212 protein-coding genes, 2 tRNA genes and 3 pseudogenes (2 of these 217 only partly in view) are annotated in these 228,499 nt (G+C 62.8%); 114 read left to right on the top strand and 103 right to left on the bottom strand.

The features are described from left to right. On the bottom strand, positions 1–661 hold the 5' portion of the coding sequence (locus RSE12_02900; protein WRH63298.1) for a calcium-binding protein. 335 nt of this gene lie to the left of the window's left edge; 661 of the gene's 996 nt are visible here — the first part of the coding sequence; the start codon lies at positions 659–661; the stop codon falls past the left edge of the window. On the opposite strand from RSE12_02900, the gene RSE12_02895 reads away from it, so the two are divergent. The 13 genes from RSE12_02895 (at position 660) to RSE12_02835 (ending at position 13,871) form a co-directional block, all read left to right on the top strand. Beyond that, complete coding sequence (locus RSE12_02895) at positions 660–926, top strand: hypothetical protein (GenBank protein ID WRH63297.1); 267 nt, start codon at positions 660–662, stop codon at positions 924–926. The two genes, RSE12_02900 and RSE12_02895, sit on opposite strands and share 2 nt — an antisense overlap. Positions 927–940: 14 nt before the next feature. After that, on the top strand, positions 941–1,210 hold the full coding sequence (gene rpsO / locus RSE12_02890; GenBank protein WRH63296.1) for a 30S ribosomal protein S15: 270 nt from the start codon (positions 941–943) through the stop codon (positions 1,208–1,210). Positions 1,211–1,518: 308 nt separating this feature from the next. Next, the gene (gene pnp / locus RSE12_02885; GenBank protein ID WRH63295.1) at positions 1,519–3,657 is read left to right on the top strand and encodes a polyribonucleotide nucleotidyltransferase; all 2,139 of its coding nucleotides are present in this window, start codon (positions 1,519–1,521) and stop codon (positions 3,655–3,657) included. Positions 3,658–3,877: 220 nt separating this feature from the next. Then, complete coding sequence (locus tag RSE12_02880; protein ID WRH63294.1) at positions 3,878–4,612, top strand: FkbM family methyltransferase; 735 nt, start codon at positions 3,878–3,880, stop codon at positions 4,610–4,612. Between the two features lie 55 nt (positions 4,613–4,667). Continuing rightward, positions 4,668–5,666, top strand: a complete 999-nt coding sequence (gene pseB, locus RSE12_02875; protein ID WRH63293.1) for a UDP-N-acetylglucosamine 4,6-dehydratase (inverting) — start codon at positions 4,668–4,670, stop codon at positions 5,664–5,666. Then, the gene (gene pseC, locus RSE12_02870; protein WRH63292.1) at positions 5,667–6,821 is read left to right on the top strand and encodes a UDP-4-amino-4,6-dideoxy-N-acetyl-beta-L-altrosamine transaminase; all 1,155 of its coding nucleotides are present in this window, start codon (positions 5,667–5,669) and stop codon (positions 6,819–6,821) included. Positions 6,822–6,945: 124 nt separating this feature from the next. Then, positions 6,946–7,647, top strand: coding sequence for a pseudaminic acid cytidylyltransferase (gene pseF, locus RSE12_02865; GenBank protein ID WRH63291.1), 702 nt, complete (start codon positions 6,946–6,948; stop codon positions 7,645–7,647). Next, positions 7,644–8,276 carry a hypothetical protein gene (locus tag RSE12_02860; protein WRH63290.1) on the top strand — a complete coding sequence of 211 codons (633 nt, stop codon included), beginning with the start codon at positions 7,644–7,646 and terminating at the stop codon, positions 8,274–8,276. Before pseF ends, RSE12_02860 begins: the two co-directional genes overlap by 4 nt. A 1-nt stretch (position 8,277) precedes the next feature. Next, on the top strand, positions 8,278–9,429 hold the full coding sequence (locus RSE12_02855) for an N-acetyl sugar amidotransferase (GenBank protein ID WRH63289.1): 1,152 nt from the start codon (positions 8,278–8,280) through the stop codon (positions 9,427–9,429). A 2-nt stretch (positions 9,430–9,431) separates the two neighbouring features. Continuing rightward, positions 9,432–10,070, top strand: a complete 639-nt coding sequence (gene hisH, locus RSE12_02850) for an imidazole glycerol phosphate synthase subunit HisH (GenBank protein ID WRH63288.1) — start codon at positions 9,432–9,434, stop codon at positions 10,068–10,070. After that, complete coding sequence (locus RSE12_02845; protein WRH63287.1) at positions 10,058–10,828, top strand: imidazole glycerol phosphate synthase cyclase subunit; 771 nt, start codon at positions 10,058–10,060, stop codon at positions 10,826–10,828. Before hisH ends, RSE12_02845 begins: the two co-directional genes overlap by 13 nt. Then, complete coding sequence (pseG, locus tag RSE12_02840) at positions 10,815–12,320, top strand: UDP-2,4-diacetamido-2,4,6-trideoxy-beta-L-altropyranose hydrolase (protein ID WRH63286.1); 1,506 nt, start codon at positions 10,815–10,817, stop codon at positions 12,318–12,320. The genes RSE12_02845 and pseG overlap by 14 nt, the downstream gene beginning before the upstream one ends. Before the next feature lie 183 nt (positions 12,321–12,503). Beyond that, on the top strand, positions 12,504–13,871 hold the full coding sequence (locus tag RSE12_02835) for a hypothetical protein (protein ID WRH63285.1): 1,368 nt from the start codon (positions 12,504–12,506) through the stop codon (positions 13,869–13,871). Here the strand turns inward: RSE12_02835 and pseI are convergent. The 4 genes from pseI to RSE12_02815 form a co-directional block, all read right to left on the bottom strand. Further along, on the bottom strand, positions 13,860–14,903 hold the full coding sequence (pseI, locus tag RSE12_02830) for a pseudaminic acid synthase (GenBank protein ID WRH63284.1): 1,044 nt from the start codon (positions 14,901–14,903) through the stop codon (positions 13,860–13,862). The genes RSE12_02835 and pseI overlap by 12 nt on opposite strands. Positions 14,904–14,957: 54 nt before the next feature. Then, the gene (locus RSE12_02825; GenBank protein ID WRH64723.1) at positions 14,958–15,947 is read right to left on the bottom strand and encodes a glycosyltransferase family 2 protein; all 990 of its coding nucleotides are present in this window, start codon (positions 15,945–15,947) and stop codon (positions 14,958–14,960) included. Further along, positions 15,880–16,602, bottom strand: coding sequence for an FkbM family methyltransferase (locus RSE12_02820; GenBank protein WRH63283.1), 723 nt, complete (start codon positions 16,600–16,602; stop codon positions 15,880–15,882). Before RSE12_02820 ends, RSE12_02825 begins: the two co-directional genes overlap by 68 nt. A 255-nt stretch (positions 16,603–16,857) precedes the next feature. After that, positions 16,858–17,517: a peroxiredoxin gene (locus tag RSE12_02815; protein ID WRH63282.1), complete on the bottom strand. Its 660-nt coding sequence runs from the start codon at positions 17,515–17,517 to the stop codon at positions 16,858–16,860. Between the two features lie 298 nt (positions 17,518–17,815). On the opposite strand from RSE12_02815, the gene RSE12_02810 reads away from it, so the two are divergent. From RSE12_02810 to RSE12_02770, 9 genes are all read left to right on the top strand, one after another. After that, positions 17,816–19,261 (top strand): aldehyde dehydrogenase family protein, encoded by a 1,446-nt coding sequence (locus RSE12_02810; protein WRH63281.1) that lies wholly within the window; start codon positions 17,816–17,818, stop codon positions 19,259–19,261. Between the two features lie 108 nt (positions 19,262–19,369). Continuing rightward, entirely contained in the window at positions 19,370–19,996 is a 627-nt protein-coding gene (locus RSE12_02805) for a class I SAM-dependent methyltransferase (GenBank protein WRH63280.1), read from the top strand. Further along, complete coding sequence (locus RSE12_02800) at positions 19,993–20,673, top strand: WbqC family protein (protein WRH63279.1); 681 nt, start codon at positions 19,993–19,995, stop codon at positions 20,671–20,673. The genes RSE12_02805 and RSE12_02800 overlap by 4 nt, the downstream gene beginning before the upstream one ends. Position 20,674: 1 nt before the next feature. Then, a complete protein-coding gene (locus RSE12_02795) occupies positions 20,675–21,640 on the top strand; it encodes a glycosyltransferase family 2 protein (GenBank protein ID WRH63278.1) in 966 nt (321 codons plus the stop codon). Beyond that, positions 21,630–22,352: a class I SAM-dependent methyltransferase gene (locus RSE12_02790; GenBank protein WRH63277.1), complete on the top strand. Its 723-nt coding sequence runs from the start codon at positions 21,630–21,632 to the stop codon at positions 22,350–22,352. Before RSE12_02795 ends, RSE12_02790 begins: the two co-directional genes overlap by 11 nt. After that, the gene (locus RSE12_02785) at positions 22,349–23,302 is read left to right on the top strand and encodes an ATP-grasp domain-containing protein (protein WRH63276.1); all 954 of its coding nucleotides are present in this window, start codon (positions 22,349–22,351) and stop codon (positions 23,300–23,302) included. Before RSE12_02790 ends, RSE12_02785 begins: the two co-directional genes overlap by 4 nt. A gap of 1 nt (position 23,303) precedes the next feature. Next, entirely contained in the window at positions 23,304–23,987 is a 684-nt protein-coding gene (locus tag RSE12_02780; GenBank protein WRH63275.1) for a metallophosphoesterase family protein, read from the top strand. After that, on the top strand, positions 23,987–24,373 hold the full coding sequence (locus tag RSE12_02775) for a GtrA family protein (protein ID WRH63274.1): 387 nt from the start codon (positions 23,987–23,989) through the stop codon (positions 24,371–24,373). Before RSE12_02780 ends, RSE12_02775 begins: the two co-directional genes overlap by 1 nt. Beyond that, positions 24,370–25,194 carry a class I SAM-dependent methyltransferase gene (locus RSE12_02770; protein WRH63273.1) on the top strand — a complete coding sequence of 275 codons (825 nt, stop codon included), beginning with the start codon at positions 24,370–24,372 and terminating at the stop codon, positions 25,192–25,194. Before RSE12_02775 ends, RSE12_02770 begins: the two co-directional genes overlap by 4 nt. Here the strand turns inward: RSE12_02770 and rffA are convergent. Next, entirely contained in the window at positions 25,191–26,321 is a 1,131-nt protein-coding gene (gene rffA / locus RSE12_02765; GenBank protein ID WRH63272.1) for a dTDP-4-amino-4,6-dideoxygalactose transaminase, read from the bottom strand. The two genes, RSE12_02770 and rffA, sit on opposite strands and share 4 nt — an antisense overlap. 585 nt (positions 26,322–26,906) lie before the next feature. Here rffA and RSE12_02760 point away from each other — a divergent pair. After that, entirely contained in the window at positions 26,907–28,856 is a 1,950-nt protein-coding gene (locus RSE12_02760; GenBank protein WRH63271.1) for a hypothetical protein, read from the top strand. Between the two features lie 20 nt (positions 28,857–28,876). Here RSE12_02760 and RSE12_02755 read toward each other — a convergent pair. After that, positions 28,877–28,990, bottom strand: a pseudogene (locus tag RSE12_02755) (IS5/IS1182 family transposase). A gap of 82 nt (positions 28,991–29,072) precedes the next feature. Between RSE12_02755 and RSE12_02750 the strand changes: the two are divergent. The 3 genes and pseudogenes from RSE12_02750 to RSE12_02740 all read left to right on the top strand — a co-directional run bounded on the left by RSE12_02750 (position 29,073) and on the right by RSE12_02740 (position 33,713). Then, a pseudogene (locus RSE12_02750) lies at positions 29,073–30,281 on the top strand (IS3 family transposase). Between the two features lie 183 nt (positions 30,282–30,464). Then, positions 30,465–31,199, top strand: coding sequence for a Crp/Fnr family transcriptional regulator (locus tag RSE12_02745; GenBank protein ID WRH63270.1), 735 nt, complete (start codon positions 30,465–30,467; stop codon positions 31,197–31,199). Positions 31,200–31,316: 117 nt separating this feature from the next. Beyond that, complete coding sequence (locus RSE12_02740; protein ID WRH63269.1) at positions 31,317–33,713, top strand: FAD-dependent oxidoreductase; 2,397 nt, start codon at positions 31,317–31,319, stop codon at positions 33,711–33,713. Positions 33,714–33,722: 9 nt separating this feature from the next. On the opposite strand, the gene RSE12_02735 is transcribed toward RSE12_02740, so the two are convergent. Further along, positions 33,723–37,694 (bottom strand): AAA family ATPase, encoded by a 3,972-nt coding sequence (locus RSE12_02735; GenBank protein ID WRH63268.1) that lies wholly within the window; start codon positions 37,692–37,694, stop codon positions 33,723–33,725. A 290-nt stretch (positions 37,695–37,984) separates the two neighbouring features. Between RSE12_02735 and RSE12_02730 the strand changes: the two genes are divergently transcribed. Then, positions 37,985–38,149 carry a hypothetical protein gene (locus RSE12_02730; protein ID WRH63267.1) on the top strand — a complete coding sequence of 55 codons (165 nt, stop codon included), beginning with the start codon at positions 37,985–37,987 and terminating at the stop codon, positions 38,147–38,149. A 166-nt stretch (positions 38,150–38,315) separates the two neighbouring features. Here the strand turns inward: RSE12_02730 and RSE12_02725 are convergent, their stop codons facing one another. Both RSE12_02725 and RSE12_02720 read right to left on the bottom strand, forming a co-directional pair. Continuing rightward, positions 38,316–39,107, bottom strand: coding sequence for a DUF1194 domain-containing protein (locus RSE12_02725; protein WRH63266.1), 792 nt, complete (start codon positions 39,105–39,107; stop codon positions 38,316–38,318). Further along, entirely contained in the window at positions 39,104–39,433 is a 330-nt protein-coding gene (locus RSE12_02720) for a hypothetical protein (protein ID WRH63265.1), read from the bottom strand. The genes RSE12_02725 and RSE12_02720 overlap by 4 nt, the downstream gene beginning before the upstream one ends. Positions 39,434–39,644: 211 nt before the next feature. Here RSE12_02720 and RSE12_02715 point away from each other — a divergent pair, with 211 nt between their 5' ends. Then, positions 39,645–41,627, top strand: a complete 1,983-nt coding sequence (locus RSE12_02715) for an FAD-dependent oxidoreductase (GenBank protein WRH63264.1) — start codon at positions 39,645–39,647, stop codon at positions 41,625–41,627. Between the two features lie 97 nt (positions 41,628–41,724). On the opposite strand, the gene RSE12_02710 is transcribed toward RSE12_02715, so the two are convergent. From RSE12_02710 to RSE12_02700, 3 genes are all read right to left on the bottom strand, one after another. Next, positions 41,725–42,375 carry an RluA family pseudouridine synthase gene (locus RSE12_02710; protein WRH64722.1) on the bottom strand — a complete coding sequence of 217 codons (651 nt, stop codon included), beginning with the start codon at positions 42,373–42,375 and terminating at the stop codon, positions 41,725–41,727. A gap of 5 nt (positions 42,376–42,380) precedes the next feature. Beyond that, the gene (locus RSE12_02705) at positions 42,381–43,277 is read right to left on the bottom strand and encodes a homocysteine S-methyltransferase family protein (GenBank protein WRH63263.1); all 897 of its coding nucleotides are present in this window, start codon (positions 43,275–43,277) and stop codon (positions 42,381–42,383) included. Positions 43,278–43,464: 187 nt separating this feature from the next. After that, entirely contained in the window at positions 43,465–44,433 is a 969-nt protein-coding gene (locus RSE12_02700) for a hypothetical protein (GenBank protein WRH63262.1), read from the bottom strand. A gap of 229 nt (positions 44,434–44,662) precedes the next feature. Here RSE12_02700 and RSE12_02695 point away from each other — a divergent pair, with 229 nt between their 5' ends. Further along, positions 44,663–45,088 (top strand): glyoxalase, encoded by a 426-nt coding sequence (locus RSE12_02695; protein ID WRH63261.1) that lies wholly within the window; start codon positions 44,663–44,665, stop codon positions 45,086–45,088. Here RSE12_02695 and RSE12_02690 read toward each other — a convergent pair. The 6 genes from RSE12_02690 to hspQ form a co-directional block, all read right to left on the bottom strand. After that, positions 45,085–45,882: a GFA family protein gene (locus tag RSE12_02690; protein WRH63260.1), complete on the bottom strand. Its 798-nt coding sequence runs from the start codon at positions 45,880–45,882 to the stop codon at positions 45,085–45,087. The two genes, RSE12_02695 and RSE12_02690, sit on opposite strands and share 4 nt — an antisense overlap. Beyond that, positions 45,882–46,334, bottom strand: a complete 453-nt coding sequence (locus RSE12_02685; protein WRH64721.1) for a GAF domain-containing protein — start codon at positions 46,332–46,334, stop codon at positions 45,882–45,884. The genes RSE12_02690 and RSE12_02685 overlap by 1 nt, the downstream gene beginning before the upstream one ends. A gap of 31 nt (positions 46,335–46,365) precedes the next feature. Beyond that, positions 46,366–47,943 carry a gamma-glutamyltransferase family protein gene (locus tag RSE12_02680; protein ID WRH63259.1) on the bottom strand — a complete coding sequence of 526 codons (1,578 nt, stop codon included), beginning with the start codon at positions 47,941–47,943 and terminating at the stop codon, positions 46,366–46,368. Positions 47,944–48,215: 272 nt separating this feature from the next. Further along, positions 48,216–48,686, bottom strand: a complete 471-nt coding sequence (locus RSE12_02675; protein ID WRH63258.1) for an ATP-binding protein — start codon at positions 48,684–48,686, stop codon at positions 48,216–48,218. Next, positions 48,649–48,984 carry an STAS domain-containing protein gene (locus tag RSE12_02670; GenBank protein WRH63257.1) on the bottom strand — a complete coding sequence of 112 codons (336 nt, stop codon included), beginning with the start codon at positions 48,982–48,984 and terminating at the stop codon, positions 48,649–48,651. The genes RSE12_02675 and RSE12_02670 overlap by 38 nt, the downstream gene beginning before the upstream one ends. A 78-nt stretch (positions 48,985–49,062) precedes the next feature. Then, entirely contained in the window at positions 49,063–49,389 is a 327-nt protein-coding gene (gene hspQ / locus RSE12_02665) for a heat shock protein HspQ (GenBank protein ID WRH63256.1), read from the bottom strand. Positions 49,390–49,473: 84 nt separating this feature from the next. Here hspQ and RSE12_02660 point away from each other — a divergent pair, with 84 nt between their 5' ends. Continuing rightward, positions 49,474–50,355 carry an AEC family transporter gene (locus RSE12_02660; GenBank protein ID WRH63255.1) on the top strand — a complete coding sequence of 294 codons (882 nt, stop codon included), beginning with the start codon at positions 49,474–49,476 and terminating at the stop codon, positions 50,353–50,355. A gap of 76 nt (positions 50,356–50,431) precedes the next feature. Beyond that, complete coding sequence (locus RSE12_02655) at positions 50,432–51,016, top strand: lytic transglycosylase (GenBank protein ID WRH63254.1); 585 nt, start codon at positions 50,432–50,434, stop codon at positions 51,014–51,016. Positions 51,017–51,045: 29 nt separating this feature from the next. On the opposite strand, the gene RSE12_02650 is transcribed toward RSE12_02655, so the two are convergent. Further along, entirely contained in the window at positions 51,046–51,648 is a 603-nt protein-coding gene (locus RSE12_02650) for an outer membrane lipoprotein carrier protein LolA (protein ID WRH63253.1), read from the bottom strand. A gap of 351 nt (positions 51,649–51,999) precedes the next feature. Between RSE12_02650 and RSE12_02645 the strand changes: the two genes are divergently transcribed. Then, a complete protein-coding gene (locus RSE12_02645) occupies positions 52,000–53,301 on the top strand; it encodes a D-amino acid dehydrogenase (protein WRH63252.1) in 1,302 nt (433 codons plus the stop codon). Between the two features lie 16 nt (positions 53,302–53,317). On the opposite strand, the gene RSE12_02640 is transcribed toward RSE12_02645, so the two are convergent. The 6 genes from RSE12_02640 to RSE12_02615 form a co-directional block, all read right to left on the bottom strand. Next, positions 53,318–53,917: a DedA family protein gene (locus RSE12_02640; protein ID WRH63251.1), complete on the bottom strand. Its 600-nt coding sequence runs from the start codon at positions 53,915–53,917 to the stop codon at positions 53,318–53,320. Next, the gene (locus RSE12_02635; GenBank protein WRH63250.1) at positions 53,914–54,282 is read right to left on the bottom strand and encodes a hypothetical protein; all 369 of its coding nucleotides are present in this window, start codon (positions 54,280–54,282) and stop codon (positions 53,914–53,916) included. Before RSE12_02635 ends, RSE12_02640 begins: the two co-directional genes overlap by 4 nt. A 224-nt stretch (positions 54,283–54,506) precedes the next feature. After that, positions 54,507–55,547, bottom strand: coding sequence for a lysine-2,3-aminomutase-like protein (locus tag RSE12_02630; GenBank protein ID WRH63249.1), 1,041 nt, complete (start codon positions 55,545–55,547; stop codon positions 54,507–54,509). Positions 55,548–55,647: 100 nt separating this feature from the next. Then, positions 55,648–58,707 carry a DNA translocase FtsK 4TM domain-containing protein gene (locus RSE12_02625; protein WRH63248.1) on the bottom strand — a complete coding sequence of 1,020 codons (3,060 nt, stop codon included), beginning with the start codon at positions 58,705–58,707 and terminating at the stop codon, positions 55,648–55,650. Between the two features lie 11 nt (positions 58,708–58,718). After that, entirely contained in the window at positions 58,719–59,897 is a 1,179-nt protein-coding gene (locus RSE12_02620) for an aminotransferase class I/II-fold pyridoxal phosphate-dependent enzyme (GenBank protein ID WRH63247.1), read from the bottom strand. A gap of 131 nt (positions 59,898–60,028) precedes the next feature. Beyond that, positions 60,029–61,360: an amidase family protein gene (locus tag RSE12_02615; GenBank protein WRH63246.1), complete on the bottom strand. Its 1,332-nt coding sequence runs from the start codon at positions 61,358–61,360 to the stop codon at positions 60,029–60,031. An 83-nt stretch (positions 61,361–61,443) separates the two neighbouring features. Here RSE12_02615 and RSE12_02610 point away from each other — a divergent pair, with 83 nt between their 5' ends. Continuing rightward, complete coding sequence (locus tag RSE12_02610; GenBank protein ID WRH63245.1) at positions 61,444–62,673, top strand: FAD-dependent monooxygenase; 1,230 nt, start codon at positions 61,444–61,446, stop codon at positions 62,671–62,673. Here the strand turns inward: RSE12_02610 and RSE12_02605 are convergent. Genes RSE12_02605 through trxA form a run of 3 tightly spaced genes read right to left on the bottom strand, consistent with a single transcriptional unit; the run spans position 62,670 to position 64,426 of the window. Beyond that, positions 62,670–62,852: a Trm112 family protein gene (locus RSE12_02605; protein ID WRH63244.1), complete on the bottom strand. Its 183-nt coding sequence runs from the start codon at positions 62,850–62,852 to the stop codon at positions 62,670–62,672. The genes RSE12_02610 and RSE12_02605 overlap by 4 nt on opposite strands. After that, a complete protein-coding gene (locus tag RSE12_02600) occupies positions 62,849–63,493 on the bottom strand; it encodes an LON peptidase substrate-binding domain-containing protein (GenBank protein WRH63243.1) in 645 nt (214 codons plus the stop codon). Before RSE12_02600 ends, RSE12_02605 begins: the two co-directional genes overlap by 4 nt. A 27-nt stretch (positions 63,494–63,520) precedes the next feature. Further along, entirely contained in the window at positions 63,521–64,426 is a 906-nt protein-coding gene (gene trxA, locus RSE12_02595; GenBank protein ID WRH63242.1) for a thioredoxin, read from the bottom strand. A 132-nt stretch (positions 64,427–64,558) separates the two neighbouring features. Here trxA and RSE12_02590 point away from each other — a divergent pair, with 132 nt between their 5' ends. The 5 genes from RSE12_02590 to rfbA are packed head-to-tail and all read left to right on the top strand — an operon-like array spanning position 64,559 to position 68,557. Beyond that, positions 64,559–65,197, top strand: coding sequence for an SGNH/GDSL hydrolase family protein (locus RSE12_02590; protein WRH63241.1), 639 nt, complete (start codon positions 64,559–64,561; stop codon positions 65,195–65,197). Positions 65,198–65,236: 39 nt separating this feature from the next. Then, a complete protein-coding gene (gene rfbC, locus RSE12_02585) occupies positions 65,237–65,797 on the top strand; it encodes a dTDP-4-dehydrorhamnose 3,5-epimerase (protein WRH63240.1) in 561 nt (186 codons plus the stop codon). Beyond that, a complete protein-coding gene (gene rfbB / locus RSE12_02580) occupies positions 65,794–66,834 on the top strand; it encodes a dTDP-glucose 4,6-dehydratase (protein WRH63239.1) in 1,041 nt (346 codons plus the stop codon). The genes rfbC and rfbB overlap by 4 nt, the downstream gene beginning before the upstream one ends. Then, positions 66,831–67,685, top strand: a complete 855-nt coding sequence (gene rfbD / locus RSE12_02575) for a dTDP-4-dehydrorhamnose reductase (protein ID WRH63238.1) — start codon at positions 66,831–66,833, stop codon at positions 67,683–67,685. Before rfbB ends, rfbD begins: the two co-directional genes overlap by 4 nt. Then, positions 67,682–68,557, top strand: coding sequence for a glucose-1-phosphate thymidylyltransferase RfbA (rfbA, locus tag RSE12_02570; GenBank protein WRH63237.1), 876 nt, complete (start codon positions 67,682–67,684; stop codon positions 68,555–68,557). Before rfbD ends, rfbA begins: the two co-directional genes overlap by 4 nt. A gap of 265 nt (positions 68,558–68,822) precedes the next feature. On the opposite strand, the gene RSE12_02565 is transcribed toward rfbA, so the two are convergent. From RSE12_02565 to ribA, 9 genes are all read right to left on the bottom strand, one after another. Beyond that, a complete protein-coding gene (locus RSE12_02565) occupies positions 68,823–69,059 on the bottom strand; it encodes a formate dehydrogenase subunit delta (protein WRH63236.1) in 237 nt (78 codons plus the stop codon). Further along, positions 69,049–69,852, bottom strand: coding sequence for a formate dehydrogenase accessory sulfurtransferase FdhD (gene fdhD, locus RSE12_02560; GenBank protein ID WRH63235.1), 804 nt, complete (start codon positions 69,850–69,852; stop codon positions 69,049–69,051). Before fdhD ends, RSE12_02565 begins: the two co-directional genes overlap by 11 nt. Beyond that, complete coding sequence (gene fdhF / locus RSE12_02555; protein ID WRH63234.1) at positions 69,849–72,728, bottom strand: formate dehydrogenase subunit alpha; 2,880 nt, start codon at positions 72,726–72,728, stop codon at positions 69,849–69,851. The genes fdhD and fdhF overlap by 4 nt, the downstream gene beginning before the upstream one ends. Before the next feature lies 1 nt (position 72,729). Then, the gene (locus RSE12_02550) at positions 72,730–72,942 is read right to left on the bottom strand and encodes a DUF4287 domain-containing protein (GenBank protein ID WRH63233.1); all 213 of its coding nucleotides are present in this window, start codon (positions 72,940–72,942) and stop codon (positions 72,730–72,732) included. Continuing rightward, complete coding sequence (locus RSE12_02545) at positions 72,939–74,468, bottom strand: NADH-quinone oxidoreductase subunit NuoF (protein ID WRH63232.1); 1,530 nt, start codon at positions 74,466–74,468, stop codon at positions 72,939–72,941. The genes RSE12_02550 and RSE12_02545 overlap by 4 nt, the downstream gene beginning before the upstream one ends. Then, positions 74,468–74,938, bottom strand: coding sequence for a formate dehydrogenase subunit gamma (locus RSE12_02540; GenBank protein ID WRH63231.1), 471 nt, complete (start codon positions 74,936–74,938; stop codon positions 74,468–74,470). The genes RSE12_02545 and RSE12_02540 overlap by 1 nt, the downstream gene beginning before the upstream one ends. Before the next feature lie 113 nt (positions 74,939–75,051). Then, a complete protein-coding gene (locus tag RSE12_02535; GenBank protein ID WRH63230.1) occupies positions 75,052–76,938 on the bottom strand; it encodes an amylosucrase in 1,887 nt (628 codons plus the stop codon). Positions 76,939–77,000: 62 nt separating this feature from the next. Continuing rightward, complete coding sequence (locus RSE12_02530) at positions 77,001–77,510, bottom strand: L,D-transpeptidase family protein (protein WRH63229.1); 510 nt, start codon at positions 77,508–77,510, stop codon at positions 77,001–77,003. Continuing rightward, positions 77,507–78,613 (bottom strand): GTP cyclohydrolase II, encoded by a 1,107-nt coding sequence (gene ribA, locus RSE12_02525; protein ID WRH63228.1) that lies wholly within the window; start codon positions 78,611–78,613, stop codon positions 77,507–77,509. Before ribA ends, RSE12_02530 begins: the two co-directional genes overlap by 4 nt. Before the next feature lie 148 nt (positions 78,614–78,761). On the opposite strand from ribA, the gene RSE12_02520 reads away from it, so the two are divergent. The 14 genes from RSE12_02520 to RSE12_02455 all read left to right on the top strand — a co-directional run bounded on the left by RSE12_02520 (position 78,762) and on the right by RSE12_02455 (position 94,360). Continuing rightward, positions 78,762–79,448 carry a response regulator transcription factor gene (locus RSE12_02520; GenBank protein ID WRH63227.1) on the top strand — a complete coding sequence of 229 codons (687 nt, stop codon included), beginning with the start codon at positions 78,762–78,764 and terminating at the stop codon, positions 79,446–79,448. A gap of 297 nt (positions 79,449–79,745) precedes the next feature. Next, positions 79,746–80,060 (top strand): hypothetical protein, encoded by a 315-nt coding sequence (locus RSE12_02515; GenBank protein WRH63226.1) that lies wholly within the window; start codon positions 79,746–79,748, stop codon positions 80,058–80,060. 101 nt (positions 80,061–80,161) lie between these two features. Then, positions 80,162–80,950: an exodeoxyribonuclease III gene (locus RSE12_02510; GenBank protein ID WRH63225.1), complete on the top strand. Its 789-nt coding sequence runs from the start codon at positions 80,162–80,164 to the stop codon at positions 80,948–80,950. A gap of 60 nt (positions 80,951–81,010) precedes the next feature. After that, entirely contained in the window at positions 81,011–82,060 is a 1,050-nt protein-coding gene (locus tag RSE12_02505) for a saccharopine dehydrogenase (protein WRH63224.1), read from the top strand. 87 nt (positions 82,061–82,147) lie between these two features. Further along, positions 82,148–83,293, top strand: coding sequence for a saccharopine dehydrogenase family protein (locus RSE12_02500; GenBank protein WRH63223.1), 1,146 nt, complete (start codon positions 82,148–82,150; stop codon positions 83,291–83,293). A gap of 115 nt (positions 83,294–83,408) precedes the next feature. After that, the gene (locus RSE12_02495; protein ID WRH63222.1) at positions 83,409–85,133 is read left to right on the top strand and encodes a heparinase II/III family protein; all 1,725 of its coding nucleotides are present in this window, start codon (positions 83,409–83,411) and stop codon (positions 85,131–85,133) included. A gap of 30 nt (positions 85,134–85,163) precedes the next feature. After that, the gene (gene purH, locus RSE12_02490) at positions 85,164–86,753 is read left to right on the top strand and encodes a bifunctional phosphoribosylaminoimidazolecarboxamide formyltransferase/IMP cyclohydrolase (GenBank protein ID WRH63221.1); all 1,590 of its coding nucleotides are present in this window, start codon (positions 85,164–85,166) and stop codon (positions 86,751–86,753) included. 25 nt (positions 86,754–86,778) lie between these two features. After that, positions 86,779–87,297: a signal peptidase II gene (lspA, locus tag RSE12_02485; GenBank protein WRH63220.1), complete on the top strand. Its 519-nt coding sequence runs from the start codon at positions 86,779–86,781 to the stop codon at positions 87,295–87,297. A gap of 53 nt (positions 87,298–87,350) precedes the next feature. Next, entirely contained in the window at positions 87,351–87,890 is a 540-nt protein-coding gene (locus RSE12_02480) for a DUF3035 domain-containing protein (GenBank protein WRH63219.1), read from the top strand. Positions 87,891–88,004: 114 nt separating this feature from the next. Then, complete coding sequence (locus RSE12_02475) at positions 88,005–89,345, top strand: pitrilysin family protein (GenBank protein ID WRH63218.1); 1,341 nt, start codon at positions 88,005–88,007, stop codon at positions 89,343–89,345. Then, positions 89,342–90,664 (top strand): pitrilysin family protein, encoded by a 1,323-nt coding sequence (locus tag RSE12_02470; GenBank protein WRH63217.1) that lies wholly within the window; start codon positions 89,342–89,344, stop codon positions 90,662–90,664. Before RSE12_02475 ends, RSE12_02470 begins: the two co-directional genes overlap by 4 nt. Before the next feature lie 182 nt (positions 90,665–90,846). Further along, a complete protein-coding gene (gene mutL / locus RSE12_02465) occupies positions 90,847–92,685 on the top strand; it encodes a DNA mismatch repair endonuclease MutL (protein WRH63216.1) in 1,839 nt (612 codons plus the stop codon). Then, positions 92,682–93,836, top strand: coding sequence for a DNA recombination protein RmuC (locus RSE12_02460; protein WRH63215.1), 1,155 nt, complete (start codon positions 92,682–92,684; stop codon positions 93,834–93,836). Before mutL ends, RSE12_02460 begins: the two co-directional genes overlap by 4 nt. Beyond that, entirely contained in the window at positions 93,833–94,360 is a 528-nt protein-coding gene (locus RSE12_02455) for a HutD family protein (GenBank protein ID WRH63214.1), read from the top strand. The genes RSE12_02460 and RSE12_02455 overlap by 4 nt, the downstream gene beginning before the upstream one ends. Positions 94,361–94,363: 3 nt before the next feature. Here the strand turns inward: RSE12_02455 and RSE12_02450 are convergent, their stop codons facing one another. Next, positions 94,364–95,008 carry a ChrR family anti-sigma-E factor gene (locus RSE12_02450; GenBank protein ID WRH63213.1) on the bottom strand — a complete coding sequence of 215 codons (645 nt, stop codon included), beginning with the start codon at positions 95,006–95,008 and terminating at the stop codon, positions 94,364–94,366. Between the two features lie 13 nt (positions 95,009–95,021). Further along, complete coding sequence (locus RSE12_02445) at positions 95,022–95,567, bottom strand: sigma-70 family RNA polymerase sigma factor (protein ID WRH63212.1); 546 nt, start codon at positions 95,565–95,567, stop codon at positions 95,022–95,024. 265 nt (positions 95,568–95,832) lie between these two features. Here RSE12_02445 and RSE12_02440 point away from each other — a divergent pair, with 265 nt between their 5' ends. The 5 genes from RSE12_02440 to RSE12_02420 are packed head-to-tail and all read left to right on the top strand — an operon-like array spanning position 95,833 to position 100,443. Then, the gene (locus RSE12_02440) at positions 95,833–97,128 is read left to right on the top strand and encodes an FAD-dependent oxidoreductase (protein WRH63211.1); all 1,296 of its coding nucleotides are present in this window, start codon (positions 95,833–95,835) and stop codon (positions 97,126–97,128) included. Next, positions 97,125–97,877, top strand: coding sequence for a DUF1365 domain-containing protein (locus tag RSE12_02435; GenBank protein WRH63210.1), 753 nt, complete (start codon positions 97,125–97,127; stop codon positions 97,875–97,877). Before RSE12_02440 ends, RSE12_02435 begins: the two co-directional genes overlap by 4 nt. Further along, complete coding sequence (locus RSE12_02430; protein WRH63209.1) at positions 97,874–99,133, top strand: MFS transporter; 1,260 nt, start codon at positions 97,874–97,876, stop codon at positions 99,131–99,133. Before RSE12_02435 ends, RSE12_02430 begins: the two co-directional genes overlap by 4 nt. A 1-nt stretch (position 99,134) precedes the next feature. Beyond that, positions 99,135–99,695, top strand: coding sequence for a DUF3833 domain-containing protein (locus tag RSE12_02425; protein ID WRH63208.1), 561 nt, complete (start codon positions 99,135–99,137; stop codon positions 99,693–99,695). A 10-nt stretch (positions 99,696–99,705) separates the two neighbouring features. Continuing rightward, entirely contained in the window at positions 99,706–100,443 is a 738-nt protein-coding gene (locus tag RSE12_02420) for an SDR family NAD(P)-dependent oxidoreductase (protein WRH63207.1), read from the top strand. A gap of 50 nt (positions 100,444–100,493) precedes the next feature. Here the strand turns inward: RSE12_02420 and RSE12_02415 are convergent, their stop codons facing one another. Then, positions 100,494–101,747 carry a transcription antitermination factor NusB gene (locus RSE12_02415; protein WRH63206.1) on the bottom strand — a complete coding sequence of 418 codons (1,254 nt, stop codon included), beginning with the start codon at positions 101,745–101,747 and terminating at the stop codon, positions 100,494–100,496. 65 nt (positions 101,748–101,812) lie between these two features. Here RSE12_02415 and RSE12_02410 point away from each other — a divergent pair, with 65 nt between their 5' ends. Next, positions 101,813–101,995, top strand: a complete 183-nt coding sequence (locus RSE12_02410) for a DUF1674 domain-containing protein (GenBank protein ID WRH63205.1) — start codon at positions 101,813–101,815, stop codon at positions 101,993–101,995. Between the two features lie 13 nt (positions 101,996–102,008). Here RSE12_02410 and RSE12_02405 read toward each other — a convergent pair whose 3' ends face one another. Both RSE12_02405 and dapB read right to left on the bottom strand, forming a co-directional pair. Then, positions 102,009–102,374 (bottom strand): dihydrodipicolinate reductase, encoded by a 366-nt coding sequence (locus RSE12_02405; protein WRH63204.1) that lies wholly within the window; start codon positions 102,372–102,374, stop codon positions 102,009–102,011. Positions 102,375–102,487: 113 nt separating this feature from the next. Continuing rightward, on the bottom strand, positions 102,488–103,297 hold the full coding sequence (gene dapB, locus RSE12_02400) for a 4-hydroxy-tetrahydrodipicolinate reductase (GenBank protein ID WRH63203.1): 810 nt from the start codon (positions 103,295–103,297) through the stop codon (positions 102,488–102,490). Positions 103,298–103,393: 96 nt separating this feature from the next. On the opposite strand from dapB, the gene rbfA reads away from it, so the two are divergent. Continuing rightward, entirely contained in the window at positions 103,394–103,813 is a 420-nt protein-coding gene (gene rbfA, locus RSE12_02395; protein ID WRH63202.1) for a 30S ribosome-binding factor RbfA, read from the top strand. A 31-nt stretch (positions 103,814–103,844) separates the two neighbouring features. Here rbfA and uvrC read toward each other — a convergent pair whose 3' ends face one another. The 4 genes from uvrC to RSE12_02375 all read right to left on the bottom strand — a co-directional run bounded on the left by uvrC (position 103,845) and on the right by RSE12_02375 (position 107,843). Next, positions 103,845–105,755: an excinuclease ABC subunit UvrC gene (gene uvrC / locus RSE12_02390; protein WRH63201.1), complete on the bottom strand. Its 1,911-nt coding sequence runs from the start codon at positions 105,753–105,755 to the stop codon at positions 103,845–103,847. A 323-nt stretch (positions 105,756–106,078) separates the two neighbouring features. After that, positions 106,079–106,855 (bottom strand): SDR family oxidoreductase, encoded by a 777-nt coding sequence (locus tag RSE12_02385; GenBank protein WRH63200.1) that lies wholly within the window; start codon positions 106,853–106,855, stop codon positions 106,079–106,081. A gap of 1 nt (position 106,856) precedes the next feature. Further along, positions 106,857–107,048 carry a hypothetical protein gene (locus RSE12_02380; protein ID WRH63199.1) on the bottom strand — a complete coding sequence of 64 codons (192 nt, stop codon included), beginning with the start codon at positions 107,046–107,048 and terminating at the stop codon, positions 106,857–106,859. Beyond that, the gene (locus RSE12_02375) at positions 107,049–107,843 is read right to left on the bottom strand and encodes a S49 family peptidase (GenBank protein WRH63198.1); all 795 of its coding nucleotides are present in this window, start codon (positions 107,841–107,843) and stop codon (positions 107,049–107,051) included. A gap of 62 nt (positions 107,844–107,905) precedes the next feature. Between RSE12_02375 and RSE12_02370 the strand changes: the two genes are divergently transcribed. After that, the gene (locus RSE12_02370; GenBank protein WRH63197.1) at positions 107,906–108,796 is read left to right on the top strand and encodes a LysR family transcriptional regulator; all 891 of its coding nucleotides are present in this window, start codon (positions 107,906–107,908) and stop codon (positions 108,794–108,796) included. 13 nt (positions 108,797–108,809) lie between these two features. On the opposite strand, the gene RSE12_02365 is transcribed toward RSE12_02370, so the two are convergent. The 4 genes from RSE12_02365 to RSE12_02350 all read right to left on the bottom strand — a co-directional run bounded on the left by RSE12_02365 (position 108,810) and on the right by RSE12_02350 (position 114,012). After that, on the bottom strand, positions 108,810–109,466 hold the full coding sequence (locus RSE12_02365; protein ID WRH63196.1) for a YggS family pyridoxal phosphate-dependent enzyme: 657 nt from the start codon (positions 109,464–109,466) through the stop codon (positions 108,810–108,812). 110 nt (positions 109,467–109,576) lie between these two features. Continuing rightward, complete coding sequence (locus tag RSE12_02360) at positions 109,577–110,569, bottom strand: porin (protein ID WRH63195.1); 993 nt, start codon at positions 110,567–110,569, stop codon at positions 109,577–109,579. 210 nt (positions 110,570–110,779) lie between these two features. After that, positions 110,780–112,948 (bottom strand): sulfotransferase, encoded by a 2,169-nt coding sequence (locus tag RSE12_02355; protein WRH63194.1) that lies wholly within the window; start codon positions 112,946–112,948, stop codon positions 110,780–110,782. A gap of 101 nt (positions 112,949–113,049) precedes the next feature. Next, positions 113,050–114,012 carry a porin gene (locus RSE12_02350; protein WRH63193.1) on the bottom strand — a complete coding sequence of 321 codons (963 nt, stop codon included), beginning with the start codon at positions 114,010–114,012 and terminating at the stop codon, positions 113,050–113,052. A gap of 316 nt (positions 114,013–114,328) precedes the next feature. Between RSE12_02350 and RSE12_02345 the strand changes: the two genes are divergently transcribed. The 12 genes from RSE12_02345 (at position 114,329) to RSE12_02290 (ending at position 127,322) form a co-directional block, all read left to right on the top strand. Next, positions 114,329–114,886, top strand: coding sequence for a DUF3576 domain-containing protein (locus RSE12_02345; GenBank protein ID WRH63192.1), 558 nt, complete (start codon positions 114,329–114,331; stop codon positions 114,884–114,886). 77 nt (positions 114,887–114,963) lie between these two features. Next, positions 114,964–117,519 carry a leucine--tRNA ligase gene (gene leuS / locus RSE12_02340; GenBank protein ID WRH63191.1) on the top strand — a complete coding sequence of 852 codons (2,556 nt, stop codon included), beginning with the start codon at positions 114,964–114,966 and terminating at the stop codon, positions 117,517–117,519. Continuing rightward, positions 117,506–118,018 (top strand): LPS assembly lipoprotein LptE, encoded by a 513-nt coding sequence (gene lptE / locus RSE12_02335; protein ID WRH63190.1) that lies wholly within the window; start codon positions 117,506–117,508, stop codon positions 118,016–118,018. The genes leuS and lptE overlap by 14 nt, the downstream gene beginning before the upstream one ends. Next, positions 118,015–119,031, top strand: coding sequence for a DNA polymerase III subunit delta (locus RSE12_02330; protein ID WRH63189.1), 1,017 nt, complete (start codon positions 118,015–118,017; stop codon positions 119,029–119,031). Before lptE ends, RSE12_02330 begins: the two co-directional genes overlap by 4 nt. Before the next feature lie 70 nt (positions 119,032–119,101). Further along, entirely contained in the window at positions 119,102–120,157 is a 1,056-nt protein-coding gene (locus RSE12_02325; protein WRH63188.1) for an HPP family protein, read from the top strand. Between the two features lie 33 nt (positions 120,158–120,190). Continuing rightward, positions 120,191–120,649, top strand: coding sequence for a GAF domain-containing protein (locus tag RSE12_02320; protein WRH63187.1), 459 nt, complete (start codon positions 120,191–120,193; stop codon positions 120,647–120,649). A gap of 78 nt (positions 120,650–120,727) precedes the next feature. Beyond that, on the top strand, positions 120,728–121,630 hold the full coding sequence (locus RSE12_02315; protein WRH63186.1) for a LysR family transcriptional regulator: 903 nt from the start codon (positions 120,728–120,730) through the stop codon (positions 121,628–121,630). A gap of 252 nt (positions 121,631–121,882) precedes the next feature. Then, on the top strand, positions 121,883–123,046 hold the full coding sequence (locus RSE12_02310) for an ABC transporter substrate-binding protein (GenBank protein ID WRH63185.1): 1,164 nt from the start codon (positions 121,883–121,885) through the stop codon (positions 123,044–123,046). 77 nt (positions 123,047–123,123) lie between these two features. Beyond that, positions 123,124–124,128 (top strand): ABC transporter ATP-binding protein, encoded by a 1,005-nt coding sequence (locus tag RSE12_02305; GenBank protein WRH63184.1) that lies wholly within the window; start codon positions 123,124–123,126, stop codon positions 124,126–124,128. Next, positions 124,125–125,066 carry an ABC transporter permease gene (locus tag RSE12_02300; protein ID WRH63183.1) on the top strand — a complete coding sequence of 314 codons (942 nt, stop codon included), beginning with the start codon at positions 124,125–124,127 and terminating at the stop codon, positions 125,064–125,066. The genes RSE12_02305 and RSE12_02300 overlap by 4 nt, the downstream gene beginning before the upstream one ends. Continuing rightward, entirely contained in the window at positions 125,056–125,862 is an 807-nt protein-coding gene (locus RSE12_02295) for an ABC transporter permease (GenBank protein ID WRH63182.1), read from the top strand. Before RSE12_02300 ends, RSE12_02295 begins: the two co-directional genes overlap by 11 nt. 14 nt (positions 125,863–125,876) lie before the next feature. Continuing rightward, positions 125,877–127,322, top strand: a complete 1,446-nt coding sequence (locus RSE12_02290; protein WRH63181.1) for a gamma-aminobutyraldehyde dehydrogenase — start codon at positions 125,877–125,879, stop codon at positions 127,320–127,322. A gap of 89 nt (positions 127,323–127,411) precedes the next feature. On the opposite strand, the gene RSE12_02285 is transcribed toward RSE12_02290, so the two are convergent. Beyond that, positions 127,412–128,557 carry a TIGR03862 family flavoprotein gene (locus tag RSE12_02285; protein ID WRH63180.1) on the bottom strand — a complete coding sequence of 382 codons (1,146 nt, stop codon included), beginning with the start codon at positions 128,555–128,557 and terminating at the stop codon, positions 127,412–127,414. A 56-nt stretch (positions 128,558–128,613) separates the two neighbouring features. Here RSE12_02285 and RSE12_02280 point away from each other — a divergent pair, with 56 nt between their 5' ends. Next, positions 128,614–128,904, top strand: coding sequence for an HNH endonuclease (locus RSE12_02280; GenBank protein ID WRH63179.1), 291 nt, complete (start codon positions 128,614–128,616; stop codon positions 128,902–128,904). Positions 128,905–128,912: 8 nt separating this feature from the next. Here RSE12_02280 and RSE12_02275 read toward each other — a convergent pair whose 3' ends face one another. Further along, positions 128,913–129,518, bottom strand: coding sequence for an enoyl-CoA hydratase/isomerase family protein (locus tag RSE12_02275; protein ID WRH63178.1), 606 nt, complete (start codon positions 129,516–129,518; stop codon positions 128,913–128,915). Continuing rightward, entirely contained in the window at positions 129,515–130,261 is a 747-nt protein-coding gene (locus RSE12_02270) for an SDR family oxidoreductase (GenBank protein WRH63177.1), read from the bottom strand. Before RSE12_02270 ends, RSE12_02275 begins: the two co-directional genes overlap by 4 nt. A 149-nt stretch (positions 130,262–130,410) precedes the next feature. On the opposite strand from RSE12_02270, the gene RSE12_02265 reads away from it, so the two are divergent. From RSE12_02265 to RSE12_02255, 3 genes are all read left to right on the top strand, one after another. After that, positions 130,411–131,952 carry a DUF2125 domain-containing protein gene (locus RSE12_02265; protein ID WRH63176.1) on the top strand — a complete coding sequence of 514 codons (1,542 nt, stop codon included), beginning with the start codon at positions 130,411–130,413 and terminating at the stop codon, positions 131,950–131,952. A gap of 128 nt (positions 131,953–132,080) precedes the next feature. Continuing rightward, complete coding sequence (locus RSE12_02260; GenBank protein ID WRH63175.1) at positions 132,081–133,424, top strand: TldD/PmbA family protein; 1,344 nt, start codon at positions 132,081–132,083, stop codon at positions 133,422–133,424. Then, complete coding sequence (locus RSE12_02255) at positions 133,411–134,193, top strand: 3'(2'),5'-bisphosphate nucleotidase CysQ (protein ID WRH63174.1); 783 nt, start codon at positions 133,411–133,413, stop codon at positions 134,191–134,193. Before RSE12_02260 ends, RSE12_02255 begins: the two co-directional genes overlap by 14 nt. A 69-nt stretch (positions 134,194–134,262) precedes the next feature. Here RSE12_02255 and RSE12_02250 read toward each other — a convergent pair whose 3' ends face one another. Next, entirely contained in the window at positions 134,263–136,800 is a 2,538-nt protein-coding gene (locus RSE12_02250) for a DEAD/DEAH box helicase (protein WRH63173.1), read from the bottom strand. A 261-nt stretch (positions 136,801–137,061) separates the two neighbouring features. Between RSE12_02250 and RSE12_02245 the strand changes: the two genes are divergently transcribed. From RSE12_02245 to lpxK, 3 genes are read left to right on the top strand one after another with little or no spacing between them, the layout of a single operon-like run. Continuing rightward, positions 137,062–137,307, top strand: a complete 246-nt coding sequence (locus RSE12_02245; protein WRH63172.1) for a DUF4170 domain-containing protein — start codon at positions 137,062–137,064, stop codon at positions 137,305–137,307. A 15-nt stretch (positions 137,308–137,322) separates the two neighbouring features. Further along, positions 137,323–138,519, top strand: a complete 1,197-nt coding sequence (locus RSE12_02240; GenBank protein WRH63171.1) for a glycosyltransferase N-terminal domain-containing protein — start codon at positions 137,323–137,325, stop codon at positions 138,517–138,519. After that, positions 138,519–139,508 (top strand): tetraacyldisaccharide 4'-kinase, encoded by a 990-nt coding sequence (lpxK, locus tag RSE12_02235; GenBank protein WRH63170.1) that lies wholly within the window; start codon positions 138,519–138,521, stop codon positions 139,506–139,508. Before RSE12_02240 ends, lpxK begins: the two co-directional genes overlap by 1 nt. On the opposite strand, the gene RSE12_02230 is transcribed toward lpxK, so the two are convergent. The 3 genes from RSE12_02230 to RSE12_02220 are packed head-to-tail and all read right to left on the bottom strand — an operon-like array spanning position 139,505 to position 141,793. Continuing rightward, positions 139,505–140,632: a CaiB/BaiF CoA-transferase family protein gene (locus RSE12_02230; protein ID WRH63169.1), complete on the bottom strand. Its 1,128-nt coding sequence runs from the start codon at positions 140,630–140,632 to the stop codon at positions 139,505–139,507. The two genes, lpxK and RSE12_02230, sit on opposite strands and share 4 nt — an antisense overlap. 1 nt (position 140,633) lies before the next feature. Continuing rightward, positions 140,634–141,254 carry a DsbA family protein gene (locus RSE12_02225; protein WRH64720.1) on the bottom strand — a complete coding sequence of 207 codons (621 nt, stop codon included), beginning with the start codon at positions 141,252–141,254 and terminating at the stop codon, positions 140,634–140,636. 14 nt (positions 141,255–141,268) lie between these two features. Then, positions 141,269–141,793: a DUF721 domain-containing protein gene (locus RSE12_02220; GenBank protein WRH63168.1), complete on the bottom strand. Its 525-nt coding sequence runs from the start codon at positions 141,791–141,793 to the stop codon at positions 141,269–141,271. A 91-nt stretch (positions 141,794–141,884) separates the two neighbouring features. Between RSE12_02220 and RSE12_02215 the strand changes: the two genes are divergently transcribed. After that, positions 141,885–142,946 carry an A/G-specific adenine glycosylase gene (locus tag RSE12_02215; protein ID WRH63167.1) on the top strand — a complete coding sequence of 354 codons (1,062 nt, stop codon included), beginning with the start codon at positions 141,885–141,887 and terminating at the stop codon, positions 142,944–142,946. Between the two features lie 56 nt (positions 142,947–143,002). After that, entirely contained in the window at positions 143,003–144,142 is a 1,140-nt protein-coding gene (locus RSE12_02210; protein ID WRH63166.1) for an alkane 1-monooxygenase, read from the top strand. A gap of 15 nt (positions 144,143–144,157) precedes the next feature. Here the strand turns inward: RSE12_02210 and RSE12_02205 are convergent, their stop codons facing one another. From RSE12_02205 to RSE12_02185, 5 genes are all read right to left on the bottom strand, one after another. Continuing rightward, positions 144,158–144,781 carry a TetR/AcrR family transcriptional regulator gene (locus RSE12_02205; protein ID WRH63165.1) on the bottom strand — a complete coding sequence of 208 codons (624 nt, stop codon included), beginning with the start codon at positions 144,779–144,781 and terminating at the stop codon, positions 144,158–144,160. Between the two features lie 148 nt (positions 144,782–144,929). Beyond that, positions 144,930–145,442 (bottom strand): hypothetical protein, encoded by a 513-nt coding sequence (locus RSE12_02200; GenBank protein ID WRH63164.1) that lies wholly within the window; start codon positions 145,440–145,442, stop codon positions 144,930–144,932. Positions 145,443–145,948: 506 nt separating this feature from the next. Then, positions 145,949–147,073: a site-specific DNA-methyltransferase gene (locus tag RSE12_02195; GenBank protein ID WRH63163.1), complete on the bottom strand. Its 1,125-nt coding sequence runs from the start codon at positions 147,071–147,073 to the stop codon at positions 145,949–145,951. An 88-nt stretch (positions 147,074–147,161) separates the two neighbouring features. Next, positions 147,162–147,803, bottom strand: coding sequence for a ribonuclease HII (locus tag RSE12_02190; GenBank protein ID WRH63162.1), 642 nt, complete (start codon positions 147,801–147,803; stop codon positions 147,162–147,164). Positions 147,804–147,933: 130 nt separating this feature from the next. Beyond that, on the bottom strand, positions 147,934–148,461 hold the full coding sequence (locus RSE12_02185) for a hypothetical protein (protein WRH63161.1): 528 nt from the start codon (positions 148,459–148,461) through the stop codon (positions 147,934–147,936). Positions 148,462–148,671: 210 nt separating this feature from the next. Between RSE12_02185 and RSE12_02180 the strand changes: the two genes are divergently transcribed. Together RSE12_02180 and RSE12_02175 are read left to right on the top strand one after the other, a co-directional pair. Beyond that, positions 148,672–148,962 (top strand): hypothetical protein, encoded by a 291-nt coding sequence (locus RSE12_02180; GenBank protein ID WRH63160.1) that lies wholly within the window; start codon positions 148,672–148,674, stop codon positions 148,960–148,962. Then, the gene (locus tag RSE12_02175) at positions 148,934–149,638 is read left to right on the top strand and encodes a hypothetical protein (protein ID WRH63159.1); all 705 of its coding nucleotides are present in this window, start codon (positions 148,934–148,936) and stop codon (positions 149,636–149,638) included. Before RSE12_02180 ends, RSE12_02175 begins: the two co-directional genes overlap by 29 nt. 144 nt (positions 149,639–149,782) lie before the next feature. On the opposite strand, the gene RSE12_02170 is transcribed toward RSE12_02175, so the two are convergent. Together RSE12_02170 and RSE12_02165 are read right to left on the bottom strand one after the other, a co-directional pair. After that, positions 149,783–150,247, bottom strand: a complete 465-nt coding sequence (locus RSE12_02170; GenBank protein ID WRH63158.1) for a DUF2214 domain-containing protein — start codon at positions 150,245–150,247, stop codon at positions 149,783–149,785. Next, the gene (locus RSE12_02165; GenBank protein WRH63157.1) at positions 150,247–150,642 is read right to left on the bottom strand and encodes a DUF6152 family protein; all 396 of its coding nucleotides are present in this window, start codon (positions 150,640–150,642) and stop codon (positions 150,247–150,249) included. The genes RSE12_02170 and RSE12_02165 overlap by 1 nt, the downstream gene beginning before the upstream one ends. Positions 150,643–150,868: 226 nt before the next feature. On the opposite strand from RSE12_02165, the gene nspC reads away from it, so the two are divergent. Both nspC and RSE12_02155 read left to right on the top strand, forming a co-directional pair. Next, entirely contained in the window at positions 150,869–151,963 is a 1,095-nt protein-coding gene (gene nspC / locus RSE12_02160) for a carboxynorspermidine decarboxylase (GenBank protein WRH63156.1), read from the top strand. 42 nt (positions 151,964–152,005) lie between these two features. Further along, the gene (locus RSE12_02155) at positions 152,006–153,244 is read left to right on the top strand and encodes a saccharopine dehydrogenase family protein (GenBank protein ID WRH63155.1); all 1,239 of its coding nucleotides are present in this window, start codon (positions 152,006–152,008) and stop codon (positions 153,242–153,244) included. 59 nt (positions 153,245–153,303) lie between these two features. On the opposite strand, the gene RSE12_02150 is transcribed toward RSE12_02155, so the two are convergent. The 6 genes from RSE12_02150 to RSE12_02125 all read right to left on the bottom strand — a co-directional run bounded on the left by RSE12_02150 (position 153,304) and on the right by RSE12_02125 (position 159,774). Beyond that, positions 153,304–154,155 (bottom strand): endonuclease/exonuclease/phosphatase family protein, encoded by an 852-nt coding sequence (locus RSE12_02150; protein ID WRH63154.1) that lies wholly within the window; start codon positions 154,153–154,155, stop codon positions 153,304–153,306. A gap of 9 nt (positions 154,156–154,164) precedes the next feature. Continuing rightward, entirely contained in the window at positions 154,165–155,625 is a 1,461-nt protein-coding gene (gene xylB, locus RSE12_02145; protein WRH63153.1) for a xylulokinase, read from the bottom strand. Further along, positions 155,622–156,587 carry a sugar-binding transcriptional regulator gene (locus tag RSE12_02140; protein WRH63152.1) on the bottom strand — a complete coding sequence of 322 codons (966 nt, stop codon included), beginning with the start codon at positions 156,585–156,587 and terminating at the stop codon, positions 155,622–155,624. The genes xylB and RSE12_02140 overlap by 4 nt, the downstream gene beginning before the upstream one ends. A gap of 10 nt (positions 156,588–156,597) precedes the next feature. Beyond that, a complete protein-coding gene (locus tag RSE12_02135; protein ID WRH63151.1) occupies positions 156,598–157,425 on the bottom strand; it encodes a carbohydrate ABC transporter permease in 828 nt (275 codons plus the stop codon). Next, entirely contained in the window at positions 157,425–158,303 is an 879-nt protein-coding gene (locus RSE12_02130) for a sugar ABC transporter permease (GenBank protein ID WRH63150.1), read from the bottom strand. Before RSE12_02130 ends, RSE12_02135 begins: the two co-directional genes overlap by 1 nt. Positions 158,304–158,391: 88 nt before the next feature. Next, complete coding sequence (locus tag RSE12_02125; GenBank protein WRH63149.1) at positions 158,392–159,774, bottom strand: sugar ABC transporter substrate-binding protein; 1,383 nt, start codon at positions 159,772–159,774, stop codon at positions 158,392–158,394. A gap of 84 nt (positions 159,775–159,858) precedes the next feature. Here RSE12_02125 and ugpC point away from each other — a divergent pair, with 84 nt between their 5' ends. Genes ugpC through RSE12_02100 form a run of 5 tightly spaced genes read left to right on the top strand, consistent with a single transcriptional unit; the run spans position 159,859 to position 164,500 of the window. Continuing rightward, complete coding sequence (gene ugpC / locus RSE12_02120; protein WRH63148.1) at positions 159,859–160,923, top strand: sn-glycerol-3-phosphate ABC transporter ATP-binding protein UgpC; 1,065 nt, start codon at positions 159,859–159,861, stop codon at positions 160,921–160,923. A 2-nt stretch (positions 160,924–160,925) separates the two neighbouring features. Next, positions 160,926–162,269: a sn-glycerol-1-phosphate dehydrogenase gene (locus tag RSE12_02115; protein WRH63147.1), complete on the top strand. Its 1,344-nt coding sequence runs from the start codon at positions 160,926–160,928 to the stop codon at positions 162,267–162,269. Then, a complete protein-coding gene (locus RSE12_02110; protein WRH63146.1) occupies positions 162,266–162,826 on the top strand; it encodes an SIS domain-containing protein in 561 nt (186 codons plus the stop codon). The genes RSE12_02115 and RSE12_02110 overlap by 4 nt, the downstream gene beginning before the upstream one ends. A gap of 5 nt (positions 162,827–162,831) precedes the next feature. Continuing rightward, positions 162,832–163,602, top strand: coding sequence for an SDR family oxidoreductase (locus RSE12_02105; protein WRH63145.1), 771 nt, complete (start codon positions 162,832–162,834; stop codon positions 163,600–163,602). Next, entirely contained in the window at positions 163,595–164,500 is a 906-nt protein-coding gene (locus RSE12_02100) for an HAD hydrolase-like protein (GenBank protein ID WRH63144.1), read from the top strand. The genes RSE12_02105 and RSE12_02100 overlap by 8 nt, the downstream gene beginning before the upstream one ends. Here the strand turns inward: RSE12_02100 and RSE12_02095 are convergent. Further along, on the bottom strand, positions 164,497–164,655 hold the full coding sequence (locus tag RSE12_02095; GenBank protein ID WRH63143.1) for a hypothetical protein: 159 nt from the start codon (positions 164,653–164,655) through the stop codon (positions 164,497–164,499). The genes RSE12_02100 and RSE12_02095 overlap by 4 nt on opposite strands. 99 nt (positions 164,656–164,754) lie before the next feature. After that, a tRNA-Lys gene (locus tag RSE12_02090) sits at positions 164,755–164,830 on the bottom strand. Between the two features lie 96 nt (positions 164,831–164,926). On the opposite strand from RSE12_02090, the gene dapF reads away from it, so the two are divergent. The 3 genes from dapF to RSE12_02075 all read left to right on the top strand — a co-directional run bounded on the left by dapF (position 164,927) and on the right by RSE12_02075 (position 168,150). Beyond that, complete coding sequence (gene dapF, locus RSE12_02085; protein WRH63142.1) at positions 164,927–165,793, top strand: diaminopimelate epimerase; 867 nt, start codon at positions 164,927–164,929, stop codon at positions 165,791–165,793. Next, positions 165,790–167,043, top strand: a complete 1,254-nt coding sequence (mtaB, locus tag RSE12_02080) for a tRNA (N(6)-L-threonylcarbamoyladenosine(37)-C(2))-methylthiotransferase MtaB (protein ID WRH63141.1) — start codon at positions 165,790–165,792, stop codon at positions 167,041–167,043. The genes dapF and mtaB overlap by 4 nt, the downstream gene beginning before the upstream one ends. A 69-nt stretch (positions 167,044–167,112) precedes the next feature. Continuing rightward, positions 167,113–168,150, top strand: coding sequence for a methyl-accepting chemotaxis protein (locus tag RSE12_02075; protein ID WRH63140.1), 1,038 nt, complete (start codon positions 167,113–167,115; stop codon positions 168,148–168,150). Between the two features lie 2 nt (positions 168,151–168,152). Here the strand turns inward: RSE12_02075 and RSE12_02070 are convergent, their stop codons facing one another. After that, on the bottom strand, positions 168,153–169,106 hold the full coding sequence (locus tag RSE12_02070) for a LacI family DNA-binding transcriptional regulator (protein ID WRH64719.1): 954 nt from the start codon (positions 169,104–169,106) through the stop codon (positions 168,153–168,155). A 351-nt stretch (positions 169,107–169,457) separates the two neighbouring features. Here RSE12_02070 and RSE12_02065 point away from each other — a divergent pair. Continuing rightward, positions 169,458–169,533: transfer RNA gene (locus RSE12_02065), tRNA-Arg, on the top strand. A gap of 95 nt (positions 169,534–169,628) precedes the next feature. Next, positions 169,629–170,009: a group II truncated hemoglobin gene (locus tag RSE12_02060; GenBank protein ID WRH63139.1), complete on the top strand. Its 381-nt coding sequence runs from the start codon at positions 169,629–169,631 to the stop codon at positions 170,007–170,009. On the opposite strand, the gene gyrB is transcribed toward RSE12_02060, so the two are convergent. From gyrB to RSE12_01985, 15 genes are all read right to left on the bottom strand, one after another. Further along, positions 170,006–172,456, bottom strand: coding sequence for a DNA topoisomerase (ATP-hydrolyzing) subunit B (gene gyrB / locus RSE12_02055; protein WRH63138.1), 2,451 nt, complete (start codon positions 172,454–172,456; stop codon positions 170,006–170,008). The two genes, RSE12_02060 and gyrB, sit on opposite strands and share 4 nt — an antisense overlap. 80 nt (positions 172,457–172,536) lie before the next feature. Next, complete coding sequence (locus RSE12_02050; protein ID WRH63137.1) at positions 172,537–173,157, bottom strand: LysE family translocator; 621 nt, start codon at positions 173,155–173,157, stop codon at positions 172,537–172,539. After that, entirely contained in the window at positions 173,154–173,588 is a 435-nt protein-coding gene (locus tag RSE12_02045) for a VOC family protein (GenBank protein ID WRH63136.1), read from the bottom strand. The genes RSE12_02050 and RSE12_02045 overlap by 4 nt, the downstream gene beginning before the upstream one ends. Continuing rightward, positions 173,585–174,676: a DNA replication/repair protein RecF gene (gene recF / locus RSE12_02040; protein ID WRH64718.1), complete on the bottom strand. Its 1,092-nt coding sequence runs from the start codon at positions 174,674–174,676 to the stop codon at positions 173,585–173,587. The genes RSE12_02045 and recF overlap by 4 nt, the downstream gene beginning before the upstream one ends. Before the next feature lie 70 nt (positions 174,677–174,746). Beyond that, the gene (dnaN, locus tag RSE12_02035) at positions 174,747–175,865 is read right to left on the bottom strand and encodes a DNA polymerase III subunit beta (GenBank protein WRH63135.1); all 1,119 of its coding nucleotides are present in this window, start codon (positions 175,863–175,865) and stop codon (positions 174,747–174,749) included. A gap of 247 nt (positions 175,866–176,112) precedes the next feature. After that, positions 176,113–177,288, bottom strand: coding sequence for an HlyD family efflux transporter periplasmic adaptor subunit (locus RSE12_02030; GenBank protein WRH63134.1), 1,176 nt, complete (start codon positions 177,286–177,288; stop codon positions 176,113–176,115). Continuing rightward, positions 177,285–179,483: an ATP-binding cassette domain-containing protein gene (locus RSE12_02025; GenBank protein ID WRH63133.1), complete on the bottom strand. Its 2,199-nt coding sequence runs from the start codon at positions 179,481–179,483 to the stop codon at positions 177,285–177,287. The genes RSE12_02030 and RSE12_02025 overlap by 4 nt, the downstream gene beginning before the upstream one ends. Further along, positions 179,480–180,841, bottom strand: a complete 1,362-nt coding sequence (locus tag RSE12_02020; protein ID WRH63132.1) for a TolC family protein — start codon at positions 180,839–180,841, stop codon at positions 179,480–179,482. The genes RSE12_02025 and RSE12_02020 overlap by 4 nt, the downstream gene beginning before the upstream one ends. 10 nt (positions 180,842–180,851) lie before the next feature. Then, positions 180,852–184,106 carry an Ig-like domain-containing protein gene (locus RSE12_02015; GenBank protein ID WRH63131.1) on the bottom strand — a complete coding sequence of 1,085 codons (3,255 nt, stop codon included), beginning with the start codon at positions 184,104–184,106 and terminating at the stop codon, positions 180,852–180,854. A 195-nt stretch (positions 184,107–184,301) separates the two neighbouring features. Beyond that, positions 184,302–185,300: an ABC transporter ATP-binding protein gene (locus RSE12_02010; GenBank protein WRH63130.1), complete on the bottom strand. Its 999-nt coding sequence runs from the start codon at positions 185,298–185,300 to the stop codon at positions 184,302–184,304. Between the two features lie 11 nt (positions 185,301–185,311). Continuing rightward, on the bottom strand, positions 185,312–186,334 hold the full coding sequence (locus tag RSE12_02005) for a Gfo/Idh/MocA family oxidoreductase (protein ID WRH63129.1): 1,023 nt from the start codon (positions 186,332–186,334) through the stop codon (positions 185,312–185,314). Next, positions 186,331–187,170 carry a carbohydrate ABC transporter permease gene (locus RSE12_02000; GenBank protein ID WRH63128.1) on the bottom strand — a complete coding sequence of 280 codons (840 nt, stop codon included), beginning with the start codon at positions 187,168–187,170 and terminating at the stop codon, positions 186,331–186,333. Before RSE12_02000 ends, RSE12_02005 begins: the two co-directional genes overlap by 4 nt. Positions 187,171–187,180: 10 nt before the next feature. Then, the gene (locus RSE12_01995) at positions 187,181–188,098 is read right to left on the bottom strand and encodes a sugar ABC transporter permease (GenBank protein WRH63127.1); all 918 of its coding nucleotides are present in this window, start codon (positions 188,096–188,098) and stop codon (positions 187,181–187,183) included. Between the two features lie 99 nt (positions 188,099–188,197). Beyond that, positions 188,198–189,448, bottom strand: a complete 1,251-nt coding sequence (locus RSE12_01990; GenBank protein ID WRH63126.1) for an ABC transporter substrate-binding protein — start codon at positions 189,446–189,448, stop codon at positions 188,198–188,200. Then, positions 189,445–190,365, bottom strand: coding sequence for an N-acetylmuramic acid 6-phosphate etherase (locus tag RSE12_01985; GenBank protein WRH63125.1), 921 nt, complete (start codon positions 190,363–190,365; stop codon positions 189,445–189,447). Before RSE12_01985 ends, RSE12_01990 begins: the two co-directional genes overlap by 4 nt. Positions 190,366–190,519: 154 nt before the next feature. Here RSE12_01985 and RSE12_01980 point away from each other — a divergent pair, with 154 nt between their 5' ends. From RSE12_01980 to nagA, 4 genes are read left to right on the top strand one after another with little or no spacing between them, the layout of a single operon-like run. Further along, the gene (locus tag RSE12_01980) at positions 190,520–191,347 is read left to right on the top strand and encodes a BadF/BadG/BcrA/BcrD ATPase family protein (protein ID WRH63124.1); all 828 of its coding nucleotides are present in this window, start codon (positions 190,520–190,522) and stop codon (positions 191,345–191,347) included. Further along, entirely contained in the window at positions 191,347–192,117 is a 771-nt protein-coding gene (locus RSE12_01975; GenBank protein ID WRH64717.1) for a GntR family transcriptional regulator, read from the top strand. Before RSE12_01980 ends, RSE12_01975 begins: the two co-directional genes overlap by 1 nt. After that, on the top strand, positions 192,114–193,136 hold the full coding sequence (locus RSE12_01970) for an SIS domain-containing protein (protein WRH63123.1): 1,023 nt from the start codon (positions 192,114–192,116) through the stop codon (positions 193,134–193,136). Before RSE12_01975 ends, RSE12_01970 begins: the two co-directional genes overlap by 4 nt. Continuing rightward, on the top strand, positions 193,136–194,254 hold the full coding sequence (gene nagA / locus RSE12_01965; GenBank protein WRH63122.1) for an N-acetylglucosamine-6-phosphate deacetylase: 1,119 nt from the start codon (positions 193,136–193,138) through the stop codon (positions 194,252–194,254). Before RSE12_01970 ends, nagA begins: the two co-directional genes overlap by 1 nt. Here the strand turns inward: nagA and RSE12_01960 are convergent. Both RSE12_01960 and RSE12_01955 read right to left on the bottom strand, forming a co-directional pair. Continuing rightward, on the bottom strand, positions 194,251–195,213 hold the full coding sequence (locus tag RSE12_01960; protein WRH63121.1) for a magnesium transporter CorA family protein: 963 nt from the start codon (positions 195,211–195,213) through the stop codon (positions 194,251–194,253). The genes nagA and RSE12_01960 overlap by 4 nt on opposite strands. A gap of 67 nt (positions 195,214–195,280) precedes the next feature. Beyond that, positions 195,281–195,910 (bottom strand): TetR/AcrR family transcriptional regulator, encoded by a 630-nt coding sequence (locus RSE12_01955; protein WRH63120.1) that lies wholly within the window; start codon positions 195,908–195,910, stop codon positions 195,281–195,283. Between the two features lie 120 nt (positions 195,911–196,030). On the opposite strand from RSE12_01955, the gene RSE12_01950 reads away from it, so the two are divergent. Then, on the top strand, positions 196,031–198,067 hold the full coding sequence (locus RSE12_01950; protein WRH63119.1) for an NADH:flavin oxidoreductase: 2,037 nt from the start codon (positions 196,031–196,033) through the stop codon (positions 198,065–198,067). Between the two features lie 114 nt (positions 198,068–198,181). Here the strand turns inward: RSE12_01950 and RSE12_01945 are convergent, their stop codons facing one another. After that, a complete protein-coding gene (locus RSE12_01945; GenBank protein ID WRH63118.1) occupies positions 198,182–198,799 on the bottom strand; it encodes a TetR/AcrR family transcriptional regulator in 618 nt (205 codons plus the stop codon). A 117-nt stretch (positions 198,800–198,916) separates the two neighbouring features. Here RSE12_01945 and RSE12_01940 point away from each other — a divergent pair, with 117 nt between their 5' ends. The 7 genes and pseudogenes from RSE12_01940 to speB all read left to right on the top strand — a co-directional run bounded on the left by RSE12_01940 (position 198,917) and on the right by speB (position 204,306). Further along, on the top strand, positions 198,917–199,969 hold the full coding sequence (locus RSE12_01940) for an extracellular solute-binding protein (GenBank protein WRH63117.1): 1,053 nt from the start codon (positions 198,917–198,919) through the stop codon (positions 199,967–199,969). Positions 199,970–200,011: 42 nt separating this feature from the next. Then, a complete protein-coding gene (locus RSE12_01935) occupies positions 200,012–200,839 on the top strand; it encodes an ABC transporter permease (GenBank protein WRH63116.1) in 828 nt (275 codons plus the stop codon). A 2-nt stretch (positions 200,840–200,841) separates the two neighbouring features. Continuing rightward, complete coding sequence (locus RSE12_01930; protein ID WRH63115.1) at positions 200,842–201,612, top strand: ABC transporter permease; 771 nt, start codon at positions 200,842–200,844, stop codon at positions 201,610–201,612. Continuing rightward, a pseudogene (locus RSE12_01925) lies at positions 201,609–202,091 on the top strand (ATP-binding cassette domain-containing protein). The gene RSE12_01930 and the pseudogene RSE12_01925 overlap by 4 nt, the downstream one beginning before the upstream one ends. Positions 202,092–202,124: 33 nt before the next feature. Next, a complete protein-coding gene (locus RSE12_01920) occupies positions 202,125–202,607 on the top strand; it encodes a TOBE domain-containing protein (protein ID WRH64716.1) in 483 nt (160 codons plus the stop codon). After that, positions 202,607–203,335 (top strand): MBL fold metallo-hydrolase, encoded by a 729-nt coding sequence (locus RSE12_01915; protein WRH63114.1) that lies wholly within the window; start codon positions 202,607–202,609, stop codon positions 203,333–203,335. Before RSE12_01920 ends, RSE12_01915 begins: the two co-directional genes overlap by 1 nt. Further along, entirely contained in the window at positions 203,332–204,306 is a 975-nt protein-coding gene (speB, locus tag RSE12_01910) for an agmatinase (protein ID WRH63113.1), read from the top strand. The genes RSE12_01915 and speB overlap by 4 nt, the downstream gene beginning before the upstream one ends. A gap of 55 nt (positions 204,307–204,361) precedes the next feature. Here speB and RSE12_01905 read toward each other — a convergent pair whose 3' ends face one another. The 3 genes from RSE12_01905 to RSE12_01895 are packed head-to-tail and all read right to left on the bottom strand — an operon-like array spanning position 204,362 to position 209,439. Beyond that, on the bottom strand, positions 204,362–207,634 hold the full coding sequence (locus tag RSE12_01905; GenBank protein ID WRH63112.1) for an efflux RND transporter permease subunit: 3,273 nt from the start codon (positions 207,632–207,634) through the stop codon (positions 204,362–204,364). A 14-nt stretch (positions 207,635–207,648) separates the two neighbouring features. Beyond that, entirely contained in the window at positions 207,649–208,815 is a 1,167-nt protein-coding gene (locus tag RSE12_01900) for an efflux RND transporter periplasmic adaptor subunit (GenBank protein WRH63111.1), read from the bottom strand. A 3-nt stretch (positions 208,816–208,818) separates the two neighbouring features. Then, positions 208,819–209,439 (bottom strand): helix-turn-helix domain-containing protein, encoded by a 621-nt coding sequence (locus RSE12_01895; protein WRH63110.1) that lies wholly within the window; start codon positions 209,437–209,439, stop codon positions 208,819–208,821. A gap of 701 nt (positions 209,440–210,140) precedes the next feature. Between RSE12_01895 and RSE12_01890 the strand changes: the two genes are divergently transcribed. Further along, positions 210,141–210,608, top strand: a complete 468-nt coding sequence (locus RSE12_01890; GenBank protein ID WRH63109.1) for a hypothetical protein — start codon at positions 210,141–210,143, stop codon at positions 210,606–210,608. A gap of 102 nt (positions 210,609–210,710) precedes the next feature. Here the strand turns inward: RSE12_01890 and RSE12_01885 are convergent, their stop codons facing one another. From RSE12_01885 to RSE12_01875, 3 genes are all read right to left on the bottom strand, one after another. Next, positions 210,711–212,108, bottom strand: a complete 1,398-nt coding sequence (locus tag RSE12_01885; GenBank protein WRH63108.1) for a sulfotransferase — start codon at positions 212,106–212,108, stop codon at positions 210,711–210,713. Positions 212,109–212,226: 118 nt separating this feature from the next. Continuing rightward, positions 212,227–212,862: a transglutaminase-like cysteine peptidase gene (locus RSE12_01880; GenBank protein WRH63107.1), complete on the bottom strand. Its 636-nt coding sequence runs from the start codon at positions 212,860–212,862 to the stop codon at positions 212,227–212,229. Positions 212,863–213,035: 173 nt separating this feature from the next. Next, positions 213,036–214,874 carry a cation-translocating P-type ATPase gene (locus RSE12_01875; protein ID WRH64715.1) on the bottom strand — a complete coding sequence of 613 codons (1,839 nt, stop codon included), beginning with the start codon at positions 214,872–214,874 and terminating at the stop codon, positions 213,036–213,038. Between the two features lie 256 nt (positions 214,875–215,130). Here RSE12_01875 and RSE12_01870 point away from each other — a divergent pair, with 256 nt between their 5' ends. The 3 genes from RSE12_01870 to RSE12_01860 all read left to right on the top strand — a co-directional run bounded on the left by RSE12_01870 (position 215,131) and on the right by RSE12_01860 (position 221,359). Then, a complete protein-coding gene (locus RSE12_01870; GenBank protein WRH63106.1) occupies positions 215,131–218,748 on the top strand; it encodes a PAS domain S-box protein in 3,618 nt (1,205 codons plus the stop codon). A gap of 146 nt (positions 218,749–218,894) precedes the next feature. Beyond that, a complete protein-coding gene (locus RSE12_01865; GenBank protein WRH63105.1) occupies positions 218,895–219,290 on the top strand; it encodes a response regulator in 396 nt (131 codons plus the stop codon). 32 nt (positions 219,291–219,322) lie between these two features. Beyond that, on the top strand, positions 219,323–221,359 hold the full coding sequence (locus RSE12_01860) for an ATP-binding protein (protein ID WRH63104.1): 2,037 nt from the start codon (positions 219,323–219,325) through the stop codon (positions 221,357–221,359). On the opposite strand, the gene RSE12_01855 is transcribed toward RSE12_01860, so the two are convergent. From RSE12_01855 to RSE12_01835, 5 genes are all read right to left on the bottom strand, one after another. Continuing rightward, the gene (locus RSE12_01855) at positions 221,356–221,688 is read right to left on the bottom strand and encodes an Hpt domain-containing protein (protein WRH63103.1); all 333 of its coding nucleotides are present in this window, start codon (positions 221,686–221,688) and stop codon (positions 221,356–221,358) included. The two genes, RSE12_01860 and RSE12_01855, sit on opposite strands and share 4 nt — an antisense overlap. Continuing rightward, positions 221,685–222,638 carry a response regulator gene (locus RSE12_01850; GenBank protein ID WRH63102.1) on the bottom strand — a complete coding sequence of 318 codons (954 nt, stop codon included), beginning with the start codon at positions 222,636–222,638 and terminating at the stop codon, positions 221,685–221,687. The genes RSE12_01855 and RSE12_01850 overlap by 4 nt, the downstream gene beginning before the upstream one ends. Before the next feature lie 307 nt (positions 222,639–222,945). Beyond that, entirely contained in the window at positions 222,946–224,430 is a 1,485-nt protein-coding gene (locus RSE12_01845; GenBank protein WRH63101.1) for a heme biosynthesis HemY N-terminal domain-containing protein, read from the bottom strand. Positions 224,431–224,442: 12 nt separating this feature from the next. Beyond that, on the bottom strand, positions 224,443–225,597 hold the full coding sequence (locus RSE12_01840) for a hypothetical protein (protein WRH63100.1): 1,155 nt from the start codon (positions 225,595–225,597) through the stop codon (positions 224,443–224,445). Positions 225,598–225,666: 69 nt separating this feature from the next. Continuing rightward, positions 225,667–226,398, bottom strand: coding sequence for a uroporphyrinogen-III synthase (locus tag RSE12_01835; GenBank protein WRH63099.1), 732 nt, complete (start codon positions 226,396–226,398; stop codon positions 225,667–225,669). Between the two features lie 42 nt (positions 226,399–226,440). Between RSE12_01835 and tsaD the strand changes: the two genes are divergently transcribed. The 3 genes in view from tsaD to RSE12_01820 are tightly spaced (at most 3 nt apart) and all read left to right on the top strand, a layout consistent with a single transcriptional unit that may run on beyond the window. Continuing rightward, complete coding sequence (tsaD, locus tag RSE12_01830) at positions 226,441–227,535, top strand: tRNA (adenosine(37)-N6)-threonylcarbamoyltransferase complex transferase subunit TsaD (protein ID WRH63098.1); 1,095 nt, start codon at positions 226,441–226,443, stop codon at positions 227,533–227,535. Then, a complete protein-coding gene (locus RSE12_01825) occupies positions 227,532–228,494 on the top strand; it encodes an NAD(P)H-dependent glycerol-3-phosphate dehydrogenase (GenBank protein ID WRH63097.1) in 963 nt (320 codons plus the stop codon). Before tsaD ends, RSE12_01825 begins: the two co-directional genes overlap by 4 nt. Before the next feature lie 3 nt (positions 228,495–228,497). Next, positions 228,498–228,499, top strand: a 2-nt sliver of a protein-coding gene (locus RSE12_01820; GenBank protein ID WRH63096.1) for a YciI family protein. 271 nt of this gene lie beyond the right edge of the window; only 2 of the gene's 273 nt are visible here; the start codon is cut by the window's right edge — 2 of its three bases fall inside, at positions 228,498–228,499; the stop codon falls past the right edge of the window.

The raw sequence follows: 228,499 nt of genomic DNA, 5'->3' as shown, positions 1-228,499 counted from the left end.
CGCCCTCGCCCCCATCCAGCGTATCCGCCCCCTTGCCACCTGTCAGCGCATCCGCACCCGCGCCACTGGAAAGCCAGTCATCCCCGAGGCCACCCCGCAGCACATCATCACCCGCACCGCCCAGCACGCTGTCGGCCCCGGCCCCTCCGGCAAGAAGATCATCACCCTCACCCCCTGCCAGATAATCCACCCCGCTGCCCCCGCGCAGCAGATCATCCCCCGCCCCGCCAGTCAGCCGATCTGCGCCAAGGCGGCCCAAAAGGCGGTCATCGCCGCTGCCGCCGTCAATATCATCATCGCCCGCCCCGCCCAGCAGCCGGTCATCGCCGCCACCGCCGCTGAGAGCGTCCCGCCCTGCGCCACCCGTCAGCAGGTCATTGCCGCCCGCCCCGTTCAGGATGTCGCTGCCGGATGTACCATGCATCACCCTGTCGTCATCCGGGGTGTCGGGAATGTCGTCACTGATGGGCATCCCGTCAGCGTTGCTGTCGGCATAGGTCAGGGCCAGCAGATCGGCGGTCGCGGCCTCATCCGCCGGTTCGCCACCCTTGGCTTCGGTGGGATCAGCTTCGGGATCGTCGTCCTCGGTCCCGGGATTCACGGTGGCATCGGCCACCATCCCGGCGACGACCAGCCCGACAAGACCCAGCAATCCGAACATGGATGGCACCCCTTACACCGACCGCGCGATACAGGCCCCCCAGCCCGTATCCACCGGTGTTACCATGCCAGAATCACCGCTTTCTTTCCAGCAGCGCAGCGCCAATCCACCCCGGATTCCGCAGGCGTGGTTAACCCACTTCCGTTTGACGCTTTTCTTTTCGGACATTTTCTCCTATACGCCGCCATCCGCGCGGGTCTGCCGACTCGCTGCGGTTCTATCGGCCTTGCTGGACGACATCCCGGCTTGCGCCTTCACCCTCTGAACAGGAGACATCCGATGTCGATCACTGTCGAAGAAAAAGCCCGCGTTATCAAAGACTACGCAACCAAGGAAGGCGACACCGGTTCGCCCGAGGTTCAGGTTGCGATCCTGTCGTCGCGCATCGCGACGCTGACCGAACACTTCAAGACCCACAAGAAGGACAACCACTCTCGCCGTGGCCTTCTGATGCTGGTCGCCCAGCGCCGCAAACTGCTGGACTACCTCAAGACCAAAGACGAAGCGCGTTACACGTCGCTGATCGGCCGTCTGGGTCTGCGCCGCTAATCCTTCCCGCAAGGGTTGCCCGAACGCCCGCGACCCGCAAGGTCGTGGGCGTTTTGCGTTCCTGGCGACGCCGGTCCGACCTTGGCGATGTTTGACGCAGGGATCGCCGCCGGGTTGGCGTCAAACTCCGCTTGCGCCCACGCCCCACTCGGTGCTTTCCAAACCCCCTGTTTTCCTGTATGCGCCCCCCATCTGCGACGTGAGGCCATGCCCCCGGCCACATGCGAAGGATAGGGGGCGGCGGCAATGGGGCCGCCAGGAAAACGGAGGGTCGGCAGGGGCCGATATCCTCCAGATAGGATCCGCTGATGTTCAACGTTATCAAGAAATCCATCCAGTGGGGCGGTGAAACGCTTACCCTGGAAACCGGAAAGGTTGCCCGTCAGGCCGACGGCACCGTGATCGCCACCCTTGGCGAAACCTCGGTCATGGCCAACGTGACCTTTGCCAAGCAGGCAAAGCCGGGGCAGGACTTTTTTCCCCTGACCGTGCACTATCAGGAAAAATACTACGCCGCTGGCAAGATTCCGGGCGGCTTCTTCAAGCGCGAAGCCCGTCCTTCGGAAAAGGAAACGCTGACCTCGCGCCTGATCGACCGTCCCTGCCGTCCGCTGTTCGTCGACGGCTTCAAGAACGAAGTCCTCGTGATGTGCACCGTGCTGTCGCATGACCTGCACAACGAACCCGATGTCGTCGCCATCATCGCCGCCTCGGCTGCGCTGACGATTTCTGGCGTTCCCTTCATGGGCCCGATCGGCGCTGCCCGCGTCGGCTTCTCGAACGGCGAATATGTTCTGAACCCGTCGGTCGACGATCTGCAGAACCTGCGCAACAACCCCGACCAGCGCCTTGATCTGGTCATCGCCGGCACCAAAGACGCCGTGATGATGGTGGAATCCGAGGCCTATGAACTGACCGAGGCCGAAATGCTTGGCGCGGTGAAGTTCGGCCATGCCGGGATGCAGCCGGTCATCGACCTGATCATCGATCTGGCCGAAGATGCCGCGAAAGAGCCCTTCAATTTCGAAGCGCCCGATTACTCGGCCCTCTATGCCCGCGTCAAAGCTGCCGGTGAAACCCAGATGCGCGCTGCCTTTGCGATCAAGGACAAGCAGGACCGCACCAATGCGATCTCTGCCGCCGTGACCGCGATCAAGGGCGCGCTGGGCGAAGAAGACCTGGCCGACATCAACCTCGGCTCGGCGATCAAGAAGCTGGAATCGTCCATCCTGCGCGGCGACATCATCAATGGTGGTGCCCGCATCGACGGCCGCGACAACAAAACCGTCCGTTCCATCGTGTCGGAAACCGGCGTCCTGCCGCGCACCCACGGTTCGGCGCTGTTCACCCGCGGTGAAACGCAGGCGCTGGTCGTGACCACGCTGGGCACCGGCGAAGATGAGCAGATCATCGACGCCCTGCATGGCAATAGCCGTTCGAACTTCCTGCTGCATTACAACTTCCCCCCCTATTCGGTGGGCGAAGTTGGCCGCGTGGGTTCGCCCGGCCGCCGCGAAATCGGCCACGGGAAACTGGCATGGCGCGCGCTGCAGGCTGTCCTGCCCGCACCGACCGATTTCCCGTACACCGTGCGTGTGGTGTCCGAGATCACGGAATCCAACGGTTCCTCCTCGATGGCATCGGTCTGCGGCGGTTCGCTGTCGATGATGGATGCAGGCGTTCCGCTGAAAGCGCCGGTCGCCGGTGTGGCCATGGGCCTGATCCTGGAAGATGATGGCCGCTGGGCCGTGCTGACCGACATCCTCGGCGACGAGGATCACCTCGGCGACATGGACTTCAAGGTTGCTGGTACCGAAAACGGGATCACCTCGCTGCAGATGGACATCAAGGTTGCCGGGATCACCCCGGAAATCATGGAACAGGCACTGGCACAGGCCAAAGACGGCCGTCTGCACATCCTGGGCGAAATGAACAAGGCGCTGTCTGCCCCGCAAGGCTTCAGCGAATACGCGCCCAAGATCGAAACCCTGCAGATCCCCACGGACAAAATCCGTGAGGTCATCGGTTCGGGCGGCAAGGTTATCCGCGAGATCGTGGAACTGTCCGGCGCCAAGGTCGACATCAACGATGACGGCATCATCAAGATCGCCTCGTCCTCGGCCGATGCGATCAAGCGCGCCTATGACATGATCTGGTCGATTGTGGCCGAACCCGAAGAAGGCAAGATCTACACCGGCAAGGTTGTCAAACTGGTGGATTTCGGCGCCTTCGTGAACTTCTTCGGCAAGCGCGATGGTCTGGTCCACGTGTCGCAAATCGCGAACAAGCGCCTGAACCACCCGAACGAGCATCTGAAGGAAGGTCAGGAAGTGAAGGTGAAACTCCTTGGCTTCGACGACCGCGGCAAGGTTCGCCTTGGCATGAAGATGGTCGATCAGGAAACCGGTCTGGAAATCACTGAAACGAAGGAAGAGGCTGAGGCGTAAGCCCGACCCTCTTTTTCGAAATCCCTGGAAAGCCCCGGCAGCACTGCCGGGGCTTTCCCTTTTCCGGCCCAACGGCGCTGCTATGCCACCAAGACAGCAGAACCTGCGCTTTGCTTGCTCCACCCCGTGCGATGGATTATGCACTGCCCTGCGGGACGGTCCAAACGCCACATATCGTGCCGAACGACCAAAGGCCGAACATTCGCGGGATCAGGCAAAGATGACATTCATCCGGGATTTCCTACGACGCCGCCGTATCGCGCGTCATGTTGCCCGGCACGGTTATACCTTTGATTTCCATGGACTGTCGGTTCGCATCCCATCAGACAGCCCCCCCGGTGTGGGCAACGCCCTTCTGCGCAAGAAGTATGAGATGGAAGAAGCCGAGTTTGTGCAGCGCCATCTTGATCCCTCCTTTCCGGTTGTTGAATTGGGGGGATCGATCGGGGTTCTGTCCAGCCTGATACAGTCGCGTTTGGCAGCGGGTGTCCGGCATGTCGTGGTCGAAGCAAACCCCGCGCTCATCGACATCTGTCGTCAGAATGCGACGCAGCGGCCAGACAGCGGCGCCGAGGTGATCAACGCGGCCGTCGGCTATGGGGCATCACACCTTGCCTTTGCCATCGGCGACAACATCCATTCCAACCGGCTGGCAAAGCCAGGCGATACGCGCGAACAGGTCATCAAGGTTCCTGCGATTACGCTTGCCGAACTGGTGAACAGCCTTGGTGATACGGCAGGATACAGCCTTGTCTGCGATATCGAGGGCGGGGAACTTGATCTGATGCGGAACGAGTGGGACCAGGTGAAGAAGGCAACGCTCGTGATCATGGAGCTGCATCCAAGGGTTTATCCGAACGGCTCGGACGACACCCAGATGATCGAAACACGGATGCAGGACGCGGGGTTCAGGCAAGCTGAGCGCCTGAACGACGTGTACCTTTGGCGGCGCTAGCTTCAACGCGATCGACCGATAACCACAGCAAAAGCAACGCGGGACGATTCTGAAGATGATGGATGGAAAGACGATCCTTGTAACCGGCGGCACCGGTTCGTTCGGCCACGCATTCGCCGAAATGACGCTCGCTCGTTTCAATCCGCACAAGCTCATCATCTTTTCCCGCGATGAGATGAAGCAGTGGGAGATGGCAAAGCTCTACAACAACGATCCTCGCGTCCGCTTTTTCATCGGCGACGTGCGTGACAGGGAACGGCTGTTCCGCGCCTTCCAAGGCGTTGACTACGTCATCCATGCCGCGGCGACCAAAATCGTGCCAACTGCGGAATACAACCCGTTCGAGTGCATAAAGACCAATGTGAACGGCGCGATGAACGTGATCGACGCCTGCATCGGCTGCAATGTTAAGCGGGTCGTGGCGCTTTCGACAGACAAGGCCTGTAGCCCCATCAACCTGTATGGCGCATCAAAACTGGCGTCGGACAAACTGTTCGTGGCGGGGAATGCCTATTCAGGCGAACATGGAACACGGTTCTCTGTGGTCAGATATGGCAACGTTATGGGATCGCGTGGATCGGTCATCCCGTTCTTCATGTCCATCAAGGACAGTGGCGTTCTGCCGATCACGGACCCCCGGATGACGCGCTTCATGATCACCCTCGATCAAGGGGTCAAACTTGTCTGGCACGCGCTGGAAGATATGGAAGGGGGCGAGATCTATGTGAAAAAGATCCCGTCCATGAAGGTGACAGAGATTGCATCTGTCGTCGCCCCGGACGCGCGCCAAGACATCGTCGGCATTCGCCCCGGCGAAAAACTCCACGAGATGATGGTCAGCGTGGAAGATGCCCCTTTCACCTATGAATATCAGGATCATTTCAAGATCCTTCCGGCCATCAACAACTGGTCTTCATCGCCAGCCCGCATCAAGGATGGTGTCCGGGTGAGCGAAGATTTCTCCTATTCCAGCGATACGAATCCGGACTGGATGCAGCCGGCCGAACTGCGCACCTGGATCGACGCGCATTCATCCAAGATGGGGGCGATCTAGGTGATCCCGTACGGCCGCCAAGACATCAACCAGAAAGACATCGACGCCGTCGTCGATGTGCTGCAATCGGATTTCCTGACGCAGGGGCCCTGCGTTCCAAAGTTCGAGGCCGCCGTAGCGGGGTATTGCGGCGTTGCCCATGCGATTGCCGTGAACAGCGCGACATCGGCCCTGCATATCGCCTGCCTGGCCCTTGGCCTGCAAAAGGGGGATATCCTCTGGACCAGCCCGATCACCTTTGTGGCGTCGTCGAATGCGGGCCTCTACTGCGGTGCCGAGGTCGATTTTGTTGATATCGACCCGATCACCTGCAACATGTCTGTGTCCGCGCTGAAGCAAAAGCTCGATCAGGCCGCTGCCCAGAACCGCCTGCCAAAGATCGTGGTTCCTGTCCACCTGTCGGGGCTTTCTGCCGATATGGCCGCGATCGCCGCACTGGGCCGTGAATATGGCTTTCGCATCATCGAAGACGCGTCTCATGCCATTGGCGGAAGGTATGGCGATCAACCGGTCGGGTCCTGCCAGTACAGCGACATCACGGTCTTCAGTTTCCACCCTGTGAAGATCATCACGACCGGCGAAGGTGGAATGGCGCTGACCAATGACGCCGGGCTTGCACAGAGCATGCAGTTGCTCCGGTCGCACGGAATAACGCGCGACACGGCGCTGTATGAGGGCCCGAATGAAGGGCCATGGTACTATCAGCAGCTGGAACTTGGCTTCAACTACAGGATGACAGACATCTGCGCCGCCCTTGGCCTTAGCCAGATGAGCAGGCTGGATGCCTTCGTCTCTGCGCGGGCCAAACTTGCCGACCGGTATGACAGCCTGTTGCAGTCGACGGGTCTCATCCTGCAAGGCCGGTCATCCGAGGCGTCATCCGCGCACCATCTGTATGTTGTGCGATTGCCGCAAAACCTTGAATCTTCACATCTGTCCATCTTCAACGCGCTGCGTGGCGCAGGGATTGGCGTGAATTTGCATTACATTCCGGTCTACCGGCATCCCTACTATCGCAAGCTGCGGTCAGATTGGGGCGATTTTCCACAGTCCGAAGCATATTACCGCAGCGCGATCAGCCTGCCGCTTTTTGCAACCCTGACCATGCAAGACCAGAACGCGGTCGTCGCGGCATTGAAAGGCCTGTTAAACTAACCCGCTTATTCTGGGGGCCCGCTGCAAAGCTGGCTCAAAATGTTGCGCCACACTTCTTGCTGAAGTACTGGAAACGCATTAGTAGTTTTTACGGAATGACGGTTTCAGGTGGGGTTTTCTTGAGATGCGGGTCTGCATAATTCCCGCTCGTGGTGGATCGAAACGCGTCCCAAGAAAAAACGTGCGCCCGTTCGGCGGCTTGCCGATGATTGCGCACCCGATCCACGCCGCCGCCTCATCCGGATGCTTTGATCGCATCCTTGTTTCAACAGATGATGCGGAAATCGCGGAAATCGCAAAACAGGCTGGCGCCGAAGTTCCCTTCGTGCGGCCACCAGAACTGTCCGACGACCATGCAACGTCAATCGCCGTCATCGAACATGCCACACGGTGGTTGGCGCAGAACGGGCCGCAACCCAGCCATGTCTGCTGCCTTTACGCAACCGCCCCTTTTGTTACGCCCGAACACCTCAGACAGGCCTATGACCTGCTGAAATCTTCTGGCGCGAATTACTGCTTCCCCGTGACGACTTTCGCCTTCCCGCCCCAGCGCGCCTTGCGGCGGCTGGAAAACGGCGGCGTGACAATGCTTGAACCCGCGCATGAACTTACTCGGTCACAAGATCTGGTTGAAGCCGTGCATGACGCCGGGGCATTCTATTGGGGAACATACGAAGCATGGATGGGCGGCATCTCCATCTACGGCCCGGGCTCAACGACCATCATTTTGCCAAGGCATCTGGTCCAGGACATCGACACCGAAGAAGACTGGAACTTCGCAGAAATCCTTTACCGCTGCCTTCGTCAAACCGAGGAAAAACAATGAGTTACTCAACCGAACAAGAGGCGTTCTGGGCAGGCGAATTTGGGCGTGACTACATCTCCCGAAACAACAGCCCGCAACTTCTTGCGTCGAACCTCAACTTTTTCTCGCGGGCGCTGCGGCAGGCCTATGGGATCAAAAGCTGCATCGAGTTCGGCGCGAATATCGGGATGAACCTGCGCGCTTTGGGCCATCTTTTCCCGGGCATGGCCTTTGAAGCGGCCGAGATCAACGAAGCCGCCGCCGCGCAGCTTGGTGAACTGATCGGGAAAGAGAACGTCTATTGCGGGTCGATCATCGACTTTACGCCCAAGGCAAAGGCCGATCTGGCGCTGATCAAGGGCGTTCTCATTCACCTCAATCCGGATTTGCTGCCCCAGGTCTATGACCGGCTTGTTGACAGCACCAAGCGTTGGCTGCTGGTCGCGGAATACTACAACCCGTCGCCGGTTGCGATTCCTTACCGCAACCAGACCGACAAGCTGTTCAAGCGTGATTTCGCAGGCGAAATCCTCGACCGGCATCCGAACATGTCGCTTGTGGATTACGGCTTTGCCTATCGGCGCGATCCGCAGTTTCCGCAAGATGACGTAACTTGGTTCCTGATGGAAAAGCGCACGGGGTCTGTCTGAAATGTTGAAGTACTGTTCACGATGCATCATGCCGGACACCAAGCCAGACCTGATGCTGGACGATGAAGGTGTCTGCAACGCTTGCCGTGCCTATGAAGGCCGCAAGGACGTGGACTGGGACAAGCGCTATACCGAACTTCTGGAAATTCTCGACCGGTATCGCCAGAAAGACGGCAGCAACTGGGATTGCATCGTCCCCGTCAGCGGCGGCAAGGACAGCACCTATCAGGTCATCCGGATGCTTCAGCTTGGCCTTAATCCACTATGCGTGACGTCAACCACCTGCGACCTTTCCGATATCGGGCGTCAGAATATCGAGAATCTGAAAAGCCTTGGCGTTGATTATGTCGAGGTGTCCCCGAACCCGAAGGTGCGGGCAACGCTGAACCGGATTGGCCTGACTCAGGTCGGTGATATTTCCTGGCCCGAACATGTGGGCATTTTTACCATCCCCGTCCGCGCGGCGGTTCAATTCAATGTTCCGTTGATTGTTTGGGGTGAAAACTCTCAAAACGAGTATGGCGGTCCAGCAGCTTCGCAGACGAACAATATTCTCAATCGCAGATGGCTTGAGGAATTTGGCGGTTTGCTTGGCCTGCGCGTAACCGATTTGATCGGCCAAAACGGCATTCAGACGAAAGACCTGATCAATTACACTTATCCCACCGATGCTGAATTGGCACGTGTTGGTGTAACGGGGCTCTTCCTCGGGCATTATATTCCCTGGGATGGACTGTCCAACGCCCTGATATCCGGCGCGAACGGTTTCACGACTTATCATAAGGCCGTCGAAGGCTCGATCGTGAATTACGAAAACCTGGACAATTACCAGACTGGTATTCACGATTACTTCAAGTTCCTGAAGTTCGGCTTCGGCCGCGCAACCGATCTGGCCTGCCTGCACATCCGCCGTAACCGGCTTAGCCGCCAGGACGGTCTGGATGCCGTGATGCGCCATGATGGCAAGTTCCCTTGGGAATACCTTGGCAAGCCCCTGAAGGATATTCTCGAACCCCTCGACATGACGGTCGATGACTTCATCCGCGTGTGTGACCGCTTCACCAACAAGAAGTTGTTCCTGCGAAATGCTGACGGGTCCCTGCAAAAGGACGCGCGCGGCAACCTGACCAAGATCAACTACGACAATACCTGAAAATGAAGGTTGGCGTCATCGATTACGGCAGCGGCAATCTTGGATCAGTTCTCCGCGCATTCGAAAATCTTGGAACGAATGCCGACCTGATCGAAGATCCGTCCCGGCTTGCCGATTATCGTGCCGCCATCCTGCCGGGTGTCGGCAACTTCACATCCTCCATGAACGACCTGCACCAAAGGGGCTGGGTTGATGCGCTTCGCGATTGGGTCGCTGGCGGAAAGACGGATCTGCTGGGCATCTGCGTCGGGATGCAGCTGTTGGCCGATTTTGGCGACGAAGGGGCTGGCGCCGAAGGCCCCACCAAGGGGCTTGGCCTGATCCGGGGAACGGTTCGGCACCTAGCCAGTTTCGGCTGCACCGAACGTGTTCCCCATGTCGGCTGGAACTCGATCCAGCATTCCGGTGATCCGCTCTTTCGCGGCATCCGGCCGGGAACCGATTTCTACTTCGTCCACAGCTACGCCATGGACGTCGTTCAGGAAGACGATCTGATCGCCGAGGTTCATTATGGCGCCAGATTGCCAACGGCAGTCAGGTCCGGCAGGGTCTATGGCACGCAATTCCACCCCGAGAAAAGTGGCCGCGCGGGCCATGCCTTGCTCCGGAATTTCTTGGAACTGGCGACATGGTCAAGATAAGGGTCATACCCACCCTGCTTTGGAAAGGCGTCGGATTGGTCAAGGGGGCCAAGTTCGACAGTTGGCGTCGTGTCGGGTCCGTCCTGCCCGCCATTCGTGTCTATAATCAGCGCGAAGTCGACGAACTGATCCTTCTGGATATCTCTGCCACGCAGAACGGAACCAAGCCGGACCTTGAAGAGCTGGCCGATGCGGGCAGCGATTGCTTTGTTCCGCTCACCTATGGGGGTGGCATCAGCAATGCGGATGAGGTGCGCTTCCTTCTCCGGTCGGGCGCAGACAAGGTCAGCGTGAATTCTGCCGCATACTCCAACCCGGGACTGATCAGCGAAATCGCGGCACGCCACGGGTCGCAATGCATCGTGGCAAGCATGGATGTCCGAAGCATCGGCCCGGATCGCTGGGAATGTGTCAGCCATTCCGGAACGCGCCCCACCGGGCATGATGCCTTGGCATGGGCAAGAACGATGCAGGACATGGGGGCAGGCGAAATCCTGATCACCTCGATCGACCGCGACGGAACGATGGAAGGCTATGATCTGGACCTCGTCGCCGCCATCTGCGCCGCCGTATCCATTCCCGTGATCGCATCGGGCGGTGCCGGAAGCTACGCGGATATGGTGAATGCCGTCCGGGCCGGAGCTTCGGCCGTCGCGGCGGCAAGCATCTTCCACTTCACGGAACTCACCCCCGCAGGGGCAAAGGCCGCAATCGGAGAAGCCGGTTTCCCGACGCGGGTTTCCTATGTCGAAGGCTGACATCGCCTTTCGGACCGATGCTTCGGTCAGCATTGGGACTGGCCACTTCATGCGTTGCCTGACCCTTGCAAATGCCCTTGCGGCACGTGGCGCAAAATGCTCGTTCTTGTGTCGCAACCTGCCGGAATCCCTTGTGGCAAGACTACGGATCGAAGGCCATGATCTGATCGCCCTGCCACAGGCGGGTGCGGGGCAGGATGATCTTGCTCATTCTGCATGGCTTGGCACCACCATGGCCGAAGATGCGCGGCATGTGTTGCCGATCCTGCAAAAGCTGCACCCGGCATGGCTGGTCGTTGACCATTACGCGTTGGACGCGCGGTGGACGGACCCCGTCCGCGGCACGTCCAGCGTGCTTGTGATTGATGATCTGGCAGATCGCATGCTGACGGCTGACCTGTTGGTCGATTCCACGGCAGGGCGCTATCCCAACGCGTATGATCCGGTCCTGTCCAACGACGCGCCGCGCCTGATCGGACCGACCTTCGCCCTGCTTCGCCCCGAATTTGCTGCCCTTCGTGCCACCTCTCTGGCAAGACAGCGCGATCCGGTGCGCCGCATCCTCATCACAATGGGCGGGGTTGATGCTGGCAACGCAACGGGCATGTTTCTTGAAAAACTCACGGGCCGCGGCTTTGCCCTGACAGCCGTGATCGGTGCTGCCTCACCGCATATCGCGTCTTTGACAGATCAGGTCGCAGCGCTGCCTGACGCGCGCCTGATCGTCAACGCCCCGGATATGGCGACCCTGATGGCAGAGGCCGACCTCTGCATCGGTGCCGCCGGGTCCACCGCTTGGGAAAGATGCGCGCTTGGCCTTCCGGCGCTGACAGTCGTTCTGGCCGAAAACCAAAAGACCGTGGCGCACGGCCTTGAAGCCAGCGGCGCGGCACGGACAATCCAACTGTCGATCAGCGCAGCAGACCTGTCCGCCCTGATCCAGACCCTTGACGTCAAGGCCATGTCAGACGCCGCCAGCGCCCTGTCGGATGGCAAGGGCGTCGACCGCGTGGCCGCGATCATGCAGGTGCTGCCAGATCTGACACTCCGTCCTGCAACCCTGAACGATGCCGAAATGATCTGGCGCTGGCGTTCTTCCGGTGGGGCAGAACGGTTCTACAAATCTGGGCAGGCCGTCAGCTTGCCTGATCATCTGGAATGGTTTGCCCGCGCCCTTGCACAGCCAGAACGTCGGCTGTTTGTCGTTGAAATGAACCAGGCACCTGTTGCCCATGTCCGCATCGATCTTGCGGGCACGGTGGGCCAGATATCCATCGTCGTGGACGAAGCGATGCAAGGCAAACGCATTGCCTTTGCGGCCTTGTCGCTCGCGATGAGCAGATGCCGGGGCGTGGAACGCTTTGATGCTGTCGTCCACAAGGACAACCTGTCGTCGATGCGTCTGTTTGAAGGGCTTGGCTTCCAACCCGCCGGCCTTGATCCGCCCTTTTGCCAGTTCAGCCGGGATTGGGTCAGCCCCAAGCCGCGCTGACACGCCCTGGCGCCAACCAAGTTCCGCCGATCCCGACAGGCGGCCTTGGGTTCAGGCGTCATTCAATTGCCCACCTGCCTGCGCGCTGCTAAAGCAATGGCGGCTGGATGCAGGGCCACACAGCCCGACACCACTTCAACCCGGACTGCCAGAAAGTAACTCATGTCACATAGTCGTCCTGTCATGCTGGTCGGGTTCGGATCAGCCGAGTTCCGCGAATTCGATCGGGCCGGCGTGAATGTGAAAGTCTGGATTGAGGCCATGCAACGAGGCGATCGATTTGTCGCGCAGGGCGTGGAAACCTATCCTCATTTCAGCACGGTCAGATGCGAACATGCGGTGGATATGCGGCCTGACGTGCCGGATAACCTGATGATTGATTTGTACAAAGTGGCGTTCCCTGCCTTTCGTCGCCATTTCCACAGGATCGCCTTTGCCCGCAAGAACCGGCTGAAAAGCTGGGGCCATGTTGATTGCCTGTTCCACATTGCCGCCAACTTCTTTTTCGACATCCTGAAACGCAACAAGATCGAAACCGTGATCTTTTCGAACTTCCCGCACGAAGGATCACTGATCATCCTCTACCATCTGGCCAAGACCCTTGGGATCGAAACGATCCTCAGCATGCAGTCCAACTTCCCGTCCCTGCTTTGGATTGTTCGGGATATCCGTGATTTCGGCCATTTTCAGACGACCGACGGCTATGGTGAACCATTAGAGCTACCAGCCGCACCCGAAACGCCGTTCTACATGAACCGGGGCGGCAAGTTCAAAAAAGCTGCCGTGTCCTACGCCTATATCACGCTGGAGTTCGTGAAACTGGCGTTCAAGATCCTGACGCTGCACTTTATTGTGCGTCCGCACGCCTTAGAGCGGAACTTGAACCGGTTCTTTCACTCCATCGAAAAGGCGAATGGTGGGCATCCCAACCCCTCGGCCGAGGAAAAGGTCAGCCTTGACGAAGATTTCGTCTACTTCCCGCTGCACCTACAACCCGAACTCACAACCGATACGTGGGGCTACGAATACGGCGACCAACTCTTGGCGCTCGAAGCGCTGTCCCGCAAGCTTCCGGCGGGCATGAAGATCTATGTCAAAGAAAACCCTATGCAGACGACCTTCATGCGCGAGGAAAGCTTCTTCCGCCGTTTGAAATCCATTCCGAACACCTTCTATGTCTCATCTGAAATCTCAAGTTTCGAACTCATCAGGCGCTGTTCCTTCCTGGCCACCATTTCCGGCACAGCCGGATGGGAGGCATGCCTGATTGGCAAAGGCGTCGTCATCTTTGGTGTCACTTGGTACACGCGCGTTGACGGCGTTTTCGAATGGACAGACCCCGATTGCATCCAAAAGGCAATCAACCACCAGCGTGATTCCGAACGCCTGAAACAGTCATTCGACGCGGTCAGCAAGGCGCTTTACCCGGGCACGGTGGACCGCGACTATGAATCCATCGTGCCAGATTACAACGTGCAGAAAGAGGCAGAGCGTGCGGTGACCTCGCTCGTGTCCGTGATGAACGACGGTCGCTGGCGATCAGTCGAATAGATCATCGCGAACGGGTGTATTGGCCTGCACATCGGTCAGAACAGTGCGTCCGATCACCCGATCCAGATGCTTGGGTGCAAGCCCATAGCCGGGCCGCACGCTGCGAACATCCTTGGGGCTGATCTTATCCCCCTTCTTCAGGTCAGACACAAAGTAAAGTGACCTGCGGAAAATCACATTGCCCTGCTCGCTGGACTTTCGGCCGTAATCCACCTTGCCCAGCGCTTCCCAGGCTGTTCGCGCCCCTGCACAAAGCTGGGTGAAATCCTTGGGCTCCAGTGAAAAACTGTCATCCGGCCCGCCGCCGGACCGATCAAGGGTAAAGTGCTTTTCGATGATTGCAGCACCCATCGCAATCGCGGCGATGGCGGTTGTATTGTCCAGCGTATGATCAGAAAGGCCTGTTACACAGCCGAACCTTTGCATCATGTCGGACACCGTCCGCAGATTGTAATCCGAGGCAGGGGCAGGATAACCGCTTACGCAATGCAGGATTGCAAGATCCCTGCATCCCCCATCCCTCGCCGCTGCGATGGCTTCGGCAATCTCTTCTGCATCTGCCATCCCTGTGGAGATGATCATTGGCTTGCCGGTCGAAGCGACATAGCGGATCAACGGCAAATCCACCGCCTCGAACGACGCGATCTTGTATGCCGGAGCCCCCAGATCCTCGAGCAGATCTACAGCGGTTGGATCAAAGGGCGACGAAAACATCGTTATCCCGATCGACCGCGCCAGATCGAACAGCGGCTTGTGCCATTCCCACGGGGTATGCGCTTCGGCATAAAGATCGAACAGGCGTTTTCCGTCCCACAGGCCGCCCTTAATCAGGAACTCATCATTATGGCTGTCCAAGGTGATGGTGTCCGGGCGATACGTCTGAATTTTCACGGCATCCGCACCGGTCGCCTTTGCCGCCTTGACCAGTTCAAGCGCCTTATCCAGGCGGCCATTGTGGTTGGCAGACAGTTCGGCAATCACATAGGGCGGCTGGTCAGGGCCGATCAAACGACCATTGATCTTGAAATCCAAGGTTCTCTTCTCCGTTCCTGTCCTGCGCGGCCATTCCATTAGTCTGATCCGTGATCAACTGCGCGGGGGCTGTGCCCGGCCATTGGCAGCCTGTTGCCATGCCAACACCCCACGCCATCGCCCCATCAGACGCGCGATCATCCGGGGAGAGAACAGAACACACCGCAGCGGCAGCGCAAGCGTGGTTTCAATCATCAACCGTCGCCACAAGCGCGACGCTTCCTCGGCACCGTGATGCTTGGCACTGTAGGTCAGCTTTGATTGCGCGTGATGGTATCCCCGCCAGAATTCACCCTTGATCGGCGCGTTGCCCTTGACCGAACGCCGCGCCAGATGAACCGCGGATGCGGCCGGCACGATGATCAGCGGGCGCTTTGCATCAAAGAACTTCAGACACAGGTCATCATCTTCATAATAAAGGAAGAATCTCTCATCAAAGAATCCAAGCGGCGCGCAGACATCCATCTGCAACAGCATGACGGCACCGCTCAGGAACCCGACACAGGCCGGGCCTTCTGCCGCCGGGCCTTCGGATTTCCACCGGTTCGCGGCCCAACGGTAATTCACCTCGGGCCGTCCCTTGCCATCAAGGATCTGCGGCCCCAGGATCGATGCCTCTGGAAAGGTCTGCGCCGCGTCCACCAGCCTGCGCACATCTTCAGGGCGGATCGAACAATCCGGGTTAAGCAGCAGGGCAAACCGTGTCTTCACACGGGCAAGCGCCCGATTGTTCGCCGTGCCAAAACCCAGATTGCGGTCATGTGCCAGAACCTCTGCTTGGGGCAAAAGCTCATGGACACGCTCCACAGTCCCATCGCCGCTGGCATTGTCTGAAACAATCACATGGGCATAGCCTGAAAGACAGTCCGCCAGATCAGAAACGCAATGCGCGCTGTTATAAGTGACTACGACAGGCGTAACACTTTTCCAGAAGTCCGCATCAAGGCCCGTGTTTGTATCCACCGCCGTGACCACCTCAACCCATGCCCACGGTGATCGCGCGCCGGTACAGGGAATTGTTGCGCGTCCGTGCCACCAGAACATAGCCATGCCGTTGGAACGCGGACGTGCAGCCCGGATAATCCACATCTGCCCCGGCCTTTTCGATCACGATCCGGTCTGGCCGCAACTCGGGGGAGCATCCGTCCAGAAACGGAACAAGCGCACGGTCCTCATGGCCTTCGATGTCGATCTTCAATCCGTGAATGCGCCCAAGGCCAAGCTCGTCGACAAGAGATTGCAACGTGCGCAGCGGCATGCTTCCGCCTGTGTTCTCCTGCACGGCCACGATGGCCACATCATCCTTGCGGATCACAAGGTCGGCGGTGCCTTCATGGTCGCTCACCGCCGCATGGACAAAGGACAGGTTCGCCTGCGCGCCGGCAGCGGCATTCCAGGCGATCTGCGCCATCATCCTCGGGTTGGCGTCAATGGAAACGACGCGCCCTTTGGGCCGGGCTGCCGCAAGCGGCAGTGAATAAAGGCCAATGTTGCAGCCAAGGTCGAGGAAGACCGCATCCTCGGGGGCATCCTCAAGCAGGAAGTTGATGTCAACGCGGTTGTATTCAGGAACAAGCAGAAGGCCGTATTCAATCAGGTTGCGCTCTCCGTTCAACCGAAAGGCAGCACCCCTGAAGTGAATGTCCAGCTTGCCCCGCCCAATACCAAGGATCAGGCCCGTGACTTTGCTTCTGAACAAGCCACGCCTCAATACGGATCCCCGGGCAAGCCGGATGATCGCACGTTGGATGAAGTTTGGCGCAAAAGTACCAAAGGGCGGTTGACCAAGGGCAGCAACGCCAGCTTCCGCTTCGGTCAACTTGCGCCAATCCGATTGCATCGTGAACCCCTCAACTTGCTCCCCAACCTTTGAACGCAAATGAGGCGAAAAGCCAAGGGATGCCGAAAGCTCCTCCGCGACCGGTGCCGCCTGGGGGAGCCTTCGGGATGGCGGTTACTTCACCGCCACCTTTGCAAACCGCAGATAAGGAAGCTTGATGTCCAGCTCCCCAAACCGCTCGCGCGCCTGATCGTCGTTCAGCGCCAGCGCCACGATCATATCCTGTCCGGGCACCCAGTTGGCGGGCGCGGCCAATGGCACACCGTCGGTCGCGCGCACCGCATCCAGCGCGCGCAGGATCTCGGCAAAGTTGCGGCCCACGCTCATCGGATAGGTCATAGTCAGCCGCACCTTCTTGTCCGGCCCGATGATATAGACCGTCCGCACTGTCGCCGAATGCGCCGGCGTGCGGCCTTCGGTGGGAAGGTAATAATCGGCGGGCAGCATGTCATAGGCCTTGGCCACGCTCAGCGACGAATCGTCGATGATCGGGAAATCGGCGGGGGCGCCGCCAAATGCCTCGATGTCGCGCTTCCACTTCTGGTGATCGCCAACCGAATCGACCGACACGCCCAGCACCTTGGTGTTGCGCTTGGCCCATTCCGGGGCCAGCTGCGCCACCGCACCGAATTCCGTGGTGCAGACGGGCGTGAAATCGCGCGGATGGGAAAATATGATGCCATAGCTGTCACCCAGCCACTCATGGAACCGAATGGTCCCAGCGGTAGAGTCGGCGGTGAAGTCGGGGGCGATGTCGTTGATGCGAACGGACATGGGAAAACTCCTGTCGATGTCGTTGGGGCAATACATACGCGCTTTGGAACAAGGTTTCACCCCCCAAGGCCATATCGCCCGAAGTTCAGGAAATTCATCGCTCAGCCCATCGGAACACAGACGAAATTTCCTATTCCGGCCAATCGCCGCAACCATCCTTCACCGCTTTTGCAGCCCGGCAAACCGTTCTCCCACCGCACCAGACCCGCCAAGCGCGACAGCGCCTGTCGGTCCTGCGCTTGCCAGCGCCGTCCCGTCCTGACAAGTTATGATCAAATTCCGCCCAACGGAGGCTCCCATGCTCATCAAGCGCGATTTCTATATCAACGGTCGCTGGACCGCCCCGCTTGCGCCGAACGATCACGCCGTGATCGACCCGTCGACCGAAGACACCTGCGCCATCATCTCGCTGGGGTCTGCCGCAGATACCGATGCGGCCGTCGCCGCTGCCAAAGCCGCCTTTCCGGCCTGGGCCGCCACACCCCCTGCCACCCGCAAAGCCTATGTCGAGGCGATCCTCGCCCAGTATGAAGCGCGGGCCGAAGAAATGGCGCAGGCCATCAGTCTGGAAATGGGCGCGCCCATCGACATGTCGCGCAGCGATCAGGCGCCCTGCTTGCCTTGGCATCTGAAGAATTTCCTGACCGCCTTCGACCATATCGAATGGGTCCGCCCGCTTGGCCCTCATGCCCCGAATGACCGGATCGCGCTGGAACCCATCGGTGTGGTTGGTCTGATTACCCCATGGAACTGGCCGATGAATCAGGTCACGCTGAAGGTGATCCCCGCCCTTCTGGCAGGCTGCACCTGCGTTCTGAAACCGTCCGAGGAATCGCCGCTCTCCTCCCTCCTTTTCGCCGAGTTTGTCCATGATGCGGGCGTTCCGGCAGGCGTGTTCAACCTTGTGAACGGTGATGGCATGGGCGTGGGCAGCCGCCTGTCCACCCACCCGGATGTGGAAATGATCTCCTTCACCGGCTCTACCCGCGCCGGAAAGGCCATCAGCAAGGCCGCGGCGGAAACGCTGAAACGCGTCACGCTGGAACTGGGCGGCAAGGGGGCAAATCTGATCTTCGCCGATGCCGATGACCGCGCCGTTGAACGCGGCGTGCGGCATTGCTTCAACAATTCCGGCCAATCCTGCAACGCACCGACGCGGATGCTGGTGGAACGCCCCGTCTATGACCGCGCGGTGGAAATCGCCAAGCAGGTGGCCGATGCCACAAAGGTCGCCTCGGCCCATGAACCCGGCCGCCACATCGGCCCGGTGGTCAACAAACGCCAATGGGATCAGATTCAGGGCTACATCCAGAAAGGGATCGAGGAAGGCGCGCGCCTTGTCTCCGGCGGTCTTGGCCTGCCTGAGGGCATGAACAAAGGCTATTTCGTCCGCCCCACCGTCTTTGCCGATGTCAAACCCGGCATGACGATCGAGAAAGAGGAAATCTTCGGCCCCGTCCTGTCGATCATTCCCTTCGATACCGAAGCCGAGGCCGTGCAGATCGCCAACGACACCCCCTATGGGCTGACCAACTATGTTCAGTCCCAGGATGGCCCCCGCCGCAACCGCCTCGCCCGCCAACTCCGCGCCGGGATGATCGAGATGAACGGCAAATCCCGCGCCGCAGGATCGCCCTTTGGCGGCGTCAAAGCGTCCGGCCGCGCGCGCGAGGGCGGCGTCTGGGGGATTGAGGAGTTTCTGGAGGTGAAGGCGATCTCCGGGTGGGACAGCGGGGCTGATTGAATCCCACCTGTTGATTTCCGCTCTCTACCACCTTTCACAGAACCAAATGCTTTCGTCAGTACGTGCCATGGGCTAAGGCAAGCCTGATGGGGAAAAGTGGTGTGAAGTATGGCTGAACGTACGAAAGGGCTTCATTGGATCGTAACTGTCCCAGCCCTCTATACTCGCATCCAGTCAGGGCTTGCTGGGCCGCAAGCCAAAGAACGTATCGCGCATGAGCTTTTTTCAGGGCTTGAGAACAAGCGAGTGGTTGAAATTGGCTGCGGTCCAGGATTGTGGTCAACCAACCTACAGCATGCAGGCAGCTATGTCGGCGTTGATCGCAACGAACGGCACATCGCGGCGGCAAACAGCCGTTTTGGCACGCCGCACACAACCTTTCTTTGCGGTGATCTCGCAGATGCTGGTGTCATCGCGGCCATCGGGGCCTGTGATGCTGTCGTCGCAATTGGCATCCTTCACCATCTAGACGACGCGGTGGCAAAATCTGTGCTGGCGCAATCTGCTGCGCTGCTGCGTCCCAACGGCGTCTTTATCGGACTGGAACCAGTCTACCATGATCATCAGAACCCGGTGGCACGGTTGCTGAAGTGGCTTGACAGCGGGAAGGACATCCGGCGCGAAGAGGGATATCGCTCACTATTTCCAAAGCATCTGGCGCTAGAGACGCAGGTGAAAACAAACCTGATGCGTGTCCCTTACTCTCACATCCTCATCAGGGGCATCATGCCGTGACAACGGTGGTGGTCCTACAATCCAATTACGTGCCATGGCGGGGCTATTTTGACCTCATTCGCAGGGCAGACGACTTTGTCTTCTACGACACGGTTCAATTCACCAAGAACGATTGGCGTAACCGCAATAGGATCGTCACGCAGACCGGGCCAGTCTGGCTTACGGTTCCGGTGGCGACATCCGGACAGTTTGGGCAAACCATTGAAACGGTTAGCGTCTCTGATCCACGCTGGCCGTCTCGGCATCTGAAGACCCTTCAGTCAGCGCTTGGCAGTGCACCTTGCTTTCGGTCGCAATTGAAACCGCGTCTGGACGACTGGTTCGCCGCTGCTGCCGAAATGCACAGACTCAGCGCAATCAACCAGTATCTGGTGGCGCAACTGATGCAACTACTTGGGATCGCCACGCGCCTTCACGATGCTGCCGACCTGCCGCAAAAGGGCGACAGGACCGGGCGGTTGGTGTCGATTTGCCAATCGCTTGGTGCAACACGCTATCTGTCAGGCCCATCAGCACGATCCTATCTCGACGAGACACAGTTCTTGGCCGCAGGGATAGCGGTAGAATGGATGGCCTATCCCGCCTACCCCGCCTATCGGCAAATGGATGGCGGTTACGAGGCCGGCATATCAATCCTCGATTGCCTGGCTCATCTGCCGCACGATAAGGTGTTCTGAGATGACAATTCAGCCGTCCCACCCTGCACTTTCCATCGTCGCAACGATGTATCGGTCGGAAGCCTTCATCGAAGAGTTCTGCGACCGCATCAGCCGTTCTGCCGCCGCGATCACCCCTGATTTTGAAATCATTCTGGTCAATGACGGTTCACCTGACGCTTCACTGGATCGGGCCAAGGCAGTAGCCAATCAAAACCCCGCTGTCGTCGTCGTCGACCTATCGCGCAATTTCGGGCATCACGCCGCGATTCTTGCAGGTCTAGAGAATGCTGAAGGAAACTGGATTTATCTGACTGACATCGACTTGGAAGAGCAGCCTGAATGGCTGGCTGACTTCTGGAATATAGCTCAGACCGAAGGGCATGATGTGGTCTTTGGGATTCAGAAGCAACGGATCGGCTCTGCCATGGGCAATTTCGCAGGAAGCGCCTTTTGGTGGGTTCTGAACGCCAGTTCAACGGTCACAATCCCAGCGAACCAGATGACGTGCCGGATCTTTTCAAAGCGCTACCGCGACGCTTTGCTATCCGTGGGGGACAAGGTGATTTACCTTGGCGCTCTTTTCCCATGGGTGGGTTTTAGCCAGAAAGCGCTTGAACTGGTTAAAACGCCTCGACGCGCCGGGACCAGTTCAACCTACAATTTAACGCGAAAATTGCGTCAAACCATCGACTCGTTGACCTCATTCACCGCATCTCCGCTGGTCTCCTTCTTCTTTCTTGGTCTGGCAATCTGGATTGGCTCGATGCTTTATGGTGCTTGGCTTGTCTCTGTTAGGTTAATCTGGCCGAACGAGATATTGTCAGGCTTCACCGCAATAATGTTTTCAATTTGGTTTTTGGGAGGTTTACTCTTGCTTGGTATCGGAGTTGTAGGCTTGTACGTGTCTAAACTTTTCCAAGAGGTGAAGGCCCGCCCGAGATTTATCATCCGGTCGGTCGTGCGGGGGAAAAAAAATGAAATCTAACCTTGATCAGTTTCTCGGCGCCTACGGTGAGGATTTCGCCTATGCTTTTGATAATGCGATCGTCCTCAACTGGTACCCTCAGCGCCTTGTCCAAGCGCATCCTGCAAACTCGCGTGTTCTGGAATTAGGCATAGGACATGGCTTCACTTGCGAACGCTTCTCACTGCACTTTGACCACTACGAGGTTGTCGACGGCTCGCCTGCTATGATCTCCCAGTTTCGGAAAAGCTATCCCAGTTCATGCGCCTTGGTTCATGAGGGATATTTCGAAACCTTCGAACCAGAAGGTCTGTTCGACCTGATCGTCATGGGTTTCGTCCTGGAACACGTAGATGATCCGGAATTGATCCTAAAACGCTTTCTGCGGTTCCTCGGGCCTGGCGGAAAAATTGCTGTGGCAGTGCCGAATGCAGAGTCTTTGCATCGCCGCTTAGGCCACGCCGCTGGCCTATTGCCTGACATGATGGCTTTAGGCGACGGCGACCTCGCGCTTGGCCATCTGCGCACTTACACAGTAGCGACGCTTGATCAGCTTCTCACAGATTGCGGGTATTGCGTCACGCGACGCGAAGGCATCTTTCTGAAACCATTCACGACTGGGCAGCTATCGTCTCTGGATCTTGGGCCAGATGTGCTTAACGCAATGTGCGAGGTTGGGCTCGGATATCCCGAATTGTCGGCGGCCCTGTTATTCGAGGCAACAGCGACATGACAACCGTTCTGGTCACGGGCACCGGGGCAGTGATCGGCTATGGCATCTTGCGCTGTCTGCAGGGGATTATGCAGATCCGTACAGTTGCGTCTGACATCTATGTTCATGCGGCCGGCCAACATTTTGCAGACGTTTTTCATCAAGCGCCGCTGACGCGTGATCCCAGCTATCCAGACTGGTTGTCCAATCTTATCAAGAAGGAAGGAATCGACCTCGTCATTCCGGGCATTGAACAGGATGTAGCCTGGCTCGCCTCAGTCGCTGGCACCCCGAAAGAGCCCCCGACGCTTCTTAGCCTGAATCGGCCCGAGTTTGTCCGTCTCTGCATGGACAAGATTGCCTTTGACAAATTCCTGGCAGATTCAGGGGATCCCGTGCGCATTCCCTCGTCTCTCGAAATGTCTTACTCGCGACTCGTGGCTGACCTAGGCACACCGTTCCTGCTGAAGCCGCGGGACGGCTACGCTGGAAAGGGCATCATTCGGGTACATAGCAAAGCGGAATTCCTGCCCCACGCAGATGAAGTTGGCAAAAAGTATCTTGCGCAACGCATTATCGGAGACGAGTCGCAAGAATACACAGTTTCCGCCTTTTGCGTGCAGGGTGAGATCCGCGCTGTCATTGCGCTGCGGCGGTTGCTTTCGCCCGAAGGTGCTACAGCTTGGGCCGAAACCACTTCTGTTGATCCATTTCTTCCGTCAATGAAGCGGATTAGTGAAAAACTCGGCGCTGAGGGGCCAACCAATTTTCAGTATCGGATCTGCGAGGGGATGCCCATGCTTCTAGAGATAAATCCGCGAATTTCTTCCGCTACATCTATTCGCGCTGCCTTTGGTTTCAATGAGGCTGCAATGTGTGTCGATCACTATTTGCACGGCAGAGCAATCCATCAACCTGAGTTGCGGAACGGGACTGCAGTAAGATATCTAACCGAATTCGTTGCACACTAAGATGATTGCGATTATTTCTGACATTCACGGTAATCTTTCGGCACTTCAGGCCGTTATTGAACGGATTGATAGAATCGGCATCCGTCGGATCGTTTGCCTTGGTGATGTCGCTGGATATTATCCTGATCTGGATGCCTGCGCAGATATCTTGCGAAACCGCAACGTTGAAACCTTGATGGGAAATCACGACTATTACATCGCAAACGGCACAATGTGCCCACGGTCAGATAGCGCAAATCGATGCCTTGATCACCAGCGGCGGACGATGCGGTCGGATACTCTGGAATGGCTTCGCTCTTTGCCAAACAGAGTTCAGTCAGACGGGTTGAATATGGTGCATGCCGGCTGGAATGATTGGTCCGATGAGTACATGGTTCCGTCAAATGAATACTTCTTGACGGTCGAGGGCTGTGCCTTCGCGTCTGGCCACACACATGTACAATACTTGTGGACTGGCACGTCGGCGGTCTACTGCAACCCAGGCGCAGTTGGCCAACCCCGTGATGGCGATCCGCGTGCAGCGTTTGCAACTTGGAACGGAACAGACTTCAGTCTTTTTCGGGTGCCCTACGACATTGGCCGCACCGAAAGGTCGATGCAGGCTGCTGGGTTTCCCGAATACTTTTATGAGAACCTTCGGTCTGGCAGCCGGATCGGCGGCAAAATAGACAAGGCTCCCCTTTAATGAAACACATTGCTTCCGCTGGGCGCAAGTTCATCATCACCGGAGTGCTGGTGAATGCTGCTCTATTTGGGCTATTGGAGCTGCTCTTGCGGACTGGACTCGACTACCGCATCGCCGTCACGATGATTTATGTGCTAGGCATGGTTTGGGGCTATGTACAGAACCGCCTCTGGTCATGGGAAAGTTCTGCGCCCGTTTTCCAATCTTTCGCACGCTACATTTTCGTTTATGCCTTGATCTACGTACTTCACATGATGTTCGTGATGTTTCTGGTGGACGGGCTTTCCATACCTCCTCTGCTCGCAGCAATCTTATCGGCAGTTGTGCTGATCCTCCCGGTCTTCTTCATGCTGGACCGTTTCGTATTTGCAACGAGGACGCCATGATGCATCCCGACACCGAAGCTTTGTTCACAGATCCTGTAGAACGGGCGCGTATCCGGAACGAAGCTGAATTCGGACTGAATGAGATGAAGGCGGCGATAATGGCGCTTCCATCCGGCGCACATGTGCTGGAGGTGGGCTGCGGCACGGGCTACTTGCTCGCAACCCTGTCGTCGCTGCGGCCTGATCTTTACTTTAGCGGCTTGGAACCGATCGGGACGGGCTTTGCCGCTTTCAATGCGACGCTGACAAGGATTGAAGCGGCCTATCCCAATCTTTCCATCCATCGCGCAGGCATAGAGGATTTTCAGTTGCCCGAAGGCACCAAGCGATTCGATCTGGTGTTTTCCGTCAACGTCTTTGAACATGTCCAGAATTGGCGCCGCGCGATACTAGCAGGGGCATATTTGCTATCACCTGCCGGTCGGATGACAATCCTATGCCCGAATTATGCAGTGCCATACGAACCGCATTTCCGGATTCCTGTGATCGTATCTCCATCTTTGACGCGGCGTGTCTTTGCCCGCCACATCGAGCGCGTCGAGACCGAGATCGGGGCGCAGGGGTTGTGGACTTCGCTGAACTTCATAACGGTTCCAGCTGTCCGGCAGTATTGCGGCACGCATGGCCTCGCGGTCGAATTCGACACGGGTGTAATCGCGCGGATGCTGCAAAGGTTGGACACAGACCCTGAATTCGCCCGCAGGCAGGCTGCCGTCGCCGGCGTAGCCCGTCTTTTGCGCCGCATCGGGGTGGGGTGGCTTTTGCAACGCTTCCCGGCAGCCTTCAGTCCCTATATGAAAGCGCTTATTCGGCGTGCCTAGTTGTCGAGGTAGGCTTTTGCAAAGGCGATGACTCCTTCCTGCTCCTGCTGGCTGAGTGTGTAAAACAGGGGCAACCGCACAAGCCGCGCAGAAACATCGTCGGTCGCAGGCAGGGCACCCACATTACGCGCATGAATTCGCCCAGCGGGAGCACTATGCAACGGTACGTAATGGAATGGCGTCGTGATCCCCTTGGCTCGCATATGCGCGATAAATGCATCGCGATCTGCGATATCCCGCATCAGAAAATAGAACATGTGCCCGTTTGACGTACGGTCCAATTGCGGGTGAGGCAGGCGTACGCGCCCGGAAGCCTCATAGGACGCAAACGCTTCGTGATAACGATCGCAGATTTCAAGGCGACGCATGTTCAATGTATGGATATGTTCCAGCTGGCCCAAGAGGAATGCCGCGATCAACTCTCCGGGCAGATATGAGGATCCGATATCCACCCAAGTGTACTTATCTACCTGGCCTCGAAGGAACCTTGATCGGTTGGTGCCCTTTTCACGGATGATCTCTGCCCGCTCGACAAGATCGGGACGATTGATGGTCAACGCCCCCCCCTCCCCCGAAACGATGTTTTTCGTCTCGTGGAAAGAAAAAGCCGCGAGGTCACCCAGACTGCCTGCCGCACGATCCCTGTAGCGCGCGCCCAGTGCCTGCGCTGCATCTTCAACCAGGATTAAGCCGTGTTCATCGCGAATGTGCCCGAGTTCATCCATATCGGCGATCATGCCCGCATAATGGACAGCAAAGATAGCCTTAGTCTTGCTGGTAACGGCTTTCATGGCTTGGGCTGGATCAATGTTAAGCGTGTCTGGGTCAATGTCGACAAAAACGGGAACCCCGCCACGCAAAACCACGGCATTGGCCGTTGAAACAAAGGTAAACGATGGCATGATCACCTCGTCTCCCGGGCCTATACCGGCGAGAAGTGCAGCCATTTCCAGTGCTGCCGTACAGGAATGTGTCAATAGCGCCGCATGGGATTCCGTGATGCGAGCGATGGCGGCATTGCAGAGGCGGGTATAGTGCCCATCTCCTGAAAGTTGCCCTCGCGAAATTGCGTCGCGAATGTAGTCCAGTTCATGACCTACGAATGCAGGACGATTGAAAGGTGTCATTTCAGTACCCCAAAAGCCAAGTTTATCTTTTGCCTTAGTTTGGTGTGTTCGGCAATTGATCTGTCTTAGGGAATCGCCCCTAGGCAAGATCGGCGCATCCAAGGCGGCAAGCGACGGCGACCCTTGGCTTCCACCCGTGGCAGTCAGGAAGGAAAATCACGTAACATCCTGAAATAGCGACCGCAGTCTTTCAGCTGAGCGATCTGTTCCGAATGGTGACGCACTGAGGGAAACACCACCAATCTGGCCGTGCAAATTGCGCCAGCAGGACGAACGGAACAGGCTTTGACACAGGTTCGAATGTCCAAGTATGCTCTTCCACTCGAAAAGCACGTGTTCGCGCGCGTTAAACATAAGCATTGCCAAGATGTACGCCCATAACAGGCGCAGAAAAACAAACACAACATCCGCATGCACTACACGCCTCTGTCCGTCCAGCAGGGTTCAGGTTACTATAGCCAGACATAGTTGGCCAAAATGCCACAAGTTGGCCGAAGCACGCAGTTTAGCCATGATTGACCGCTCTATCGCCATGTGCAATTCAAGAGATCATATTGGACTGTTGACGTTGTTTTTCGGGGAGGGGTGTCGGTGCTGAGCACAAATGAGGACGGAAAAAGGGCGCCAGATACGGCGTTTCTGCTTGCGACGCTCTTTGGAACGCTGCTGTCTTTGGGCGGTGGAATCTTCTTGTTCTGGATACGAAACGCATTCGGGAGCGAAGATTTCTCCATCCCAACCACTGCTTATCTGCGTGCATTTTTATTTTCTGGTGCAATAATGCTCCTCCCTGTCGCCTTCGGGGTGCGCCATGGCTTGCGATCAACTGCCGCACTGCTCTTTGTGCTGCTCGCTTGCGCTTTCATGCCTTCGTGGTTTAAATTTTCCTTAGATATTGCCACAGTGTTGATCTGGTTTTTTGGGATCAGATTGCTTTGGGGTCTGAAGCTTCCAACGGCTACCCAAAGCCTGACAGTTTTGGCCATTGCCACACTTTGCTCTGTAATTTACGGCTTTGTGAACCTTGCGCTAAACTATGCAACTCCCATCGTATTGGAAGCAGCGCTGGTAGGACTAGCGCATCATGATACCTTGTTCCATGCCGCGATAGCAGAGAGCCTCACCAGATTCGGAGTCGCAAGCATCGGTGTCGACGGCCATATTCCCCTCGTCTATCATGTGTTTAGCCATCGTGTGATCGGGGGCTTTGCAGAATGGTTGGGCGTTCCCGCATTACAGGGTTACAGCTTGTTTGTGGGGTTCGTTGCTGTCCCCGTCCTCGTCGCATTGCTACTCCAGGCCTCAGCGCAACTTCTCCCTGCAAAAAGTCCAAACGTCGCCCGTCCGGTGGCAACCTTTTCAGTTCTAACTTGGCTCGCTCTCGGTGGTGCATTGATGTGGCACTCCTACTATGTGTCAGAGTCGTACAATATTTCCCTTTGGTTTCTTATACTTGCTGTCCTTGTGTTCCAAAGAATGTCCCTTGCCTCAACCGAAAAGACCGAGCATATCGTTGCTTTGACTCTACTAGCTGGTCTTGTCGGTCTGGCAGCCCTCAGCAAGATTTCCGTTGGTTTTGTCCTTGGTGCGGCGGTCGCTGCGGGCCTTGCGTTTCAAGGGCAAAAGAAACCGTGGTTCCTGCTCGCATCAGTTCTCGCAGGACTATTGCCACCAATCGCGGTTTATCTTTCCTACCCGGTTTCTGGCGGCACCAACGAACCCATGTTTGTGCCATTTGCCTTCTTTGCCTACGAACGACCAGCCGTTTATGCGCTATTGCTGGCTTCTGTCTTGACTGTGCTTGCCTTGCGTCGAATGCCGGCTGATTCATCACGAAAATCGTTGGTCGTGGCGCTACTCAGCGGAATGTGGGCCGGACTTGGGGCAAGCTATGTGCTGAACGCACCTGCCGGGGCGCAATACTACTTCTCAGACCCGGGCAGTTGGCTGGGAATAATGGTCATTCCAGTTCTGGGCATGGTTCCGCGCTGGATTTCGGATAGGACACCAAAAACTGGCTTTTTGATTGTTTCTGGTATGATCATTGCGCTTCTGGCGCTTCATGACGATAATTTGCGCGGTCTTGAACAGATCAGAACTTGGAGGGCGGCTTTCGCCAGCGCAACTGAGCCTAATGCATCTACACTAAGAGAAGCGTCACTCAAAGAGACCCCCGTAGGAAGAGTCGTCACTTCCGTCATTGACCATAACACCGCTGTGGACGCTGTTCTTATCGATGCCAACTTTAGTGAATTTTGGATGTCCCAAAAAACGTGCTGGGCCGCAAGCATTGTTGTACCCGCGCTCACTGGCAAGCCCATGCTAATGGGAATTGTGCCTCAAAAGTATGGTTGTGAAGTTACGCCATACTACGGATTTGCCGACTACTCTTTATCTGATGGACAAGCATTGGCTAACCCAGATCAAGAAGAAATCTGTCAAATCGCCGCCAAAAGGGATTTTGGGCGAGTACTGCTAATTACCGCAGAAAATTCGATGGTCATCTCCTGCGCTTCTGACACAAATTCGCCCTAGAGTCAGTACTCGTTATTGTTTCATAGCCAGAACACGACAGTTGCTGCGAGAGCGCCGGAGGATTTGAAGACCGTCGGGCATCGGTCGTAGCGGCTAGCGACCAGTCGCCCGTCTTGCAAACGCCCGAACATGATTACGCCCGACAAAGTGCGATGACCTGCCACGGGATTTTTCCTCCATCTGTGATTAGAGTCCCGCCCACAGAGGTAGCGGACGATGAAGAAAACACAACTGACGGAAGAGCAGATTGTTGGCATCCTGCAGGAGCATGAGGTTGGCGCGAAGTGCGCCGATCTCTGCCGCAAGTACGGGATGTTTTAGGGCACATTCTATGCATGGAAGACGAAGTATACCGTGATGACGGTGTCCAACGCCAAGCGGCTGAAGGCGCTTGAGGACGAGAACGCGAAGCCCAGAAAGTTTCTGGCCGAGCAGACAATCAACATGACGGCGATGAAGGAGTTGCTGTCAAGAATGGTGACGCAGAGCCACGAGCCGCCACTGGTGCAAAGCCAAGGCGATACCGTGAAGCGCGAGGCTGTCGCGCATCTGCAGGTCCATCTCGGTCGGTCGGAACGGTGGGCTTGCGAGATTGCGGGTGCGGAGACCGCAAGATGGTGCACCACCGGTCGCAGCGCTCGCCAGACACGGTGCTGCGGGGGCGGTTGCAGCATCTGGGAACGAAGCAGGTTCGGTTACCGGCGACTCTTCGTGTTGCTCAGGCGAGAGAGAGGCGTCGGGATCAACCATATCTATTCCGAAAAAGGGTTAAGGGTGCGAAAATACAAAGCACGCCGCAAGGCATTTGGCGAAAGGGCCTCGATCCGGATCGAGACGCGGGCCAATGCCCGTTGGTCGCTCGACTTCGTGCATGACCAGTTCGGCCGCGGGCGGCGCTTCCGGGTGTTAATCGTGGTCGATTAAGTCACGCGCGCGTGCTTTGCGGTGATCACGGACACATCAATCTCGGGCCGCCGCGTGGCGCGGGAAATGACAGCCCTGATCGAACGCCGCAGGAAGCCCGGAATGATCGGCAGCTAAGACGGCACGGAACTGACCTCAAACGCGATCCTGAAGTAGCGCGCCGAGCGCAAGGTCGAATGGCACGACAGCGCGTCTGTAAAGCCGAAGCAGAACGGCTTTGTCGAAAGCTTCAACGGCAGGATGCGGGATGAGTTTCTCAACGAGACGCTGTTTCGCAACCTTGCCGATGCCCGCGGTCTCATCGCGGCCTGGATCACCAAGTACAACACTCCTAGGCCCCACTTGGCCCTCGGCTACCAGACCCCCGCAGGCTTCGCACTGCACCTGACCACAGCAATCGCGCGCCCCGCTGCACGCGACGAAGGTTCCGCGCGCCGGGCGATTGCTCAATCCGGGCGGAAAGGCGTAAGCCATCTACCGGCTCTGATCGCAGCTGGATGAAAGACCAGTGGCAGGTCATTCAGCCCCACAACACCACCCGCTTGCCTGACGAATCCGTTGCCGGATGTGCCGTCGGCGCATAGGGTTTGTTGGTAATCTAAATTAATTTCCGGTGGCGCGCGACGTGGCTTTGGAAGGGCGGGATCTAAGGCAGTCGCGTGGCTTTTTCGGGCGTGCATCCGCGTGACCCAGGGCAAGCAATCAGATCGGGCCGCACAGAACACCGCAGACCTGCTGCGCCAGTCGCCGGTGCTTTCCGGCGCTGATGAGGCCAGCCTGTCCGCCCTTGCCGAAATGGCGCGCAGCCGCATCTGGGCCGAAGGAAAGACCATCTTTCAGCGCGGCGATACGGATACTTTTCTGGTGGCCATCCTGTTCGGTCGGGTGCGTCTGGCGCTGTCCACGGCGCGGGGGCGGGAACTGGTCCTGAAACATCTGGGCCCGGGCGAAGTGATCGGCGAATTTGCCCTGATCGACGGCGAACCCCGCTCGGCCGATGCCATCGCGGTGACCGAGGTGCGGGGAATAGTCCTCGAACGGCAGGCCTTTCTGCGCGTGGCAGAGGCGCATCCAACCCTTGGCCTTGCACTGGCCCGGCACCTATGCGGGCTGTTGCGCAGCACAAATTTCCAGATGGAATCCATCGCGCTTTATGATCTGCAGATGCGCGTCGCGCGCTTCCTGCAACTCAGCCTGCGCGAAACGCCCGGTGCCGAAGGGCAGGCGCTTGTCCCGGTGCGCTGGGGCCTCAATCAGGGGGAACTTGCGCTGATCGTGGGCGCAAGCCGCCCCAAGGTGAATCAGGTCATCCAGTCGTTTCTCAGCGACGGCATCCTCGTGCGTCAGGGCAACCAGATCCTCTGCGCGCGCTTGGCGTTGGAAAACTACATCGACGCCTATGACATGGGTGCGGATTGACCCCGCCCCAGAACGACCTTCCCCAATCCGCCCTCGCCCTGCCACGGCACCAGAGGCGCGGACCAAAACAAGACTGATGCGTCAGACCACCATTTGAACCAAAGGGAGCATTTCGGAATGGAGCATAACCCATATGACGTCATCATCGTAGGGGCTGGCCTGACAGGCCTGGTGGCCGCCGACACGCTCTTGCACGCCGGCAAAAGGGTGCTGGTGCTGGAAGCGCGCGACCGGGTCGGCGGGCGCACCTACAGCGTGACGGAAACCCAAAAGGGTACCACCGGCACCTTTGATTTCGGTGCGCATTTCGTGGGCAATGAACCGTTTCAGAAGCCTGTGATCGACCTGATCAACACGCTCAACCTCGACATGTTCGAACAATACGAAGGCCCCGAACAGTCCATGCCCACGCCCGAGGAATTCTGGGCCGGTCTGGGTGCAAACCTGCTTTGGGTGGACAAGACCATTTCCGCCTATATCGGCACGACCATTCCACCCGAACCCTCTTCGCTGGCCGCGCTATCCTATCTGCTGGGCATCGCAGACAGCGTCAGGCTCGATTCCGTCGATCTGACGCCGAATGCGGAAATCCTCGATCAGATGTCAGTCTGGGATTGGGTGACAACCTACGACCTGCCCGATTGGGGGCCGCTGACCGACTCGTTCAAATCGCAGCTGCGGATGCTCTGTCGCGTCGGGTTTTCCTGCGAACCCGAAGACATCTCGATGCTCTGGTTCCTGTTCTATCTGAAATCGAATGGCGGGCTGGTCCGGTTCCAGTCGATCCGCTGGCCCGTGCAGGGGGCGCAAGGGTATCGGCTGAAGAAAGGCGCGCAATCCATCGCGCTCGCCCTTGCCGACCGGATCAACGGGATGCAACCCGGTGCCATCATCACGGGCGCGCCGGTCACGGACATCGTCCAGTCGCCCGACAGGGACCAGGTCGAGGTCGTCACCGGAAGAGGAATGTATGTCGGCCGCAAGGCGCTCGTCGCCCTCGCCCCGCGCCTGCTGCAATCGGTGAAATTCGTCCCGCCCCTGCCGCCCGCCCGCACCCTTGCAGCGACGACGATGCAGAACTCGACCATGATCATGGCCTATGTCCTGTTCGACACGCCCTTCTGGCGCAACGATACCACCACCTACACCTCCGGCACCGCCAATGGCCTGCCCTTCGACAACATCTCGAAATACGGCCTGTCGGGTGACGTGCTGCTTGCGGATTGGCCGGTCAGTTGGATCATGGACAATACCTCGGCCGAAGGCATTCCCGCACTGATGGCCTTCATCGTGGGAAAAGAGGCCGAAGATTACCGCAAAGGCACCTTTCAGGACCGCGAACAGATCGTCATTGATACCATCAGCCGGTGTTTCGGCCCCGCAGCGGTCAAGGCCAACAATCCCGTCTACCGCGAAATGGACTGGACCGGTGAAACCTATTCCCAAGGCTGCCCCGCGGGCCACTTCCCACCCAAGACATTCCTTCCCGCACTGAGCGGGCTCTTGTTACGCACACCCGGCGCGGGACCCTTCGACCGCGTGCATTTCGCCTCGACGGAAACCGCCTCCATCGCCAATGGCTACATGTCGGGCGCGGTCTGGTCGGGAATGGAAGTCGCTGCCGATATCATGCAGGCGCTCGACAGCCAGATCACCTGGTCGCGGGATACCTTCCTGCGCGAAATTGCCATGCGCGATGCGGTCAAGGTCATCATGCAGGCCATCAGCCTTCAGAACCCGATGATGGAATGGCCCGCCCTTGACGAGCACTGCGATTTCACCGGCCCCGGCGGCAAGGCCTTGCCCGCCGATCATTACATCGGGCGCGAGGGCACCGTCGCCTTCTATGCCCGGCTTGGGTTTTTCATCACCATCTCGCGGCTGAACGTCGATTGCATCTCGGTCGATGCGGCCCACAATATGGCCTATGCCGAGTTTACCGTAGATGGCGTCGCCAACAGCACCCAATTGCCCTTCTACGGGGTCAAGGCCCGCATGGTGTTCGAATTCACCGATCCCGCCCAGCCCGCCGCCCTGATCGCGCGGGACTGGCTGGTGATGGACACGGATGAAATCGACCGGATCATCTTTGGCACCCCATTCGATCCCACGATCCAGTCGGAACTCACGCAAGAGGCGACAACATTTGCCAAAGCCCTTTCCGCCGCCCTGCAAAACGGAACCCCCGTCACCGATCCGTGCTGCGCCCGGACGGTGATAACCGGGCCGGGCGGCAGCGGCTTTCCCAAAGGCCCCTACTTTGGCCTTGCCGGGCTGGGCGAGGTATCCAACCTGATCAGACGCCCGAACTTCATGACCCAGTGGTCATCGCAAAGCTGCATCACCGACATTTCCAACCGATCAACAGTCATGACATGGATCGTGCAGGGTCAGGGGATCGGGTCCGGCAAGACCTTCCAGCAGCCACTGGTGATGGTGTTCCGCTTCTCGAACGAAAACGACCTGACGCTGGATTCCCTCAGCATCGTGACCGACAGCACGATGCTCGCCTGACGGCGGGCGTCACAAGGTCCAGCACAGGGGTTGCACAAGCCCCAGTTCGCCCAACCGTTCCGCGCAGCGGGCCGCATGTTCGGCCCGCTCACCCGGCGTCAGCGCAGAAAGATGCGCCAGCCTGTGTTCCGCCATAGCCGCATCAAAGGGCATCTGAAACACCATCGCCGCCGCGACGGCCCGCCGCCAGTGCTCTGCCGCCCTGTCAGCCCGCCCCTGCATCAGCGCCGCGTCCCCGCGCGCCAGATCACGCCGCGCCTGTGCTGCCGGATAAATGCCCGCCAGCGCGGCCGATTTCTTGGCGAAAAAAGTTGATACCCCGGTCAGGCTCGCATCCCCCGGCCGTCGCCGCAGCAGCGCGCGGATCGCGTCCAGAATAAACCCGATGGGGTCAACCATATAGACCTGTGGATCGCGCAGCCCTGCATACAACTCTGCCGCGCGCAGCAGATCGGTCATCGCCGCTGCATCCCGCTGCCCGCGCAGATGATCCAGACAGGAAAACACCCGTAGCGCAATTTCGTTGCTCGCCGCCGCATTCAGCCGGTTCAGATCATCGCGATACAGCGCGCGCAACCGCTCCAGCAGCCGGTCGCATTCGTCAATCTCGTTGCAGGCCGTCATGTTCTTCAGCCGCCCCGTCAACGCCCAGAGCATCACCTGCGGCACCCCCCGATCACGACCGGACTCGAACACCTCCTGATCTACGGCATCCGCGGTCCGGAAATGCCCCCGTAAGCGCCGGATGTTGCCAACTGTGGAAACCGACACTTCCCAATCCTTGATCTCGCGCGCCGAAACGGCCGCGCGGATCGACACCTGCGCCTCTTCCTCGGCCAGATCCCACCGCCCCAGGGCGAAATCGTAGTTCGACGCCACCATATAGACCCATGACGTGGTCGCCGCATCGCCCAGCGCCTGCGCGGCCTCCACGGCCAGCGTGCGGAACCGGTCCCCGTCGATCAGCGGCTTTGCGTGAATGCCGATCATCGCCGTGCCCGCATAACCGCGCGCCAGTTCCGCGCTGGTCCCCCCCGCCCGCAGCGCAAGGTTCATACCCACTAGCGCGTGATACAGCAGCCCCGGCGTATCCTGCCGATCATAACAGATCTCGCCAAAGGTCAGATGCGCCCGCGATGCTTTCAGCACTGCCTCGCGATTGGCGGGCTCGGCCCTGCGCGGCTGCCCCCGGCTGGCCTGCAACCGCGCATAGGCCGCCAACGCCCCCGCCACGCGCCGCGCCGTCCCCTCGGCCGGCCGCCGGAAACCCGCTGCCATCACCGCCTTCAGATGCGGCTCTGCCTCAAGGAAATTGCCCAGCGACCGCAGCGCCTCACCCGCGATGGCATGCCATCCGACACGGCGCATCGGCGGCATATCGCCCCCTGCCAGCGCCAGCGCGCGATTGCACATCGTGACCGCTTCCCTGTTGGCCTGGTTTTGGATCGCGGCCCGCGCGGCCTGATCCAGATACTGCATCGCCCGCGCCTCATCCCCCGCCCGGTCCCAGTGGCGCGCCAGCAGCGCATCGCGCGCCGTGCCGCCACCCCGCGCCTCGATCTGCTGGGCCACTCCGCGATGCAGCCGACGCCGCTCATCACCCACAAGCAGATCATAGGCGGCGTCCACAATGGTCGCATGGTGAAAGCGGAACCGCCCCCCATCCACCCTGTCCACCAGCCCCGCCGTACAAAGTTCCTCCAGCGAAGTATCCAGTTCACCCCCAAGCTCGGGCAGCAACGCCGCCAGAACCTGCCGGTCAAACACCCGCCCCTCCACGCTCGCCGCCTTGATCGCCACCTGCGCCGCAGGGCCAAGGCGCGAAATCTGGCTGATCACCATCCCCCGCAACCCGCCCTGCACGGCCACCGCATCCCGGCTGCGCGACACGTTCGGCACATGGCAATGCCCCATCGACACGACGATCCGCCCCGTCTGCACGAATTGCGCCGCTGCGATCTTGGCGTAAAGCGGATGCCCCTCGGCCAGATCGCAGATCTCTGTCGCAATCTCCCCCGGCAGGTCGACCACCCCCAGATGTTCGGTGACCACTTCCACGATTTCCTGCGGCGCCAGCGGCTCCAGCCGGATCGTCTGCGCCGTCTCGGCCCGCAACATGGCCACCGCATCGGCGGGCAGGTCATCCTCTGGCACGGCCCGCGTCAGGATCAGCACACCGATCCCCGGCCTTGCGCGCTGACAATCCACGATCAGCCGCCATGATGGCGCATCCAGCCAGTGCGCATCCTCCACCACCACGCAGCAGGCCGCATCGGGCAATCCGCGCAAGATGAATTCAGCCGCCAGTTCCCGCGTCGCCTGACCGCGCGCCACGGGCGACAGCGCCGCCGTTTCCGGCGTTTCCGGCAAATCGGCGGGCAGCACCGCATTCAACAGCGGCAGACGGCCCAAAAGCGCGTCCTCTGGCAGAACACGCCGCACGGCGGCCATAACCGCCCCGGCATCCGGGGCCTCTGGCAGGCCCAGCGATGCCGCCACCAACCGCCGCCACGCATGAAAAGCCGACCCGTTTCGCAAACTGTCGCCTGCAATGAACAGCGGCGTCACCCCGGCCTCTGCCATGCGCCCGGCGGCCACGGTCGCGATATGCGATTTGCCGATTCCGGCATCGGCAATCACCCTGACAACCCCCGCAGGGCCAGCCCCGCCACAGCGCAGCGTCATCGCCAGAATGGCGTCCAACTCCCGCGCCCGCCCCACCATCCGGCGCAGTCGCGGCCCTTCCTGCACACGTTCCGTCACGGGGTGAAAGAAACGGAATGCAGCGCGTTCCCCTTTGGGAACAAAGGCCGCAACTGGGGCAAACTGGAACCGCCGCGCCGCAGCCTCCGTCGTTGCCTCGTCACACAGCACATCGCCCCCGGCCCGCAACAGCGCATTGGCCGCCGCATTGATCGCCCGTGACAGGATGGAATACTGGCGAAACACCGCCGTGCCGATCTGGCCTGCGAACATGTCCCCCGTGGCCACCACGATGGCCACATCCGCCTGCTCTGCGCCCAATTGCACCCGCAGTTGGCGCGCCGCCATGACCGCGCGTTCCGCATCATGTTCTGTCGCCTTGAAGGCCAGCCCCCAGGCCGCCACCAGCATCAGGCCCTTGTCATCGGTCTGCACGCTCAGCACAGACCCGCCAGCCTCGGCCACCACCGTCTGAAACCCTTCAACGATGCGCTGCAAAAGCGCCGGATCACGCGTCACCTCGGCGCTGGCGCGCATGATGATCGCGCTCGCCCGGCGGTATTCGGCCAGCCAGGGCTGAATCCCTCCATCCCCCGCAACCAGCCATTCGGGCAGAAACGCCGTGGGTGTTTCCCGCACGCGCCGCACGGCGCCCGCCCTGAAAGCGGCTCCCGCAACGCCTGCCCCCCACGCCTGCGCCTGCGCGGTCACAAAGGGCGTCCCGGGCTTTGCCTGCTGTGCGATCTGCGCAAGGCGCAGGATCGGCCCACCCCCCAGAACCCCGAACCAGCGCCCGCCGATGCCGCCCGCAAAGGCCACCGTCACCTCCCCGGCATCAAGGCACAGCCGCATCGGCAACACCTCTTCCCGGCCCCTGCCCGCTGCATCGGCCTGCCTCTCCGCAATCGCCTCGGCGCAGGCGCGGGCGGCTTGCGCCATGTCCCGGCGATCCGCCCCCGTCCATGTGGCCAGAATCGCATCGCCCGCGATACAGGCCACCGCTCCGCCATGCGCATCAATCGCTGACAGCACCCCGTCGAACGTCGCGCGGATCAGCCGCTCCACATCTTCGGCGCTGCGGCTGGACTGGCTTGCGAGATCGGCCGTCAGCCGCGAAAACCCCGCCACGTCGACAAACAGACACACCGCCTCAATCTCAACCTGCACAGCTTCCGGCGCGCTCAGGCCACTGGCAGAAAAGGCCTCGGCCACGATCGGGGCCACCCAGCCCGACCGTGCCGCACCCGTTCCGTCCGCGCTGACAAGCGTGTCTTCCATCAGATTTCGGTCATCCGGTGCTTGGGGCCGCAACAGCGGCCGGATCACACTCGCACGGGCACCGATATCGCAGCGCAAACCTTTGATGCGCTCGTTCCTGGCCGAGCAAGCGCCTCAAGACTGTATCGGCAGCCCCGGCCAAATCCACAGGCATCTTGTCGCCCTGCCACCAATTTCGCGCCCCTGTTCCCTGCGGAACAGACGGGAAAGCCCGGCTTGGGCAATTTCGCCTCATCCGCAGATGGCCTGCGGACGGTCAACCGATCCATCGCACAAGGGAATCCCGCGACATGAAGAAAACTCTCCTCGTCACCCTGCTCCTCTCCCTCGGCCCTGTCGCCGCTTCGGCAGGCACCACCACCACCGACAACGGTCTGTCGACCATGCTGGACAAGGCCTGCGCCCTGCAGCCCGGCACCTGCGCAACCGTCGAGCGTAAGGCAATGTTCTACTGAACCACCACAGGCGGGGGCACCGACAGGCCGCCCCCGTCTTCCCCTTTCAGCACCAATCCATTTGGCGACCATGTCGCACCCCTGCTTTCCATCCAGAACGCATAGAACGGCCACAGGGGGCATCGCTTGCGATGCCCCCTTTTTCCTTTCCCATCCATCATCTCCGCTACATCCGACGTGACCCATCCATAGGGTCACCCGTCGCCATCAACTCGCGCTGCAACTTTTCGATGATCGCATCGCCGAAATCCCGCATGGACCTGATCGGAATGACAAAGGCCGTCTGTCCCACCGTCACTCGGCTTTCGAAATACTCCGCCAGACCGTCATCATCGGTTTCAATTGCCAGTGCATTGATCGTCACACCCATCGCCTCGGCCCGCTGGCGCAGTTCGGCCAGCGTTGCCACCGGATGACGCATGCGCATGTGCATTTGTCGCCCATCGCCAGAGACATCCACGATCTTGCGCAACGCACAAACTCCCGGCTCTGACAGAATATCAAGGGCGACCTCAATCCCGCGCGCCAGCCCGGTATTGCCCGTCACCTCGCGCGTCATCCCCTCCATCTCCACGGCCAGCCGCTCTGCACCCGCCGCATCCACAATGCGCTGAAAGGGAAGTATCTGCGCGCTCATGTCGCCATCCCCCCATAAGACAACGGCGATATCCACCACCCCCGCCATCCGCAGCGCCAGATGCACCTCACCGCTGCGAAAGGCCGACGCATAGCCCTGCATCTGCAGGGCGTAATCCGCATCATCAATGCTGCCCGATCCGTCAATCGCCAGAACCAGCGCCGTATCCGCACAGACCACCTGATCCGGCAAAGGTTCCGCCGCAAAGGACGGCCCAGCCGCAACCGCAAACCAGACCACCCCCGCCAGACCAATCCCGCGCAGGTGCCCCATGGCACCCGTCCGCCGGGCCGCACCCGGGTAACCGATGACAAACATCATCCCACCGCAGGGCGGCTGTCGGTGATTGCTGCGCTGTCCGCATTCAGTCCTTCGGTCAGCGTCACCTGCGGCGGCATCACACCCTGCGCCACCGCAATGGCCGTTGCCGCAAAGGCCACATCCGCCGCCCGTCCGCGCGTGGCCGGGGCAAAATGGCCCCGCACAAGCTGCCACCGCCCCCGAACCCAACCCATCGGCGACCATGCGCCCGCCCCTGCCAACCCGGCCTGCGCCAATTCGGCATCATCGGCCTCGCGCGCCGGCCCGACAGCGCCCGAAGCCCCGACCATTCCAACCACAACCTTGGCCATTGCGATGTTCATCATTTTCCGTTCCTCCCGCTGGATCGCGCCTTTGGGCGCTTCTGAACGGACCTTGCCTTGTCATTGACACATGCGCTGTTCCCTGCGGAACAGCCGGGCCGGTTCTTCACCCAGGCAGGCATCCATGCCGCCGCCCGACATTCTTCTGTCGCCCACGCGCCTCACACCCTGCACAAAGCATCCGCTAGGCTTGCCCCAACGCAAGGAGGCCGCAATGCCCGCCAGCCAACACCCCCACCTGACCAGCCCGATCACGCTTCGCGGGACCACGCTGCGAAACCGCATCGTCTTTGGCGCGCATACCAACAACATGTCCGACATGGGCCTCCCCGGCCCCCGCACGCTGGGCTATATCGCCGAACGCGCCAAAGGCGGCGCAGGGATGATCGTGATGGAACCCGTCCCCGTCCATCGCACAGGCGTGCTGACACGCGGCAACTACCTGCATGGCACCGATGACATCATCCCCGCCTTCCGCAAGGTCACAGACGCGGCCAAGGCCGAAGGCGCCGTCATCCTCCAGCAGCTTTACCACATCGGCGCGCATGGCGATTCCGATCTCAGCTTCCAGCCCCACTGGTCCCCCTCTGGCCACGCCAGCTATCACGACAGCGACGGCTCCCACCGTATGACCGAGACAGAAATCGAAGAGCTGATCGACGCCCACATCGCCGCCGCGATCCGCTGCCATAAGGCGGGCTTTCAGGGGGTCGAGGTCTGGGCCGCCTACCACTCCCTGCTGGATCAGTTCTGGACCCCATGGTCGAACACCCGCACCGACCGTTGGGGCGGTTCTCTCGAAAACCGCACCCGCTTCTCGCGCAGCATCATCGAAGGCATCCGCCGCGCCTGCGGTGACGATTTCATCGTGGGCCTCGCCGTCTCCACCTCCGATGCGCATGACGTGACGCTGTCTGTCGAAAGCCTGGCCGAAATCGTCGCCCTGCACGATGCGACAGGCCAGATCGACTACGTCACCTGCGGCCATGGCGGCTATCTCGATTTCGAACGCCTGATGCCCACCTTTCTGTTCGCCGAAAAACTCACCGCCCCAGTCACCGAAATCCTCAAAGGCGTGGTCAGACACGCCAAAGTCACATCCGAGGCGCATGTCAGAACCCCCGACAATGCCGAAACCATCATCGCCTCCGGTCAGGCCGACATGGTGTCGATCGTGCGCGGCCAGATCGCCGACCCCCACCTCGCCGCGAAAACGATGGCAGGCCGCAGCAGCGACATCCGCGCCTGCATTTCGTGCAACCAGATGTGCTGGGGCAGGCGGTCCCGCGACTACTGGATTTCCTGCCTCATCAACCCCAGCGCGGGGCGCGAATGGGAATGGGGCGGTGACCGTTTCACCCCCACCGCCGCACCCCGCCACATCCTGATTGTCGGCGCAGGCCCCGCAGGGCTTGAGGCCGCCCGCGCCGCCGCCGAACGCGGCCATACTGTCGAAATCGCCGAGGCCGCCCCGCGCATCGGTGGCCAGTTCCGCCTTGCGGGCGAACAACCCCGCCGCGCCCAGATCCTCGACCTGATGGATTGGTACGAACGCCAATTCGCCAAACTCGGCGTCACCCTCCATCTCAACACCTTCCTCGATGAATCCGACATTGCCGCCCACCCCGCCGATACCGTGATCATCGCCACCGGCTCCCTCCCAGACCCCGACGCCAAACAGCGCTGGCTCCCCGCCCTGCCGCAACTCCCGGGCTTAGAGAACGGCAATGTCTGGTCCGCTGAAGACGTCATGCGCCGCGAAGCCCGCCTTGGCGATACCGTCATCCTCTATGACGAAAGCGGCAACTGGCGCGGCGTGGGCACCGCATGGCACATGGCCGAACAGGGGAAAAAGGTGATCCTCGTCACCCCCGACCCCTATGTCGGGAAAGAGATCACACGCACCTCCGCCGACGCACCCGCCCGCCAGCGCCTCGCCAAACTCGGCGCGCAGTTCCTGACCGAACACGTCATCACCCGCTGGCATGGCAACGGCGTCACCGTGAAATCGGGCCTGACGGGCGAAGAAACCACCCTCCCCGCCTCGGCCCTCGTCATGGCGACGACCAACATCGCCTTCGACCCCTTCCCCGAAACCTTCCCCGGCAAAGACACCCACCGTATCGGGGATTGCGCCGCACCGCGACAGGCCCCCTATGCCTTTCACGAAGGCCGGAGGATCGCCCTTACCCTCTGAGCTTCATCTGTTCTAAAATATCCTCGGGGGGAGGGCCGCGCTTGCGGCCCGTGGGGGGCAGACAGCCCCCCGCCACCGCCCGCCGCCCGCGCACCGGTCAGAACGGACAGTCCGCCGCAAACTCCACCCACGTCCCGCCATCCGGATGGTGCAGCCCCAACCGCTCTGCATGCAGCATCAGCCGGGGGTAATCCCGCGCCGCGCCTTCGGCATAGATCGGATCGCCCAGAATTGGATGACCAAGTGACAGCATATGCACCCGCAACTGATGGCTGCGCCCAGTTTTCGGATACATCCGGACCCGCGTCTCGCCATCCCCGCGCGCGATGACCTCCCACTCCGTCACCGCAGGGCGGCCCCGCTCATGGTCAACCTTCTGGCGCGGCCGATACTCCCAATCGGCGCATAGCGGCAGGTCCACCTGACCGCGATCTTCGGCCATCACCCCGGCCACCCGTGCGACATAGGCCTTCTTCGCCCGCCGCTTTTCAAACTCCTGCCCAAGGTATCCCTGCGCCTGCTTGTCCCGCGCAAAGATCATCACCCCTGACGTATCGCAATCCAGCCGATGCACCAAAAGCGCGCCGGGGCGAAACACCTCCAGCCGCGTCATCAGGCAGTCATCGCGCCCTTCCAGCTTGCCCGGCACGGACAGTAGGCCCGAAGGCTTGTCCACCACGATGATCCGCGCATCCTCATGCAGGATCACCGGGTCGCCCGCAGGCGGGTCATAGGTGAAATCGGCCAGCAGGCTCAAACGATCCGATGCCCCTTTGCCTTAAGCGCCGTTGCCAGCGCGGCGATATGCGCAGGCCCCACCTCGCAGCACCCCCCCACGATCGTGGCCCCCATCGCCACCCAGGACATCGCAAATTCGACATAGCGCGCAGGCGTCAGGTCATGACGCGCACAGTAATCCGGCGCGCCGCCATCTTCGGGCAGCGGCAGATGCGAAATCTCGGAAAATCCGTTGGCATAGGCCCCAAAGAGCAGACCCAGCCCCTTCAACTCGCCCAGCGCCGCCATCATCGCCTCGGGCATAGAACAATTGGCCAGCACCGCCGCTGCAGGCGCGGCCTTCAACACCTCGGCCAACCCGGAAACAGGCTCGCCCGACCGCAGCTTTGTCCCATCCCGGTCATGCACCGAAACCGACAGCCAGACCGGCTTGCCCGCCGCCTGCGCCCCGATCAGCGCCCCCCGCGCCAGATCGAGCGACGACATCGTCTCAATCAGCACCACATCCACATGCGCCGCCATGATCCGCGCCTTTTCGGCATAAAGCGCCGCCGAAACCTCAACAGGCGGCGTCAGGTCGGGGCGATAGCTTTCGCCAAGCGGCCCCATCGACCCGGCGATGATCCCCCGCCCGGCCCGTGCCCGCGCCTCATGCGCCTCCATCAGCGCACGCAGATGCAGGGCGTGGAACTGGTCATCCATCCCCACCCGTTCCAACCTGTCATGCAGGATGTTGTAGGTGTTCGTTGTGGCGACAGAAGCCCCTGCTGCAAAGTAATCATCATGGATCGCCGCAACCATCCCGGGATGATCAATCATCACCCGCGTGGCCCAAAGTGGCGTCGGCTCATCCCCCGACCGCGCCACCAGTTCCTGCCCCATGCCACCATCCAGCAGCGTGATCTCGGCCATTGCCCGCACTCCCCGTTCCAACGCTATCTCCGCGCGGCATCGGTGAATTGCGCGTCAAAGGCAAGCATGAACCGCGCAGAACAGCGGGGCTGACCCGCGAGAAAAGAAAGCAACACATCGCGCCCTCACAGAGCAAGCGTCAACGCCTCACCCGCCGCAGGGCCAAAGCTCCCTGCAAGGTCACCTGTCAGGCCAACACACCCAGCGCCACCAGCCGATCCCGCAGGGCCTGCTCCAATGCCCCCGCCAAGGGATCAACATCAACCAACGCGGGCCTCCAGTCGATCGTCGCGGCGCTATCCGGCGTGTGAACCGGCAGCAGACCATCCAGAAAGTCAAAGCGCGTATCGTGGTTCCGCCGGCACAACACCACCGGCACCCCCATGGCCAGACAGGGGGTGGCAACATGCAGAAGCGGCGTCAGAACCAACAGCGCCTCTTCGCGATAGCGCGCAAGAAGATGCTCTTCATAACGTACGATCCACCCGCGCGATTCCGGCAAAAGCGGCAACTGGTTCACGGGCAAACGGTGATGGATGAACTCGGCAACATCCAGCAGATCGGGCGGAACGTGGCGCAGCACCTGCGGCGGCAGGGCCCCTTTGCCCTCGCCATAGACCACCAGAAACCGCTTTCCGCGTTTATGGGCAGGGCGTCGCGGCAGGGTCAGGGTCACACAGCCCGTGACAAAGGCCGGAATGCCTTCGGCCGCCAAAAGCGCGGCCGTGGCCTTGTCGCGGCATCCTACGGGACCATGGCGCAAGAACCAGTCGCGATGCGCCTGCACCAACGCCGCACTTTTCGTGCAAAACCCGATGAAGACCGGGGTGATCCGGTCGGAAACAGGAAAGTTGCGATCATAGAACACGCCGTTCATCAGCAACGCGGCAGGCGGGCCGTCATAGTCGGGCAAGGTGTCACGGTCGATACCCGGCACGTCAGCGGCAGTCAGGCCCAAACGCTCCAACACCCCGCGCGCCGCGATGGTTTGCGCGCAATCGCCCAAATTGGCGGTGTAAAAACCATTCTTCGCCAACAGCTTCGGGGATGTGTCCGTACCCGCATAGCTGAATTCCAGCACGGCACAGATCATTGCGGCGTCGTCCACATCACAGCAGGCCTCCGGCCCATCAATCGTTACAACCGGCAAAGCCACGCCACTGCCCAGCCTGTGACAGTCCTTGAAACCCGGGCGAAGTTCAAGCGCGGGGATAGCGGTCCAACCCAGGCTCCACACCTTTGAAATGACCCAAGGCCAGCGTCACCCCCAGGGATCTTTGCGCCACCGGAACCACCGCCTCCGCCGGAAAATGGAAAGGGAACACGCCAAAGCACGATTGACACAAGCATAAAGGTCAGTAATTTTGACCTTATCGGAGGAAGCCATGGATTACGACACCATCCCCGCCCCCGCCTTTGGCCACAGCCTGCGCGCAGTCAGCGTGAACCTTCTGGTGCGCGATGTTCTGGCAGAAGTGGCGTTTCTCACGCAGGTCTTCGCGCTGACCGCCCATCGCAGCAGCGCCGATTTCGCCATCCTTCTTCATGCAGGCCAACCGATCCAGCTTCATGCCGATCACACCTATGGCGCCCATCCCCTGCTTGGGCTCTTGCCCGAAGCGCCGCCCCGTGGCGCGGGGATCGAACTGCGCCTGCACGAGGCCGACCCCGACCTTGCGGCGCAGGCCGCGGCGCAGTTTCCCGATGCGGTGATCCTGCAACCCCCCGCCGACAAGCCCGCCCATGGCCTGCGCGAAGCGGTGATCCTATGCCCCAATGGCTATGCCTGGGTGCCCAGCCGCCGCCTTTAGCCCCAGCCGGGGAATTGCGGCAGGCCATCGGTGATATCGTAATGGCCGCCCTTGTCGACCACGAAGATATGCGCGGCCAGCCGTCCGCCGGTTGGCCCATCCACCGCCCCGGCTTCAACCGAAAAGGCACCGTCCGCCGCGCGGAACCACAGGCTTGATCCGCATGCCTTGCAGAACCCTCGCACCCCGCCCCCGGCCGTGCCGTATTCGGCCAGCCCATCCCGCGCCTGCCATTCCACCGCTGTCTCATCCACATCAAAGGATGCGGAATAGTGCCCCGAAAGGCTGCGGCATTGATGGCAATGACAGGCCGTGATCTCGCCCGCCGGACCGGGCAGGGTGAATCGACATTCGCCGCACAGGCATGACGCCGCCAGTTGCTCGGGCGCGGGCCCCGCCTCGGGCGGCGGTCCTTCGGGGGCGTAGTAATCCCCCGCATCCCCGGCATAGATGTGCTTTGCCACCTTGATCGACAGCGGCCCCTCCAGCGCTCCGGGGGAAAAGCTGATCTCATGCTCCGCAGGCGTGCCCCAGTCGAACACGGCATCCGCCTCAGGCAGCCAGAACAGCGTGGCCCCGCAGTCCCCGCAAAACCCCCGCTGCGCCACGGGTGAGGAACGGTACCACCGCAACCCCCGCCCCTCGGTCACCCGCCAGCGCGCCACCGGCACCGATGACGCGGCCCAGAAATGCCCGCTCACCTTGCGGCATTGCGTGCAATGGCAGGCCAGTGCGTCGCGGATGGGCCCATCCACCTCAAACCGCACGGCCCCGCAATGGCATGACCCGCGCATCAGGCCGCGTCCCGAAAGACCTCGGCCAGCAAGGGCACGATCCACTCCTCATCCGCCGGGGTAAACGCCGCAGCCGTGTCGCTGTCCAAATCCAGCACCCCCAGCAACACCCCCGCCCCGTTCCACACCGGCACCACCAGTTCCGACCGGGTCGACGATGAACACGCGATGTGATCCGCAAACGCCTCGACATCCGGCACGTTCAGTACCTGCCCCGTCCGCGCCGCCGCCCCGCAGACCCCGCGGGAAAACGGAATGACCAGACAGCCATGCCCGCCCTGATACGGCCCGATCTTCAACAGGTCCGGACCCACCACCCGATAGAACCCCGTCCAATCGGCAAAGGGGTGATGGTGGTGAATCTCGCACACCACCGTCGCCATCAACGCGACCGCATCCGTCTCACCCGCGCAAAGCGCGCGGATGCTTTCCGTGATCGCATCGTAATCCACCTGAGCGTCCAGCATCTCAATACCCCGCCGATCAGTATCCAAGGGCGCAGCCATCCTTGCGGGGGTCCGATGCCCCGACAAGCACCCCGTCATCGCCAATCAGAATGGCCTGACAGCCCCCGATCGGATCATGCGGGATCGACACATCATGCCCCATCTCCGCCAACCGCGCCCGCACCGTATCGGCATAGCCGCGTTCCACCAGCATGCCATCCACCCCGCTAAAGCAGCGTGGCGCGTCATTCGCATCCTGCGGTTCCATCCCGTAATCCACCAGATTGGTCACGAACCGCGCATGGCCGCAGGGTTGATAGGCCCCGCCCATCACGCCAAAGGGCATCATCACCCGACCGTCCCGCTTCAGCATCCCCGGAATGATCGTGTGCATCGGCCGCTTGCCGGGTGCCGCCTCATTCGGGTGGCCCTCCTGCAGCGAAAAGCCCGCGCCACGGTTCTGGAAATTGATCCCGAACCGGTCCGACGCCAGCCCCGACCCGAACCCCCAGAAGATCGAATAGATCAGGCTTACCGCCATCCGGTCCTTGTCGACCACGGTGATATAGATCGTGTCCTTATGCACCGCCTCGGTCAGCGGGGCCGCCGCCGGCATCGCGCGGTCCAGATCGATCAGTGCAGCCAGTTTCGCCGCCGTCTCGTCGGACAGCATATGTGCCAGCCGCGTGGTGTGATCGGGATCCGCGATGAACCGATTGCGCGCATCATAGGCCAGCTTCGCTGCCTCCGCCTCGATATGCGCGCGTTCCGCGCCGAACGGATCCATCGACGCAATGTCGAAATGCTTCAGGATGTTCAGCATCAGGATTGCCGTCGCGCCCTGCCCGTTCGGCGGATGCTCGATCAGATCCACGCCCTTATAATTCCCGCTCACCGGATCGTCGTAATCGCAGGCGACAGCGGCGAAATCCTCCATGCTGTGTGACCCGCCCAGCGCGCGGAGCGAGGCGACCATGTCCTCGGCCACCTCACCCTCATAGAACCCTTTCCGCCCTTCCTTCGCGATCCGGCGCAAAACTTCGGCCTGCCCCGGCGCACGGAAAATGGCCCCCGCCTTCGGTGCCGCGCCATTCATCAGATAATGCTGCCGCGCCGCGCCCTGCAAATGCTGGGCATCCCCGGCCCAGTCAAAGGCCACGCGGGGCGCGACCGGGACACCCTCATCGGCGTAACGGATCGCCGGGGCCAGCACCGCATCCAGCCCCAGCTTGCCCCAATCCGCCGACAGGCGGCAGAAGGCATCCACGGCACCGGGCAGGGTCACGGCTTCGATCCCGTGGATCGGCACCGCTGTCAAACCCTTCGCCCGCATCGCCGCCGCCGACAGACCACCCGGCGCGCGCCCCGAACCGTTCAGCGCGATCACATCCTCGCGCCCCGCCGGTTTGATCAACACAAAACAATCGCCGCCGATCCCGGTCATCTGCGGCTCGCAGATCCCCAGCAGAACCGCGCCCGCAATCGCCGCATCCACGGCATTGCCACCACGCTCCAGCACCTCAACCGCCACCTTGGCGGCAAGCGGGTGCGAGGTCGCGCACATCCCGTTTTTGGCGTAAACGGGCGACCGGCCCGGCATCTGAAAATCGCGCATCTGGTTCCTCCTGCTGTGGGGCAAACCTAGGGCCCATGCAGGGTGATGCCAAGCCGATCCGTTACAGTGTTCCACAAAGCCGGGGCCGGGTGCCGACCGTCATGCTGGACGCCACGCCGCAACAACCGCCACCCCGACCAAGGCCGCCGCACAGCTAAGGCGCAGGTCTGGCAGGGCCCCGGCGCCGCGTTCGGGTGGGGGCGTGAAATCGCGGCACCGGGGGCAGCTACAAGCCAGCTACAAACCCAATAACGGCAGCGAAACGGTTTCCTTTACCCCCGCCCCTCCATCCCCGCGGCACATGGCGCTTGCGTCCCTTCTGCCCGAACCTGAAGGGTCAGCACATTGAACCCCACGCAGCGGCGCAATCCCACCTCTTCGGTCAAGGCGCGGATCAGCGGCCAGCCGAACCCGCCTTCGGCAGCATCCTGCGGCATCTCGGCCTGCAAGCATTCCTCGGGCGGCACGCTCTGCGACCGGTCAAGGATGCGCCAATCCCGCCCGCTGTGCCGCGGCCCCGGCATCAGCCCGATCCAGCCGGGACCACCGCCATAGCCATGCTCCACCACATTGTTCAACGCTTCGGCCAGTACAAGAAGCGTGCATTCCCGCTCTTCCCCGGTCAGCCCGGCCAGCGCAGGGCCCTGCTCCAGCGCAATCAACAGATCGCGCACGGCGGCCGGGTCGGCGGCAATCACATGCCGGTCACGCCGTCGCGCGCAATGCATCATCCACCCCTGCATGAATGGTGAACATCCGGTCCATCCGCGTCAGCCGGAACACCCGTTCCACCGCGCCGGTCAGCCCGGCCAGTTCCAGCGCCTGCCCTGCCCGCAGAAACCGCTGCGCCGCGACCACGGCCCCCAACCCGCTGGAATCCAGAAACCCGACACCGGACAGGTCCAACACCACGCGCGCGGCCCCGCCTTCCAGCGCGGCCTTCATCCTGTCCTTGAACATCACGGCGGCCATCGCATCCAGCCGCGCCTCGGCGGGCCGCACCACGGTAACCGCCCCTTCCTGTCTGACCGCAAGTTCCATCCTGCATCCCCTTTCCAAGGTCTGCCGACAGAAAAGCATCAAAGAATGAACAGCCCGTAAGCGCCCGAAAACCCGCGATCAGTTCATCTGGAACTGCAACGGATAGCGGCCGTTTTCAAAATCGCCGAACAGATCGGGCAGGTCGGGATGGCCCACAGGTTCGCCCGTTTCATCCGGCAGCAGGTTCTGCTCCGACACATAGGCGACGTAGTAGCTTTGGTCGTTTTCGGCCAGCAGATGATAGAACGGCTGATCCTTTGAAGGGCGCGCCTCTTCGGGGATCGCGTCGTACCATTCCTCGGTATTGGAAAAGCGCGGATCGACGTCAAAGATCACGCCGCGGAAGGGGTGCTTCCGATGCCGGACCACCTGCCCGATGTGATATTTCGCTGCCGCCGTGAACATGTCATTGCATCCCTTGAATTCATTTAATAATCGCTGGGGCGGCCTGTTGTCCATCGGGCAGGTGGACCAGCAAGGAAACAGTCTGTGAACCTTGTCCTTACAGTGCTGGAGATCGTGGCCCCCGTCGGTCTGCTCGGCTTGGTGGGTTTCGTCTGGGTCCGCGCCGGGTTCGAATACCGGCTGGAATTCATCACACGCCTGTGCATGACGCTGTCGGTCCCCGCCCTCGTCTTCACCGCGCTCATGAAGACAGAGATCGACCCCGCCGCCCTGACATCGGTCGTGTTTGCCGCAGCGCTTGCTTATGGCATCCTCACGCTGGCCTTCTGGGGCATCACCACGGTGCTGGGGATTGACCGGCGCACCTTTCTTGCACCGCTGATCTTTGGCAATACCGGCAATGTGGGCCTGCCTTTGGCTCTGTTCGCCTTTGGCGAAACGGGGCTTGGCTATGCGGTCGTCATCTTCGCGGTGATGATCCTGTGGAGCTTTACCTTCGGCGTCTGGATGGTGGCAGGCGGCGGGTCACCCGCACGCTTGCTGCGCGAACCGATCATGGTCGGCACGCTCTTGGGCGCGCTGTTCCTGTGGCAGGGCTGGCAGACGCCGGTCTGGCTGACCAACTCGCTGGATCTCATCGGCCAGATCGCCATTCCGCTCATGCTCATCACGCTGGGTGTCGCGGTGGCACGGCTGAACGCGGGCCGCCTTGGCCGCGCGCTTTGGTTGTCCCTTCTGCGTGCAGCGGTCTGCCTCGGCGTGGCCCTTGGCGCCGGGCTGTTGTTCGGCCTGCCCCCCGTCGCGCTGGCCGTGCTGATCCTGCAAGTCACCACCCCGGTTGCCGTCACCTCCTACATGCTGGCCGAAAAATACGGCGCGGATGCCGAGTCGGTGGCAGGCCTTGTCATCGCCTCCACACTGCTGTCGGTGATCACACTTCCGCTCACTCTCGCGTTTCTGATCTGACAGCGCGCGATCCGGCATTCCCCCCGGCGGCCTTTTGCCCTATCCTTCCCGCAAAAGAATAAAGTGCGAGGGGCAAATGAGCAGACTTCTCCGCGCGTCGATCCTGTTGATGTTGTTGGCCTCCTGCGGGGGCGGCAACTATTCGGCGCCACGCAACCTGGACAACGCTTGCGCCATCGTGGCCGAGCGTCCGCAGTATTTCCGTGCCATGAAAGATACCGAACGGCGCTGGGGCATCCCGGTCCACGTTCAGATGGCGACCTTCCATCAGGAATCCAAATTTATCGGCAATGCCCGCACCCCGCACCGCTATGCGCTGGGCGTCATCCCGATGGGCCGCCAATCCTCGGCCTATGGCTACAGCCAGGCGCTGGATGGCACGTGGGAGGAATATGAGGAAGACCAGCGCCGCTTTGGCGCGCGGCGTGACCGGATCAACGACGCCGCCGATTTCATGGGCTGGTACATGGACCAGTCCACCGAACGGCTGGGCATCTCGAAATGGGACGCCCAGGCACAATACCTCGCCTATCACGAAGGCCGCACCGGCTATGCCAATCAGTCCTATCTGGGCAAGCCATGGCTGATGGATGTGTCGGCCCGCGTGGCCGAACGGTCCGAGATGTACCGCGCGCAACTGGCAAGCTGCGGGCGGGGCTAACGCTTGTGGCCCAAGGAAGGCGGGCCGGATCAACCGGCCCGCTTCTGCGCCTCGATCGTGATGTTGAACAGGGATGACGGCAGGTCGCCCCCCAGAACCATCCGGTCCAGCACAACCGTCGTCCGGTTGCCCAGATCATCGGTGATGATCCATTGCGCCAGCGTGATCGGGTCATTCAGAAAGACCAACTCAATGGTGCCGTATTCCGGGTTCTTCGGATCTTGCGCCACAACCCGCGTGGTATTCTGCGCCTCATAATGGCCGATCACCATCTTGTTGGCGCCAAGGTCCACATTGCGCGCCAGGATCAAGTTCAGCGGCGTCCGCGACAGCGGGTATTGCTCGGGCGGCTGGTTCGACTTTGCGTCAAAAATCGCAACCTGCCCGCCCCCCGCCATCACAAGGCTCTGATCCGGCGGCGCGTATTCGAACCGCACCCGCCCCGGGCGCTTGATGAACAGCCGCCCCTGCGTGCGCGACCCGTCCGAGTTCACCTGCGTGAACTCAGCCTCGGCCGTGGTCAGCCGGTTCAGATATTCGCTCAGCGCGGACAGCGGCACAGGTTCGGCCTGCACAGGCAGGCCAAGGACAACAAGGGCGAGCGGGGCCAAAAGGGCGGTGCGTCTGTTCATACCCCCCATATACGCCCTCGTCGCGCGCCTTGCATCCCCGGCAGGCGGGATGTTGCGGGCTTGTGCCGATCCTGTGAAACCCCGTGACGCCCCCATTCCGGCAAACCGCCCGCCGACTCGCCACAAAAACAGGCAGTCTGCAAAGGCGAAAATCAATCGATACGGCGGGTATGGCGATGTATCCTGCGCCATTTTTCGACATACTGGCAATATTCTCCTGCTATTCCCTCATTTAATAGCGCTTTCTCCCAAACCACCCCACTCCCAGCCCCATCTTCACAAACACCTCCCACCGATCCTGCCGCATTCTGCGGGAAATCCGGCACATCCCAAGAACAGGCGGGCTCAAAGATGAAGATCGTGGTCCTCGGCGCAGGCGTCATCGGCGTTACCTCGGCCTGGTATCTTGCCAAGGCCGGGCATGAGGTCACGGTCATCGACCGCCAGCCCGGCCCGTCGCTGGAAACCTCTTTCGCCAATGCCGGCGAAATCAGCCCCGGCTACTCGTCGCCCTGGGCCGCGCCCGGCATCCCGATGAAAGCCGTCAAATGGCTGTTCATGAAACACGCCCCCCTGATCATCCAGCCGCGCCCCGATCTGCAAAAACTGGGCTGGATGGCGCGGATGCTCGCCAACTGCACCACCGCCGCCTATCAGGAAAACAAAAGCCGCATGGTCCGCCTTGCGGAATACTCCCGCGATTGCCTGATGGATCTGCGCGCGGAAACCGGCGTCACCTATGACGAACGCACCCAAGGCACGCTGCAACTCTTCCGCAGCGCCAAACAGGTGGACGCCGCCGAAAAGGACATCGCCGTCCTGCGCGCCGATGGCGTCCCGTTCGAGGTGCTTGATCGCGACGCCTGCATCGCTGCCGAACCCGGCCTTGCCGCCGCGCGCGACAAGATCGCCGGTGGCCTGCGCCTGCCGGGCGATGAAACCGGCGACTGCTTCAAGTTTACCAATTCCCTCTCCGACATGGCCGCAGCCCTTGGCGTGACCTTCCGCTACGGTGTCGGCATCGACGGGCTGGAGCAAGAGGCAGGCCGCATCAGCGCCGTCCACACCTCCGAAGGCCGCATCACCGCCGATGCCTTTGTCGTCGCACTGGGCAGCTATTCGCCCTTCCTCGTTTCGCGCTTCGGGATCAAACTCCCGGTCTATCCGGTCAAGGGCTATTCGATCACCGTCCCGATTGTGAATGCTGACCGCGCGCCCGTCTCCACCGTGATGGACGAAACCCACAAGATCGCCATCACCCGTCTGGGCGACCGCATCCGCGTGGGCGGCATGGCCGAAATCGCAGGGTTCGACCTGTCGCTGAACCCCAAACGCCGCGCCACGCTGGAACATTCCGTCGAAGATCTGTTCGGCGGCGCGGGCGACCAGTCGCGTGCAACCTTCTGGACGGGCCTGCGTCCGATGACGCCCGATGGCACCCCCATCGTTGGCCGCTCTACCATCCCGAACCTGTTCCTGAACACCGGCCACGGCACCCTTGGCTGGACCATGGCCGCCGGTTCGGGCCGCGTGCTGGCCGATATCGTCTCAGGTCGCGCGACAGAGATTGAAAGCGCCGACCTCGGCTATGCCCGCTATCTCAAACCCCGCGCAGCACGGGCGCAGGGGTTCGGCGTGGCGCAACCGGCCTAACCTACGCGGCGGGGGGTCACCCCGCCCGCCCTGCCCCATCGCTGCGCAGGACCGTGAACAGCCAGTATCCCAGCCCGATCGCCACCGCAGCCGCACCGACAAATCCAAGGATCGTCCAGGCCAAGTCGGACGCCGCGGCCAGGTTCCCGGTGAACCCATAGCCCAACCCGACATAAAGCCCGGTCCAGACCGATTCACCCAGCACACCCCAAAGCGTGAACCGGGCCCAAGACAACCCCGCCGCCCCTGCGGCAAGGTTCACATAAGGCCCCAGCGCCGACACCAGCCAGCGCGAAAAGAACACTGCGACACTCCCCCGCCGCTCCAGAAGCGCGCGCGCCTTTTCCACCGGCGCGGCCCGCGACCCCAGCCATGCTAACAGCCGCGCGCCCCCGCGCCGCCCCGCCAGATACCCCAACTGATCGCCCATCGACGCGCCCACGACCGCAGCCGCCAGTGTGCCAATCAGCGGCAGGTCCCCCGCCGCGACAAACCCCCCGGCAGCCAGCATCAGGATCGACGCCGGAATGGGGATCGCCAGACAGGACAGAAACGTCGCCGCCGCGAGCAGCCACAGCCCATAGGTCGGCACCAGCGCCAGCAGCCAATCCGTCATTCGACTGGCTTTCCAATCGACCCCTCTGCCGCGGCCGGATCATGCCCCAGCTCAACCAGCGCCGCCTCCACCTGCGCGATCACCTCTTCCACCGGCACATCGCGCATCTCGGCAATCTCGCGCAGCGTCAGCGGCTTGCCCTCCCGCGGCTCTGGCAGCCCCGCCACCGCGTCCAAAGTTCCCGGCGTCAGATCCCAAGACCGGTCGATATAGCGCACGGTCATCCAAGGCCGGATCGGTTCATTCTGGTGGGTTTGCCAATAAACAAAATTCACCACGATCCGCGTCAGCAGAAACAGCGCCAGCACTGTCGCAATGACAAAGGCTGTCGTCAGAACGGGATGGGCGCGCAGTTTTGAAAGCATGCTCCGAATTGGCGCTTCATCCGGGGCCAAGTCAACGCAGGAGTCTCTCCTCGCGCCCCACAGCGATGCCACCCTGTCCTTCAGGCAGAGTTTCGCCCGCCATTCTCTCAGCGAAGACGCCACTGTCCCTTCGCCCCGTTAACCTTAACGCGCGCTTAAGCCACGGTCCGCTGCGTGCATACGCCTGTCTGCACAGCGTGCTGCACCGGCTGCTGCACGGGGTTTTACCGCTCCGGATCTTGGTAAAGATGCACTCCACCGCGCCAATCGGTGATGCGCCATTGCCCGCCGCCCAGCGATTCGGCATGGTCGCGCACCAGCGGTGCCTTGCCAAAACCACCCGGTATATCAAGCACATAGGTCGGCAGAAGCGTCCCGCTTACCCGCCCGCGCAACCCCGCCATCAGGGCCTGCCCCTCGGCAATCGTGGTGCGAAAATGCGACGTCCCCTTCGCCAGATCGCAATGATGCAGGTAATAGGGCTTCACCCGGCATCCGATCAATTTCCGGAACAACCCCTCCAACGCTGCCACGCTGTCATTCACTCCGCGCAGCAGAACCGATTGGGAAAGCAGGGGAATTCCCGCATCCACCAGCCGCGCCAACGCGACCTCGGCCCGCGCGGTGATCTCTTGCGCATGGTTGGTATGCACCACCACCCAGACAGCCACCCGCCCCCGCAGCGCCGCAACCAGTTCATCCGTCACCTTTTCCGGCGCGACAACAGGTATCCGCGTGTGAATCCGCACCACATCGACATGGGCAATGGCCGACAGCCGTTCGATCAACCCCTTGATCCGTCGCGCAGAAAGCACCAGCGGATCGCCCCCGGTCAGGATCACCTCACGGATCGCGGGATTAACGGCGATGTAATCAAGCGCAGCCAGAAAATCCGCTTCCGGCAGCGAGCCTTCATCCCCCACCGCCTCGCGCCGGAAACAGAAACGGCAATACACCTCGCAGGTCTTGGTCACATGGAAAATCACACGGTCCGGGTAACGATGCGTTAATCCTTTCACGGGCGCATGGGCCTCATCCCCAATCGGATCGGCCAATTCCTCGTCTCGAATTATCAATTCGTTAACCAATGGCAGAAACTGCCGCGCCACAGGGTCATCCGGCGCGCTGATCGCCTCCTGCATCGCCCCGGTCACGCGGATGCGAAAGGCGGCTTCGACAGGCTCCAGCGCAGGCGCGGCATCCGGCGCAACAAGCCCCGCCTGCACCAGTTCCCCCACCCCGTTGATCGCCCGCAAGACCTTCATCGCACAGCCCTTTTCCGCAAGCGCCGCACCTAGCAACAGGCCGTAAAAAGCACAAGGCCGCCCCGAAGGACGGCCTTGCCTTAACCGATCTTTAGGGATTTCAGGCCTCAGGCACCAGAATCTCGCGCTTGCCCACATGGTTCGCGCGGGTGACCACGTGCTGTTCTTCCATCTGCTCAACCAGCCGTGCCGCCTTGTTATAGCCGATCCCCAGCTTGCGCTGGATATAGCTGGTCGAGCATTTCCGATCCTTCGCCACGATGGCAACCGCCTGATCGTAAAGGGAATCGTCGCCCTCACTGCTGCCCAGGCCAAGGACCAGATCAATGTCATCCGCCTTGTCATCCTCTGGCCCCTCAACCACGCCCGACATATAGGCCGGGGGTCCAAAGCTCTTGAGGTGGTTGACGATTTCCTCGACTTCTTCATCGCTGACAAACGGCCCGTGGATACGCGTGATCCGCGCGCCGCCGGCCATATACAGCATGTCGCCCATACCCAGCAGCTGCTCTGCCCCTTGTTCACCAAGGATCGTGCGGCTGTCGATCTTGCTGGTGACCTGGAACGAGATTCGGGTCGGGAAGTTCGCCTTGATCGTGCCGGTGATGACGTCGACCGAAGGCCGCTGCGTCGCCATGATCAGGTGAATGCCCGAAGCCCGCGCCATCTGTGCCAGACGCTGGATGCAGGCCTCGATCTCTTTGCCTGCGACCATCATCAGATCGGCCATTTCGTCAACGATCACAACGATATAAGGCAAGGTGACCGGCGCGAATTCCTCCGTCTCGAAGACCGGCTCGCCAGTGTCCTCATCGAACCCGGTCTGGATCGTGCGCTTGAACATCTCGCCTTTGGCCAGCGCCTCGCGCACCCGGCCGTTGAAGCCTTCGATGTTGCGCACGCCCATCTTGGACATCTTGCGATAACGTTCCTCCATCTCGCCCACCACCCATTTCAGGGCGACGACGGCCTTTTTCGGGTCCGTCACAACGGGGCTGAGGAGATGCGGAATCCCGTCATAGACCGACAGTTCCAGCATCTTGGGGTCGATCATGATCAACCGGCATTCTTCCGGCGTCAGCTTGTAAAGGAGCGATAGGATCATCGTGTTGATGGCCACCGATTTGCCCGAACCCGTTGTCCCGGCAATCAGAAGGTGGGGCATCTTGGCAAGGTTCGCCACCACCGGCTCCCCACCGATATCCTTGCCCAGCGCCAGCGGCAGCCGCATGTTGCTGTCGCCAAAGTCGCGCGCCGAAAGGATTTCCCGCAGCACGACCTTTTCACGATGCGCGTTCGGCAATTCGATCCCGATCACCGTTCGCCCCGGCACGGTGGACACGCGGGCGGACAGCGCCGACATCGACCGCGCGATGTCATCGGCCAGCCCGATCACGCGGGATGCCTTCAGCCCCGGCGCAGGTTCCAGTTCGTACATGGTGACAACGGGACCGGGCCGAACCGACACGATCTCACCCTTCACACCGTAATCATCCAGCACGCTTTCCAGCATCCGGGCGTTTTCTTCCAGCGCCTCGTCTGACAGCGTGGTGCGTTCCAGCTTGACCGGCGCGGTCAACAGCGACAGCGGCGGAAGTTCATAGATTTGCTGAGTTTCTTCAAACCGCAGGCGCGGCTGCGCTTCGGCCATCGCCTGTCGCGACGGGGCAGCGGGCTTCTTGATCCCGTGCTGCACCACGGCGCGGCGATCCGCCACGACAGGCGCGCGCGGAACGGGTGCCGGGTCATAGTCGGCATCCACATCATCGATATCGTCAGCCCATTCGTCCCCGTCATCGCTGCGGAACATGTTTTCGGCCTGCGGCCAATCCGGTTCCATCTCTTGCGGCGGCATCGCAGGGGGCACATCGACCCCACGCAGCGCAGCACCAAGCGGCGGGATCGCCGGGGCCACGGCCGGCATGACCTGCGCAAAGACAGGGGGCTCCGGCGGCAGTGCAACGGCGGCGCGCGGCTCTGGCTTGAAGATCATCGGTTGCGGCCCCCGGCGCAGGGCCGGTTCGCGCCGCTGCACTGCGGCCTGCACGGCAGAAACCGGACCACCGGGATTGCGGATGCGCGACTTGATCACGTCCGAGATACGGGCACGGATACGGTCCTCGTCCGGCTGCATGTCATCGGCAAAGTGCAGGTGCTGCGGTTCCACCAATTCCGGTTCCGGATCGGCCAGACGGCGCATCAGGTTGGGCATCCGGGCCAGCAGACCCAGCTTTTCCCGTGGCTGGGCGTAATGCGGCGCCTCGGCCAGCGGCGCGGTATAGCGCGGCTCGGCCCGCAATTGCGCGGGGCGGCCCCAGTCGCCCGACCCTTGCGCTGGCAAGGCAGCGGGCTCCGCCATCGGGCGGCGCACCACGCCACCACGCAGGGGGGCGGGGGCCGCTTCCGGCATCGCAGCGCCATAGCGACGGGCATCACCTGCCTCTTGCCGGTTGGCCAGCGCTGCCCGGCGGCGGTCCTGCATCGCCTGCGCGGCGCGCGCGGTTCCCTGTGCGCCTTTTCCTGCCAGCGCCATCGCCTGCGAATAGGCCAGCACCGACCCCACCATCAGGAACCGGCCGCCCACACGCAGTTCCTGCATGTCAAAGCCCATCACAAACAACAGCATCGCCAGCATGCCAAGGCCGACCAGCAGCGATGCAATCTTCAGGCTAACCCCTGCCCCGCCGGGAACGATCCCGATCAGCGCGCCCAGCACCGTATCGCCGAACAGCCCACCCAGACCAAAGGAATGCGGCCAATCCGCCCCCGGCACCAGTGTTGCCGCATAGACCGAACACAGCGCCACCGCGATCACCGCAAAGACAATCCGTCCCAGCGCCCGTTCAGACCCGCGATGCAACAGGAACCGCAGCCCCCACGCCCCCATGATCAGCGGCACAGCCCAGATGCCACGCCCGCCGATGATGATCAGCGTCGATGAAAACGCCGCGCCAAAACGGCCAAGGATATTCTTGGCCGGTTCGTCTGTCGCCACCATCCAGCCCGGATCTTCGGGCGAATAGGACCACAGCATCAGCACAAAGCAGAACGCCACGCCCAGAAGCACCAGCCCCAAAAGCTCGCGCCCGCGCCGTTCCAGCATCGCTTGCATGTTCTGATCCAGAAGGGGATCACGCTGCCGTGCCTGATAGGATGCCATACTGTCGTCCCTCACCCATATATGCAGTCGCGAAGCCGGATCAGGCCGCGCTGCATCTCGTCTTTTGGGGCCACCAAAGCGACCCGAATATATCCTTTGCCGGGGTTCTGGCCCCCAGCCTCACGCGAAAGATAGGCACCCGGCAGAACGCGCACGCCCGCCTGCACCCACAACTTCAATGCCGCTTCTTCGCCATCCTCGACCGGCAGCCAAAGGAAGAAGCCGCCTTCGGGGTTGGAAAACCCCTGCACGCCGGCAAAGACCTCATCCGCGATGCGGAACTTTTCCTGATACAGCGCCAGATTGGCCACCACATGCGCCTCATCCGCCCAGGCCCGCTCGCTTACCCGTTGCACGGGGAGGGGCAAAGGCGCACCGGCAAAGGCACGCAACTGGCGGATGCGGGCGATGCTGTCAGGGCCGCCCGCCACAAAGCCCGATCGCAGACCCGGCAGGTTTGACCGCTTTGACAGCGAATGGAACACACAAATCCGTTCCGGGTTCGCGCCGATGGCCTGCGCCACTTCCAGCCCGCCGGGGGGCGGGGCATCACGCCAGATCTCGGAATAGCATTCGTCGGAAAAGACGCGGAAATCGTGCCGTTCGGCCAATTGCAGCAGCGTGGCCAAATAGTCGCGCGAGGCTATCGCCCCCTGCGGATTGGCGGGCGAACACAGATAGGCAATCGCCGTGCGATCCAGCACCTCACGCGGCAAGGCGGCATAATCGGGCAGGAACCCGGTCGCGGCTGTCGCTGGCGCGTAAACAGGCTCGGCCCCCATCGCCAAGGCGGCCACGGCATAGACCTGATAGAACGGGTTAGGCATCAAAACCACGGGGCGCTTGCCGCCCTTGGTTTCCGGGCAGAGCGCGACCGCAGCGTTGAACAGACCTTCTCGCGTGCCGTTCAGCACCATCAGCCGGTCTTCGCCCAGCGCCACGCCATAGCGCCGCGCCAGCCAACCCGAAATCGCGGCCAGCAATTCGGGCGTGCCGTCGTTCGGCGGGTAAATCGCAAAGCCGCCGATGTTCTGCGCCATCACCTCGGCCACGAAATCCGGCATCAGATGGCGGGGCTCACCGATCGTCATGGTAATCGGCTCGGCCCCCGCCGTGTGGGGGTCGAGCAATTTCCGCAAACGCGGAAATGCGTAATCTGGCAGGCTCGAGAACCGCTCAGGAAACTGCATTCATGCCTCAATGTCGGGGTCGTATCGCCCCGTTTCACCTTACGATAACCAACCCGCGCGCAGCGGTCCAGAAAAACGCAAGCAACAGCACAACTTGGCGCGCCCTTCTGTGGCTTTTGCGACCCGTCTGCCTATCGCAGGGCGCGCGCTGCTGCCGATCCAAGCCGCAGCAACCGCTCTTCTTCATGCGGAGCGCCAAGGAAGGTGATCCCGCAGGACGGCTGCATCGTGGGCAAAGTCAGCCCGCAAAGGCCCATCAAGTTGCCGATCCGGGTGTTGCGCAGCGCCAGCAGGTTTTCCGTCACATAATAATTGTCATCGGTCATCAACCGATCCGCCTGTGGCGGAAGAATGGGCGAGGTGGGCAGGATGACCGCATCATATCCCGCGGTCCGCGCCGCCCAAGCCTTCCGCAACACCTCCAGCCGCCGCCAGCCTGCGATATAATCCGCGCCCGAAAACACTCCGCCGGACCGGAAGCGTTCCAGAATGCGCGGGAACATCTTCTGCGGTGCGGCCTCGATCACATCGCGCCAGATTCCATAGGCCTCGGCGGTGAACAGTGCCGCGGCCAGACCCATCGCCTCCGCGACTTCGGGCATCTTGGCGCGTTCCAGAACGGCCCCGGCCGATGACAGGCGGGTGCAGGCGTCCTCAAACCCCTGCGCCGGACGGTCGCGCAGATCGTCCAGTGCCACCGTTTCCAGCACCAGCAAACGCGCCCCGCCAAGGCTTGCCCCGCCAAGGTCGGTTGGTCGCCCCCCCTCCATCGCGGCAAGCAGGTGGGCGCAATCCTCAACCGTGCGGGCAATCGGGCCGACCGTATCGAACTTTTCGCATAGCGGCACCGTGCCGCGCAACGACAGCCGCCCCGCCGTTGTCTTCAACCCCACCAGATCGTTCCAGGCCGCAGGTATCCGCACCGATCCGCCAGTATCCGACCCGATCGCCGCCGAGGCCAGACCATAGGCCACCGATGCTGCCGCGCCCGAGGATGACCCGCCCGGCACGGCGCTTTCATCATTGATGCAGGGCGGTGTGGCCGTGACCGGGTTCAGACCAAGCCCGGAAAAGGCCAGTTCCGACATATGGGTCTTGCCCAAACAGACCAGCCCGCTTTGCGTGGCCACTTCCAGCACTTCGGCGTCGCGCGCCGGGATGCGCCCCTTCAGCAGGGCCGATCCAGACTCGGTGGCGACCCCGGCTGTGTCGAACAGGTCTTTCCAACTGATCGGTACCCCATCCAGAAGGCCGCGCCGAAAGCCGCGCCGGGCTCGGTCATGGGCGGCCATTGCCTCGGCCCGCGCGCGGGCGGGGGTCAGGCGGGCATAGATACGATCCGCATGCGGGTGGCTGTTGATGGCATCCAGATGCAGTTCCGCCAGATCGACAGGGTTGATCCGCCCTGCCCCGATTTCGCGCCCCAGTTCCGCCGCCGTCAGGTTCTGCCAGCTTTTGGCCATCCGCCCGTTTCCCCTCTGTTTCGCAGGACCGTAGCGGCAAGGCGGCGCATGGACAATCCCACCGGCGCGGCCATATTGGGCGCATGACATTCGACGCAGATATCCTGATCGCCGGCGGCGGCCTGAACGGCCCTGCCCTTGCCCTTGCCCTTGCTCAGGGGGGGCTGAAGGTCATCGTCATCGACAACCGTCCTGCCATTTCCCGCGCCGAGGCTGGGTTCGACGGGCGGTCCTATGCGCTCGCCATCGCGTCAAAGCGGCTGCTGACGGTGACGGGCGTCTGGTCCCGCGTTGGCGAAAAGGCGCAACCGATCCACAAGATCAAGGCGTCGGACGGGCTTGCCGGACAGGGGCCCGCGCCCTTTTTCCTGACGTTTGACGCGGCAGAGATCGAGGAAGGGCCGATGGGTTTTCTTCTGGAAGACCGCTATCTTTACGCTGCCTTCCTTGCCGCCATGGCCGAAGAGCCGAACATCACCCTCCTGTCCGGTGAGACCGTCACAGCGCAGGAGGTAACGCCAAACGCTGTCACCATCACCCTGGCCAGCGGCAAGATACTAACAGGCCGCCTTCTGGTGGGCTGCGATGGGCGGGGCAGCGGCACCGCCGCGCGGGCGGGCATTCGCCGTGTCGGTTGGGGCTATGGGCAGACCGCACTGGTCACCGCGATCCACCATGAGCGGGATCATGAGGGCGTGGCGCATCAGTTCTTCATGCCCGAAGGCCCGCTTGCCATTCTGCCGCTGAAGGACGGCCATCATTCCAGCATCGTCTGGAGCGAGACAGAAGACAACGCTGCCCGAATTCAGGCCCTGCCGGATGATCAGTATCTTGCCGCCCTGAGGCCGCGCTTCGGGGATTTTCTGGGCGAAATCAGCCTTGCAGGCGACCGGTTTACCTATCCGCTGTCGTTGTCGCTGGCAGAACGTTTCATCGCGCCGCGCGTGGCCTTGGTGGGCGATTCCGCCCATGGCGTGCATCCGATCGCGGGACAGGGATTGAACCTTGGCCTGCGCGATGTGGGGGCTTTGGCGCAGGTGGTAATCGAAGCTGCGCGCCGTGGCGAAGACATCGGCAGCCAGACCACGCTGGAAGGGTATCAGCGCTGGCGCCGCTTTGACGCCACGATGCTGGCGTTGGGGATGGATACGGTCAACAGGCTGTTTTCCAACGACAACCCGATCCTTCGCGCCGGGCGCGATCTGGGGCTGGGTATCGTGAACGCCATGCCGGGTCTGCGCCGCCGTTTCATCCGGCAGGCCGCAGGATTGCAGGGCGATCTGCCGCGCCTTCTGGCCGGAAAGGCAATCTAGTCGAGCTTGCGCGCCTCGCCCACCAGCATGATGGGAATACCGTCGCGGATCGGAAAGGCCAGATGCGCGGCTTTTGAGATCAGTTCCTGCCGCTCGGCGTCATAGGTTAGAACCGCCTGCGTGACGGGGCAGACCAGCGCCTCAAGCATCCGGCGGTCGATCACGGTGGCATCGGTCATTGCATGATCTCCTCGCCCGATCCGCCGCGCAGGGCGAATTCGATCAGCGTCACCAGCGTTTCACGCCGGGTGGTCAGCGACGGCGCCTCCAGCAGCGCCTGTTTGTCTTCGGGGCTGAACGGGCAGAGCATCGACAGCGAATTGATCAGCAATTCGGTTTCCGCCTCTTTCAGGCTCGACCAGTCGGTGGACAGGTTCATCGTCTGGAAATACCGCCCCAGGGCCGCCAGAAATTCCTTGCGCTGAAACCCGGGGTCTTCCTCGACCGGGCCAAGATCACGTTGGAACCCCGCCCAATCGACCGAACAACGCCGGTAGGGCGTGAAACCCTGCACTTCGTCACGCACCCGGAACCGCGACATGCCTGCAAGGGTAATCATATAGCGCCCGTCTTCGGTTTCGGAAAACCCGGTTACCCGCCCGGCACAGCCGATGGCGTTCAGGCGTTTCTCACCGGTTCCCGGCACCTCACGCGGCTGGATCATCCCGATCAAGCGGTGCTTGGTCTTCAGGCAGTCCTCGATCATCGCGAGATAGCGCGGCTCAAAGATGTGCAGCGGCAGGCGGCCACGGGGCAGCAACAGCGCGCCGGGCAGCGGGAAAACGGCGATCGTCTCTGGCAGGTCGGTGATGTTCATCATCTGCTCTGACTTAGGCCGTCACGGCGTTCAGGCAAATATCATCGACGAAAGCCTGCGCCGCCCCTTCAATGCGATGGGATCGGTCGGCTTCAACGCCTCGAATATTGTCATGAGCTGGGTTCTGGCAGCGGCATCATTCCATTCACGGTCCAGCTTGAACAGGTCCAGCAGCACATCCACCGCCTCATCCACCTTGCCGGCGGCGTGCAGCGCCAGCGCCAAATCGAACCGCGCCTGCCGGTCCTGTGGATCGGCCTGAACGGCGGCGCGCAATTCCTGTTCCGGCCCGGCATTTGCGGCTTGCCGCGCCAGTTCCAGTTGCGCCCGCGCAGCCTCAATCTCTTTTGCTTTGGCTACGGCCGGTGGAGCGGCGTCAAGCATGGCCTCGGCCTGATCCAGTTGGTCCAGTGCAAGATGACAACGGATCAGCCCGGCATAGGCACCGGCATTTTCGGGCTCTTCGCCAAGGATGGCGGCAAAGGTCTCTGCGGCATCGGCCACCGCGCCCTCGGCCAGCATCTGTTCGGCGGCTTCCAGCGCCTCGGCCAGACCACCATCTTCGCCGGTCAGCGCGGTCAGCTTGTCGATGAAAGCCTTGATCTCTGATGCCGGGATCGCGCCCTGAAAGCCGTCGACCGGCTGGCCCTGCCAGAAGGCATAGACGGTGGGGATAGATTGGATTCGCAGTTGCGCGGCGATCATCTGGTTCTTGTCGACATCGACCTTTACCATCCGAACCTTGCCCTTGGCCGCCTTGACCGCCGCTTCCAGCGCCGGGCCAAGGGTCCGGCAGGGGCCACACCAGGTGGCCCAGAAATCGACGATGACCGGCGCCTCGCGGCTGGCCTCGATCACATCCTGCATGAAGGTCGCCTCGGTGGTATCCTTGATCAGGTCACCCTGCGGCACCGTCTTGTCATCCATACTGAACATCGCATACCCCGTCGCGTCTCTGTCGCTTCCTCTATATGCGCGCGGGGCGGGCAAAGGCCAAGGGGGCAAAGCCGCTTTACCTACGGCGGCAGGCACCATAGCCTGCGCCGCAATACAGAATGAGGATCCTTCATGCCCGTCCTGCTGACCTTTGGTGACAGCAACACCCATGGCACCCCGCCCATCATCGACCGTGCCGAATATCGCCGCTTTGGCGCAGGCGTGCGTTGGCCAACCGTGACCCATGCTGCCTTGGGCGCGGGATGGGAACTGGTTGAGGAAGGCCTGCCGGGGCGGACCGCGCAATATGACGACCCGGTCATGGGTGATATCATGAATGGCCGCCCGGCCCTGCGGATGGCGCTGCAATCGCACGGGCCGATTGACGTGATGACACTGATGCTTGGCACGAATGACGTGAAGACACGCTTCGCGACACAGCCGGAACAGGTCGTGGCGGGGATCGCGGGCCTGTTGGATGTGGCGATGTCGCTGGAGTATCAGGCGCGGCATGGCGGGTTTCGTATCCTGCTGATCTGCCCGCCACCGGTGGTGGAAACCGGGCCGATCAAGACGGAATTCTGGGGTGGCGCGGCGCGTTCACAGGCGCTTGCCCCGCTTTATGCCAACCTTGCCCGGTCGCGCGGCGTGGGTTTTCTGGATGCAGGCCAAGTCATCGCCGTCAGCCCCATAGACGGCGTGCATTTCGACGAAGCCGCCCATGCCAAGCTGGGCCGCGCCGTGGCAGATGCCATATCCGCGCTGATGTGATGCCCAAATCCTGCCCCGAAGACATGCGACCGCATCCCTATGAACATTGAACCCACTGATCTTCCCGGCGTTCTGATCCTGACCCCCGCCCGTTTCGGCGATGCGCGGGGATGGTTCAGCGAAACATGGAATGCCGCGCGCATGGCCGCTGCGGGGCTAGACCTTGCCTTCGTGCAGGACAACCATTCGTTTTCGGCACAGCCCGGCACCTTGCGCGGGCTCCATTACCAATCGCCGCCGCGCGCACAGGACAAATTGGTGCGCTGCTCGCGCGGTGCCATCCGCGACGTGGCGGTCGATGCGCGGGTAGGATCGCCCACCTATGGCCACTGGGTTGCCGTTAATCTGACAGCCGAGAATGGCAAGCAAATGTTTGTCCCGAAGGGGTTTCTCCATGGCTTTGCGACCCTGATGCCGGATACCGAGGTGCAGTATAAATGTACTGATCTTTATGCCCCAGATTGCGACGGTGGGGTTCGGTGGGACAGCGTCGGTATCAACTGGGGCCTGACGGACGATCCGGTGCTGTCGGCCAAGGACGCCGTCGCGCCGGCCTTTGGCGACTGGACATCCCCTTTTGTCTTTGAAGGTGCCGCATGAAAATTCTGGTGACCGGGGGGGCAGGATTCATCGGCTCTGCTGTGGTGCGCTTGGCCATTGCACGGGGCCATTCCATCGTGAACCTTGACGCGCTGACCTACGCCGCCTGTCTGGACAACGTGGCCTCTGTCGGCAATGCGCCCGGCTATGCCTTTGAAAAGGCAGATATCCGCGACCGTGCCGCGCTGGACCGGATCCTTGCGGCGCATGACCCGAATGCCGTGATGCACTTGGCCGCCGAAAGCCATGTCGACCGGTCCATCGACGGGCCCGCCGATTTCATCGAAACCAACGTGACCGGCACCTTCACCCTTCTGGAAGCCGTCCGCGCCTGGTGGCAAGCCAAGGGCAAGCCCGCCGATTTCCGCTTTCACCACATCTCGACCGATGAGGTGTTCGGATCGCTTGGCCCCACGGGCAAGTTCACCGAAGACACGCCCTATGATCCGCGCAGCCCCTATTCAGCATCAAAGGCCGCGTCTGATCACCTGGTCCGCGCCTGGCATGAAACCTATGGGCTGCCGGTGGTCTTGACGAATTGTTCCAACAATTACGGGCCCTTCCACTTTCCCGAAAAGCTGATCCCTGTGGTCATCCTGAACGCCTTGGCGGGAAAGCCCATTCCCGTCTATGGCAAGGGTGAAAATGTGCGGGACTGGCTTTACGTCGAAGACCATGCCGATGCCCTGCTGACCGTGCTCGAAAAAGGCCCTGTCGGGCGCAGCTACAATATCGGCGGCGAGAATGAGGCGATGAACATCGACATCGTCCGCACCATCTGTGCCCTGCTGGATGAGATGCGCCCCGAAGGCGCGCCGCATGACCGGCTGATCACCTTTGTGACCGATCGCCCCGGCCATGACCTGCGCTATGCCATTGATCCCAAACGCATCCGTGATGAGCTGGGATGGCGCCCATCGGTCACGCTCGAGGAAGGGCTGCGCCGCACGGTGCGCTGGTATCTGGACAACGACTCATGGTGGCGTCCGCTGCAAGAGCGGCAGGGCGTGGGGCAACGGCTGGGGGTCAAGGCGTGAAGCTGCTGGTTTTCGGCCAGACCGGACAGGTGGCGCTTGAACTGGCCCGCCGCATGCCTGCGGCGGTTCAGGCCAACTTTCTGGGCCGTGACCGGGCCGATCTGTCTGATCCCGCCGCCTGTGCTGCCGCCATTGCCGCACATCCCGCCGACGCGGTGATCAACGCCGCCGCGTGGACGGCAGTCGACAAAGCGGAAACCGAAGAGGCGGCGGCGACAGTGGTGAATGGCCACAGCCCTGCCGCCATGGCCCGTGCCTGTTCGGACCATGGCATTCCGCTTCTGCACATTTCCACCGACTATGTCTTTGATGGCAGGGGCACCCTGCCCTTTACCCCGGATCATCCCACAGCGCCGGTCAATGCCTATGGCCGGTCCAAACTGGCGGGTGAAGTGGCCATCCGCGCCAGCGGCGTGCGGCACGTTATCCTGCGGACCAGTTGGGTCGTTTCGGCCCACGGACAGAACTTCGTGAAAACGATGCTGCGCCTTGGAGCAGAACGGGAAAACCTGAACGTGGTTGCCGATCAGATCGGTGGCCCAACCCCCGCTGCCGCCATTGCCGATGCGTTGATTTTGGCGGCAAGCGCGCTTCGCGACGGGGCAGATGGCGGGACGCACCATTTTGCGGGTAGCCCCGATACCAGTTGGGCCGATTTCGCGCGCGCTATCATGGCCGGGGCCGATTTGCCCTGCACGATCCATGACATTCCGTCGGCGGCCTATCCCACGCCTGCGGCGCGGCCGATGAATTCGCGGCTTGACTGTTCCAGCCTGACCCAAAGCTATGGCATCCCCCGCCCTGATTGGCGGCAGGGCCTGTCCGATATCCTCAAGGAGTTGCGCGCATGACGAAACGCAAAGGCATTCTCCTTGCCGGCGGGTCCGGCACGCGGCTGTGGCCCATCACGATGGGTGTGTCAAAGCAACTGCTGCCGATCTATGACAAGCCGATGATCTATTACCCGCTGTCGGTGCTGATGCTGGGCGGGATCCGCGATATCGCGATCATCACCACCCCAGAAGATCAGGCGCAATTTCAACGGCTTATGGGCGATGGCAGCCAGTGGGGGCTAACGTTCACCTACATCGTCCAGCCCTCGCCCGATGGGTTGGCGCAGGCCTACCTTCTGGCGCGGGAGTTTCTGGATGGTGCGCCTTCGGCCATGGTCTTGGGGGACAACATCTTTTTCGGCCACGGCCTGCCGCAGGCTCTGGCCACCGCCGATGCGCAGGCCACTGGCGGCACGGTCTTTGGCTATCGCGTGGCGGACCCCGAACGCTATGGCGTGGTGGATTTCGACAGCGCCGGTCAGGTGCGCGCGATCATCGAAAAGCCAGAACGTCCGCCATCGAACTATGCCGTCACCGGGCTCTACTATCTTGACGGGCGCGCGCCGGAGCTTGCCGAAACGATCCGCCCTTCACCCCGGGGCGAATTGGAAATCGTTGATCTGCTTGAAAAATATCGCGCTGAAGGCAGCTTGCAGGTCGAGTTGATGGGCCGTGGCTATGCCTGGCTGGATACCGGGACCCATGGGTCATTGCTGGATGCGGGCAACTTTGTACGGACCCTGACCGACCGGCAAGGATTGCAGGTTGGCAGCCCGGATGAGATCGCATGGCGGGCGGGTTTCATCACACGGGACGCTCTGCTCAAGCGGGCGGAGACGTTCCGAAAGAACGATTACGGCCGCTATCTGCTGGGCATCGCGTCGGAATAAACCATCGCCGAAACCTGTTTTCCAACCGTGCAGCGCGCGGTGCAGACGGCTGTGCAGCAAAGCGTATGCACGCAGCGGACGACGGGTTAAGCGCGCGGTAAGGTTAACGCCTTGGACGCCGCTTCATCTTGGCCCAGATACCCAGAACGGGGGTGAATGGCCGCGCGGCACGCGCGGACAGAGGGGGCGGCACGCCCCTTTGCACGGAGGAGGCGCGAAGGCGCCGACGACGCAAAGGAATGCGGCGGCACGCCGCTCCGCAAGATCAGGCGTGTTCTGGGGTGGGGCGGCGGATGGTCTGCGTCGCCTCTAGCACCAGCGGGCGCAGGCCCGTGCCGCCAGCATCGACGACCTCAAACAGATGCCGCCGCATCCGGGGTTCCCAGAAATCGTTGATATGGGCGGCGATCCCCGCCACGCCTTCGGCATGGGGTTTGGATTCAAAGAACTTGGAAATCTGGTTCGCCATGTAGATCAGCTTTTCATGCGGGTCAGCGGACATGGGCAATCTCCATCAGTCGGTCGGAATGGGTGAAAACCTCGAACCGGTCGGGCCGGGCAAGGGCGATCAGGGTCAGCCCCGCCTCTTCCGCCAGATCGACAGCATGGGCAGTGGGGGCGGATACGGCGATCAGGACGGGCGCGCCCAGCGCGCAGACCTTTTGCACCATGTCGATGGAAACGCGGCTGGTCAGCACCACCGCCCCTTGGGCGTGGCCGGCGCGGATCAGGTGGCCGGTCAGTTTGTCTAGCGCGTTATGACGGCCCACATCTTCACGCGCGGCAACCAGAGCATCATCGGTCCAGAATGCAGCGCAATGGGCGGCGCGGGTGACATCGTGCAGCGGTTGGCGGCCTGTCAGGGCCGCCACCGCCTGCATCACCTGTGCGGGCGTCATGCGAAAGGCGGATGGCGCAATCTGCACCACAGGGCGCATGGCCTGCTCGATGCTGTCGATCCCGCACAGGCCACAGCCGACCGGCCCTGCCATGGTGCGGCGGCGCGCGGCAAGCCGCGCCTCTGCATCGCCGGTCAGCCAGACCTGCACGTCGATCCCTTGCCCTGCGGGCTGCACCTCGACGCTTTCGATCTGGTCCGGGGTGGCGATGCCTTCGGTCAGGGCAAAGCCATAGGCGAAATCCACCAGATCATCCGGCGTCGCCATCATTACCGCCTGCGTCGATCCGTTGAAGGACAGGGCGACCGCCACCTCTTCGGGCAGGGGTCGCGACCCCTGCTCGATGCCGCCGGAGCCGAAGCTCAGGCGGGGAAGGCGGCGGGCGGTGTCCATCATTCGGCCGCCAGAATGCGGCGGGATTGGGCCGCCTGTTCGGCATAGTCTTCCTGCCATTCGGTCGGCCCGTTGGACGGGCTGACCTGCACGGCCGTCACCTTGTATTCCGGGCAGTTGGTGGCCCAGTCCGAGAAATCGGTGGTGATGACGTTGGCCTGTGTCGTGGGGTGGTGGAAGGTGGTGTAGACCACACCCGGCGACACGCGATCGGTGATCTTGGCCTTGAGCGAGGTTTCCCCCGACCGCGAGGCCAGTTTCACATATTGCCCATCGCGCACGCCGCGCAGTTCCGCGTCATGGGGGTGAATCTCCAGCAGGTCTTCCTCATGCCAAACGACGTTTTCTGTGCGCCGCGTCTGCGCCCCCACGTTGTATTGCGAAAGGATGCGGCCCGTGGTCAGCAGCAGGGGGAAGCGCGGGCCGGTCTTTTCATCGGTGGCCACATATTCCGTGCGGATGAACTTACCCTTGCCGCGCACGAACCCATCAATATGCATCAGGGGCGTGCCTTCCGGCGCCTTTTCGTTGCAGGGCCACTGGATAGACCCCATGGTTTCCAGCTTTTCATAGCTGACCCCGGCAAAGGACGGCGTCAGCATGGCGATTTCATCCATGATCTGCGACGGGTGGGTATAGTGCCAATCGGCCCCCATCGCCTGCGCGAACATCTGCGTCACTTCCCAATCGGCATAGCCCTGTTTCGGGGCCATCACCTTGCGCACGCGGTTGATGCGGCGTTCAGCATTGGTGAAGGTGCCGTCCTTTTCCAGGAAGGACGAACCGGGGAAGAACACATGGGCGTAGTTCGCCGTCTCGTTCAGGAACAGGTCATGGACGATCACGCATTCCATCGCCGCCAGTCCTGCGGCGACGTGTTTGGTGTCGGGGTCGGATTGCAGGATGTCTTCGCCTTGGCAGTAGAGGCCCTTGAAGGTGCCCTCGACCGCCGCATCCAGCATGTTGGGGATGCGCAGGCCGGGTTCGTTGTCGATCTTCACGCCCCAGATGGATTCGAACACCTCACGCACGGAGTCGTTCTTCACATGGCGGTAGCCGGGCAGTTCGTGGGGGAATGACCCCATGTCACAGGAACCCTGCACATTGTTCTGGCCGCGCAGCGGGTTCACGCCCACGCCGGGGCGGCCGATATTGCCGGTCAGCATGGCAAGGTTGGCGATGCCGATAACGGTGGTCGAGCCCTGCGAATGTTCGGTCACCCCCAGGCCGTAGTAAATCGCCCCGTTGCCACCCTTGGCATAAAGCCGGGCGGCGGCGCGCAGTTCATCCGCCTTGACCCCGGTCAGAAGTTGAGTCGCTTCGGGCGAGTGGCGGGGGTCGGATACGAATTCGGCATAGTCCTGGAATTCATCCCAATCACAGCGGGTGCGGATGAAGTCTTCGTCAAACAGGCCCTCGGTCACGATGGTATGGGCGATGGCGGTGACGACGGCCACGTTGGTGCCCGGCGTCAGGGCCAAATGGTGGGCGGCCCGGATGTGGGCGGAGTTGTCCACCAGATCGATCCGGCGCGGGTCGATCACGATCAGCTTGGCCCCGGCGCGCAGGCGTTTCTTCAGGCGGGAGGCAAAGACGGGGTGGCCGTCGGTCGGGTTCGCGCCGATCAGGATGACGACATCGGTGTGTTCGACCGAGTCAAAATCCTGCGTGCCGGCGCTGGTGCCGAAGGTCTGGCCAAGGCCGTATCCGGTGGGCGAATGGCAGACACGGGCGCAGGTATCGGTGTTGTTGTTCATGAACACCGCGCGGGTGAGTTTCTGCACGAGGTAGGCTTCCTCATTCGTGCAGCGGCTGGAGGTGATCACGCCAACCGACTGGCGGCCATGCTTGGCGATGATGCCCTTCATGCGGTTGGCGGTGAATTCCATCGCCTCGGCCCATGACACTTCTTGCCACGGGTCGTTGATGCTGTCGCGGATCATGGGCGACAGGATGCGGTCCTTGTGGCTGGCATAGCCATAGGCGAAGCGGCCCTTGACGCAGGAATGGCCACGGTTGGCCTTGCCGTGCTTGTAGGGGGTCATGCGCACCAGTTCGTCGCCGCGCATTTCGGCCTTGAACGAACAGCCCACGCCGCAATAGGCGCAGGTGGTGATGACAGAGCGTTCGGGGGTGCCGATCTCGATGATCGACTTTTCCTGAAGCGTGGCGGTCGGGCAGGCCTGCACGCAGGCACCGCAAGAGACGCAATCCGATGTCAGGGCAGTGTCGGTCTTTGCGCCAAAGGAGACGCGGCTGTCGAAGCCACGGCCTTCGATGGTCAGGGCGAAGGTGCCTTGCACCTCTTCACAGGCACGCACGCAGCGCGAGCAGACGATGCACTTGGCCGGATCATAGCTGAAATAGGGGTTGGAGTCGTCCTTCGGCATCCATTGCGGGTTGGCTTCGCCGGAGTTGTTCTTGGCCTTGAAGTGGGTTTCCACAGCCTCATACCGCACGTCGCGCAGGCCGACGGCGCCGGCCATATCCTGCAACTCGCAATCGCCATTGGCGGAGCAGGTCAAGCAATCCAGCGGGTGGTCCGAGATATAAAGCTCCATCACGCCGCGACGCAGCTGTTTGAGCTTGGCGTTCTGGGTGTGGACCTTGATGCCGGGGGCCACGGGGGTGGTGCAGGAGGCCGGGGTGCCGTTGCGGCCTTCGATTTCCACAAGGCAGAGGCGGCAAGAGCCGAACGCATCAAGCGAGTCGGTCGCGCAGAGTTTCGGGACGGTGATCCCGATTTCCGCCGCAGCGCGCATGATGGAGGTGCCTTCGGGAACGGTAATATCGAACCCGTCGATGGTCAGGGTGACCATGGTCTTGGATTTGGCGGCAGGGGTGCCGAAATCGCGATCGGGAATGATGAAGTCTTTCATCTCAGGCACCCTTATTCTTGGCGAGTTGGTGGGCGACGATGGCATTGGCGTGGCCGTGGCCCATCGCGTGGGTTTCCTTCAGAAAGGAAACGATCTGCATATGCGGCTGGTCCAGCATGGGCGCGATCTGGTCAAACCAGTGTTGCATCGGCTGGCCGTATTTCTTTTCGATGGAAGGGAAGTAGGACGCCGGGCCCTTAACCTGTTCGGTCATTCGGCGGCCTCTTTCAGCGCGGGCGTGAAATCATCGGGGAAGTGGTTCAGCGCGGACATCACCGGATAGGGGGTGAAGCCGCCCAGCGCGCAGAGCGAGCCGGATTTCATGGTGTTGCAGAGGTCGGTCAGCAGCGGAATGGCGGCGGCATCGCCCTTGGCGATGCGGTCCACGGTTTCCACGCCGCGCACCGCGCCGATGCGGCAGGGGGTGCATTTGCCACAGGATTCAATCGCGCAGAATTCCATCGCGAAGCGGGCCTGTTTCAGCATGTCGGCGCTGTCGTCAAAGATCACCAGACCGGCATGGCCGATGAGGCCTTCTTTTGCGCCGAATTCTTCATAGCCGAAGGGGGTGTCGAACAGGGCGCGGGGGAAATAGGCGCCCAGCGGGCCACCAACCTGCACCGCCTTCACGGGGCGGCCCGTCGCGGTGCCGCCACCGATCACATCCACGATTTCGCCCAGCGTCAGGCCAAAGGCAGCCTCGAACAAGCCGCCATGTTTGACGTTGCCCGCAATCTGCAACGGGATGGTGCCGCGCGATCGGCCAAGACCGAAATCCTTGTAGAAGGCCGCGCCGCGTTCCAGGATCACCGGGATGGTGGCCAGCGAGATAACGTTGTTCACCACGGTGGGTTTGCCAAGGAAGCCTTGCAAAGCGGGCAGCGGCGGCTTGGCGCGGACCACGCCGCGCTTGCCTTCGAGGCTGTTGAGAAGCGAGGTTTCCTCACCGCAGACATAGGCACCGGCACCGGTGCGGATCTCCATATCGAACGCACGCCCGGAGCCAAGGACCGATGCGCCCAAAATTCCTGCCCGGCGGGCGATGATGACGGCATCCGTCATCACTTCGATCGCGTCAGGATATTCTGAGCGCATATAGACATAGCCGCGCGTCGCCCCGGTGGCGATGCCGGCGATGATCATGCCTTCGATCAGGGTGAAGGGGTCGCCTTCCATCAGCATGCGGTCGGCGAAGGTGCCACTATCGCCCTCATCCGCGTTACAGACGATGTATTTCTGATCGGCCTTCGCCTCGGCCACGGTTTTCCATTTGATGCCGGTGGGGAAGCCCGCGCCGCCCCGGCCCCGCAGGCCAGACTCGGTCACTTCGGCCACGATGGCGGCGCTGTCCATGCCCAGCGCGCGGCGCAGGCCGACAAGGCCATGATGGGCTTCGTATTCGGTCAGCGACAGGGGATCGACCACACCGACACGCGCAAAGGTGAGGCGGGTCTGTTTCGCCAGCCAGGGAAGGGCATCAGTCAGGCCCAGCGCCTTGGGGTGCTGTGCGAGGTCGGCAAAGAGTGCAGGCACATCGGCGGGCGTCAGCGGGCCAAAGGCAAGACGGCCTGCATCAGTGGCCACCTCTACCAGCGGTTCCAGCCAGACCATGCCGCGCGATCCGTTGCGGACGAGATCGACGGTGATGCCGCGCTTGGCAGCTTCGGCCAGCACGGCGGCGGCGACGTCATCTGCGCCAAGGCCACGGGCGGCGGCATCGCGGGGGACGTAGATTTTCATCAGCGGACCCCTTCGATGATGGCGTCAAGACGGGCCTCATCCACGCGACCCACCACCTTGCCATCCACAAGCGCGGCGGGCGCGCAGGCGCAAAGGCCAAGGCAGAACACGGGTTCCAGTGTGATCTGGCCATCATTGGTGGTCTGGTGCCATTCGATGCCGAGACGGTTCTGGGCATGTGCTGCAACACGATCCGCCCCCATCGCCTGACAGGCTTCGGCGCGGCAGAGTTTCAGCACATGCTTGCCTGCCGGATCTTCGCGGAAATCATGGTAGAAGGACATGACGCCATGCACTTCGGCGCGCGTTAGGTTCAGCCGTTTCGCGATGATCGGCAGCGCGTCGCGCGGCACATAGCCATAGGCGTGCTGGATTGCGTGGAGAATCGGCAGCAAAGGCCCCTCCATCCCCTCATGCGCGTTCAGGATTTCCCCTACTCGCGCGGCGATTTCGGTGCTGGTCTGCGTCATCGGCGGCCCCTTCGGTAGCTGTATACCGGGATATACCGCTTGATAGGGAAATCAATATTGATTTCCCGTTGTTTGATAGATGGGGTCTATCGTTAGGGCGATGATGCGCGGGCCTAGGCCAGCCAGACCCGTGCATAGGGGGGCAGCGCGATGTTGCCGTGATGCACCTCGACCGGGTGGTCGGACAGGGCATCATGCATCTGCGTTGCGCCCTGCATCCGCAGCCAATCTTCGGGAACATGCGCCCAACTTTCCGAAAAGTTGAACAGGCAAAGCAGCGTGCCAGTTGGCGCATCGCGTCGGAAGGCAAAGACCTGCGGCACAGGGCCGGGAACAACACGGATCGGATGCGCCGCATGCAGCGCGGGGGTGGCACGACGGCGGGCCAGGATGTGCCGCAGGCCCAGCCAGACGCGGGAGGCGTGGGTCAGCCCGTCATGCCGCGACCGTGCGGCCTGCCAATCCATCCGGGGGCGGTGAATCCAGCGGCTGTCATGCGCGTGTTCGGGGACGGCCAGATAATCGTGATCGTTCAGCGCGGCGAGTTCGTCACCCATATAGATCAGGGGGATGCCGCCCCAGGCCGCGATCAGCGCATGGCCCATAAGGATGCGTTGAACCGCCAACTCTGCCGCGGCGGGATCACCCTCTGCCAATGCTTTCTCCAGCCCGGCAAGCGAGGCGAAACTGCCCGAGATGCGCTTGTCGCCCGTGGCGGGGTTTTCCTGAAACAGCGCGCCACGGGCAAAGCTGCCGGGAAAGGTGCCATCGTAGAAGTCTGAAAGAAACGCACGGTGACCGGGGCCGGACAAGCCCAGCGCGGCGGCATCTTCATCCGTCACGGCCCAGCCGATATCGTCATGGCAGCGGATATAGGTGGCATAGGTGGCATTGGTCAGCCGGTCGGGGAAATGCGTGCCCATGACATGCGTCATTAACCGTGTGTCGCGGGTGGCGAGCGACGACCAGAATTGCACCATGAGCGAGTTGTGATAGGCGAGGTTGCCTTCCTTGCCGTCATGCTTTCCGCGTCCAAGGTAGGGCAGCATTTCGGCGGGCGCGACGATCGCCTCTTCGAGGTGCAGCACGGCCGGGCAGGTGATGCGGCAGACCGCGCGCAGGGCCTGCAACAGCATGTGAACCTCAGGCTCTGATTGGCAGCGTGTGCCGAGGCGCTTCCACATGAAAGCCACGGCATCCAGCCGCAGCACATCCACACCGCGATTGGCGAGGAACAGCATGATTTCCGCGATTTCGAGGAAGACCTGCGGGTTGGCCCAGTTCAGATCCCACTGATGTTCGTTGAAGGTGGTCCAGACCCATTTGCCGAAATCGGGGTAATGGGTGAAGTTGCCGGGGGCGTTGTCGGGGAACACCTCGACCAGCGTTTCCTCATACCGCTTTGGAAGATCGGGGGTATCGAACATCAGGTAGTAGTCTTGATGTTTCACATCGCCCTTGGCGGCTTTTTTCGCCCAAGCGTGTTCTTTCGCGGTGTGGTTCAGGACAAGGTCAATGCAGACCGAAATGCCGCGTTTGCGCAGTTCTGCGGTGACGGTCTCAAAATCCGCCATCGTGCCGTAGGCGGGGTTGATGGCGCGGTAATCCATCACTGAATAGCCGCCATCGCTGTCGCCCGGGCGGGGCTTCAGGCAGGGCATGAAGTGAACATAGGTGATGCCAAGCTCTTCCAGATAATCCAGCTTTTCCAGAACGTTGGTCAATGTTCCGGCAAAGCGGTCGATGTAGAAGACATAGCCCGCCATATCGCTGCGCTGGAACCAGTCGGGTTCCAGATCGCGCCGAAGGTCCAGCCGTTTCAGATCAGGGGCGCGGTCAGCCCACGCCTTTTGCATCGCCTTGAGAAGGGCGGCACGAAAGGTGGCATAGTCGGGGTGTTGGCCATAGAGCGCCTCCAGCATCGGCCAGAGATCCGGCGCGCTGCGATCAAGGCGCAGGGCAAAGATTTCGTCATCCGCAACGGACGGCGTGCGTGGCATGGTGGTCCCTCCCCCAAACTGCGCGCAGATTAGGCAGGCCAAAGCGGTTTGGAAAGGGTGATTCAGCCCCGGATGATCAGTCTTGTCCGGTGCCGGATGCGGTTGGCGATCCAGAGCAGATCGTTCTGCGCAAAGGCGACGCAGCCCGCCGTGGGGTGCCGAGGCCGCCGCCATGTGTGAACAAAGATCGCCGATCCCCGGCCCGGATCGGCCTGGGGCCAGTTCCAATCGGTCAGAAGGATCAGGTCATACATCGGATCGGGCCGTGTCAGCCGTTCATGCGACCAGGGATGTGGGGCGCGGACCATAAGGTTGTAGTCCGGATCGCGGCTGTCATCCGACCACAGGTCGGACGGGCCAAAAGGCAGCGCCCAATCGGGCAGTTGCGATGGCGACAGGCGGTCGGGCCGGTAGAGCATCCCGACGAAGCCGTGCTCTCCTGCCGGGGTGGCGCCATCGCCTTCGCGTTTCGCGCGGGCGGGAACGATGCCACCGCGACCGACGGAACAGGGAAACACCCGCCCCATGAAGCGTGCACCCCAGCGGGTGACCACCAGATCGGTGGGCGTCACAGCAGATGCCCCGATTTCGCGGCCTTGGTGGCCAGATAAGCGGCGTTCTGCGCTGTTTGGCCCACCTTCAGCGGCACACGTTCGGCCACGGCCACCCCGCACGATTCCATCATCGCCAGCTTGTTGGGATTGTTGGTCAGCAGGCGGACCGAGGAAAAGCCCATCTTGCGCAGGATCCCCGCGCCGATGCGGAAATCCCGCTCGTCATCCTCGAAACCAAGGCGGTGATTGGCCTCGACCGTATCAAAGCCCTGATCCTGCAGCGAATAGGCGCGCATCTTGTTGGCCAGCCCGATGCCGCGCCCTTCCTGATTGAGGTAGAGGAGGACCCCCGCCCCTTCGTCGCCCATCTGGGCCAGCGCCGCGCGCAGTTGCGGGCCGCAGTCACATTTCAGGCTGCCCAGCACATCGCCGGTAAAGCAGGCCGAATGTAGCCGCGCCAGAACGGGAAGGCTGCGGTCAGGGCGACCGATTTCGATGGCGTAATGTTCCTCACCACCGTCTTCCGGGCGGAAGATATGCACACGCCCGGCCTGCGCGGCCTGCATCGGCAGGCGGGCATTCACCACCGGATGCAGCGGCGACATGCGCGACAGTTCCGGCGCAATCTCGGCCAGCGGCAGCAGCGTCAGGGCGTGTTCTTCGGCCAAGGCCAGACCGTGCGTCACGGGCACCAGCAGGGCGGCGGGCAGAAGATGGGCGGATTTCACCAGATGCAGCGCGGCGCGGTGCAGATCGGATGATCCGTCGCGCAGCGCGCGCAGCGGCCCCTTCAGCGGCACGCGCAGATCATCGGCCGGGTCGGCCAGCGCGCGCAGCCAATCGACGCCCATTCCTTCGGGCACCAGAATACGGGCGATGTCGCCGTCATAGGCCGGGGTCTTGAGCGTTTCGGCACGCCGCGCGGTCAGTGCAAGTTCCGGCTGACCCAAGGCGCGCAGGGCGGCAAGGCGGGCTGGTTCCAATGCCTCAACCGCGACGACCAGCATGGCGCGGCCATCGCCTGTCATCACCACGGGCACACCCATGCGCAGGTCGACCCGCGCGCGCGACAGGCGTTCAACGATGGTGGGTGCAAGCGTGGGCCGGGTGTTCTGCATCATGTCCTCTGACCCCTATCTAGGCCGATGCGCAGGAAATTGAAACATTCCCCCACACAGCCACACGACCGCGTGACTCATGCGTTGCAATTCTTGCCGCAACCGCGAGCGGGGCGCATGTGAGGGGCAGAAGACGCAAACGGAGGTTCCCATGGGCACCCTGAGAAAGATCCTGCTGGTCGATGATGACGACGATCTGCGCGAGGCGCTGAGCGAGCAGCTTGTCATGACCGAAGATTTCGACGTGTTCGAGGCCCGCACCGGGGCCGAGGGGATGGAGAAGGCGAAAGCTGGCCTTTACGATCTGGTGATCCTGGATGTGGGCCTTCCCGACACTGACGGGCGCGAGCTTTGCCGCCGGATGCGCAAGAGCGGCGTGAAATGCCCGGTGCTGATGTTGACCGGTCATGATTCGGATGCAGACACCATTCTGGGGCTGGATGCCGGGGCCAATGACTATGTAACCAAGCCTTTTAAGTTTCCGGTGTTGCTTGCGCGCATCAGGGCGCAATTGCGCCAGCATGAGCAATCCGAAGACGCCATTTTCCAGCTTGGTCCCTATACCTTTAAGCCGGCGCAAAAGATGCTGGTGGATGAAAAGGAAAAAAAGATCCGCCTGACGGAGAAAGAAACCAATATTCTTAAGTATTTGTACCGCGCGCAGCAAAGCGTTGTGGCACGCGATGTGCTGCTGCATGAGGTGTGGGGATACAATGCGGGGGTGACCACGCATACTTTGGAAACCCACATTTATCGCCTTCGTCAGAAGATCGAACCCGATCCGTCAAATGCGCGGCTGCTGGTAACAGAGAGCGGCGGATACAGACTGGTGGCGTGACGATCTTAAAATCGCCTGATTCATTTCTTATATACATTTGGATGCGAGACTGATCGCGCCCAGGATCCCCTTGTCGTGTCGGGGTTATGGCACGGCATCCTCCCTGTTGGACTTGGCCGGGCATCATGCCCGGCCTTTTTTTTGACCTGGCATCTGCATGACGTTGCAGGATGGGTCGGCACGGGGGCCACCTGCGGCACCTATACATCAGTATAAGAAATCCGTTTAGGGGTTTGCTGGCACGTTGGATATAACGGCCATCGCCCAAATGAATCGGGCCAACTTAAGGAGAGTTTCATGCGTATTGGCTTCGCGGCCCTGCTTGCCGGTCTGGTGGCGTCCCCTGTTCTTGCCGAAGACCTGGTCTTCACGCTGGTCAATGACAGTTCCTACACCATCGTGGAGATGAACGTGTCGCCGGTGGGAGAAGAGCTTTGGGGTGAGAATATCCTGACCGTCGACTCGGTTTCACCCGGTGTGTCGGGCGACGTGACCATCGCCGATGGTCTGGACGTCTGTGACTATGACCTGCGCTTCGTCACCGAAGACGGGCTGGAAGCGACGAAAGAACAGAACCTGTGCGAGATCAACACGTTCACGGTCAACGACTGATCCGGCAAGGGCGGATCAGTCCATAACTGATCGCCCGGCCTCTTGAGCCTGCGGACGGTCGGCCCTAGGGTCCGCCGTCCCTTGCTGCCGGAGCCCGCGCCATGACCTTTACCCTTGCCACGTGGAACATCAATTCCGTCCGTCTGCGTGAGGGGTTGGTGGCCCGGCTGTTGGCCGAAGAAGCGCCCGATATCCTGTGTCTTCAGGAATGCAAAAGCCCGGTGGACAAGATCCCCGTCGCGCAGTTTCAAGCGTTGGGCTACACCCACATGGTTGCGCGCGGGCAAAAGGGTTACAACGGCGTGGCCATCCTGTCCAAGCTGCCCCTGTACGATGCAGGGGGTGAGGATTTCGCGGCGCTGGGCCATGCCCGCCACGTGGCGGCGCGGCTGGAAAACGGGGTGGTGATCCACAACTGTTACGTCCCTGCAGGGGGTGACATTCCGGATCGGGCGCTGAACGACAAGTTCGGCCAGAAGCTGGATTTCCTGATGCAGATGCGCGACCGGTTTCATGCCGACAAGCCGCAGCGATCCATCCTTGTGGGTGATCTGAACATCGCCCCGCGCGAGGATGACGTCTGGTCGCACAAGCAATTGCTGAAGATCGTGAGCCATACACCGATCGAGGTGGAGCATCTGGCCCAGACGCAGGATGCAGGGGGCTGGGTCGATATCACCCGGCAGGACATCCCGCAGGGCCTGCTCTATTCATGGTGGTCCTACCGCGCGGCGGATTGGGATGCGGCGGACAAGGGGCGCAGGCTGGATCACATCTGGGCCACGCCCGACATTTCCAACGCGGGTCATGGCAGCCGCATCCTGCGGCCCTGCCGGGGGTGGGAACAGCCGTCGGATCATGTGCCGGTCTTTGCCAGTTTCGATCTGTGATCCCCTTTTCCCTGCGGACTGATCTGATAGGGCTGCAGGGCAGATTTTGGGAGGCATGCGATGACGCATCTCTGGGTCCGGGCGGAACAGCGCCCGAACGAGGAACGGGTGGGGCTGACGCCCGAGGGCGCGGCGGCGCTGGTCCGGGCCGGTATTCGCGTGACGGTCGAACAGTCATCCGTACGCGCGATCCCAATTGATGGCTACGCGGCGGCGGGCTGCGAGATTGCGGATGAAAACCTGTGGCCGCAGGCGCCAAGTGACGCGATCATTTTCGGGCTGAAGGAACTGCCCGAGGACGGCACGCCCCTGACCCATCGGCACATCATGTTCGGCCATGCCTACAAGGGCCAGCCTGCGGGGCGGGAATTGCTGCGGCGGTTCCGGGCCGGGGGCGGGGTTTTGTATGATCTGGAATATCTGGTGGATGAGGGCGGGCGTCGCGTGGCGGCCTTTGGCTATTGGGCGGGCTTTGCCGGGGCGGCGGTGTCGCTGAAATGCTGGGCGGCGCAGCAGCGGGGCGGGATTGCAGGGCCGGTGGCGAAATATCCGGGCCGCGCTGCGTTGATCGCCGATCTGGAGCGGGAACTGGCCGGGATGGACCGCCCGCGCGCCATCGTCATCGGTGCTTTGGGACGGGTTGGCACCGGGGCGGCCGACCTATGCGCCGCGATGGGCGTAGCGGTGACGAAATGGGATATGGCCGAGACCGCCAGCGGCGGGCCATTCCCCGAAGTGTTGCAGCACGAGATTTTCCTGAATTGCATCCTTGCCCGGCCCGGCTGCCCGGTTTTCGTGCCGGCCAGCGCCAAGACGGATGCGCGCAAGTTGACGGTGATCGGTGATATCGCCTGTGATCCGACATCGGATTTTTCGCCCATCAAAGTCTATGACCGCGCCACGGATTGGGATGCGCCGGCGCTGCGGGTGCATGACGCGCCGCCGCTGGACGTGACTGCGATTGACAACCTGCCGTCCCTGCTGCCGGTGGAAAGCAGCGAGGATTATGCCGCGCAACTGTTGCCCAGCCTGCTGACGCTGACCAATCTGCAATCCGGGGTCTGGGGGCGAGCAAAGGCGGAATACGACCGGCACAGCGCGGGGATGTGACGCTGAAGGACAAATTCCTTGGAAGGAATTTGCAAAAATCTTCGAAGATTTTTGTGGGGCGATGCCCTGCTGTAGGGAGACAGAGACATGACGATCCATTGGTGCGGCACCGGCCTTTCGTCGGTTCCCGGTTTGCGGCGGCTGATCGAAGGCGGGCATAAGGTGGTGGTGTGGAACCGCACCGTTGAGAAGGCGCGCGAAGCCGTGGGTGACCTGACGCAAGACATCCGCGCCTACAGCCTGCCCGCGTTGACGGCGGCCTTGCAGCCGGGGGATTTGGCGATTTCCATGCTGCCTGCGGATCAGCACGTCGGGATCGCGACGGTCTGCCTGGAAAAGGGCGCGCATTTCGTTTCCTCCAGCTATATCGCTCCGGAAATGCGGGCGCTGGATGCGGCGTTCCGCGACAAGGGGCTGTGTTCGGTCAATGAGGTGGGGCTGGACCCCGGGATCGACCATCTGATGGCCCATGACCTTGTGGCGCGTTATCGCGCCTCGCCGGCCTATGACGTGGGGAATACGCTTTCCTTCACCTCTTATTGCGGTGGCGTTCCCAAGATCGCCAATGCCTTCCGCTACAAGTTTTCATGGTCGCCGCTGGGCGTGCTGAAGGCGCTGCGGTCACCGTCGCGGTCTTTGCGGAATTTCAGCGAGCTGCGGGTGAATCGGCCCTGGGACGCCATCACCGCCTATGACGCGCCCTTGCCTGCGCCTGAGAGTTTCGAGGTTTATCCCAACCGCGACAGCTATCCCTTCATGGAGGATTACCGGTTCGACAAGGACTGGCAGGTCCGTGATTTTGTGCGCGGCACCATCCGCCTGAACGGCTGGGCCGAGGCCTGGGGTCCGGTGTTCCGCGAGATCGAAACGCTGCAAGGCCCGGCAGGCGATGCGCGGCTGGCAGAAATGGCGGCGCAGTTCTGGGCCGAAAATTCATATGACGACGGCGAGCCGGACCGGGCGGTGCTGTTTGTGTCGCTGAAAGCCGAACGCGATGGCGTGGTGGTCTGGCACGAGGAATGGGCGATGGATGCCTGGGGCGATGCGCGCGGCACGGCCATGGGGCGGCTGGTATCCGTGCCGGTTTCGCTGGCTGTCGAATCGGTGCTGGCGCGGGAAATTCCGGCGGGGGTCCATGCTGCGCCGCATGATCCGCGGCTGATCGACAAATGGATGGGGCAGATCCGCGGTCTGGCGCAATATCTGGAACGGGTGGACCATCTGGCAAAGTGATCAGGTCCGGGGCGGTTGTGGCGTGACAGCCGCCCCCCCACGCGGGTAGACTGAAGCCCAAGATCCGGACAACAGCCGGACATCCCCAGACCGGGCAGCAGGATACGGGCGAGGCATGGCCGTCATCACGAGTGACAGACCGACAGGGTCATTTGGCAACCGCCTTGCCGTGTGGCGGGCCGGGTTCGCGCGGCCCGCGCTGGCCTTTCGGTCGCAGCCAGAGCCGCGATCCATCGGGTTGTTCGCGCGGGGCCGGCAGATCGTGGCGGGCAATTTCCTGTTTGCAGGCAAGCTGGTACAGGCCCCCGGCGTGGCGCTGTGGGATGTCACCGCCCCCGATCCGGCCTTTGCGGCCGAGGCGCATGGATTTGTCTGGCTTGATGATCTTGCTGCCTTTGGCGACAGCGCGGCGCGCAAACGGGCGCGGGACTGGACCTATGACTGGATCGCGCGCTTTGGCAGGGGGCAAGGGCCGGGCTGGACGCCCGATCTGACCGGGCGGCGGCTGATCCGCTGGGTTAATCACGCGATGCTCATCCTGCAAGGCAGCGACAAGTCGCAGACGGATGCCTATTTCCGCGCGCTGACGGTGCAGACTCATTACCTTGCCCGGCGATGGACCCGCGCCGCGCCGGGACTGCCAAGGTTCGAGGCATTGACCGGGCTGATCGTGGCCGCCTTGGCGCTGGAGGGGAAGGCCGGGCTGGTGGGGGCCGCCATCGCCGCGTTGGCGCGCGATTGCCAGCGCGAGGTGGATGCCGGGGGCGGCATCCCCACCCGCAACCCCGAGGATCTGCTGGAAGTGTTCACCCTGCTGAACTGGGCGGCGCAGGCATTGGCCGAATCGGACCGGGCAGTGCCTGCCGAAGTGACGAATGCCATCGGCCGGATCGCGCCCACGCTGCGGGCGCTGCGCCATGCCGACGGGGGGCTGGCGCGGTTTCACGGGGGCGGGCGCGGGATCGAGGGGCGGCTGGATGCGGCGCTGGCCGCATCAGGCGTGCGTGGCGGCAGCGGGGCTGGGCTTCCGTCGATGGGCTATGTGCGGTTGGCATCCGGGCGAACGACGGTGATCGTCGATGCCGCAGCACCACCTGACGGAAAGGCTGGGGGTGAGGCGCACGCTTCGACCTTGGCGTTCGAGATGACATCGGGCCGCCGCCAGCTGATCGTGAGCAGCGGGTCAGGCCTGCCCTTTGGCGAAGATTGGCAATTGGCCGGGCGGGCCACGGCATCGCATTCAACGCTGTCGCTGGACGGATCATCGTCATCGCGGCTGGGCAAGGGCGGGGCAGAGTTCGCCACCCGCGCGCCCGTGACAGCGCTGCAACTGGCGCAGGATGGCAGTGGTCATCACCTGTCGCTGGCGCATGGCGGCTGGCAGGGCAGCCACGGCCTGACCCATGCCCGCATCCTGACGCTGGATACGCAGGGCCGCCGCCTGACCGGGACCGATCTGCTGGAGGCGCGCAGCCCGGGCGACCGCAAGCGTGTGGCGGCGATCCTGGCGCAAAGCCCCGAAGGCGTCGGCTTTGCGATCCGCTTTCATCTGCACCCGGATGTCGACGTGGCGCTGGACATGGGCGGGAACGCCGTTTCCATGGCGCTGAAATCGGGGGAAATCTGGGTATTCCGCCATGACGGGATTGCAAAACTGACGCTTGATCCATCGGTTTATCTGGAAAAAGGGCGTTTGCAGCCACGTGCGACAAAACAGATCGTCCTTTCGGCGCCTGCGGGCAGCTTTGAAACCCGGATCGGCTGGACCTTGGCCAAGGCACAGGATACTCCGCTGGCCATCCGCGATCTGGACCGCGAGGAATTGTCGGTTCCGGACTGACCGTATCCGTTACCCCGGGGGGTTCTGCCCATGACCAACCTTGTTCCCATCGGCCGCGCGCTGATTTCCGTGTCTGACAAATCCGGCCTGCTTGATCTGGCGCGTGCGCTGGCGGCGCGGGGGGTGGAATTGATTTCCACCGGGGGCACGTCGGGGATGCTGCGCACAGCGGGGCTGGTGGTGCGGGATGTGTCGGACGTGACGGGCTTTCCGGAAATGATGGATGGCCGGGTCAAGACGCTGCACCCGAACGTCCACGGCGCGCTGCTGGCGCTGCGGGATGATGACGAACATCTGCTGGCCATGGCCGCGCATGGGATCGAACCGATCGACCTGCTGATCGTGAACCTTTATCCCTTCGAGGAAACGGTCGCAAAGGGGGCTGATCACGCCACCTGCATCGAGAATATCGATATCGGCGGTCCGGCCATGATCCGCGCAGCATCCAAGAACCACCGTTTCGTCACCGTGCTGACAGACCCTGCCGATTACCAGCCGCTGCTGGATCAGCTGGCCGCGCATGATGGGGCCACGACTATGGCCTTCCGGCAGAAGATGGCGCTGACCGCCTATTCGCGCACTGCCGCCTATGATGCTGCTGTATCCAATTGGCTGGCGGGTGAGATTGGAGAGACCGCGCCGCGCTATCGCAGCTTTGCCGGAAAGCTGGCGCAGGGGCTGCGCTACGGGGAGAACCCGCATCAAGGCGCGGCGTTTTACGTGGATGGGTCCAAACGCGAAGGCGTGGCGACGGCAAAGCAGTGGCAGGGCAAGGAACTATCCTACAACAACATCAACGATACCGACGCGGCCTTTGAACTGGTGGCTGAATTCGCGCCCGCCGACGGCGCAGCGGTGGCGATCATCAAGCACGCCAACCCTTGCGGCGTCGCGCAAGGCGCAACCCTGGCCGAGGCTTATGCCCGCGCCTATGATTGCGACCGCACCTCTGCCTTTGGCGGGATCGTCGCGCTGAACCAGCCGCTGGATGCGGCGACGGCGGAAAAGATCACCGAAATCTTCACCGAAGTCGTCATCGCGCCGGGGGCAAGTGACGAGGCCCGCGCAATCTTTGCTGCCAAAAAGAACCTGCGCCTGCTGACCACCGCCGCCCTGCCTGACCCGCGCGCCAAGGCGACCGCGTTCAAGCAGGTTGCGGGTGGATTTCTGGTGCAGGACCGCGATGCCGGGATCATCCGGCCTGCCGATCTGAAGGTTGTCACCAAGCGCGCGCCGACCGATGCCGAACTGGCCGATCTGCTGTTTGCGTGGAAAGTGGCCAAGCATGTGAAATCCAACGCCATCATCTATGTGAAAGATGGTGCCACCGTGGGCGTGGGCGCCGGCCAGATGAGCCGGATCGACAGCACCCGCATCGCCGCCCGCAAATCGCAGGACATGGCCGAGGCGCTGGGTCTTTCCCAGCCGCTGACCCATGGGTCGGTTGTGGCGTCGGACGCGTTCTTTCCTTTTGCCGATGGCCTGCTGGCCGCAGCCGAGGCGGGGGCCACGGCCATTATCCAACCAGGCGGGTCCATGCGGGATGATGACGTGATCGCCGCCGCCGATGCGGCCGGGCTGGCGATGATCTTCACCGGCATGCGCCATTTCCGACACTGAAGTCTGACAGTCACGGGGCACGTCCATGCGCATCGCGATCATCACTGCCGCCATCATCTTTGTGCTGGATCAGGCCACGAAACTGATCGTGGTGCAGGGCATGAACCTGATCGAACGCGGCGTGATCGAGGTGCTGCCCCCCTTCCTGACCTTTCGCATGGCGTGGAATACGGGCATAAACTTCGGCCTGTTCAGCAATCAGGCCGAATTCGCGCGGTGGCTGCTGATCGTGGTGGCGCTGGCGATTTCGGCCTGGGTCTGGATCTGGATCAAGCGCGAAGGCGCGGGCCGCTGGGCGCAGATTTCCGCCGGTCTGCTGATCGGGGGCGCACTGGGCAATGTGATTGACCGGATCGTGTATGGCGCGGTGGCGGATTTCCTGAACATGTCTTGTTGCGGGATCGAGAATCCCTATGCGTTCAATGTGGCAGATATCTCGATCTTTGCCGGGGCTTTCGGGTTGATCCTGTTCACAGGCGGCAAGGACACACCGAAACCGGGCGGCAAAGCGGCTGGTGGCAAGGGCAAGGGAAAGACCTCGTGACGCGCGGCAAGACATGCGCTAAGACGGGGGCAAGACGGATGACGGAGGCAGGCATGCAAGCAAAACGGCGTTTCCCCGCCATCGCAGCAGCGATGGTGCTGACGCTTGCAGCATGCGGCAATGGCGATGGGGTGCCGTCGCTGATGAATGTGCGCTCCACGTCATCAGGGCCGGATGAGTTCGGGATCATCCCGCCAAAGCCGCTTGAATTGCCGCAGGATCTGGCCGCGCTGCCCGAACCCACGCCGGGGGGTGCAAACCGCACCGACCGCGACCCGCAGGCCGAGGCCGTGGCGGCATTGGGCGGCAATATCGGATCGCGCGAAGGTGTGAACAGCGCCCATTCCGGGCTTTATTCCTATGCTGCGCGCTATGGGGTGACATCGGGAATCCGGCAGACGCTGGCCGCCGAAGACCTTGAATTCCGGCGCGATAACAATGGCAGGCTTCTGGAACGCGTGTTCAACGTGAACGTGTACTACAAAGCCTATGCCGACATGACGCTGGATCAGCAGGCCGAATTGTGGCGCTGGCGCCGTGCCGGTGTGGCCACGCCTTCGGCCCCGCCACCACAACCCGGTGAAGACGAGTAACAAGCGCGTAGGGGCGGGTTGAACCCGCCGCCTGCCCGACGCACCTTGCCCCGTGACGGGCCCGAGTAACGGGTCTGAGTGACGGGCTTGCCCAATGCGGGCCATCCGGAGGAAATGATGCCAAGAATGCCGGGCCTTGCCCTGACGGGTTTGCTTTTGACGGCAGCCCCCCTGTGGGCCGCCGAAGATGTGACGGCCTTCACCCTCGACAACGGGCTTCAGGTGGTTGTCATCGAAGACAACCGTGCCCCAGTGGTGGTGCAGATGGTCTGGTACAAGGTCGGTTCCGCAGATGAACCGCGCGGCAAATCGGGCATCGCGCACTTTCTGGAGCATCTGATGTTCAAGGGCACCGATGAGCTGGCACCCGGCGAGTTCTCTGACATCGTCGAAGCACAGGGTGGCAGCGACAACGCCTTTACCAGTTGGGACTACACCGCGTACTTCCAACGCGTGGCGGCAGACCGGCTTGATCTGATGATGAAGCTGGAAGCCGACCGGATGACTGATCTGCAACTGGCCGCCAATGAGGTGGAAACCGAGCTTCAGGTCATTCTGGAAGAGCGCAGCCAGCGCACCGATTCCAGCCCCGGCGCGCTGCTTGGCGAACAGATGCGCGCGGCACAGTTCCTGAACCATCCTTACGGCCTGCCGATCATCGGCTGGCGGCACGAGATGGAGGGCCTGACGCAGCAGGACGCCATCGACCACTACAAGACGCATTATGCGCCCAACAACGCCGTGCTGGTGGTGGCAGGCGACGTGACGCCCGATCAGGTGCGCGCCATGGCCGAAACGCATTACGGCCCCATCCCCGCCTCGCCCGATATCAAGCCGCGCCTGCGCGTGGCAGAACCGCCGCAACTGGCCGAACGCCGCATCGCCATGTCCGATCCGCGCGTGTCGGAACCCTATATCTCGCGCAGTTACCTTGCCCCGGAGCGCGACCCGGGCGACCAATCCACCGCTGCCGCGTTGACGATTCTGGCGGAATTGCTGGGTGGCAATGGCACCACATCGGTGCTGGCCCGCGCGCTGCAATTCGATCAGCAGAAGGCGGTTTATGCCGCCGCGTTCTATGACGGGTCGACTGTTGACGACACGACTTTCAGCCTTGTCGTTGTGCCCACGCCCGACACCCCGCTGGAAGAGGCCGAGGCCGCGATGGATGCGGCGATTGCCGATTTCATCGCCAAGGGCCCCGATGCCGATGCCTTTGCCCGGATCAAGACCCAGATCCGCGCAGCCGACATCTATGCCCGCGACGATGCGAACGGCCTTGCCCGCCGCTATGGCGAAGGGCTGGCCAACGGCCTGTCGGTCGAGGATGTGAAATCCTGGCCCGATGTTCTGGATGCGGTCACGCCCGAAGACGTGGTTGCCGCCGCCAAACTTGTTCTGGACAAACGCAAGGCCGTGACAGGCTACCTGCTGCGCGAAGAGGCCGCCCAATGATCCCACTGATCCGCCTGATCCCCGCCGCGCTGGCGCTGATGCTGTTTGCCGTGCCTGCACGGGCGGCGATTGAGATACAGACCGTCACCTCACCCGGTGGCATCACCGCCTGGCTGGTGGAAGAGGACAACATCCCCTTCACCGCGCTGGAGATTCGCTTTCGCGGTGGATCCAGCCTTGATCCGGCGGGCAAGGAAGGCGCGGTCAACCTGATGACGGCGCTGATCGAGGAAGGGTCCGGCGACATGGACGCGCAGGCCTTTGCCGCCGCGCGGGATGGGCTGGCGGCGTCTTTCGGCTTTTCATCGGATATCGACACGGTGGCAGTGTCGGCGCAGTTCCTGACCGAGAACCGTGATCAGGCGATTGATCTTTTGCGGCAGGCGATCACCACCCCGCGCTTTGATGCGGATGCCGTGGAACGGGTGCGCGGGCAGGTGCTGGCAGGGCTGCGGTCGGATGAGAAAGACCCCGACAGCATCGCAAGCCAACTGTTCCGCGCACAGGCCTTTCCGGGCCATCCCTATGCCGAAGATGGTGACGGGCAGCTCGACACGGTGCCCGGACTGACGCGCGATGATCTGATTGCGGCGCACAAGGCCACACTGACGCGCGACCGGGTATTCGTGGCCGCGGCGGGTGATATCTCGGCGCAGGAGCTTGGCCTGTTGCTGGACGAATTGCTGGGCGATCTGCCCGAATCCGGGGCAGCCCTGCCGGGGCGCGTGACGCCCGCGCTGACCGGGGGCGTCACCGTGCAGGATTTCCCCGGCCCGCAATCGGTTGTGATGTTCGGCCATTCCGGCATCAAGCGTGATGATCCCGATTTCTTTGCCGCGACGATCCTGAACGAAATTCTGGGCGGTGGCCGTTTCTCGGCCCGGCTGATGACCGAGGTTCGGGAAAAGCGCGGGCTGACCTATGGCATCGGCACATCGCTGGTTGGGTATGACAATTCCGAACTGGTGATGGGTCAGACTGCCGTTGCGAACGAAAAGGTCGCCGAGGCGGTGGAGGTAATCCGTGCGGAATGGGCGCGCATCGCCGCCGATGGGATCACCGAGGCAGAGCTTGAAGCCACGAAAACCTATCTGACCGGGGCCTATCCGTTGCGGTTTGATGGCAACGGGCCGCTTGCATCGATCATGGTAAACATGCAGTTGATCGGCCTGCCCGCCGATTACCCCAAGACCCGCAATGACAAGGTCAATGCAGTGACTTTGGCGGATGTGAAGCGCGTAGCGGCATCCCTGTTCCGCGCTGATGATCTGCGCTTTGTCATCGTGGGGCAACCCACGGGTGTTTCGGGAAGCGAGTAGCCCTGCCCGGTGGAAAAGTTTTCAAGGAAAACTTTTCCCGAAGTGGGGAAAAATCTCCATGGAGATTTTTCACGCCGCCCAGGCGGCGTAAGGGCAAATCTTTCCATGAAAGATTTGCGCGGCACCGCCGGTGCGCGCCGAATCTGTGGCCCTGACCCTTTGCGCCTGCTACATATGGGTGCATGAACGCACCCGCCCCCAAGATAACCGGCCCTGCCGGGCGCCCGATGATCCGCCAACTGGACGAGTCGGCGATCAACCGCATCGCCGCAGGCGAGGTGGTGGAACGCCCCGCCTCGGCAGTGAAAGAGCTGGTGGAAAACGCATTGGATGCGGGGGCCAGCCGGATTTCGGTGGACTATGCCGATGGAGGCAAGACACTGATCCGCGTCACCGATGATGGCTGCGGCATGACGGCGGATGATTTGCCGCTGGCGCTGTCGCGCCATGCCACGTCGAAGATCGACGGGTCCGATCTGCTGAACATCCACAGCTTTGGCTTTCGCGGCGAAGCACTGCCATCCTTGGGCGCGGTGGGGCGGTTGACTATCACGTCACGCGTGCAGGGGCATGAGGCGGCGAGCCTGTCAGTGGCGGGCGGGCGCATGGCGGGGGTGAAACCTGCCGCGCTGACGCGGGGCACGGTGGTGGAACTGCGCGATCTGTTCTTTGCCACCCCCGCACGGTTGAAATTCCTGCGGTCAGACCGCGCCGAGGCGCAGGCCATCACCGATGTGATCCGCCGTCTGGCCATGGCAGAGCCGACCGTTGGCTTTACCCTGCGCGATGTATCGGGTGGGGGCGAGGGCCGGGTGATGTTCCGCGCCGATCCGACGGCGGGCGATTTCTTTGACGCGCTGCATGCGCGGCTGGCTTCGGTTCTGGGGACAGAGTTCATCGACAATGCGCTGAAGATCGACGCAGAGCGTGATGGGATGCGGCTGACAGGTTATGCGGCGCTGCCCACCTATTCGCGCGGGTCATCGGTGCAGCAATTCGTGTTCGTCAATGGCCGCCCGGTGCTGGACCGGATGCTGTTCGGCGCGCTGCGGGCGGCCTATTTCGATTTCCTCAGCCGCGACCGCCACCCTGCCGCTGTCCTTACCGTGTCCTGCGATCCGGAAAGGGTGGATGTGAACGTGCACCCCGCCAAGGCCGAGGTCCGGTTCCGTGAACCCGAGGCGGTGCGTGCGTTGATGATCACCGGGCTGCGCACGGCGCTGTCAGGCGCGGGCCACCGTGCCAGCAGCACCGTGGGCGATGCCACGCTGGCCGCCCTTCGACCGGAACAGGCCGCGCCGCGTATCTATCAGATGGACCGCCCATCGCAGGGCAGCCTTGCAAAGAGCTTTGCCTTTCAGGCCCCCCTACCCCAGCCCGGATTTGCCGAGGCACCATCGGCGCGCGCCGAGGCACCTGCCCCAGAACCCGAGACCACCCAGCGCCCGCTGGGCGCGGCCCGCGCGCAAGTGCATGAGAATTACATCATCGCCCAAACCGAAACCGGGATCGTGATCGTTGATCAGCACGCAGCGCATGAGCGGCTGGTTTATGAACGGCTGAAGCGGCAGATGGCGGAAACCGGAATCACGGCGCAGGCGCTGCTGATTCCGGAAATCGTCGATCTGTCGCCGGGCGATGCGGCGCGATTGCTGGAACACGCCGAGGCGCTGTCGCGGATTGGGCTTTCCATCGAATCCTTTGGCGGATCGGCCATCGCCATTCGGGAGACCCCGGCCATTCTGGGTGCTGTGAATGGTGCAGCGCTGATCCGGGATGTGCTGGACGAACTGGCCGATCTGGGCGACAGCCAGCTTGTGCAAGCGCGGATCGAGGCGGTGCTGTCGCGCATGGCCTGCCATGGATCGGTGCGATCAGGCCGGCAGATGCGGGCCGAAGAGATGAATGCGCTTCTGCGCGAGATGGAAGCGACGCCCCATTCCGGCCAGTGCAACCACGGGCGGCCCACCTATGTGGAGCTGAAGCTGGCCGATATCGAACGGCTGTTTGGTCGGCGATGATTACCATTGGCGGCATCCAATATGCGTGGAACGATCCCCCGGTCCTGATCGCAGCGGGGGCGCTGGTGGTGGTGATCGTCCTGTTGCTGACGCTGCGGGCGGCGGCACGGGCGGCGCGGATGGCGGCACCGATGCTGCGACAGATGGAATGGATGTCCAACCGGGTGCAATCGCTGTCAGACGGGCAGGAACGGCTGGCGGGCGGGTTGCATCACGTGTCAGAGGCTGCGGCGGTGGGCCAGTCGTCCATGCTGAAGCTGATGGAACAGCGCCTGGCCGATGTGCAGCGCCAGATGACCGAAGCGCTGCATGGCACATCCACCCGCACGGCGCGCAGCCTTGGCGATTTGCAGCAACGGCTGGAAACCATCGATAAGGCGCAGGCCAATATCGAAAAGCTGTCGGGCAATGTGCTGTCATTGCAGGATATCCTGTCGAACAAGCAAACGCGTGGTGCGTTTGGCGAAATTCAGCTGAATGACATCGTGCAAAAGGCGCTGCCCCCGGACGCCTATTCGATGCAGGCCACGCTTTCCAACGGGCGGCGGGCGGATTGCCTCGTCCACCTGCCAAAACCGCCCGGACCGATCGTCATCGACGCGAAGTTCCCGCTTGAGGCCTATGAGGCCCTGCGCCGGGCCGAGACACCCGCGCAGCAGCTTGAGGCGCAGCGAATGATGCGTGCCTCTGTCCGGGCGCATATCCGCGCCATTGCAGAGAAGTACATTCTTGAGGGCGAAACGGCGGATGGCGCGCTGATGTTCCTACCCTCTGAGGCGGTTTATGCCGAATTGCACGCGAATTTCCCCGATGTGGTGCGCGAAGGCTTTGCCGCGAAGGTCTGGATCGTGTCGCCCACCACCTGCATGGCCACGCTGAACACCATGCGCGCGGTGTTGAAGGATGCCCGGATGCGGGAACAGGCAGGGGCGATCCGCAAGGAATTGGCGCTGCTTTATGGCGATGTGGAACGGCTGGGCGCGCGGGTGGAAAACCTGGACCGGCATTTCGGGCAGGCCGCAAAGGACATCGAGGAAATCAAGGTCAGCAGCGAAAAGGCCACGCGCAGGGCGCGGCGGCTGGACAATTTCGATTTCGAGGAAATCGCCGCTGATCCCACGCCCCTGATCGCGCCGCACGCGACGCCATGAAGTACCTGACACCGGCCGATTACACCCGCCAGCCTTGGAAGAACGGCAAGGGCGTGACTGTCGAGCTTGCCCGGGCTGAGGCAGAGGGGGCGATCCTGTGGCGTCTATCGATGGCGACGGTGGCCGAAGATGGGCCGTTTTCCCTGTTTCCGGGGATCGAACGGAACCTGACCGTCATCTCTGGCCCCGGCTTTCGCTTAGTTGGCGATGGGGTGGCGCTGGATTGCAGGCCGCTTGTTCCGGTGGCCTTTGCGGGCGACATCGCGCTTTCGGCGCAAGGCACAGCACGGGGTCCATCGGACGATTTCAACGTGATGACCGCGCGCCATCTGCCCCGGCCCGAGGTACGGGTGACAGACGGCCCGGTGCAATTTGCGGCTGGTAATCTGCTGGCGCTGTTTGCGCTGAGTGCGGGGCGCGTAAATGAAAAAGCCCTCGGGCGGCATGACCTGATCCTGTCGGATCAGCCCATCCGGGCCGAGGGGCATTTTCTGTCTGTGCGATTGACAGGCGTCACAGCCTAAAAATCACATTCCAAGGAAGGGCTGCGCCAGACGCGGGATCAGCTTGTTGAACCGCAAGGGTGCATCTGTGGCGGCAAGGCATATGCAGACCTGACCTTCTTCCGCAACGGGGGTGTGCTGCATCGCCTCATCCGCGATCTCGATATCGCCGGGACCGAAACGGTCGCTGTCGTCGCGGAAGGCACCCTGAAGCACCAACGTCAATTCCAACCCACGGTGGCCGTGGTCCGGCACCGCCTGCCCGCCGGGGATATAAAGCAACCGGGCCGAGGCATCCCTGCCCGTGCGAATGATCGCCTGTTTTACACCCATGCCGACATTGCGCCATTTCACACGCTCTGGCCCGCCGTCCACATAATCCGCCAGCGGTGCCGGAAAAACGCCCGCACCGCGCATCGGACGGCGCGCATTGGCCTGTGACAGACCATCGATCCGGTCAAGGCAGGCGGCAAGGCTGGCATCGGACATGGCCGCCGTTTCGGCCGATTCGATCATCGCGCCACCGACCGCTTCGAACGAGGCCAGCTGCGCACGACATTCGTCGCAAAGCGACACATGCGTTGCCACGACCAGATTGAACGCCTCGGGAAGTTCGCCTGCCGCATAGGACATCAACAGCTGGTCCGAAAGGTGGTGCCTGATCGTCATCTTCCGTCTCGCCTCAACTCATCTGCTGGCGCAACCGCTCCAGCGCCAATCTAATGCGCGATTTGATCGTTCCAAGCGGTAGACCCGTTTCTGCGGCAATCTCGCTATGCGAAAGATCGCCATAAAAGGCCCGTTCGATCAACGCGCGCTGCTTTTCGGGCAACTGGGTAAGCGCGGCACCCAGCCGGTCGGTATCTTGCTGCGCCTCCAGCACCTCGGCCTGATCGGGTTCAGGCTCCGGCCCCCAGGGCAGGTCTTCCGGTTCGGGCCGCCGCGATTTGCGCAGGGCGTCGATCCGTCTGTTGCGGGCAATGGTGAAGACCCAGGTCGCCACCGAAGCCCGCGACGGATCGAATAGCCCTGCTTTTTGCCACAGCGTTGCCATGACATCCTGCGCGCATTCCTCGGCCAGCGTGGCATCTGCGCCCGATTTCATCAGGAAGGCCTTCACCCGTGGGGCAAAGTGCCGGAACAGGGCGGCAAAAGCCGCCTTGTCCTGATGATCGCGCACCCGGATAACCAGTGCCGCCCAATCCGTCTCAACCTCATCCGCCTGCACGGCAGAGCCTTCCTTCCGGCGTCTAACCCCATGTTCCCGCGTAGCTTATGGCGACACGAGAAAAGGTGCATCCGATTTTTTCGGCCCAACGTACATCGAACATCATGGAACTTTTACGTGACATGCTGTCGGATGGATCACACAAGGCGAAATGTTCTGCGTAAAGCGAATGTCAAGTTTCCAATGTACAGAAAAGTTTACAGTTTGATCCAAACCTTTCGCAGCTTCGTATGACCTCAAAAGACCAGCAGGAGTGTCGCCTTTCATGCCTTTTGAAACCCTTGGTTCCGTTCCCCGTCGTATCGCTGTTATCGGGGGGGGCATCTCTGGCATGGCCGCCGCGCATCTTCTGGCTGACGATCATTCCGTCGTGCTGTTTGAAGCCGAGGGCCGACTTGGCGGCCACGCGCGCACGGTTGTGGCGGGCAAGAATGGCGACCAGCCGGTCGATACCGGGTTCATCGTTTTCAACAAGGTGAACTATCCCAACCTGCTAGGCATGTTCGACAAGCTGGATGTGCCCTACGTCGAAAGCAGCATGAGTTTCGGGGCATCCATCGCCGGTGGGCGGCTGGAATACGGTCTGGCCTCGCTGGATGTGATCTTTGCCCAGCGCAAGAACCTGTTCTCGCCCCGCTTTCTGGGGATGCTGACCGATATCATGCGGTTCAACAAAAACGCGGCCAGCGTGGTGCGTCCGGGCATGACGATCCGCGATCTGCTGGCGACACTGGGCACGGGCGATTGGTTCCGCGACTACTACATCACCCCGTTTTCCGGGGCAATCTGGTCCACCCCCACGATGGGGATTCTGGATTTCCCGGCCGATGCGCTGGTGCGGTTCTTTGACAATCATGCCTTGCTGGATTTCGAAGGCCAGCATCAATGGTACACGGTCAAGGGCGGATCGGTGGAATATGTCCGTCGCCTGCAATCCTCGCTAATCAGCCGTGGGGTGGATCTGCGTTTGGGTGCGGCGGTGGCCGGCGTCAAGCGTGAGGCGGGCGGCGTCTTGATCCGCGCCCATGGCGGCGAATGGGAAATGTTTGATGACGTGGTGATGGCCACCCACTCCGATGTCAGCCTGTCATTGCTGGCCGATGCGACCCCGGCCGAGCAGGCAACGCTGGGTGCGGTGCGCTATCAGCCCAATCACGCAATCCTGCACCGCGACACGTCGGTCATGCCGCGCAACCGGAAATGCTGGTCATCTTGGGTGTATGTAGAGCCGGAGACCGGGCCCAAGGCCAAGATTGACCTGACCTATTGGATGAACTCGCTGCAACCCATCCCGCAGGATGACCCGATCTTCGTGACGCTCAATTCCAATGGCGGGATCAATGAGGCGCTGATCGACGACATGGTGACCTTTGATCACCCGGTCTATGATCTGGCGGCGCTGGATGCGCAGGGAAAAATCCGTGCCACCAACGGCACCCAGAACACCTGGTTCGCCGGGGCCTGGATGCGCAACGGGTTCCATGAGGACGGCTTCGCCTCGGCGGTGGATGTGGTCGAGGCGATGCGCGCAGATGCACGGCAAAGGGCATTGGCGGCATGACGCAAGTCGATCTGATCCGCGGCGAAACCTTTCACGGCCGTAAGGGCGTGGTGGCGAACAGCTTTCGCTATACCGTGGATTATCTTCTGCTCGACCCCGACCGCGCAAAGGGACCGTCGCTGTTTTCGCGCAACAAAGCGAACCTGACCGCGATCCATGACGCCGATTTCGGCGGCCCGCCGAAGCAGGGCCGTGGCACCGCATGGGTGCGCGACGTACTGGCCGCACATGGCCTGCCGGGGGCAGACCGTATCCTTCTGCTGGGCCAACCCCGCGTGATGGGGCATGTGTTCAACCCCGTCAGCTTCTGGCTGTGCCATGATCACATGGGCCACCTGCGGACCGTCATTTCCGAAGTGTCGAACACCTATGGCGACCGGCATTCCTATCTGTGCCACCGCGATGATCTTGGCCCGATCAGCAAGACTGACACGATCACCGCGAAGAAGATCTTTCACGTCTCACCCTTTCAGCCCATCGAAGGCGGCTACGCCTTCCGCTTTGATATCCGGGCGGACCGGATCGGGATCTGGATCGACTACTCGTCCAAGGATGGCGGCTTGTTCACCAACCTGATCGGCCCGCGTGTGCCGTTGACCAATTGGGAAATCCTGCGCGCCGCGATCCGCCGCCCCTTTGGCAGCCGCCGCGTGCTCGCGCTGATCCACTGGCAGGCGTTGAAACTGGCACTCAAGGGCGTGAAGTTCCGCAGCCGCCCGACACCACCACCCGAGGAAGTGACGCGATGACCGTCACCCTGCCTGATGTCGCGCCGCGGGCAGGGTTGGCCGGGTGGAGCCTGTTTGCCGCGCTGATCGCGATGGCGGGCCTGCCCATTTATATCCATGCGCCGAAATTCTATGTCGATACCTATGGCACCAGCCTTGCCGCGCTGGGCGGTGTGCTGGCCTTGCTGCGCCTGATTGACGTGGTGCAAGACCCGCTGCTTGGCTGGCTGGCCGAGGTGGGGCGCGCGCAGCGCGGGCTTCTGGTGGCGATTGCCGCCTGCCTTATGGCCATTGCCATGCTGGGGCTGTTTGCCGTGTCGCCGCCCGTTGCGCCGTTGTTGTGGTTCGCGCTGACGCTGACGCTGCTGTTTTCGGCATTCTCGTTTCTGACCATCGCCTTCTATGCCGAAGGCGTGGCCAAAGCCGCGACGCTAGGCGAAAACGGGCATATCCGGCTGGCAGGCTGGCGCGAAGGCGGATCGCTGGCGGGGGTCTGCGTGGCCGCCGTGGCCCCGGTGGCGCTCGCCTCGCTGACGGATCAGCCCTTTGCCGCCTTTGCCCTGCTGTTTGCAGTGCTGGCGGTCGCCGCAACGCTGGCGATGCGCGGGCAGTGGTCAGGCACTGCTGCCCCCATCGCCAACCCGCTGGCCGCCTTTCGCCCGGCGCTGGCCGATGGACTGACGCGCCGCCTGCTGCTGATCGCGCTGCTGAACGCGGCACCCGTGGCAGTGACATCGACACTGTTCCTTTTCTTCGTCGAAAGCCGCCTGCTCGCCGCTGGGATGGAGGGGCCGCTGCTGCTGCTGTTCTTTCTGTCGGCCGCTGTTTCCACCCCGATCTGGTCGCGCGCGGCACAGCGCTTTGGCGCAAAGCCCGCGCTGCTTTGCGGTATGGTGCTGGCGATTGCCAGTTTCCTTTGGGCGGCGACGCTTGGTGCCGGGGATACGCTGGCCTTTGCCGTGATCTGCGCGGCCTCTGGTGCTGCACTGGGGGCGGATATGGTGCTGCTGCCTGCGCTCTTTGCCCGCCGTCTGGGCCAGTTGGGGCAGGGCGGCGAGGGGGCAGCTTTTGGCCTTTGGTCCTTTGTCTCCAAACTCTCGCTCGCCCTTGCTGCGGCCACGCTTCTGCCTGCGCTGCAGGCGGCCGGGTTCACACCGGGGGTGGAAAACACGACTTCGGCGCTCTTCGCCCTATCTGCCTTTTACGCGCTGGTTCCTTGCGCGCTGAAGGTTCTGGCCATCGCGCTTTTGGCCGCCACCAAGGTTCCGGAGGTCTGACATGACACCCCTGCTGTCGCTGCTTCTTGGCGTTGGGCTGACGATCCTGCTGATCGTGGCGAAATCCCGTTTCATCGGCTTTCGTACCCAGCAACCCGCTGATCTGGCGCAAAGTGGCCCGCGCTTTGATCTGCGCACGCACCTGTCCGGCCCCATCCTCTGCGAAGGGGTGATCTATGGCCCGACCGGCCGCGTCGCATCGCGCTTTGTGGCACAGATGGAGGGGGTGTGGGATGGCAATGCCGGCGTTCTGAAGGAGCGGTTCCAGTATGACTCCGGCCGCGTGCAGGATCGGGAATGGCGACTGTTCCTGTCAAATGACGGGTCGATCAGGGCCGAGGCGGATGATGTTGTCGGCCCCGGCACAGGCCGGGTCGAAGGGGCGGGCGTGCAATTGCGTTATCGCATCAAGCTGGATGAAGAGGCGGGTGGTCACGTGCTGAACGTGACCGACTGGATGTATCTGATGGAAAACGGAACCATCATGAACCGCAGCCAGTTCACCAAATTCGGCATCACCGTGGCGGAACTGGTCGCCACCATTCGCCGGGTTCCGGCATGAGGGATCTGACATGAGAGAATTTCGCGGCAAACGCTATTGGCTGGTTGGCGCATCCGAGGGGCTGGGTCTGGCTCTCGCTCAACGCCTGTCCAATGCCGGGGCCGAACTGGTGCTGTCCGCCCGATCCGGCGACCGGCTGGCCGAAGCGATTGCGCTACTGCCGGGGCGGGCAATCCCCGTGCCGGTGGATGTGGCATCCACCGAATCCGTCCGAAAGGCAGCAGCCCAGATTGGCGAGGTGGACGGTGTGGTGTTCCTCGCCGGCGTTTACTGGCCCACCAAGGCGCAGGAGTGGGATGCCGACGCGGTGGAGACCATGTGCAACGTCAACCTGACCGGTTGCGCCCGTGTCATGGGCGCGGTGATGCCGCAGATGGTGGCGCGCGGCACTGGCCATATCGTGATCACCGGATCACTGTCGGGCTTTCGCGGCCTGCCGGGGGCGATCGGCTATTGCGCGTCAAAGGCGGGGACGATGTCGCTGGCGGAATCGATGTATTGCGATCTGCGCGGCACGGGGATTGACGTTCAGCTGTGCAATCCCGGCTTCATCAAGACACGCCTGACCGACAAGAACGATTTCAATATGCCCCAGATCATGGAACCGGGTCAGGCAGCGCAGGTCATGTTCGAACACATGACCACCGACCACTTTTCCAACAGTTTCCCGGTGCCTTTTGCCTGGCTGTTCCGCCTGTCACAGTTCCTGCCTGATTGGGCCTATTATCGGCTGTTCGCGCCGAAATAAGCGCCAAGTTTCTTGGAAGAAATTTGCAAAATCCTTCGAAGGATTTTGGTTCAGGACAGGCGCAATCGCACCATGAAGAATCCGTCCATGCCCCCCGCCTCGGCCCAGTAGTCGGGCCGCAGGCGCAGGCCGCCCTCTGCCGTCCACCAGCCATCTTCAACCCCCGGCAGGGCCATCCGTTCCACCCGCAGGCCGGGATGGCGGGCCAAAGCGGCGGCAAGCTGCGCCTCGCCCTCTTCCGGCAGCAAAGAGCAGGTGCAAAAGACCAGCCGACCGCCCGGTTTCACCATGCCCAAGGCCCGATCCAGCATCTGCGCCTGCAACGCAATCAGATCGTGCAGGTCAGACCCATCCTTGACGAAGGGCAAATCGGGATGGCGGCGGATCGTTCCCGTGGCGGAACAAGGCGCATCCAGCAGAACAGCATCGAACTTTGCCTCCGGCTCCCACACCAGAGCATCTGCCACCACAACCTTTGCCCGCAAACTGCAGCGCGTCAGGTTTTCATGCAGCCGCGCCAGACGTGGGCCAGACATATCCAATGCCGTCACATCTGCTCCGGCAGCAGCCAGCTGCAGGGTTTTCCCCCCCGGCGCGGCGCACAGATCCAGCACCCGTTCCCCGGCCCCCGGCGCAAGCAGGCGCACGGCCAGTGCGGCGGCAGCATCCTGCACCCACCAGCCACCGGCCTCATATCCGGCAAGGGCCGACACCTGCCCCTTTTCCTCCAGCCGCAGGTTGCCTGTGGGCAGCGGCGTGCCCTCCGGCGCCTCTGCCCCCTCACGCAGGGTTAGGTCCAGCGGCGGCGGCAGGGCTTGCACTGCCTCCATCGCCGTGACCGTGTCGCGACCATAGGCATGCACCAACGGCTGGCGCAGCCAGCGGGGCAGTTTCTGCGGGGGAAGCCCGGCAAAGGGGGACTCGGGCATCTTACGAAGCACGGCATTGACCAGCCCGGCAAAGGGCGCGGTGCGCTTGCCGCGCCGCACCATTTCCACCGCCGCGTTCACGGCACCATGCGCCGCACCACCCATGGCGATTTCCACCACCGCCAACCGCAGCGCATCACGCACCAGCCGGGGCGGCGCCTTGCGCAGATGCGGATCAAGCACGCGGTCAGCCGGTTCGATATGCCGCAGCACCGCCAGCGCCAACCGCTGTGCCCGCGCGCGTTCCTGCGGGGGCAGAGATGCCAGCGGCCCCTGCGGATCGGCCACCACCTGCGCCATCAGCCGACCTTCGCCCAGCACGGCGCCCAACAGGCCCACCGCCGCTGTCCGTGCCGCCAAACCCTCTGCCGCCATGCCGCCACCCTTGTTCCTGTGCCGAACGGGCGTATATCAACACAACGGCACAAGGAACCCTTCCCATGACGGATGACACCGCCCCCCGCGATTTGCCCCCCGCCGCCCTGCGCGCGCTCACCGAGGCTGAAGAACGCCGCAAGCAGGCAAGCAAGCAGTCGCTTCCCCCGGAATTGGGCGGGCGCGACGGTCCGGAGCCGGTGCGTTACGGCGATTGGGAAAAGAAGGGGCTGGCGATCGACTTCTGATCGCCGCGCGGCGTCAGCGCAGTTTGAACGACGCCGAGTCGCCTGCGCCTTTGTCGACGGTGAAGCGGATTTCCTCGCCCCCCTTCGCTTCGACCAATTGGCAGTTCTTGGGGATGGGGTAGCCGGACCAATCCATCTCGCGGCAGAAATAGCCATCCTGCCATTCCCAGGTGCCAGTCACATCCCAGCCCAGCGCGCGGCCCCGGATTTCGCCATCTTCCTCCACCTTCAGGAAGATGCCGAACATGCCCATGCGCAGTTCCTTGTCCTGCACGGTTTCCATAAAGGCGGACCGGTCGCTGATGCGCGAAAAACTCTCGGCAAAGGCGGGCAGAGCGGCAACAGACAGAAGGGCGGCTGCGAACAGACGAGGCAACATGACGATAGCTCCGATCCTTGGGTGCTTGGTCATACGGCTGAATTGGGCCAGCAGATGCTTAGCGTATCCATGTGGCCTGTCAACTTCACGACGAAGTGATGGTTGGCGGGGCGTTAAAGGCCCAGCACATCCATCATGTCATATTGACCGGGCTTCTGCCCTTGCCCCCAAAGCGCGGCGCGCAGCGCGCCCCGGGCAAAGATCGCGCGGTCGGTTGCCACATGGCGCAGGATGACCCGCTCGCCATCGGCGGCAAAGATCACGTCATGTTCGCCTACGATATCGCCACCCCGCACGGCGGCAAAGCCGATGCTGCCCCGCTTGCGCGCCCCGGTGATCCCGTGGCGGCCAGAATCCATCGCCTCTTCCAGCGCCACACCGCGCCCTTCGGCCGCCGCCTGCCCCAGCATCAACGCAGTGCCCGAAGGCGCATCCACCTTCATGCGGTGATGCGCCTCGACGATTTCGACATCCCAGTCTTCATCCAGCGCGGCGGCAATCTTCTGCGTCAGCCGCACCAGCAGATTCACCCCCAGGCTCATGTTCCCTGCCCGCACGATCACCGCGTGATGCGCGGCCGCGTCGATCTTGGCCAGATGCGCGGCCTCCAGCCCGGTGGTGCCGATCACATGCACAGCGCGGGCCTGTGCGGCCAGCGCGGCGAATTCCACTGTCGCGGCGGGCGAGGTGAAGTCGATCACCGCCTGTGCCTTGGCAAAAGCCTCCAGCGGGTCATCCGTCACCGCCACACCCAGGGCCGCGCTGCCCATGGCTTCGCCCACGTCGCGCCCCACCCAAGCGTGCCCGGTCCGTTCCACGCAGCCCACCAGACGCGCCTTGTCAGATGCCGTGATCATGCGGATCAGCATCTGTCCCATGCGCCCCGACGCGCCCGTCACCACGATCCCCGGCAAATCGGTCATCTGTCCCTCCACGGCTTTGTGCCGCTTTAGCCGCTTCGACACGCCCGCGAAAGCCTGCCGTTGCGGGCAAGACGCAAAGGCCCTATGTGAAGCGCCATGTCGAACAAGCGCACATCTTCGGGCACGGGCCCCAAACAACGGCAACTTCGCGTCGGGGAACTGATCCGCCGCACGCTGTCGGATATGTTGAACCGGGCCGAAATCCACGACCCCGACCTGAACCGCATGTCCATCACCATTGGTGAGGTGTCGCTGTCCACCGACCTGAAGGTCGCTACCGTCTATGTGATGCCCCTTATGGGGACTGTTTCGGTGGATGAGGCGATCACTGCGCTGGCGCGGAACAAGTACGCCCTGCGCCGTCGTCTGGGGGCAGAGATGACGCTGAAATACGCGCCCGACCTGCGGTTCCGCCCGGATGAGACATTCGACCGGCTAGATGAAACCCGCCGCCTGTTTTCCGACGAAAAGGTTCAGCGCGACATCGCCGCCCCGGATGACGACGAAGCCGAGTAGAACCCAAGGGGTGGATTAACCCAAGCCCACCCTACCGGTCGTGGAAATAGTCGTGGATCGCCTGCGCCATCGCCGCGCTGATCCCCTCGACCGCCATCAGATCCGATAGCCCCGCCCGCGACACGGCCTTTGCGCTGCCGAAATGCGCAAGCAAAGCGCGCTTACGCGCGGCCCCCACGCCGGGAACATCGTCCAGCGGTGTAGCGCTGATCGCCTTGCTGCGCTTGGCGCGGTGCGCGCCGTTTGCCCAGCGGTGCGCCTCATCCCGCAGGCGCTGCACGAAATACAGCACAGGGTCATTGCGTTGCAGGGCAAAGGGTCGCTCGCCGGGGCGGTGGAATTCCTCTTTCCCGGCGTCGCGGTCTATCCCTTTGGCCACGCCGATGAAGGGGATGTCGTCCACCCCCAGTTCGGCCATGATCTCGCCTACCGCAGATACCTGACCCGCGCCGCCATCGATCAGCAACAGGTCTGGCCAGGCTTCAGATTTGCGGTCGGGATCGTCTTTCAGCAGCCGCTCGAACCGCCGGGTCAGAACCTCTTTCATCATGCCAAAGTCATCGCCCGCCGCCCCAGCCGCGCCTTTGATATTGAACTTGCGATACTGCGCCTTGATGAACCCGTCCGCCCCGGCCACGACCATGCCACCCACGGCATCAGACCCCTGAATATGCGCGTTGTCATAGATCTCGATCCGGCGCGGCGGCGCGTCCAGATCAAACGCCTCGGCCAGCCCCGCCAAAAGCCGGGTCTGCGCCGCCCCTTCGGCCATGCGGCGGGCCAACGATTCCCGCGCGTTGCGCGCAGCGTTTTCCACCAGCTCGGCCTTTTCGCCACGTTGGGGAACCGCAAGCTCCACCTTGCGCCCCGCCCGTTCGGCGAGGGCGGCGGCGACCAGATCCTCATTCTCAACCGGGTGCGACAGCAGGATCAGGCGGGGGGGATCCTTGTCGTCGTAGAACTGGGTGACAAAAGCCTCAAGAATCTCTGCCTCCTCAGCCCCTGAACCGGTGCGGGGATAGAAATCGCGGTTGCCCCAGCTTTGGTTCGCGCGGATGAAGAAGACCTGCACGCAGGCCTGCCCCCCCTCCAGATGCAGGGCGATCACGTCCGCCTCGGCCACGCCGCGCGGGTTGATCCCCTGCGCCTGCTGCACCTGTGTCAGCGCGCGGATGCGGTCGCGCAGGGCGGCGGCGCGTTCAAACTCCATCGCCTCGGACGCCACGGTCATCTGGGTGGCAAGCTGGGCCTGCACCTCGGTCGTCTTGCCCTCAAGGAATCGCTCGGCGTCGGATACCTGCGCTGCATATTGTTCGGGCGTCACCTTTGCCACGCAGGGCGCTGAACAGCGCCTGATCTGGTGCATCAGGCAGGGCCGCGTGCGGCTTTCGAACATGGCATCTGAACAGTTCCGCAGCAGGAACACCTTCTGCAACTGGTTCAGGGTGCGGTTCACCGCGCCCGCGCTGGCGAAGGGGCCAAAATAGCTGCCTTTTTCGGTCTTTTTTCCCCGATGCTTTTTCAGCGCGGGAAAGCCATGTTCCTTGCTGATCAGGATATTTGGGAAACTTTTGTCATCGCGCAGCAGCACGTTGTAGCGCGGCTTCAGCTGCTTGATCAGGTTCTGCTCCAGAAGCAGCGCCTCGGTCTCTGTCCGCGTGGTCAGGAACATCATCGACGCGGTTTCCGAAATCATCCGCGCGATGCGGCCCGAATGCTGGGCCGACGGGCGGGAGTAATTCGTCACCCGCGCCTTCAGGTTCCGCGCCTTGCCAACATAAAGCACTTCGGCCTTGGCGTTGAGCATCCGGTACACACCGGGCGAAGAATCCAGCGTGCGCAAATAGCCATGAACCACGTCATGGCCCAAAGGCACCTTGGCAGGCGTTTCTGCCGCTGTTTCCCGCCCGTTTTCCACGTCGTCCTGCACGCCGTCCGCCATGAGGTTTACACTTTATCCGAGATGCATCGATTCTGGTCCCTCGCTGCAACGGCAAAAGGCCAAGAGCAAGGGGAAAGCTGTCCACTCTTTTTGTGGATAAGTCTGCGGGAAAGTTTTTTCCAACCCAGTTTTTCCCTTGTTTTTGGCCCGGTTCCCTGTGTTGATTAAAAAATAGGCAGTTTTTTAACGTATTGAAAACAAAGGAAAGATTTTCATCCACATGGCAAATCACTGATAATCTTAGGGATTTTGTAACGGCTTGGTAACCAAACCGTCAGAAGTGGACAACTTTGCCAAGCACCCCTGACAACCGACTGTCCAGCTTACTCGACATTCATCACATCCGGCGTCTGCCAGGCCAGATGTTGCCCCCCGTCGACCGCAATCATTTGCCCCGTCACAGCCGGGGATTCGAGGAAAAATCCAAGTGCTGCGGTGATATCCGCCGGGTTCGCGCCACGGCCCAGAACGGTTGCGGCGCGCTGGGTGGCGAAGGCCTCGGCGCTTTGCCGGCCGCCTTGCAACGTCGGGCCGGGGCCGATCGCGTTCACCCTTACACGCGGGGCAAGCCCTTGCGCGGCGGTCTGCGTCAGCGCCCAAAGTGCAGCCTTGGCCACCGTGTAGCTGGCATATTCCGGCGTCAGCTTCCACACGCGCTGATCCACCATGTTCACCACCAGCGCCTGCGCCACAGGCTCACCCGCCGCATCTGCCACCGGGTCCATCGCCTGCGCCGCAAACTGCTGGATCAGCACGAAAGGTGCGCGCAGGTTGGATTCGATATGGCGGTCCCAGCTGCTGCGGGTGGCGGACTCGAAGCTGTCATGTTCAAAGATCGACGCGTTGTTCACCAGCACTGTCAGCGGCCCGCCCAGCGCGTCCACGCAACGGCCCACCAAAGCCTCGGTCTGCGCCTCGATCAACAGATCGGCCTGCACGGCGGCGGCCTTGCGGCCCATTGCCCGGATCTCGGCCACCACGGCATCAGCGTCATCCCGGCTGCCGGCGTAGTGGACGGCCACGTCATGCCCGCGCCGCGCCAGATACAACGCCATCTCGCGCCCCAGCCGGCGCCCCGCCCCTGTTACCAATGCCCGCATATCAGCCCTTCTCGCCGCAATCGCACCCATCCGTGCCGATGAGATAGCGCCCACAACGCCCGCAGCGAGAGGGTTTCGCCAAGCTGGCGCGTTTTGATACCGCGCGGCGGATTGCACCGGGAAACAGCCATTTGCCAATCAACCCGATCAGGGCCATGCCACCCAGAAACAGGATGAAGATCTTGACCAGCATCTAAAGCCCGAACCGCGCCCAAAGCGCGCGTTCCTCGATGCCCTGCATCAACCCATCCGTCGCGGCCATGCCCAGCCTTTGCAACAGACTGCGACGTTGGCCAAAGGGTACCAGACGCACCTTTTCGCCGTACATCTCCATCATCTTGGGGCGCAGATGCGCCAAACCGTCGACGAGGCCCACCCCAATCGCCTGCTGCCCCACCCAGACATCGGCGTTGAACAGATCGGCCGACAGGTCCAGCCGTGCGCCGCGCCGGGCCTTTACATGGTCGATAAAGGCCGCATGGATCGGGTCCTGCAACCGTTTCAGCCGTTCCACATCCTCGGGCTTCTGCGGCAGGAAGGGATCGGCAAAGCTTTTCGACCGCCCCGCCGTGACCACGCGCCGTTCGATCCCTTGCCGCGCCATCAGTTCAGGGAACCCGAAAGAGGCAAAGATCACCCCGATGGACCCCACGATGGATGACCCATCCACCCAGATGTCATCCGCCGCGCAGGCCAGCCAATAGCCGCCCGATGCGGCCACATCCTCGACAAAGGCATGGACCGGAACCTTCTTTTCATCGGCCAGCCGTCGGATACGCGCCGCGATGAGCGACGATTGCACCGCAGACCCGCCCGGTGAATTGATCACCAGCGCCACCGCCGCAGGCTTGCCCTTGGAAAAGGCGCGTTCGATCAGCGGCGCGACAGAAGCATCGTTCAACCCGCGCGTCCCCATGCCGATCGCGCCCTGAAGGCGGATCACGGGAACTAGGGCGGGTTTCGGCATAAAGGGGATGAAGCGTTTCATACCTCACAGCTAGGTGGCGCAGGTCTTGCGGACAAGTGCGGAATGCCGTCAGGCTGCGTCACATGATCGACAAGCTTGAAATGTTCATCGCCCTTGCCCAGGAACGCCACTTCGGCCGCGCGGCCGAGGCTTGCGGCGTCACGCAACCCACCCTGTCCTCGGCCATCCGGCAGTTAGAGGATCAGCTGGGCGTGCAACTCGTCTTTCGCGGCTCGCGCTATCAGGGGCTGACGCCCGAAGGCCAGCGCGTGCTGGACTGGGGCCGCCGCATCGTGGGCGACATGCGCGCGCTAAAGGATGAGATGCGCACTGTGCGCGCGGGCCTGTCTGGCAATCTGCGGCTGGGGGTGATCCCCACCGCCCTGCCCATGGTGGCGGGCCTGACCGGCCCCTTCACCGCGCGCCATCCCAATGTCCGCGTCTCGATCCTGTCGCGCACGAGCGCCGAGATCCTGACCGGCATCGAGTCCCTCGATCTGGATGCGGGCATCACCTATCTGGACAATGAACCGCTGGGCCGCGTGGCGCAGGTGCCGCTTTACGCCGAATTCTACCGCCTGCTTTGCGCCCCCGGAACCGCACTGGCTGACCGCGATCAGGTGACCTGGGCCGAGGTGGCGGAACAACCGCTTTGCCTGCTGACGGGCGATATGCAGAACCGCCGCATCGTGAACCAGCATCTGGCCGAGGCGGGGGCCAATGTGGTGCCGCAGATCGAATCCAATTCCTCCATCGCGCTGATCAGCCATGTGATGACGGGGCGGTGGTCTTCCATCGTGCCGCGCCAATTGGCGCAGATGTTCGTGGCGGATGGCCAGTTGCGCGCCATTCCCATCGTGGCGCCCGAGGTGGAACACCTTGTCGGCCTGATTGCCGCGCGGCGTGATCCGCTGACCCCGGTGCTGGCCGCGCTGATTGCCGAATCGGAACGCTTTGCAAAGGGCGCGGCCTGACGGCACGCCCTCCCTAAACGGCGTAGGTCCGCGCGCCGAAAATGGCCGATCCCACGCGGATATGGGTGGCGCCCGCTGCAATCGCCGCCTCGAAATCGCCGCTCATCCCCATGGACAGGCCCGTCAGCCCGTTGCGCGCGGCCATGGCGGCAAGCGCGGTGAAATGCGGCGTGCTGTCTTCGCCTTCGGGTGGGATGCACATCAGGCCCTGAATGGGCAAGTCCATCGTGGCGCAGGTGGCAAGGAACGCGTCCACTTCCCCCGGCATGACCCCGGCCTTTTGCGGTTCTTCCCCGGTGTTCACCTGCACGAACAACGCCGGGCAGCGCCCCCGCTCCTGCGCCAGACGGGCCAGCTTTTCCGCCAGCGACGGGCGGTCCACCGTATGGATCGCATCGAACAGATCCACCGCCACCTTGGCCTTGTTGGTTTGCAAGGGGCCGATCATATGCACCCCGACCGCGCCAAAGCGCGCGCGCAGGTCGGGCCACTTGCCCGCCGCTTCCTGCACATAGTTTTCGCCAAATATGCGATGCCCCGCCTCCAGCACCGCGACGACGCGGTCCAGCGGCTGCACCTTGGATACGGCGATCAGCGTGACCGATCCCTCAGCCCGCCCCGCCGCCTGTTCCGCCGCCCGCACCCGCGCGGTGATCTGTGCCAGTGACATACGCCCCTCCGTCTTTGCCGCATCAGAATCATAGCGCCGCGTCGAAGGGAAGCGAGGAACGAAAAAGGGCGGGCCATCGGCCCGCCCTTTCCCTGTGATCCGGTAAGGGATCAGAACGAGAACGACAGACCCAGGTCGAAAGCGGTGCGGTCATTCGGACCGGCAACCTTCGACTGCGCCACGCCGCCGACGACCGATGCACCACCGCCGAGGTCGTAGGACGCGCCGATGCCATAGCCGACAGTGCCACCCAGAGCCGAGTCATCGGAGTAGAAGGCCGTACCGGTGATCGCGCCGGTGGTGTAGCCAACCGACATCGCGTACTGCTTGGCGTTGTTCAGGACAGCGCCAGCGCGGGTGCCGTCTGCCTGGCCGATGAGGCCCTGCACGTTGAACCCAGCGACGCTGCCGGACAACTTCAGCACGACGTGGTCAAGATCGGTGACGGTCACGGCGGCCGGAGCCGACACGCCGCTGTCAACGGTCAGTTTTTCGTAGCCGAGACCGACAGTATAGTCACCGAAGGTGTACGTGGCACCAAGAGCGAGAGCCTGCGTGTCGGTGAACACGGCGGCAACTGCCGGCGGCCCAACAACAGCGGGGGTGAAGGTCGTCTGCGGGTTGGTTACCGACAAGTACACAGTCAGATCGCCAGCCGAGTACTCATACAGAGCGGTCGGGTCGGTCGCGCCATCGCCAGCGGCGAGGAAGGTCGACTCGTTCAGGTCGCCAATCCCGGTCAGGCCGACGCCAGCCACGTGGCCGGTTGCCATTTGCGCAGCGCCATCAACGTCGCCCATCGACAGCTTGCCGAAAGAGCCGGAAATGAACACCGAACCTGCGTCGCCAGCGGCGGCGGCACCAGCGTTGTCAGCGCGGAACGTTGCGCCGAAGGACAGGCCCGAATCCGACTCGCCCGACAGGGTGAAAACGACACGAGCGCGCGAGGTGAACACCACGTCGCTTTCGTTGCCGTTCAGAGCGTTGCCATCCGAGAAGTTCGAGATGATACCCATGCGGGCGTTACCCGACAGGGTCACTTCTGCTGCGGCGATGGATGCGCCGCCGACGAGCATGGTCGTCGCGAGCAGTACTTTTTTCATTGGTATTCTCCTTACTAGGTAATGAACCGATGGCGGGAAACTACTCCTGACGGGCGTTGATGATAAAGTGTTATGGATACGGACATTACGATTAACAAAAGTTAACGGTGCATTCCCGCCACAGTGCGGCACGGATGGCACAAAGGGCCACCCCTGTATGGGGCGGCCCTTTCCTACTTTTATCTCATTATTTCAGTAGTTTAATGCCGTTCAGTCCGGCAAAAGCCCACGCTCGACCAGCACCTCAATCATCGGGGCCAGTTCCTTTTCATAGCGCTGCCATGCCTTCACCGACCCGCCAGATATCGGTTGCCGCACCTGATACACGCTCAACGTGTGGACCTGGCGTTCGTTGTTGTGAAAGTTCAGGCAGGCCTCCTGCCAATCCAACCCGCAGGCGGCGATCAGGCGGCGCGACTCATTTTCGGGGTTGGCGACAAGGTTTTCATACTGCACCTCGGTGAACCAACCCGGCGTTTCCGCGCGCCAGAAGTCGATCATGTCAACAAAGGTGGCATAGTGATGCGCCAGCGCGCGCAGGTCATAGGCGTAAAGGTGCGTCCCTTCAGGAAAGCGGTTCTTGTAGATCGACAGCAGCGTGTCGCGCGGATCGCGGCGCACGATGATGAAACGGGCATTGGGCAGGGCCAGCTTGACCAGCCCCAGATACATGTAACTAGTGATCGACTTGTCGGTGACGATGTCCGCGCCCGGAAAGCGCTCGGTGACCTTCGCCAAGTAATCGCGCCCCAGTGCGGCAATTTCAGGATCCGGAATCGCGCTGATCCGCCGGGCCATGGGGGACAGGGGATCGTTGAACAGGCGACCTGATGCCAGCTTGGGTAGGAAATCCAATTCATCCCCACCTGTCACCCGCGAATGGCTGGCGATGATCTGTTCAATCAAGGTGGTGCCCGACCGGGGCATCCCTGTGATGAAGATCGGCGCGGCATCCGACGTATCGGCCACGCGATGCCCCGCCCAATCATGCCCGCGAAAGGCATCTTGCAGCTTTGCCACCTCGGCCAGCCGCGCGGAATGGTCATAGGGCGTGAGGCGGCAGACGATATCATTCGCGCGCCGCAGATAGGTAAAGGCGCGGGCGTGATCCTTTTGATCCTCAAGCCCCTTGGCGATGGCAAAGCCGAAATTCATCTCGGATCGGGGGGCAAGTCCGGGTTGGTCGATCAGGCCGATCATCCGGTCCAGCACCGGATCGCCCGGCGCGGATTTGGTGCTGTTCATATAGCTGCGGAAATAGGCGCCGTTCTTCGGGTCGGCCTCCATCACCTTGAGGAATAGGGGCCGCGCCTCATCGAACCGGCCAAGGGTTTGCAGGATCATCGCCTTGCGCCCTGTCGCCACCACGTGATCGGGGGCAAGCGTCAGCGCGCGGTCAACCGTGGCAAGGGCATCGTCGGCCCGGCCAAGGGCCATCTCCGCCTCGGCCAGTGTCGTCAGCCCATAGATCGTTTCACCGTCGCTTTCGGCCACGCGGCGCAGGATGGCGACCGCCTCTTCAAACTCCTTCGCCTCATTCAATGCGCCGCCCAGTTTCAGCCGTGCCTGTGCCGGCGCGGCGGGCATGGCTGCGACGCGGCGCAGAAAGGGCAGCGCGTCCCGGCTGCGCTGATCCTGCATCAGCAGATCGGCATACAGCATCAGCGCCGAAGCAAAGGCCGGGGCGCGGGCGATGGCAGCGCGCAGCATCCTTTCCGCCTCGGCCCTGCGGTTCAGGTTGGCCAGTTCGCGGCCCAGGTTGAAAAAGGGATCGGCAAAGAACGGGTCAATCCGGATCGCGGCCTTGAACTGCGCCAACGCAGCCTCGGCCTTTCCCTGCGCGGCCATGGCGACGCCCAACATGTTGCAGGCCACCGCGCTGTCGGACGCATCGCGCAGCAGGAGGGTGGCCTCAACCTCAGCCCGATCAAAGCGGGCGGCGGAGATCAATTTGGCGATGGCATCCAGCCGGGGGCGGGGGGCGCGGCCGACGGCACCCTTACCCCCTTTGCGTTCCGCGCCGAACCTGTCTTGTAGACGCAGGCGGATAGCCGGGGCGATACGCGCCTTGCGCAGTTTGTCCAGGAACGCCCGCTCGGCCACTGCATCGCCCGATAAGGCCACAGCATCCGCCCATGTGGCCCAGACGGTGGGTTCTTCGGGGCGCAACTCCACCGCCCGTGCGGCATGGTGCAAGGCTTTGGGGAATTGATGCGCATCGATGAAGATCAGCGCCGCCTGCCACCACGCCTCGGCCAGATCGGGGCGGGCCTGAATTGCGGTGACAAAGTGCTTAAGCGCCTCATCCCGCTGCCCTGCCTGCAACAGCGACAGGCCGGTTTCATAAAGTTTGCGGAAATCAGGCAGGGGGTTGGTCATCGGGCTGTGGGTCATCTTTGGCCGGGACGCTATGCTGCGGACCGCAAAAAAGAAAGAGCGGGCACAAGGCCCGCTCTTCCCTCAGATCAATTCTGATCAGATCAGAACGACATCGTGATGCCGAGGTCGTAGGCCGACTCGTTGCGGTCGTGGTCCTTGGAGATACCACCAACCAGAGCAGCGCCGCCGCCGAGGTCGTAGGAAGCGCCCAGGCCGTAAGCGGTGGTGCCGCCCAGGTCCGAGTCATCCGTGTAGAACGCGGTGCCGGAGATCGCATCGACGGTGTAACCAACCGACATTGCGTACTGCTTGGCGTTGTCCAGAACAGCGCCGCCCAGCGTGCCGTCAGCCTGGCCGATGAGGCCCTGCACGTTGAAACCAGCGACGTTAGCCGACAGCTTCAGGACGATGTGGTCGACATCGGTGTTGTCCGGGAAGGGCAGAGCAACAGCAGCGCCGGTGTAGCCCTGCAGGTTTTCGTAGCCCAGACCAACGGTGTAGTCACCGAAGGTGTACTTGGCACCGAGAGCGATCGCGGTCAGATCAGACGTGACGGTTGCGCCAACAACCACCGGACGCGGGTTCGCGGCCGACAGATAGAAGGTGAAGTCGCCGGCCGAGTACTCGTACAGAGCGGTCGGGTCGGTTGCACCGGTGCCAGCGCCCAGGAAGGTCGACTCGTTCAGGTCGCTCAGGCCGGTGTAGCCAACGCCAGCCACGTGGCCGGTTGCCATTTGCGCAGCGCCGTCAACGTCGCCCATCGACAGCTTGCCGAATGCGCCCGAAACGAACACTTCGCCAGCGTCACCCTGGTTGCCGGCTGCAGCGTTGTCAGCGCGGATCGAAGCGCCGAACGACAGGCCCGAGTCGGTTTCGCCCGACAGGGTGAAGATAACACGAACGCGCGAGCTGAAGGACAGTTCGCTCTCGTCGCCGTTGCCAACAACACCATCAGAGAAGTTCGAGATGACACCCATACGGGCGGTACCCGACACGGTCACTTCGGCTGCGGCGATCGATGCGCCACCAACGAGCATCGTCGTTGCAAGAAGAATCTTTTTCATCGTTTTCCCTCGTTATCTTAAGGAACCCAACCCAGGGGAATCCGGGGTGGGGATGGACTGTTAATCAATCTTACGGCCCCAGATTGCAACGATGGAGCATTAACGAAACTTAAACCTCAAATCCGTGGTGCAGTCTTGCCACAGTCATATTTGCCCGCCGCACAAGGCCTTGGGCGGTGCCGGATTGCCGGATCAATGGGCTGCTTTCCGCAAGCGCACTCAGTGTAGGCACGCAGTGCGGCGGCGGATGGGGGAAAAGCCTTGGCACGCCGGAAACGGTGGGCTAGACAGCGATCAAAGGCTAACGGGGGACTGGATGAACCTGCATCGCTTGGCACAGGTCGCGCTGATTGGCGGCATGCTCATCTCTGTATCGGCCTGCGGGACCGGGATCGCCAGCGGCGACAGCGGATTGTTCCGCCGCAACGCCGAGCCGTCCATCCCGTCCGAGGCGACAGCAGACCGGCGCGAGCGGGCGCTGGCCCAGCGCGCGGCGCTGGAACGCGCATCGGGCGAACAGACGAACCGGTCGTCCATCCTTGATCTGTTCCGCAACGGTGCCGATCCGAACACGACGGTCGAAGTGAACAAGTACCTCTGGGTCGCGGCGCAGGACGTGCTCAATTTCCTCCCCATCGAATCGGTGGATCCCTTTACGGGCGTGATCGTGACCGGCTTCGGCACCCCTCCGGGCGGTGGCCGCGCCTATCGGGCGACGATCTATGTGCAAGACCCGGCGCTGGATGCGCGCAGTCTTAAGGTGGCGCTGCAATCTTCGGGCGGTGGCGCGGTTGATCCGGGCACTGTGCGCGCCATCGAGGATGCAATCCTGACCCGCGCGCGGCAGTTGCGCATTCAGGACGCCAACCTCTAAGGGGTTTTACCCGCGATCACTGGACCTTGGCCGCGCGCCTTGTATAACGCGCGCATCCGAATGCTTGGGGACAAAGAATGTCGCGCTACGAACCCGCTGTGACCGAACCGAAATGGCAATCCGCCTGGGATCAGGCCGGGGCCTTCACGGCGCGGCGCGATCCAGCCAAGCCGAAATACTATGTGCTAGAGATGTTCCCCTACCCATCAGGGCGCATCCACATGGGCCATGTCCGCAACTACACTATGGGAGATGTGGTGGCCCGGCAAAAGGCGGCGGCGGGGTATTCCGTCCTGCACCCGATGGGCTGGGATGCCTTTGGGATGCCTGCGGAAAACGCCGCGATGGAACGCGGCGGCCACCCCAAGACCTGGACCTATGGCAACATCGCCGACATGAAGGCGCAGATGAAGCCGCTGGGCCTGTCGATCGACTGGTCGCGCGAATTTGCCACCTGCGACCCGGAATACTACGGCCAGCAGCAGGCCATGTTCATCGACATGATGGAAGCGGGCCTGATCTACCGCAAGAACGCCGTGGTGAACTGGGACCCGGTCGACATGACCGTTCTGGCGAACGAGCAAGTGATCGACGGCAAGGGCTGGCGGTCCGGCGCGGCCGTGGAACGGCGCGAACTGACGCAGTGGTTCTTCAAAATCTCCGACTATTCCGAAGAACTACTGAACGCGCTGGACGGGTTGACCGACTGGCCCGAAAAGGTGCGCCTGATGCAGGCGAACTGGATCGGCAAATCGCGCGGCTTGCAGTTTGCCTTTGACACCGTGGGTGCGCCTGCCGGGTTTGATAAGCTAGAGGTCTATACCACCCGCCCCGACACGCTGATGGGTGCAAGCTTTGCCGCCATCTCCGCCGATCACCCGCTGGCCAAGGCGCTGGAAGGTGATCCGGCCGTAGCGGCCTTTGTCGCGCAATGCCGCAAGGGTGGCACCTCGGCGGAAGAGATCGAGACAGCAGAAAAGATCGGCTATGACACGGGCATCCGGGTGAAGCATCCGCTTGATCCGTCATGGGAATTGCCGGTCTGGATCGCCAATTTCATCCTGATGGATTACGGCACCGGGGCCATCTTTGGCTGCCCGGCGCATGATCAGCGCGATTTCGACTTCGCCACCAAATACGGCCTGCCCATCGATGCAGTTTTCGTGGCTGAAGGGGCCGCTGACGCCCAGCTGACCGAGGCTTTTGTGCCGATGAAATCCGAACGCGTGACTTATGTCCGTGGTTTCGCCGGGGAAACGGTGCAAACCGGCGAAGCGGCCATCGCTGCAGCCATTGCCCATGCCGAAACCCATGGCTACGGCAAAGGCGTCACCAAGTTCCGCCTCCGCGACTGGGGCATTTCGCGCCAACGCTATTGGGGCTGCCCAATCCCGGTCATCCATTGCGCCACCTGCGGCGTGGTGCCGGAAGCAAAGGCCAATCTGCCCGTCACCCTGCCCGACGATGTGACCTTTGATATCCCCGGCAACCCGCTGGACCGCCATCCCACCTGGCGCACCTGCACCTGCCCGAAATGCGGCGCTGCTGCGCGGCGCGAGACGGACACGATGGATACCTTTGTCGATTCGTCCTGGTATTATGCGCGCTTCACCAGCCCGCACGCAGCCACGCCCACGGATGCCGAAGATGCGGCCTACTGGATGAACGTCGACCAGTACATCGGCGGCATCGAACACGCGATCCTGCACCTGCTCTATTCCCGCTTCTTCGCCCGCGCGATGCACAAGACCGGGCATCTGCCGCATAAGGCGGTGGAACCCTTCAACGCGCTGTTCACCCAAGGCATGGTGACGCATGAGATCTATATGACGCGGGATGCCAATAGCCGCCCCGTCTATCACCTGCCCGAAGACATCATCCGCTCCGACTCCGGGGCAACGCTGAAGGATGGCACGGCGGTGGAGGTGATCCCTTCGGCCAAGATGTCGAAATCCAAGAAGAACGTTGTCGATCCGATGAATATCATCGCGCAATTTGGGGCCGATACAGCGCGCTGGTTCGTGATGTCGGACAGCCCGCCGGAACGTGATGTCGAATGGACGGCATCGGGGGCCGAGGCCGCCTATAAACACCTGAACCGCGTCTGGCGGATTGCCGATGACATCGCACAGGGCAACGCCCCGGCGCACCCGGAGGAAGACACCGCCCTTGCCCGCGCCACCGCCCGCGCAGTGGATGAGGTGACCAAGGGCATCGAAGGATTCGCCTTCAACAAGGCCATCGCCAAACTGTACGAATTCACCAACACCTTGCAGCGCTCGCAGGCCGGATCGGCTGCGCGGCGCGAAGCCATGCTGACGCTGTCCCAACTGATGCAACCAATGACACCGCATCTGGCCGAAGAAGTCTGGTCGATGCTGGGCGGGGCAGGGCTGGTGACGCAATCCGCATGGCCCAAGGCCGACCCGGCCCTGCTGGTGGACGATTCGGTCACCCTGCCCATCCAGATCAACGGCAAGCGGCGGGCGGAAATCACCGTTCCCAAGGACATGCCCGCGTCTGAGGTTGAAAAGATCGCGCTGGCGGATGATGCTGTGATTAAGTTCCTTGCCGGGCAGCCGGTGAAGAAGATCATCGTCGTCCCGGGGCGCATCATCAATGTCGTTGTCTGATCCAAGGTCGTCGTCTGGCCGCCGCCTGTTCCTGATCGGCCTTGCCGCCCTGCCGCTTGCAGCCTGCGGGTTCACGCCTGCCTATGGGCCAGACGGCGGGGCCGGCGCGCTGCGCGGGCGGGTGGCGGTGCAGGCACCGGTGACCAAATCCGATTTCGATTTCGTCGCCCGTCTGGAAACGCGCCTTGGCCGGGCCGAGGCTGCGGCCTATGACCTTGGCTATGCCATTTCCGCCACCCGCCAGTCGGGCGGCATCACCGCGGCGAATGAAACCACCCGTTATACCCTGCGCGGCACGGCCACGTGGTCGCTGACCAGCCGCACCACCGGTGCCCGCGTGGCCGGGGGTGAGGTGAACGGCTTCACCTCATGGTCCGCCACCGGCACCACGGTTGCGGGACTTGCCGCCGAGGATGACGCCGCGCGCCGTCTTTCGGTGATGCTGGCTGATCAGGTGATGACCCGCCTGCTCGCCGTCGCCCCCACGCTGGCGCAATGATCCTCAAGGGGGTTGAGGCGACGCGCTACTTCTCGCGCCCCGATCCGGGCAAGGCGGGGCTGCTGATCTTTGGCGCCGATTCGATGCGAGTCGCGCTGAAGCGGCAAGAGGTGATCGCCGCGCTGATCGGCCCGGATGGCGAATCCGAAATGCGGCTGACCCGCATCCCCGCCGCCGATCTGCGCAAGGATGGCGCGCTGCTTCTGGATGCCATCAAATCGCAGGGCTTCTTCCCCGGCCCCCGCGTGGCCTTTGTCGAAGAGGCGGCCGATGGCCTGACCCCCACCATCACCACCGCGCTGGCGGAATGGAAGCCGGGCGACGCGCAGATCATCGTCACTGCGGGCGGCCTGACGGGCAAATCCGCGCTGAAGACGCTGTTTGAAAAGCACCCCGCCGCCTATTGCATCGGCCTTTATGACGATCCGCCCTCGCGTGAGGAAATCGAGGATGCGCTGAAACGCGCGGGCCTTGCCGCCATCGACCGCGAGGCGCTGACCGACCTGATGTCGCTGGGCCGCGCGCTCGATCCCGGCGATTTCCGGCAGACCCTGGAAAAGATCGCGCTCTACAAGCACGGCGACAGCACGCCCCTGACCCCGGCCGAGATTGCCGCGCTCGCCCCTGCCACGATCGAGGCCGAGGTTGATGAGTTGATCGCCGTGGTGGCCGATCGCAAGGCGCAAGAGATCGGCCCCCTGCTTCGGCGCCTTGAGGGGCAGGGCACCCTGCCCGTCACCCTGTGCATTCAGACGATGCGGCACTTCCGGGCGCTGCATATGGCCGTCAGCGAACCCGGCGGGGCGGCGGCGGCCATCGGGCGGATGCGCGGCATCCCTTTCAAATCCCGGGACGCGCTGATCCGTCAGGCGCAAAGCTGGTCTATGCCGCGCCTGGAAGAGGCGATTGCCCATCTGCTGGAAACCGACCTGACGCTGCGCTCCTCGTCCCGCGCGCCGGGCATGGCGGTGATGGAACGCGCGCTGATCCGGCTGGCCATGATGCGCGGCTAGGTCGGTTGCAGCGGGGCAAAGGTCCGTTCTGCCCTGTTATTGGCGGGCAAAACCCTTCAGGCTGCGATCCATGATGCCCGGTACCCGCCTGAAATTTCTGCGCCCCTTCGGCCCCGCCATGACGGCCCCGCGCTGGGGTGATGCCCTGCGCGCGGGCGGTGGGGCGGCGGTTGGCCTGCTGATATGCGAGGCGATCCTTCACCTTGCCGCACCCGGCATGGCGACGGGCCAATTCCTTCTGATCGCCCCTTTTGGCGCCACGGCCTTCCTGATCTTTGTCGTTCCCAACAGCCCGCTGGCACAGCCTTGGTCTGCGGTCGTCGGCAATGGCGTGGCGGCACTGTCGGCCCTTGCGGTGCTGACGATAACCGATGATCCGGTCATTGCTGCCCCGCTTGCCACCCTCCTCGCCATTCTGGCTATGGCGGCGATGCGCGCCTTTCATCCCCCGGCGGGTGCGGTTGCGCTTGCCACGGTGCTGGCGTCACGCGCGCCGGATTTTCCGGGGTCTGTCTTTGCCCTTTCTCCTGTTCTTGCAGGCACCGTCGCGCTGGTCGCGGCTGGCATCCTGTGGAACCGCGCCACCGGGCGCGTCTATCCCTTTCGCCAACCTCCTGCGCCCGATCACAAACCCGGCCCCGCTCCACGGGATCTGGCGGCGCTGTTGGACAGGCTGCGCCTGGCCCCGAATATCGGCGTGGGCGATCTGGCCCGCCTCCTTGCGGATTCCGACGCCGCCACCCGCCATCTGGGCGACTTGACCGCCAAAGACATCATGTCGCGCCACCTTGTCACGGCGCGCGCAGATACGGCGTTTTCCGAACTGGGCCATCTGTTCCGCCAGCACCGGTTCAAGACGCTGCCGCTGACCGATGCCGCAGGCCGCTATCTGGGGCTGGTGGATCAATCCGCCCTCCTCGGGTTGATCGATCCGGCATTGACTGCGGCCGATCTTGCGACAGCGGCTCCCTCGTTGCCCCCCGATGCCACGGTGGCCGAGGTTTTGGATCATCTGGCAGAGGGGCATCCGCAAGCTGTTCCCATCACGGAAGACGGTCGCCTGATCGGGCTGGTGACTCGGTCTGATCTGATTGCCCTTCTCGCCGCCCGTCTGCGCGATGGCTAGACAGCAGCCGCAGCGCATGGCGATATGATTCCCATGTCAGCTGCCTTTCTCGCCCTTGAACAGGATTGCACCGCGCTGGGCACGCGGCTGTTCACGATCACGACCCATGATCTGGCGCAGGGCCTGTTTCGCCGCGTGCATACCTCACATCCGGTGGAATACCCGGCCCATGGCACGAAACCGCTGGAACGGGATGGGTGGTACGACCTCTGCATCACCCGGGCACAGCCCTTTGTCGCCAATACCCCCGCCGAATTCGCCACGGTCTTTTTCGACCACGCGCTGATCACCTCCATGGGTCTTGGGTCCGCCGCAAACCTGCCAGTGATTGCCGAAGACGGCAGCGTTCCCGGCACTGTCAATCTTCTGGCCGAAACCGGGCACTTCACCCCGGCGCATCTGGCCGCCTATACCGCCCTGGTCGCCCGGCACCATCCTGCCCTTCTGTCTGACCCGGCCTTCTTCTCTGTTCAAACATCACACGGGGGTTAGCCATTGTGTTCGCCACCAGTTCAAGAACCAATGGCTGACGGGGTGTGAACCCCCGGCGCCTGCCAAAAACGGAACGCCATGGCCTTCACGCTCCGCCAGCTTCAGTTCTTCGTCGCCGCCGCCGAGGCGGGCAGTGTATCGGGTGCGGCCCGCGCGCTTTCCATCTCGCAATCCTCGGTGACCGAGGCTGTCCGTGCGCTGGAAGATGATCTGGGCGTCGCCCTGTTTGATCGGCAGGCGCGGGGTTTGCTTATCACGCACAAGGGCAGCGCCTTCTTGCGCCATGCGCGCCAGATCCTGGCCGATGTCGCCACCGCCCGCACGGCGTTTCGCGATGAGGCCGAAACCGCAACGGGGCGGTTGTCCCTAGGCGTCACATCGCTGGTGGCGGGATATGTGCTGTCCGACATCCTTTCCCGCTTTCGCCGCGCCTTTCCACAGGTCGATCTTAACGTGATCGAGGATAACGGCGACTACCTGCAACATCTGTTGATCGGGGGGGAACTGGACGTCGCTGTTCTGCTGACATCATCCGTCAAGGACCGGATGGCGCTGCATGTCGAAACACTGCTGGTGTCGCCCTATCGGCTCTGGCTGCCGCTCGGCCACCCGCTGGCGCAGCAAGAGGCGATCGCGCTGGAGGAGTTGGCCGGCCAGCCGATGATCCAGCTTATGGTGGACGAGATCGAGGAAAGCACCCGCCGCCTGACCGCCGCCCTGCCGGTGAAGCCCGAGGTTGCCTTCCGCACCCGATCAGTCGAAGCGGTCCGCTCCCTTGTCGCCACCGGGGCGGGGCTCGCGATCCTGCCCAGCCTTGTCTACCGGCCATGGTCACTGGAAGGCGACCGGATCGAGATTCGCGATGTGTCGGGCGACCTGCCCACCGTGCAAGTGGGCCTTGCCTGGCGGCGCGGTGCCCCGCTCAGCCCGCCCGCGCTGAACTTCATCCGCTCGGCGCAAAGCAACGTGCCGAACCGATAGACCCTTACCACTTGGTTAACGAAACTCCGGCCCAGCGTGCGCTGCGTGCATACCATTTGCTGCACAGGCGTCTGCACTGCCCGCTGAACGGGCATTTTCCGGTCAACCCATCGGAAAAACCGAATGCACCCATCAGCGTTTTGATATTGCGAATTGGCGGCAGGTGAATACCGTTCGCTTCCATGACCGGTAAACCGGCTGTCCGCGCCTGCGGTCCAACGCATGCGGCACTGTCACAGGGAGATTTTCAGCATGACACTCAAGACACTGAAACTGACCGCCACCACGGCGCTTGGCCTGATCGTCGCCGTCACCCCCGCCTTGGCCCAGATGACCGAGGTTGGCCCGGGGGAAGGCGAACTCTCCATCGTTGCCTGGGCAGGCTATGTGGAACGCGGCGAAACCGATCCGGCCTTTGACTGGGTAACGAAGTTCGAGGCATCCAGCGGCTGCAAGGTCAGCGTCAAAACCGCCAACACCTCGGATGAGATGGTCGCCCTTATGAACGAAGGCGGCTTTGACCTTGTTACTGCATCGGGTGACGCTTCGCTTCGCCTGATCGCGGGCGACCGCGTGCAGGAGATCAACACTGCGCTGATCCCGTCCTGGGGCACCATCGACACGCGTCTTCAGAACGCACCTTGGTATGTCGTGGACGGCAAGCATTATGGCGTCCCCTACATGTGGGGGCCGAACGTGTTGATGTACAATACCGAGGTGTTCAAGGAACCGCCGACCTCGTGGAACGTCGTGTTCGAAGAACAAAACCTGCCCGATGGCCAATCCAACAAGGGCAGGGTGCAGGCCTATGACGGCCCGATCCACGTGGCCGACGCCGCGCAGTACCTGATGTTCCACAAGCCGGAACTGGGCATCACCTCGCCCTATGAACTGAACGAAGATCAGTACAAGGCCGCGCTTGACCTGCTGCGTGGGCAGCGCGAAATCGTCAGCCGCTATTGGCATGACGCCTTTATCCAGATCGACGATTTCAAGAATGAGGGCGTTGTCGCCTCGGGTTCGTGGCCGTTCCAGGTGAACCTGCTCAAGGCCGGGGGGGCGCCTGTCGCCTCGACCATCCCGCAGGAAGGTGCGACGGGCTGGGCCGATACAACCATGCTGCACGTCGACAGCGAACATCCGAATTGCGCCTATATGTGGTTCGAACATCAGCTGTCGTCGAACCTGCAATCCGACCTGTCGGTCTGGTTCGGGGCGAACCCGTCGGTTCCCGCCGCCTGCACCGATGGCCGCGGGATGCAGACAGCGGAAGGCTGCACCGCCAACGGTCTGGATGATTTCGACAAGATCCGCTTCTGGACCACCCCGGTTGCTGACTGTTCGCAGGGCGAAGATACCTGCGTGCCCTATTACCGCTGGGTCTCTGACTATATCGGCGTGATCGGCGGCCGCTGATCGGTTTTCATCGCAACAGATGGGGTGCGCGCCTTTGCGCGCACCCACGAATTTCTTTTCCCTGTCCGGTGCCCTGAATGACCGCTGCCGTCGAATTCCAGAACGTTTCGCGCCATTTCGGCACACCCTCTGCCCCGGTGCGGGCGGTGGATGGCGTTGATCTGACCATCGCGGAAGGGTCGTTCTTTGCCATGCTTGGCCCGTCCGGTTCCGGCAAGACCACCTGCCTACGGCTGATTTCGGGGTTTGAAAAGCCGACGGGCGGGGCGATCCGCATCTTCGGCCAGGATGTAAGCGACATCCCCCCCAACCGGCGCAACGTGAACACCGTGTTTCAGGATTACGCTCTGTTTCCGCATATGAACGTGCGCGACAACGTGGCCTATGGCCTGATGGTCAAAGGCATCGACCGCCGCACCCGCGAAAGCCGCGCCGAAGAGATGTTGTCGCTGGTCAAGCTGGATGGCTATGGCGACCGCAAGCCCGCGCAACTTTCGGGCGGGCAAAGGCAGCGCGTGGCGCTGGCGCGGGCTTTGGTGAATGAACCCAAGGTGCTGCTGCTGGATGAACCACTTGGCGCGCTGGACCTGAAACTGCGCGAGGCGATGCAGGATGAATTGAAGGCCTTGCAAACACGGCTGGGCATTACCTTTGTTTTCGTGACCCATGATCAGGGCGAAGCGCTGAGCATGGCCGACAGCCTTGCCGTTTTCAACGAAGGCAAGATCGCGCAGATCGGCACGCCCTCCGAAGTGTACGCTCGCCCGCGCACCCGTTTCGTCGCGGATTTCGTGGGATCGTCCAACGTGCTGTCACCCGAAGTGACCCGCGCCTTCGGCGGGCCTGCGAAGTGGTCTTCGCTGCGGCCCGAAGCGCTGCGACTGACCCCTGCGGATGGGGTCGCACTGGCGGGGACCGTGACCTCTATCCGTTATCTGGGGGCGGGAAGCCGTATTTCGGTGGTTCTGCATGGCACCGAGGTCGCGGCCCTGATGCCTGCGGGCCAGCCCCTGCCCGAACCCGGTACGACGGTTGGCCTGTCCTTTGACCCGTCCGCCCTGCATGTGATGGATGAGGCATGAGCGACGCCCCTGCCATCCTGCCCGAACGGGGCATAGCCGACAGGCTGACCGCCCTGTTCTGGCGGCACCCAAGGGTGCTGCTGGCAGTGCTGCTGACGCCGCCTTTGCTGTGGCTGGGCGTCGTCTATCTGGGGTCGCTTTTCGCGCTGCTGTTGCAGAGTTTCTATTCGATTGATGAGTTTTCGGGGGTGGTGAAAGAAGAATTCACCCTGAAAACCTATGCCGAACTGTTTCGCGCGCAGAACATGGATATCATCCTGCGCACCCTGCTGATGTCGGCCGCTGTCACCATCGGCTGCGCGCTGATCGCCTTTCCCATCGCCTATTACGCGGCCCGCTTTGCGCGGGGGAAGTGGAAGGCGGTGTTCTATCTGGGCGTCATGCTGCCCCTGTGGTCGTCGTATCTGGTCAAGGTCTATGCCTGGAAACTGATCCTTGCGAAGGAAGGGATCATCACCTGGGCGGCGGACGGGGTGGGTTTGTCGATGATCCTGAACGCAATTTTGGCCATTCCCGGCATTGGCGGGAACAGCCTTTCCACCAGCCCGATGGGCACCTTCATCGTCTTTGTCTATGTTTGGCTGCCCTACATGATCCTGCCAATGCAGGCGGCGCTGGAACGCGTGCCGACATCGATGCTGGAGGCATCGGCGGACCTTGGGGCATCACGGGCGCAGACTTTCCGCACGGTGATCTTGCCCCTTGCCATGCCGGGGGTGATCGCGGGGTCGATCTTTACCTTCTCGCTCACCATGGGCGACTACATCATCCCGCAGATCGTTGGCACCTCGGCCCGCTTCATCGGGCTGGCTGTGTATCAGTTGCAGGGCACCGCCGGGAACATCCCGCTGGCCGCCGCCTTTGCTGTGGTCCCCATCGTGATCATGCTGATCTACCTGACCATCGCGAAACGGAAGGGGGCGTTCGATGCACTCTGACCGCGCCTCATGGGGATTGAAGATCGCCGCTGTTGGCGGGCTTCTGTTCCTGCATCTGCCGATCCTGCTGATCTTCCTTTACGCCTTCACGACCGAGGACAAGAGTTACGAATTCCCGCCCCCCGGCCTTACGATGCAATGGTTCGGCGTGGCCTGGAACCGCGAGGATATCTGGCCGCCGCTTTACCTTTCGCTCTGGGTGGCAACGATTGCGACCTTTGTGGCGATGATCCTTGGCACGCTGGTTTCTGCCGCGATGGCGCGGGCGTCGTTCTTTGGGCGAGAGCAGATCAGCCTGCTGATCATCCTGCCCATCGCCTTGCCCGGCGTTATCACAGGGATGTCGCTGCGGTCGGCCTTTTCCATCATGGATATCCCGTTTTCGACCTGGACCATCATCCTTGGCCACGCGACCTTCTGCATCGTGATCGTCTATAACAACGCGGTCGCCCGCTTCCGCCGCCTGTCGGGTGGTATCCTTGAAGCATCGGCAGACCTTGGCGCCAACAGCTTCCAGACCTTCCGCTATGTGCTGCTGCCGAACCTTGGCACGGCCCTTCTGGCGGGCGGGATGCTGGCATTCGCGCTGTCGTTCGATGAGGTGATCGTCACCACCTTTACCGCAGGCCAGCAAAGCACCCTGCCCATCTGGATGTTGCAGGAACTGGTCCGCCCCCGGCAACGCCCGGTGACCAATGTGGTTGCCATTGTGGTGTTCGTAGCCACCGTCGTTCCCATCCTTATCGCCTTTTACCTGACCCGTGGCGGATCCGAGACGGCCGGCACGGGCAAATGAACAGGGAGGTTCCCATGGACAGCGTCCACATGACCATCGACACGCAGCTTCTGATCGGATCGGCATTCGAGGCCGGGCAGGAAGCGCGCGAGCAGATCTTGAACCCGCGCACCGGGGGCCTGATCCTTGAGGTGCCAGAGGCATCGACCGCGCAGGTGGACCGGGCGGTGGCCGCCGCGCGCAAGGCGTTTGAAACATGGTCCCGCACCACCCCAGGCGAACGGTCGGCGGCGCTGCTGCGGATCGCAGACCGAATCGAGGCCGAGGCCGACAGCTTTGCAGCGCTGGAGGCGTTGAACTGCGGCAAGCCGATCAATGCCGCGCGGAATGATGAGATTCCGGCGATTGTCGATTGCTATCGGTTCTTTGCGGGCGCGGTGCGCTGCCAGCATGGCGCGGTGGCGGGGGAATATCTGGCAGGCCATACCAGCATGATCCGCCGTGATCCGGTGGGGGTGATCGCCTCCATCGCGCCATGGAATTATCCGCTGATGATGATGGCGTGGAAGCTGGGGCCTGCGGTGGGGGGCGGCAATACGGTGGTGTTCAAACCATCGGAACAGACACCGCTGACCGCGTTGAAGATGGCGCGGATTTTGGCCGAGGAACTGCCCGAAGGGGTGGTCAACATCGTGGCCGGGCGAGGGCAGACGGTGGGCAGCTATCTGATCAACCATCCACAAGTGGACATGATCAGCCTGACTGGCGATGTGGCGACGGGCAAGAAGATGCTGGATGCCGCCGCCAAGACGGTGAAGCGCACGCATCTGGAACTGGGCGGCAAGGCGCCCGTTCTGGTGTTCGATGATGCCGATGTGGGTGAGGTGGTCGAAGGCCTGCGCGCCTTTGGCTATTACAACGCAGGGCAGGATTGCACCGCGGCCTGCCGCATCTATGCGGGCAAGAAGGTTTATGATCGGCTGGTCGCCGATCTTACCTCTGCCGTCTCCTCTATCGCACTGGCCAATGACGATGACAGCACGAATGAAATCGGCCCCCTGATTTCCTTGCGCCAGCGCGACCGGGTGGCGAGTTTCGTGAACCGCGCACGGGAGTTGAACCATGTCGAGGTGACGACCGGCGGCGCGGTGATGGATCAGGGGTACTACTATCGCCCCACCGTCATCGCCGGGGCCCGGCAAGAGGATGAAATCGTCCGGCGCGAAGTGTTCGGTCCAGTGGTTTCCATCACTCCGTTTTCCGATGTGGATACCGCCGTGGGCTGGGCAAATGACAGCGACTATGGCCTTGCGTCATCGGTCTGGACGAAAGACGTTGGCCGCGCGATGGCGACGGCGGCGCGGCTGCGCTATGGCTGCACATGGATCAACACGCATTTCATGCTGGTCAACGAGATGCCTCATGGCGGGTTGAAGCAATCCGGCTACGGCAAGGATATGAGCGCCTATGCACTGGAAGATTATACCGTCGTCCGGCATGTGATGGTGAAGCACGGATAGGGCGGATTTCCGGTCTGCCCTATCTTCTCTGCGGCAAGTATCCTCGGGGGGTGAGGCGCGGCACGCGCTGAGGGGGGCAGACGGCCCCCCTATTCTTTGGCCGCAGCCGCCCGCCCGGCCCAGCGCCCGGTGGCCCAGCACCCGGTAAGGAGGTAGCCTCCTGTGGGGGCCTCCCAATCCAGCATCTCGCCGCAGGCAAAGACGCCCGGCAGGGCGCGCAGTTCCAGATCATCGGTCAGGGCGGCGCGGGTGATGCCGCCTGCGGTGGAGATGGCCTCGTCCATCGGACGGGGGCGGGTCAGCGGAATGGGCAGCGCCTTGATGGCCGTCATCAACGGCAAGGTACGGCCGAACTCCATCACCAGCGCCACGATGACGGGGGCCAGGCCCAGCTTGCGCAGGCGATTGGCGAGGGTTTCGCCCGGTTTCATGCGGGCAAGGCGCGCCTCAATCTCACCCGCCGGGACATCGGGCATCAGGTCAAGGTGGAGCGTCGCGCCGTCGCGCAGATCGCGGCTGATGGCATAAATGCCGCCACCTTCGATGCCGCGGGCGGACAGCACGAATTCCCCCCGTTCCCGCCGCGTCCCGGCGATCAGGGCCACCCCTTTCACGGGTTGGCCGAAATGTTTTGCCATATGGGGGGACCAGTTGACCGAGAATCCCATGTTGGCTGGTTTGAACGGGGCGATCTCCACTCCCTTGTCGCGCAGCCACGGCACCCAGGCTGCGTCTGATCCCAGCCGCGCCCAGCTTGCCCCGCCTAGCGCCAACACCACGACGCAGGGGGACAGGTTCACGAGGCCATCCGGCGTGTCGAACCACCACGCGTCACCTTCAAAGCCCGTCCAGCGCCAGCGCAGGCGCAACTCCACCCCTGCGCTGCCAAGGCGGGTGAGCCAAGCCCGCAACAGGGGCGAGCCTTTCATCGACACTGGAAAAACGCGGCCGGAGGAGCCGGTAAACACCTCTTGGCCCTGCGCGCGGCACCAGTCCTGCACCTGTTCGGGGCCAAACTCGGCCAGCATCGGGGCCAGCCAGCCTGCATCATAGGCGCGGGCAAAGGGTTCGGCGGGTTCGTCCTTTGTCACGTTCAGGCCGGATTTCCCGGCCATCAGGAACTTGCGCCCGGCTGAGGGTTTGGCTTCGCAAACCACGACCCTGCGGCCAGCGGCGGCCAGCATCTCTGCCGCCATCAGCCCTGCAGGACCTGCCCCGATCACCAGCGCATCCATCTTGCCCCCGCCTCCTGTTGCACCATCCTTTGCCCGGAAAGCCGTGACAGGACAACATGGACCCCACCTGCCCCATCTGCCTGCGCCCGATTCCCCCGGATGTGCCGCAAAGCCTGCATCACCTTGTGCCAAAGCTGAAAGGCGGCAAGGGCGGGCCGACGGTGATGGTCCACCATATCTGCCACAAGGAAATTCACGCCCGGTTTACCGAAACCGAACTGGCGCAGCAGTTCAACACGCCCGAAGCGATACGCGCGGACGCACGGATGGAGGGATTCTTGGCATGGATCGCGAAACGGCCGCCCGGCTTCCTGTCGCGGGTGCCAGGCGGGCATCGCAAGCGCTAGGGCGACAGTCAGAACATTGCCTTCATCCGGCGGACGTGGCGCGGATCGGCGGCCAGTGCATCGGTGGAGAGTGTAAGTGCGCCTTCGACTGCGTCATCCACAATGCCGTCAATCAAACCCCAGCCCAGTGCGGTTTCTGTATTGATCCGCTGACCTGCGAGCAGGATCTGCTTTGCCCGTGCAGGCCCGACCAGCGCCAACAGGCGGGCGGGATCAGAGGGTTGGGGCAGGTAGCCGCGTTTCATCACCGGATAGAAGAATTCCGCCCCCGGAACAGCCACCCGCAGATCGCAGGCCAGCGCCATACTGAAGGCCCCGCCTGCCAGCGTGCCATTCAGCGCGGCGATGGTCAGGCCAGGATAGGCGGCGATGCGGCGCGACAGCACCTCCCATTCCGGGGCATGGCCAAGGCCCTGCGCCATGCCCTCCAGATCGGCCCCAGCGGAAAAGACGCGGCCCGCGCCTGTCAGCACCAGAACGGCGACCCCATCCGCCGCCGCCTGTGCCACGGCAGCATCCAACGCGGCCAGCATGTCCTGTGTCAGGGCATTGGCCTTTTCGGCGCGGTCCAGCACCAGAAGGCGCGCGCCAGCGCGATCCTCGACCCGGATCATGGGATCAGCCCCACGGCGCGGCGTACCGATTCATCGCGCAGGGAAATGTCGCGACCCAGCCAATCATCCGCCTCTGGGCCACACATCCAGACCAGCGCGCGGGCGGGCCAATCGGCGGGGATATGGGTGGCAAAATCGATCTGGCTGACGGAGTTTACGCCGGATGCCTTGATCTTGACCTGCATGTCGGTGGCCACGGTTCCGGGCGACAGGCCAAGGATGCGGATGCCCTGCGGCCCCTCTTCCAGATGGGCGGCGCGGGTGAGCATCAGCGCGCCCGCCTTGCCTGCGCAATAGGCGCTCCATCCTTCCAGAGGATTGGTGGCCGCGCCGGACGACACGGTGATGATTGTTCCTGCCCCCTGCGCGCGCATCTGGGGAAGCACGGCCTTCATCCCGTGAAACACGCCCTTGAGGTTGATGTCGATGCTTTTGCCCCAGGCGGCAGTATCTGCATCTGCCAACCTTGCAATGGGTTCGATAACGGCTGCGTTGTTCACCAGCACGTCGATTCGGCCAAAGCGGGCGGTGACCGCGCTGATCGCGGCTTGAAGCGATGTCCAATCCGCGACGTCACAGCCCAGTGCCATCACATCTGGGCCCAGTTCGGCGGCCAATTCCGCGACCTGCGCCTCGTTGCGGGCCAAGGCCGCGACGCGTGCCCCGGCGGCCACAAAGGCCCGCACAGCGGCGGCGCCGATGCCCCGGCTTGCCCCGGTGATGACCACAACCTTGCCTTTCACGCCGTCCCTCCTTGCCCTGCGCGGGGCGTTTCACACTTTCGCCACGGAGTTAACGCATGCAAGAGCCGCGATGGAAACCCTTGACCCCGCAACGGCGGGGGACGATGCTCCGCGCCGACAGATTTTATCGCATCGAAACGAGGTTCATTATGATCAATCGCAGGCTGGCTGGCAGCACCGCCCTTGTCATGCTTCTTGCCGCGCCGGCCTTTGCCGACGTGACCCCGGAACAGGTCTGGGAAAACTGGCTGTCCTTAGCCACAAGCAGCGGCCAGACCGTGACCACCGAAAGCGTGGAACGTGATGGCGATACGCTGGTTGTGACCGGCATGCAGATGGCGATTGATCAGGAAGGCGTGACCGGCACCGGTTCGGTGGACGAGATCCGCTTTCAGGACATGGGGGATGGCACCATCGAGGTGACGATGTCAGACACGTATCCGTTCGAAATGACGATCGACCCGCCCGAGGCCGATGCAGACCCGACCACGCTGTCGATGGAAATTCGCCAACCCGGGCTGACCATCGTTGCCAGCGGCGATGAGGCCGAAACGGCCTATGATTTCAGCGGCCCCGAAATGACGATTGCCCTGACCAGTGTTGAGGGCGTTGAAACGGAGGCCGTGGATCTGACTGTCGAGGCAAAGCTGACCAACGTCACAGGAAAGTATCTGGTGGCGGTTGGCGAGGGTGAGAGGTCATCCCTGACCTCAAGCTTTGCGGCAGAGAACATGGCGCTGACCGTTGCAGGCAGCGACCTTGATCCAAGCCCAGCCGAGGGCGAGATGGCCGGCCCGTCGGACATGAAGATCAACATCACGATGGCAGACCTGACTGGTACGACGAATGGCACCTTCCTGGGGTCAGAAGCGATGGCCGACATGGCAGCGGCGCTGAAAGCCGGGTTTGCGACGGACGGCACGTTCTCCAGCGGCGTGACAACCTATGACATGGAAGTGACCGAAGCGGCGGGCGTGACCAAGATCACCGGCCAAGGCGAAAGCAACACCATCAACTTTGTGATGAACGCCGACCAGCTTTCCTATTCCGGCGGGGCCAAGGGGGTGACGATGTCGATGTCGGCGCCTGAAATTCCGTTCCCTCAGGTGAACCTTGCTTATGGCGAAGCGGCGTTCGGATTCCAGATGCCGGTCAGCGTGACCGAAGAACCGGCGGATTTCTCGCTGCTGACCCGCATCGTCGATCTGACGGTTTCGGATGAAGTCTGGGGGATGATCGACCCGACCAACCAATTGCCCCGCGATCCGGCGACGCTGGTGATCGACACCAAGGGCAAGGCCACGCTGTTTGTCGACATTATGGATCCGGCGGCGATGGAAGCGGCGGGCGAACAGCCCCCGGGCGAGTTGAACGCGCTCGACATCACCTCCGTGCAGGCCAAGATCGCCGGTGCGGAGCTGACAGGAAGCGGAGCGCTGACCTTTGATAACACCGATCTGGTGACCTATGGCGGGATGCCCGCACCGACCGGGAAGATCGACCTGAAGCTGGTGGGTGGCAACACGCTGATGGACAAGCTGGTGGCGATGGGACTGTTGCCCGAGGATCAAGTGATGGGCTTCCGCATGATGCTGTCGATGTTCGCCAATGCGACCGGCGAGGATGAGTTGTCGTCGACGCTGGAGTTCAAGGATGGCGGGTTCTTTGCGAACGGCCAGCAGCTTCAGTAAGCAGCGCTTAGTGAAACAGGCCCCCGCAGCGATTGCGGGGGCTTTTTCGTACCTGCCCGGTGGTGGCATCAACTTGCACAGAAGTGGCAGGCGGACTACCTCGGTCACAGAGGCCTGAAGGAAATCCCATGACCGCACCGCTTGCCGATCTGACTGCCCGATTGCTGGACGCCGCGAAAAAGGCGGGGGCCGAGGCGGCGGATGCCTTGGCCGTTCATGGCACCTCGCTGACCATCGACGTGCGGCGTGGGGCGCTGGAACAGGCGGAACGCGCCGAGGGAACAGAGATCGGGCTTCGCGTGCTGTTTGGCGGTAGGCAGGCCTGTGTTTCTGCATCCGACATTTCGGACCGCACCATCGCAGCACTGGCCGAGCGGGCGGTGGCGATGGCGCGTGAAGCACCGGATGACCCCTATGCCGGACTGGCCGATCCGGGGCAGATTGCGCGGGATTGGGATTTGGCGGCGCTTGACCTGACCGATCCGGCGGCGGAACCGAATGCCGCTATGCTGGAGGCCGATTGCCGCGCGGTTGAAGCGGCAGCGCTGGCATCCAAGGGCATCACACAGGTGGAGGCATCGGCAGGCTATTCTGCCCGTGCAATGCATCTGGCGGCATCAAATGGGTTTTCGGGGGGCTATGCGCGCACCTCACGTTCCATTTCCGCCGTGGCCTTTACCGGCGAAGGCACTGGAATGGAGCGGGACTGGGCAGGGGAATCGCGGACCTATCAATCCGATCTGCCGGGAGCAGAGGGGATTGGCGCGCTCGCGGCGGAACGGGCCCTGGCACGGGCCGGGGCGGTGAAGCCGGTGACCGGCACCTATCCGGTGCTGTTTGATGAGCGGGTGGCATCGTCGCTGATCGGGCATCTGCTTTCCGCCGTGAACGGGGCCGCGATTGCGCGGGGGGCGAGTTGGTTGCGCGATGCGCTGGGACAGCAGGTGCTGCCCGAAGGGCTTTCGGTAATCGAAGATCCGCATCGGCCGCGCATATCTTCCAGCCGCCCTTTTGATGGCGAGGGGTTGCCGACGCAGCGGCGGGCGATCGTAGATAACGGCATTCTCACGGGCTGGACGCTGGACCTTGCCACCGGGCGAAAGCTGGGGATGGGCAGCACGGCCAATGCGGCGCGGGGAACATCTTCGCCGCCATCGCCCACCACATCGAATATAGACCTGACGCAAGGCGCGCGGTCGCGTGAGGATCTGATCCGCGACATGGGGACAGGGCTTTATGTCACGTCCATGATCGGATCGACAATCAGCCCGACCACCGGGGATTATTCGCGCGGCGCGGCGGGGTTCTGGGTACAGAACGGGGTGATTTCGCACCCGGTGAACGAGTGCACCATCGCGGGCAATCTGCGCGACATGCTGCTGCGGCTGATCCCGGCGAATGATGCGCGGGCACATCTGTCGACGCGGGTGCCTTCCTGCCTGATCGACGGGTTGACTCTTGCCGGTTCCTGAAGACGACCTTGCCTTGCTGGTGCGCGCGGCGCGCGAGGCGGGAAAGATCGCGATGCGCTTTTGGAAGCGCAATCCCAAGGTGTGGGACAAGGGCGATGAAGGGCCGGTCACCGAGGCAGATCATGCGGTCAATGACGCGCTGATCAAAACGCTGCGGGGCGCGCGGCCGGATTACGGCTGGCTGTCGGAAGAGACGCCGGATGATCTGGTGCGATTGGAGCGGGAGACGGTCTTTATCCTTGACCCGATTGACGGGACACGCGCCTTTATCGCAGGCGAAGACAGTTTCAGCCATTCGCTGGCAATAGCGCGCGATGGCAAGGTGACGGCGGGGGTGGTGTTTCTGCCCGTGCTGGACCGGATGTTCGCGGCCCGCCATGACGGGCCTGCCACGCTGAACGATGCGCCGATTGCGGCCAGCACCATTGGCGGGACCGAAGGGGCGAATATCCTGACGCCTGCGGTGAACCTGAAGGCCGAGCATTGGCCGGGCGGTGTGCCGGATGTGAAGCGCAGTTTCCGCGCGTCGGTCGCCTATCGGCTGGCGCTGGTGGGACAAGGGCGGTTTGACGGGATGCTGAGCTTTCGGCAAGGCTGGGAATGGGACATCGCGGCCGGCAGCCTGATTGCGGCGCGGGCCGGGGCGGCGGTGTCGGATCGGCATGGGGCTGCGCTGCGGTTCAACATGCCTGTGCCGAAGGCCGATGGATTGGTTGTGGCCGCGCCGGGGCTGCATCGGGCGTTGATGGAGCGGTTGGCGCCGGTCTGAGATCGTTTCGCTATCTGGTTGAAATGGAAAAGGCCGCCCAAGGGGCGGCCTTTTCTTTGTGCTGTCAGATCACTTCTTCTTTGGCGGAACGAAGCGTTTGGACGTGTCCTTGGCATCCGCGCGGGGTGCCGCCGGTTTGGCGCGGGAGGCGGGTTTCGCCCCGGCCGGCTTTGCCCGGAAGGGGCGCTGATCCGGGCCGTCCGTACCGCGCGGCTTGTAGGCGGGTTTGCCTTCGCCTTTGGGTTTCCATTCCGGCTTGCCGCCGGGCGCGCGGGGACCACGGGCCGGGGCGTCGCCTTCGGCACGGGGTTTGCGGGGCGCCCAATCGCCCTTGGGTTTGTCACCTGCGGGTGCGGCTGCATGGGATTTGTAACCCGCCGCCTTGGCCGGGCGATCCGGGCTGCCGCCGTGGGATTTGAAGCCTGCAGATTTCGGCGCGCCTTCGGCCTTCCAGCGGGGTTTGCGGTCATCCGTGCCGCCAGCTTCGCGCGGGGCGTAGGGCTTGCGGTCGCCTTCGGCGCGGGGCGCATAGGGTTTGCGCTCAGCATCGCCGCGGGGGGCGTAGGGCTTACGGTCGCCTTCAGCGCGGGGCGCATAAGGCTTGCGCTCGGCATCACCACGCGGAGCGTAGGGCTTACGGTCGCCTTCAGCGCGGGGCGCATAAGGCTTGCGTTCGCCATCGCCACGCGGGGCGTAGGGTTTGCGGTCGCCTTCAGCGCGGGGGGCGTAGGGTTTACGTTCAGCATCACCGCGCGGGGCGTAGGGTTTGCGCGGGCGTTCCTCGCGCGGGGCCGGGGCTGCGGCAGGCGCGGCTTCCGATCCTTCCAGCGGGGACCATGCCGGTGCGGCGGGGGCATCGTCTTCGACGATGCGCGGCGGCTTGCCGGAATAGGACGGCTTTTCAGCCCGCTCTTCCCGAACCGGGCGGTCTTCGCGCACCGGTTTAGGCGTCTCGCGGCGTTCAGGGCGCGGGGCGGGAGCCGGGCGGGAGTTCGGGCGCGTCGTGGGGCGTTCGGGGCGCTCCATGGAGGGTTCGCCTTCGATGCGTTCCATCATCAGGCCCGGCTCGATTTCGATCATCTTGCCAAATTTGCCTGCCACCGTTTCCAAGATCTGCACAAGGGTGTGGTCCTGCTGCACCCGGATCGCGCCGATGCCATCCTTGGAGATGGAGCCGGTTTCGCAGATCTTGGGCAGGAGCCAGCGCGCCTCGGCCCGGCCGGTATGGCCGACGGACAGCTTGAACCAGACCGACGGGCCAAACTCACCACGCTCACGCGGGGCAGAGGCGGTGGGGGTGATCGCGTCGGAAAGCACTTCGGGTGCCGAGCGGCCTTCGCGCCAGAGGCGGATGAAGGCAGCAGCAACGTTTTCGGCGCCATATTCGGCCAGCAGGGTAGCGGCCATGTCGGCCTCATCGCCCACGTCCTGCGCAAGCGCAGGGTGTTCGATCAGACGCAGGTCATCCTTTTCCTGCACTTCTTCGGCGCTGGGTGCCTTGCCCCATTCGGCAACGACCTTGGCCCCTTGCAGCAGGCGCTGCGCCTTGCGGAATTCGGCCGGCGGCACGATCAGCGCCGATACGCCCTTGCGCCCGGCGCGGCCCGTACGGCCCGACCGGTGCAACATGGTTTCCGAGTTCGACGGAAGGTCGGCATGGACCACCAGTTCCAGACCCGGAAGGTCGATCCCGCGCGCGGCGACATCGGTGGCGATACAGACGCGGGCGCGGCCGTCGCGCAGCGCCTGCAATGCGTGCATGCGTTCCTGCTGACTAAGCTCACCCGACAGGGCCACGGCCTGAAAGCCGCGATTGGCCATGCGGGCATAAAGGTGGTTCACGTTCGCGCGCGTCTTGCAGAAGACGATGGCGGTCTGCGCCTCATAGAACCGCAGGACATTGAAGATCGCGTGTTCGCGGTCGCGTGCCTGCACGGACAGGGCGCGGTATTCGATATCGACGTGCTGCTTCGCCTCGCCCTGTGCGGCGATGCGGAGGGCGTCTTTCTGGAAGGTGCCAGCCAGCTTTTCGATTTCCTTCGGCACGGTGGCCGAGAACATCAGCGTACGGCGTTCCTCGGACGCGGCGGCGAGGATGAATTCCAGATCCTCGGCAAAACCGAGATCGAGCATTTCATCGGCTTCGTCCAGAACCACGGCCTTGATGCCCGACAGATCAAGCGACTTGCGTTCGATATGGTCGCGCAGGCGGCCGGGGGTGCCCACCACGATATGCGCGCCGCGATCAAGCGCGCGGCGTTCGTTGCGGTAATCCATCCCGCCCACGCAAGAGGCAAGGACAGCCCCGGCATCGGCATAGAGCCATTCGAATTCGCGTTGCACCTGCTGGGCCAGTTCGCGCGTAGGGGCGACGATCAGGGCAAGGGGGCGGTCAGCGAACAGCAGGCGATCCTGCGTGCCAAGGACATCCGGCGCGATGGCAAGGCCGAAGGCCACGGTTTTGCCCGAACCCGTCTGCGCGGACACCAGCAGGTCGCGGCCTGCGACTTCCTCTGCCAGCATGGCGGTTTGAACGGCCGTAAGGGTTTCATAGCCCTTGGCCGAAAGGGCCGCAGCCAGAGGCGCGGCAATCGTCGTATCTGTCATGTCATATCCTGAAGGGGCGACGTATTGCGCCCGTGAAGTACCTTGCACCGGCACCTCATTCCCCTTCGCAGGACCGGCCTCCCAAAACCGCCGCCTGCCCCGGAATCGTCGGGCCGTTCTGGCGGCATAGGGCAAAATCGTGCAAATGTATAGCAATGCTTTTGCAGTGCAGCATTGCGGGCGGCGCTGGCTTGACCCTGCGGCGGGGGGCGTTACCCTGCGCGCGAATGTGACGACTCTCACCCCGCGGAGCGAAATACCATGACGCAGCGCCTTCACCTTGTTTTCGGCGGCGAGCTGGTGACACCTGAAAAGAATGTCTTCAGGGATGTCAGCAAGATCCATATCGTGGGGATGTTCCCGGATTACGCCAGCGCCTTTTCGGCCTGGAAGGCCGAGGCGCAGCGGACAGTGGACAATGCGCATATGCGCTATTTCATCGCGCATATTCATCGCCTGCGGGATGAGGAACAGGCCGGGTCGGCGACCGAGGCGCTGGGTCTGTAAGTACCAGCACAGGACATGGCCTATTCCCTCGGCCTTACGCTTTACAACCTGTCCAACCGCCGCGAGGCAGGGCCAGCGATTGAACGGCCGCAGCGTCCTGCTGGGCGGCTGGTCTGGTTGCATGCGCCGGGCGTGGATGCGGCGCGGTCGCTGATGGAACTGGCGCGGCGGCTGTTGGAAGAGGATGCGGTCGCCGTGGTGCTGACATGCCCCGATCCGTTGCCCAAGCGGGCGGGGATCATCCTGCAAACGCCGCCTGCGGATGTGCAGGTTGAGGCGGCGGCGTTTCTTGATCACTGGCGGCCCGAGGTCGTGATCATGTCCGAGGGCGAATTGCGCCCGGCGCTGTTGCATGAGGCGGTGGAGCGCAAGCTGCCCCTGCTGATGGTGGGCGCGCGGAACCCGGTTTTCCTGCGAGAGCGGGATGGGTGGTATCCGGGGTTGATGCGGGGTTTGCTGGCCGAATTTCGGGCGGTTCTGACGCTGGATGAACCATCAGCACGGGCCTTTCGCAAGGCGGGGGCCACGCCTTCGGCGGTGGAGGTGACCGGCAAGCTGGAAGAGGAAAGCGCCGCCCTGCCCTGCACCGAGGCGGAGCGGGATGCGATGGCACGACAGTTGGCAACGCGGCCTGTCTGGCTGGCCGCCGCCCTGCCCGAGGCAGAGGAAAGCGCGGTGATCGCGGCACATCGCACGGCGTTGCGGCTGGCGCATCGGTTGCTGTTGATCGTGGTGCCGCAGGATCCAGGCCGCGTTGGGCCTTTGGCGCAGCGAATGGAAAAGGAAGAGGGCTGGTCCGTCGCCCGCCGCGCCGAAGAGGAAGAACCCGAGGCGGAAACCGAGGTCTATATCGCCGATGCGGGAAGCGAGTTCGGCCTTTGGTATCGGCTGGCCCCCATCACCTTCATGGGCGGCAGCCTTGGCGGAAGCGGCTGTTTACGTGATCCGCTGGAGGCGGCGGCGCTGGGGTCGGCCATTCTATACGGACCACGACCGGGGCCTTATGGCACCACCTTTGGCCGTCTGGGCGCGGCGCGCGCGGCGCGCGCGGTTGGATCGGCAAGCGATCTGGCCGAGGCGTTGGGGGATCTGCTGTCACCAGACCGGGCGGCGCGGTTGGCGCAGGCGGCCTGGGCGGTGGCATCGGACGGGGCCGAAGTGACGGAACGCGTGATGACGATGATCCGCCGCATCATGGACGGGGAAACCTGATGCGCGCGCCGGGATTCTGGTTCACGCCGCCGGATCGGCCTGCACTGGCGGCGCGGCTACTGTCCCCGCTCGGGGTGGTCTATGCGGCGGGAACGGCGCGGCGGCTGCAGGCCCCGGGGTATCGCGCCGGGGTGCCGGTGATCTGTGTGGGCAACCTGAATGCCGGGGGGACGGGCAAGACACCCACAGTGATTGCCCTGCTGGAACGGTTGGCGGCACGGGGTGTGGTGGCCCATGTGGTTTCGCGCGGACATGGGGGGCGGCTGGACGGGCCGGTGCGGGTGGAAGAACGCAAACATACCGCTGCCGATGTAGGGGACGAGCCGCTGCTGCTGGCGGCTTTTGCGCCGGTCTGGGTGGCCAAGGACCGCGCAGCGGGGGTGCGGGCGGCGGAGGCGGCGGGGGCGGGGGTGATCGTTCTGGATGACGGGTTTCAGAACCCGTCTGTCGAGAAATCCCTGAGCCTGATCGTGGTGGATGCGCGGCTGGGGTTCGGCAACGGGCGCTGCCTTCCTGCAGGACCGTTGCGGGAACCCGTGGCGGTGGGGTTGGCGCGGGCGGATCTGCTGCTCTCGATCGGCGACGGGGCGGCGCAGGCGGGGTTTACGGCGCAATGGGGCGCGGCGATCCGGGTGCCGCATCTGACAGGGCAGTTGGTGCCGTTGCAGATGGGGATGGATTGGCAGGGGCAACGGGTGATTGCCTTTGCAGGAATCGGGCACCCCGAAAAGTTCTTTGCCACATTGCGGGATGAGGGGGCAGAGGTGATCCGCGTGGTGGCACTGGATGACCACCAGCCGCTGACCGATGCACTGATGGCGCGGCTTGAACTGGAGGCGCGGGGGCTGGGGGCGCAACTGGTGACGACCGAGAAGGACGCCGTACGCCTGCCCGCGGCGTTTCGGATGAAGGTGCTGACCTTGCCGGTGCGGCTGCGGATCGGGGATGCCGCGCCGCTGGATGCGGCGCTGGCGCGGATCGGGGTTTAACCCAGGATTTCGTCCTGATGTTCGCCCAGTTTCGGGGCGGGGCGATCCAGAGACAGGTCGGCATCAGAAAAGGTAAACGGTGACCGCACGCCGGGGACACCGCCGAGATCAAGCTGCATCTTTCGGGCGATGACCTGCGGATCGGCAAACACCTCGGCCAAGTTGTTGATCGGGCCTGCGGGAACGCCGTGGTCTTCGCAGGCTTGCAGCAGGTCGGCCTTGGTCCATGTCACCGTGACGGCGGTGATGGCATCGGTCAGCGGTTCGCGGTTGCGGACGCGGTCTGCGTTCGTCAGGTAATCGGGGTGATCGGCCAAGTGATCAAGGCCGAGAATGGCGCAGAGTTTGCGGTATTGGCCATCATTCCCGGTGGCGAGGATGATCCACCCATCGGCACAATCGAACACGGCATAGGGTGCGAGGTTCGGGTGGGCATTGCCCATCTTGGCCGGGGCCTTGCCGGTGGTGAGGTAATTCATGTTCTGGTTGGCCATGATGGCGGTGGCCACGTCCATCAGTGCCATGTCGATCTGCTGGCCCCGGCCTGTCACCCCGCGCTGCACCAAGGCGGCAAGGATGGCCGTGGCCGCATAGACGCCGGTAAACACATCGGTGACGGCGACGCCCACCTTTTGCGGCTGGCCACCCTTTTCGCCTGTCACGCTCATCACGCCGGCCATGCCTTGGATGATGAAATCATAGCCCGCGCGGTGGGCGTAGGGGCCGGTTTGGCCAAAGCCGGTGATGGAGCAATAAATCAGGCGGGGATTGATCGCCTGCAAGGAAGGCCAGTCCAGCCCGTACTTCGCCAGACCTCCGACCTTGAAATTTTCAATGACCACGTCGGCGTCGGCGATCAGCTTCCGCACCACGTCCTGCCCTTCGGCCGTGCGGAAATCGCAGATGATGGAGCGTTTGCCGCGGTTGGTGGCGTGGAAATAGGCGGCGGAGCGGTCGCCGTCGCGGTCGATGAAGGGGGGGCCCCAGCGACGGGTATCATCACCTTCGGGGGCTTCGACCTTGATCACGTCGGCGCCCAGATCGGCAAGGGTCTGACCGGCCCAAGGGCCGGCCAGAATGCGCGCCAATTCGATGACCTTTATGCCATGAAGTGGCGCGGTCATCTTATTCGGCGAGCTTTGCGTCGATGATCGCCTTCATGTCTTCGAAAGACATGTTGGAATGTTTTTCACCGTTGATGATGAAGGTCGGCGTGCCTTCGATCTCGTCGGCGGCCATGTTCGACTCGAAGTGGGCGACCATGGCTTCGGCCTTGGCGCCGTCTTTCAGGCAGGCGTCCAGCGAGGCATCGTCCAGACCGGCGGTCTTTGCGATGGTGCGCAGGTTGCCGATCACGACATTCGGATCATCCGACGCGGCCCATTCCTGCTGTTGTTCGAAGATCATGTCGACGATACCGAAATACCGCATCTCGCCGCCGCAGCGGGCGACCATCGCCGCCCAAAGACCGTAGCGATCAAAGTAGACCTCGCGATAGGTGAAGCGGATCTTGCCGGTATCGACATATTCAGACTTCAGCTGCGGCCAGACATTGGCGTGGAAGGTCGCGCAATGCGGGCAGGTGAAGGAGGCGTATTCGGTGATCTGCACCTTGGCATCCACCGGACCGAGCGAGAAATCCGTGATTTCGACGGGGGTGGTGGCTTCGGCCTCTTGTGCCGGGGCCGTCAGCGGGAACAGCGCGACAAGGGCGATGGTGGCGGCTGCGGCGAGTTTCTTCAGCATCGGTATCTGCCTTTTCATGTTCTGCGGCGAGTTAGTATGTTTTGGGCCAAGGCTTCAAGGGCGGCCCGGAGGCCAGGGTCAGCAATAGGCGCGGTGGTTTCGCGCGCCTCTGCAACCACTTCCGGCGCGGGGGCCGGGGTGGTTTTTGGTTTGGTGATGAATTCGGCCTGCCCTTCGGCAAAGCCGGTGGCGGCGGTCTGGGTGAGCGAGATTCGCGAGATGGCGCGATAGCCGTAGACGGCGTTGACCTTTTCCACGATGCGGGGAAGCTGCATCTGCACCATGGGGGCATGGGCGGAGGCGACCAGAAGGGTGAGGGTTGCACCCATGCCTTCGCGGGTGTGGCCGATTTTGACCGGGCGGGTCATGGCGGCGAGATCTTCTCCAACCACCTCGGGCCAATGGGTGAGCAGGCGGGTGACGGCAAAACCGCGGGTTTCCGAGGCGTTGCGAATAGGATCACGCAGGAAGCCGGAAGCCGCCTCAAACCCGCGCATCCGGCGGTTGGGATCAGGTGGAGGAAGCGGCTTGCGTGTCATCTGGTCCTTTGGGTGGTCCTTTTGGGACTGACCGCTATTCTAGCCATGACGCGCGGCGGTGCAAATGCAGGCGTGGGGAAAGGCATAAAGAATGCGTGACAGTAGCGCGAGCGAACTCTCAACCTTGTTGCTCGACTGGTATGATCGGCACGCGCGGGTAATGCCGTGGCGGGTGCCGCCGGATCAAAAGCAGGCGGGGGTCCGGCCGGACCCATATCGCGTCTGGTTGTCCGAGGTGATGTTGCAGCAAACCACTGTGGCGGCGGTGCGCGAGTATTTCCGCCGGTTCACGGAACGCTGGCCAACGGTGGCCGATCTGGCGGCGGCCGAGGATGCGGCGGTGATGGGGGAATGGGCGGGCTTGGGCTACTACGCACGGGCGCGCAACCTGCTGGCCTGTGCGCGGGCGGTGGTACGCGATCATGGCGGGGTGTTTCCGGCGACGCGCGACGGGCTGCTGGGTTTGCCGGGGATCGGGCCCTATACCGCGTCGGCGATTGCGGCGATTGCGCATGATGAGGCCGCCACGGTGGTGGATGGAAATGTGGAACGGGTGATGGCGCGGCTGTGGCTGGTAGAGGCGCCGTTGCCGGGGGCTAAGGCGGAATTGACGCGGCTCGCGGCGGTGCTGACGCCGGTTGCACGGCCCGGAGATTACGCGCAAGCGGTGATGGATCTGGGGGCCACGATCTGCACACCGCGCAACCCGGCCTGTGGCATCTGCCCGTGGCGGGATGCCTGCCGTGCACGGGCCGAGGGCGTGCAGACCAGCCTGCCGCGCAAGGTGGAAAAGGCGGCCAAACCCGTGCGGCATGGTGTGCTGTGGATCGCGCGCCGGGCAGATGGGGCTTGGCTGGTGGAACGGCGGGCCGAACGGGGATTGCTGGGTGGGATGCTGGGTTTTCCGGGATCGGATTGGGATGGTGCGGGGGGCGATGCGCCCTTGGCGGCAGATTGGCGGGAAGTGGGGGAAGTACGCCACACATTCACCCATTTTCACCTGATCCTTCGATTGCAGGTAACAGTTGCCGCACTGGAGGCCGTTCCCCTGCGTGGAGAGTTCCTTGGGCGGGATATGTTTCGGCCTGCGGACCTGCCCACGGTGATGCGCAAGGGGTTTGATCTGGGCAGCAGCGCCCTTGAGGTGACTTGAGGGACCGCCCCGGCGCGATATGATGAGATCCGTGATCGAGTGACAAAGGTAGCGAGATGAAGGCTTTGGCCAAGGACCTGGGAAATCTGAGGGAGGCGCTGCCGTTCTGGATGTCGCTGGCGCTGGCGCCATTGGCGGTGCTGGCTGCGCTGAAGGGCGGGTGGACGATCCTTGTGGCACCGGCGGCGACGTGGTGGGTCTTTTCGCTTTTGGATCAGTTGACCGGAAAGGACGAACGCAACGCCGATCCGATGACCCCCGAGGCAGAGCTTGGCTGGTATCGGGCGATCACGGTGATCTGGTTTCCAGTGCAGTTCGCGCTGCTGTGCTGGCTGCTGTGGTATGTGCCGCTGGCGGCTCATCTAAACATCGTGGAGCGGATCGGTGTGTTCTGCGCGATGGGCGTTGTTTCGGGTGCGATAGGCATCAATTACAGCCATGAATTGATGCATCAGAAATCGCGACTAGAGCGGTGGCTGGCGGATCTGCTGCTGGCGACGGTGCTTTACAGCCATTTCCGTTCCGAACATCTGCGGGTGCATCACTTGTGGGTCGGCACGCCGCGCGATCCGGTGACGGCGCGGTATAACGAAGGCTTCCATCGGTTTTTCCCGCGCGTTCTGGTGCAGTGTCACAAATCGGCCTGGGCTGCGGAAGCGGCGATGCTGGCGCGGCGGGGGCTGCCGTGGTGGCATCGCAGCAATCCCTACTGGCGCTATGCCGGCCTTCAGGCCGGGATGTGCCTGCTGGCGCTGGCATTGGGCGGATGGGCCGGGCTGGGGTTGTTCGTGGTGCAGGCGGCGGTGGCGATCTGGCAGTTGGAGCTGGTCAATTACATCGAACATTACGGGCTGACACGGCGGCATCTGGGCGAAGGGCGGTATGAACATGTGCTGCCGCGCCATTCGTGGAATGCGGCCTATCAGGCGTCAAACTGGCTGCTGATCAACTTGCAGCGCCATTCGGACCATCATTACAAGCCTGACCGCCGCTTTCCGCTGTTGCAAACCTACGGCGAGGAGGAAGCCCCGCAACTGCCGATGGGTTACCCGGTGATGACGATTGCCGCGATGATCCCGCCGCTGTGGAAGCGTGTGATGAACCCGCGGGTGCGGGCGTGGCGAAAGAAATTCTATCCCGACATCACGGATTGGCACCCCTATAACAAGGCGCTGAACCCGACACCCGGCCAATAGCCTGCCAGTGATCGGTTACCTTTCGGGCGCGTTGGCCTTCAAGAACAGCCGGACGGCGCGGGCGACATGCATTTGCAGGACCTGTTCATCAGGCAGGCAGCTGCCACAGAACCTGCGTTCGATGGCATCAAAGCCGAGCCAGAGGGCGAGCATGTCTTCGGCGGCGCATTCAGGATCGTCAAGTTGGACGGCCCCCTGTTCCTGCGCCTGCGCCAGAATGGCGGTCAGCATGGTCCGCACCTGACCGGGGCCCGCCTCAAAGAAGCGGCGGCCAAGGTCGGGGTTGCGCTGCGCCTCAAGGCTTACGGCGCGGTCAAGGGCGAGGTGGCAGGGCTGGGTCAGCATCTCGATCAGCGCCATGCCAAAGCGGGTGAGGGTGTCCTCAAGGCTGCTGCCGCTGGGCGTCTGGCACAGTGCAAGTTTCAGTCGATCCGTTTCGCGTTGGACGATCGAATCGAAGATCTTCGCCTTGTCGCCAAAATGGCCATAGACCGTGACCTTTGACACGCCCGAGCGGGCGGCGATCGCCTCGATCGGGACGCCGTCGATACCGCGTTCTGCAAACAGGGCCTGAGCAGCGTCGAGGATGGCCTCGCGCTTTTCAAGGTCTTTGGGTCGGCCGGGCGACCGCAGAGCCATGGCAATATCCCCACACGGAGTGGATTCCGTTAGGGCAGAGGCTACGCGGGGATCGGTTTCGAAACAAGGCATGGGACTTCTTCCGAAAAAGAGGGTGGCCAGCCGTTGGAGGAACGGCTGGCCGAGGGTGCATACCGAAGGTCGCGGATCAGTCGTCAGACTGCGGCTGCATCGCGATCAGTTCGGCCAGCGTGTACTGCGCCGGGTCAACACCGATGGAGGCGGCAAGCTGTGCCTCGCCGGGGGTGACGACTTCGGCCGGGTTGGCTGCATTGCGGCTTGCGCCCGACAGGATGAAACGCTCGGTCGTGGTGTCGTCATCGGCCTGGGCCTTGATCAGGCGCTGCAGTTCGTTCGCGGAGAACTGGCCCGGTTCGACGCCGGCCGAGGCAGCAAGCTGGTCAACACCTGCGTTGCTGGCGGCCGTGCTCGAGGCGCGGTTCGCACCCGACAGGAAGTAGTTCAGGCGGGTTTCTTCGCCTTCCTTGCGGGCTTCGATGATGTTGATCAGTTCGGCGCGGCTGTATTCGCCCGGCTGCACACCGGCGCTGAGGGCCAGTTGCACGTCACCGGCATTCAGGCCCGGCTGGGCGCTGGAGGCTGCGGCAGCACCGGTCAGAGCGGCGAGGATCAGAGCGGAAGCGGTAAAGTTGCGGATCATGATGTTTCCCTTTCCTGGGATGGTTGTTGTCGGCAAGCATCCACCGTTCCGTGCAGAGCTCTGCCCGGCCGTCGGTACGGCGATGCGGTTTGGTTCAGTTCGTTTGGGCCGGGATGGCCCTCGGGGAGCGTTAGCCCCGTCAAGGAGCAATTGTGTTTTTCAAGACTGTCAGCACGTCATCTTTGTCTGCCTTCGTTTATTCGATGAGACAGATATATACTGAACGTGTGCGTATGCAATGTAGAAAATGAACGATACCGTTCATTAAATTTCCGTGAGCAAAGGTTGAATTGATGTGACCCGCGCCGGACGTGCCGGTTCCCTAAGTTTTGCAGGGGTTTTGCAGGGTCTGGCCGCGGAACCTTGATCACGCAATGTTACATGAATTTGGTGAACGAGACGTCAACAGGCCGATTCCAAAGGAAAAAACCCCGCCATGAGGACATGGCGGGGCAGTGGCGCCGCGGGCGGACCACGGCGCGGGCGTAAACTTGATGTGAGGTTGGTTAGTGCGGGCGACCCTGATCGGCGTCCATCTCGGCCCTGATTTGCTGGCGCAGGATGTCGATGGGGATCATCTTTCCATCGCGCTTGAAGTGCCAGTAGGTCCAGCCGTTGCAGGAGGGCGCACCTTCGTAATGCGCGCCGACCTGATGGATGGATCCCTTCACGTCATTGCCGATCAGCGTGCCATCGGCGCGGACCTTGGCTTTATAGCGGTTGCCGATGGAGAACAGTTCCTCGCCCGGGCGCAGCATGCCGCGTTCGACGACCTGGCCAAAGGGGACGCGGGGTTCGGCGCGTTTGGAGCCGGTGATTTCCAGCGCCGAGGCATCGAACTTGCGGGTGCGGGCAAGGCGTTCGGTGGCAGCCTTGCGGTAGGCCTCTTCGCGTTCGATGCCGATGAAATCGCGCCCCAGCATCTTGGCCACGGCGCCGGTGGTGCCGGTGCCGAAGAACGGGTCCAGCACCACATCGCCGGGATTGGTGGTGGCAACGAGGACGCGGTGAAGCAGGGCCTCGGGCTTTTGCGTTGGGTGGGCCTTGTCGCCGTTTTCGTCTTTCAGGCGTTCATGGCCGGTGCAAAGCGGGATCACCCAATCAGACCGCATCTGAACACCGTCGTTCAGCGCCTTGAGCGCCTCGTAGTTGAAGGTGTATTTCGCGGCTTCGTCGCGGCTGGCCCAAAGCAGAGTTTCGTGGGCGTTGGTCAGGCGCTTTCCCTTGAAGTTGGGCATCGGGTTCGACTTGCGCCAGATGACATCGTTCAGCATCCAGAACCCTGCATCCTGCAGCGCGGTGCCGACGCGGAAGATGTTGTGATAGCTGCCGATCACCCAGATCGCGCCATTCGGTTTCAAGAGGCGGCGCGCCGCTTGCAGCCATTGGCGGGTGAAATGGTCATAGGTGGCAAAGCTGCTGAACTGATCCCAGTGGTCATCGACAGCGTCGACCTTGGAATTGTCGGGGCGGTGAAGATCGCCCTTGAGCTGCAGGTTATAGGGGGGATCGGCGAAGATCAGGTCGATGCTGCCTGCGGGGAGGCTGTTCATCACCTCGATGCAGTCGCCGGCAAGGATCTGATTGAGGGGCAGCGGTGCTGCCTCTGTCGGGGTCGGTTTGATCTTCATCTCTGCCTCTGCTGCCGGCGGTTTTTCGCCGTGCTTGTTGTGGACAAAGATGAGTCAGGAGTGATTCGCCGTCAAATTCTTTTTTGAATCAATCACTTATAGAATATGCTTGATACAATATGTTGTGGACGGGCTTGAACGAACGCCTATGGTGTGGGGTAATTCCAAAATCTAGAAGCGCGCGCAGATGCGCCGGAGTCGGGTAGCCTGCGTTCACCTCCCAGCCGTAGCCGGGGTGTTGTTGCGCCAAATCCACCATGATCCGGTCGCGCGTCACCTTGGCGATGATCGACGCGGCGGCGATGGAGAGGCAGCGCGCATCGCCTTTGACCACTGCTTCGGCGCTGCAAGAGAGGTTGCGGGGGATCATGTTGCCGTCAATCAGAGCATGATCGGCATTGGTTACCAGCCCGGTAACGGCCCGTTCCATGGCCAGATGGCTGGCGCGCAGGATGTTGAGGCTATCGATTTCCTCGACACTGGCATGGGCGACCGACACCTCGGCCATATCCATGATCGCGGCAAAAAGAGCGTCGCGGCGGGCAGCGGTGAGGGCCTTTGAATCGTTCAGGCCGGGCGGGATACGGGCAGGGTCCAGCAGGACGGCGGCGGCGCTGACAGGGCCAGCGAGGGGCCCGCGTCCCACCTCATCCACGCCCACGACAGCCAAGAAGCCGCGCGCGAGGGCGGCGGTTTCAAAGGTGAAATCGGGGGCGGGTTTGGGGGCCATTGGAATGGCCTAGCCGATGGATTTCCGGCGGGGAAGCGGGAAAAGGGCGGGGGTGGAGGCTGCTCACCCCTCCACCCCCAGATTGGACACGGCTGGGGCAAGTTTAGCCGTGCCCGAAGCGACACCCGGATCAGTACCGGGAGCCAGCCACCCGGAAGCCTGCATCGCGCAAGCATTGATCCGAGTAGATCCTGTCGTTCTGGCCGTAGATGCGCGCAGTGCGGGCGCAGTATTGCGGCAGACGGAAATTGAAGCCTTCGTCGCGCAGGCAGCGTTCGCCGTAGACGATGGCTGTGCCGGAGTTGCCCGAGATTTCGATGGCGCAGACCGACGGCACGCGCGGCTGGCGCGTGGGTTGCGGATGATACTGCAGAGGCGGGTTGTAATGTTGCTGCGCGCGGGCGCGTTCGCGTTCGCGGCTTTTCTTCGACTCGTTGGCGATGATGCCCACGATAGCGAGTGCGGCAAGCGCCTTTGCCAGATCATCGCTGTCGGCACGGGCGGGAATGGCGGTTGATGCCAGAAGGCCCAGCGCGGTGGCAGCAGCGGCGACGACGGCCACGAGGCGGCGGCTGATGCTGCGCGGATCGCGGCCCGTAGGACGCGGCAGGTTGCGGGTGATGACCATGGTTTCGGCCAGTGTTTCCGAGCTTTTCATAGTGGCCTCCTGTCTGGGTTCTGGCGGGATGGGCGGGTTGTTGGCCCCTGCCCTTTCGATGCCTTCACCCTGCGACCGGGGGGGTTGGACAGGCAATAACGCGGCGTTGTTATCGCATAGCAGCCTGTTCCGGGGGCCGGGCGGGACCAATGTCATTGCCTAGCGCGCGGGGGGCGGGCAATGTGCGGGCACAAACGGAGGGGACATCCGATGACACGCCTTTTCCTTGCTGCGGCACTGCTGCTGGCCCTGGGCGGGCAGGCTTCTGCCGAATGCTATGCCGATTACAAGGCCAAGCAGGACGATCCCTTGCGCCTGCACTATGGGGTGGCGCAGGTGAGTGACGGGGCCTGTGCAGGCGGGCCGGGCGCGGCGGCGGGGGAATTGGCCCCGCGGCTGGCATCCGGGGGCTGGACGCTATTGAATGTGCTGTCGGTTTTTGGACCTGAGGGCCTTGGAGAAAGGGAATCGAGTGCAGGAGAGTACTTCCTCCGCTTCTGAGAGCCTGAAGGCGGGGAACCGGGTTGTTGCCGGGGGGATCGCGGCCATCGTGCTGATCCTGCTGGGGGCGGCGGTTTTCCTGTTCCTGAACCTGCCAGATGCGAATGCGTTCAACGCCAAGGTGGAAACACTGTTCGTTGAAAACGATGACCTGACCAGTTTCGCCGATATCAAGCTGCTGGAAATACTGGCGCAATCGGGGACGGCATTTTCCGAGGTGTTGGCGAGTTACCGTATGGTGATCTTTGTGCTGCTGGTGTTTTCCACGGCACTGCTTCTGGCGGCGCTGGTGTTTCTGGTGACGATCATCGCGTTGAACCGGAGAATTTCGGCCATCCAGCGATCGGGGATTCAGGTGGCGAGCCTGTTGATCAGCCGCGAGGGGCGGGCGGTTTACATCAACGATATGGAGTTTCAGCTGACCGAAGCGGCGCTTGAGACGATGGCGGTGCTGGCCGAAGCGCGGATGGATGATGAGGTGCTGACCGGGGCGCAGATCGAGGCGGTGATTTCCGGGCGCAACGAATCTGACTGTGACGAGGCGGCGGGGGCGACGCGGGTGAAGCGGCTGCGCGATGCGCTGGGTAACCAGATGGTCAGCGAATTGCTGGTCAAGACGATTGCACGGCGGGGGTATGTTCTGGCGGTGGGCAAGGACAAGATCCGGATGGTCTAAGTACCTGCGGGCGCTGGATTAATTTGCGGGAGTTTCGGCTTTTGGCGGTGCAGCGCGTGGTGCAGATGGCGGTGCAGACGGCTGTGCATACGCACGGTGCCATGATCGGGCGTTAACCATGAACCGCCGAATCGTTTTGGACCCTTAGAGGAACCCGATCCAGCGGCCTGCGAGCAGGATGGACAGCCAGAGAATTGCCGACAGGGCGGCCATGAGGCGCAGCGCGGGCGGGGGCGGCGCCCCCGACAGCACCTGCGCCCATGCCGTGGATCGGGTTACGAGGGCGGCGTTCAGCACGGCGAGCGCCAGAAGCAGCAGTTTGATGCGGAAGGCGGGGTTAGTGGCGTATTCGCCGGGATTTGCGGTGAAGAGGACAAAGCCCGTGATCACCGCCAGCGACAGCCCCGCCAACGCCATGACGCGCAACAGGGGTGCGATGGCGGGAAGCGGTGTGCGGGGAAAGGCCCCGGCAAGGCGCAGGTCAAGCGGCAGGATGGCCCCGATCAGCAGCGCGATGCCAAGGATGTGGCTGGCATTGACCAGAAGGTAGGCCGTCCCCGACCCGCGCAGCAGCGCGGCAATCGGGGACGCGGCCAGCGCGTCAAGCATCAGGCGTCGATCCGTTCGGGGTAGAAATCGTAATTCGTCCCGGCCAGCGTGATGCGGACGGCCTTCATCAGGCGTTCTGCCTGATCCAGCGAGCGGTTGCCGAGGATGGTGATGGTATCGCCGACCTTGGCCGTGCCGTCGACAAAGCCCGCGCGTTCGGTGCGGCCGGGATTGCCGAGTTCGATCACCCATTCCGTGCCGTCTGCATCGGTGACGGTCAGTTCCGGATGCGGGGGGTTCAGGGAAATGGCGGCGATGGTGGCCTGAAGGGTGGTTTCCTCGGCCTCGGCCCAGGACCAGCCGTGATGTGCGGCGGCGGGCATGGCAAGTGTGACGGAGGTGGCCGCCAAGGCGGAGGTGAGCAGAAGGACGCGGAAAGATGCGGGTTTCTTCATGGAAATCTCCTGTCAGGGTAATCTTAACGGGCGCCATGCTTGCCGGTCAGTGCAGGCAGAGGGAAATCACCGGAAGGTGAGCGCACTGCTTTGTTACCGGGCTGACATGAAGCGGGGTTAGGCGGGGGCGTGTCGTTGGCCTTGCTTCGTTGGGGCTTGCGTGGGGTTGGGCTTGGCCCTACATACCCGCGTTCTCGTTTCCCTTTGATCCCGGGGGGGATTTTCCATGATTCAGACGCCGTTCTACCTGATCGACCGGGCCAAGCTTTCCCGCAACATGGCCATCATGGACCAGCTTCGGCAGGGGTCGGGGGCGAAGGTGCTGCTGGCGCTGAAATGCTTTGCCACATGGCCGGTGTTTGACCAGATGCGTGAGCATATGGATGGGACGACTTCGTCATCCTTGTATGAATTGCGGCTGGGGCGCGAGAAGTTTGGCAAGGAGACCCATGCCTATTCCGTAGCATGGGCCGATAACGAAGTAGCCGAGGCGGTGGGTTATGCCGACAAGATCATCTTCAATTCCGTGGGCCAGCTGGAGCGGTTCGACAACCAATCCGCCAGCATTGCGCGCGGGCTGCGGCTGAACCCGCGGTTTTCGACCAGCGGGTTTGATCTGGCCGATCCGGCGCGGCCGTTTTCGCGGCTGGGCGAATGGGATGCCGGCAAGATTGAGCGGGTGATGGACCGGGTTTCGGGCTTCATGATCCATTACAATTGCGAGAATGACGATTTCGATCTGTTTGATCGGCAGCTGACGCGGATCGAGGACGAGTTCGGGGCGCTGCTTTCGCGCCTGAAATGGGTCAGTCTGGGCGGTGGCATCCATTTCACCGGCGAGGGCTATCCGGTGGACCTGCTGGCAGCGCGGTTGAAGGCGTTTTCAGAACGGTTCGGGGTGCAGGTCTATCTGGAGCCCGGCGAGGCCGCGATCACCGGGGCGGCAAGCCTTGAGGTGACGGTGCTGGACGTGATGAACAACGGCAAGGATCTGGCCATCGTCGATAGCAGCGTCGAGGCGCATATGCTCGATCTGCTGATCTATCGCATTGCGGGCAAGATGGAGGTGGAGGGGGATCACCCTTACATGATCTGCGGCAAGTCCTGCCTTGCGGGGGATGTGTTCGGTGAGTTCAACTTTCCCAAGCCTCTGCATGTGGGCGACCGGCTGAGCATCGCGGATGCGGCGGGATATACGATGGTCAAGAAGAACTGGTTCAACGGGGTGAAGATGCCAAGCATCGTCATCAAGGAGTTGGACGGGTCCATGACCGTGGCGCGGGAATTCGGCTATGCCGATTTTGCCGCGAACCTTGGATAATACTGCCGGTTGATCCGGCCCTTCCTGAAGGGGGTGTTTTGCATGAAACGCAACGTGTTGATCATTGGCGCAGGCGGCGTGGCGCAGGTCGTGGCGCATAAATGCGCGCAGGCCAATGACAGGCTGGGTGATCTGCATATCGCGTCGCGGACGGTGGGGAAGTGCGAGGCGATCATCGCGTCGGTCCATGAGAAGGGCGCGATGAAGGTGCCCGGCGTGTTTGCGGCCCATGCGGTGGATGCGATGGACCCGGCTGCGGTGGCGGCGCTGATCCGGAAGCTGGGCGTGCAGATCGTGATCAATGTCGGGTCATCCTTTGTGAACATGACGGTGCTGGAGGCCTGTATCGAAACGGGCGCGGCTTACATGGACACGGCGATCCATGAAGACCCCGGCAAGATCTGCGAAACGCCGCCATGGTATGGCAATTACGAATGGCAGCGGCGCGAGCGGTGCAAGGCAGCAGGTGTGACGGCCATTCTGGGCGTTGGGTTTGATCCCGGCGTGGTAAACGCCTGGGCGCGGGTGGCCGAGGATGCGTTTGTCGATGAGATCACGTCGATCGATATCGTCGACATCAATGCCGGGTCGCATGGGAAGTATTTCGCCACCAACTTTGACCCCGAGATCAACTTCCGTGAGTTCACGGGAACGGTTTACAGCTGGCAGAACGGTGGCTGGCAGGAAAACCGCATGTTCGAGGTGGGCCAGACCTGGGACATGCCGGTGGTTGGCGCACAGAAGGCCTATCTGACCGGGCATGACGAGGTGCATTCGCTGTCGGCCCGTTATCCGGGGGCGGATGTGCGGTTCTGGATGGGGTTTGGTGATCACTATATCAATGTGTTCACGGTGCTGAAGAACCTTGGGCTGCTGTCGGAGAAGCCGGTGAAAACGGCTGAAGGGTTGGAAGTGGTGCCGTTGAAGGTGGTGAAGGCGGTGCTGCCTGATCCGGCCTCTTTGGCACCCGGATATTCTGGCAAGACCTGCATCGCGACGATCGTGAAGGGCATGAAGGACGGCAAGCCGGTGGAGGTGATGCTGTATAACGTGGCCGATCATAAGGAAGCTTATGAAGAGGTCGGGTCGCAGGGGATTTCCTATACCGCCGGCGTGCCGCCGGTAGCGGCGGCGCTGCTGGTGGCAGAGGGCATCTGGGATGTGGGGACGATGGTGAATGTCGAGGAGTTGGATCCGAAGCCGTTCATGAACCTGCTGAACGGGATGGGGTTGCCGAACCGGGTGAAAGATGCGGCCGGGGATCGGGATCTGGCGTTCTGACGCGGATTGCCGGGTTGTCGGGTTTTGGGAGGGCGCGCCGCAGGGTGCGCCCTTGTTCGTTACAGCGTCAGGTCGATGTGCAGGGGGTGGTGGTCAGAGGCAGGGTTGGTGTTATCGGCCCAGATGCGCCGGACATGGGGGGCGAGGTCGGGTGTCAGGAAGATGTGGTCAAGCTGGCGGAGGCGGGTTTCGCCTGCGATCTGCTTGACGTGGGTGTGCAGGCCAAGGCCTGCGGCGGGGTCGATCAGGCCATCGGCGTAGCGCGCGCCGGGGTGGTAGGGGGTTTCGCCCACCAAGGCGCGGTATTCGGCGCTGCCGGGTTCCATGTTGAAATCGCCCGCCCAGATGGTGCGGGTGGGGTTCGGGGGTTCGGGTTCGCCTTCGGTCCAGTTGCGGGAGGGTTCGTCGTCAGTACCGCTCCACGGTCCGCCCTCAAATGCGGGGTTTCCGAGCATCTGTTTGAGGAAGGCGATCTGGGCGAGGCGTTCTTCGACGCCAACATGGGCGAGGTGGAGGTTGATGAGTTTGAGGGGGCCGGAGGGGTGGGCGATGACGGCCTCTAGCGCGGCGGTTTGGGTGTTGATGGGGTCGAGCATACGGCGTTTGGGAAGCGGCCAAGTGCGCGACCAGAGGATGGGCCAGCGCGAGAGGATCATCGGGCCGAACTGGCGGCGTTTGCTGCGCTCGTTCGGGACGGCCATGTCAAAGGCGGGGGCGTAGACCATGTGGTGGTCGGGAAGGAGTGCCGACAGGATCGCGGGTTGATCATCGTGGTTGGTGCGGGACCAGTGGCGATCTACCTCTTGGCAGGCGATCAGGTCGCGGTCGCGGATCGTGTCGGCGATACGGGGCAGGCTGTAGAGGCCGTCCGCGCCGAAACCGTATTGGATGTTGTAGGTGGTCAGCTTCATGGCCAGAGGCTAGCCGCGCCGGGCGCTTTCCACCAGTGCGTCGAAGCGGGCTTTGCGCGGTTTCAGGCGTTCGGCCAAGGCGGGATCGGGGTCGATCGTGCCGCGCATGGGCAGGGGGTTGGACAGAACATCGGTTGATGCGCCAGCGGCGACGGCGGCAAGGCGGGCCGCGCCTGCGGGGCCGCCGATATCGGCGCGGGCGGGAAGGGCGACGGGTTCACCAATGGCAGTGGCGATCAGCGTGGTCCAGAGGTTGGAACGGGTGCCGCCGCCGACCGCGATGAAACGCTGCGGCAGAGCGCCGACCTCGCGCTGGGCGGTGATGCAATCGGCAAACTGGAAGGCGACACCTTCCATCGTGGCATAGCCCATCATGGCGCGGTCCACGCCGGGGTGCAGCCCTTCCAGCCGGCCGGTCGCCTGCGGGCGGTTGGCGGGGGTGCGGATGCCGTTGAGGCAGGGCAGGAATACCGGGGAGGCGTCGGTCTTGCGGGTATCCATCGCCTCGGCCTCGCCGGCCAGTGTGGCGGCGGTGGTGCCGGAGAGGCGGGCGGTCCAGTCCAGCGCGGCGGTCGCAGACATGACGACGCCCATCGACAGGAACGTGTCGGGCGCGGCGTGGGCAGAGGTGAGGATGGCGCGTTGCGGGCCGGGGTGGAAGGTGGCGTCGACGATGCAGGCCACGCCAGAAGTGCCGATGGTCAGGACGGCGTCACCCGGACGGGCGGCCCCTGCGCCGAGGGTGGAGGCCATGTTGTCGCCCGCGCCTGCGGCGACGGGGATGTTCGGCTTCATACCCCAACGTTGGGCGAGTTGGGGTCGCAGGCCGCCTGCGGCGAGCCATGCGGAGGTGACGGGGGGGAGGTGGTCGGGGTTCCAGCCTGCGAGGGCGCAAAGCTGGTGGTCCCATTGCCCGGTGCGGCAATCCATCAGTTGTGTGCCGCCTGCATCGGTGGGTTCGGTGGCAACCTCACCCGTCAGGGCAAGGCGGACGTAATCCTTGGTCAGCAACAGCATGCGGGCGTCGCGCATGATGTGGGGCTCGTGTTTCGCGAGCCAGAGAAGTTTTGGCGCGGTGATGCCGGGGTCGGGCGTGCCGTTGGTGCGCTGGCCGATGTCGGGGCAAAGCGCCAGAAGTTCGGCACATTCGGCAATGCTGCGCTGATCGTTCCACAGGATCGCGGGGCGGAGGGGTTTGTGGGATTTGTCGAGGAGCAGGGCGCAGAGCATCTGGCCCGACAGGCCGATGGCCGTCACGGCGGCCATTTCCTTTGGCGCGTCGCTTGCCAGACGATCAAGGCAGAACCAAACAGCGGCGACCCAATCATCGGCGTTCTGTTCGGACCAGCCGACATGGGGGATCGACACGGCGATGGGTTGCGCGGCATCGGCAAGAACGGTTTCGGCGTCCTGAAGGATGACGGCCTTCACGCCCGAGGTGCCAAGGTCGATGCCGATGGTCAGGGTCATGCCGCCACCAGCGCGCGGGCGGTGGATTCATCTGTGACGAAGGTGTTGATCAGGCCAAGGCCAAGGATGGCGCGGCAAACGGTGATCTTGTGCGCGCCACCTGCGGCGAGGATGACGTTGGGGATACGGGCCAGATCGGGGATGCCGATACCGATGACCTTTTCGTTGATCGGGTGGTCGATGGGGTTTCCATTGGCGTCGATCACGGTGCCGAGGATATCGCCCACCCCGCCGAGGGCGGCCAATTCCTCGATCGTGGTGCCGCCGGGAAGGGCATCGCGCATCAGAAGCGAGCGTTTGGACAAATCGCCCGCCGCCATGGCCATCGCATCCACGCCGCGGATTTTTTCCAGCACCTCGCGGAAGACATCAAGCTGCATGATCGTGTCGCGGCTTTCGGCGCTGCCTGCGTAGAGGGGGGCGGTGAAATAGCTGTGCTGCGCGCCCAGCAGATCGGCGAGACGGGTGGTGATTTCAAAGCTGTTCAGATCAGAGCCGCGGGTCAGGCCGCCCATGACGGAGATCACCTCAAGATCGGGCCGTTCCAGCGCGGCGACAAAACGGGTGGCGATGTTGAGCGTGCCGCCCCATGACATGCCAAATCGTTTGACGGCAGGATCGGCCAGCACCTCGGACAACAGGTTGCCCAACGCGGCGCCCGTGATCATCTGGACATCGGATTCGTCAGACGGGGCCGGGGCAACATAGGCCTGATCAAGGCCGAAGCGTTCGCAAAGCGCCTGTTCCAGATCGAAGCAGGCGGCATAGGCGGTGTTGAAGGTGATGCGGACAAGGCCAACGCGATGCGCTTCGGACAGGGCCTTGTTCACGCGCAGGCGCGTGGCGCCAAGCTTTTCGGCGACCTTTTCCTGTGTCAGGTGTTCGACGTAATAGGCCCAGGCCACGCGGGCGAGAAAGCGCTGTTCCGCGTCGATCTGGGGCAGTTTCGGGGCGCGGGCCATCCGTATCCTTTTACTTCACCGCGCCCATCGTGAGGCCGCGCACGAGATGTTTTGACGCGATCAGGGCGAAGATCAACACAGGGATGACGATCAGGGTCGAGGTGGCCATGATCTTTCCGTAGGGCACGTCATAGCCTTCCATGAAAGTGACCGCCATTGCCGGAGCGGTTTTCGCTGCTTTTGGCGCAAGAATGTAGGCGAAGAGCAACTCATTCCACGAAAAGATGAAGGACAGGATGGAGGAAACGGCCACGCCGGGCATCGCCAGCGGCAGGCAGATGGAGCGGAAGATGCGCCATTGAGACGCGCCTTCCAGCAGGGCCGCCTCATCCAGTTCGCGGGGGATGGAGCGGAATTGATCGGTGCAGATCCAGATGACGATGGGCAGGGTGAAGGTGAGATACATCAGGATCAGCGCAAGGTGCGTGTCGCGCAGGCCAAGTTCGCGGCTGATGAGGAAGACAGGGAAGGCAAGGACGACCGGGCTGACGAAACGGTTGGTGATGAACCAGAACCAGAGGTCCGTCTTGCCGCGAAATTCAAAGCGGGCCAGCGCATAAGCGGCGGGGGTGCCGAGGACGACGGCAAGGGTGGTGGTGCAGACCGCCACGATGATGGAGTTGATGAGGGAGACGCCGACCTTATCCTCGAACAACACCTCCCAATAATTCGCCAGCGTGGGGGTGAAGAACCAAGCGGGCGGGGATTGCAGCGCGACGACCTGTGTTTTCAGGCTGGTGGTGACCATCCAGTAAAAGGGAAAGATGCAGAAAAGCAGGATGAGCAGCAGAAGCAGCCCTTCGGCCCAGAAGGCGCGGCGTTGCAGGGGGGCGGCCATCAGTTCACCTCGCGGTAGAAGAAGCGGATATATAGCCGGGCAAGGCCGATGGTCAGCGCCAGCATGATGATCGCCTGAGCCGAGGCGAGGCCGATGTCGAATTGCCGGTTGCCGACACGTTCGATCAGGACGGCGATGAACTCGGTGGCGGCACCGGGTCCGCCGCGCGTCATGGTAAAGGGCATGTCAAAGAGTTTCAGCGTGTCGGCGGTGCGCAGGATCAGGACGGCCACGAGCGACGGGATCAGGAAAGGCAGCTGCACATAGCGCAGGACGAGCCATTGAGATTTCGTCTCTAGCTGCGCGGCTTCTTCGATTTCCGGGGGGACTGTGGACAGGCCCGCCAGCAGGACGAGGGCGACGAAGGGTGTCCATTGCCAGATGTCCCAGATGATGACGGCAATGAAGGCATTGGTGGGATCGCCGATGAAGTTGATCGGGTCGACGCCGACCCAGCCGAGCATCTGGTTCACCACGCCGTATTTCTGGTTGAGCATGACCTGTGCCAGAAGGCCCACCACGGCATAGGTGGTGGCCATGGGCAGCACCAGCGACAGGCGGGCGAGGGTTTTGAAGAAGGTCAGGCCCGGGCGGTGCAGGACGACGGCAATCAGAAGGCCGAGGACGATCTGGATGGGGACCGAGATCAGGAAGAGCGTCGCGGTGCGGCCCATCGCCTGCCAGAAGGACAGGTCTGTCAGCACCTCGGCATAGTTGGAGAGGCCAACGAATTTTGTCTGCGCCTGTTTGGTGAGGTTGAAGTTGTGCAGGCTTTTCCAGACCGCATAGAGCAGCGGCGCGATGCCCACGATGACGAGGGCGGCGACGGCGGGGCCGAGAAAGGCGAAGATCGTCTTTCGGGGCACGTTGGCTGTCATTTTGGCGGTCCTTCCGGGTGGAAATCCCCGGCCCGTGTAAGGGGCCGGGGGCTTTTGCTGTGCAGTCAGAGATGGTCAGAGGGCCGGATTATTGGGCCAGCGGCTTTTTGCCGTCATAGTAGCCTGCCTCGGCGAGGACGGCCTCCATCTTTTCACCGATGTTCTTGGCGCCCTCTTCGAGGGTGACTTCGCCCAGCATCATCTTGGTGCCGTATTCCTGCACGATTTCGGTGATGGCGGGCCATTCGGCGAAGCGCGGACGGAATTCCGGCACGCCTTCCTGCCAGCTTTCAACCAGTGCGGGGATGAACTTGAAGGTCTCGGCGAGGGCCGGGTCGGCATAGGCCGACTGACGGGCCGGGACGCCGCCCATTTCAAGGTATTTGCCAGCATTGGCCTTGGACGTGACCCACTGGATGAAGAGCCAGCCTGCGGCCTGTTCCGCCTCATCCGCCTGAGATGCGACGGCGAGAGAGAAGCCACCCAGTGCGGGCTTGCGGCCTGCGGGGCCGGTCGGTTCCGGGGCAATTTCGACGCAATCGGCCACGGTCGAGGTTTCGGGCGAAACCACGGTGGAATAGAAGGCCGACCATTCGGTGATCATCGCCACGTCGCCCTGCGCAAAAGCGTTGACGGTTTCGGAGTGGTCATAGGCGACGATGCCTTCGGGCATGAACTTCATCAGATCCTGACGGAATTGCAGACCAGCCTGCGATTCGGGCGACAGCAGGTTCGACTTGAATTCCGCATTCAGGAACGATCCGCCGAAGGGCCACAGGAAGCGGGCGAAGCTGTCGGCGGACTGGGTTTCGTTGCGCTTGGACTGAAGGGCATAGGCGTATTTGCCATCTTTGGTCAGCGCGGGGCCGTAGGTATCCATCACCTCTTGCCAGGTGGCCGGGGGTTTATCGAAACCGGCGGCTTCCAGCATGCAGCGGTTATAGAACAGCAGGCCCGAATAGTTATCAAACGGCAGGCCGTAGTTCACGCCATTCCACGAGCCGAAGGCATCGAGGACGAGCGGGAAGAAATCGGCCATATCCAGTTCGGGATCGGCCAGTTCAGGGTTGCTGATGAAGGTTTCCGACGGAACGACCCAGCCATTTTCGGCAAAGTTGCCCATCCAGACGAGGTCGATCAGCGCGATGTCGAGATCGCCGCCGGCGACGAAATCGCGGACCTGTTCGCCCAGCGCGTTTTCGTAAGGCACGGTGGTGTAGTTCACCTTGATGCCGGTTGCGGCCTCGAATTCGGGCAGCATCTGGATCGCGGCGTTGTAACCCGGACGGTCGAGGAAAAGCACCTCAAGCTCCGTTCCGGCATAGGGTTTGGCGGCTTCTTCCAGCGTCCAGGCCTGCGCCTGACCACCGATAGCAAATGCGGACGCAGCAAGCGCCAGCGCACTGACGTGCATCTTGAGTTTCATGGTTTCCTCCCAGCGGTTCAGCGTTTTTGAACGGTTGACTTCCATTTGTAACGCCTTGCATATAAATGTATCGCAAGCGTGTCCTGTCAACGGGAAAATGCGCAGGTCACGGAAGGGGAGGGTCGGCAGATGGCCGAGGTGAAGCTGGTCGGGGTGAACAAGTTCTATGGCGGCCAACAGGCGCTGCACGATGTGAGCCTTGATATTGCCGATGGAGAATTCGCCGTTTTCGTGGGGCCTTCCGGCTGTGGGAAGAGCACGCTGCTGCGGTCGATTGCCGGGCTGGAATCGATCAGCGGCGGGGTGATTTCCATTGGGGGGCGCGATGTATCGGGCCTTGCACCATCAGAACGGGATGTGGCGATGGTGTTCCAATCTTATGCGCTATATCCCCATATGTCAGTGCGTGAGAACATGGATTTCGGCATGAAGATCAACGGGTTCACCCAAGCAGACCGGGACCGCCGGATCGCCGAGGCCGCGCGGGTGTTGCAGCTGGAGCCCTATATGGACCGCAAGCCCGCCCATCTTTCGGGGGGGCAGAGGCAAAGGGTGGCCATCGGGCGAGCGATTGTGAAGCAGCCCAAGGTGTTCTTGTTTGATGAGCCCCTGTCCAACCTGGATGCCAAGCTGCGCGTGCAGATGCGGGTGGAGCTGGAGGCGCTGCATTCCGAGCTGAAGGCCACGATGATCTATGTGACGCATGATCAGGTTGAGGCCATGACAATGGCTGACAAGATCGTGGTGCTGCAGGCGGGGCGGATTGAACAGGTGGGCAGCCCGATGGAGCTGTATCACCGCCCGCGCACGGAATTTGTTGCCGGGTTCATCGGTGCGCCGAGCATGAATTTCCTCGATATCCGTTCCGTGGGTGGTCGCATCACCTGTGGGGAGGCGGTCATCGGGACAGCCGCACCCGTGCCGGGCGCGGTGCGGCTGGGAATACGGCCCGAACATACGGGGCTGACGGCCCCCGGCGCGGGCGAGATGGATGGCACGGTGGTTCTGCGCGAAACGCTGGGCGGGGATGCCTATCTGTACGTGCGGACGGCGGCCGGGCAGGTGGTGGTGCGCGCCGATGGGGATACGGCGTTGAACCATGGCGACACGGTCGGGCTGTCGATGCCTGCGAATCGGCTGCATTTGTTTGGTGCGGACGGGGTGACCCTGTCTTCGGGGGGCGTGGCGGTATGAGCATGACGGAACTGATCGCGGGGGCGGTGGCCCGGTCGGCCACGGTGGCCGAGGTTGTGGTGGGGCGTGGCGTGTTGGCCGAGACCGGTGCGCTATTCCGGCGGCAGTTTGCCGGGAATCTGGCCTGTATCATTGCGGATGAGAACACGTGGAAGGCGGCGGGGGCGGCGGTGGAAGCCTCGCTGAAGGCGGCGGGGGTGACGGTGCGGGCGCATGTGCTGCCCGGCAGGCCGCGGCTGAAGCCGACGGTGGAGCTGGCCGACAGCCTGCGGGATGTGCTGGCGCAGGATGGCGCAGTGCCTGTGGCGGTGGGATCTGGTGTGATCAACGATGTGGTGAAACACGCGGCTTTCGGCCTTGATAGAGCCTATTTGTGCGTGGGCACGGCTGCGAGCATGGACGGGTATACGTCGGCCGGGGCGCCGCTTTCGGACAAGGGTTTCAAGAAGACGATCCAGTGCCGGCCTGCGCGGGCGGTGCTGGGGGATCTGGATGTGATCGCGGCGGCCCCGGCGGAAATGACGGGCTGGGGTTATGGCGATCTGGCCGGGAAGGTGCCTGCGGGCGGGGATTGGATCATCGCCGATGCGCTGGGGATCGAGGCGGTGGATGATGTGGCCTGGCCGCTGGTGCAAGGGGGGCTGCGCGGATGGCTGAGGATGCCCGACCGCGTGGCATCGGGCGACCGGGATGCGCTGGAGGGGTTGTTCGCCGGGCTGACGCTGGTGGGGCTGGCGATGGAGTTGCACGGGTCGTCGCGGCCTGCGTCGGGGGCGGATCACCAGATTGCGCATTTGTGGGAGATGGACGATCTGAAATTCGGCGGCGAACGGGTGAGCCATGGCGCCTGCGTTGCCGTGGGCTGCGTGATGGCGCTGCGGTTGTTCGATTGGCTGCTGGAGCAGGATCTTTCCACGCTGGATGTGGCTGCAATCGTGGCGACGGCGCCGACGCTGGCGCAGAAGACGGCAGCCATTCATGCGGCGTTCGGGGCGGGCGAGATTGCAGCGCGGGCGGTGGAAGAGGTGCGCGCCAAGCATGTGGAGGGCGCCGCGTTGCGCGCGCGGTTGGAGCGGTTGCGCGATGGCTGGCCCGCGCTGGCGGCGCGGCTGCGCGCGCAGGTGATGGCACCCGATGCGATGGTGGCGGCGCTGCATGCGGCGGGTGCGCCCGCACTGGCCGAGGAGATCGGGGTGGGGCGGGAGTATCTGCAACGGACCACGCTACACGCGCGGTTCCTGCGGAGCCGCTATACGGTGCTGGATTTGCTGGATGAATGTGGGCTTCTTGAAGCGGCGGTAGAGGCAAGCCTGCCCTTGCCGCGGCTGAAGGAGGGCCGGGGATGAGCTATGCCGATCTGGTGGCGCGGGCCGCCGATGAGATGAAGGCCGCGGCAGCGGGGGTGGACCCTGCGGCGCTGGCGGGGATGGTTGACGAACTGGCAGCGGCAAAGCGGGTGGTCTGTTACGGCGTAGGCCGTGAGGGGCTGATGATGCGGGCGCTTGCGATGCGGCTGTATCACATGGGGCTGGATGCCCATGTGGTGGGGGATATGTCCTGCCCGCCCGTGGGCGCGGGGGATCTGTTGGTGGTCAGTGCGGGGCCCGGAGATTTCTCTACTGTGCGCGGGTTGATGGGCGTGGCGCGGCGCGATGGCGCGCGGCTGGCCTGCGTGACGGCGCAACCGGGCGCGGCATTGCCTGCTGCAAGCGACCGGGTGCTGGTGATTCCGGCGCAGACGATGGCCGATGATACAGGACCTGCGGTGGCGAGCGTGTTGCCGATGGGTTCGCTGTTCGAGGGGGCGCAGTATCTGGTCTTCGAGATGCTGGTGCTGATGCTGCGGGACCGGCTGGGCGTCGCGCCGGACGCGATGCGGGCGCGGCATACAAATCTGGAGTGACGGGCATGGCAGAATGGCAGGGGCGGTTTTCGCTGGCCGGGCGCAAGGCGCTGGTCACCGGGGCAAGCAAGGGAATCGGGTTTGAGATCTGCCGTGTGTTCGCGGATGCGGGGGCGGATATCGTGGCCGTGGCGCGGGATGCGACCGGCTTGCTGGAGGTGAAGCGCGAGGTTGAGGCAAAGGGGCGGCGCTGTTTGGTGATCGAGGCCGAGATGGGCACGGCAGAGGGACCGGTGATGGCAGCGCGTGAGGCGCTGGAGGCGTGGGGGACCATCGACATTCTGGTGAACAACGCGGCGATTGCGCGGATCGCGCCTGCGGTGGACCTGACGCTGGCGGATTGGGACGCCACGATGGCGGTGAATGTGCGCGCGCCGTTCCTGCTGGCGCAGGCGCTGGGGCCTGCGATGATCGCGCAGCGCTGGGGGAAGGTGATCAACATCTCGTCCCAGACCGGGGTGATCGCGCTGGATGACCATGCGGCCTATGCCACGTCGAAGGGCGCTTTGAATGCGCTGACGAAGTCGCTTTGCGCGGAGTGGGCGCGGCACAATGTGCAGGTGAATGCGATCTGCCCCACGGTGATTCTGACGCCGATGGGCAAGGCGGTTTGGGGACCGGAGGAAAAGGGCGGGCCTATGCGCGCCGCGACCCCCGCGCGGCGGTTCGGTGAGACGGTGGAGGTGGCGGATATGGCGCTGTATCTCGCCTCGCCAGCTTCGGGGTTGGTGAATGGTGCGGTGATGATGATCGAGGGGGGTTATTCCAGTGTCTGACGATCTGCGGGACGCGGAGGCCGCGTTCCTGCGTTATGAGGCGGTGCGGGCAAGGTTGCCCGGTGCGCGGTTCCCGGAGGCCCCCATCTTTGCGCGCGATCTTTCCGAAGTGGCGGATCGGTGGGATGGGTTCGTGCTGGATGCGTTTGGCGTGCTGAATGTGGGTGAGACGCCGATCCCAGGCGCAGTGGCGCGGATGGCGGAACTGCGTGCGCGGGGCAAGAAGCTGTGCGTGCTGACCAATGCGGCGAGTTACACGAAGGCCGAGGCCTTGGTGAAGTATCGGCGGCTGGGGTTTGATTTCGCGGAAAACGAGGTGGTTTCCAGCCGGGATGTGGCGGTAAGCCGGATCGGGATGCTGATGCCGGGGGCGCATTGGGCGGCGATTGCGGCAGAGGGTGACGGGTTTTCCGATATACCCGGGCGCGTGGGGGATGCGGTGGCCGACCCCGGGCTGTTTGATGTGGCGGATGGGGTGTTGTTTCTTTCCTCTGTCCGCTGGACAGCCGCGTTGCAGGCGCGGCTGATGGCGGCGATGGCGCGGCGACCTATTCCGATTGTGGTGGCAAATCCCGATCTGGTGGCCCCACGCGAGGATGGGCTTTCGCAAGAGCCGGGATTGTTTGCCCATGCGGTGCTGGATGCCATCGGCGGCGTGGCGCATTGGTATGGCAAGCCCTTTGCCGATGGTTTTCACGATGTCTGCGCGCAGATGGGCCTGCCGCCGGAGCGGTTGGCGATGGTGGGCGACACGCTGCACACCGATGTGCTGGGTGGCCGTGCGGCGGGAATGGGGGCGGTGCTGGTGGCGGATCACGGGCTGTTCGCGGGGCGCGACGTGCGGGGGTACATCGCGCGGTCGGGCATCGTGCCGGATGCCGTGGTGGCGACGACCTAGCGCCCCTGCGACAGCAGGTAGAGGATGGCGAGGGCACTGCCGCCCGTAACGGCGGAAGAGCCAAGCCAGAAGGCCAGCCCCACGAGTTTCGGCAAGAGCCGCAGCGCCATAAAGGCGGCGAGAAGAAGCGTTCCGATGCTGAAGAATATCGCCATGGCGCGGGTTTGCCCGAGCGTTGCAGGGCTGTCGAGGGTGCTGCGCAGGCCGTGCGGAAATCCGCTTTTATAGCAACGCCAAAAAGGGAGGGGAGTGGGTGGTGAGCCGGACAGGATTCGAACCTGTGACCCGCTGATTAAAAGTCAGCTGCTCTACCAACTGAGCTACCGGCCCCACGTGGGCGGTGATTAGTGACGACGCGCGGGGGGGTCAAGGGCAAAAACTGCGCAGGTCTGGATAATTCCCTGCCCCGGGCGTATATGGGCGGGCATGTTGGAACAGCGGCCCCCTGGTGGCCTGGCTTTCATGAAAATGCATGGGCTGGGCAATGACTTCGTGGTGATCGACTCGCGCAAGCGCGGGGCCGATTCCGCGGGTGTGGTCACGGCTGGGCTGGCGCGGGCGCTGGGCGACCGGAACCGGGGCGTGGGGTTTGACCAGCTGGCCGAGATCCGCGATGCGGCAGGGGCAGATTTCGCGCTGGATTTCTGGAACAGCGACGGGACGCGGGCCGGGGCCTGCGGGAATGCCACGCGCTGTGTATCAGACTATGTGATGCGGCAAACGGGCAAGGCGGCGGTGACACTGGTCACGGCACGCGGCGGGCTGTCAGCGGTGCGGCGTGGGGATGGGCTGGTGTCTGTTAACATGGGTGCGCCGCAGGTGGCGTGGGATGAGGTGCCGCTGGCGCGCGAGATGGACACGCTGCATCTGCCGCTGGAGGGCGATCCGGTGGCGGTGGGGATGGGCAATCCGCATGCCGTGTTCTTCGTGCCCGATGCCGAAGCGGTGGATGTGGCCGGGCGCGGGCGGGCGGTGGAGCATGACCCGCTGTTCCCGGCGCGGACGAATGTGGAATTTGCCTCTGTCGTTGGTCCGGATCACCTGCGGATGCGGGTGTGGGAGCGGGGCACGGGGATCACCTTGGCCTGCGGATCGGGCGCCTGTGCAACGGCAGTGGCGGCGCATCGGCGCGGGCTGACGGGGCGGCAGGTCATCATGGATGTGGATGGCGGGCGGCTGGAGATCGACTGGCGTGAGGATGGGGTCTGGATGACCGGGCCGGTGGCGCATGTGTTTGACGGCTGGCTGAGCCCGGATTTCGTGAACCAGTTTTCCGGGGCGTCGGTTGCATGAACGCGCCTGTTTTCGCCACGCTCGGCTGCCGTCTGAACGCCTATGAGACGGAAGCGATGAAAGAGCTTTCCGCCGCTGCGGGGGTGGAGAATGCGGTGGTGGTCAACACTTGCGCGGTGACGGCGGAAGCTGTGCGCAAGGCCAAGCAAGAGATTCGGCGGCTGAGCCGTGAGCATCCGGGGGCCACGATCATCGTGACCGGCTGCGCGGCGCAGACGGAGCCAGAGACATTTGCCGCCATGCCCGAAGTGGCGCGGGTGATCGGCAATACCGAGAAGATGCAGGCGGAGACGTGGCAGGGCCTGCGGGCCCCTGACCTGATTGGAGTGACCGAGAAGGTGCAGGTCGACGACATCATGTCGGTGAAGGAGACGGCGGGGCATCTGATCGACGGATTCGGGCGGCATCGGGCCTATGTGCAGGTGCAGAACGGATGCGACCATCGCTGTACCTTCTGCATCATTCCCTATGGGCGTGGGAATTCCCGGTCGGTTCCGGCGGGCGTGGTGGTGGAGCAGATCAAGCGGCTGGTGGACAAGGGGTTCAACGAGGTGGTTCTCACCGGGGTGGACCTGACATCCTGGGGCGCAGACCTACCCGCGACGCCGCGCTTGGGCGATCTGGTGATGCGGATTTTGCGGCTGGTGCCGGATCTGGCGCGGCTGCGGATCAGTTCGATCGACAGCATCGAGGCGGATGAGGCGCTGATGGGGGCGATTGCCACCGAGCCGCGCCTGATGCCGCATCTGCATCTGAGCCTGCAAGCAGGGGATGACCTGATCCTGAAGCGGATGAAGCGGCGGCATTTGCGGGATGATGCGATCCGCTTCTGCGAAGAGGCGCGGCGGCTGCGGCCCGACATGGTGTTCGGGGCGGATATCATTGCAGGTTTCCCGACCGAGACGGAGGAGATGTTCCAGCGGTCGATCGACCTTGTGGGCGATTGCGGGCTGACTTTCCTGCATGTGTTTCCGTTTTCGCCCCGCAAGGGCACGCCTGCAGCGCGGATGCCGCAGGTTCGCGGCCCTGACATCAAAGAGCGCGCGGCGCGGCTGCGGGCGGCGGGGGATGCGGCGTTGACCGCGCATCTGACAGCGCAGGTGGGGCAGGTGCATCGGGTGCTGATGGAAGGGCCGCGCATGGGGCGGACCGAGCAGTTCACCGAAGTCGCGTTCAGCGCAGATCAGCCGGAGGGGCAGATCGTGACGGCGCGAATGACAGGGATGACCGGCCAAAGTCTTTGCGCCTGATCGGGCGGCGAAAGTCTTTGTTTACGAATGCAGCGCTAGACTGTCACCGGTGCGACATCTGGGGCTGACATGCACGGACGCGGTTTAAAGACGACGATAGATAATATTGCCGAACGTGTGGAAACCTTTGGCCGCATCAACGACAAGGTCGTGATGCAGTCGCACATGCTCGCCGTCAATTCGATGATCGAATCGGCCCGCGCGGGCCAGCATGGGCGCGGGTTTTCCATCGTTGCGCAGGAAATGAAGCGCCTTTCGGACCAGACAAAGGATAACGCGGATCAATTCCGGTTGGATGTCATGTCGATTGTCCAGACCGCGATCACCGCGACGGGCGACTTGTTGCAGGCGCTGGATGGGGCAGCCGCGCGCGCCTTGATGGAAAAGGCGCAGGCGCTGGTCCAGCTGATCGTGCGGAACCTGTTCGAGCGGACGGCAGATGTGCGGTGGTGGGCAACCGATTCGGCCTTTTGGCAGGTGTTGAACGATCCTGTGGCGCAGAGGCTGACGCTGGCCGAGGAGCGGTTGCGCACGATCCACCGCTATTACACCGTTTACTGTGATCTGGTGCTGACGGATATGGAGGGGCGGGTGATTGCTTCGGCCCGGGGGGGCAGCGCTGCGCGCGCACAAGGTTTGCCGCCCGAGGCGCTGGATTGGTTCGGGCGGGCGCGCGGGTTGGCGTCGGGACATGACTATGTGGTGTCGGGGGTTCACCGCAGCAGTCTGCACGAAAACCGCAAGGTTCTGGTTTATGCCACCGCTGTGCGGGACAGGGGGCAGGCAGAGGGTGCCGCAGTGGGGGTGTTGGCGGTCTTTTTCGACTGGCAGAAAGAAGCGCAGATTATCGTCCGAAACGAAGCCGGGTTCACTGCTGCAGAGTGGGAAACGCGGCGCGTGCTGTTGCTGGACAAGGAACACCGCATCATCGCGTCATCGGATGATCAGGATTTTCTGCAAGGCTTCGCCGGGATCAGCGGCGGCGCGGTGCGGGGTTGTCTGGCAGGCGCCGATGGCGCGCGGATCGGCTTTGCCCAAACGCTGGGCTATGAAGAATATGACGGGTTGGGATGGTACGGCGTGGTGGTAGAGCGTGACGCCCGGTGACGTCAGGCCGGGCGGATCGTGTCGCCCGGTTGCAGGGTTGGGAAAAGCTCGATCACCTCGCCCCCGATAAGGCCTTCATGCTTGCCCGCGATGATCTGGGCGGCGCGGCGGCCGATTTCGAGGCGGCAGGCATCCATGGTGGCCAATTTGCGCGGCAGGCCGTCGAGGAGTTCGACGCCGTTGAAACCGGCAAGGCCCACCTTGCCGGGCACGTCGATGCCGTTGGCAAGGCAGTAGAGCAGGCCCCCTGCCCCGATCATATCGTTGGAATAGTACAGGAAATCGACATCCGGGCTGCGCTTCAGGACGGCTTCGGTCATTTCCCGACCCTTCAGCAGGGCCGAGCCACCGGAATAAAACTCACGGTCGGCCAGCGCGAGGCCCGCCTTGGCGAGGGCTTCTTCGAAACCTTCGAGGCGCTTTTTCGCGCGGTGGTCATAGGGCATCATGGTGCCGCAAAAGGCGATGCGGCGATAACCGGCGGCGATGATCGCCTCGGCCATTTGCCGACCGGCGCGGCGATGGGAAATGCCCACCGCGCTGTCGACGGGGGTGCCGTCGATATCCATGATTTCCACGATGGGGATACCGGCCTGCGCCAGCATGGCGCGGGAGGCATCGGTGTGTTCAAGCCCTGCGATGATCATGCCCGAGGGCCGCCAGGACAGCATTTCATAGATCACCGTTTCCTCGCGTTCAGGCGAGTAATTGGTGACGCCGACCACGGGTTGCAGGCCGGTATCTTCCAGCGTGTCGGAGACGCCGGTCAGCACCTCGGGGAAAACCATGTTCGACAGGGACGGGATGATCACGCCCACGAGGTTGACGCGCTGCGAGGCGAGGGCACCTGCGATCTTGTTGGGGACGTAGCCCAGCGTGCGCGCGGCCTCTAGAACCCGTTCGCGGGTAGCGTCTGACACATCACCCCGGTTGCGCAGCACGCGGCTGACGGTCATTTCGCTGACGCCTGAGGCTTCGGAAACGTCACGAAGGGTAAGCGTGCGGCGGGGGTCGATGCTGGGGGGTTTGGTCACTGAGGCACGTCCTGACTACGCGGAATGCGTGCATTGTTAGACGTAAACACCCTCTTGTCCAAGGGCGGATGATGGGTTATGGTAGCGCTAACAGCCAATGTGTAAATCACTGTGCTGGCGATATCCCGCGCGTCCTGCAAGCTCTCAAACCTGGCGCAACGGACATGAGGGGGAAGTGGTGGGCCAAAAATTCACTTCCCCCTTTTTCTTTTCCTGATGATCTGACCGGGACTGTTGCGCCGAAAATCGTTTTCGCGCATCAAGGCGGCGGTTGGTCCCGTAGCTCAACGGATAGAGCGTCCCCCTCCTAAGGGGAAGGTTGCAGGTTCAAGTCCTGCCGGGATCGCCATATCTTCCACAGTCGGTTTTAAGGATACGGTTGGCGGGTGTCACATTGACCCCCTGCCCTTTCGCGCGCCTGATGGCGGCGATGAAGGAGGCCAAATGACAAGCGTGGTGGAGGAGATTGGTGGCGAACCGGTGGTGCGGGCGCTGGTGGCGCGGTTCTATGATCTGATCGAGACAGCGCCCGAAGGGGCGCGGATTCTGGACCTGCATTTCCAGGGGCATGGGATCGGCCATGTGCGGGCCGAGCAGTTCGATTTCCTGTGCGGGTTCTTTGGCGGGCGGCGGTATTATGCGGAACGGCACGGGCATATGAACCTGCGCGAGGTGCATGCCCATGTGCCGATCCGGTTGTGCGATGCCGAGGATTGGCTGGGCTGCATGGGCCGCGCGCTGGATGATGTGGGTATCACCGGGCCTGCCCGCGCCCGGATCGACACGGCCTTTGACCGTGCCGCCCGGATTTTGGTGAACTGTTAGAAGTCGAGGTTTTCGACGTTCAGCGCGTTCTGCTGGATGAATTCGCGGCGTGGTTCCACCACATCGCCCATCAGTTTGGTGAAGATGTCGTCGGCTTCGGCCAGATCGTCGACCTTGACCTGCAACAGGGTGCGGGCATCGGGATCGAGGGTGGTTTCCCAGAGCTGTTCGGGGTTCATCTCGCCAAGGCCCTTGTAGCGTTGCAGGGACAGGCCCTTTTCGCCCTCAGTCAGGATGGATTTCAGCAGGTCGATGGGGCCGTAGACCAGCTGTTCGCGGTCCTTCCGCACCAGTCGCGCCTCGTTGCGATAGATGTCGCGGGTGTCTTGCGAGGCCGCGGACAGGCGGCGGGCTTCGCCCGATCGCAGGACCGCGCCATCAAGCGTGCGAAGCTCTTCCACCCCGCGCAGAACGCGGGCGAGGCGGATGCCGTGATCTTGGGTGATGCGGCCGATCCAGCCCTTTTCGTATTCGGCGGCGATGAGGTTCAGGCGGCGTGCGACGGTATCGGCGACGGCCTGAAGGTCGGCATCGGCTTGGCCTGCGTCAAAAGCCCCTGCCAGCGCGGCCTGTTCCAGAATTCCGCGCGGGTAGTTGGTGGGGAAGGCATCAAGGATGCGGCGGAACTGACGCGCGCCTTCGATCACGCGGCGCAGGTCGGCCCCGGCGATTTCCTCGCCCGAGCCAAGGCGCAGGATCGCGCCATCGACGCCCATGTCGATCAGGTAATCCTCAAGCCCGGCCTGATCCTTGATATAGACCTCGGATTTGCCGCGGGCGACTTTGTAGAGCGGGGGTTGGGCGATGTAGAGGTATCCGCCTTCGATCAGTTCCGGCATCTGGCGGAAGAAGAAGGTCAGGATCAGGGTACGGATATGCGCGCCGTCGACATCAGCATCGGTCATGATGACGATCTTGTGGTAGCGCAGTTTCTTGATGTCAAACTCATCCCGCCCGATGCCGGTGCCCAGCGCAGTGATGAGGGTGCCGATTTCCTGGCTGGCAAGCATGCGGTCAAAGCGGGCGCGTTCGACGTTGAGGATTTTCCCCTTCAGCGGAAGCACCGCCTGATTGGATCGGGAACGGCCCTGTTTGGCCGAGCCGCCGGCGGAGTCACCCTCAACCAGAAACAGTTCGGATTTGGCGGGATCGCGTTCCTGGCAATCGGCCAGTTTTCCGGGGAGCGAGGCCACATCCAGCGCCGTCTTGCGGCGGGTCAGTTCGCGCGCCTTGCGGGCGGCTTCGCGGGCAAGCGCCGCCTCGATGATCTTGCCGACGATGATCTTGGCGTTCTGGGGGTTTTCCTCGAACCATTCGGCCAGCTTTTCGTTGACGAGGTTTTCGACGGCGGGGCGAACTTCGGACGAAACCAGTTTGTCCTTGGTCTGGCTGGAGAATTTCGGATCGGGCACCTTGACCGACAGCACGCAGGTCAGGCCTTCGCGCGCATCGTCGCCGGTGAAATCGACCTTTTCCTTTTTGGCGATGCCAGAGGTCTGGGCGTAGTTGTTGATCGTGCGGGTCAGCGCGCCGCGAAAGCCCGCCATATGCGTGCCGCCGTCACGCTGGGGGATGTTGTTGGTGAAGGGCAGTACGGTTTCGTGATAGCTGTCGTTCCACCACATCGCCACTTCGACGCCGATCCCGTTCTTTTCACCGACCATGTAAATCGGTTCCGGCATGATCGAGGATTTGGACCGGTCGAGGTATTTGACGTATTCGCGGACCCCGCCTTCGTAGAACAGTTCAGTTTTCAGCGGTTCGGCGGGGCGTTCGTCTTCGACGATTATCCGGACGCCGGAATTTAGGAAGGCCAGTTCGCGCAGGCGGTTTTCCAGCGTTTTGAATTGGTATTCGAGGTTGGAAAAAGTGCCCTCGGGCGTGTTGGTCTTGGCGCTGGCCAGAAAGCGCACTTCGGTGCCACGCATGCCGGGGGCCGGGCCGACCGGGTAGACATGGGTGACGCATTCGCCATGTTCAAAGCGGGCGCGGTATTCGGTTTCATCCCGCCAGACGGTCAGTTCCAGCCATTCCGACAGGGCGTTGACGACGGACACGCCCACACCGTGCAGGCCGCCCGATACTTTGTAGGCGTTGCCGCTGTCATCGGTGTTGTTGAATTTACCGCCGGCGTGAAGCTGGGTCATGATGACCTCGGCCGCCGAGACGCCTTCTTCCTGATGGATATCAACAGGGATGCCGCGGCCGTTGTCGCGGACCGATACGCTGGAATCCGCGTGGATTTTCACGGATACGGCGGTGGCGTGGCCTGCCAATGCCTCATCAATTCCGTTGTCGACGACTTCGTAGACCATGTGATGCAGGCCCGACCCATCATCGGTGTCACCGATATACATGCCGGGGCGTTTGCGGACAGCCTCTAACCCCTTGAGAACCTTGATGGAATCGGCGCCATATTCGGCGGGTTTCTTCGCGGCTTCGGCCATAGGTCGGGATCCCTTGAATTGCCCGCGATTTATAGCGGGTGGGGGCGGGAATGTCACGCCCAAGGCACAATATATTGCGGTCAGGTGAAGGGGATGATGAGGCCCACAAGGATAAGCAGGACACCCGAACCGACATTCAGGCGGCGGATGCTTTCAGGGCTGGAAAGCAGCCGGCGCGCGCGGTCGAGGAACCATGCCAGGCCAAGGTTTCCGATCATCGGGATGAAGGCAGAAATGGCGATGATGGCGATGATATCGGGGGTTTGCAGGGTGCCGAGATCGAAGAAGCCCGGCAGCGCGCCCATGTAGAACAGGATGGCCTTGGGGTTGCCGATCACGGCAGCGACGCCGACCGAAAAGCCCGCCCAGAGGCCCGGTTTGGTAAGGCGGGAATCCGCGTTCAGGGTGGCGGCGGGTTTGCGGATCAGCATCACGCCCATCGCGATGAAGATGGCGGCGGCGACCCAGCGCAGGGCAGCGAGGTAATCGCCCCATGCGCTTTCGATCCAGGTTAGGCCAAGGATGGCCGCGAGGGGCCAGATCAGATCGCCCAGCGCCACGCCCACGGCCAGCGGCCAGGCCCCCGCCATGCCACCCGACAGCGCGCGCGCGGTCAGCGCCACCCAGACCGGGCCGGGAATGGCCCAAAGCGCGGCCATGCCGCCTGCGTAAAGAAGGAGTTGGTAGGCGGTGACGGTCATTTCGGCTCTGGCAGGGTAAGGGTGCCGTCTGGCGCGAGCGGCCAGAAGGGATTCATCGCCACTTCCCAGACATGGCCGTCGGCATCGGCCCAATAACCGGAATAACCGCCCCAGAACACCTTTTCCGGGGCTTTGAGGGCGGTGCCGCCTGCGGCGAGGGCGGCGGTAAAGGCGGCGTCAACCTCGGCCTCTGTGGTGAAGTTTTGGCACAGGGTGACAGCGCCCGAGCCGAGGGTGGTGCCGGGGCGGCCCTGATCGGCGGCCAGCGCGTCGCGCCCGAACAGGGCGAGGGCCTGACCGTAAAGCTGGAAGAAGGCGATGCCAGGCTGGCTTTCGCTGTGCTCCTGCCAGCCGAGGCGGGCATAGAAGGCGCGGGCAGAGGCGAGGTCAGCCACGCCGAGGGTGATCAGGGTGATGCGCTGGGGCGTCATGTTTCGATTACCTTGGACAGGCCGCCCTCGTCGGCGACGGTGATGTTCTGCGCCCGCGCGCCGAGAGTGTCAAACAGCCCGGGTTCGGTGCCCGTCATCAGAGCCTGCGCGCCCAGCGCGCAAATCTCATCATACAGCGCCGCGCGGCGGTTCTGGTCCAGATGGGCGGCCACCTCATCCAGCAGCAGGATGGGGGGTGTGCCGAGGTCAGCGGCAAGGGCGCGGGCGTTGGCGAGGATCAGCGAAATCAGCAGCGCCTTCTGTTCGCCGGTAGAGCATTGATCGGCGGGAACGCCCTTGGCGGTGAAGATGGCCGACAGATCGGCGCGGTGCGGGCCGATGAGTGTGCGCCCGGCAGCCATGTCGCGGCGGCGGTTGTCGGCCAGCGCGGGGGCAAGGTCATCGGGGATGTCATCGCCTTCGGGGCCGATCAGCGCCAGCGTTGCGGCGGGAAAGGTGGTTTCTGCGCCAGTTTGCGCGTCCGCGATGCGGGCAAGCGCGTGGTGGCGGTTGGCGGTGATCTGCGACGCCGCCTCGGCCATCTGGGATTCCAACGCAGTGTACCAATGCGCGTCGGTGACCATGTCCTTAAGCAGGCGGTTGCGGTCGCGCATGGCCTTTTCATAGGCTAGCACGGCTTCGGCATGATCGGGGGCAAAGCTGAGCGTCATGCGGTCCAGAAAGCGGCGGCGGCCTTCTGCGGCTTCGATCCACAACCTGTCCATCGCGGGGACAAGCCAGAGGACGCGCAGGATGCGGCCAAGGGCGACCTGCGTGGCGGCCTTGCCATCGATGCGAACCTGACGGGGGGCGGTGCCTTCGGCGAAGGTTTCCAGATCATGGAGCGGGGCGTTTGTTTCGGCGCGGATTTTCCAGCCCAGGGATTCCGGCTTGCGGGCCAGTTCCTCGGCCCCCGCGCGGCGCAGGCCCCGGCCGGGGGAGAGAAGGGAGACGGCTTCGAGGATGTTGGTCTTGCCAGCGCCGTTGGGGCCGGAAATGGCGACGGGGCGGCCATCAAAGGCCACCCGTGCCGCGCGGTGGCTACGGAAATGCGAAAGTGTCAGGGTGGAGAGGATCAGTCCACCCACACTAGCCTCCATCTTCTCTGGAAAAATATCCCACGGGGGTCCGGGGGTGTGAAACCCCCGGTTCCACGGTTCAGACACGCATCGGCATGACGACATAGACCGCCGACATGTCATTGCCTTCGCGCATGAGGGTGGGGTCGCCGGAGGAGTTGAACAGGAAGACGGCGTTTTCGCGATCCACCTGGCTGGCAATTTCCAGCAGGTACTTGGCGTTGAAGCCGATTTCCAGCCGTTCATCGCCATAGGCGACGGCGAGTTCTTCTTCGGCGGCGCCGCTGTCGGGGGCGTTGACCGACAGGATCAGGCGGTCTTCGTCCAGGCTAAGTTTCACGGCGCGTGAGCGTTCGGATGACACGGTGGCGACGCGGTCGACCGCCTTGGCGAACTCCGAGGCGTCTACTTCCAGCCGCTTGGTGTTTCCGGTGGGGATGACGCGGGTGTAATCGGGGAAGGTGCCGTCAATGACCTTGGAGGTCAGGGTGATGGCCGGGGTGGCAAAGCGGACCTTGGTTTCCGACACCGACACTGCGATGGCGGCATCGTCATCATCCAGCAGCTTGCGCAATTCGCCCACCGTCTTGCGCGGGACAATCACGCCGGCCATGCCCTGCGCGCCTTCGGGAAGGGGCGCGTCGATGCGGGCAAGGCGGTGGCCATCGGTGGCCACGCAGCGCAGCACCGGGCCGTCTTCGCCGGTGGAGGTGTGCATGTAGACGCCGTTGAGGTAATAGCGCGTCTCTTCGGTCGAGATGGCGAATTTCGCCTTGTCGAAGAGGCGGCGCAGCACGCCTGCAGGGGCCGAAAAGTTGGTGGAGTATTCCGAGGTCGCCATGACCGGGAAATCCTCTTTCGGGAGCGTGGCGAGGCTAAAGGTAGACCGGCCGGCGGTGATGGTCAGGCGGCCTGCGGCGCCATCCTCGGTCAGGTTGACGAGCGCGCCATCGGGCAGTTTGCGGACGATTTCATGCAGCATGACGGCAGAAACCGTGGTGGCACCGCTGCGTTCCACCATGGCGGGAGCACGGTCGAGCACCTCGATATCCAGATCGGTGGCGCGGAAGCTGACCTGATTGCCGTCGGCTTCGATCAGCACGTTGGCGAGGATCGGAATGGTGTTGCGGCGCTCCACGACGGATTGCGCCTGTGCCAACGCCTTGAGCAGCGTGCCGCGTTCGATCGAGAGTTTCATGGTCACCATCCCGTTGATCTTGCCCCGACCCTGTCCACCGTCCGGGGAGGCCGAAAGTAGCCGTTTTCGAGCGGTTCACAAGCGGTTTGCCGCCCCGTCATGGCGGTTTTTGCACCGACGCGGCGGCGTTGTCTTGTGAAAAGCGCATGACAGTCAGGCCGGGCGCAGTGACCGGGCCGGAAATGCGCGCGCGCCCTGTGGATCAGCGGGAGCGTGATGTGGCCGAACGGCTTGCGCGTTAACGTCCCTATCTTTCGCGCAGCGCTTCGCTTCCGCGCCAGAGCGGTTTGGTCAGGTAAGTGAGGATGGTCTTGCCGCCGGTTTGAAATTCCACCTCGGCCTGCATGCCGGGGCGGATGGCCAGGGTTTTCTGACGGTCGGTCAGGGCGTCCAGATCAACACGCAGCGTGACGCGGTAATGGGGTTCAGCGTCGCGCGTGCGTTCATCCCGAAAGGTATCGGCAGAGACGAAGGTGATGGTGGCGGGCAAGGTGCCCCAGATGGCGTAATCATAGGCCGACAGCTTGATCGTGGCTTTCTGACCTTCGCGCAGAGGGGCGATGTCGGCGGGTTTGACCTTGGCTTCGACAAAGAGGCCAGTGTCGAGCGGGATGATCTGAAGGATTTCCTCGCCCGGGCGGACGACGCCGCCAATGGTGGTGACGGCGATGCGGTTGACGATACCGCGCATCGGCGCGGTAAGGGTGGTGCGCGCAAGCTGATCCTGTGACAGTTTCAGGCGCTGGCGCAGAGAGGCAAGTTCGCCTTGCGTCTTGGCGTATTCATCGGCGCGGATCAGTTCGGCCTGAGTGGCGATTTCCTCAAGCCGGGCGCGGGCATCGGCGAGCGCCTTTTCGGCGCGAGTCAGTTCAATTTCGGGCGCAAGGCCACGGTCGGCCATGCGGCGGACCATATCCTCTTCCTGCGCGGCCTGATCCAGCACGGCGCGCGCGCCTGTGAGCCGCGAGGACAGGTCGGTGCGGCGGGCGGTCAGCAGGGCCTGTTCCGAGGCCACGATTTCCGGCACGCGGGCGGCCAGCGCGGCGGGCGGGGTAAAGCTGTCGGTATCCGCGAGTTCGGCCTCTAGCCTGAGCCTGCGGATATCGAGCGCGGCAATCTGATCGGTCAGGTCATCGACGGTGGATTGGTATTGCGTACCGTAAAGGCGGGCCAGCACATGGCCAGCCTCGACCGTGTCGCCCTCGACCACGTTCAGTTCGGCGAGGATGCCGCCTTCGAGGTTCTGGATGATCTGCGGGCGCGAGGAGGGGACGATCTGGCCGGGGGCGCGGACAATCTCTTCGACCCAGGCGAAGGCGGCCCAGATGAGGAAGGCCGCGACCGTGGCCCCGATCAGGCGGACGGTCCAGGACGGGTGGTTGCTGCGGCGTTCAAGCGGGGCGTCGAAGGTTGCAAGCGTCATTTGCCCGCCTTGGCCAGATGGGCCAGCACCGCATCGCGCGGGCCATCAACGGCGAGGCGGCCGTTTTGCAGGATCAACGTGCGGGTGGTCAGTTGCAGGATCGGCACGCGGTGGGTGGCGATGATGGCAGTGCGCCCGTGCAGCCAATGCGACAGGCGCGAGACGAGCGTGGATTCCAGCGTCTGGTCCAGCGCGGCGGTGGGTTCATCCAGCAGCACGACGCGGGGATTTTGCAACCAGAGGCGTGCCCAGCCCATCGACTGGCGTTGACCGACGGACAGACCTTCGCCCATTTCGCGAATTTCCAGATCAAGGCCCTTGGGGTGGCTGCGGACAAATTGGCCGAGGCCTGCAAAATCCAGCGCGGCGAGAAGGCGGTCATCATCGCGTTCCAGATCGGACATCGTCAGGTTGTCGCGCAGCGTGCCGGAGAAAAGGCGCACCTCTTGCCCCAGATAGCCGATATGGCGGCGCAGATCGCGCGGGTGGATTTGCGACAGGTCCACGCCATCCAGCATGATGCGCCCTGCCCCGGGTTCGTAAAGGCCTGCCAGCAGCTTGAGCAGGGTGGATTTGCCCGATCCGTTGGCCCCGAGGATGGCGGCGTGCTGTCCGGCGGGGATGGCGAGAGCGGGGACATCGACAGTGGGTGCGGCGTCGGGGCTGTAGCGGAAGGTGAGTTCGCGCAGGTCGAACTGGCCGGAGATGGTTTCGCGGCGCAGGTAGCGGCGGGCGGGGTCTTCGGCCTGTTGGGATTCAGCGATGGCCTCTAGCCCCGTCAGCGCGGCCTTGACTTGCGACCAGCGGGCGAGGGTGGCGGACAGTTGGGTGAGAGGCGCGAGAGTGCGGGCGGTCAGCATGGAAACGGCGATGATGGTGCCCACGGTGAAGTTGCCCGCAAAGACCATGTAGGTGCCGATCAGGATGACGGCGATGTAGGTGGCCTGTTGCACGGATTGCGCCCAAGAGCCCAGCAGCGTGGTGAGATGCCGTTGGTCCGACGCGCGCAGGGCGGAGAGGGCGACAAGCTCTGCCCAGAGGCGGCGGACGCGATCCTGCCCGCGCTGGGTGGTGAGGGTTTCGTGTTCGAAGACCGCTTCATAGAGCAGCTTGGCGGCCTTGGTGTTGGCACCCTGCGTGGAGTTCGTCAGCGCGATCATGCGTGATTGCAGCAGGAAGCCGGGGGCGACCATGAGGATGCCGCCCAGCACCAGAACCCAGACGAGGTTGCCGCCGATCATGGTGACAAGGGCGAGGAAGATGATGAGGAAGGGCAGATCGGCCAGCGTGCCGATGGTGGAGGCGGTGAAGAATTCACGGACGGAGCCGAAATCGCGCATGGCCCCGAACACTTGGGATGGCTGACGTTCACCGGGGGCGGCGCGCATGCCAAGCAGGCGCTGCATCAGCCGATCTTGCACCGCCAGTTCGATCTTGCGGCCGGTATTATCCATCAACGCGGCGCGAGCGATCCGCAGCGCGCCATCAAAGGCGACGGCCAACAGCGCGCCCAGCGTCAGCACCCAGAGCGTGGGTTCGGATTGGTTGGGGATCACCCGATCATAGATTTGCAGGGCATAAAGCGCGATGGCGGTGGCAAGGACGTTTGCCGTGAGCGAGGCGGCGGCAACCTCCATCATCGGGCGGCGGTGGTGGCGGAATTCGGACCAGAACCAATGCGGGGCTGCTTCGGGATCGGTGTGGCGGGCCTCTACCTCGGCAAAGGGGAGGCGAACGCGAAGCACCCATCCGCTGTGATGGGCGGTGAAATCGGCCAGCGGCACATCGGCGCTGCGGTCATCGGTGGTGGGGTCGTAAATGGCCAGCGAGTCGGCATTGCGGGCGAGGACAAGGACGATCTGCCCGGTGGCCATCTCGGCCAAAGCGGGCAGCGCGCCCAGCGCGGGATCATGGTCAAGCGCGACGGAATAGCCTGCGCGGCGAAACGCGGCAGAGAGGTGATCCAGACCGGGGCGATCCGGCGCACCTGTGACAGTGAGCAGGTCCACCACATCCGACGTCAGCAGCCGCCCGCCAAGGCGCGAGGACAGGACCGAGGCCAGTTCCGCACGGGCGCGCAGCGGGGCGGCGGGTTGCGGGGGCGTGATCGGGGCAAAGGCGACGGCAGGCGGTTGCGCGGCACGGGCGGGGTGCATGTCGAAAGAGACGACCTGCGGTTTCGGTGGGGCTGTCACAGCCTGCCCCCGTCAACCAGCGCGCCGATGTCGCGCGCAAGTTCCAGTTCGGCCTTTGCGATTTCATAGGGAAAGGCGGCCTGATCCCGTTCCATCCGCGCGGCGGCGGCGGTTTGTGCGGTAAGGTCGGTCAGGCTGCGGCGACCGATGCTGTATTGTTCGACATAGAGATCAAGGTTGTCGAGCGTCTGGCGCAGAACGGTTTCGCCCTGCAATTGCCGGGTGCGAAGCTGGTCGATCCGGCCCTGAAGTTCGGTGCGGCGACGGTCGGCTATCTGGCGCTGTTCGGCGGTCTGGCGGGCGACAAGATCGGGGGTGGCATCTGCGGCGGCAAGCGTGGCGGGGCTGCCAAGGCCAAGGCGGACGCCACCGATACCAAGGCCGGGGGTGATGCCGTTCTCGGACAGGGTGGCATTGGCGGAAAGGCCCGGCAGGGCGTTGGCACGGGTGATCCGCGCCTCGGCCAGCGCTTTTGCGCCATCGGCCTGCGCCCGAAGGACAGAAAGCGCGTCGGTTTGCGGCACGGCAGGCAGCGGGTGAGTACCGGTCAGATCGGCAGGCGGGCTGTGGCCCGTCAGCGCGGCGAGATCGGCCAGTGCCTGCGCGCGGGTCTGGCCGTCGGTGGCCAGCGTCGCCTGCATTTCGGCCATGGTCTGGGCGATGATCTGCTCTTCGCTGCGGTCGGAGAGGCCGCCGTCGATGCGGGCCTGAACAATGTCATGCAGGGTGGACAGGCGTGTGGCGGCGCGGGCGGCGATAACCGATTGGGCGCGAGCCTGTTCGGCGGTGAGATAAAGCGACAACCCCTCATGGATACGGGCGTTCTGGCGTGTGGTCAGGGTGACGGCGGCAAGGTCCACCTCGGCCGCGGCGCGGGCGCGTTCGGCCTGACGGCGGCCATGATCCAGCAGGGGCTGGTCGACCACCAGTTGCGCGGCAAGGCCTGCAAGGCTGTTGAGCGTGATTGCGGGGGCGATTGTGGGCCAGCCGTTGCGCGACGCAGCCTCGGCCCGCAGGCGCGCAAGGCCAAGTTCTGCGGCATCGGCCCCGGGATTTGCGGCGAGGACCGCATCCGCGATGCGGGCATAGGCGCTGCCCGGCGGCAGGATGGACTGCCGCGACGCCAGTTCGGCAATGACAGCAGAGGCGGCGGTGCCGCTTTCCGGGGCAAGACGCTGGCGAAGCGCGGGATCGGCGGGAGCATGGCCCCGGCCAAATGCCAGCATTGAGGGCGGCTGCAACCCGCCCTGACACCCGGAAAGCAGCACCGCCACGGCCAGAAGTGCCCCGGAAACGGCACGGGGGTGGTTGAGCGGTGCCGCTCTGGCCGATGGGGTTTGGCGGCGTGGGGGGGTCATGGCCTTTGCGTCAGACAATCACCGTGCGCGACACATCATCTTCGAGCAGCACCTGCGCGCCGTTGTTGCCCAAAGTGTAGATGTCATAGCGTTGCCCGTTGATCACCACATCGTCCTGCACATTGGTCACGTTGCGGAGCGTGACCTGATCGGTCGATTCACCCTTCACGATCAGGCGCTGGTCCGGGCCGGTAAGCGATTCCAACTGCTGGGCGTTGATTGTGAGGCGCGCGTCGGGGGCGCGGGTCAGGTCGATTGCCGACAGATCAAAGTTTTCAAGACCTTGGCGTGTCAGATCCACAGCCACGCCGGTGGCGGTGTTCTTGATGAACAGCGTGTTCGCCTCGTTCCCCGCCCCGTCGCGTGTGTTGATGACGAGGTAGCTGCCATCGGGGATGTCAGTGCGGAAGTCGAACCGGTCTTCGCCCCGGTTCGTCATGCTTTCATCGGCCAGGATGGGCGTTGCGGCACCCGTGCTGTCTACCCGGTGGAAGCGGTAGGTGTCGTTGGTGTTGGTTGTCGTGATCGCGCTGTAGCCGCCGGCGAAATCTTCGGTCCGCAGAACCTCGGGCGTGTTCGGGGCGATGGTATCGACCGAGAAGTTGACGGTGTGCGGACCGCTTACATTGCCCGCGCTGTCGGTGGCCGAAACGGTAACGGGGATGTTCGCGCGTTCCCCGGTGGGGATCTGGTCGGGGGTGAAGGTGACTGTCCATTGTCCATTGTCACCGACCAGCACGCTGCGAGTGTGGCCGTTGACCGTGACGTTAATGGTGGACCCGGGCTCGGCCCGGCCGGAAACGGGCAGGCCCGCGCCATGTTCATTGGCGTTGAGGATGTTGTCGGTTCCGGTGCCAAGGCGGATGTCGCCGGCATTGAAATCGGCAACGACCGTGTCGATCGCGACGGTGCGTTCCTGCGGCGGCGAGGTGTTGCCATGACGATCTGTTGCCGTGGCGGTGATGGTTGCCGAGGTTGCCGCGCCTTCGGGCAGGGCATCACGCGGCAAGGTGATCCGCCAGGTGCCGCTCATCGTCTGTTCGGCGGGGATGGTGATGGACCAATTGGTTCCCGACACCGTGATGCGAACGGACGAGCCCGGTTCAACGGTGCCTTCAACCACCAAGCCTGCGTTACGTTCGGCGGCGTTGAGGACCGACGGATCGCGCGGGCCGTCATTCACCGCGCCGTTCAAATCGGGCGCGGCGAAGGTGAAATTGCCGACCGTGGTGTCGACGTTGAAGGTGCGGGTCTCTGTCGAGCTGCGGTTTCCGGCGGCGTCGATGGAATAGGCGGTGATGGTGCCGCCCTGTGCATCCGTCAGCCCGGCCAATGAGCCGGGGGCAAAGGTGTGGGACCATCGGCCATCTGCACCCACCGTGACGGGGCCGTAATCGGTGCCGTTGAGATTGAGGTAAACCCGTGCGCCCGGTTCGCCTTCGCCATCAAGGGTGAAACCTGCCGCGCGTTCGCTGCCCGATAGGATGTTATCGGTGCCGACCGGATTTTGTTCGACGTTCAGCGTGGTTTCCAGATCGATCCGGACGGGACGGGTGGTGGTTTCGCGGTTCCCTGCCGCATCCCATGCAGTGACGGTGAGCGTGCTGTCGCGGGTGAACGCCCCCGCCGAACCCGGCGGGAACTGCACCGACCATGTGCCATCGCCGTTCAGCGTGGCGGGGATGGGCTGGCCAAGCCACTGCACCTCAACCCGCGTGGCATCGCGGGCAACGGTCCCCGACAGGGTGAGGCTGCCGTTCGATTCCGCAAGGTTCACCACATTGTCGTTGGCGAAGGCACCCGGATTGATGGCGACCGACATTTCCGTGTCGATGTTCAGCGTGCGGGTAACTGTGGTGGGGTTTCCAGCCGCGTCTGACGTGGTGGCGGTGATGTTGCGGGTATAGGTGCCGGGCGGGAAGGTGCCTGCGGGCAATTCATGCGTCCAGACGCCGTTGGCATCCACCGGGCGGGTGACCGTGCCGGGGATGCCTTCGATGGTCAACGTGACCGTGCTGTTCGGCGTCGCGGTGCCGCTGACCACGATGGCGGATTGGCTTTCGCTGCGGTTGACGAGGTTGTCACCAGCCACGCTGTTCAGGGCGAGCGGCGGGGCGATGGTATCAAGAACGATGGTTTCGGTTATGCTGCGGGTGTTGCCGAGGCGGTCGGTCGCGACGATGGTCACGGACTGATTGCGTTCGCCGCCCGCGATTTCCTGTGGGGTGAAGGTGATGGTCCAGGTGCCATCGGGATTGACCGTTGCGGCACGCGTGATTGCCCCTGGCGTGCCGGGCGTGCCGAGGGTGACATTGACCGTGGCGCCGGGTTCGCTTGTGCCGCCGAGGGTGACGCCATCGCCGTATTCGGCCAGGTTTTCGACATCGCCCGACGATTGCACGCCGTTGGTGGCGGCGACAGGCGGCGGGGTCATGTCGATGACGAAGCCACCGCCGGTAAGCGTTTCGGTGGTCCCGCCCCCGGTAAAGACCGCCGTGGCGGTATGGGTGCCATCTCCAGGAAGGTTCGGGCCGGAGAAGGCCGCCGTCCAGGTGCCATCGGGGGCAACGGTCACGGTGCGGGTCTGGTTGCCGATGGTGACGGCGACGATGTCGCCGGGAATGCCGGTGCCGTTCACGTTGATCGTGGGGGGCGACGTGTTGGTGGTGATCGTGGTGTTGGTACCTGCGCCATCGATGGTACGGGTATAGGTCGGGCCACCGCCTCCACCACCGCCGCCGCCGCCACCACCGATGATGGCGCCACCGACCAGTGCAGCAGCACCAATGCCAGCCCCGCCCCAGCCCAACAGTGCGGGGGCAAAGATGCCCATTCCGGCGGGCTCATCCTCGCCCGTTCCGGCAAGGGTGACGACGGGATCGCCGTCATCAAAGCGGAGGTCGTCAAGCGGGCTCCACTTTTCGTTGCCAGCGGCAAGTGAGAAATTGGCGACCAGAAGGCCATCGCCCGGATCGGTGAGCTGGACCTCTGTCACCATGCCATTGCTGGACAGGTAGAGCGTATTCGGGTTGTCGGCCGTGGCATCGAACCAATCGGCCACCGTGATGGTGCGGCCGTCGGACAGTTCGATCACCAGATCGTTTCCGCTGCGCGTATAGCCGATCACGCTTTGCGGGCTGAGGTTCAGGGAAAGGCTGTCGCCCAATCCGGCCTGGATGAATGTGCTTTCACCGGGGCCTGCCACATGACCATACGTGGTGCCGCCCGCTGCTGTGCGGACGGTGAAATCAATCGCCGAACTCATACTATTTACTCCGCCTCAACCACCGGAAAAAGTGCCGGCGCACCGCTCTTGATTGGCCCTTTTCGCGGGCCTTGCGAAAATGCATAGCCTTATTCGCGCCACGATTCCAGCACTTTTCGAACAATGCCGCCCTTACGGGTGGTGGCCCGCCACAGAATATGGCGAAAAAGACTCAGTCAGGGGCGAAATCAGGGGTCAGCGCAGGCGTTGACCGGCGGCATCGAAATGGAAGGCGCGGGTTTCATCGGGGGTCAGGTGGACAGCCTCATCCACCGTGTAATCATGTTCGCCAAACAGCCGGACCGTAAGAAGGCCGTGCGGATCGGTATGGGCATAGACCAGCGTTTCACCGCCCAGCTTTTCCACATGGCTGACCCGCCCGGCGATGCGGCCCGACTGGCGCGACAGGGCCAGATGTTCGGGGCGGATGCCGGTGGTTTCGCCGCGCAGGCCAAGGGCGGCGGATTTCAGAAAATTCATCTGCGGGCTGCCGATAAAGCCCGCGACGAAGGTGTTGGCGGGGTTGTTGTACAACTCCATCGGAGAACCGACCTGTTCCACGATGCCTGCGCGCAGGACGACGATCTTGTCGGCCAGTGTCATCGCCTCAACCTGATCATGAGTGACATAGACCATGGTTGCGCCCAGTTCGCGGTGCAGGCGGGCGATCTCAATCCGGGTGGCGACGCGCAGGGCTGCATCAAGGTTTGACAGCGGTTCGTCGAACAGGAACAGCTTGGGCGTGCGCACGATGGCGCGGCCAATGGCGACGCGCTGGCGCTGACCGCCCGACAGTTCGGCAGGGCGCCGATCCAGATAGGGTTCCAGCGCCAGCATGGATGCAGCGCGGGCGGTGGACTGGTCGATCTTTGCCTTGGATTCACCCGCCTGCTTCAGCGCAAGGCTCATGTTGTCGCGCACGGTAAGGTGGGGGTAGAGCGCGTAGGTCTGAAAGACCATGGCGATTTCGCGTTTTGCAGGGGCCTCGTGGGTGATGTCGCGCCCGTCCAGCGTGACAGAGCCTGTGGTTACATCCTCCAGCCCCGCGATCATGCGCAGGAGGGTGGATTTGCCACAGCCGGAGGGGCCGACAAAGACGCAGAATTCGCCTTCTTCGACATGCAGGTCCACGCCTTTGATGACATCGGTCTTGCCGAAGGATTTTGTGACTTTGGACAGCGTCAGCGCACCCATGGGAGGCCCCTTTACAGTTTGACGGGCTGGCCGGACCGGACGCTTTCGTCGGCGGCAAGGCAGATGGCGAGGGATTGGACCGCGTCTTCCATATGGCGCGACAGATCAAGGTCTTCGGTGATGGCACGGGCCATGAAGGCCTGTTCGCGTTCGCACAGATCTTGATGGCCGGGTTCGTCGGCCATGGACAGGTCTTCATCTGGCTGGCCCACGCGGTGGACGCGGATGGTGGAGGTTTTGGTGTGCGTGTCGTGATCATCCGACCGCGCGCTTTCGGGCATGCGGATGGAAACGGCGCCGTTCGGGCTGACCACATCCTTCACGAAGAAGGCGGTGTCAGACATCATCGGTCCCCAGCCGGCCTCATACCAGCCCACGCTGCCATCGGCAAAGAGCACCTGGAAGTGGCCGTAATTGTACATGTCAGGCGCGATTTCGTTGGAAAGGCGCAGACCCATGCCGCGCACCTCGACCGGTTTGGCATCGGTGATCTGGCACATGACATCGACGTAATGCACCCCGCAATCGACGATAGGGGATGTGGTCTGCATGAGGGTCTTGTGAACCTCCCATGTCGGGCCTGACGACTGCTGGTTCAGGTTCAGGCGGAACACATAGGGGCCGCCAAGGGCGCGGGCCTCACTGATCAGGCGCATCCAGGATGGGTGGTGGCGCAGGATGTAGCCGACAACGACCTTGCGGTTATGGGCGCGGGCGCAATCCACCACGCGGCGAGCGTCTTTCACCGTCGTCGCCAGCGGCTTTTCGACAAAGACATGCGCGCCCTGTTCCATCGCCATGCAGGCATAATCGGCATGGCTGTCGGAATAGGTGGAGATGTTGACAAGGTCAGGTTTCAGCCGTGTTAGAGCCTGTTTATAGTCCGGCTCAATGCTGTATCCGGCCATTTCCGGATCAAGCCGCGGTTCGGACCGGTTGACCAGACCAACCAGATCGAAGGCCGGGTTCCGGTGATAGGCCAGTGCATGGCTGCGGCCCATGGTGCCAAGGCCGGCGACGAGGGTACGGATCATTTGACAGCTCCTGCGGTGATGCCGCGGATGAGTTGGCGCGAGAAGATGAGGTACAGCACCAGCACCGGCACGATGGCGAGCGACAGCGCCGACAGCACCGCGTTCCAGTTGGTGACAAACTGGCCGATAAAGACCTGTGAGCCCAGGGTAATGGTCTTCGTCTCCTCGCTGGGGGCAAGGATCAGGGGGAACCACAGGTCATTCCAGATCGGGATCATGGTGAAGACGGCGACCGTCGCCATTGCAGGGCGAACAAGCGGCAGGACGAGGGTGAAGAAGATGCGGTATTCCGACAGCCCGTCGATCCTTCCTGCATTCTTCAGATCATCGGACACCGACCGCATGAATTCCGACAGGATGAACACGGCCAAAGGCAGGCCCTGCGCGGTGTAGACAAGGACAAGTGCGGTCAAAGTATTTACTAAACCAGCCGAAACCATCATTTCGAGGATCGCCACAGTGCCAAGGCGGATGGGGATCATGATGCCCAGCGCAAGGTAAAGCCCCATCAGAAGGTTGCCCCGAAACCGGTATTCCGACAGGGCAAAGGCGGCCATCGCCCCAAAGAGCAGAACAAAGAACAGGCTTCCCACCGTCACCGTCATGGAATTCAGGAAGTATTGGAAGAAATCCCCCTGTTTCATCACCGTTGTGTAACCCACAAAGTCGAAATTGCCGGGCATGGGCGGTGCCAGCGGTTCGGCAAAGATCGCGCGGCGGGATTTGAAGCTGTTGATGACGATGACAAAGACCGGGAACAGCGCGATCAGCGTATAGGTCATCAGGATCGCATGGGCGGCGATGGATCGGCCAAGGTGGGTGCGGGCTTTGGTCATGGCGTGCCCCCTAGAACTGATAGCGGCGCAGCCGCGTCTGGATGCCGAACAGGTAGAGGCAGACACCCACCAGAATGATCCCGAACATGGCTGTTGCGATGGCCGCACCCATATGCGGATCACCCAGTTGCAGCTGGAACCCAAAGAAGGTGCGATAGAGGAAGGTGCCCAGGATATCGGTGCTGAAATCCGGCCCGGCCAAGGCGCCTTGGGCCACATAGATCAGGTCGAAAGCGTTGAAATTGCCCACAAAGGTGAGGATGGAGATGATGCCGATGGAGGGCAGGATAAGCGGCAGCTTGATCTTCCAGAACTGCGCCCAGCCGCCAAGACCATCCATTTCCGCGGCCTCGATCACATCATCGGGGATCGACAGAAGGGCGGCATAGATCAGCATCATGGGGATGCCCACGAATTGCCAGACTGAGATGAGGGCAAGCGTGGTCAACGCATATTCTTCCTTGCCCAGCCAAGGCGCAAACAGCGCCTTTAACCCCACGGCATCGAGCATTCCCGGCGCGATGCCCCAGATGGGCGACAGGATCAGCTTCCAGACAAAGCCCACGATCACGAAAGACAGAATGGTGGGGATGAAGATGGCCGTGCGGTAGAACGCCGACATCCGCAGTTTCGGGCTGGACAGCAGCGCCGCCAGCAGAATGCCGATCGGGTTTTGTACGATCATGTGGATCAGAAAGAACCAGAAGTTGTTGTAGAGCGCGTTCCAGAACGCGCCCGACCAGCGCGGATCGCCGAAAAGCGTCACGAAATTGGCCAAACCAACGAAGATGCGGTTCTGCCCATCCAGATTGTAGAGCGACAGGTTGAGCGTCCCGAAAAGCGGGATGATCATGATGGCGGTATAGACCAGCACGGCCGGCGCAAGAAACACGCCGATATGCCAGCGGATAGGCTTGCGTGAAGCCATCTGCCTGCCTCCTTCATCTTGGGAAGACTACGCCCGTTGCTCCGGGCCGGGGGGTCCGGGGGGCAGATTGCCCCCCGGTTCCGAAGGTTCAGCCCGCGCTTACTTTTGCGGTTCGTACCAGCTGGCCAGACCGTCCTGCAGCCGCTTGGCGGCGTCAGCCGGGGCTTCGCTGCCACGGATCACGTTGGCCGAGGCGTTCCAGGTTTCGTTTTCCAGGTTCGGCGTGCCGCGCGACAGGATCTGATAGGTGGACCGGATCGTCGACTGGCACTTGCCGCGCCAGGACACGAATTCCTGCGCCAGCGGGTCCTGCATTTCGACCGGGGTCGAATTCAGGCTGAAGAAGCCCGGCAGGGCATTGGCATACATCGTCGCAAAGTCCGGGCTGCCCACCCATTCCAGGAACTTGGTCGCCGCCTCGGCATTGGGCGATTTGGCGTTCAGGCCGATGGCGATATCGGTGTGGTCGCTGATGTAGCAGGTATCGCCAGCAGCCTGCACCGGCGGCGGGAAGGCACCCATGGCAAAGGTAGCCTGCGTGTTGAAGCCCGAGATTTCCCAAGAACCAGCCGGATAGATCGCAGCACGGCCAAGGGTGAACAGGTTCTGGCTGTCAGGGTAGGTTTGTGCCTCGAACCCGTCGCCGAGGTAATCCTTCCAGCGGGCGAGCTGTTCAAACGGGGCAACCCATGCCGGATCCGTCAGCTTCTGTTCGCCCTTGATCAGGGCAAGACGGCCTTCTTCGCCTTTCCAGAAGTTCGGGCCGATGTTGTTATAGCCCATCGTCGCGGCTTCCCACTGGTCGTTGGTGCCCATCGCCATCGGGATATAGGTGCCGTCGGCCTTGATCTTGTCGAGCGCGGCGAAGAATTCGTCATTGGTCGTGGGGACCGCGATGCCAAGGGCATCGAAGGCGTCCTTGTTGTAGATAAAGCCGTGGATCACCGAGGCCATGGGCACACAGAAGGTGGCGGCGCCATCATCCGTCTGCCAGGCCGATTTCGCGACGGGCGAGAAGTTGGCCATGGAGGCGAGGCCCGACAGATCGGCCAGATGGCCCTGATTGTACAGTTCCAGTGAAGCATCGAACGGGCGGCAGGTGATCAGGTCACCGGCGCTGCCTGCGGCGAGCTTGGAGTTCAGCGCGGCGTTGTATTCGGCGGGTGCGGTCGGCGCGAAGACCACCTTGATGCCGGGATTTTGCGCCTCGAACGCGGGGATCAGCGTGTCCTGCCAGATGGTCAGGTCATCGTTGCGCCAGCTTTCGATGGTCAGCGTCACATCCTGCGCCGAAGCGGCACCGCCCAGAAGGGTGGTGGCGAGCAGCGCGAAGCGGAATGTCTTGGTCATTGAGATACTCCCTGTTGGTGGCCTTGTGTTGTCAAAGCGGCAAGGGCCGGGCCGAGGGCCCCTTCGCTGTTCTTCAGATGCGTCGCGGCCTGTGAGGCCGTGGCGCCCGCGGCAATCAGGACCGCCGGTTTTACTGCACCGCCCGTCTGGGCGAGCGATTCCTTCGCAGCGGCCATGTCACAGCCCGAAATCCCCATCACGATACGCGCGGCGCGATCGGTGAGCTTGGCATTATCCGCCACGACATTGACCATATAACCATCATGTACATGGCCCAAGAGAATGCCCATCCGCACCGACAGCATGTTCAGCGCCACCTTTTGCGCCGTTGCGGCCCCCATGCGGGTGGAGCCATTCACCACCTCTGGCCCGGTATCCAGAAGCACCGAAATGTGGCTCTGTTCCAGCAGTTTTGACCCCGGCACATTCGCGAAACCCACCACCGTCAGGCCCGCCGTGCGTGCCAGATCGGCGATGATCGCGGTGTAGGGTGTGGAACCCGAGGCCGAAAGGCACAGGATCGTATCGCCCTTGGTCAGACCGGCTTTCCGGAAATCTGCCTGCGCCAAAGCGGGATCATCCTCAACCGCGCCAGTCATGTGCAGCAGGGCCGATGCGCCGCCTGCGAACAGGATCGGCGTCCGGTCAGGTGGGATACCGAAGGTGCCGGCAAGTTCCAGCCCATCGGCAAGCGCCATGAGCCCGGACGACCCCGCCCCTGCATAGGCCAGCTTTCCGCCCGCGCGCAGGCTGTTGGTGGCAGCGATTGCGGCTTGGTCAATCGCGGGAATGGCGTTGCGCACGGTGGCGAGCGCCGCTAGCTGGGCATCGAGCAGATGCGACAGGGCGTCAGGCCCCGGCAAGGCGTGAATGCCTGCCGAGCGGGGATGACGGGCCTCTGTCGGGCGGTCTGCCATGTGATTCCTCCGGTTTCCATGACAATGCCAAAATAATACCAATTGTAAAGTGTCTTTCTATTTTGCAGGTGCAGCATCGGTTTCGAGGGGTATTTCTGTAAGGGTCTTTCTATTTGGTATTGTTTTGGTATTCTATGCAGGGAGAGGATTCGCCATGCAGCTTTTCTTGGGCATCGACGGGGGCGGCACGGGGTGCCGCGCGGCTGTGGCCGATGAATCAGGGCGTGTCTTGGGCCGGGGTGAAGCCGGACCTGCGAATATCGCCTCTGATCCGGATGGTGCGGCGCAGAACATCGTCAAGGCGGCGGCGGATGCGTTGCGGGCGGCAAGCGGGGGCAAGATTTTCGCCGCAGGGCTGGGCTTGGCGGGGGCAAATGCGGCGGGGGCAGCGGATCGGCTGCGCGATGTGCTGCCCTTTGATCGGGTGGCCGTGGTGACCGATGGCATTACCGCCGTAAAGGGTGCGTTGGGCGCGGCGGATGGCGTGGTGGCTGCACTCGGGACCGGGTCGGTCTTTGCCGTGCAGCGCGGCGGCGTGATCCGGCAGATTGGCGGGCGCGGGCTGGTGCTGGGGGATGAGGCGAGCGGGGCCTGGATCGGGCGGGCCATCCTGCGCGCGGCATTGCGCGCGGTGGATGGCATGCAGCCGATGACGCCCCTGCTCGCCGCGTTGATCGAAGAGGGCGGCGGCGCGGATGCGCTGGTGGCCTTTTCGCTGCGCGCGCGGCCTGTGGAATTTGCGGCGCTTGCCCCGCGCGTGGTGGACAGCGGTGATGCGGCGGCGGTGGCTGTGATGGCGGAGGCGCTGGCCGATGCGGCAGAGGCGGTAGCGCTGTTGCAAGGGGATGAAGGGTTGCCAGTGGTGTTTTTGGGCGGATTAGGGACAGTTTTTGCAGATCGTCTGGCAGGGCGCTTTGCCATTCGGCCGGCCTTGGGCACGGCGCTGGACGGGGCGCTTACGCTCGCGCGGGAGACGGCATGATGGACCGGATCTTTGCGCCAGAGGGGTTTGATGAAACCGGGGCGGGGCCGCTCTATCTGCAATTGCAACGCCGGATTGCCGAGGCGGTGGCGTCGGGCCGGCTGCGTCCCGGTGACAGTTTGCCGCCCGAACGGGACATGGCGGCACTAACCGGGCTGAGCCGTGTCACCGTACGCAAGGCCGTGGAAGGATTGGTTGGCAGTGGCCAACTGGTGCAGAAACGCGGGTCAGGCACCTTTGTCGCGCAGCGAGTGGAGCGGCTGGAACAGGCTCTAAGCTTGCTCACAAGCTTTACCGAAGACATGGCACGCCGGGAGAAAAGCGTGGAATCCGTCTGGCTGAGCCGAGCGGTGCATTCCCCTGCGCCCGAAGAGGTTATGGCGCTGGGCCTTGGCGCGGGGGATCGGGTGGCGCGGCTTGAGCGGGTCCGCCGTTCGGATGGCGTGCCGCTTGCGATCGAGCGCGCGTCCCTGTCGGCGCAGGTGCTTCCAGAGCCGGAGAAGGTGGAGGCGTCACTGTATGCAGTGCTGGAGGCGCGGGGGATGCGCCCGGTGCGTGCCGTGCAGCGGATATCAGCCGCCAATCTGGGCGCGCGGGATGCCGAACTGCTGAGTGTACCCGTCGGCGCAGCAGGGCTGCGCATCGAACGGATCGGATACTTGCCCGACGGGCGGGTGGTTGAGTTTACAAGGTCGCTCTATCGGGGCGACGCCTATGATTTCGCGGTGGAGCTGAAGCTGGCACCGGACACGGAAAGGAAAGACCCATGACAAGCCATATGGCCCGCGAAGTGGCCGAGATTCCGCAGGCTTCGAGACGATTCCTGACGGAATCGCGCGATGCCCTGATGGCGGCGGCGGCGGCTATGCGGACGGTTGATCCGGGGTTGATCGTGACAGTGGCACGGGGATCTTCGGATCATTCAGCGACCTATCTGAAATATGCGGTGGAACTGTTGGCGGGGGTGCCTGTCGCCTCTGTCGGGCCATCGGTGGCCTCGGTCTATGGGCGGCCCCTGCGGTTGGGCGGGGCGGTTTGCGTGGGGATTTCGCAATCGGGGCGCAGCCCAGATATTGTGGAGATGATGCGGGCGGCGGGGGCGGGAGGGGCGCTATCGGTTGCGATCACCAATTTTGCCGACAGCCCGATGGCGCTGGCCTCGGCCCATTGTTTGCCGTTGCAGGCGGGGGTGGAACAGTCGGTCGCGGCGACCAAGACCTTTGTGACATCGGTGCTGGCCGGGTTGGCGCTGGTTGCGGAATGGCAGGAGGATGCGGCTCTGCGCGCTGCAGTTGTGACGTTGCCCGATGCGTTCGAGGCGGCGCTGGCGCTGGATTGGTCGGCGCTGGCAGCGCGGATGTCGCGGGCGCAGCATGGCTATGTTCTGGGGCGGGGGCCCGCCTTTGCGATTGCCAATGAATGTGCGCTGAAGCTGAAGGAAACCTGCGGGCTGCATGCCGAAGCCTATTCCGCGGCGGAGGTTCTGCATGGGCCAAGCGCGATTGTCGAAGCGCAGTTTCCGGTTCTGGCGCTGGCGGTAGAGGATGCCGCGCAGGCGGGCGTGGTGCAGACGGCGGAACGGCTGGCGGTGCAGGGGGCGGATGTGTTCGTGACGGGGGTGGCGGCAAAAGGCTGCGTCACGCTGCCGTCGGTCGGCGGGTTGCACCCGCTGGTGGCGCCGCTGGTGCTTGCCGTTGGGTTTTATGGGTTTGTCGAGGCGCTGGCACGGCGGCGGGGGTTCGATCCCGACACGCCGCCGCATCTGCGCAAGGTGACGGAGACGGTGTGATGGGCAGAACATCCTATACCGGCGCGCGGGTCTTTGACGGGGCAGAGTTCCGTGAGGGCGCATTGGTGGTGGAGGATGGGCATGTGGTGGGGTTTGGCGCAGCCGAGGGCACGGTGGTTGCCCTGTCGGGTGGGGTGATCGCGCCCGGTTTCCTGGACCTTCAGGTCAATGGATCGGGCGGGGTCGCTGTCGACAGAAACACAGATCAGGCCGTGTTAGAGACGATTTGTGCCGTCCAAGCCCGGCTTGGGGCTACCGGTTGTCTGCCCACGCTGATCACCGATAGCTATGAGGCGACGGCGCGGGTGGTTGAGGCCGGTATCGCCGCGACCAAGGCGCAGGTCCCCGGATTTCTGGGCCTGCATCTGGAGGGGCCGCATCTGGATGTGCGGCGCAAGGGGGCGCATGACGCGGCCCTGATCAGGCGGATGGATCCGCGCGATCTGGCGCTGATCATCGAAGCCGCGGCGGAACTGCCCGCGCTGATGGTGACGGTCGCGCCGGAATCAGTGACCAAGACGCAGATCCGGGCGATGGCGGCGGCAGGGGTGATCGTGTCGCTGGGCCATACCGATTGCTCCGCGACAGAGGCGCGGGCGGCGACGGCGGCAGGCGCGCGCTGTGCGACGCATCTGTTCAACGCCATGAGCCAGATGGGCAATCGCGAAGCGGGAATGGTGGGGGCCGTGCTGGCGGGGGACGGGTTTGCCGGATTGATTGCCGATGGCATCCATGTGGACCCGATCAGCCTCCGCGTGGCGTTGTCGGCAAAGCGGAGCGGTGTGTTTCTGGTATCCGACTGCATGGCGCTGGCGGGAACGGACCGGACAGAGTTCCACCTTGGCGGGCGGCGGATTCTGCGGTCACAGGGTCGATTGACGCTGGAAGATGGCACGCTGGCAGGGGCCGATCTGACGCTGCCGCGTGCGGTGCAAGTGTTGGTGCAAGAGGTGGGTATTGCGCCAGAGCGGGCGTTGGCCATGGCAAGCAGCATCCCGGCGGCGGTGATCGGGCGGGGTGATCTGGGCCATCTGCGCCCCGGCGCGCGGGCCGACATGGTGCATCTGGGCGCGGATTGGGCGTTGCGCGGTGTGTGGCGGGCGGGCGTGGCGGCCTAAAGCCAGTTCTTCCAGCGGAAGTACAGGAAGGCCGCCAGCGATGCGGCCAGCATCGACACCAAAGCCGCAGGATAGCCCCAAGGCTGCGCCAGTTCCGGCATCACGTCGAAATTCATCCCGTAGATCGATGCGATCAGAGTCGGCGGCGAAAACAACACGGCCACGACCGATACGATGCGCACGGTGGAGTTTTGCGACAGGTTGATCATCCCCAGCGTGGCATCAGACGCCAAGGCGACACGCTGCGACAGGAAATCGGTGTGCACCTCAAGCGAATCGATGTCGCGCAGCAGGTTTGCGGTGACGGGCGCCATGCCTTCGTCGCCCATACGTTCACGGGCAGTCTGGCTGTAGAATCCAAGCGCGCGGCTGAGTGTCAGCAGGGCAAGGCGGATATGGCCAAGCAATTCCGCCTCGCGCCCGATCTGACGCAAAGCGACCTCAAGCCGTTTCTGGTTCTGGCCGCGCCCGCCGGGGGTGTAGACAGAGCGCGAGGTGCTATCGAGGCTGCGGCCCGAGGATTCCAGCAGATCGGCCAGCCGACCGATGATTTCTTCGATCATCGACAGGAAAACCCGGTTGGCGCTGGTACAACCCGGACCCACCTTTTCGGCACGGGTGGGGTAGGTTTCAAAGGGCCTGGAATCATGGTGGCGCACGGTCACAACACGGCCGGGTGACAGGATGAAGGTGACTGGGCCGGCAAGGGGGGTGTTTGTCTCCGAATGCCCGGTGAGCTGCACCGTCATGTAATCGGTTCCATTTTCACGGTAGAGGCGATTTGAAATCTCGATCTCTTCCATATCCTCCAGCGTCGGCACATCGACGCCCAGCGCCATGACGGCGGCGGTCTCTGCCTCTGTCGGGCGAAGCATGTCGATCCAGATGGCATCGGAGAGGGCGGCCTCGGGGGCGAGTCGGATCAGGCGGCCCTCGGCCTCGCGGTATGCAGCAATCATGTGGGGTCCCGGGGGGTTTGGTTGCGGCGCAGGCTAGGCGCGCGTTGGGCGGCGGTAAAGCGCGGCGTCAGGGGGAAAAGCCGTGGCGGGCGTGAAACCGCGCCAATTCGCGTTGGGTGGGGGCGCTGTCGGTGAAAAGTTCCACATAGGCCGGGATGCGCGCCATGCGGATGGACAGGTCTTCACGCGCCTGGGTGGAGATATAGCCGATCTGGGTAAGATAGACGGCGCGGGCGCGGGTGTCGGCATCCACCCCGCTATGGCCCCAGCGATGGTAAAGCGCGATCAGCGCGTCGATCCGGGCGCTGTCTTCGGTGTTAAGGCGGGCCATGATGGTGGCGTCCTGCAGCGCCCAAGAGCGGATGGCGAATTCCAGCCGGCTGTCAAAGGCCGCGTCGGAAAGGAAGCAGGAGATGACGTTCAGCATCGCCTCGGCCTTGGTATCGGCATAGGCGGCGCAGGCGGCGGTCAGCCCGGCGGTGGTACGCGCGGCCCAACGATCGGCCAGCGCGGCAAGCAGGGTTTCGCGGTCCTTGAAGTGCCAATAGAAACTGGTGCGCGCGATGTTCAGCCGTTTGGCAAGCGGCTGGATGCGGACGGCATCCACCCCGCTTTCCACCAGCGTATCATGCGCGGCCTCAAGCCACAGATCGGGCGATCCGCGCCAGCCAGACTCTGAAGGGGGTTCATCGGTCATGGGGTGAGGGTAGCGATCCGGGGGTCGGGTCGCAAGGAAATGTTCATGGGTGACTGAAAACTTGACAGTAGTGAACATTTCTCGGAAAGTTTGAGCAGCGCAAAGCCGGAGGCCATACCCATGTCGAACGATCCGTTGTTGCAGCCTTACCGGCTGAAGCATCTGACCCTGCGCAACCGGATCATGACGACAAGCCATGAACCCGCCTATACCGAGGACGGGATGCCGAAGGATCGGTATCGTCTGTATCATCTTGAACGGGCCAAGGCCGGGGTGGCGATGGTGATGACGGCGGGGTCGGCCAGCGTCAGCCGCGACAGCCCGCCCGCATTCGGCAATGTGCTGGTCTGGAAGGATGAGGTGGTGCCGTGGATGCGGCGGCTGGCGGATGATTGCCATGAGGCCGGGGCGGCGGTGATGATCCAGATCAGCCATCTTGGCCGCCGCACGCGGTGGGACAAGGGCGATTGGCTGCCGGTGGTGGCGCCCGGAAAATCCCGGGAACCGGCGCATCGGGCATTCCCCAAGATCATCGAGGATTGGGATATCGCGCGGATCATCCGCGATTATGCCGATGCGGCAGAGCGGATGAAGGCGGCCGGTCTGGATGGGGTAGAGTTTGAATGCTACGGCCACCTGATGGATCAGTTCATAAGCCCGCTGACAGCGGCGGCGGATGGGCCATATTCCGGATCGCTGGACAACCGCTTGCGCTTTGCGATGGAGGTGCTGGCGGCCTGCCGCGATAGGGTGGGGCCGGATTTCCTGCTGGGCGTGCGCTATGTGGCGGATGAAGATGAGGCGGGCGGCATCCCCCCGGAGGAGGGGATCGAGATGGCGCGGCGGTTCCGGGATTCGGGGCTGGTGGATTTCCTGAACATCATTAAGGGGCGCATCCATACCGATGCCGCCCTGACCGATGTGATCCCGATTCAGGGGATGCGATCCGCGCCGCATCTTGATTTTGCAGGCCGCGTGCGGGCCGAGGTGGGGATACCCACCTTTCACGCGGCGCGCATTCCAGACGTGGCGACCGCGCGTCATGCGGTGGCGACGGGGCAGCTGGATATGGTCGGCATGACGCGGGCGCATATGGCGGACCCGCATATCGTGCGAAAGATCGTCGAAGGACGGGAAGAAGATATCCGCCCCTGTGTTGGGGCAACCTATTGCCTTGACCGGATCTATCAGGGCGGCATGGCGCTGTGCATCCACAACCCGGCGACGGGGCGCGAAGAGACGATGCCGCATGTGGTGACGCCCGCGGTGGTGCAAAAGAAAGTGGTGGTCGTGGGGGCTGGCCCTGCGGGGCTGGAGGCCGCGCGGGTGGCGGCAGAGCGGGGGCACCATGTTGTGGTGTTCGAGGCCGCGGATCAGCCCGGCGGGCAAGTGCGCCTGACGGCCCAAAGCAAACGACGAGCCGAGATGATCGGGATCATCGACTGGCGCATGGCAAAATGTGCGGCGCGGGATGTCGAATTCCGGTTCAATACCTGGGCCGAGGCGGCGGATGTGCTGGCCGAACGCCCTGATTTGGTGATCGTGGCGACGGGCGGGCTGCCGGAGACGGATGTGCTGGCAGCAGGCAATGATCTGGTGGTCAGCGCATGGGATATCCTTTCGGGCGATGTAAAGCCAGGGGCGCAGGTGCTGCTTTATGATGACGCGGGCGACCATGCGGCGATGCAGGCCGCGCAGATGCTGGCCGAGGCGGGGGCGGCGGTCGAGGTGATGACCCCGGACCGTATCTTTGCACCCGAGGTAATGGGGATGAACCTTGTCCCCTATATGCGGGCGATGCAGGACAAGGCGGTGACCTTTACCGTGGCCTATCGCCTGCTTGCGGTAGAGCGGGACGGAAACCGGCTGAAGGCGGTGATCGGGTCGGATTACAGCCGTGATCTGCGGCAGGAACGGCAGTTTGACCAGATCGTCGTGAACCATGGCACGCAGCCGCTGGCGCAGATCTATTTCGATCTGAAGCCGCTGTCGGAAAACCTTGGCGCGGTGGATTATGACGCGCTGATCGAAGGGCGGCCGCAGGCGATGAACGGTGGCCCTGCCGGGTTTCAACTGTTCCGCATCGGGGATGCGGTCGAGGCGCGCAACACCCATGCAGCGATCTATGATGCGCTGCGCCTGGTGAAGGATATCTGAATGCCCCCTCCCCTGGCCCCTCGCCCGCAGGGGCGGGAGAGAGGAGGGCGCCTTCAGGCGACCGGGATGGGGGTGACGCTGTTGCCGTTGGGTATTTGGGCCAAGATGAAAGGATCAGCGGCGGGCCAGAAATTCGGCGATGGGGGCGTTCTGGCGGGCGGTGATCGCGTGCAGGTCTGTGAGGGTCATATCCTCGGCCTTCACGAATTCGGTGAACATCTGATTGAGGTTGTTAAACAGCAACTGGCCGACGGCATCTGCGTCGATATCCGTGCGGGCATAACCCTTGCGTTGCAGTTCGCCGATCAGATCGCAGACCTGTGCCGCGAGCAGGCTGTCGAGTTCGGTATATCGGGCCGAAAAGGGGGTTCCCGGTGCCTCGATGGAAATGGCCATGGCGGTGCGCCACATTTCCTTGGACAGGTAATAGAGCGAATGGTCGAAATAGATGCCCAGCAGATCGCCCAGCGCGCGGGCAATGTCGGCCGGTGGGTTGGCGACGATGGATTTGCCGGATTCCAGCACCTCTTCCACCTCCATCGACACGATGGCGAGGAGAAGGTCACCTTTGTTGGTGAAATAGTTGTAGAGTGTGCCAACAGAAACTTCGGCCGCATGGGCAATGTCTTCGATCCGGATGGCGCCGTAACCCTGTTCGCGAAACAGCCGCGAGGCCGCCTCAAGGATGCGGCGGGTTCGGTCGGCCTTTTGTTTTTCGCGCAGTCCAGCCATCGGTGCCGTTCGCAAGTTGCCCGTTTTTTGACATTGACTTCAAAAATGAACGAACTCAATTATTTTCGTGACCGCGCCGGACAGAAGCGCCGACAGAACCCCGACATGGAGAGAAGAATGGCCCAGAAAGTAACCCTTCCGCTGACCGCCCTTGCGCTTTTGTCGGTGGCGAGCCCGTCCTTTGCGCAGGAACTGAACGCGCTGGTGTGGTGCGACCACACCGATCCCGCCCTGATCGAGCCGTTCGAGGAAAAGTTCGGCGTGACCGTCAACCTGAAGGAGTATGAAGGTACGGCGGCGGGGCTGGCGATCCTGGATCAATCGCAGCCCGGCGATTGGGACGTGCTGGTGATCGACGCGGTTGATGTGGGGCGCGCGGTCGAGGCTGGCTATCTGGCGGAGCTGCCGGCGGCAGAACTGCCCACACAGAATTTCTTTCCCGAACTGGTGATGGCCGAGAACAACACCGTGGATGGCAAGACCTATGCCGTGACGGAAAAGTTTGGCTACAACACCATTTCCTTCGACAAGACCAAGGTCGATCCCGCGGATATGGAGGATATGGCCGCCCTGACATCGGGCAAATATGATGGCCGGATCGCGATCTATGATTATTACCTGCCGGTTCTGGGCCTTGTGGCGCTTGGTCAGGGGATCAACACCGCCGATATCACAGCGGAAAACCTGCCCAGCCTGAAAGACCCGCTGATGAAACTGCGGGCAGCATCAAAGCAGGTGTCGGATGTTGTGTCGGCGCAAACGGCGCTGGCGACGGGCGAGGTGGATATCGTGGTGGGTGGCGGCGAATGGCTGACCGCCGTGCTGGCCGCCGACAACCCGAACCTGGACTGGACCATCCCCAAGCAGGGCGGGTTGCGCTGGGCGCAGTCGATCGGTGTGGTGGCAGGATCCACCCAGCCGGATCTGGCGCTGGAATTCGTGAAATACATCGTCTCGCCCGAGGGGCAGGCCAAGCTGGCAACCTCGTCCTGCTATTGGGGGATGCCGGCCAATGCAAAAACCGGCGACGCGCTGAGCATGGAACAGCGGGACGTGCTGCGCTGGAAGGAACAGCCCGATTTCCTGAAGCGGGCGCAGTTGTACCCGATCCCGGATGCAACGCTGGATACGGCGATGCAGGACATGTGGACCGAAATGCTGAACCAGTGACCCCGTGACACTCCTGTGACACTGGCCGCGACGGAAAGACGGATGGGTTGGGGCCTTGCGGCCCCTGCCCTGCTTTGGACGGTTGCGTTCTTTGTGCTGCCGTTCCTTGCCATGCTGGCGCTGTCCTTTGCGCGGATGGAAGGGCGCGAGGTGGTGGCGGGGTTTGACCCAGGAAATTACATCCGCATCTTCACCGATTGGACGATGTTCAAGGCGCTGCTGAACAGCCTTGAGATCACGCTGGTGGTGACGGTGGTTTCCGTCCTGCTGGCCTATCCCTTGGCCGCGATCATTGCCTTTCGGGTGCCGGCGCGGTGGCAGCGGCTGGCGCTGCTGATGGCGGTTCTGCCGTTCTGGACATCTTATGTGGTGCGGTCCTATGCGTGGCTGCTGGTGCTGGGGCAGAACGGGGTGGTCAACAAGGCCCTGTTGGGGCTGGGGCTGATTGCCGAACCGTTGGAGATTGCGGCCACGCGGACGGCTACGGTGATCGGGTTCGTCCATTTCTTTGTGATGCTGCTGACGCTGACGATTTACGCCAACCTGATCCAGCTTTCGCCCAACTATGCGCGGGCGGCGGCGGACCTTGGGGCCGGGCGTTGGGCAACATTCCGGCATGTGATCCTGCCATTGACGCTGCCAGGCGTCGTGACGGGGGCGTTTCTGACCTTTGTTCTGTGCATCGGGGATTACATCACGCCGCAGATTCTGGGTGGGAATGCGGAACTGACGCTGCCGCAGCTGATCATGCTGCAAATGGGGCGAAGCGGGAATTTCCCGCTGGCCTCGGCCCTTTCGGTGGTGCTGATGGCGGTGGTGACGCTGGCCTATTTCGCCAGTAGCCGCTGGCTGCGGCTGGATCGGGTGTAGCGATGCGCGCGCTGTCCTGGGCCTATCTGGCGATTGCCTATGCCTTTGTGTTCCTGCCCGTTGCAGTGCTGGTGGCGTTTTCCTTTCAGGATGGCCGTCTGCCCGTGCCGCCGTTTCAGGGTGTGACGCTGGAGTGGTATGCAAAGGTGCTGGGCGATCGCGACCTGATGGCCGCGCTGATCAATTCGGCGCTGGTGGCGGCGGTGTCTTCGCTGGTGGCGCTGGTGCTGGGGTTTCTGGCGGCGCATGCACTGGCGCGGGTGCGGCTGCCGGGATCGGTGCTGATGCGCGGGGTGCTGATCGCGCCGATGACGGTGAGTTACCTGATCATCGCGCTGGGCCTGCTGACGCTGTTCAACCAGACAGGGGTGCGGTTGTCGCTGTGGACGGCGGGCATCGGCCATGTGGTGATCAACCTGCCGCTGTGCTTTGCCATCACCTATGCGGCAATGGGCGACCATCAGAAGAACGCCGAACGCGCGGCGCGCGATCTGGGCGCGCCGGAATGGAAGGTGCTGCTGCTGGTATCGGCGCCGATGCTGGCGGCGCCTTTGGCGGCAGCGTTCTTCCTGTCGGTCACGTTCAGTTGGGATGAATTCATCATCGCGTTCCTGCTGACGCGGTTCGATGTGACGCTGCCGGTGGAGATCTGGTCGATGCTGCGGTCGGGGATTTCGCCTGCGACGAATGCGGTCGGGTCGCTGGTGTTTCTGGTTTCCGTCACGCTGGTCGTGGTGCTGGAGGTGTTCGTGTTTCGGAGGGTGAAGACATGACAGCCGGTGTATCCATCCGCGCGGTGAGCCAGCGGTATGGCAGCGCGCTGGCGCTGGATGCCGTAGATCTGGAAATCGCGGCGGGCGAGTTCGTCGTGCTGCTGGGGCCTTCGGGATGCGGCAAGACCACGCTGTTGAACATCATCGGCGGGTTTGCCGAACCGACGGCAGGGGCCGTGCTGATCGGCGGGCGGGATATGGCGGGGGTGGCGGCGAAGGATCGGCCCACGACGACTGTGTTTCAGGACTACGCGCTGTTCCCGCATATGACGCTGGCCGAGAATGTGGGGTTCGGGCTGCGAATGCGGGGGGTGTCGCGCGCGGCGCGCGATGCCAAGGCCGCCGAGATGCTTGCACTGGTGGGCCTTGAGGGGCGCGGGGCGCGGCGACCGCATGAGTTGAGCGGTGGGCAGCGGCAGCGGGTGGCACTGGCGCGTGCGCTGGCGGTGGAACCAGATGTGCTCTTGCTGGATGAACCGCTGGGGGCGCTGGATTTGAAGCTGCGCCGCGCGATGCAGGATGAACTGAAGGCCATTCAGCGGCGGGTGGGAACGACCTTTGTTCATGTGACCCATGATCAGGAAGAGGCGATGGCGATTGCTGACCGGATCGTGGTGATGAATGGCGGCAAGATTGCCGATATCGGCCCGCCGCGTGACGTGTATCTGCGACCCAAGAGCCTGTTTTCGGCTGGTTTCATGGGCGAGGTGAACAAGATTTCCGTGACGGGTGGGCAATCTGCGTTGGGGCCTTTGGCGGTGCCGGATGGGGTGCTGTGCATCCGGCCCGAGGCGATTTCCGAAGGCGGAACTTTGCGCCTTGGCCCCTGCCGGGTGGAGGAGACGACGTTCTTTGGCACCTATCTGCGCGCCCATGTGTCGCCCTTGGCTGCGCCAGACCTGCGGCTGGTGGTGCATCTTGCGCAAGGGGCCGCGCCAGAGATCGGGGCCGTGATGGATCTGGGCGCGCAGGATTTCGTGGTGCTGGAGGCGTGATGGAACGGATGGGGCCGGGCGATTGGTGGCGCGTGCGCGATATGGGGGACGGTGTCACTTGGATCGACGAGCCGCATGTGCGCGAATTCTATCGTTGCAACGTCTGGCACGTGCGGGGGCGCGACCACGACATGCTGGTGGATAGCGGGATGGGCGTTGTCAGTCTGCGCAATTGGGTGCCGATGGTGACGGAACGGCCACTGGAGGCGGTGGCGAGCCATACGCATTTCGACCATGTCGGGTGTCATCATGAATTCCCATGCCGGTCCTGCCATGGGGCGGAGGCGCATCTGCTGCGCGCGCCCACGCGGGAAAACACCTTTGCCGACAAGTATGTGACGGATGAGATCTTCACCGCGCTGCCGCCAGAACCCTACCTGTCAGAAACCTATGCGGTGGAGGCCGCGCCCGCAACGCGTTTGCTGTGGGATGGGGATACGGTCGATCTGGGGGATCGGCGGTTCGAGGTGATTCACACACCCGGCCATTCCCCCGGCGGGATTGCCCTGTGGGAAGCGGCGAGCGGGATCCTGTTTTCGGGCGACATCGTCTATGATGGCGAGTTGATCGAAGGGACAAGCGCGCTGGAACAGGCGCAATACATCAGGTCGATGGAACGGTTGCTGGCCCTGCCGGTGCGCGTTGTGCATGGCGGGCATTTCCCCAGCTATTCGGGGGAAAGGCATAAGACGATCATCCGGGATTGGCTGGAAGGAAAAGGCAGATGACAGGGTTCAACCAACCGCTGGGCGGGAACACGATGGCGCGGTTCGGCGGACCCGCCACGATGATGCGCCTGCCTGCGGCGACCAGTGCTGAGGGGCTGGATGTGGCCTTCATCGGCATCCCGATGGATCACGGCACATCGAACCGGTCCGGCACGCGGCTGGGGCCGCGCCAGATACGCGACGAATCCCGGATGCTGCGCCCCTATAACATGGCGACGGGGGCGGCGCCGTTCGATCACCTTCAGGTGGCCGATATCGGGGACGTGCCGATCAACACCTTTGATCTGAAAAAGACCGTGGGCATCATCACCGATTACTATCGCGGTGTTCTGGCGACCGGGGCGATCCCGCTCACGCTGGGGGGGGACCATACGCTGACATGGCCGATCCTGCGGGCGATGAAGGAAAGGCACGGTCCTGTCGCGCTGATCCATATCGATGCCCATGCAGATATTAACGAACACATGTTCGGTGAAACCGTCGCGCATGGCTGCCCGTTCCGCCGCGCATGGGAAGACGAATGTCTGATCAATGACAAGGTGTTCCAAATCGGCCTGCGCGGCACGGGCTATGCGGCGGATGATTTCGATTGGGCGCGGGGGCAGGGCTGGACGGTCGTGCAGGCCGAGGAATGCTGGGGCAAGTCGCTGGTGCGGCTGATGGAAATCGTGCGCGCAACGGTCGGCGATGCGCCGGTCTATATCAGCTATGACATCGACAGTCTGGATCCCGCCTTTGCGCCGGGGACAGGCACGGTAGAGCCGGGCGGGTTGTCCACTTGGCAGGCGCTGGAGATCATCCGGGGCTGCGCGGGGTTGAACATCGTGGGGGGCGATCTGGTTGAGGTGTCGCCGCCCTATGATCCGTCTGGCAATACCGCGTTGATCGGGGCGAACCTGCTGTATGAGATGCTCTGCGTGTTGCCGGGTGTGCCACAGAACCCATCGCGGTTTTCGGGGCTGACCTTCTAGGAAAGGCGCACGGCGTATCGAATTGAAAAGGCCCGGTGGTGAACCGGGCCTTTCCTTATTCTGCGACGTGCAGCGTGGGTGCGCCCCTTTGGGGCGGTCTGCCGTCAATCCGGGCTTCCAGCGCATCAATGCGTTCGGCCAAAACGCTTGCCGCGGGTTCATCAGGCTCTGCCTCTTTCGGGCCGATGAAGGTGGCGAAGAAGCGCGCCAGCAACCGCGACAGATCATCCATGATCAGGAAGAATGCCGGGACGATCACCAGCGACAACACGGTGGAGACGATGATCCCGCCGATCACCGCTGTGGCCATGGGGGCGCGGAACGATCCGCCCTCACCCACGCCCAGCGCCGAAGGCAACATCCCGGCGGACATGGCGATAGAGGTCATCACGATGGGGCGGGCGCGTTTATGCCCGGCCTCGATCACCGCAGCGGCGCGCGACATGCCCTGATTGCGCATCTCGATGGCGAAATCGATCAGCAGGATGGCGTTCTTTGTCACGATCCCCATCAGCATCAGGATGCCGATCAGCACCGGCATGGACAGCGCCGAGTTCGTCAGGATCAGCGCCGCCGCCACCCCGCCAATGGCGAGGGGAAGGGAGAAGAGGATCGTGAACGGCTGAATCACCGATTTGAACAGCAGGATGAGCACGGTCAGCACCAGCATCAGACCCATGATCATGGCATTGCCAAAGGCGGCCATCAGCTCCTGCTGCACTTCGGCATCGCCGGCCTCTTGCACGCGCACACCGGGGGGAAGTTCAACGCTGGCGATCACCTCGTTGAACCGGGCGGCGGCGGTGCCAAGGGCCACGCCCACCGGAAGGTTCGCGCCAATCGTCGCGCGGCGTTCGCGGTTCAGGCGATCCACCATCGACGGGCCTTCGGCAATCGCGATATCGGCCACCGCCGACAGCGGCACGGTTGCCCCAGTAGCAGTGGTCAGCTTCAGCGCGCTGATCCGGCTCAGGTCTTCGCGGCTGGCATTGTTCAGCCGCACGCGGACCGGGATCAGGCGGTTGTCGATGGACAGTTTCGCCAGCAGGGCATCGACATCGCCGATGGTCGCCACGCGGACGACTTCGGCAATCTGCGATGTGGTGATGCCCAGACGTGCGGCTTCATTGGCGCGGGGGGTGATCTGAATTTCCGGGCGCGGCAGCGCACCCTCAGACGCGACGTTGGCCAAAAGCGGATCGCCTGACAGCGCCTCTTCCAGACGGGCGACGGCGGTATTCAGATCCGCCTCATTGTCGGCCAGGATCGAGAAGGACAGGTCACGTTCGCCCCGGTCATTCAGCTTGAACGCACGGATATCGGGGATCAGGGCCAGCTTTTCAAAAATCTGCGCCTCGATCACGTTCTGCGGGACGGTTCGCCCGGTGTTTTCGACATCGGGAATGATCGCGCCCAGAACGGGAACGTTGTTCACGATCTGTGACAGCTTCAACAGTAGCGAATGATCCAGTCGCGTCAGCAGCACGGTTACCGATGCACGGCGAATGTCGCGGTCGCCCGTGGGCGAAGACCCGCCAAGGACAAAGACGTTATCGACCCATTCCACCTCACGGATGGCGGCCACCATGGCCTGCGTGGTGCGATCCGTTTCCTCCAGCGTCGTGCCGGGGGGAAGTTCCACCGAGATCGGGATGCGGCTTACATCTTCCGGCGGTATGAAACTGCCGGGCACCTTGAGCATGAAATGGACCGATACGGCCAGAACAGCGATGGCTCCAAGCAGCGTCAGATACCGCGCCGGGATTTTCAGGAAATGCCCCGTCGTGGTGGCGCTGACCACCTTGAGATAGCCCTTCATCAGCGGGCCATCTTCGGTGTGCTCCTCATGCGCGTCTTTTGCGCGCATCAGATAGGCGGCCATCATCGGCGTGATCAATCGCGCCACGATCAACGAAAAGATCACGGCAATCGCAACGGTCAGGCCGAATTGTCGGAAATACTGCCCCGGAATGCCGGGCATGAAGGACACCGGCACAAAGACCGCGACGATGGTGAAGGAGGTTGCGATCACGGCAAGGCCGATTTCATCCGCCGCCTCGATGGCGGCGCGATAGGGGGTTTTGCCCATGCGTATGTGTCGGGCGATATTCTCAACTTCGACAATCGCGTCATCCACCAGAATACCGGTCGCCAGCGTGATGGCGAGGAAGCTGACAAGGTTCAGCGAGAATCCCAGCAGATCCATGACAAAGAAGGTGGGCACCGCCGACAAGGGCAGCGCCACGGCGGAAATCAACGTCGCGCGCCAGTTTTTCAGAAAGGCCAGAACCACCAGAACGGCCAGAATGGCCCCTTCGATCAGGGTGTGCAGGGCGGATTCATAGTTGCCATAGGTGTAGAAGACAGTTTCGTCGACCAGCTTGATCTGCACTTCGGGATGATCCGCGCGCAGAGTGTCGAGTTGGGCGTTCACCACTTCGGCGACCGACACTTCGGATGCGCCCTTGGCGCGGAACACCGCGAAGGTGACCACCTGTTCATCGTTCAGGCGCGAGAAGGACCGCAGTTCTTCGTAGGTGTCATTCACTTGCCCAAGCTCGGACAGCCGTACGTGACGGCCGGAGGGCAGGGCAATGGTGGTGTTGGCAAGGTTCTCCACCGTCTTGGCATCGCCCAGCGTGCGGATCGCTTGCTCGCCCGCGCCCAGTTCTGAGCGGCCCGAGCCGAGATTGGCGTTGGTGGCGCGGAGTTGCGCATTCACCGCACTGGCGGTGATGCCGTAACTGTCCAACTTGACGGGATCGAGTTCGATGCGGATTTCGCGGTCAGCCCCGCCGTAACGATCCACCCGGCCAATGCCGGGGCGGCCTTGCAGGCCACGGATGACGGTATCATCGACGAACCAGGACAGTTCCTCGATCGTCATGTCGGGCGCGCTGACCGCAAAGGTCATGATCGCCTGACCTTCCACGTCGATCCGGCTGACCACTGGCGCTTCGATCGAACCGGGCAGGTCACCACGGATCTGATCGATGGCGTCTTTGGTATCCTGCACTGCTTTGTCGGTGGGCACTTCCATGCGGAATTCGACAACCGTGGTCGAATTGCCATCGGTGACCGACGACACGACGTTCTTTACCCCGGTGATCCCGGCAACGGCGTCTTCGATTTCCTTGGTGATCTGGGTTTCCATCTCGGCCGGGGCGGCGCCGGATTGGCTGACGCTGACGGCGACGAGGGGCACGTCGATATTCGGGAAACGGGTGATCGGCAGGCTGTTGAAGCTTTGCCAACCCAGCACCATCAACAGCACAAAGGCCAGAAGCGGCGCGACGGGGTTTCGGATGGACCAGGCGGAAAAGTTCATGGCGCGGCCCCTTTTCAGTTCGTCGCAGCGGCGACAGGGTTGATGCGGTCACCGTCGCGGACAAAGGCACCAGCCTTTGTGACCACGGTATCACCCGCGCTGATGCCTTCGACGATTTCAACCCACCCGCCATCACGGATGCCGGTTTTCACCAGCGTGCGGCTGACCAGACCATCGGCCACCGTCATCACCGTGCTGCCCGCGGGCGACGATCCAACGGCGGTGACAGGCACTGCAACGGTTTCGCGTTCCGCCACCAGAATTTCGGCATCCATGAACATGCCTGCCCGCACCCCGGCGGGCGTGTCGATGGTCACACGGGCGCGGCCAAGGCGGGTGGTCGTGTCGATGGTCGGTTCGACAAGGCGGATGGACCCGGACAGTCGTTCAGGCGCGCCAACAGCGATCATGCTGACACCCTGTCCGGGGGCAAGGCGCATCAGATCAATCTCGGCCACGTCGGCCGACAGTTCCAAGGCACCGTCCCGGTTCATGGTGAACATGGGCTGCCCAGCGGCCGAGGCGACAGAGCCCACAACCGCATTGCGATGGGTGATTTCACCGGCGACGGGGGCTTTCACCTCGGTCCGGGACAGTTGCAGGTCCAAATTGGCCAACTGCGCCTCGACCAGTTCGACCTGCGCGCGGGCGGCCTCAAGCGACTGGCGCGCGACGGTCACGCGGGCGGTGCTGCCGATGGCATTGGCGCTGGCCTGATCGGCGGCGGCTTGCGATGCCGTGCCCTGTTCGCGCAGCGCGGCGGTGCGTTCGTTCACGCGTGCGGCCTCATCCGCGGCGGCCTGCGCCTCAAGAAGCTGCGCCTCTGCCTGCGCAATGGTCGCGCGCGCCGAAGCCAGCGAGGCGACGTATTGGCTGCGCTGCAATTCCAGCGTGGTCTTGGACAAGGTGGCCAGAACCTGCCCGGCTTCGACCATGTCACCGACATCGGCCAGAAGCGTTTCGATGGGCTGACCTTCGATCAGCGGGGCGACCTGAACCGCTTCCACCGGGTTCACCAAACCCGACACGATCACCCGGTCGCGCAGCAAACGCATCTCTGCCGTGGAAACGGTAATGGCGGGCAGGGTGGGCGCGGCAGGGGCGGTTTCGGCCTCTTGCGCGTGAAGCGGGGCCGCAAGGAAAAGGGCAAGCAGGGCGGGACGGATAAGCGCGGAACGCATGGACTAACCTTTCAGACCGTCGGCGACTATTTCATCCAGAACGCGGTTCATCGTCCGCACGACAAGCGCCGACAGCCGGTTGCGTTCTTCGGGGGTTTGGTCGGTGTGCATGGCGCTTGCCTTGATCATCATCACAAGCAGGCTGGCATGCGGGGCATAGCGTTCCCGGGCCACTTCGGCAGCGATGCCGCGGACACGGGCGAAAACGATGGTCAGATAGCGTGTAACTTCGGTTTCCATCTGACGGGTGATTTCGGCAATCTCGGGCTTGCGCAGCGAGGCTGCCGTCATTTCGGCCCAGAGCTGGCCGTCGGTAGCGCATTGATCAACCTCGATCCGGTGGCTCAGCGCGGCGCGCAGGGCACCCATCGGGTCAGGGCTTTTGATGATCTGGCTGAACTCCTGTTCGACCTCGGCCAGATCACGGGTGACCAGCGCGGCAACGATGGCCGCTTTGGACGGGAAGTAGCGATAGAAGTTTCCAACGCTCATGCCGCAGGTACGGGCGAGGTCTTGCATCGAGGCGCCGTCAAATCCCTTTTCGGCAAAGGCCATGCGCACGCCTTCGAGAATTTCGACGGCGCGATGCTCTGCCTGCGGGGGAGTGCGGTCAGGTTGATTCACGGGAGTGTATTTTCTGAGAATGAACGTTCATTCACACATACTGCAGCGCAGCGATCCGTCAAGATGAATCTGGCGAACTTTTCCTTCCTGCACTGGCCGAGAAGGGCTTTTGCGTGCAGCCCAGGCAGAATCTGGATTGTTGCTTTCATAACTGGTGATTTAAAGTGGTGAGACAAGGTGCAATCCTTGGTTGCGTTTGGCCGCGAGATCGGGGCCGGGGCGGCAAGCCGCTTGGGTGTGGCCTTCGATCTATAGGGTTTGGTTCGGATCAGACGGTTGACCAAGGTTTGGTCGGGCGGGTGGATTGGTCTGTCTTCAGGCAAGACCACCGCCATGGTGCCGCCACATTGTGTTCAATGCGCCACAAAGTTGACTTAATGAGGACACGAGGCGCAAAAGTTTCGGTCTAAACTCCGGTTTCATCATGCAAAATCGGGTTCAGGCCCGGTCTGACCCCAAAATCTGGTTCCATCTCAAACGATTCGTTTTGGAAAAGTTTTTGACTGTTCCTCTGGTGTCAACAACATGCAACCTGGGCGTGTAACATTTTACCGGACAATACCCTAGGGCGTGAAGTGTGGCGTAAACCGGATAGGAAGAAGACGTAAAAAAGGCAGAAATTTGACCGCTCCTGCGCAAATGCGTTAACGAAGATTAATGACGCCCCACTCTCTGGGGTGCATCGATCCAGGAGTACGGTCATGAAATCACGTCGTTCGCGTCACATTCCCAGCAAGTGGATGCTAAGCGGTTTCGGTTCCGCTTTCGTCGTTATGGGAACCCTCTTCATCCTTCCGCAGACAGCGAACGCCGAAGTTCGTACGATCCGCCTGCCCGAAGACATGTGCACAGTGCTGCGTGAAGAGCCGCTGAATGAACGGATCGTGCAGCAGATCCGTGACCGCGCCGATTTCGCGCGCATTCTGAGCTATGTCGAAAACACCTGTGGCGAACTGGGTGGTTTGCTGATCGGCCCGACCGGATCTATCGCCGGAGCACCGGGTGGCGGCGGCACGTCGCCCGAAGGTGACAATGGTTTCGTTGTTCCCGGCGATGGCGGTGACGGTCCGGGTGATGACGAAGGGGAAGGCCCGGGCGATGACGAAGGCGACGGTGAAGAACCGACCTTCCCGGATACTGAACTTGAGGTGTTCGACGCGCCTGCATGACCGCGCGGATCTGACTAGGTCAGACACGGCTGCGTCACGGTGAATAAGCGTCGCAGCACGTTACAAACAAACAGCCCGCACTCAGGTGCGGGCTGTTTCGTTTCAAAGCCGATGCGCAGCATCAAGGCTGCGCGTTTCCAGTTCATAGGCCGGTCCGACGGCGGCCAAGTGCCGTTCAAACCGATCCGAGAAACCGATCAGATCAGACCGGATCGCGCCAACCCCATCCAGTGACCGTCCCGGCGCAAGGTTCAGCGCTTTGCCATCGTCGCCTGCCGCCTGCCGCAACGCGGTGGCGTCAACCGGTATGCCAAAATGGCCCAGAACGCGGGACGCGACGCCAACAGGATCGGCGACCATCTCTTCATACGTGACCTCGATCATCAGGTTGGGCATCGTGTCCTGCCAGAGGCGGGCCAGATATTCGGTGCGGGCAATGGCGCGGGCGGCGCAGGCCAGATCATAGGTGTAGCGATGCGCCTTGTTGAACTGTTTGAAGTACAGCGATGCCGCCAGATCGCGCGGATCGCGGCGAACGAACACGATGGGCACATCCGGATGTAGCGGGCCAAGCAGGCCCAGCTGTTCCAGATTACCGGGCGTGGTTTCCACGCAGCGGGTCGCCTGCTTTTTGGGGCCATGCTTGATGCGCCCTGCAAAATGGCCGCGGATCGGCTGCCCCGGCAAGTTGCGCAGGATCGCCATGGTCGCATCCGCCCCACCCGACCGATCTACGTCCAGAAACAGGTTGTAGATGGACGAGGTTTCCCCCGCGCCCAGCAATCCCGGTTGCGAGGCGAGAAGCCGTTCCATCAACGTCTTGCCCGATCGTGGCAGACCCGCGATCAGCAGAAGCGGACAGGGTTCAGGGGCCTGCACCGGCGCATGGCGGCGCTGAAAGGCGGCGTCGAGTTGCGGCAGCAGGCGGCTAAAGGAATACTCCAGCCGCTGGTTGTTGTGCACGTCGCGCATCTGACGATTGCCTTCGTCAAAGAAGGCAAAGGCCTCATCATCGCGCCCGGCATTCATGTAGATCTGGCCTTGCAGGAACCAGGTCGAAGCGCGGTCATAGGGTTTCATCGACAGGTCGGATGAGGCAGCGTGCAACTGGCGGCAGATATCGTCGTCCGGGCGAATGGTGGTGAAATCCAGCACCTCACGGATCGAATTGAGGTGAAGGGGATAGTCGCGCAGGATGGCGTGATAGGCGGCGGTGGCCTGCTCCCATCGCCGCGCCATAACGTGGATACGCGCCTGCATCAGCCGATGGGTGATGGCATTTGGGAAAAGGCGGGCCGCGTCTGCCGCGTTGTCATAGGCCTGATCCAGACGTTCCAGTCCGATCAGGGCTTGGGTGCGGGTTTTCCATGCACCGTTCAGGCTGCGGTCGGCGCGCAGGATATCGTCACACAGGGCCAGGGCGAGTTCAAAGCGACCCTCATCAACGGCCTCTTGCGCGTCTTCAACTTTGTCTTCGAGGGCCTGCTGTCGCGTGGTCACGGGTGGGTTCCGTCTGTTTTGCCAGTGGCAGGCATAGATCGCGCTCTGCCCCATGACGTCAACAGAGGTAAACACCGCCAGCGCAGCACTGGCGGGTTGTTGCAGACCGAAGCCAGCGTCAGCTGGTGGGCATGATCCCGCCGGCCATGACCGACACCCAGCGCGACGGATCGCGCGGGTCTTGCAGACGCAGGAAGGTGTAGCCGGTCTTGTCCCATGTGACGATACGGTTCGACAGGTTATCCAGAACCAGATCCTGCGTCCCAGTGCGCACCACCAGAACCGCATGGGATTGGCGCTTGCGGTCCAGAACGGTTGCGATCAGCAGCTGATCCGGCGGAAAACCGGCCTTGATCAGCGCGGCCTTCTTGTAGATCGCGTAGTCTTCGCAATCGCCACCCCGCGCCGTGGGAAGGGCCCAGCGTTCCGCCACGCGATATTGCTGCATGTCGCTGATCGACCGGATCGACCGATTGGCGCGCAGATTGATCGCGCGGATGGCTTCCAGCGCACTTTCCCCGATCACGATCCTTTGCCCCGTGCGGGCGCAGGCCCAATCATAGGTGGCACAAAGATGCGCGGCCCCCGACGGGGCGCTGGCAGCGGCCCTGATCGGAATAAGGCCCGCATCCGGGCGGCGCGCGTCGATCGACAGCGCGGGCGTCGTCGCGCTGAGACCAGTGACAAGCGCGAGCCATGCGATGCCAAGGCGGCGCGCAAGCCTGTTCTTGTGGCAGACTCTGTCGTCTTTCATCCTGTTCCCCCAAAGATCAGGCATTCAGATTTCGACAGAGAAGAACCGCCACTGGTGTTCGGGATGGGGCCGAAGATGGGCATTTTTGGGCAAACCGCGTTTTGGCTTGCCCCGGGGCCTGTCACGATCAGGCTGGGAACCGTGGAATCGCGGGGGTTTGCGGGTGCGTTCGGTCAGGCGCGGCGGTCGCTTCGGATGGGGTCAAACAGCAGGCGCAGCCCGTTCAGGACGACCAGCAGGGTGCCACCTTCATGCCCGACAACGGCCAGCGGCAGCGGCAGGTTGAAAAAGGCACCGCCAATCACCAGAACCAGCATCGCCCCCAGCGCGAAGAACAGGTTCTGCCGGATGATCCGCGCCGTGCGCCGTGCAAGCCGATGCGCGGCAGCCAGCCGTTCCATATTGTCCGACAGCAGGGCCACTTCGGCGGCCTGAAGCGCGACCTCGCTTCCTGCGGCACCCATCGCGATGCCCACATCGGCCCGCGCCAAGGCGGCCGCATCATTCACGCCATCGCCTACAAAGGCGACGCGTCCCTCCTTGGCCAAGGCATCTACCAGTTTGACCTTGTCGCCGGGCAACAGGTCGGCGTGGATATCCTGCGGCTGGAACCCCAGCTTCGTGCCAATGGCGAGCGCAACCGGGCGGCGGTCGCCTGTCATCATAAGTATGCGGGAAATCCCCGCCTTCTGCAGCGCCTCCAGCCCGGCGCGGGATGTTTCGCGCGCCTGATCTGCTACGGTGATCGCGCCCAAAAGCTGCGGTCCGCGCCCGAGATAGACCACGGTTTCGGCCCCGTCCTGCATTTCGGCCAAGGCGCCCTGTGCGATATCCGCGCCCATCCGCGCGGCCATGCGGGGATTCCCTGCCCAGACCTGACCGCCGTCATCGGTGCCGACAATGCCTTCGCTGGGGCTGGAGGTCACATCGCGGGGCGGCTGCACCAAGAGACCGCGCGCCTCGGCCGCACGGCGGATGGCGGCGGCAATGGGGTGTTCGGACTGCGACTCGATTCCCGCAGCAAGGGCAAGAAGGGCATCTTCATCCCCCTGCAACGGAAGGACGCGGGTCACCTCGGCCTTGCCCATGGTCAGGGTGCCGGTCTTGTCAAAGGCAAAGGTGCGCACATCAGCAAGGGTTTCCAGCGCCGCCCCACCCTTGAACAGCACACCACCCCGTGCGGCGGCGGAAAGGGCGGACAGGATCGCCGCAGGAACGGAAATCACCACTGCGCAGGGGCTGGCCGCGACAAGGATCGTCGCCGCGCGATAAAGCGCCGTGTCGATGGGCCAGCCAAGCCGGATGAACAGCAGGAAAAGCAACGTCGATCCAACCAGAACCGCCACGGTATAGCGCTGGCCGAACCATTCGGAAAACCGCTCGGACGGGGCCTTCATCGCCTGCGCCGCAGTGACCAGCGTGATCATCCGGGCGACGGTCGATTCAGCCACGCCACGTTCGACGCGCAGCGCAAGAACGGCATTCAGGTTGACCGTTGCCTCGCTGAGCCTTGCACCCGGGGTCTTGTGAACCGGAACGGATTCGCCGGTGATCGACGATTCATCCACGGCGCCGTCACCTTCGATCAGCGTGCCATCGACCGGCACCCGTGCGCCGGGACGCAGGATCACCACATCGCCGGGAACCAGCGTTGCAACGGCCACCTCTTCGGTGCGACCATCCGGGTGGCGCAGGATGGCACTTTCCGGGCGCAGCGCCATCAGCGCCTCAACCGCGCGGCGCGCCTTGCCCATCGCGCGATGTTCCAGCGTGGAGGAAAGCGAAAAGAGCGTCAGCAGCACCGCCCCTTCCAGCGCCGCACCGACCGAGGCCGCAGCAAGGGCCGCCACAACCATCAGAAGATCAATATCGAGGATGCGGTCTTTCCAAAGTTCGCGCAGCGCCGAAATCGCCGCCGGCAATCCGCCTGCCAGATACACAACCCACAGCGCTCCCTGCGCGACAGTGGGCGGCAACGGCGCGATGAATGCATCGAAAAGCGCGAATGCCATCCCGACAAGGGTGAGTGCTGTCAGCAGCGAACCCAGGCGATCATGCAGACTGTCTTTATTCATGGGGTGACCTTACGCCGATTGCTGCCTGCGGCAAGAATGCTCTGCCCTGCTACGTATCGTCATATACAACCTTGGGGATATTGTGCTTTTCCCTTTGTTAATGAATAAGAGCCACGGGGGTGAAGCGGCGAGGGATGTTCCTTGTCCGCGATTCGGGAGGTCATGTTTGCCCGACGAAATCTCTCTCGTTCGCATGCTCAACGAGCTTGTGCGGACACCACTCGCCGATCTGGACAAGGCGGTGTCGCAGGCCATTGGCCAGCTTTGCACGCATGTCGGTGCCGGCTGGGGGTCTTTGTTTCGTCTTGATGGCGCGTATCTGACGGCGACACATGCCTATGCCGCACCCGGGTTGCCATCTTTGTCCTGCCCGCCGGCCTATATGCTTGGCGCTGGGCGGGCCGTGCTGGAGCAGAACCAGCCGCTTTTGATTGCCGATCTTGCTGTCCTACCCGCGGATTCGCCCCTTCGCGCGCAAGCTTGGGCAAAGTCGATCCTTGCGCTGCCCATCAACGGGGATGCCACCCTGATCGGCGTGCTGGCCTTTGCCTTCCCCGAACCGCTGCAGGGTCTTGAACCTGTTCTGCTTGACCGGATGAAAGCCGCCGCCGAGGTTCTGGAAACCGTCATTGCACGGCGTGAGGTGGAACGCGCGCATCTAAACACCGCCCGGCGGCTTGAGGCGACGCTCGCCGCGCTGCCCGACCTGTTGTTCGAAGTGACGGCTGATGGTCACTTTGCAGAATTCGCCGCCGGCCCGCCCCAGTTGATGGCCGCCCCCCCGGAAAACCTTCGCGGGCGCCATTTCGGGACCTTGCTGCCCCCCGATGTCACCCGCGTTGTGCAGCGTGCGCTGGACACGGCGCTGGAAAAGGGCCGGGTTGAAGGTGTGCGCTATCGGCTGGATCTTCCGGACGGGCCGCATTGGTTTGAACTGACCGGCGCGCTGAAACCGGCGGATGGGCCAGGCCAACGGTCGAATGTCATCTTCCTTGTGCGCGACGTGACCGCCGACACGCGGATGCGCGATGAGTTGGTCCAGCTGGGCAAGATCGTCGAGACGATGTCGAACCTCGTCTGCATCACCGATCTGGATGAAAACATCGTCTGGTGCAACGCGGCCTTTGAAAAGCAGACAAAGTGGCGGCTGGACGAGATTCGCGGAAAATATCTGGGTGATGTCGTCCGCGTCGCGGGCGAAGACCGCAGCAATGCCTCTGCCGTTGCCGAGGCGATCCGTCGGCGCCAGCCGTATACGGGCCAGACCGTCAATCAGGACCGGGACGGAAATCGCTACTGGATCGATTTCAACGTGATCCCGCTGCATGATTCTGCGGGTGAACTGGCAGGATTTGCCACGATCGAAACAGTGGTAACCCAGATCAAGGCGCAAGAGGCTGCCATGGCTCAGCTGGCCGAAAGCGCGACAGAAGCGCGCGAGCGGCTGAAGAATGCGGTGTTTGCCCTTCCTGATGGCGTGATGATCCTGGACGAAAATGAGCGTCTGGTGATCGCTAACCCGGCCTATTTCAACATGTTCCCCCAGCTTGTTCCCCATGTGCAGCCGGGCGTGAAGCTGGGTGCCATCCTTGCCAAGGGCGTGGAACTGGGCCTGTACGGGCCCGATGACCCATCGATCAGCGCGGAGGAATGGGTTGAGAACCGCCTTCGAACCTTCCGCAAGCCAAGTGCCGCGGATGAGGTGAAGCATCCGTCGGGGCGTTGGGTGCGGCGCATCCACACGCGCACGTCGGATGGGGGTATCGTGGCGGTGGGCATCGACGTCACCGCGCGGCGTAACCAGATCGAGGCGCTGGACGCGGCAAACCGCGAGCTTTCCGCAGCGCTGGCCGAACGTGACCGCGCCGAGCGTCATCTGCGCGGCATCATGGAAGGGGCGGATGTCGGCATCTGGGAATGGAACATGAAATCCAACACCCTGCATGTCGGTGGCAAATGGGCCGAGATGCTGGGCAGGGATGCAGACGCGCCCGCCGATTTCGCGTTTTCCGATTTTCTGGAACTTGTGCATCCCGACGATCTGACAAAGCTGCCCGATCCCAAGCAGCAATATGCCGATGTCGGCGATGGATTCAGCCAGCTTGAATTCCGGATGCGGCATGATGATGGCCATTACATCTGGATCCTGTCGCGGTCGCGCGTCACCGAATGGGGGCCGAATGGCGAACCCATGGTGATGGCGGGCGTGCATCTTGACCTTTCGGAACGCAAGCGGCTGGAACGCCAGTTGCAAGCAGGCCGTGCCTATTTGTCAGAAGTGATGGATACCTCCATCGCTGCGCTGACGGTGATGAACGAACGCGGCGAGATCACCTATGCCAACCAAGAGGCCGAACGCATCCTGCGGCTGGAACGGTCGCTTTTGCGTGGACTGCGCTACAACGACCCAAGCTGGAAGCTGCAATGCGTGGATGGGAATCCGCTGCGCGAAGAGGAACTGCCCTTCCGACAGGCTTTGGCCAAAGGCGGCATCGTGCGCGACATCCGCTTTGCCGTGCATTTGAGCGACGGCCAGCGCCGCGTGCTTTCGGCCAATGCCGTGCCGCTGACCCAGGCTGATGGCGAACAGCATGTCGTGGTGTCCTTCTCTGACATCACCGATGAACTGGCCTCGACCGCGCGGCTGGAAGAGGCGCGCGCCAAAGCCGAAGAGATGAGCCGGGCAAAATCCATCTTCCTTGCCAACATGAGCCATGAGATCCGCACCCCCCTGAACGGCGTGTTGGGGATGGCGGAAATCCTGCACGGCCTGGTGAAGACACCAGAAAAGCTTCGCATGGTCTCTACGATCCGCCAGTCGGGCGAAACCTTGCTGACGGTGCTGAACTCGATCCTCGACATGTCAAAGATCGAAGCCGGCAAAATGGAACTTGAGGTGGTGCCGATCGTGCTGTCAGAGCTGCTGACCCAGGTCGAAGCGTTGCACCGCGTGAAGGCCGAAGAAAAGGGTCTGGACCTGCAGGTTCTGCTTAGCGCGGGGGCCGACCTTCCCCGCATGGGAGACCCGCACAGGTTGACTCAGGTTTTGAACAACCTGCTGAGCAATGCGATCAAGTTTACCGAATCCGGGCGCATCCGGCTGAAGCTGTCCTGCCGCCCCGGCAAGCCGGTGACGATCGATATCAGTGATACCGGCGTCGGCATGACCGAGTCGCAACTGTCGCGCGTGTTCGAAAGTTTCGAACAGGCTGACGGGTCGATGACGCGGCGTTTTGGCGGCACCGGGCTGGGCCTTTCCATCGTGCGGCAACTGGTGCTGCTGATGGGCGGCATGATCACGATGCAAAGCAATCCCGGCATCGGCACGGATGTGCGCGTCATCATCCCCCTGCCCGAAGCCGACCCCAGCCTGTTGGCACCGCCCGAACCTGAGGTGGATCTGGACGTGTCTTCGCTGGCCGGGCGCAAGCTGCTGATCGCCGACGACAACCTGACAAACCGCCTTGTTCTGTCGGAAATGCTGGCCCAGACCGGCGTGATCCTGACGATGGTCGAAAACGGGCAAGAGGCGATTGACGCATGGGAACGCGCCCGGACGGACGCTGTTCCGTTTGATCTTTTGCTGCTGGATATCACCATGCCGGTTCTGGATGGAACGCGTGCGCTGGCCACAATCCGCGACCGCGAATCAGACCTGCAACTTGGCCCTGTTCCGGCTGTCGCGGTTACAGCCAATGCCATGCCCCATCAGGTTGCCGATTACATCATGGGGGGCTTTGACACACATCTCGCCAAGCCCTTCAAGAGAAAGGAACTGCTTCACGCGCTCAAAATGCTGCTGCGGGGATAACTCTGTGTGGCCCGCAATTGACGCTTGATTGGCGTGCGTTTTGTGCTTCACCTTTAGTAAATGTTTCTATCCCTTTTTTCACCACATTCTCGCCCACGAGTTGTGGTCCCGTGGTTTCGGGCGAGAGATCGCAGGTAGGATGAAGTATGAACGCAACCGCACAACAGCAGAAGTATCGCGTCCTTCTGGCCGAGGATGACGAGGTAAATCAGCAGATCGTCATGGCGTTCCTTTCGGGAACGACAAACATCGAACTGACCGTTGTCGGCGACGGGCGCAGCGCGCTGGAAGCGGCGCTGGGTTCCAAATACGATCTGATGCTGTTCGATCACAACATGCCGCACATCACCGGCGACCGGGTGATCCGCTATCTGCGGTCTGGCAATTCCAGCAACGCGACCACGCCCGTGATCCGCTTTACCGCTGATGCCAACCGTGCCGATATCCGCACTGTCGGCGGGTTGATTGATGCAACCCTGCCCAAACCGCTTTCAGCAGAGACCTTTCTGTCCACCATCGAAACCATCCTGCAACGCGGATGACCGGGGCCGACGACCGGTCTGGAAAAGGACAGATGAAGCAGCAGCGTGACATGGACATCCGCGATGGGGCCGAACCCGGCTCTGCGGTGGTAACGCCCGAAGCGCTGCTTCTGGCGGAACGCCGGCTGCGCGACGTGATCGACGGCGCGCAGGTGGGCACCTGGACCTGGGATTTCGACACGGTCGGGCAGATCGTCAATGACGTTTGGGCCGCGATGCTGGGCTATGACCTGCAGGAAATGTCCACGATCACCTATGATACGTGGAGCACCATCATCCACCCCGATGACAAGGAATGGGTCGAAGAGGAATTGCGCCGCTGCACAAGCGGTCTGGATGAAGGGTATGAGGCCGAATACCGGATGCGCCACCGCAACGGGCACTGGATCTGGGTTCTGGACCGCGCCCGCGTGGTGCGGCGCAAGGCCGACGGATCGCCCAAGGTGATGGCGGGCATCCAGATCGAGATTTCGGAACTGAAATCGCGCGAGGCGGCGCTGATCCGCGCCAAGGCCGAACTGGAAAAGGCCCTTGCCCAGCGCGCCAGCGCCGAACAGCGGTTTTCCGACATTGCCGCCGTGACCGATGGCTGGCTGTGGGAACAGGATCAGGATCTGCATTTTTCCTATCTTTCGGGCACCAACCATGTGGAACAGCTTGGGCTGACCGGCGGCAGCGTGATCGGCAAGACGCGCGAAGAATGGCTTTCCGCTTACCCCGAGGTGCGCAACAGCGCCGATTGGGACATCGTGCTGAACGCCCAGCGCGACCGCCTGCCCTTTCGCAATTTCGTTTATCTCGCCCCGAATGCCCCTGATGGTGTTGAACGCTGGTTCCGCATATCGGGACAGCCGGTATTCGATCAGGCCGGGGTCTTTCTTGGGTATCGCGGCGTTGGGTCGGATGTGACCGAGCTTTACCTCGCCAAGGCCCGCGCCGAAGAGGCGAGCCGAACGAAATCCATGTTCCTGGCGAACATGAGCCACGAAATCCGCACACCGATGAACGGCGTTCTCGGCATGGCCGAGGTGCTGGAAGCCGCGCTGACGGATCCTGAACACAAGCGCATGATCGGCACGATCCGGAAATCCGGCGAAACACTGCTGAATATCCTGAACGATATTCTCGACATGTCGAAGATCGAGGCGGGCAAGATGGAACTGGAAGATGTGCCGTTCAGCCCCGTCGACCTGGCCGAGCGGGTAGAAGACCTGCACCGCCTTATGGCCGAAGAGAAAGGTCTGGATTTCGAGGTTCTGGTGTCGACCGGGGCCGAGACGCGCCGCAAGGGTGACCCGTTCCGCGTGCAGCAGATCCTGCACAATCTGGTATCCAACGCGATCAAGTTCACTGACCGTGGCGAAGTGACAGTCGAAGTGTCGGGCCGGCCCGGCAGACCACTGACGCTTGAGGTGCGCGATACCGGCATCGGGATGAGCCAGCAGGAAATCGAACGCCTGCATGAAGAGTTTCGTCAAGCTGACAGTTCGGTCACCCGCCGTTTCGGGGGAACCGGGCTTGGCATGGCGATCACCCGCACACTGGTGCACCGCATGGGCGGCGAGATTTCGGTGCAATCCGCCCCCGGTTTGGGAACGACAGTGCGCGTGATCCTGCCGCTGCCTGTGACCGAAGCCGCACCCGAAGTGAAAGGGCCGGCACCTGTCGCGGCTGATCAGGGGCGGCTGGACGGGCTGCGCATCCTTGCCGCCGATGACAACGGGACCAACCGTTCTGTGCTGGAGCTGATGCTCACCCGCTGTGGCGCACAGGTGACCACGGTCGATGACGGGCTCCAGGCCGTGAATGCGTGGGAGCCCGGCAAGTTTGATGCCGTGCTTCTGGATATCGCGATGCCGGTGATGGATGGAAAGGGCGCGCTGGAAGCCATCCGCGCGATGGAGGCGGCCACTGGTTCCGGCCGGGTGCCGATCATTGCAGTGACGGCAAATGCCATGTCGCATCAGATCGTGGAATACCTGATCTGGGGATTCGACAGCTGCGTTTCCAAACCGCTGACCATGAGCGATGTCACCAAGGCCATCCGTGCGATGTTGCCGAAGGCTTAGTCGTCCAGCAGTTCGGCAAGCCCCGCAATCAGCGGGCGCAGCGCCTTGAGCAGGGCAGTGCGGCCCGCGCCTTCGATGGAAAGACGTTCAACCTCGGCCGCTTGATTGCCCAGGTTGCCATGGCCCAGCGACGCCGCCGTTCCGGCAATCTTGTGCGCGACCATGCGGATATCATCCAGCGCCTCGCGGATGTTCTGCCCACTGTCGAGCCGAACCCAGGCAGAGCTAAGCGTATCCAGCCGCTCGACCGCCATGGTACGAAACAGCCGCTCTGCCCCGGCCAGCGGATGATCGGCGCGCCGACCGGCCCAGATATCCACCGTTGTCATGCGACCATCTGACCGTTCTTCGTCCGCTTTTCGGGCGGCGTGATGGCGGATTGGATCGCACGTTCCAGAATACGGGTCGGCTTGGTCGGCGACAGGAACGCGCTGCGCGCCGCCTCGCCCACGCGCACCTGCGGTACCGGCAGACGGTCTGCCGCATAGATCGTTTCGAAATCCATCAGCCCGATATTGATCAGAATTTCCAGATCGTCGGGCGATTGTCCGGGGTCGCGTTCGACCATGCAGACAAAGGTGCCGCTGCCGGCATAGGAGATCATCACATCTTCTGTTTTCAGCGCATCCACGATCTGCGCACCAACATCGCCCAGCATCTGCACATAGGTTGCGCCCGATGCCTTGTTGAAGATGATTCCCGCGTTCTTGATATGAATCGCAAAGGCCGATGTGGAATACATCCGCTTCACGCCCAGCGTCAGCAGATAGTTCTCCATCGCCAGAAACTCGATCCCGCGCTCAAAGCCGGGGATCAGGATCGGGGTTTCGAACTCGGCCTTGATCTCGGCTGCGGCGGCGCGCTGGCCCACGAGTCGGGCAAACTCGGCCAGGCGGCGGCGTTCTGCCAGCAGGCGATCCACCATCCCGATGCGCGCGCGCAGTTCGATAATATCCAGCGGTTTGGTGATGTAATCCGTGGCCCCCGCCGCGAATGCATCATCCACCGTGTTCTTGCCCGACATCGCGGTAATCATCAGAACCGGCGTCTGCCGATAGGCCGTGCGTTGCCGGATCGCGGCTGTCAGGACGGCACCGTTCATGTCCGGCATCTGCATGTCCGACAGGATGCAGTCGTAAAGCATTCCCGAGAAATCAAGCTCGTGCAGCGCCTCTTCGCCAGAGGGCATGGTCGTGACCTGTCCGTAGCCGATCATCTTCAGCATGCCGGCCAACAGTTCGAGAAACACAGGATCGTCGTCGATCGCCAGTATTCTCATGTTCTACGTCCTATAGTTTGGTCACGCCGAGCCTCCTCACGGAAGGACCCACGTTATTCTTGTTACGCTCATCAGTGAATCTGCCCAAGAATAACGGCAAAACTTGGACCTCTTAACGATGATTAAAGGCTTTTCATCGGACCAAAAAATCCTTGTTTGCTGACAGTTTAGGCGGTCAGACCGCATACGGGCATTGACGCGCTGACAGGGCCGTGATGATGCAAAAAGGTGCCTGTAGCAGGGGCGAATTGCGCCCTGAACTGTATCATTTTCAGGATGAAGCGGGGCACTTGGCCCCGCCTCGGCATCAGCCGCCGCGGCGGACGATCGCCTCCAGATCGATAACTTCCGGCGCTTGCGGCGCTGCGGGGGCGGGTGGCTCGGGCGTTTCCACCTCTGGCTCTGGCGTGGGCTTCGGGGGCGATACCATCAACGGCAAAAGCTCGGCCCCGGTGGCGGATGGTCCGCTGCGTTCGGGCGGTTCGCGCCAGGACAGGGTGTCAAACCCGCCGCAATTGTCGCAGATCGGATCCCACATCGCGTGCACCGCCTGGCATTTGTCGCAGCACCATTGCGGCCCGCGCGGCGCAGTGACGGCGCGCGCCAACCAGCCGCGCACCACCGCCTCATCCGCGCCTTCGCCCCGTTCGATGGCCGCCATGATCGCCAGCGCGCGCTGTGTGGGATGGGTGTCGACGATATCGCCCAGCGTGCGCCGCGCCTCGGGGAAATCCTCGGCGGCGATGTTCAGTTCCGCCATCAGAAGGCGGGTTTCTTCATGCTGGGGGTGGTTGGCCACCAGCGTGCGAAAACGTTTCAGCCTCTGCGCGGGCGTCTCGGCCGGTTCGATATCGGCAAAGGCTGCGGCCAGATCGGGATGCGGCTTGGCATCCCAAGCCTTTTTCAGAACCCGCGTTGCCCCCTTCTTGTCGCCCTTATCGGCCAGCGCGCGGGCGGCCATGGCAGCAGCGGGGATCAGATCGGGTGACTGGCGGTTCGCCTCGATCGCGGCTTCGCGCGCCTCGATGCTGGCGCCTTCGGCCAGCACGCCCTGCGCCTGTTGCAGGGCAAGCACCGCATCGCGGCGGCGATAGACATCGCGGGGCAATGTACCCGCCTTGAGCTTTGCCCCAAGCGTGGACCGCGCGCCTTTCCAATCACGGCTTTCGGCCTGCAACTTCAGAAGGATGTCCTGCGTTTCCAGATGCCGTGGCTTGAGTTCAAGCGCTTTGGCCGCCAGCTTCTGCGCAGTTTCGACGTCACCTTCGGCCAGCTTCTGCTTCAGCAGGCCCCGGATCGCGACGAAGCGCGTGGTATCTGATGACAGCAGTTCCTTATACGCCTCGGTCGCGCGGCGGGTATCGCCTGCCGCCTCGGCCGCTTGTGCCACCAACAGCGTGGTCAGATGCGGATCAGCCAGATACTTTTCGGCCTTGATTGCCCGGTTCAGCGCTAGACGCCCCTCACCCGCAGCCAGCGCGAGAAGTCCCTCGGACAGCGCATGATACCCTTTGCGTTCGCGGTTGCGGTCGAAATAGCGGCTGATCGCCGTTTCGTCCCCGTTCAGAAAGCGCAGCACGGCCACCAGAAGCCCGACCAGCCGCATCAACAGCCAGACCAATACCACCATCACCAGAAAGGTGATCAGCGCCTGCAAAGGGCCAAGGGTGAATTCGTAATTGGCCACGTTGATGCGGATACCACCCCCGGTATCCATCAGGATGCCCGCGCCCATCGTCAGCGTGGCGACGATCAGCAGAAACAGCAAAACCTTGGCGAGCGACCAGATCATCCCGCGCCCCCGTCAGTTCGCGGCCAAGGCGGCAACGGCCGCCTCGGCATCCACGCGCGTCTGCGCCTGCGCCAACCAATCGGCCAACGCCGGTTTGCCCGCTTCCGGCATCGCGGCCAGTTCGGTGATCGCATCGGCCACCCGCCCCTGCGCCAGCGCCGCCTCTGCCCGCGACAACACGGCATCGGGATCATTGCCTTCGCGCGGGGTCAGCGACCGCAGGCCGGTCTGGCTGCGCAGGAAGCTGGACACCCGGTCGGTCCAGCTTTCCCCCATATTGGCACGCAGCGCCGCCTCAAGCGCCGTGCGCGCGGCTTCGGGAAAGCTTTCGGCAAGATCGGCCACGGTGGGCAAGCCCACCGCCGCATTGTCCAACAGAACCGGCGGCAAATCCGCCCCGCCCAGTTCCGGCAGGGCCGAGGCATAGGGCGCGCCACTGTCCAGCGCAGCGGTAACCCGGTCCAGCGCGGCCCCACGGCGGGCAGCGGCGGCGGCGGCCTCTGCCTGTTCGGCCATGGCTGTGGCGCTTGCCTCCGCAGCCTTCAACCGGGCTTCGGCGGCATCAGCGGCGGCGATCACATCGGCAGGCACGCTCCCACCAGAGCCCAGCGCCGCGACCTGTTCCTTCAGCGCCGCAAGCTCGGCCAGCATCTCGGGCGAAGCTGCCGCTCCTCCAGTGGCTGGCCGTGCCCGTAGATCGGCAATCTCTGCCTCCAGCGCGGCAAGACGATCATCAAGCCCTGCGCCGTCGGCGGGTGCCGCCTCCAGCGCCGAAAGGCGCGCGTCAATCTGGGGGTCGGGGGCGGGCTGGGCCGCAAGCTCGGCGCGCAGGGCGGCGATTTCATCTGCCTGTGCGGCGACGGTGGCCGAGAGGGCATCATCACCCCCGATCGGCAGCATATCCGGCATGAACCGCGCCAGCCCGAAACCCGCGCCAGCCGCAAGAACACCACCCAGAACCATGCCAAGGAACGCCCCGGCCCCGCTGCGACCTGCGGGGGCAGGGGGCGGCGGTGGGGCAACGGGTGCCTCTGTCATCTTGTCCGGTGCCACCTCTGCCGGGGGTGGTTCGGGCGGCGCCATCAATGAAGGATCGGTCGCCTCTACCACGGCCATCAGATCGTTGCCCTCCGCCGAGGGGGATTCGTCGGTCTTGCCTTTGGCCATGGTCGGCTCCTTCCGTCCGCCGAATGGGGCGGGTGTTGAACTTACCCTAATCCCCGGAAGGTTGCAGGTTCAAGAACCGGGATCAGCTATCAACATGGCAATTGCCGCCAACACGCCCACCGCATTCGGGCTGTCTGCAACCACGAGCCGTTCCGGGCCCAGTATTGCGGCTTTTTCAGCCGCAGCCGGGCTGATGGCCGCCAACAGCAACGGCGCGGCAAATGGGCCGAAATCCGCCAATAACGCCGCGCTGCGCGGTGAAAACAGCGGAATGATCACGGGTTCATGCCCCGACAGCAGGGTTTTTGCCTCTGTCGTCAATGGCTGCGCCCCCTGAGCATAGACGACGGCCGCTTGGGCGGGGCGGCCCTTTGCTGCCAGTCGCGGCGCGATATCGCCCCGCGCCTCACGCCCACGCAGGTGCAGGAAAGGGCCCGGATCACCGGATTCGAGGATCAGCGCGATCAAGGCCTCGGCATCGCCTTTGGCGGACCGGGCATCAAAACCCAAACTGCCGGCAATCTCTGCCGTCCGGTCCCCCACACAGATCGCCTTTTCCGGCATCGCGCGCCCAAGGTCACGCAGCCGCGCCGCAGCCTCTGCCCCGGTTTCGGATGTCAGGATCAGGGTCGAATAGGGCAGATCGGGCCATTCGGGGCTCAAAAACTCGGGCACCATCAGCGGGCTGATGATCGGTTGCAGCGCCGCGCCAAAGCGAAGGGCCATCTGTGCAGCGAACCGCTCCGCCTGCGGGGCGGGGCGGGTCAGCAGAACGGGATGGGCGTGGTGTTGCGGGGCCATGCGCAGGGTGTTACCCCGGCTTGAACCCTGCGGGCAACGGATATGGCAACGCTCACCTTCCTTGGCATCGAATCAAGCTGCGACGACAGCGCCGCCGCTGTGGTGCGCCATCGCGACGGCGCCCCGCCCGAGGTGATGGCCTCGGTGGTGCAGGGACAGACGGCGCTGCACGCGGCCTTTGGCGGAGTCGTGCCGGAAATCGCCGCGCGCGCGCATGCCGAACGGCTGGATGGCTGTGTTGATCAGGCTCTGGCACAGGCGGGTGTGGCCCTTTCCGATCTGGATGGCATCGCAGTGACCTCTGGTCCCGGTCTAATTGGTGGCGTTCTGTCCGGCGTCATGCTGGCCAAAGGGATCGCCGCCGGGTCGGGCAAGCCCTTGCTGGGCGTCAACCATCTGGCCGGCCACGCGCTCACGCCCCGGCTGACTGACGGATTGGCCTTTCCCTATCTGATGCTGCTGGTTTCGGGTGGGCATTGCCAGTTCCTGATTGTGGAAGATGTCGATCGCTTTCAGCGGCTGGGTGGCACTATCGACGATGCCCCGGGCGAGGCGTTCGACAAAACGGCCAAGCTGCTGGGCTTGCCCCAGCCCGGCGGTCCGGCGGTCGAGGCCGAGGCGGCGCTTGGCGATCCTGCCCGTTTCCCCTTTCCCCGCCCGTTGCTGGACCGGCCGGGGTGTGATCTGAGCTTTTCTGGGCTGAAAACCGCGCTCCTGCGGGCGCGGGATGCCCTGGTGGCGGAAAAGGGCGGGATCACTGTGCAAGATCGGCGCGACCTTTGCGCCGGGTTTCAGGCGGCAGTGGCGGCGGTGCTGGCCGAGAAAACCCGCCGCGCGCTGGCGGTGTATCTGGACTCCGCACCCGCCCATCCGGCACTTGCCGTGGCGGGGGGTGTGGCAGCGAATACCCGTATTCGGGCTATGTTAGAGACTGTTTGTACGGATCTTCAGGTGGGTTTCATCGCACCCCCGCTGCGCCTTTGCACCGACAATGCCGCCATGATCGCCTGGGCAGGGATCGAACGCTTTCGCGCCGGATTGGGCGAGGCGGCAGATCTGACCGCCCGCCCCCGCTGGCCGCTGGATCCCCGCGCGGCGCCGATGATCGGATCGGGCAAGAAGGGGGCTAAGGCATGATCGCAGTCATAGGCGCGGGCGCCTTTGGTACTGCGCTCGCCGTCGCTTTGGCGCGGAATGGGCAGGCGGTCACACTCTGGGCGCGCGATGCGGAACAGGTGGCGGCCATGGCCGCGACGCGGCGCAATGCCGCCCGCCTGCCGGGCGTTGATCTGCCAGAAAACGTCACTATTACTGCCAAAATGTCTGATCTGTCTGGCGCGGATGCAGTTCTGCTTTCCCTTCCCATGCAATCCTTGCGGGCTTTTCTTTCCGCCCATCAGGCCACGTTGGACGGCATCCCGCTTGTCGCCTGCTGCAAGGGGATCGACCTGTCCACCCTGACCGGCCCGTCGCAAATCATCCGGGCCGAATGCCCACGCTCCCCCATAGCCGTGCTGACCGGGCCCAGTTTTGCCGCCGATATTGCCCGCGGCCTGCCCACGGCCCTGACGCTTGCCTGTTCTGATCACCGGGTGGGCGAGGCGTTGCAGCACCTGCTCGCCACGCCCGTGCTGCGGCTCTATCGCAGCGATGATGTCATCGGGGCCGAGCTGGGGGGTGCGTTGAAGAATGTCATTGCCATCGCGGCTGGGGTGGTCATCGGCGCAGGCCTTGGCGACAGCGCCCGCGCCGCCCTGATGACGCGCGGCTATGCCGAGATGGTCCGCCTTGCCCTGATGTTGGGGGCAAAGGCGGAAACGCTGTCTGGCCTGTCAGGCTTCGGTGATCTGGTGCTGACCTGCACTTCGGCCCAGTCGCGCAACTTTCGGTTCGGTCAGGGGCTTGGCGGGGGCAACCCCATCGATCCCGGCATCACGGTCGAAGGTGCCGCCACGGCGAAAGCAGTCTCTAACCTTGCCCAAATTCGCAATATTGACCTGCCGATCACCACCATGGTCGCCGCCCTGATCGACGGGAGGGTTGACCTTTCCCTTGCCATCCAGACCCTGCTTTCCAGACCGCTGAAAAAGGAATGACCCAT

The organism is Fuscovulum sp. (assembly GCA_035192965.1).
Classification (GTDB): Bacteria; Pseudomonadota; Alphaproteobacteria; order Rhodobacterales; family Rhodobacteraceae; genus Paragemmobacter.
The sequence above is the reverse complement of the archived record's forward strand: the minus strand, read 5'-3'. Positions and strand labels throughout refer to the sequence as shown.

Excerpts from the sequence above, each read along its gene's own strand:
- RSE12_02895 (WRH63297.1), top strand. The coding sequence starts at position 660 with ATGGATGGCACCCCTTACACCGACCGCGCGATACAGGCCCCCCAGCCC.
- rpsO (WRH63296.1), top strand. The coding sequence starts at position 941 with ATGTCGATCACTGTCGAAGAAAAAGCCCGCGTTATCAAAGACTACGCA.
- pnp (WRH63295.1), top strand. The coding sequence starts at position 1,519 with ATGTTCAACGTTATCAAGAAATCCATCCAGTGGGGCGGTGAAACGCTT.
- RSE12_02880 (WRH63294.1), top strand. The coding sequence starts at position 3,878 with ATGACATTCATCCGGGATTTCCTACGACGCCGCCGTATCGCGCGTCAT.
- pseB (WRH63293.1), top strand. The coding sequence starts at position 4,668 with ATGATGGATGGAAAGACGATCCTTGTAACCGGCGGCACCGGTTCGTTC.
- pseF (WRH63291.1), top strand. The coding sequence starts at position 6,946 with ATGCGGGTCTGCATAATTCCCGCTCGTGGTGGATCGAAACGCGTCCCA.
- RSE12_02860 (WRH63290.1), top strand. The coding sequence starts at position 7,644 with ATGAGTTACTCAACCGAACAAGAGGCGTTCTGGGCAGGCGAATTTGGG.
- RSE12_02855 (WRH63289.1), top strand. The coding sequence starts at position 8,278 with ATGTTGAAGTACTGTTCACGATGCATCATGCCGGACACCAAGCCAGAC.
- hisH (WRH63288.1), top strand. The coding sequence starts at position 9,432 with ATGAAGGTTGGCGTCATCGATTACGGCAGCGGCAATCTTGGATCAGTT.
- RSE12_02845 (WRH63287.1), top strand. The coding sequence starts at position 10,058 with ATGGTCAAGATAAGGGTCATACCCACCCTGCTTTGGAAAGGCGTCGGA.
- pseG (WRH63286.1), top strand. The coding sequence starts at position 10,815 with ATGTCGAAGGCTGACATCGCCTTTCGGACCGATGCTTCGGTCAGCATT.
- RSE12_02835 (WRH63285.1), top strand. The coding sequence starts at position 12,504 with ATGCTGGTCGGGTTCGGATCAGCCGAGTTCCGCGAATTCGATCGGGCC.
- RSE12_02825 (WRH64723.1), bottom strand. The coding sequence starts at position 15,947 with ATGTTCTGGTGGCACGGACGCGCAACAATTCCCTGTACCGGCGCGCGA.
- RSE12_02815 (WRH63282.1), bottom strand. The coding sequence starts at position 17,517 with ATGTCCGTTCGCATCAACGACATCGCCCCCGACTTCACCGCCGACTCT.
- RSE12_02810 (WRH63281.1), top strand. The coding sequence starts at position 17,816 with ATGCTCATCAAGCGCGATTTCTATATCAACGGTCGCTGGACCGCCCCG.
- RSE12_02805 (WRH63280.1), top strand. The coding sequence starts at position 19,370 with ATGGCTGAACGTACGAAAGGGCTTCATTGGATCGTAACTGTCCCAGCC.
- RSE12_02795 (WRH63278.1), top strand. The coding sequence starts at position 20,675 with ATGACAATTCAGCCGTCCCACCCTGCACTTTCCATCGTCGCAACGATG.
- RSE12_02790 (WRH63277.1), top strand. The coding sequence starts at position 21,630 with ATGAAATCTAACCTTGATCAGTTTCTCGGCGCCTACGGTGAGGATTTC.
- RSE12_02785 (WRH63276.1), top strand. The coding sequence starts at position 22,349 with ATGACAACCGTTCTGGTCACGGGCACCGGGGCAGTGATCGGCTATGGC.
- RSE12_02780 (WRH63275.1), top strand. The coding sequence starts at position 23,304 with ATGATTGCGATTATTTCTGACATTCACGGTAATCTTTCGGCACTTCAG.
- RSE12_02775 (WRH63274.1), top strand. The coding sequence starts at position 23,987 with ATGAAACACATTGCTTCCGCTGGGCGCAAGTTCATCATCACCGGAGTG.
- RSE12_02770 (WRH63273.1), top strand. The coding sequence starts at position 24,370 with ATGATGCATCCCGACACCGAAGCTTTGTTCACAGATCCTGTAGAACGG.
- rffA (WRH63272.1), bottom strand. The coding sequence starts at position 26,321 with ATGACACCTTTCAATCGTCCTGCATTCGTAGGTCATGAACTGGACTAC.
- RSE12_02740 (WRH63269.1), top strand. The coding sequence starts at position 31,317 with ATGGAGCATAACCCATATGACGTCATCATCGTAGGGGCTGGCCTGACA.
- RSE12_02735 (WRH63268.1), bottom strand. The coding sequence starts at position 37,694 with ATGGAAGACACGCTTGTCAGCGCGGACGGAACGGGTGCGGCACGGTCG.
- RSE12_02730 (WRH63267.1), top strand. The coding sequence starts at position 37,985 with ATGAAGAAAACTCTCCTCGTCACCCTGCTCCTCTCCCTCGGCCCTGTC.
- RSE12_02725 (WRH63266.1), bottom strand. The coding sequence starts at position 39,107 with ATGATGTTTGTCATCGGTTACCCGGGTGCGGCCCGGCGGACGGGTGCC.
- RSE12_02720 (WRH63265.1), bottom strand. The coding sequence starts at position 39,433 with ATGATGAACATCGCAATGGCCAAGGTTGTGGTTGGAATGGTCGGGGCT.
- RSE12_02715 (WRH63264.1), top strand. The coding sequence starts at position 39,645 with ATGCCCGCCAGCCAACACCCCCACCTGACCAGCCCGATCACGCTTCGC.
- RSE12_02705 (WRH63263.1), bottom strand. The coding sequence starts at position 43,277 with ATGGCCGAGATCACGCTGCTGGATGGTGGCATGGGGCAGGAACTGGTG.
- RSE12_02695 (WRH63261.1), top strand. The coding sequence starts at position 44,663 with ATGGATTACGACACCATCCCCGCCCCCGCCTTTGGCCACAGCCTGCGC.
- RSE12_02690 (WRH63260.1), bottom strand. The coding sequence starts at position 45,882 with ATGCGCGGGTCATGCCATTGCGGGGCCGTGCGGTTTGAGGTGGATGGG.
- RSE12_02680 (WRH63259.1), bottom strand. The coding sequence starts at position 47,943 with ATGCGCGATTTTCAGATGCCGGGCCGGTCGCCCGTTTACGCCAAAAAC.
- RSE12_02675 (WRH63258.1), bottom strand. The coding sequence starts at position 48,686 with ATGCAGGGGTGGATGATGCATTGCGCGCGACGGCGTGACCGGCATGTG.
- RSE12_02670 (WRH63257.1), bottom strand. The coding sequence starts at position 48,984 with ATGGAACTTGCGGTCAGACAGGAAGGGGCGGTTACCGTGGTGCGGCCC.
- hspQ (WRH63256.1), bottom strand. The coding sequence starts at position 49,389 with ATGTTCACGGCGGCAGCGAAATATCACATCGGGCAGGTGGTCCGGCAT.
- RSE12_02655 (WRH63254.1), top strand. The coding sequence starts at position 50,432 with ATGAGCAGACTTCTCCGCGCGTCGATCCTGTTGATGTTGTTGGCCTCC.
- RSE12_02650 (WRH63253.1), bottom strand. The coding sequence starts at position 51,648 with ATGAACAGACGCACCGCCCTTTTGGCCCCGCTCGCCCTTGTTGTCCTT.
- RSE12_02645 (WRH63252.1), top strand. The coding sequence starts at position 52,000 with ATGAAGATCGTGGTCCTCGGCGCAGGCGTCATCGGCGTTACCTCGGCC.
- RSE12_02640 (WRH63251.1), bottom strand. The coding sequence starts at position 53,917 with ATGACGGATTGGCTGCTGGCGCTGGTGCCGACCTATGGGCTGTGGCTG.
- RSE12_02635 (WRH63250.1), bottom strand. The coding sequence starts at position 54,282 with ATGCTTTCAAAACTGCGCGCCCATCCCGTTCTGACGACAGCCTTTGTC.
- RSE12_02630 (WRH63249.1), bottom strand. The coding sequence starts at position 55,547 with ATGAAGGTCTTGCGGGCGATCAACGGGGTGGGGGAACTGGTGCAGGCG.
- RSE12_02625 (WRH63248.1), bottom strand. The coding sequence starts at position 58,707 with ATGGCATCCTATCAGGCACGGCAGCGTGATCCCCTTCTGGATCAGAAC.
- RSE12_02620 (WRH63247.1), bottom strand. The coding sequence starts at position 59,897 with ATGCAGTTTCCTGAGCGGTTCTCGAGCCTGCCAGATTACGCATTTCCG.
- RSE12_02615 (WRH63246.1), bottom strand. The coding sequence starts at position 61,360 with ATGGCCAAAAGCTGGCAGAACCTGACGGCGGCGGAACTGGGGCGCGAA.
- RSE12_02610 (WRH63245.1), top strand. The coding sequence starts at position 61,444 with ATGACATTCGACGCAGATATCCTGATCGCCGGCGGCGGCCTGAACGGC.
- RSE12_02605 (WRH63244.1), bottom strand. The coding sequence starts at position 62,852 with ATGACCGATGCCACCGTGATCGACCGCCGGATGCTTGAGGCGCTGGTC.
- RSE12_02600 (WRH63243.1), bottom strand. The coding sequence starts at position 63,493 with ATGATGAACATCACCGACCTGCCAGAGACGATCGCCGTTTTCCCGCTG.
- trxA (WRH63242.1), bottom strand. The coding sequence starts at position 64,426 with ATGTTCAGTATGGATGACAAGACGGTGCCGCAGGGTGACCTGATCAAG.
- RSE12_02590 (WRH63241.1), top strand. The coding sequence starts at position 64,559 with ATGCCCGTCCTGCTGACCTTTGGTGACAGCAACACCCATGGCACCCCG.
- rfbC (WRH63240.1), top strand. The coding sequence starts at position 65,237 with ATGAACATTGAACCCACTGATCTTCCCGGCGTTCTGATCCTGACCCCC.
- rfbB (WRH63239.1), top strand. The coding sequence starts at position 65,794 with ATGAAAATTCTGGTGACCGGGGGGGCAGGATTCATCGGCTCTGCTGTG.
- rfbA (WRH63237.1), top strand. The coding sequence starts at position 67,682 with ATGACGAAACGCAAAGGCATTCTCCTTGCCGGCGGGTCCGGCACGCGG.
- RSE12_02565 (WRH63236.1), bottom strand. The coding sequence starts at position 69,059 with ATGTCCGCTGACCCGCATGAAAAGCTGATCTACATGGCGAACCAGATT.
- fdhD (WRH63235.1), bottom strand. The coding sequence starts at position 69,852 with ATGATGGACACCGCCCGCCGCCTTCCCCGCCTGAGCTTCGGCTCCGGC.
- fdhF (WRH63234.1), bottom strand. The coding sequence starts at position 72,728 with ATGAAAGACTTCATCATTCCCGATCGCGATTTCGGCACCCCTGCCGCC.
- RSE12_02550 (WRH63233.1), bottom strand. The coding sequence starts at position 72,942 with ATGACCGAACAGGTTAAGGGCCCGGCGTCCTACTTCCCTTCCATCGAA.
- RSE12_02545 (WRH63232.1), bottom strand. The coding sequence starts at position 74,468 with ATGAAAATCTACGTCCCCCGCGATGCCGCCGCCCGTGGCCTTGGCGCA.
- RSE12_02540 (WRH63231.1), bottom strand. The coding sequence starts at position 74,938 with ATGACGCAGACCAGCACCGAAATCGCCGCGCGAGTAGGGGAAATCCTG.
- RSE12_02535 (WRH63230.1), bottom strand. The coding sequence starts at position 76,938 with ATGCCACGCACGCCGTCCGTTGCGGATGACGAAATCTTTGCCCTGCGC.
- ribA (WRH63228.1), bottom strand. The coding sequence starts at position 78,613 with ATGATGCAGAACACCCGGCCCACGCTTGCACCCACCATCGTTGAACGC.
- RSE12_02520 (WRH63227.1), top strand. The coding sequence starts at position 78,762 with ATGGGCACCCTGAGAAAGATCCTGCTGGTCGATGATGACGACGATCTG.
- RSE12_02515 (WRH63226.1), top strand. The coding sequence starts at position 79,746 with ATGCGTATTGGCTTCGCGGCCCTGCTTGCCGGTCTGGTGGCGTCCCCT.
- RSE12_02510 (WRH63225.1), top strand. The coding sequence starts at position 80,162 with ATGACCTTTACCCTTGCCACGTGGAACATCAATTCCGTCCGTCTGCGT.
- RSE12_02505 (WRH63224.1), top strand. The coding sequence starts at position 81,011 with ATGACGCATCTCTGGGTCCGGGCGGAACAGCGCCCGAACGAGGAACGG.
- RSE12_02500 (WRH63223.1), top strand. The coding sequence starts at position 82,148 with ATGACGATCCATTGGTGCGGCACCGGCCTTTCGTCGGTTCCCGGTTTG.
- RSE12_02495 (WRH63222.1), top strand. The coding sequence starts at position 83,409 with ATGGCCGTCATCACGAGTGACAGACCGACAGGGTCATTTGGCAACCGC.
- purH (WRH63221.1), top strand. The coding sequence starts at position 85,164 with ATGACCAACCTTGTTCCCATCGGCCGCGCGCTGATTTCCGTGTCTGAC.
- lspA (WRH63220.1), top strand. The coding sequence starts at position 86,779 with ATGCGCATCGCGATCATCACTGCCGCCATCATCTTTGTGCTGGATCAG.
- RSE12_02480 (WRH63219.1), top strand. The coding sequence starts at position 87,351 with ATGCAAGCAAAACGGCGTTTCCCCGCCATCGCAGCAGCGATGGTGCTG.
- RSE12_02475 (WRH63218.1), top strand. The coding sequence starts at position 88,005 with ATGATGCCAAGAATGCCGGGCCTTGCCCTGACGGGTTTGCTTTTGACG.
- RSE12_02470 (WRH63217.1), top strand. The coding sequence starts at position 89,342 with ATGATCCCACTGATCCGCCTGATCCCCGCCGCGCTGGCGCTGATGCTG.
- mutL (WRH63216.1), top strand. The coding sequence starts at position 90,847 with ATGAACGCACCCGCCCCCAAGATAACCGGCCCTGCCGGGCGCCCGATG.
- RSE12_02460 (WRH63215.1), top strand. The coding sequence starts at position 92,682 with ATGATTACCATTGGCGGCATCCAATATGCGTGGAACGATCCCCCGGTC.
- RSE12_02455 (WRH63214.1), top strand. The coding sequence starts at position 93,833 with ATGAAGTACCTGACACCGGCCGATTACACCCGCCAGCCTTGGAAGAAC.
- RSE12_02450 (WRH63213.1), bottom strand. The coding sequence starts at position 95,008 with ATGACGATCAGGCACCACCTTTCGGACCAGCTGTTGATGTCCTATGCG.
- RSE12_02440 (WRH63211.1), top strand. The coding sequence starts at position 95,833 with ATGCCTTTTGAAACCCTTGGTTCCGTTCCCCGTCGTATCGCTGTTATC.
- RSE12_02435 (WRH63210.1), top strand. The coding sequence starts at position 97,125 with ATGACGCAAGTCGATCTGATCCGCGGCGAAACCTTTCACGGCCGTAAG.
- RSE12_02430 (WRH63209.1), top strand. The coding sequence starts at position 97,874 with ATGACCGTCACCCTGCCTGATGTCGCGCCGCGGGCAGGGTTGGCCGGG.
- RSE12_02425 (WRH63208.1), top strand. The coding sequence starts at position 99,135 with ATGACACCCCTGCTGTCGCTGCTTCTTGGCGTTGGGCTGACGATCCTG.
- RSE12_02420 (WRH63207.1), top strand. The coding sequence starts at position 99,706 with ATGAGAGAATTTCGCGGCAAACGCTATTGGCTGGTTGGCGCATCCGAG.
- RSE12_02415 (WRH63206.1), bottom strand. The coding sequence starts at position 101,747 with ATGGCGGCAGAGGGTTTGGCGGCACGGACAGCGGCGGTGGGCCTGTTG.
- RSE12_02410 (WRH63205.1), top strand. The coding sequence starts at position 101,813 with ATGACGGATGACACCGCCCCCCGCGATTTGCCCCCCGCCGCCCTGCGC.
- RSE12_02405 (WRH63204.1), bottom strand. The coding sequence starts at position 102,374 with ATGTTGCCTCGTCTGTTCGCAGCCGCCCTTCTGTCTGTTGCCGCTCTG.
- dapB (WRH63203.1), bottom strand. The coding sequence starts at position 103,297 with ATGACCGATTTGCCGGGGATCGTGGTGACGGGCGCGTCGGGGCGCATG.
- rbfA (WRH63202.1), top strand. The coding sequence starts at position 103,394 with ATGTCGAACAAGCGCACATCTTCGGGCACGGGCCCCAAACAACGGCAA.
- uvrC (WRH63201.1), bottom strand. The coding sequence starts at position 105,755 with ATGGCGGACGGCGTGCAGGACGACGTGGAAAACGGGCGGGAAACAGCG.
- RSE12_02385 (WRH63200.1), bottom strand. The coding sequence starts at position 106,855 with ATGCGGGCATTGGTAACAGGGGCGGGGCGCCGGCTGGGGCGCGAGATG.
- RSE12_02380 (WRH63199.1), bottom strand. The coding sequence starts at position 107,048 with ATGCTGGTCAAGATCTTCATCCTGTTTCTGGGTGGCATGGCCCTGATC.
- RSE12_02375 (WRH63198.1), bottom strand. The coding sequence starts at position 107,843 with ATGAAACGCTTCATCCCCTTTATGCCGAAACCCGCCCTAGTTCCCGTG.
- RSE12_02370 (WRH63197.1), top strand. The coding sequence starts at position 107,906 with ATGATCGACAAGCTTGAAATGTTCATCGCCCTTGCCCAGGAACGCCAC.
- RSE12_02365 (WRH63196.1), bottom strand. The coding sequence starts at position 109,466 with ATGTCACTGGCACAGATCACCGCGCGGGTGCGGGCGGCGGAACAGGCG.
- RSE12_02360 (WRH63195.1), bottom strand. The coding sequence starts at position 110,569 with ATGAAAAAAGTACTGCTCGCGACGACCATGCTCGTCGGCGGCGCATCC.
- RSE12_02355 (WRH63194.1), bottom strand. The coding sequence starts at position 112,948 with ATGACCAACCCCCTGCCTGATTTCCGCAAACTTTATGAAACCGGCCTG.
- RSE12_02350 (WRH63193.1), bottom strand. The coding sequence starts at position 114,012 with ATGAAAAAGATTCTTCTTGCAACGACGATGCTCGTTGGTGGCGCATCG.
- RSE12_02345 (WRH63192.1), top strand. The coding sequence starts at position 114,329 with ATGAACCTGCATCGCTTGGCACAGGTCGCGCTGATTGGCGGCATGCTC.
- leuS (WRH63191.1), top strand. The coding sequence starts at position 114,964 with ATGTCGCGCTACGAACCCGCTGTGACCGAACCGAAATGGCAATCCGCC.
- lptE (WRH63190.1), top strand. The coding sequence starts at position 117,506 with ATGTCGTTGTCTGATCCAAGGTCGTCGTCTGGCCGCCGCCTGTTCCTG.
- RSE12_02330 (WRH63189.1), top strand. The coding sequence starts at position 118,015 with ATGATCCTCAAGGGGGTTGAGGCGACGCGCTACTTCTCGCGCCCCGAT.
- RSE12_02325 (WRH63188.1), top strand. The coding sequence starts at position 119,102 with ATGATGCCCGGTACCCGCCTGAAATTTCTGCGCCCCTTCGGCCCCGCC.
- RSE12_02320 (WRH63187.1), top strand. The coding sequence starts at position 120,191 with ATGTCAGCTGCCTTTCTCGCCCTTGAACAGGATTGCACCGCGCTGGGC.
- RSE12_02315 (WRH63186.1), top strand. The coding sequence starts at position 120,728 with ATGGCCTTCACGCTCCGCCAGCTTCAGTTCTTCGTCGCCGCCGCCGAG.
- RSE12_02310 (WRH63185.1), top strand. The coding sequence starts at position 121,883 with ATGACACTCAAGACACTGAAACTGACCGCCACCACGGCGCTTGGCCTG.
- RSE12_02305 (WRH63184.1), top strand. The coding sequence starts at position 123,124 with ATGACCGCTGCCGTCGAATTCCAGAACGTTTCGCGCCATTTCGGCACA.
- RSE12_02300 (WRH63183.1), top strand. The coding sequence starts at position 124,125 with ATGAGCGACGCCCCTGCCATCCTGCCCGAACGGGGCATAGCCGACAGG.
- RSE12_02295 (WRH63182.1), top strand. The coding sequence starts at position 125,056 with ATGCACTCTGACCGCGCCTCATGGGGATTGAAGATCGCCGCTGTTGGC.
- RSE12_02290 (WRH63181.1), top strand. The coding sequence starts at position 125,877 with ATGGACAGCGTCCACATGACCATCGACACGCAGCTTCTGATCGGATCG.
- RSE12_02285 (WRH63180.1), bottom strand. The coding sequence starts at position 128,557 with ATGGATGCGCTGGTGATCGGGGCAGGTCCTGCAGGGCTGATGGCGGCA.
- RSE12_02280 (WRH63179.1), top strand. The coding sequence starts at position 128,614 with ATGGACCCCACCTGCCCCATCTGCCTGCGCCCGATTCCCCCGGATGTG.
- RSE12_02275 (WRH63178.1), bottom strand. The coding sequence starts at position 129,518 with ATGATCCGGGTCGAGGATCGCGCTGGCGCGCGCCTTCTGGTGCTGGAC.
- RSE12_02265 (WRH63176.1), top strand. The coding sequence starts at position 130,411 with ATGATCAATCGCAGGCTGGCTGGCAGCACCGCCCTTGTCATGCTTCTT.
- RSE12_02260 (WRH63175.1), top strand. The coding sequence starts at position 132,081 with ATGACCGCACCGCTTGCCGATCTGACTGCCCGATTGCTGGACGCCGCG.
- RSE12_02250 (WRH63173.1), bottom strand. The coding sequence starts at position 136,800 with ATGACAGATACGACGATTGCCGCGCCTCTGGCTGCGGCCCTTTCGGCC.
- RSE12_02245 (WRH63172.1), top strand. The coding sequence starts at position 137,062 with ATGACGCAGCGCCTTCACCTTGTTTTCGGCGGCGAGCTGGTGACACCT.
- RSE12_02240 (WRH63171.1), top strand. The coding sequence starts at position 137,323 with ATGGCCTATTCCCTCGGCCTTACGCTTTACAACCTGTCCAACCGCCGC.
- lpxK (WRH63170.1), top strand. The coding sequence starts at position 138,519 with ATGCGCGCGCCGGGATTCTGGTTCACGCCGCCGGATCGGCCTGCACTG.
- RSE12_02230 (WRH63169.1), bottom strand. The coding sequence starts at position 140,632 with ATGACCGCGCCACTTCATGGCATAAAGGTCATCGAATTGGCGCGCATT.
- RSE12_02225 (WRH64720.1), bottom strand. The coding sequence starts at position 141,254 with ATGCTGAAGAAACTCGCCGCAGCCGCCACCATCGCCCTTGTCGCGCTG.
- RSE12_02220 (WRH63168.1), bottom strand. The coding sequence starts at position 141,793 with ATGACACGCAAGCCGCTTCCTCCACCTGATCCCAACCGCCGGATGCGC.
- RSE12_02215 (WRH63167.1), top strand. The coding sequence starts at position 141,885 with ATGCGTGACAGTAGCGCGAGCGAACTCTCAACCTTGTTGCTCGACTGG.
- RSE12_02210 (WRH63166.1), top strand. The coding sequence starts at position 143,003 with ATGAAGGCTTTGGCCAAGGACCTGGGAAATCTGAGGGAGGCGCTGCCG.
- RSE12_02205 (WRH63165.1), bottom strand. The coding sequence starts at position 144,781 with ATGGCTCTGCGGTCGCCCGGCCGACCCAAAGACCTTGAAAAGCGCGAG.
- RSE12_02200 (WRH63164.1), bottom strand. The coding sequence starts at position 145,442 with ATGATCCGCAACTTTACCGCTTCCGCTCTGATCCTCGCCGCTCTGACC.
- RSE12_02195 (WRH63163.1), bottom strand. The coding sequence starts at position 147,073 with ATGAAGATCAAACCGACCCCGACAGAGGCAGCACCGCTGCCCCTCAAT.
- RSE12_02190 (WRH63162.1), bottom strand. The coding sequence starts at position 147,803 with ATGGCCCCCAAACCCGCCCCCGATTTCACCTTTGAAACCGCCGCCCTC.
- RSE12_02185 (WRH63161.1), bottom strand. The coding sequence starts at position 148,461 with ATGAAAAGCTCGGAAACACTGGCCGAAACCATGGTCATCACCCGCAAC.
- RSE12_02180 (WRH63160.1), top strand. The coding sequence starts at position 148,672 with ATGACACGCCTTTTCCTTGCTGCGGCACTGCTGCTGGCCCTGGGCGGG.
- RSE12_02170 (WRH63158.1), bottom strand. The coding sequence starts at position 150,247 with ATGCTTGACGCGCTGGCCGCGTCCCCGATTGCCGCGCTGCTGCGCGGG.
- RSE12_02165 (WRH63157.1), bottom strand. The coding sequence starts at position 150,642 with ATGAAGAAACCCGCATCTTTCCGCGTCCTTCTGCTCACCTCCGCCTTG.
- nspC (WRH63156.1), top strand. The coding sequence starts at position 150,869 with ATGATTCAGACGCCGTTCTACCTGATCGACCGGGCCAAGCTTTCCCGC.
- RSE12_02155 (WRH63155.1), top strand. The coding sequence starts at position 152,006 with ATGAAACGCAACGTGTTGATCATTGGCGCAGGCGGCGTGGCGCAGGTC.
- RSE12_02150 (WRH63154.1), bottom strand. The coding sequence starts at position 154,155 with ATGAAGCTGACCACCTACAACATCCAATACGGTTTCGGCGCGGACGGC.
- xylB (WRH63153.1), bottom strand. The coding sequence starts at position 155,625 with ATGACCCTGACCATCGGCATCGACCTTGGCACCTCGGGCGTGAAGGCC.
- RSE12_02140 (WRH63152.1), bottom strand. The coding sequence starts at position 156,587 with ATGGCCCGCGCCCCGAAACTGCCCCAGATCGACGCGGAACAGCGCTTT.
- RSE12_02135 (WRH63151.1), bottom strand. The coding sequence starts at position 157,425 with ATGGCCGCCCCCCTGCAACGCCGCGCCTTCTGGGCCGAAGGGCTGCTT.
- RSE12_02130 (WRH63150.1), bottom strand. The coding sequence starts at position 158,303 with ATGACAGCCAACGTGCCCCGAAAGACGATCTTCGCCTTTCTCGGCCCC.
- RSE12_02125 (WRH63149.1), bottom strand. The coding sequence starts at position 159,774 with ATGGAAGTCAACCGTTCAAAAACGCTGAACCGCTGGGAGGAAACCATG.
- ugpC (WRH63148.1), top strand. The coding sequence starts at position 159,859 with ATGGCCGAGGTGAAGCTGGTCGGGGTGAACAAGTTCTATGGCGGCCAA.
- RSE12_02115 (WRH63147.1), top strand. The coding sequence starts at position 160,926 with ATGACGGAACTGATCGCGGGGGCGGTGGCCCGGTCGGCCACGGTGGCC.
- RSE12_02110 (WRH63146.1), top strand. The coding sequence starts at position 162,266 with ATGAGCTATGCCGATCTGGTGGCGCGGGCCGCCGATGAGATGAAGGCC.
- RSE12_02105 (WRH63145.1), top strand. The coding sequence starts at position 162,832 with ATGGCAGAATGGCAGGGGCGGTTTTCGCTGGCCGGGCGCAAGGCGCTG.
- RSE12_02095 (WRH63143.1), bottom strand. The coding sequence starts at position 164,655 with ATGGCGATATTCTTCAGCATCGGAACGCTTCTTCTCGCCGCCTTTATG.
- dapF (WRH63142.1), top strand. The coding sequence starts at position 164,927 with ATGTTGGAACAGCGGCCCCCTGGTGGCCTGGCTTTCATGAAAATGCAT.
- mtaB (WRH63141.1), top strand. The coding sequence starts at position 165,790 with ATGAACGCGCCTGTTTTCGCCACGCTCGGCTGCCGTCTGAACGCCTAT.
- RSE12_02075 (WRH63140.1), top strand. The coding sequence starts at position 167,113 with ATGCACGGACGCGGTTTAAAGACGACGATAGATAATATTGCCGAACGT.
- RSE12_02070 (WRH64719.1), bottom strand. The coding sequence starts at position 169,106 with ATGACCGTCAGCCGCGTGCTGCGCAACCGGGGTGATGTGTCAGACGCT.
- RSE12_02060 (WRH63139.1), top strand. The coding sequence starts at position 169,629 with ATGACAAGCGTGGTGGAGGAGATTGGTGGCGAACCGGTGGTGCGGGCG.
- gyrB (WRH63138.1), bottom strand. The coding sequence starts at position 172,456 with ATGGCCGAAGCCGCGAAGAAACCCGCCGAATATGGCGCCGATTCCATC.
- RSE12_02050 (WRH63137.1), bottom strand. The coding sequence starts at position 173,157 with ATGACCGTCACCGCCTACCAACTCCTTCTTTACGCAGGCGGCATGGCC.
- RSE12_02045 (WRH63136.1), bottom strand. The coding sequence starts at position 173,588 with ATGACGCCCCAGCGCATCACCCTGATCACCCTCGGCGTGGCTGACCTC.
- dnaN (WRH63135.1), bottom strand. The coding sequence starts at position 175,865 with ATGAAACTCTCGATCGAACGCGGCACGCTGCTCAAGGCGTTGGCACAG.
- RSE12_02030 (WRH63134.1), bottom strand. The coding sequence starts at position 177,288 with ATGACGCTTGCAACCTTCGACGCCCCGCTTGAACGCCGCAGCAACCAC.
- RSE12_02020 (WRH63132.1), bottom strand. The coding sequence starts at position 180,841 with ATGACCCCCCCACGCCGCCAAACCCCATCGGCCAGAGCGGCACCGCTC.
- RSE12_02015 (WRH63131.1), bottom strand. The coding sequence starts at position 184,106 with ATGAGTTCGGCGATTGATTTCACCGTCCGCACAGCAGCGGGCGGCACC.
- RSE12_02010 (WRH63130.1), bottom strand. The coding sequence starts at position 185,300 with ATGGGTGCGCTGACGCTGTCCAAAGTCACAAAATCCTTCGGCAAGACC.
- RSE12_02005 (WRH63129.1), bottom strand. The coding sequence starts at position 186,334 with ATGATCCGTACCCTCGTCGCCGGCCTTGGCACCATGGGCCGCAGCCAT.
- RSE12_02000 (WRH63128.1), bottom strand. The coding sequence starts at position 187,170 with ATGACCAAAGCCCGCACCCACCTTGGCCGATCCATCGCCGCCCATGCG.
- RSE12_01995 (WRH63127.1), bottom strand. The coding sequence starts at position 188,098 with ATGGCTTCACGCAAGCCTATCCGCTGGCATATCGGCGTGTTTCTTGCG.
- RSE12_01990 (WRH63126.1), bottom strand. The coding sequence starts at position 189,448 with ATGACCAAGACATTCCGCTTCGCGCTGCTCGCCACCACCCTTCTGGGC.
- RSE12_01985 (WRH63125.1), bottom strand. The coding sequence starts at position 190,365 with ATGGCAGACCGCCCGACAGAGGCCCGTCATCCCCGCTCGGCAGGCATT.
- RSE12_01980 (WRH63124.1), top strand. The coding sequence starts at position 190,520 with ATGCAGCTTTTCTTGGGCATCGACGGGGGCGGCACGGGGTGCCGCGCG.
- RSE12_01975 (WRH64717.1), top strand. The coding sequence starts at position 191,347 with ATGGACCGGATCTTTGCGCCAGAGGGGTTTGATGAAACCGGGGCGGGG.
- RSE12_01970 (WRH63123.1), top strand. The coding sequence starts at position 192,114 with ATGACAAGCCATATGGCCCGCGAAGTGGCCGAGATTCCGCAGGCTTCG.
- nagA (WRH63122.1), top strand. The coding sequence starts at position 193,136 with ATGGGCAGAACATCCTATACCGGCGCGCGGGTCTTTGACGGGGCAGAG.
- RSE12_01960 (WRH63121.1), bottom strand. The coding sequence starts at position 195,213 with ATGATTGCTGCATACCGCGAGGCCGAGGGCCGCCTGATCCGACTCGCC.
- RSE12_01955 (WRH63120.1), bottom strand. The coding sequence starts at position 195,910 with ATGACCGATGAACCCCCTTCAGAGTCTGGCTGGCGCGGATCGCCCGAT.
- RSE12_01950 (WRH63119.1), top strand. The coding sequence starts at position 196,031 with ATGTCGAACGATCCGTTGTTGCAGCCTTACCGGCTGAAGCATCTGACC.
- RSE12_01945 (WRH63118.1), bottom strand. The coding sequence starts at position 198,799 with ATGGCTGGACTGCGCGAAAAACAAAAGGCCGACCGAACCCGCCGCATC.
- RSE12_01940 (WRH63117.1), top strand. The coding sequence starts at position 198,917 with ATGGCCCAGAAAGTAACCCTTCCGCTGACCGCCCTTGCGCTTTTGTCG.
- RSE12_01935 (WRH63116.1), top strand. The coding sequence starts at position 200,012 with ATGGGTTGGGGCCTTGCGGCCCCTGCCCTGCTTTGGACGGTTGCGTTC.
- RSE12_01930 (WRH63115.1), top strand. The coding sequence starts at position 200,842 with ATGCGCGCGCTGTCCTGGGCCTATCTGGCGATTGCCTATGCCTTTGTG.
- RSE12_01920 (WRH64716.1), top strand. The coding sequence starts at position 202,125 with ATGCAGGATGAACTGAAGGCCATTCAGCGGCGGGTGGGAACGACCTTT.
- RSE12_01915 (WRH63114.1), top strand. The coding sequence starts at position 202,607 with ATGGAACGGATGGGGCCGGGCGATTGGTGGCGCGTGCGCGATATGGGG.
- speB (WRH63113.1), top strand. The coding sequence starts at position 203,332 with ATGACAGGGTTCAACCAACCGCTGGGCGGGAACACGATGGCGCGGTTC.
- RSE12_01905 (WRH63112.1), bottom strand. The coding sequence starts at position 207,634 with ATGAACTTTTCCGCCTGGTCCATCCGAAACCCCGTCGCGCCGCTTCTG.
- RSE12_01900 (WRH63111.1), bottom strand. The coding sequence starts at position 208,815 with ATGCGTTCCGCGCTTATCCGTCCCGCCCTGCTTGCCCTTTTCCTTGCG.
- RSE12_01890 (WRH63109.1), top strand. The coding sequence starts at position 210,141 with ATGAAATCACGTCGTTCGCGTCACATTCCCAGCAAGTGGATGCTAAGC.
- RSE12_01880 (WRH63107.1), bottom strand. The coding sequence starts at position 212,862 with ATGAAAGACGACAGAGTCTGCCACAAGAACAGGCTTGCGCGCCGCCTT.
- RSE12_01875 (WRH64715.1), bottom strand. The coding sequence starts at position 214,874 with ATGGCATTCGCGCTTTTCGATGCATTCATCGCGCCGTTGCCGCCCACT.
- RSE12_01870 (WRH63106.1), top strand. The coding sequence starts at position 215,131 with ATGCTCAACGAGCTTGTGCGGACACCACTCGCCGATCTGGACAAGGCG.
- RSE12_01865 (WRH63105.1), top strand. The coding sequence starts at position 218,895 with ATGAACGCAACCGCACAACAGCAGAAGTATCGCGTCCTTCTGGCCGAG.
- RSE12_01860 (WRH63104.1), top strand. The coding sequence starts at position 219,323 with ATGAAGCAGCAGCGTGACATGGACATCCGCGATGGGGCCGAACCCGGC.
- RSE12_01855 (WRH63103.1), bottom strand. The coding sequence starts at position 221,688 with ATGACAACGGTGGATATCTGGGCCGGTCGGCGCGCCGATCATCCGCTG.
- RSE12_01850 (WRH63102.1), bottom strand. The coding sequence starts at position 222,638 with ATGAGAATACTGGCGATCGACGACGATCCTGTGTTTCTCGAACTGTTG.
- RSE12_01845 (WRH63101.1), bottom strand. The coding sequence starts at position 224,430 with ATGATCTGGTCGCTCGCCAAGGTTTTGCTGTTTCTGCTGATCGTCGCC.
- RSE12_01840 (WRH63100.1), bottom strand. The coding sequence starts at position 225,597 with ATGGCCAAAGGCAAGACCGACGAATCCCCCTCGGCGGAGGGCAACGAT.
- RSE12_01835 (WRH63099.1), bottom strand. The coding sequence starts at position 226,398 with ATGGCCCCGCAACACCACGCCCATCCCGTTCTGCTGACCCGCCCCGCC.
- tsaD (WRH63098.1), top strand. The coding sequence starts at position 226,441 with ATGGCAACGCTCACCTTCCTTGGCATCGAATCAAGCTGCGACGACAGC.
- RSE12_01825 (WRH63097.1), top strand. The coding sequence starts at position 227,532 with ATGATCGCAGTCATAGGCGCGGGCGCCTTTGGTACTGCGCTCGCCGTC.